The sequence below is a fragment of the Clostridium sp. genome, assembly GCF_050717635.1.
In the GTDB taxonomy this organism is placed as follows: domain Bacteria; phylum Bacillota; class Clostridia; order Clostridiales; family Clostridiaceae; genus Clostridium_AD.
The window spans coordinates 1-230,686 of the sequence record NZ_JBOITO010000007.1 but is presented as its reverse complement, the minus strand read 5'-3'; the positions used below and the strand labels follow the sequence as shown (position 1 = coordinate 230,686).

Annotated in this window: 225 protein-coding genes, 3 tRNA genes, 1 rRNA gene, 4 pseudogenes, 1 riboswitch and 2 other annotated features (1 of these 236 cut by a window edge); of the genes and pseudogenes, 54 read left to right on the top strand and 179 right to left on the bottom strand. The window is 30.5% G+C overall.

Annotation, left to right across the window (positions count from 1 at the left end; genetic code table 11):
• Window positions 1–438, bottom strand: the 5' portion of a protein-coding gene (locus ACREWB_RS04415) for an ATP-binding protein (protein WP_431546268.1). The gene continues 291 nt to the left of window position 1, outside the view; only the first 438 of its 729 coding nucleotides appear in the window; the start codon lies at window positions 436–438; the stop codon falls past the left edge of the window.
• 135 nt (window positions 439–573) lie between these two features.
• Here ACREWB_RS04415 and ACREWB_RS04410 point away from each other — a divergent pair, with 135 nt between their 5' ends.
• On the top strand, window positions 574–1,269 hold the full coding sequence (locus tag ACREWB_RS04410) for a Crp/Fnr family transcriptional regulator (RefSeq protein ID WP_431546267.1): 696 nt from the start codon (window positions 574–576) through the stop codon (window positions 1,267–1,269).
• A gap of 219 nt (window positions 1,270–1,488) precedes the next feature.
• Window positions 1,489–2,034, top strand: a complete 546-nt coding sequence (locus tag ACREWB_RS04405) for an NADH peroxidase (protein WP_431546266.1) — start codon at window positions 1,489–1,491, stop codon at window positions 2,032–2,034.
• An 85-nt stretch (window positions 2,035–2,119) separates the two neighbouring features.
• Here ACREWB_RS04405 and upp read toward each other — a convergent pair whose 3' ends face one another.
• The 9 genes from upp to ACREWB_RS04360 all read right to left on the bottom strand — a co-directional run bounded on the left by upp (window position 2,120) and on the right by ACREWB_RS04360 (window position 9,476).
• Window positions 2,120–2,749, bottom strand: a complete 630-nt coding sequence (gene upp, locus ACREWB_RS04400; RefSeq protein WP_431546265.1) for a uracil phosphoribosyltransferase — start codon at window positions 2,747–2,749, stop codon at window positions 2,120–2,122.
• Between the two features lie 28 nt (window positions 2,750–2,777).
• Window positions 2,778–3,227 carry a ribose 5-phosphate isomerase B gene (gene rpiB / locus ACREWB_RS04395; RefSeq protein WP_431546264.1) on the bottom strand — a complete coding sequence of 150 codons (450 nt, stop codon included), beginning with the start codon at window positions 3,225–3,227 and terminating at the stop codon, window positions 2,778–2,780.
• 233 nt (window positions 3,228–3,460) lie between these two features.
• Complete coding sequence (locus ACREWB_RS04390) at window positions 3,461–4,507, bottom strand: L-threonylcarbamoyladenylate synthase (protein ID WP_431546263.1); 1,047 nt, start codon at window positions 4,505–4,507, stop codon at window positions 3,461–3,463.
• 15 nt (window positions 4,508–4,522) lie between these two features.
• The gene (locus ACREWB_RS04385) at window positions 4,523–5,251 is read right to left on the bottom strand and encodes a ZIP family metal transporter (protein WP_431546262.1); all 729 of its coding nucleotides are present in this window, start codon (window positions 5,249–5,251) and stop codon (window positions 4,523–4,525) included.
• A gap of 74 nt (window positions 5,252–5,325) precedes the next feature.
• Window positions 5,326–5,928 carry a hypothetical protein gene (locus tag ACREWB_RS04380; RefSeq protein ID WP_431546261.1) on the bottom strand — a complete coding sequence of 201 codons (603 nt, stop codon included), beginning with the start codon at window positions 5,926–5,928 and terminating at the stop codon, window positions 5,326–5,328.
• 45 nt (window positions 5,929–5,973) lie between these two features.
• A complete protein-coding gene (gene prfA / locus ACREWB_RS04375; protein WP_431546260.1) occupies window positions 5,974–7,050 on the bottom strand; it encodes a peptide chain release factor 1 in 1,077 nt (358 codons plus the stop codon).
• A 79-nt stretch (window positions 7,051–7,129) separates the two neighbouring features.
• A complete protein-coding gene (gene prmC, locus ACREWB_RS04370) occupies window positions 7,130–7,984 on the bottom strand; it encodes a peptide chain release factor N(5)-glutamine methyltransferase (RefSeq protein ID WP_431546259.1) in 855 nt (284 codons plus the stop codon).
• Complete coding sequence (locus ACREWB_RS04365) at window positions 7,984–8,889, bottom strand: DUF1385 domain-containing protein (protein ID WP_431546258.1); 906 nt, start codon at window positions 8,887–8,889, stop codon at window positions 7,984–7,986. The genes prmC and ACREWB_RS04365 overlap by 1 nt, the downstream gene beginning before the upstream one ends.
• A gap of 2 nt (window positions 8,890–8,891) precedes the next feature.
• Complete coding sequence (locus tag ACREWB_RS04360) at window positions 8,892–9,476, bottom strand: thymidine kinase (RefSeq protein ID WP_431546257.1); 585 nt, start codon at window positions 9,474–9,476, stop codon at window positions 8,892–8,894.
• Between the two features lie 255 nt (window positions 9,477–9,731).
• On the opposite strand from ACREWB_RS04360, the gene rpmE reads away from it, so the two are divergent.
• The gene (gene rpmE, locus ACREWB_RS04355) at window positions 9,732–9,950 is read left to right on the top strand and encodes a 50S ribosomal protein L31 (protein ID WP_431546256.1); all 219 of its coding nucleotides are present in this window, start codon (window positions 9,732–9,734) and stop codon (window positions 9,948–9,950) included.
• Between the two features lie 103 nt (window positions 9,951–10,053).
• On the opposite strand, the gene rho is transcribed toward rpmE, so the two are convergent.
• From rho to ACREWB_RS04270, 17 genes are all read right to left on the bottom strand, one after another.
• Window positions 10,054–11,535 (bottom strand): transcription termination factor Rho, encoded by a 1,482-nt coding sequence (gene rho, locus ACREWB_RS04350; RefSeq protein WP_431546255.1) that lies wholly within the window; start codon window positions 11,533–11,535, stop codon window positions 10,054–10,056.
• Window positions 11,536–11,741: 206 nt separating this feature from the next.
• A complete protein-coding gene (locus ACREWB_RS04345) occupies window positions 11,742–12,086 on the bottom strand; it encodes a hypothetical protein (protein WP_431546254.1) in 345 nt (114 codons plus the stop codon).
• Window positions 12,087–12,257: 171 nt separating this feature from the next.
• Entirely contained in the window at window positions 12,258–13,862 is a 1,605-nt protein-coding gene (gene pyrG, locus ACREWB_RS04340; RefSeq protein ID WP_431546253.1) for a CTP synthase, read from the bottom strand.
• A gap of 332 nt (window positions 13,863–14,194) precedes the next feature.
• On the bottom strand, window positions 14,195–14,617 hold the full coding sequence (locus ACREWB_RS04335) for a YwiB family protein (RefSeq protein ID WP_431546252.1): 423 nt from the start codon (window positions 14,615–14,617) through the stop codon (window positions 14,195–14,197).
• A 14-nt stretch (window positions 14,618–14,631) separates the two neighbouring features.
• Window positions 14,632–15,615, bottom strand: coding sequence for a tRNA 4-thiouridine(8) synthase ThiI (locus ACREWB_RS04330; protein WP_431546251.1), 984 nt, complete (start codon window positions 15,613–15,615; stop codon window positions 14,632–14,634).
• Window positions 15,616–15,643: 28 nt separating this feature from the next.
• Window positions 15,644–16,675, bottom strand: coding sequence for a D-alanine--D-alanine ligase family protein (locus tag ACREWB_RS04325; RefSeq protein ID WP_431546250.1), 1,032 nt, complete (start codon window positions 16,673–16,675; stop codon window positions 15,644–15,646).
• Window positions 16,676–16,889: 214 nt separating this feature from the next.
• Window positions 16,890–18,260, bottom strand: coding sequence for a germination protein YpeB (gene ypeB, locus ACREWB_RS04320; RefSeq protein ID WP_431546249.1), 1,371 nt, complete (start codon window positions 18,258–18,260; stop codon window positions 16,890–16,892).
• A gap of 34 nt (window positions 18,261–18,294) precedes the next feature.
• A complete protein-coding gene (spoIIR, locus tag ACREWB_RS04315) occupies window positions 18,295–18,924 on the bottom strand; it encodes a stage II sporulation protein R (RefSeq protein ID WP_431546248.1) in 630 nt (209 codons plus the stop codon).
• Between the two features lie 63 nt (window positions 18,925–18,987).
• Window positions 18,988–20,163: a Ger(x)C family spore germination protein gene (locus tag ACREWB_RS04310; protein WP_431546247.1), complete on the bottom strand. Its 1,176-nt coding sequence runs from the start codon at window positions 20,161–20,163 to the stop codon at window positions 18,988–18,990.
• Complete coding sequence (locus tag ACREWB_RS04305; RefSeq protein ID WP_431546246.1) at window positions 20,153–21,262, bottom strand: GerAB/ArcD/ProY family transporter; 1,110 nt, start codon at window positions 21,260–21,262, stop codon at window positions 20,153–20,155. The genes ACREWB_RS04310 and ACREWB_RS04305 overlap by 11 nt, the downstream gene beginning before the upstream one ends.
• Before the next feature lie 42 nt (window positions 21,263–21,304).
• Window positions 21,305–22,765, bottom strand: coding sequence for a spore germination protein (locus tag ACREWB_RS04300; RefSeq protein ID WP_431546244.1), 1,461 nt, complete (start codon window positions 22,763–22,765; stop codon window positions 21,305–21,307).
• Between the two features lie 57 nt (window positions 22,766–22,822).
• A complete protein-coding gene (locus ACREWB_RS04295) occupies window positions 22,823–23,014 on the bottom strand; it encodes a CLC_0170 family protein (RefSeq protein WP_431546243.1) in 192 nt (63 codons plus the stop codon).
• A gap of 151 nt (window positions 23,015–23,165) precedes the next feature.
• Window positions 23,166–24,008, bottom strand: a complete 843-nt coding sequence (ispE, locus tag ACREWB_RS04290; protein ID WP_431546242.1) for a 4-(cytidine 5'-diphospho)-2-C-methyl-D-erythritol kinase — start codon at window positions 24,006–24,008, stop codon at window positions 23,166–23,168.
• 167 nt (window positions 24,009–24,175) lie between these two features.
• Window positions 24,176–25,738 (bottom strand): DUF3794 and LysM peptidoglycan-binding domain-containing protein, encoded by a 1,563-nt coding sequence (locus ACREWB_RS04285; protein ID WP_431546240.1) that lies wholly within the window; start codon window positions 25,736–25,738, stop codon window positions 24,176–24,178.
• 397 nt (window positions 25,739–26,135) lie between these two features.
• Complete coding sequence (locus ACREWB_RS04280; RefSeq protein ID WP_291640420.1) at window positions 26,136–26,372, bottom strand: Veg family protein; 237 nt, start codon at window positions 26,370–26,372, stop codon at window positions 26,136–26,138.
• A 307-nt stretch (window positions 26,373–26,679) separates the two neighbouring features.
• Window positions 26,680–27,594 carry a sporulation peptidase YabG gene (gene yabG / locus ACREWB_RS04275; protein ID WP_431546239.1) on the bottom strand — a complete coding sequence of 305 codons (915 nt, stop codon included), beginning with the start codon at window positions 27,592–27,594 and terminating at the stop codon, window positions 26,680–26,682.
• Window positions 27,595–27,714: 120 nt separating this feature from the next.
• Window positions 27,715–28,719, bottom strand: a complete 1,005-nt coding sequence (locus tag ACREWB_RS04270) for a CotS family spore coat protein (protein ID WP_431546238.1) — start codon at window positions 28,717–28,719, stop codon at window positions 27,715–27,717.
• Window positions 28,720–28,858: 139 nt separating this feature from the next.
• Here ACREWB_RS04270 and ACREWB_RS04265 point away from each other — a divergent pair, with 139 nt between their 5' ends.
• A complete protein-coding gene (locus tag ACREWB_RS04265) occupies window positions 28,859–29,986 on the top strand; it encodes a glycosyltransferase family 4 protein (protein WP_431546237.1) in 1,128 nt (375 codons plus the stop codon).
• Window positions 29,987–30,031: 45 nt separating this feature from the next.
• On the opposite strand, the gene ACREWB_RS04260 is transcribed toward ACREWB_RS04265, so the two are convergent.
• The 4 genes from ACREWB_RS04260 to ACREWB_RS04245 are packed head-to-tail and all read right to left on the bottom strand — an operon-like array spanning window position 30,032 to window position 33,191.
• Window positions 30,032–31,087 (bottom strand): CotS family spore coat protein, encoded by a 1,056-nt coding sequence (locus tag ACREWB_RS04260; RefSeq protein ID WP_431546236.1) that lies wholly within the window; start codon window positions 31,085–31,087, stop codon window positions 30,032–30,034.
• 47 nt (window positions 31,088–31,134) lie between these two features.
• Complete coding sequence (locus ACREWB_RS04255; RefSeq protein WP_431546235.1) at window positions 31,135–31,899, bottom strand: hypothetical protein; 765 nt, start codon at window positions 31,897–31,899, stop codon at window positions 31,135–31,137.
• A gap of 52 nt (window positions 31,900–31,951) precedes the next feature.
• A complete protein-coding gene (locus ACREWB_RS04250) occupies window positions 31,952–32,176 on the bottom strand; it encodes a hypothetical protein (RefSeq protein WP_431546234.1) in 225 nt (74 codons plus the stop codon).
• Window positions 32,177–32,180: 4 nt separating this feature from the next.
• Complete coding sequence (locus tag ACREWB_RS04245) at window positions 32,181–33,191, bottom strand: CotS family spore coat protein (protein WP_431546232.1); 1,011 nt, start codon at window positions 33,189–33,191, stop codon at window positions 32,181–32,183.
• A 161-nt stretch (window positions 33,192–33,352) separates the two neighbouring features.
• On the opposite strand from ACREWB_RS04245, the gene ACREWB_RS04240 reads away from it, so the two are divergent.
• Window positions 33,353–34,480, top strand: a complete 1,128-nt coding sequence (locus tag ACREWB_RS04240) for a glycosyltransferase family 4 protein (protein WP_431546231.1) — start codon at window positions 33,353–33,355, stop codon at window positions 34,478–34,480.
• 71 nt (window positions 34,481–34,551) lie between these two features.
• On the opposite strand, the gene ACREWB_RS04235 is transcribed toward ACREWB_RS04240, so the two are convergent.
• The 53 genes and pseudogenes from ACREWB_RS04235 to ACREWB_RS03975 form a co-directional block, all read right to left on the bottom strand.
• Window positions 34,552–35,520, bottom strand: coding sequence for a CPBP family intramembrane glutamic endopeptidase (locus ACREWB_RS04235; protein WP_431546230.1), 969 nt, complete (start codon window positions 35,518–35,520; stop codon window positions 34,552–34,554).
• Window positions 35,521–35,675: 155 nt separating this feature from the next.
• A complete protein-coding gene (locus ACREWB_RS04230) occupies window positions 35,676–36,083 on the bottom strand; it encodes a hypothetical protein (RefSeq protein ID WP_431546229.1) in 408 nt (135 codons plus the stop codon).
• A 93-nt stretch (window positions 36,084–36,176) separates the two neighbouring features.
• Window positions 36,177–36,980: a lipid II flippase Amj family protein gene (locus ACREWB_RS04225; protein WP_431546228.1), complete on the bottom strand. Its 804-nt coding sequence runs from the start codon at window positions 36,978–36,980 to the stop codon at window positions 36,177–36,179.
• A 75-nt stretch (window positions 36,981–37,055) separates the two neighbouring features.
• Window positions 37,056–37,131, bottom strand: a tRNA-Ala gene (locus ACREWB_RS04220).
• Window positions 37,132–37,361: 230 nt separating this feature from the next.
• Complete coding sequence (locus ACREWB_RS04215) at window positions 37,362–38,624, bottom strand: tyrosine-type recombinase/integrase (protein WP_431546227.1); 1,263 nt, start codon at window positions 38,622–38,624, stop codon at window positions 37,362–37,364.
• 73 nt (window positions 38,625–38,697) lie between these two features.
• Complete coding sequence (locus tag ACREWB_RS04210) at window positions 38,698–39,009, bottom strand: helix-turn-helix domain-containing protein (protein WP_431546226.1); 312 nt, start codon at window positions 39,007–39,009, stop codon at window positions 38,698–38,700.
• Between the two features lie 392 nt (window positions 39,010–39,401).
• Window positions 39,402–39,833, bottom strand: coding sequence for a hypothetical protein (locus ACREWB_RS04205; RefSeq protein WP_431546225.1), 432 nt, complete (start codon window positions 39,831–39,833; stop codon window positions 39,402–39,404).
• 174 nt (window positions 39,834–40,007) lie between these two features.
• Window positions 40,008–40,724, bottom strand: coding sequence for a hypothetical protein (locus tag ACREWB_RS04200; protein ID WP_431546224.1), 717 nt, complete (start codon window positions 40,722–40,724; stop codon window positions 40,008–40,010).
• 482 nt (window positions 40,725–41,206) lie between these two features.
• Complete coding sequence (gene ltrA / locus ACREWB_RS04195) at window positions 41,207–42,628, bottom strand: group II intron reverse transcriptase/maturase (RefSeq protein WP_431546223.1); 1,422 nt, start codon at window positions 42,626–42,628, stop codon at window positions 41,207–41,209.
• A 610-nt stretch (window positions 42,629–43,238) separates the two neighbouring features.
• A complete protein-coding gene (locus tag ACREWB_RS04190) occupies window positions 43,239–43,844 on the bottom strand; it encodes a recombinase family protein (RefSeq protein ID WP_431546222.1) in 606 nt (201 codons plus the stop codon).
• Window positions 43,845–44,134: 290 nt separating this feature from the next.
• The gene (locus tag ACREWB_RS04185; RefSeq protein ID WP_431546221.1) at window positions 44,135–44,806 is read right to left on the bottom strand and encodes a hypothetical protein; all 672 of its coding nucleotides are present in this window, start codon (window positions 44,804–44,806) and stop codon (window positions 44,135–44,137) included.
• 1,869 nt (window positions 44,807–46,675) lie between these two features.
• Window positions 46,676–47,743: a hypothetical protein gene (locus ACREWB_RS04180; RefSeq protein WP_431546220.1), complete on the bottom strand. Its 1,068-nt coding sequence runs from the start codon at window positions 47,741–47,743 to the stop codon at window positions 46,676–46,678.
• A 175-nt stretch (window positions 47,744–47,918) separates the two neighbouring features.
• Window positions 47,919–51,272: a DEAD/DEAH box helicase family protein gene (locus ACREWB_RS04175; RefSeq protein ID WP_431546219.1), complete on the bottom strand. Its 3,354-nt coding sequence runs from the start codon at window positions 51,270–51,272 to the stop codon at window positions 47,919–47,921.
• Window positions 51,273–51,343: 71 nt separating this feature from the next.
• On the bottom strand, window positions 51,344–52,480 hold the full coding sequence (locus ACREWB_RS04170; RefSeq protein ID WP_431546218.1) for a restriction endonuclease subunit S: 1,137 nt from the start codon (window positions 52,478–52,480) through the stop codon (window positions 51,344–51,346).
• A gap of 1 nt (window position 52,481) precedes the next feature.
• Window positions 52,482–53,939, bottom strand: a complete 1,458-nt coding sequence (locus ACREWB_RS04165; RefSeq protein ID WP_431546217.1) for a type I restriction-modification system subunit M — start codon at window positions 53,937–53,939, stop codon at window positions 52,482–52,484.
• 179 nt (window positions 53,940–54,118) lie between these two features.
• Window positions 54,119–54,898, bottom strand: coding sequence for a hypothetical protein (locus tag ACREWB_RS04160; RefSeq protein WP_431546216.1), 780 nt, complete (start codon window positions 54,896–54,898; stop codon window positions 54,119–54,121).
• A gap of 173 nt (window positions 54,899–55,071) precedes the next feature.
• Window positions 55,072–55,239: a hypothetical protein gene (locus ACREWB_RS04155; RefSeq protein WP_431546215.1), complete on the bottom strand. Its 168-nt coding sequence runs from the start codon at window positions 55,237–55,239 to the stop codon at window positions 55,072–55,074.
• A gap of 77 nt (window positions 55,240–55,316) precedes the next feature.
• Window positions 55,317–55,586 (bottom strand): hypothetical protein, encoded by a 270-nt coding sequence (locus ACREWB_RS04150; protein ID WP_431546214.1) that lies wholly within the window; start codon window positions 55,584–55,586, stop codon window positions 55,317–55,319.
• A 320-nt stretch (window positions 55,587–55,906) separates the two neighbouring features.
• Window positions 55,907–56,074 carry a hypothetical protein gene (locus tag ACREWB_RS04145; RefSeq protein WP_291640406.1) on the bottom strand — a complete coding sequence of 56 codons (168 nt, stop codon included), beginning with the start codon at window positions 56,072–56,074 and terminating at the stop codon, window positions 55,907–55,909.
• A 169-nt stretch (window positions 56,075–56,243) separates the two neighbouring features.
• Window positions 56,244–56,588 carry a hypothetical protein gene (locus tag ACREWB_RS04140; protein WP_431546213.1) on the bottom strand — a complete coding sequence of 115 codons (345 nt, stop codon included), beginning with the start codon at window positions 56,586–56,588 and terminating at the stop codon, window positions 56,244–56,246.
• Window positions 56,585–56,989 (bottom strand): hypothetical protein, encoded by a 405-nt coding sequence (locus ACREWB_RS04135; protein ID WP_291640409.1) that lies wholly within the window; start codon window positions 56,987–56,989, stop codon window positions 56,585–56,587. The genes ACREWB_RS04140 and ACREWB_RS04135 overlap by 4 nt, the downstream gene beginning before the upstream one ends.
• Window positions 56,990–57,031: 42 nt before the next feature.
• Complete coding sequence (locus ACREWB_RS04130) at window positions 57,032–57,337, bottom strand: DUF960 family protein (protein WP_291640410.1); 306 nt, start codon at window positions 57,335–57,337, stop codon at window positions 57,032–57,034.
• 208 nt (window positions 57,338–57,545) lie between these two features.
• On the bottom strand, window positions 57,546–58,037 hold the full coding sequence (locus tag ACREWB_RS04125) for a hypothetical protein (protein WP_431546212.1): 492 nt from the start codon (window positions 58,035–58,037) through the stop codon (window positions 57,546–57,548).
• 251 nt (window positions 58,038–58,288) lie between these two features.
• Window positions 58,289–58,813 (bottom strand): hypothetical protein, encoded by a 525-nt coding sequence (locus ACREWB_RS04120; protein WP_431546211.1) that lies wholly within the window; start codon window positions 58,811–58,813, stop codon window positions 58,289–58,291.
• Complete coding sequence (locus ACREWB_RS04115; RefSeq protein WP_291640416.1) at window positions 58,762–58,992, bottom strand: hypothetical protein; 231 nt, start codon at window positions 58,990–58,992, stop codon at window positions 58,762–58,764. Before ACREWB_RS04115 ends, ACREWB_RS04120 begins: the two co-directional genes overlap by 52 nt.
• 39 nt (window positions 58,993–59,031) lie before the next feature.
• Window positions 59,032–60,417, bottom strand: a complete 1,386-nt coding sequence (locus tag ACREWB_RS04110; protein ID WP_431546210.1) for a hypothetical protein — start codon at window positions 60,415–60,417, stop codon at window positions 59,032–59,034.
• Window positions 60,418–60,719: 302 nt separating this feature from the next.
• Entirely contained in the window at window positions 60,720–60,884 is a 165-nt protein-coding gene (locus tag ACREWB_RS04105; protein ID WP_431546209.1) for a hypothetical protein, read from the bottom strand.
• A gap of 460 nt (window positions 60,885–61,344) precedes the next feature.
• The gene (locus tag ACREWB_RS04100; protein ID WP_431546208.1) at window positions 61,345–62,505 is read right to left on the bottom strand and encodes a helix-turn-helix domain-containing protein; all 1,161 of its coding nucleotides are present in this window, start codon (window positions 62,503–62,505) and stop codon (window positions 61,345–61,347) included.
• Window positions 62,506–62,526: 21 nt separating this feature from the next.
• The gene (locus tag ACREWB_RS04095; RefSeq protein ID WP_431546207.1) at window positions 62,527–63,291 is read right to left on the bottom strand and encodes a DUF5986 family protein; all 765 of its coding nucleotides are present in this window, start codon (window positions 63,289–63,291) and stop codon (window positions 62,527–62,529) included.
• 526 nt (window positions 63,292–63,817) lie between these two features.
• Complete coding sequence (locus ACREWB_RS04090; RefSeq protein ID WP_431546206.1) at window positions 63,818–64,567, bottom strand: hypothetical protein; 750 nt, start codon at window positions 64,565–64,567, stop codon at window positions 63,818–63,820.
• 840 nt (window positions 64,568–65,407) lie between these two features.
• The gene (locus ACREWB_RS04085) at window positions 65,408–65,758 is read right to left on the bottom strand and encodes a hypothetical protein (protein WP_431546205.1); all 351 of its coding nucleotides are present in this window, start codon (window positions 65,756–65,758) and stop codon (window positions 65,408–65,410) included.
• 22 nt (window positions 65,759–65,780) lie between these two features.
• Window positions 65,781–65,915, bottom strand: coding sequence for a hypothetical protein (locus tag ACREWB_RS04080; protein WP_431546204.1), 135 nt, complete (start codon window positions 65,913–65,915; stop codon window positions 65,781–65,783).
• A gap of 500 nt (window positions 65,916–66,415) precedes the next feature.
• Window positions 66,416–66,847, bottom strand: coding sequence for a hypothetical protein (locus tag ACREWB_RS04075; RefSeq protein WP_431546203.1), 432 nt, complete (start codon window positions 66,845–66,847; stop codon window positions 66,416–66,418).
• Window positions 66,848–67,100: 253 nt separating this feature from the next.
• Window positions 67,101–67,379, bottom strand: coding sequence for a hypothetical protein (locus tag ACREWB_RS04070; RefSeq protein ID WP_431546202.1), 279 nt, complete (start codon window positions 67,377–67,379; stop codon window positions 67,101–67,103).
• A 154-nt stretch (window positions 67,380–67,533) separates the two neighbouring features.
• A complete protein-coding gene (locus tag ACREWB_RS04065; protein ID WP_431546201.1) occupies window positions 67,534–69,234 on the bottom strand; it encodes a hypothetical protein in 1,701 nt (566 codons plus the stop codon).
• Window positions 69,235–69,528: 294 nt separating this feature from the next.
• On the bottom strand, window positions 69,529–69,999 hold the full coding sequence (locus ACREWB_RS04060) for a helix-turn-helix transcriptional regulator (protein ID WP_431546200.1): 471 nt from the start codon (window positions 69,997–69,999) through the stop codon (window positions 69,529–69,531).
• A gap of 1,061 nt (window positions 70,000–71,060) precedes the next feature.
• Entirely contained in the window at window positions 71,061–71,198 is a 138-nt protein-coding gene (locus ACREWB_RS04055; RefSeq protein ID WP_431546199.1) for a hypothetical protein, read from the bottom strand.
• 942 nt (window positions 71,199–72,140) lie between these two features.
• Window positions 72,141–72,932 (bottom strand): hypothetical protein, encoded by a 792-nt coding sequence (locus ACREWB_RS04050; RefSeq protein WP_431546198.1) that lies wholly within the window; start codon window positions 72,930–72,932, stop codon window positions 72,141–72,143.
• A 498-nt stretch (window positions 72,933–73,430) separates the two neighbouring features.
• The gene (locus tag ACREWB_RS04045) at window positions 73,431–74,039 is read right to left on the bottom strand and encodes a hypothetical protein (RefSeq protein ID WP_431546197.1); all 609 of its coding nucleotides are present in this window, start codon (window positions 74,037–74,039) and stop codon (window positions 73,431–73,433) included.
• A 1,665-nt stretch (window positions 74,040–75,704) separates the two neighbouring features.
• Window positions 75,705–77,114 carry a DNA adenine methylase gene (locus ACREWB_RS04040; RefSeq protein WP_431546196.1) on the bottom strand — a complete coding sequence of 470 codons (1,410 nt, stop codon included), beginning with the start codon at window positions 77,112–77,114 and terminating at the stop codon, window positions 75,705–75,707.
• Window positions 77,111–77,809 carry a hypothetical protein gene (locus ACREWB_RS04035; protein WP_431546195.1) on the bottom strand — a complete coding sequence of 233 codons (699 nt, stop codon included), beginning with the start codon at window positions 77,807–77,809 and terminating at the stop codon, window positions 77,111–77,113. The genes ACREWB_RS04040 and ACREWB_RS04035 overlap by 4 nt, the downstream gene beginning before the upstream one ends.
• Before the next feature lie 197 nt (window positions 77,810–78,006).
• Complete coding sequence (locus ACREWB_RS04030) at window positions 78,007–78,348, bottom strand: hypothetical protein (RefSeq protein WP_431546194.1); 342 nt, start codon at window positions 78,346–78,348, stop codon at window positions 78,007–78,009.
• Window positions 78,345–78,827 (bottom strand): hypothetical protein, encoded by a 483-nt coding sequence (locus tag ACREWB_RS04025; RefSeq protein ID WP_431546193.1) that lies wholly within the window; start codon window positions 78,825–78,827, stop codon window positions 78,345–78,347. Before ACREWB_RS04025 ends, ACREWB_RS04030 begins: the two co-directional genes overlap by 4 nt.
• Before the next feature lie 624 nt (window positions 78,828–79,451).
• Window positions 79,452–80,318, bottom strand: a complete 867-nt coding sequence (locus ACREWB_RS04020; RefSeq protein WP_431546192.1) for a Swt1 family HEPN domain-containing protein — start codon at window positions 80,316–80,318, stop codon at window positions 79,452–79,454.
• A gap of 802 nt (window positions 80,319–81,120) precedes the next feature.
• Complete coding sequence (locus tag ACREWB_RS04015; RefSeq protein WP_431546191.1) at window positions 81,121–82,305, bottom strand: glycosyltransferase family 4 protein; 1,185 nt, start codon at window positions 82,303–82,305, stop codon at window positions 81,121–81,123.
• Window positions 82,306–82,339: 34 nt separating this feature from the next.
• Complete coding sequence (locus ACREWB_RS04010; protein WP_431546190.1) at window positions 82,340–83,332, bottom strand: lysylphosphatidylglycerol synthase transmembrane domain-containing protein; 993 nt, start codon at window positions 83,330–83,332, stop codon at window positions 82,340–82,342.
• A 6-nt stretch (window positions 83,333–83,338) separates the two neighbouring features.
• Window positions 83,339–84,370 (bottom strand): glycosyltransferase family 4 protein, encoded by a 1,032-nt coding sequence (locus ACREWB_RS04005; RefSeq protein ID WP_431546189.1) that lies wholly within the window; start codon window positions 84,368–84,370, stop codon window positions 83,339–83,341.
• 232 nt (window positions 84,371–84,602) lie between these two features.
• The gene (locus tag ACREWB_RS04000) at window positions 84,603–85,445 is read right to left on the bottom strand and encodes a CPBP family intramembrane glutamic endopeptidase (protein ID WP_431546188.1); all 843 of its coding nucleotides are present in this window, start codon (window positions 85,443–85,445) and stop codon (window positions 84,603–84,605) included.
• A gap of 97 nt (window positions 85,446–85,542) precedes the next feature.
• A complete protein-coding gene (locus tag ACREWB_RS03995) occupies window positions 85,543–85,974 on the bottom strand; it encodes a pyridoxamine 5'-phosphate oxidase family protein (protein ID WP_431546187.1) in 432 nt (143 codons plus the stop codon).
• Between the two features lie 206 nt (window positions 85,975–86,180).
• Window positions 86,181–86,470: pseudogene (locus ACREWB_RS03990) on the bottom strand (CAP domain-containing protein); the annotation flags it as partial.
• 446 nt (window positions 86,471–86,916) lie between these two features.
• Complete coding sequence (locus tag ACREWB_RS03985) at window positions 86,917–87,483, bottom strand: TerD family protein (RefSeq protein WP_431546186.1); 567 nt, start codon at window positions 87,481–87,483, stop codon at window positions 86,917–86,919.
• 80 nt (window positions 87,484–87,563) lie between these two features.
• Complete coding sequence (locus tag ACREWB_RS03980; protein WP_431546185.1) at window positions 87,564–88,142, bottom strand: TerD family protein; 579 nt, start codon at window positions 88,140–88,142, stop codon at window positions 87,564–87,566.
• A 279-nt stretch (window positions 88,143–88,421) separates the two neighbouring features.
• Window positions 88,422–88,799 (bottom strand): annotated as a pseudogene (locus ACREWB_RS03975) (CAP domain-containing protein); the annotation flags it as partial.
• Window position 88,800: 1 nt separating this feature from the next.
• Here ACREWB_RS03975 and ACREWB_RS03970 point away from each other — a divergent pair.
• Window positions 88,801–89,220 carry a pentapeptide repeat-containing protein gene (locus ACREWB_RS03970; protein ID WP_431546277.1) on the top strand — a complete coding sequence of 140 codons (420 nt, stop codon included), beginning with the start codon at window positions 88,801–88,803 and terminating at the stop codon, window positions 89,218–89,220.
• Window positions 89,221–89,806: 586 nt separating this feature from the next.
• A complete protein-coding gene (locus ACREWB_RS03965; protein ID WP_431546184.1) occupies window positions 89,807–90,364 on the top strand; it encodes an NUDIX hydrolase in 558 nt (185 codons plus the stop codon).
• Window positions 90,365–90,404: 40 nt separating this feature from the next.
• On the opposite strand, the gene ACREWB_RS03960 is transcribed toward ACREWB_RS03965, so the two are convergent.
• Genes ACREWB_RS03960 through ACREWB_RS03950 form a run of 3 tightly spaced genes read right to left on the bottom strand, consistent with a single transcriptional unit; the run spans window position 90,405 to window position 91,995 of the window.
• Complete coding sequence (locus tag ACREWB_RS03960; RefSeq protein ID WP_431546183.1) at window positions 90,405–90,593, bottom strand: ferredoxin; 189 nt, start codon at window positions 90,591–90,593, stop codon at window positions 90,405–90,407.
• A gap of 30 nt (window positions 90,594–90,623) precedes the next feature.
• Window positions 90,624–90,785 carry a rubredoxin gene (rd, locus tag ACREWB_RS03955; protein ID WP_431546182.1) on the bottom strand — a complete coding sequence of 54 codons (162 nt, stop codon included), beginning with the start codon at window positions 90,783–90,785 and terminating at the stop codon, window positions 90,624–90,626.
• 22 nt (window positions 90,786–90,807) lie between these two features.
• Complete coding sequence (locus ACREWB_RS03950) at window positions 90,808–91,995, bottom strand: anaerobic nitric oxide reductase flavorubredoxin (RefSeq protein ID WP_431546181.1); 1,188 nt, start codon at window positions 91,993–91,995, stop codon at window positions 90,808–90,810.
• Between the two features lie 156 nt (window positions 91,996–92,151).
• Here ACREWB_RS03950 and ACREWB_RS03945 point away from each other — a divergent pair, with 156 nt between their 5' ends.
• Window positions 92,152–92,310 carry a hypothetical protein gene (locus ACREWB_RS03945; protein ID WP_431546180.1) on the top strand — a complete coding sequence of 53 codons (159 nt, stop codon included), beginning with the start codon at window positions 92,152–92,154 and terminating at the stop codon, window positions 92,308–92,310.
• A gap of 158 nt (window positions 92,311–92,468) precedes the next feature.
• Here the strand turns inward: ACREWB_RS03945 and ACREWB_RS03940 are convergent, their stop codons facing one another.
• From ACREWB_RS03940 to ACREWB_RS03890, 11 genes are all read right to left on the bottom strand, one after another.
• Window positions 92,469–93,101 (bottom strand): DNA-3-methyladenine glycosylase, encoded by a 633-nt coding sequence (locus ACREWB_RS03940; RefSeq protein ID WP_431546276.1) that lies wholly within the window; start codon window positions 93,099–93,101, stop codon window positions 92,469–92,471.
• 95 nt (window positions 93,102–93,196) lie between these two features.
• Window positions 93,197–93,376 (bottom strand): hypothetical protein, encoded by a 180-nt coding sequence (locus tag ACREWB_RS03935; protein WP_431546179.1) that lies wholly within the window; start codon window positions 93,374–93,376, stop codon window positions 93,197–93,199.
• 54 nt (window positions 93,377–93,430) lie between these two features.
• Complete coding sequence (locus ACREWB_RS03930) at window positions 93,431–93,619, bottom strand: MBL fold metallo-hydrolase (RefSeq protein WP_431546178.1); 189 nt, start codon at window positions 93,617–93,619, stop codon at window positions 93,431–93,433.
• A gap of 93 nt (window positions 93,620–93,712) precedes the next feature.
• Window positions 93,713–94,006, bottom strand: coding sequence for a methylated-DNA--[protein]-cysteine S-methyltransferase (locus tag ACREWB_RS03925; protein ID WP_431546177.1), 294 nt, complete (start codon window positions 94,004–94,006; stop codon window positions 93,713–93,715).
• 73 nt (window positions 94,007–94,079) lie between these two features.
• The gene (locus tag ACREWB_RS03920) at window positions 94,080–94,775 is read right to left on the bottom strand and encodes an MFS transporter (protein ID WP_431546176.1); all 696 of its coding nucleotides are present in this window, start codon (window positions 94,773–94,775) and stop codon (window positions 94,080–94,082) included.
• A gap of 23 nt (window positions 94,776–94,798) precedes the next feature.
• Complete coding sequence (locus ACREWB_RS03915) at window positions 94,799–95,581, bottom strand: EFR1 family ferrodoxin (RefSeq protein WP_431546175.1); 783 nt, start codon at window positions 95,579–95,581, stop codon at window positions 94,799–94,801.
• 38 nt (window positions 95,582–95,619) lie between these two features.
• Window positions 95,620–96,885: a guanine deaminase gene (gene guaD, locus ACREWB_RS03910; RefSeq protein ID WP_431546174.1), complete on the bottom strand. Its 1,266-nt coding sequence runs from the start codon at window positions 96,883–96,885 to the stop codon at window positions 95,620–95,622.
• A gap of 125 nt (window positions 96,886–97,010) precedes the next feature.
• Window positions 97,011–97,111, bottom strand: a riboswitch (purine riboswitch).
• A 49-nt stretch (window positions 97,112–97,160) separates the two neighbouring features.
• Window positions 97,161–97,289 (bottom strand): hypothetical protein, encoded by a 129-nt coding sequence (locus ACREWB_RS03905; protein ID WP_431546173.1) that lies wholly within the window; start codon window positions 97,287–97,289, stop codon window positions 97,161–97,163.
• A gap of 105 nt (window positions 97,290–97,394) precedes the next feature.
• On the bottom strand, window positions 97,395–98,003 hold the full coding sequence (locus ACREWB_RS03900; RefSeq protein WP_431546172.1) for an Rpn family recombination-promoting nuclease/putative transposase: 609 nt from the start codon (window positions 98,001–98,003) through the stop codon (window positions 97,395–97,397).
• 44 nt (window positions 98,004–98,047) lie between these two features.
• Window positions 98,048–98,299 (bottom strand): ABC transporter transmembrane domain-containing protein, encoded by a 252-nt coding sequence (locus tag ACREWB_RS03895; protein ID WP_431546275.1) that lies wholly within the window; start codon window positions 98,297–98,299, stop codon window positions 98,048–98,050.
• 68 nt (window positions 98,300–98,367) lie between these two features.
• On the bottom strand, window positions 98,368–98,508 hold the full coding sequence (locus ACREWB_RS03890; RefSeq protein ID WP_431546171.1) for a hypothetical protein: 141 nt from the start codon (window positions 98,506–98,508) through the stop codon (window positions 98,368–98,370).
• 351 nt (window positions 98,509–98,859) lie between these two features.
• Here ACREWB_RS03890 and ACREWB_RS03885 point away from each other — a divergent pair, with 351 nt between their 5' ends.
• On the top strand, window positions 98,860–100,302 hold the full coding sequence (locus ACREWB_RS03885) for a transposase (RefSeq protein WP_431546170.1): 1,443 nt from the start codon (window positions 98,860–98,862) through the stop codon (window positions 100,300–100,302).
• 406 nt (window positions 100,303–100,708) lie between these two features.
• On the opposite strand, the gene ACREWB_RS03880 is transcribed toward ACREWB_RS03885, so the two are convergent.
• From ACREWB_RS03880 to dinD, 3 genes are all read right to left on the bottom strand, one after another.
• Window positions 100,709–100,894: a hypothetical protein gene (locus ACREWB_RS03880; protein ID WP_431546169.1), complete on the bottom strand. Its 186-nt coding sequence runs from the start codon at window positions 100,892–100,894 to the stop codon at window positions 100,709–100,711.
• Window positions 100,895–100,908: 14 nt separating this feature from the next.
• Window positions 100,909–101,205 carry an ABC transporter transmembrane domain-containing protein gene (locus ACREWB_RS03875; protein WP_431546168.1) on the bottom strand — a complete coding sequence of 99 codons (297 nt, stop codon included), beginning with the start codon at window positions 101,203–101,205 and terminating at the stop codon, window positions 100,909–100,911.
• 395 nt (window positions 101,206–101,600) lie between these two features.
• Window positions 101,601–102,458, bottom strand: coding sequence for a DNA damage-inducible protein D (gene dinD / locus ACREWB_RS03870; protein ID WP_431546167.1), 858 nt, complete (start codon window positions 102,456–102,458; stop codon window positions 101,601–101,603).
• 900 nt (window positions 102,459–103,358) lie between these two features.
• On the opposite strand from dinD, the gene ACREWB_RS03865 reads away from it, so the two are divergent.
• Window positions 103,359–104,048 (top strand): hypothetical protein, encoded by a 690-nt coding sequence (locus ACREWB_RS03865; RefSeq protein ID WP_431546166.1) that lies wholly within the window; start codon window positions 103,359–103,361, stop codon window positions 104,046–104,048.
• A 176-nt stretch (window positions 104,049–104,224) separates the two neighbouring features.
• The gene (locus tag ACREWB_RS03860; RefSeq protein ID WP_431546165.1) at window positions 104,225–104,638 is read left to right on the top strand and encodes a hypothetical protein; all 414 of its coding nucleotides are present in this window, start codon (window positions 104,225–104,227) and stop codon (window positions 104,636–104,638) included.
• Between the two features lie 213 nt (window positions 104,639–104,851).
• Here ACREWB_RS03860 and ACREWB_RS03855 read toward each other — a convergent pair.
• From ACREWB_RS03855 to ACREWB_RS03845, 3 genes and pseudogenes are all read right to left on the bottom strand, one after another.
• Window positions 104,852–107,020: pseudogene (locus tag ACREWB_RS03855) on the bottom strand (Tn3 family transposase); the annotation flags it as partial.
• 15 nt (window positions 107,021–107,035) lie between these two features.
• Window positions 107,036–107,824, bottom strand: coding sequence for a DUF4158 domain-containing protein (locus ACREWB_RS03850; protein ID WP_431546164.1), 789 nt, complete (start codon window positions 107,822–107,824; stop codon window positions 107,036–107,038).
• A gap of 13 nt (window positions 107,825–107,837) precedes the next feature.
• Window positions 107,838–108,365 carry a tyrosine-type recombinase/integrase gene (locus ACREWB_RS03845; RefSeq protein ID WP_431546274.1) on the bottom strand — a complete coding sequence of 176 codons (528 nt, stop codon included), beginning with the start codon at window positions 108,363–108,365 and terminating at the stop codon, window positions 107,838–107,840.
• A 1,422-nt stretch (window positions 108,366–109,787) separates the two neighbouring features.
• Between ACREWB_RS03845 and ACREWB_RS03840 the strand changes: the two genes are divergently transcribed.
• From ACREWB_RS03840 to ACREWB_RS03760, 17 genes are all read left to right on the top strand, one after another.
• A complete protein-coding gene (locus ACREWB_RS03840) occupies window positions 109,788–109,988 on the top strand; it encodes a hypothetical protein (protein WP_431546163.1) in 201 nt (66 codons plus the stop codon).
• A 14-nt stretch (window positions 109,989–110,002) separates the two neighbouring features.
• Window positions 110,003–111,241, top strand: coding sequence for an AMP-binding protein (locus ACREWB_RS03835; RefSeq protein ID WP_431546162.1), 1,239 nt, complete (start codon window positions 110,003–110,005; stop codon window positions 111,239–111,241).
• Between the two features lie 58 nt (window positions 111,242–111,299).
• Window positions 111,300–114,926 carry a non-ribosomal peptide synthetase gene (locus ACREWB_RS03830; RefSeq protein WP_431546161.1) on the top strand — a complete coding sequence of 1,209 codons (3,627 nt, stop codon included), beginning with the start codon at window positions 111,300–111,302 and terminating at the stop codon, window positions 114,924–114,926.
• Window positions 114,927–115,018: 92 nt separating this feature from the next.
• A complete protein-coding gene (locus tag ACREWB_RS03825; protein ID WP_431546160.1) occupies window positions 115,019–115,636 on the top strand; it encodes a hypothetical protein in 618 nt (205 codons plus the stop codon).
• A 258-nt stretch (window positions 115,637–115,894) separates the two neighbouring features.
• Window positions 115,895–117,574: a DDE-type integrase/transposase/recombinase gene (locus ACREWB_RS03820; protein ID WP_431546159.1), complete on the top strand. Its 1,680-nt coding sequence runs from the start codon at window positions 115,895–115,897 to the stop codon at window positions 117,572–117,574.
• 17 nt (window positions 117,575–117,591) lie between these two features.
• A complete protein-coding gene (locus tag ACREWB_RS03815) occupies window positions 117,592–118,407 on the top strand; it encodes an ExeA family protein (RefSeq protein ID WP_431546158.1) in 816 nt (271 codons plus the stop codon).
• Window positions 118,388–118,573, top strand: coding sequence for a hypothetical protein (locus ACREWB_RS03810; RefSeq protein ID WP_431546157.1), 186 nt, complete (start codon window positions 118,388–118,390; stop codon window positions 118,571–118,573). The genes ACREWB_RS03815 and ACREWB_RS03810 overlap by 20 nt, the downstream gene beginning before the upstream one ends.
• A gap of 28 nt (window positions 118,574–118,601) precedes the next feature.
• Window positions 118,602–118,913: a DUF6618 family protein gene (locus ACREWB_RS03805; RefSeq protein ID WP_431546156.1), complete on the top strand. Its 312-nt coding sequence runs from the start codon at window positions 118,602–118,604 to the stop codon at window positions 118,911–118,913.
• A gap of 107 nt (window positions 118,914–119,020) precedes the next feature.
• The gene (locus tag ACREWB_RS03800) at window positions 119,021–119,629 is read left to right on the top strand and encodes a condensation domain-containing protein (protein WP_431546155.1); all 609 of its coding nucleotides are present in this window, start codon (window positions 119,021–119,023) and stop codon (window positions 119,627–119,629) included.
• Window positions 119,626–119,844, top strand: a complete 219-nt coding sequence (locus ACREWB_RS03795) for an acyl carrier protein (RefSeq protein ID WP_431546154.1) — start codon at window positions 119,626–119,628, stop codon at window positions 119,842–119,844. The genes ACREWB_RS03800 and ACREWB_RS03795 overlap by 4 nt, the downstream gene beginning before the upstream one ends.
• On the top strand, window positions 119,834–120,721 hold the full coding sequence (locus ACREWB_RS03790) for a thioesterase domain-containing protein (protein WP_431546153.1): 888 nt from the start codon (window positions 119,834–119,836) through the stop codon (window positions 120,719–120,721). The genes ACREWB_RS03795 and ACREWB_RS03790 overlap by 11 nt, the downstream gene beginning before the upstream one ends.
• On the top strand, window positions 120,718–121,413 hold the full coding sequence (locus ACREWB_RS03785; RefSeq protein WP_431546152.1) for an ABC transporter ATP-binding protein: 696 nt from the start codon (window positions 120,718–120,720) through the stop codon (window positions 121,411–121,413). Before ACREWB_RS03790 ends, ACREWB_RS03785 begins: the two co-directional genes overlap by 4 nt.
• A gap of 1 nt (window position 121,414) precedes the next feature.
• On the top strand, window positions 121,415–123,709 hold the full coding sequence (locus tag ACREWB_RS03780) for an ABC transporter permease (protein ID WP_431546151.1): 2,295 nt from the start codon (window positions 121,415–121,417) through the stop codon (window positions 123,707–123,709).
• 34 nt (window positions 123,710–123,743) lie between these two features.
• Entirely contained in the window at window positions 123,744–124,439 is a 696-nt protein-coding gene (locus ACREWB_RS03775; protein ID WP_431546150.1) for a thioesterase II family protein, read from the top strand.
• A gap of 539 nt (window positions 124,440–124,978) precedes the next feature.
• Window positions 124,979–125,671 (top strand): 4'-phosphopantetheinyl transferase family protein, encoded by a 693-nt coding sequence (locus tag ACREWB_RS03770; RefSeq protein ID WP_431546149.1) that lies wholly within the window; start codon window positions 124,979–124,981, stop codon window positions 125,669–125,671.
• 25 nt (window positions 125,672–125,696) lie between these two features.
• Window positions 125,697–127,313 (top strand): AMP-binding protein, encoded by a 1,617-nt coding sequence (locus tag ACREWB_RS03765; protein ID WP_431546148.1) that lies wholly within the window; start codon window positions 125,697–125,699, stop codon window positions 127,311–127,313.
• 154 nt (window positions 127,314–127,467) lie between these two features.
• A complete protein-coding gene (locus ACREWB_RS03760) occupies window positions 127,468–127,719 on the top strand; it encodes an acyl carrier protein (RefSeq protein ID WP_431546147.1) in 252 nt (83 codons plus the stop codon).
• 201 nt (window positions 127,720–127,920) lie between these two features.
• On the opposite strand, the gene ACREWB_RS03755 is transcribed toward ACREWB_RS03760, so the two are convergent.
• A complete protein-coding gene (locus ACREWB_RS03755; protein WP_431546146.1) occupies window positions 127,921–128,463 on the bottom strand; it encodes a cysteine hydrolase family protein in 543 nt (180 codons plus the stop codon).
• Window positions 128,464–129,334: 871 nt separating this feature from the next.
• On the opposite strand from ACREWB_RS03755, the gene ACREWB_RS03750 reads away from it, so the two are divergent.
• Window positions 129,335–130,363, top strand: coding sequence for a serine hydrolase domain-containing protein (locus ACREWB_RS03750; RefSeq protein WP_431546145.1), 1,029 nt, complete (start codon window positions 129,335–129,337; stop codon window positions 130,361–130,363).
• A 6-nt stretch (window positions 130,364–130,369) separates the two neighbouring features.
• Here the strand turns inward: ACREWB_RS03750 and ACREWB_RS03745 are convergent, their stop codons facing one another.
• Window positions 130,370–130,531 carry a hypothetical protein gene (locus ACREWB_RS03745; RefSeq protein WP_431546144.1) on the bottom strand — a complete coding sequence of 54 codons (162 nt, stop codon included), beginning with the start codon at window positions 130,529–130,531 and terminating at the stop codon, window positions 130,370–130,372.
• Window positions 130,532–130,972: 441 nt separating this feature from the next.
• Here ACREWB_RS03745 and ACREWB_RS03740 point away from each other — a divergent pair, with 441 nt between their 5' ends.
• Both ACREWB_RS03740 and ACREWB_RS03735 read left to right on the top strand, forming a co-directional pair.
• A complete protein-coding gene (locus tag ACREWB_RS03740) occupies window positions 130,973–131,206 on the top strand; it encodes a hypothetical protein (protein ID WP_431546143.1) in 234 nt (77 codons plus the stop codon).
• A 77-nt stretch (window positions 131,207–131,283) separates the two neighbouring features.
• A complete protein-coding gene (locus tag ACREWB_RS03735; protein ID WP_431546142.1) occupies window positions 131,284–131,958 on the top strand; it encodes a hypothetical protein in 675 nt (224 codons plus the stop codon).
• A gap of 339 nt (window positions 131,959–132,297) precedes the next feature.
• Here ACREWB_RS03735 and ACREWB_RS03730 read toward each other — a convergent pair whose 3' ends face one another.
• The 4 genes from ACREWB_RS03730 to ACREWB_RS03715 form a co-directional block, all read right to left on the bottom strand.
• Window positions 132,298–133,311 (bottom strand): tyrosine-type recombinase/integrase, encoded by a 1,014-nt coding sequence (locus tag ACREWB_RS03730; RefSeq protein WP_431546141.1) that lies wholly within the window; start codon window positions 133,309–133,311, stop codon window positions 132,298–132,300.
• Window positions 133,308–134,288 carry a tyrosine-type recombinase/integrase gene (locus ACREWB_RS03725; RefSeq protein WP_431546140.1) on the bottom strand — a complete coding sequence of 327 codons (981 nt, stop codon included), beginning with the start codon at window positions 134,286–134,288 and terminating at the stop codon, window positions 133,308–133,310. Before ACREWB_RS03725 ends, ACREWB_RS03730 begins: the two co-directional genes overlap by 4 nt.
• Window positions 134,285–135,523 (bottom strand): site-specific integrase, encoded by a 1,239-nt coding sequence (locus ACREWB_RS03720; protein WP_431546139.1) that lies wholly within the window; start codon window positions 135,521–135,523, stop codon window positions 134,285–134,287. The genes ACREWB_RS03725 and ACREWB_RS03720 overlap by 4 nt, the downstream gene beginning before the upstream one ends.
• A gap of 147 nt (window positions 135,524–135,670) precedes the next feature.
• Window positions 135,671–136,129, bottom strand: a complete 459-nt coding sequence (locus ACREWB_RS03715) for an ATP-binding protein (RefSeq protein WP_431546138.1) — start codon at window positions 136,127–136,129, stop codon at window positions 135,671–135,673.
• 748 nt (window positions 136,130–136,877) lie between these two features.
• On the opposite strand from ACREWB_RS03715, the gene ACREWB_RS03710 reads away from it, so the two are divergent.
• Window positions 136,878–137,111, top strand: a complete 234-nt coding sequence (locus tag ACREWB_RS03710) for a helix-turn-helix domain-containing protein (protein WP_431546137.1) — start codon at window positions 136,878–136,880, stop codon at window positions 137,109–137,111.
• 256 nt (window positions 137,112–137,367) lie between these two features.
• Here ACREWB_RS03710 and ACREWB_RS03705 read toward each other — a convergent pair whose 3' ends face one another.
• Window positions 137,368–139,536 (bottom strand): DNA topoisomerase III, encoded by a 2,169-nt coding sequence (locus tag ACREWB_RS03705; RefSeq protein WP_431546136.1) that lies wholly within the window; start codon window positions 139,534–139,536, stop codon window positions 137,368–137,370.
• 269 nt (window positions 139,537–139,805) lie between these two features.
• Between ACREWB_RS03705 and ACREWB_RS03700 the strand changes: the two genes are divergently transcribed.
• A complete protein-coding gene (locus ACREWB_RS03700; protein WP_431546135.1) occupies window positions 139,806–140,609 on the top strand; it encodes a 3'-5' exonuclease in 804 nt (267 codons plus the stop codon).
• Between the two features lie 32 nt (window positions 140,610–140,641).
• Here the strand turns inward: ACREWB_RS03700 and ACREWB_RS03695 are convergent, their stop codons facing one another.
• Window positions 140,642–141,607, bottom strand: a complete 966-nt coding sequence (locus ACREWB_RS03695) for a rhodanese-like domain-containing protein (protein WP_431546134.1) — start codon at window positions 141,605–141,607, stop codon at window positions 140,642–140,644.
• A gap of 183 nt (window positions 141,608–141,790) precedes the next feature.
• Window positions 141,791–142,714, bottom strand: a complete 924-nt coding sequence (locus tag ACREWB_RS03690) for a sulfurtransferase (RefSeq protein WP_431546133.1) — start codon at window positions 142,712–142,714, stop codon at window positions 141,791–141,793.
• Window positions 142,715–143,006: 292 nt separating this feature from the next.
• Here ACREWB_RS03690 and ACREWB_RS03685 point away from each other — a divergent pair.
• Together ACREWB_RS03685 and ACREWB_RS03680 are read left to right on the top strand one after the other, a co-directional pair.
• Window positions 143,007–143,678 (top strand): annotated as a pseudogene (locus tag ACREWB_RS03685) (ArnT family glycosyltransferase); the annotation flags it as partial.
• Between the two features lie 78 nt (window positions 143,679–143,756).
• Window positions 143,757–144,566, top strand: coding sequence for a hypothetical protein (locus tag ACREWB_RS03680; protein ID WP_431546278.1), 810 nt, complete (start codon window positions 143,757–143,759; stop codon window positions 144,564–144,566).
• 19 nt (window positions 144,567–144,585) lie between these two features.
• On the opposite strand, the gene ACREWB_RS03675 is transcribed toward ACREWB_RS03680, so the two are convergent.
• Genes ACREWB_RS03675 through rffA form a run of 6 tightly spaced genes read right to left on the bottom strand, consistent with a single transcriptional unit; the run spans window position 144,586 to window position 150,252 of the window.
• Complete coding sequence (locus ACREWB_RS03675; RefSeq protein WP_431546132.1) at window positions 144,586–145,341, bottom strand: ABC transporter ATP-binding protein; 756 nt, start codon at window positions 145,339–145,341, stop codon at window positions 144,586–144,588.
• The gene (locus tag ACREWB_RS03670; RefSeq protein ID WP_431546131.1) at window positions 145,338–146,123 is read right to left on the bottom strand and encodes an ABC transporter permease; all 786 of its coding nucleotides are present in this window, start codon (window positions 146,121–146,123) and stop codon (window positions 145,338–145,340) included. The genes ACREWB_RS03675 and ACREWB_RS03670 overlap by 4 nt, the downstream gene beginning before the upstream one ends.
• A complete protein-coding gene (locus ACREWB_RS03665) occupies window positions 146,113–147,090 on the bottom strand; it encodes an ABC transporter substrate-binding protein (RefSeq protein ID WP_431546130.1) in 978 nt (325 codons plus the stop codon). Before ACREWB_RS03665 ends, ACREWB_RS03670 begins: the two co-directional genes overlap by 11 nt.
• A 32-nt stretch (window positions 147,091–147,122) precedes the next feature.
• On the bottom strand, window positions 147,123–148,352 hold the full coding sequence (locus tag ACREWB_RS03660) for an ATP-grasp domain-containing protein (protein ID WP_431546129.1): 1,230 nt from the start codon (window positions 148,350–148,352) through the stop codon (window positions 147,123–147,125).
• A 14-nt stretch (window positions 148,353–148,366) separates the two neighbouring features.
• Window positions 148,367–149,104: a glycosyltransferase family 2 protein gene (locus ACREWB_RS03655; RefSeq protein WP_431546128.1), complete on the bottom strand. Its 738-nt coding sequence runs from the start codon at window positions 149,102–149,104 to the stop codon at window positions 148,367–148,369.
• A gap of 2 nt (window positions 149,105–149,106) precedes the next feature.
• A complete protein-coding gene (rffA, locus tag ACREWB_RS03650) occupies window positions 149,107–150,252 on the bottom strand; it encodes a dTDP-4-amino-4,6-dideoxygalactose transaminase (RefSeq protein WP_431546127.1) in 1,146 nt (381 codons plus the stop codon).
• Between the two features lie 150 nt (window positions 150,253–150,402).
• On the opposite strand from rffA, the gene ACREWB_RS03645 reads away from it, so the two are divergent.
• A complete protein-coding gene (locus ACREWB_RS03645; protein ID WP_431546126.1) occupies window positions 150,403–150,621 on the top strand; it encodes a sulfurtransferase TusA family protein in 219 nt (72 codons plus the stop codon).
• On the opposite strand, the gene ACREWB_RS03640 is transcribed toward ACREWB_RS03645, so the two are convergent.
• Window positions 150,618–151,514 (bottom strand): LysR family transcriptional regulator, encoded by an 897-nt coding sequence (locus ACREWB_RS03640; RefSeq protein ID WP_431546125.1) that lies wholly within the window; start codon window positions 151,512–151,514, stop codon window positions 150,618–150,620. The genes ACREWB_RS03645 and ACREWB_RS03640 overlap by 4 nt on opposite strands.
• A 214-nt stretch (window positions 151,515–151,728) precedes the next feature.
• On the opposite strand from ACREWB_RS03640, the gene ACREWB_RS03635 reads away from it, so the two are divergent.
• Both ACREWB_RS03635 and ACREWB_RS03630 read left to right on the top strand, forming a co-directional pair.
• The gene (locus ACREWB_RS03635) at window positions 151,729–152,430 is read left to right on the top strand and encodes a YeeE/YedE thiosulfate transporter family protein (RefSeq protein ID WP_431546124.1); all 702 of its coding nucleotides are present in this window, start codon (window positions 151,729–151,731) and stop codon (window positions 152,428–152,430) included.
• Between the two features lie 50 nt (window positions 152,431–152,480).
• Complete coding sequence (locus ACREWB_RS03630; RefSeq protein WP_431546123.1) at window positions 152,481–153,014, top strand: YeeE/YedE thiosulfate transporter family protein; 534 nt, start codon at window positions 152,481–152,483, stop codon at window positions 153,012–153,014.
• Window positions 153,015–153,090: 76 nt separating this feature from the next.
• On the opposite strand, the gene ACREWB_RS03625 is transcribed toward ACREWB_RS03630, so the two are convergent.
• The 11 genes from ACREWB_RS03625 to ACREWB_RS03575 all read right to left on the bottom strand — a co-directional run bounded on the left by ACREWB_RS03625 (window position 153,091) and on the right by ACREWB_RS03575 (window position 163,628).
• Window positions 153,091–154,302, bottom strand: a complete 1,212-nt coding sequence (locus ACREWB_RS03625) for a YeeE/YedE family protein (RefSeq protein WP_431546273.1) — start codon at window positions 154,300–154,302, stop codon at window positions 153,091–153,093.
• A gap of 220 nt (window positions 154,303–154,522) precedes the next feature.
• Window positions 154,523–156,223 (bottom strand): FAD-dependent oxidoreductase, encoded by a 1,701-nt coding sequence (locus ACREWB_RS03620; RefSeq protein ID WP_431546122.1) that lies wholly within the window; start codon window positions 156,221–156,223, stop codon window positions 154,523–154,525.
• 130 nt (window positions 156,224–156,353) lie between these two features.
• A complete protein-coding gene (locus tag ACREWB_RS03615; protein WP_431546121.1) occupies window positions 156,354–157,169 on the bottom strand; it encodes an ABC transporter ATP-binding protein in 816 nt (271 codons plus the stop codon).
• A 22-nt stretch (window positions 157,170–157,191) separates the two neighbouring features.
• Window positions 157,192–158,217, bottom strand: coding sequence for a taurine ABC transporter substrate-binding protein (locus ACREWB_RS03610; protein ID WP_431546120.1), 1,026 nt, complete (start codon window positions 158,215–158,217; stop codon window positions 157,192–157,194).
• A 25-nt stretch (window positions 158,218–158,242) separates the two neighbouring features.
• Window positions 158,243–159,019 carry an ABC transporter permease subunit gene (locus ACREWB_RS03605; protein ID WP_431546119.1) on the bottom strand — a complete coding sequence of 259 codons (777 nt, stop codon included), beginning with the start codon at window positions 159,017–159,019 and terminating at the stop codon, window positions 158,243–158,245.
• A 237-nt stretch (window positions 159,020–159,256) separates the two neighbouring features.
• On the bottom strand, window positions 159,257–159,703 hold the full coding sequence (locus tag ACREWB_RS03600) for a hypothetical protein (RefSeq protein ID WP_431546118.1): 447 nt from the start codon (window positions 159,701–159,703) through the stop codon (window positions 159,257–159,259).
• Window positions 159,704–160,206: 503 nt separating this feature from the next.
• The gene (locus ACREWB_RS03595) at window positions 160,207–160,953 is read right to left on the bottom strand and encodes a LytR/AlgR family response regulator transcription factor (protein ID WP_431546117.1); all 747 of its coding nucleotides are present in this window, start codon (window positions 160,951–160,953) and stop codon (window positions 160,207–160,209) included.
• A 6-nt stretch (window positions 160,954–160,959) separates the two neighbouring features.
• Complete coding sequence (locus tag ACREWB_RS03590; RefSeq protein WP_431546116.1) at window positions 160,960–161,103, bottom strand: hypothetical protein; 144 nt, start codon at window positions 161,101–161,103, stop codon at window positions 160,960–160,962.
• A 5-nt stretch (window positions 161,104–161,108) separates the two neighbouring features.
• Window positions 161,109–162,101 carry a flotillin-like protein FloA gene (gene floA / locus ACREWB_RS03585; protein WP_431546115.1) on the bottom strand — a complete coding sequence of 331 codons (993 nt, stop codon included), beginning with the start codon at window positions 162,099–162,101 and terminating at the stop codon, window positions 161,109–161,111.
• Between the two features lie 33 nt (window positions 162,102–162,134).
• A complete protein-coding gene (locus ACREWB_RS03580; RefSeq protein ID WP_431546114.1) occupies window positions 162,135–162,635 on the bottom strand; it encodes an NfeD family protein in 501 nt (166 codons plus the stop codon).
• A 132-nt stretch (window positions 162,636–162,767) separates the two neighbouring features.
• On the bottom strand, window positions 162,768–163,628 hold the full coding sequence (locus ACREWB_RS03575) for a sensor histidine kinase (RefSeq protein WP_431546113.1): 861 nt from the start codon (window positions 163,626–163,628) through the stop codon (window positions 162,768–162,770).
• A gap of 139 nt (window positions 163,629–163,767) precedes the next feature.
• Here ACREWB_RS03575 and ACREWB_RS03570 point away from each other — a divergent pair, with 139 nt between their 5' ends.
• Window positions 163,768–164,088 carry a DUF1540 domain-containing protein gene (locus tag ACREWB_RS03570; protein WP_431546112.1) on the top strand — a complete coding sequence of 107 codons (321 nt, stop codon included), beginning with the start codon at window positions 163,768–163,770 and terminating at the stop codon, window positions 164,086–164,088.
• 67 nt (window positions 164,089–164,155) lie between these two features.
• Here the strand turns inward: ACREWB_RS03570 and ACREWB_RS03565 are convergent, their stop codons facing one another.
• The 6 genes from ACREWB_RS03565 to ACREWB_RS03540 form a co-directional block, all read right to left on the bottom strand.
• Window positions 164,156–164,701, bottom strand: a complete 546-nt coding sequence (locus ACREWB_RS03565; RefSeq protein ID WP_431546111.1) for an NADH peroxidase — start codon at window positions 164,699–164,701, stop codon at window positions 164,156–164,158.
• Between the two features lie 114 nt (window positions 164,702–164,815).
• Window positions 164,816–165,496, bottom strand: a complete 681-nt coding sequence (locus tag ACREWB_RS03560) for a pseudouridine synthase (protein ID WP_431546110.1) — start codon at window positions 165,494–165,496, stop codon at window positions 164,816–164,818.
• Window positions 165,497–165,642: 146 nt separating this feature from the next.
• Entirely contained in the window at window positions 165,643–166,650 is a 1,008-nt protein-coding gene (locus ACREWB_RS03555) for an isocitrate/isopropylmalate dehydrogenase family protein (protein ID WP_431546109.1), read from the bottom strand.
• Between the two features lie 4 nt (window positions 166,651–166,654).
• Window positions 166,655–168,589: an aconitate hydratase gene (locus ACREWB_RS03550; RefSeq protein ID WP_431546108.1), complete on the bottom strand. Its 1,935-nt coding sequence runs from the start codon at window positions 168,587–168,589 to the stop codon at window positions 166,655–166,657.
• 35 nt (window positions 168,590–168,624) lie between these two features.
• Window positions 168,625–170,025, bottom strand: a complete 1,401-nt coding sequence (locus ACREWB_RS03545; RefSeq protein ID WP_431546107.1) for a hydroxymethylglutaryl-CoA lyase-like TIM-barrel protein — start codon at window positions 170,023–170,025, stop codon at window positions 168,625–168,627.
• 225 nt (window positions 170,026–170,250) lie between these two features.
• Window positions 170,251–171,318 carry a mannose-1-phosphate guanylyltransferase gene (locus ACREWB_RS03540; protein WP_431546106.1) on the bottom strand — a complete coding sequence of 356 codons (1,068 nt, stop codon included), beginning with the start codon at window positions 171,316–171,318 and terminating at the stop codon, window positions 170,251–170,253.
• A gap of 196 nt (window positions 171,319–171,514) precedes the next feature.
• Here ACREWB_RS03540 and ACREWB_RS03535 point away from each other — a divergent pair, with 196 nt between their 5' ends.
• Window positions 171,515–171,718, top strand: a complete 204-nt coding sequence (locus ACREWB_RS03535; protein WP_431546105.1) for a hypothetical protein — start codon at window positions 171,515–171,517, stop codon at window positions 171,716–171,718.
• Between the two features lie 68 nt (window positions 171,719–171,786).
• Here the strand turns inward: ACREWB_RS03535 and ACREWB_RS03530 are convergent, their stop codons facing one another.
• From ACREWB_RS03530 to ileS, 4 genes are all read right to left on the bottom strand, one after another.
• Window positions 171,787–172,161 carry a HipA N-terminal domain-containing protein gene (locus ACREWB_RS03530; protein WP_431546104.1) on the bottom strand — a complete coding sequence of 125 codons (375 nt, stop codon included), beginning with the start codon at window positions 172,159–172,161 and terminating at the stop codon, window positions 171,787–171,789.
• 158 nt (window positions 172,162–172,319) lie between these two features.
• Window positions 172,320–176,396: a PDDEXK-like endonuclease domain-containing protein gene (locus ACREWB_RS03525; RefSeq protein WP_431546103.1), complete on the bottom strand. Its 4,077-nt coding sequence runs from the start codon at window positions 176,394–176,396 to the stop codon at window positions 172,320–172,322.
• Between the two features lie 90 nt (window positions 176,397–176,486).
• Window positions 176,487–177,485 carry a LacI family DNA-binding transcriptional regulator gene (locus ACREWB_RS03520; RefSeq protein WP_431546102.1) on the bottom strand — a complete coding sequence of 333 codons (999 nt, stop codon included), beginning with the start codon at window positions 177,483–177,485 and terminating at the stop codon, window positions 176,487–176,489.
• Window positions 177,486–177,626: 141 nt separating this feature from the next.
• Complete coding sequence (gene ileS, locus ACREWB_RS03515; RefSeq protein ID WP_431546101.1) at window positions 177,627–180,728, bottom strand: isoleucine--tRNA ligase; 3,102 nt, start codon at window positions 180,726–180,728, stop codon at window positions 177,627–177,629.
• Between the two features lie 94 nt (window positions 180,729–180,822).
• Window positions 180,823–181,041, bottom strand: a binding site (T-box leader).
• 427 nt (window positions 181,042–181,468) lie between these two features.
• Between ileS and ACREWB_RS03510 the strand changes: the two genes are divergently transcribed.
• Window positions 181,469–183,367, top strand: a complete 1,899-nt coding sequence (locus ACREWB_RS03510) for a type I glutamate--ammonia ligase (protein ID WP_431546272.1) — start codon at window positions 181,469–181,471, stop codon at window positions 183,365–183,367.
• Between the two features lie 74 nt (window positions 183,368–183,441).
• Here the strand turns inward: ACREWB_RS03510 and ACREWB_RS03505 are convergent, their stop codons facing one another.
• Window positions 183,442–184,371, bottom strand: a complete 930-nt coding sequence (locus tag ACREWB_RS03505) for an N-acetylmuramoyl-L-alanine amidase (RefSeq protein WP_431546271.1) — start codon at window positions 184,369–184,371, stop codon at window positions 183,442–183,444.
• A gap of 276 nt (window positions 184,372–184,647) precedes the next feature.
• On the opposite strand from ACREWB_RS03505, the gene ACREWB_RS03500 reads away from it, so the two are divergent.
• The 3 genes from ACREWB_RS03500 to ACREWB_RS03490 all read left to right on the top strand — a co-directional run bounded on the left by ACREWB_RS03500 (window position 184,648) and on the right by ACREWB_RS03490 (window position 186,031).
• The gene (locus ACREWB_RS03500) at window positions 184,648–185,286 is read left to right on the top strand and encodes an MBL fold metallo-hydrolase (RefSeq protein WP_431546100.1); all 639 of its coding nucleotides are present in this window, start codon (window positions 184,648–184,650) and stop codon (window positions 185,284–185,286) included.
• A gap of 188 nt (window positions 185,287–185,474) precedes the next feature.
• On the top strand, window positions 185,475–185,675 hold the full coding sequence (locus ACREWB_RS03495; protein ID WP_431546099.1) for a cold-shock protein: 201 nt from the start codon (window positions 185,475–185,477) through the stop codon (window positions 185,673–185,675).
• Between the two features lie 176 nt (window positions 185,676–185,851).
• The gene (locus ACREWB_RS03490; RefSeq protein WP_431546098.1) at window positions 185,852–186,031 is read left to right on the top strand and encodes a hypothetical protein; all 180 of its coding nucleotides are present in this window, start codon (window positions 185,852–185,854) and stop codon (window positions 186,029–186,031) included.
• Window positions 186,032–186,100: 69 nt separating this feature from the next.
• On the opposite strand, the gene ACREWB_RS03485 is transcribed toward ACREWB_RS03490, so the two are convergent.
• The 11 genes from ACREWB_RS03485 to ACREWB_RS03435 all read right to left on the bottom strand — a co-directional run bounded on the left by ACREWB_RS03485 (window position 186,101) and on the right by ACREWB_RS03435 (window position 198,115).
• Window positions 186,101–186,931: a YhfM domain-containing protein gene (locus ACREWB_RS03485; protein ID WP_431546097.1), complete on the bottom strand. Its 831-nt coding sequence runs from the start codon at window positions 186,929–186,931 to the stop codon at window positions 186,101–186,103.
• 113 nt (window positions 186,932–187,044) lie between these two features.
• Window positions 187,045–187,569 carry a hypothetical protein gene (locus ACREWB_RS03480; protein WP_431546096.1) on the bottom strand — a complete coding sequence of 175 codons (525 nt, stop codon included), beginning with the start codon at window positions 187,567–187,569 and terminating at the stop codon, window positions 187,045–187,047.
• A 175-nt stretch (window positions 187,570–187,744) separates the two neighbouring features.
• Window positions 187,745–188,881, bottom strand: coding sequence for a DUF7922 domain-containing protein (locus ACREWB_RS03475; protein WP_431546095.1), 1,137 nt, complete (start codon window positions 188,879–188,881; stop codon window positions 187,745–187,747).
• Between the two features lie 77 nt (window positions 188,882–188,958).
• Window positions 188,959–189,795 (bottom strand): 16S rRNA (adenine(1518)-N(6)/adenine(1519)-N(6))-dimethyltransferase RsmA, encoded by an 837-nt coding sequence (gene rsmA / locus ACREWB_RS03470; RefSeq protein ID WP_431546094.1) that lies wholly within the window; start codon window positions 189,793–189,795, stop codon window positions 188,959–188,961.
• Window positions 189,776–190,339, bottom strand: coding sequence for a ribonuclease M5 (rnmV, locus tag ACREWB_RS03465; protein WP_431546093.1), 564 nt, complete (start codon window positions 190,337–190,339; stop codon window positions 189,776–189,778). The genes rsmA and rnmV overlap by 20 nt, the downstream gene beginning before the upstream one ends.
• Before the next feature lie 226 nt (window positions 190,340–190,565).
• Window positions 190,566–191,603, bottom strand: coding sequence for a resuscitation-promoting factor (locus ACREWB_RS03460; protein WP_431546092.1), 1,038 nt, complete (start codon window positions 191,601–191,603; stop codon window positions 190,566–190,568).
• 287 nt (window positions 191,604–191,890) lie between these two features.
• Complete coding sequence (locus tag ACREWB_RS03455; protein ID WP_431546091.1) at window positions 191,891–192,655, bottom strand: TatD family hydrolase; 765 nt, start codon at window positions 192,653–192,655, stop codon at window positions 191,891–191,893.
• A gap of 82 nt (window positions 192,656–192,737) precedes the next feature.
• A complete protein-coding gene (locus ACREWB_RS03450; RefSeq protein WP_431546090.1) occupies window positions 192,738–194,261 on the bottom strand; it encodes a DUF445 family protein in 1,524 nt (507 codons plus the stop codon).
• Window positions 194,262–194,453: 192 nt separating this feature from the next.
• On the bottom strand, window positions 194,454–196,394 hold the full coding sequence (gene metG / locus ACREWB_RS03445) for a methionine--tRNA ligase (RefSeq protein ID WP_431546089.1): 1,941 nt from the start codon (window positions 196,392–196,394) through the stop codon (window positions 194,454–194,456).
• Between the two features lie 91 nt (window positions 196,395–196,485).
• Window positions 196,486–196,762: a binding site (T-box leader), on the bottom strand.
• 187 nt (window positions 196,763–196,949) lie between these two features.
• Window positions 196,950–197,486, bottom strand: coding sequence for a spore maturation protein (locus ACREWB_RS03440; RefSeq protein WP_431546088.1), 537 nt, complete (start codon window positions 197,484–197,486; stop codon window positions 196,950–196,952).
• Between the two features lie 53 nt (window positions 197,487–197,539).
• A complete protein-coding gene (locus tag ACREWB_RS03435) occupies window positions 197,540–198,115 on the bottom strand; it encodes a nucleoside recognition domain-containing protein (protein ID WP_431546087.1) in 576 nt (191 codons plus the stop codon).
• A 171-nt stretch (window positions 198,116–198,286) separates the two neighbouring features.
• On the opposite strand from ACREWB_RS03435, the gene ACREWB_RS03430 reads away from it, so the two are divergent.
• The gene (locus tag ACREWB_RS03430) at window positions 198,287–199,135 is read left to right on the top strand and encodes a putative ABC transporter permease (protein ID WP_431546086.1); all 849 of its coding nucleotides are present in this window, start codon (window positions 198,287–198,289) and stop codon (window positions 199,133–199,135) included.
• Window positions 199,136–199,243: 108 nt separating this feature from the next.
• The gene (locus ACREWB_RS03425; RefSeq protein WP_431546085.1) at window positions 199,244–199,429 is read left to right on the top strand and encodes a hypothetical protein; all 186 of its coding nucleotides are present in this window, start codon (window positions 199,244–199,246) and stop codon (window positions 199,427–199,429) included.
• Window positions 199,430–199,521: 92 nt separating this feature from the next.
• Here ACREWB_RS03425 and truA read toward each other — a convergent pair whose 3' ends face one another.
• Window positions 199,522–200,259 (bottom strand): tRNA pseudouridine(38-40) synthase TruA, encoded by a 738-nt coding sequence (gene truA, locus ACREWB_RS03420; protein ID WP_431546084.1) that lies wholly within the window; start codon window positions 200,257–200,259, stop codon window positions 199,522–199,524.
• 96 nt (window positions 200,260–200,355) lie between these two features.
• Window positions 200,356–202,002, bottom strand: coding sequence for a YiiX/YebB-like N1pC/P60 family cysteine hydrolase (locus ACREWB_RS03415; protein WP_431546083.1), 1,647 nt, complete (start codon window positions 202,000–202,002; stop codon window positions 200,356–200,358).
• 173 nt (window positions 202,003–202,175) lie between these two features.
• Here ACREWB_RS03415 and cls point away from each other — a divergent pair, with 173 nt between their 5' ends.
• Window positions 202,176–203,630, top strand: coding sequence for a cardiolipin synthase (gene cls / locus ACREWB_RS03410; RefSeq protein WP_431546082.1), 1,455 nt, complete (start codon window positions 202,176–202,178; stop codon window positions 203,628–203,630).
• A 78-nt stretch (window positions 203,631–203,708) separates the two neighbouring features.
• Here cls and ACREWB_RS03405 read toward each other — a convergent pair whose 3' ends face one another.
• Entirely contained in the window at window positions 203,709–205,049 is a 1,341-nt protein-coding gene (locus ACREWB_RS03405; protein ID WP_431546081.1) for a GAF domain-containing sensor histidine kinase, read from the bottom strand.
• A 142-nt stretch (window positions 205,050–205,191) separates the two neighbouring features.
• Here ACREWB_RS03405 and ACREWB_RS03400 point away from each other — a divergent pair, with 142 nt between their 5' ends.
• The gene (locus tag ACREWB_RS03400) at window positions 205,192–205,764 is read left to right on the top strand and encodes an anti-sigma-I factor RsgI family protein (protein ID WP_431546080.1); all 573 of its coding nucleotides are present in this window, start codon (window positions 205,192–205,194) and stop codon (window positions 205,762–205,764) included.
• Window positions 205,765–205,792: 28 nt separating this feature from the next.
• Here ACREWB_RS03400 and ACREWB_RS03395 read toward each other — a convergent pair whose 3' ends face one another.
• Entirely contained in the window at window positions 205,793–206,953 is a 1,161-nt protein-coding gene (locus ACREWB_RS03395; protein WP_431546079.1) for an N-acetylglucosaminidase, read from the bottom strand.
• Window positions 206,954–207,165: 212 nt separating this feature from the next.
• On the opposite strand from ACREWB_RS03395, the gene rluF reads away from it, so the two are divergent.
• Window positions 207,166–207,951 carry a 23S rRNA pseudouridine(2604) synthase RluF gene (gene rluF, locus ACREWB_RS03390; protein ID WP_431546078.1) on the top strand — a complete coding sequence of 262 codons (786 nt, stop codon included), beginning with the start codon at window positions 207,166–207,168 and terminating at the stop codon, window positions 207,949–207,951.
• A gap of 451 nt (window positions 207,952–208,402) precedes the next feature.
• On the opposite strand, the gene ACREWB_RS03385 is transcribed toward rluF, so the two are convergent.
• A complete protein-coding gene (locus ACREWB_RS03385) occupies window positions 208,403–208,984 on the bottom strand; it encodes a class D sortase (RefSeq protein ID WP_431546077.1) in 582 nt (193 codons plus the stop codon).
• A gap of 234 nt (window positions 208,985–209,218) precedes the next feature.
• Here ACREWB_RS03385 and ispF point away from each other — a divergent pair, with 234 nt between their 5' ends.
• Entirely contained in the window at window positions 209,219–209,686 is a 468-nt protein-coding gene (gene ispF / locus ACREWB_RS03380; RefSeq protein ID WP_431546076.1) for a 2-C-methyl-D-erythritol 2,4-cyclodiphosphate synthase, read from the top strand.
• A 64-nt stretch (window positions 209,687–209,750) separates the two neighbouring features.
• On the opposite strand, the gene ACREWB_RS03375 is transcribed toward ispF, so the two are convergent.
• From ACREWB_RS03375 to ACREWB_RS03350, 6 genes are all read right to left on the bottom strand, one after another.
• Window positions 209,751–211,664 (bottom strand): EAL domain-containing protein, encoded by a 1,914-nt coding sequence (locus ACREWB_RS03375; RefSeq protein WP_431546075.1) that lies wholly within the window; start codon window positions 211,662–211,664, stop codon window positions 209,751–209,753.
• Between the two features lie 216 nt (window positions 211,665–211,880).
• The gene (locus ACREWB_RS03370) at window positions 211,881–212,087 is read right to left on the bottom strand and encodes a hypothetical protein (RefSeq protein WP_431546074.1); all 207 of its coding nucleotides are present in this window, start codon (window positions 212,085–212,087) and stop codon (window positions 211,881–211,883) included.
• A gap of 162 nt (window positions 212,088–212,249) precedes the next feature.
• Complete coding sequence (argF, locus tag ACREWB_RS03365) at window positions 212,250–213,248, bottom strand: ornithine carbamoyltransferase (protein ID WP_431546073.1); 999 nt, start codon at window positions 213,246–213,248, stop codon at window positions 212,250–212,252.
• Between the two features lie 33 nt (window positions 213,249–213,281).
• A complete protein-coding gene (gene arcA, locus ACREWB_RS03360) occupies window positions 213,282–214,490 on the bottom strand; it encodes an arginine deiminase (RefSeq protein ID WP_431546072.1) in 1,209 nt (402 codons plus the stop codon).
• A gap of 27 nt (window positions 214,491–214,517) precedes the next feature.
• The gene (gene arcC / locus ACREWB_RS03355; RefSeq protein ID WP_431546071.1) at window positions 214,518–215,462 is read right to left on the bottom strand and encodes a carbamate kinase; all 945 of its coding nucleotides are present in this window, start codon (window positions 215,460–215,462) and stop codon (window positions 214,518–214,520) included.
• A 689-nt stretch (window positions 215,463–216,151) separates the two neighbouring features.
• On the bottom strand, window positions 216,152–216,742 hold the full coding sequence (locus ACREWB_RS03350) for a DUF1836 domain-containing protein (protein ID WP_431546070.1): 591 nt from the start codon (window positions 216,740–216,742) through the stop codon (window positions 216,152–216,154).
• A 192-nt stretch (window positions 216,743–216,934) separates the two neighbouring features.
• Between ACREWB_RS03350 and ACREWB_RS03345 the strand changes: the two genes are divergently transcribed.
• Window positions 216,935–217,579: a PspA/IM30 family protein gene (locus ACREWB_RS03345; protein WP_431546069.1), complete on the top strand. Its 645-nt coding sequence runs from the start codon at window positions 216,935–216,937 to the stop codon at window positions 217,577–217,579.
• A 520-nt stretch (window positions 217,580–218,099) separates the two neighbouring features.
• A complete protein-coding gene (locus ACREWB_RS03340; protein WP_431546068.1) occupies window positions 218,100–218,348 on the top strand; it encodes an AbrB/MazE/SpoVT family DNA-binding domain-containing protein in 249 nt (82 codons plus the stop codon).
• A gap of 123 nt (window positions 218,349–218,471) precedes the next feature.
• On the opposite strand, the gene ACREWB_RS03335 is transcribed toward ACREWB_RS03340, so the two are convergent.
• From ACREWB_RS03335 to ACREWB_RS03325, 3 genes are all read right to left on the bottom strand, one after another.
• Window positions 218,472–219,569: a C40 family peptidase gene (locus ACREWB_RS03335; protein ID WP_431546067.1), complete on the bottom strand. Its 1,098-nt coding sequence runs from the start codon at window positions 219,567–219,569 to the stop codon at window positions 218,472–218,474.
• Window positions 219,570–219,778: 209 nt separating this feature from the next.
• Window positions 219,779–220,621: a 16S rRNA (cytidine(1402)-2'-O)-methyltransferase gene (rsmI, locus tag ACREWB_RS03330; RefSeq protein ID WP_431546066.1), complete on the bottom strand. Its 843-nt coding sequence runs from the start codon at window positions 220,619–220,621 to the stop codon at window positions 219,779–219,781.
• Between the two features lie 59 nt (window positions 220,622–220,680).
• On the bottom strand, window positions 220,681–221,424 hold the full coding sequence (locus ACREWB_RS03325) for a tRNA1(Val) (adenine(37)-N6)-methyltransferase (protein WP_431546065.1): 744 nt from the start codon (window positions 221,422–221,424) through the stop codon (window positions 220,681–220,683).
• Window positions 221,425–221,623: 199 nt separating this feature from the next.
• On the opposite strand from ACREWB_RS03325, the gene ACREWB_RS03320 reads away from it, so the two are divergent.
• Window positions 221,624–222,280 (top strand): type II toxin-antitoxin system VapC family toxin, encoded by a 657-nt coding sequence (locus ACREWB_RS03320; protein ID WP_431546064.1) that lies wholly within the window; start codon window positions 221,624–221,626, stop codon window positions 222,278–222,280.
• 64 nt (window positions 222,281–222,344) lie between these two features.
• Here the strand turns inward: ACREWB_RS03320 and ACREWB_RS03315 are convergent, their stop codons facing one another.
• From ACREWB_RS03315 to ACREWB_RS03280, 8 genes are all read right to left on the bottom strand, one after another.
• On the bottom strand, window positions 222,345–223,007 hold the full coding sequence (locus ACREWB_RS03315) for a LysM peptidoglycan-binding domain-containing protein (RefSeq protein ID WP_431546063.1): 663 nt from the start codon (window positions 223,005–223,007) through the stop codon (window positions 222,345–222,347).
• A gap of 108 nt (window positions 223,008–223,115) precedes the next feature.
• Window positions 223,116–223,334, bottom strand: a complete 219-nt coding sequence (locus ACREWB_RS03310; protein ID WP_431546062.1) for a heavy-metal-associated domain-containing protein — start codon at window positions 223,332–223,334, stop codon at window positions 223,116–223,118.
• Window positions 223,335–223,344: 10 nt separating this feature from the next.
• A complete protein-coding gene (locus ACREWB_RS03305; protein ID WP_431546061.1) occupies window positions 223,345–224,256 on the bottom strand; it encodes a PSP1 domain-containing protein in 912 nt (303 codons plus the stop codon).
• A gap of 1 nt (window position 224,257) precedes the next feature.
• Window positions 224,258–225,202 carry a DNA polymerase III subunit delta' gene (locus tag ACREWB_RS03300; RefSeq protein WP_431546060.1) on the bottom strand — a complete coding sequence of 315 codons (945 nt, stop codon included), beginning with the start codon at window positions 225,200–225,202 and terminating at the stop codon, window positions 224,258–224,260.
• Window positions 225,203–225,281: 79 nt separating this feature from the next.
• Window positions 225,282–225,611: a cyclic di-AMP receptor DarA gene (gene darA, locus ACREWB_RS03295; protein WP_431546059.1), complete on the bottom strand. Its 330-nt coding sequence runs from the start codon at window positions 225,609–225,611 to the stop codon at window positions 225,282–225,284.
• 15 nt (window positions 225,612–225,626) lie between these two features.
• Window positions 225,627–226,247: a dTMP kinase gene (tmk, locus tag ACREWB_RS03290; RefSeq protein WP_431546058.1), complete on the bottom strand. Its 621-nt coding sequence runs from the start codon at window positions 226,245–226,247 to the stop codon at window positions 225,627–225,629.
• Between the two features lie 39 nt (window positions 226,248–226,286).
• Window positions 226,287–227,717: an aminotransferase class I/II-fold pyridoxal phosphate-dependent enzyme gene (locus ACREWB_RS03285; RefSeq protein ID WP_431546057.1), complete on the bottom strand. Its 1,431-nt coding sequence runs from the start codon at window positions 227,715–227,717 to the stop codon at window positions 226,287–226,289.
• Window positions 227,696–227,908 carry a sigma factor G inhibitor Gin gene (locus ACREWB_RS03280; RefSeq protein ID WP_291641106.1) on the bottom strand — a complete coding sequence of 71 codons (213 nt, stop codon included), beginning with the start codon at window positions 227,906–227,908 and terminating at the stop codon, window positions 227,696–227,698. Before ACREWB_RS03280 ends, ACREWB_RS03285 begins: the two co-directional genes overlap by 22 nt.
• Before the next feature lie 254 nt (window positions 227,909–228,162).
• Here ACREWB_RS03280 and ACREWB_RS03275 point away from each other — a divergent pair, with 254 nt between their 5' ends.
• Window positions 228,163–229,308 (top strand): zinc-binding metallopeptidase family protein, encoded by a 1,146-nt coding sequence (locus ACREWB_RS03275; protein WP_431546056.1) that lies wholly within the window; start codon window positions 228,163–228,165, stop codon window positions 229,306–229,308.
• 91 nt (window positions 229,309–229,399) lie between these two features.
• Here the strand turns inward: ACREWB_RS03275 and ACREWB_RS03270 are convergent, their stop codons facing one another.
• From ACREWB_RS03270 to rrf, 4 genes are all read right to left on the bottom strand, one after another.
• The gene (locus ACREWB_RS03270) at window positions 229,400–229,891 is read right to left on the bottom strand and encodes a DUF6106 family protein (protein ID WP_431546055.1); all 492 of its coding nucleotides are present in this window, start codon (window positions 229,889–229,891) and stop codon (window positions 229,400–229,402) included.
• A gap of 391 nt (window positions 229,892–230,282) precedes the next feature.
• Window positions 230,283–230,357: transfer RNA gene (locus tag ACREWB_RS03265), tRNA-Cys, on the bottom strand.
• A 5-nt stretch (window positions 230,358–230,362) separates the two neighbouring features.
• Window positions 230,363–230,438 (bottom strand) — tRNA-Phe (locus ACREWB_RS03260).
• A 7-nt stretch (window positions 230,439–230,445) separates the two neighbouring features.
• Window positions 230,446–230,562 (bottom strand): 5S ribosomal RNA (rrf, locus tag ACREWB_RS03255).
• Window positions 230,563–230,686: the final 124 nt, after the last annotated feature.

The window sequence follows — 230,686 nt, the reverse complement described above, 5'->3', positions numbered from 1 at the left end:
GTCTGCGCCATTTAAAAATCCTGCCTTTGAACTCGCTAGTTTTAATTGTATAGGCCACTGATTCAATTCTGAAGCTACTGATGTCTCTGACTCGTTATTAATTTTATGAGGCACTGCTTTCACCTTCAAATTTACATTTCTTTTTATAGACTTTTCCATGGTACCAGGACATCCACAAGGTAAATTTTCTTTCTTATCACTTTGTTCCTTCTTTGCTTCAACAGCAACTACGTCATAATCCGCTGCATCTCTTTCAATTATTTTAATAGCATCTGTTGGACACTGTGGGAGGCAATCCCCTAAGCCGTCACAATACTCATCACTTATTAATTTAGCCTTACCGTTTATTAACTCTATTGCGCCTTCATGACAACCACTTATACATATTCCACAACCATTACATTTGCTCTCATCTATGCTTATAATATCTCTTTTCACATTAACCCCTCCTAATTTTTTTATATATATTAATCTAAATTATATTTTTCATTGACTGTATGCACTAAGTGTATTAAAATTGCTTATGATAGTATGTAACTTACGTTACCAAATTAAAAATTTAAGGGTGATTTTATGAATAACCTAGTAGATAATTTAAAGTATTGCATTTTATTTAAAAACTTGACTAATGAGGAGTTAAGTAATTTATTAGCTAATATAAACTACTCCCTCTACGATAATTGTAAAAACTGTGATGAATGCCGTGGCTGTATAATTGCACTAGAGGGTGATATTTGCAACTCTTTAGGAATTGTAATTCGTGGTGAACTAGAAGTACAAAAACATTACGCTAGTGGGAAAATTGTAACACTTGCCAAATTAAATAAGGGAAAGACCTTTGGTGAAGCGGTTACTTTTTCAGAGACAAATATATATCCAGCTACTATAGTAAAATCTAAAGGTTCGATTATACTTTATATTTCAAAAAAAGATATTTTAACTATGTGTAGTGCTTACCCTAAAGTATTAAATAATTTCATGCAACTCCTATCAAGTAAAATTCTTTTACTTAATAGAAAAATTAAAGAACTCTCTTTTGAAACCTTAAGACAAAAGATATCTAATTACTTACTCTCTCAATATGAAATTCAAAAAAATTTAGCACTTGTACTTACTGTATCTAGAAATGATCTTGCTGAGCATCTAGGTGTACAAAGGCCATCTCTTTCAAGAGAGCTTGTAAATATGAAGAATGACGGATTAATAGATTTCACTAAAAACTTATTCCAGATAAAAGATTTAGAAGGTATTGAAGACATATTAGAATAACTCAATTTTTAATATGTTGGAACTTTCTTTTAATAAATATTAAATTTTACTTGATAATTATTATCCGTTGATGTATACTTTCTATTATAGGGAATATAAGTTTCCTACAAAACAAGTAAATTATATTACTTAATATAATAAATACGAAGTAAATACTACAAGGGAGATAACAATTAATAATTATTATCTAGCCCAGAGACCTACGAGGGGGAAATAAATATGAAAAAATTTGTTTGTACAGTATGTGGATATATTCACGAAGGAGACTTCGCACCTGATGTGTGCCCAGTTTGTGGTGCAAAAGCCGATAAATTTATTGAAAAAACTGATGATGATATGACATGGGCAGATGAACATATAATTGGAGTTGCTAAAGAAGTTGATGCCGAGGTTCTAGAAGGACTAAGAGCTAATTTTGCTGGAGAATGTACTGAAGTTGGTATGTATCTAGCAATGAGCCGTCAAGCTGATAGAGAAGGTTTCCCTGAAGTAGCAGAAGCTTACAAGAGAATAGCTTTTGAAGAAGCAGATCACGCTTCAAAATTTGCTGAATTACTTGGAGATGTAGTAGCAGCAGATACCAAGAAAAATCTTGAAATGAGAGTTGCAGCTGAACATGGAGCTTGCCAAGGTAAAAAAGATTTAGCTACTTTAGCTAAAAAACTTAACTACGATGCAATACACGATACAGTACATGAAATGTGTAAAGACGAAGCTCGTCACGGTGCAGCATTTAAGGGATTACTTAATAGATATTTCAAGTAAAATAATATAGAGTAAGAAAAAGCAACTTACAGAAAATTTCTGTAAGTTGCTTTTTAAGTTTTCATAAATAAATTATAATAATTAACTATTTAGTTCCGAATAATCTGTCGCCAGCATCTCCAAGACCTGGTACAATATATCCTTTTTCATTTAATCTTTCATCAATTGAAGCTACATATATATCCACGTCTGAATGTGCATCTGTAATAGCCTTAAGTCCCTCTGGCGCAGCTATAAGACACATGATTTTTATGTTTATGGCACCTCTTTTCTTAAGCGCTGAAATGGCATCTATTGCAGATCCTCCTGTAGCAATCATAGGGTCTGTAATAATTACATCTCTTTCATTAATGTCCTGAGGTAATTTACAAAAATATTCAACTGGTTGAAGTGTTTCCTCATTTCTATACATTCCTATGTGTCCAACCTTAGCTGCTGGTATAAGTTTTAACATACCGTCAACCATTCCTAGTCCTGCTCTTAATATTGGTACTATAGCCATTTTCTTTCCTGCTAAAACATTACATTTAGTAGTGCAAATAGGTGTTTTTATTTCTATTTCTTGGGTTTGTAGATCACGTGTAACTTCATAAGCCATTAGCATTGCAACTTCAGAAACTAACTCTCTAAAATCCTTTGAACCTGTATTTTCGTCTCTTATGAATGATAATTTATGTTGTATAAGTGGATGTGTAATTTGTGTTACTTTACTCATATGTATTTCCTCCTAAATTTTTTATTATTTATTTAATATATTTATTCTCAATTTCTGTGATTTTGTCAATTCTCTTTTGATGTCTGTCTCCTTGAAACTTAGCATTAATAAAGGCATCTACTATATCCAGTGCTAACCCCTTGCCAATAACTCTTTCTCCCATTGTAAGTATGTTAGCGTTATTATGTTCTCTAGCAGCATGAGCGCTAAAAGTATCACTACATAGCGCAGCCCTTATTCCAGGTACTTTATTAGCAGCAATACCTATTCCTATTCCTGTGCCACATATAAGTATGCCTAGTTCGTAATTATCTGCCACTACTTCCTGCGCAACTTTTAGTGCATAATCTGGATAATCACAAGATTCTCCAGTATAAGTTCCAAAATCTTTTATCTGGATGTTTTTACTCTCTAGATGCATAATTATCTCTTTTTTTAAGTTTAATCCACCATGGTCACTACCTAATGCTATTTTCATTATAAAACACCTCCGAAACATTTTTTTATAGAATCTACATATTACAAAAAAAGAAGACATTGGTATTTAAATAAGTTATTTAAATACCATTATCTTCCTCGTTTTATGGATAATGCGAATAAATTGTTATTTAGTTGTTCAAACTCTTTCAAATAATGCGAAAAATCTTTAACATACAATATATTCATAATCATCCTCCTTGTATATTCTATAAAGTATAAATTGTCATCTACCTACACATAAATTATATCAAAACCTGCAGATTTCTTAAGCCTATTCATTATAGCAACACCTATGCCTTTTTCTTCAAAGGCTTCTGATAATATTAAATCTACCTCTGTAGCATCAAAGCCTCTTAAAACTTCAAAAAGGTTTCTGCCCACATTACCAAGCTGATTTCTACTACCTAAAGAAATAACCGTTCCATAAGGGTATTTATCTTTAGTTTCATCTGTTGCCATTATGCCTATTTTTATGTTGCCCATACTATTCTGCGCTATTTCATTGATTTTTGCAACAGTTTTTTCTAAATTTCCACATATAATTTTCACTGGAGCCTTCGGTGCATAGTGTCTATACTTCATACCAGGTGCCTTAGGAATAAAATCGCTCTTTGGTTTAGACATTATATTTTTATCTATATATATTTTATGGTCTATTTCTTTTAGCATCTCAATAGTTATTGCTCCTGGTCTTAATATGCATAATGGTGTACAGGTACAATCAACTATTGTTGACTCTAGCCCCACCTCACTTTTATTTCCACCTAAAATATAATCTATCTTTCCACTTAGATCTTCAATACAACTTTCCACATCAGTAGGACTAGGTTTCCCAGATATATTAGCAGACGGAGCCGCAATAGGTGTACCCGCAGCTTCAATAAGTTTTCTTGCAATAATACTCGATGGCATACGTATACCTACAGTATGGAGCCCCGCACTTGTAGTTTCAGGAATTAAATCAGACTTATTAAAAATAAGCGTTATTGGCCCTGGCCAGTACCTATTCATTATTTGCTTAGCTAAATGCGGTATTTCTTTAACTAATGGTCCTATATTAAAATCAGCCACATGAACTATAAGGGGATTATCTTGAGGCCTTCCTTTGGCCTTAAAAATCTTCTCAACAGCTATTTTATCTAAAGCATTAGCTCCAAGACCATAAACAGTCTCAGTGGGAAACGCAACTAACCCACCTTTATTAATAACACGTCCTGCCTCATTAATTATATCTTGTTCAATATTATTTTCATCTAAAATTACAATCTTTGTATTCATCCTCACACCTCACAATTAAATCGCGTTAGTCATTACGAGTCCTAATATTATACCTAAAAGAATGCCCAATGTGCTTGTAGTTCCTGACCAAAGTTTTTTAGATCGCGGAATCATCTCTCCGTAAATCACATATAACATAACTCCAGACGCAAAAGCTAAAGAGTTACCTAATATCTCCATAGATATACTACCAATATAAATTCCCATCCAAGCACCAATTGCAGTAGGAAGTGCCGTTAAAAAAGCATAAAATAATATTGTTCTACTCTTTGTCCCGGTCAGCATCAGAGGAGCTGCAACTGCTAATCCTTCAGGTATATCATGTATTGCAATTATCACACTCATTTTAAGGCCTAAACTTTCTCCATTAACAAATCCAAATCCCATTATGAGCCCTTCCGGGAAATTATGAAGCATTATTCCTATAGCAACCATAAATGCAAACTTTGTATATTCAGAATTTACATTTTGGCTTAAGCTACTAATTCTATCTATTATCACAACAATAACAATTCCTAGAACTAAAAAAAATAAAGTTCTTAAAAATCCTGTTTTGTCCATTGCTTCTGGAATAAGTTCAAAAACTACTATAGAAAGCATAAGTCCTGATGCAAATCCTATAATATTTCCTAAAAATTTTCGAGAAGGTTTTTTCATAACTACACCCAAAAACGCACCAAGCATTGTTCCTATGAGTGCTATTACCCCAGTAAATAAGATTATTAAAACAATTGTACTTTTCACTTTTCTACCCCCACTTCTATAAGAAAATAAGTATAGAAGCTTTTATGCACTATACTTATCTATATATATTAATCTTATTTATACCCGCGGGGGTTTATGCTGTATTCTCTATATTCTTTAATTTTCTCTATAGTATCATCTGAAAAAAATGCTCCAACACATGATTTATATAGATCATCTAATAAATTATATTTCCTAAATCCGCCATTACTAATAGTAATGTAGTAATATTCTTGCTCTAGATCTGAAATTTTGATTTTATTATACATTTGAGCCACATAAGGATATTTTCGTAAAAATTTTAAATCTATAGGGATAACCTTTTTATTTCTAAATCTAGATTTTGTTATTATAATAATTTCTAAATTCTTACCTTGATTTATAGTGTGAATTAAAGCAACTTTATTACATATAATAATAAATTTAACTTTTGCAATCCCACACCATATACTTATCTTGTAGCCCTCAAGTTTAAATTCCATAAATTCCTCATTAAATCTTAAAAGCATAACAAAAGTAATCATAAGCTCGATGCAAACTAAATATATTACAAAAAACATATTTATAATCTTTGATACTATTAATATAATTGGTAATAAAACAAAAATAAAGCACATTGATAGCATAAAACGTTTATAAGTTTTCTTTTGCTTTCTAATGGCTTTATTTATATTCATAATTTCACCCTTCAATTATATTAATACATATTTATTTAATAACTATTAATCATTATTACCCATAGCTTTCATCTTTGCTGCTTGGTCAGCAGTTATTAATGTATTTAGCATTTCATCTATATCTCCATCAAGAAAATCATCTAATCTATATAGGGTTAGCCCTATTCTATGATCTGTTACTCTTCCTTGGGGATAATTATAGGTTCTTATTCTCTCACTTCTATCTCCTGTACCTACTTGACTCTTTCTATCTTCAGCTATTCCTGCAGATCTTTCGGCCTCAGCTTTATTATACAATCTGGATTTTAGTATGATTAGTGCCTTAGCCTTATTCTTCAACTGAGATTTCTCATCCTGGCAAGAAACTACAATTCCTGTAGGTAAATGTGTCATTCTCACTGCTGAATCTGTTGTATTAACACACTGACCTCCATTTCCCGATGCTCTAAACACATCTATTTTTAAATCAATAGCATTAACTTCAATATCTACGTCATCAACCTCTGGTAAAACAGCTACCGTAGCCGTAGAGGTATGAATTCTTCCACTTGACTCTGTGTCTGGAACTCTTTGAACTCTATGAACTCCGCTTTCATATTTAAATTTACTATAGGTAGATTCGCCTCTTATCATAAATACTATTTCTTTAAATCCACCGATGTCAGTTTCATTAGCACTCATTACTTCAACTTTCCAATTATTACGTTCTGCATATCTTGTGTACATCCTAAATAGATTTGCTGCAAATAACGCTGCTTCATCTCCACCTGCACCTCCTCTGATTTCCACAAATACATTTCTTGCATCATTTGGGTCCGTAGGTAAAAGCAAAATTCGAATTTCTTCTTCTACATTTTCTTTAATTTCATTTAAGTCTTTAATTTCAGCTTGAATCATATCTTTCATTTCTTTATCAGATTCTTCTCTAAGCATTTCTTTATTTGTATCTATATCTTCTTTAGCTTTTTTATATATTCTATATTTCATAACAAGTATTTCTACTTCAGCCTGCTCTTTAATTAGTTTTTGCCATTCCTTTTGATTAGCAATAACTAAAGGGTCACTAATTTTCATATTAAGTTCGTCATATTTATTTTCTGTAAACTCTAGTCTATCTAACATTTTATCACTCCGTATATATATTTTCACATTGTTCATTGTATCACATTTAGCTGCAACATACAAATTGAATATAAATGACTTATCCAGCTAAATTGGCACTAACAACTCTATCATTTCCAGATAAATCTTTAATACATTGTATTTCCACAAATCCTGACTTTAAAAGTATTTCTGCAACCTGTTCTCTTTGATCATATCCTATTTCAAAAGCCAGTAGCCCACCCTTTTCTAAAACCTGTAAACTTTGCTCTGTAATTTTCCTATAAAAATCCAACCCATCTTCACCACCACTAAGAGCTATATATGGTTCATAATTCTTTACATCTTCCATAAGACTTGGTATAATTTCATCTCTTATATACGGAGGATTAGAAACTATCACTTGGAACTTTTCATTTTCATCTATAGCAGTTTGCAATAAATCACTAATTTCCGCATGTACTCTTTTAGACAATTCAAATCTTTCTATATTAGATTTTGAAATAGATACCGCATCGCTGGATATATCATACAACTTTACCTTGGTATCTTTAACAAATTCAGCTATAGCAATCCCAATAGCACCACTTCCACTACAGACATCGCAAACCTTCGTATAAGCGCTCTTATTTATACGTTCAATAACACCTTCAACTAAAATTTCTGTATCAGGTCTCGGTATTAGAACTCCAGGTCTTACTATGAAATTCATGCCCATAAATTCACACTCTCCTAGAATATATTTTACAGGCATCTTGTCTTTTCTTAGCTGAATTAACCGTGAAAATTCTGCTTCCTGCTCCGGGTTGAGGTCAACATTTCTATTAAGCATTATGAACAATTTATCCACATTTAAAACCTTAGAAAGTATAAGCTGTGAATCCAATATATAGCTTTCAATCTCAACTTTTTTTAAGACTGCATAGGATTCAATGAGTATTTCTCCTATGTTCATTATACTTCAATACCTTCAGCTGCTTTAAGGGCACTTATTGCCACCTCAAGTTGTGATAAATCCGGTTCCCTAGTAGTTAGATTTTGTAATTTAAGCCCTGGGTAAGAGAGAACTTTAGCTAATGTGCCTGTGCTTTTTCCCATCCATTTAATAATTTCATAACTTACTCCTGAAATTACAGGAAGAAGTATAATCCTATATGCTATTCTCTCCCAAATTGAATTCCAACCTGTTAAAGAAAACACTATTATACTAACTATCATTACTAAAAACAAAAAATTTGTACCACATCTTGGATGTAACCTACCAAATTTAGCTGCATTCTCTGGTGTTAATTCCATATCACTTTCATAACAAAATATGGTCTTATGTTCTGAACCATGATACTCAAACACTCTTTTAATATCTTCCATCTTTCCTATTAGATACACATATGCAAGGAATATTGAAACTCTAATAATTCCTTCTACAATATTCAAAGTCATTACACCTGCACCCATTTTGCTAAAAATGCTAGCTACAAGAGTTGGCAAAACAAAAAATAATCCTATTGATATAACAAGTGAAAAAGCTAGAGATATTCCCATAATCACATCATTACTTTTCTCTTTAAATATTTTTTTTAACCATTTATCTAGTTTTGAAGGTTCTTCCTCCTCTTCAAAAAAAGAAGCTGAGTAATTCAAAGTTTGTACACCTATAATCAAAGATTCAATTAACGAAATGAATCCTCTTATTATTGGAAGTCCCAAAACCTTATTCTTTTTAGTATAAGATGTATAATCCTTTTTTTCCACTACAATTTCTCCCCCCGCAGTTCTTACCGCAGTGGCAATTCCCTTACTCCCTCTCATCATAACTCCTTCAATTACTGCCTGACCTCCAACGCTTACATTTCTAGCCATAATTACACCCCTTCCCTAGGAACAATGTGACACTTTCTACATCTAGCTTCATAGGATTCTGTAGCCCCAATTAACACAATTGGATCCTCATACTTAGCTGGTTTTCCATTAATTAAACGCTGAGTTCTAGTAGCTGGATTACCACATACTACACAAATAGCTTGGATTTTATTAACAAATTCAGCTGTAGCAAGGAGGGCAGGTATCGGTCCAAAAGGTATTCCCCTAAAATCCATATCAAGTCCTGCACAAATAACTCGTTTATTATTATCAGCTAAAGTAGTAATTATATCAATTATTCCTAAATCAAAAAATTGGACCTCATCAATGGCAACAACTTGTGTATCCGCGTCTATAAGATTTAATATCTCTGCACTATCTTTAACGGGAACTGCTTCTTCCTTAACTCCACAATGAGAAACCACATCTTCCTTACTAAATCTATTGTCAATTTGCGGTTTAAAAACTTGTACCTTTTGTTTTGCAATTTTAGTTCTTCTTATCCTACGTATTAATTCCTCAGATTTTCCACTATACATAGGCCCTACAATAACTTCCACCCAGCCATGATTTTTTGGTCCGTACATAACTTTACCTCCAATTTGTTAATCCTTCTTTTAAAACTTAAAAATAAGACCTTAAGTGCACATATAATTCCATAAAACTTTTACATATATTTTATTACTGGAACAAAAATACTCCAGCAAGTACATTTTATCAAATATATACAATATATTAAAGTAAAAATTAATTTTATTACTGTTGACTTAATTATTCATTCTATGATAAAATTGAATAGTTGACAATACGGATATATATTTTTTTTGAAAGAGGTGAAAAATATGCAAGAAGGAATACACCCAGAATACCATAATGATACAGTTGTTAAATGTGCATGTGGAAACACTTTTATTACAGGATCTACTAAACAAGAACTTAAAGTAGACGTATGTTCTAAATGTCATCCATTCTACACTGGGAAGCAAAAGAATATCGATGCTGGTGGAAGAGTTGATAAATTCATGAAAAAATTCAACCTTAAAAGTGACGACGTAGAATAATATATTAATGGAAAAGATTTAATTATCTTTTCCATTTTTTCATTTATATAAGTAATTTTTAAAATAACCAATAAATAATTAACAATATGTACTTTAAATTATTTTATCTAGCTAATAATTCAAAATTCTTATTTATCATTTCAAAAAATTCTTTATTACTTTTAGTTGTACCCAATAAATTCAGAAGCTTTTCTGTTACGCCTAGAGCATTACCCTCTCTATACATTATCTTTCTTAAATTATATATAGTTTCCATTTCAATTTTAGTAAGCAATAAATCTTCTCTTCTTGTTCCTGATTTATAAATATCAACCGCTGGGAATATTCTTCTTTCTTGAAGCTTTCTATCTAAGTGAACTTCCATGTTACCCGTACCCTTAAATTCTTCGAAAATCATATCATCCATCCTGCTTCCTGTTTCTACGAGTGCAGTAGCAAGTATTGTTAAACTTCCACCTTCTTCGATATTTCTAGCTGCTCCAAAAAATTTCTTTGGCATTAAAAGTGCACTAGGATCCAGACCACCGGACAGTGTTCTACCTGAAGGTGTTACAGTTAAATTGTAAGCTCTCGAAAGTCTAGTTAAACTATCTAACAGAATAACTACATCTTGCCCTTGTTCCACCATTCTTTTAGCTCTTTCAAGTACCATATAAGCTACTTTTGTATGATGATCTGGTTCTTCATCAAAAGTTGAATAAATAACTTCACCTTTAATTGATCTTTGCATATCAGTAACTTCTTCTGGCCTCTCATCTATTAAAACAACAATTAATTTTACTTCAGGGTGATTTATAGAGATACTATTAGCAATTTTTTTAAGAAGTGTTGTTTTTCCTGCCTTAGGTTGTGCTACAATTATGCCTCTCTGACCTTTACCTATAGGTGAAATAATGTCCATGATTCTTGCTGACAAGTCACTGGGACTAGTTTCTAGCGTCAATCTTTGCGTTGGATAAATAGGAGTTAGCCTTTCAAAAGGTCTTCTACCAACAGCTCTTTCTGGATTTTCACCATTTACTGCTTGTACATACAATAGTGCTTTGAATTTTTCACCTTCCTTAGGTGTTCTAACTTTACCTTCTACTTCATCTCCAGTTTGCAAATTAAATCGTCTAATTTGAGATGGTGAAACATAAATATCATCCTGACCTGATAAATAGTTATTTCCTCTTAAAAACCCATAACTATTATTTTCAATTATTTCTAGAACTCCTCTTGCTGCCCCTGATTCATTTATCATTTCTTGTAATTTCTCTTTTTTATTTTCATTTTGATTCTTAAAACCAGTATCTACGTCTGCACTGGGGATTTTTTCTTTTTGAATTTCTTTTTTTTGAATTGGCTTGCTTAGAATTTGTTTTTCTGAATTCTCTATAGAATTAGTTTGAACTGTAGAAGTGATTTTGGGACTTATTTTTTCTCTTAAAATAACTCCATCCCTTTGCAATGATATTGGCGTTATTTTCTTTATTTCCTGAATTAACTCGCTTTTTTTAAGCTTAGAAATATTTTTAACGCCAAGCTCTTTACAATATTCTCGCAGCTCGACTACTGTCATGGTATCAACATTTTTATTTATCAAAAATCTGCACCTCCGAAGGGTATTTTATATAATATCTATTTAATAAATATCATGGAAATTTAAAAACGTGTTTGCTATCCAATGAATTTTTTAGAAATGATATACTATTTTAATTATATCCTATTTTATAATTTTAATCCACTATATTAAAAATGCACATAAACCACTAAAAGTTTATGTGCATTTTATAACCTATTACATTCATTTTATATCATAGCATAAATTTTCTCTATAGTCTTCCTATGTTCATTTACTTTTTCAATAACCGTTTTGTTCTTCCCAATAAAGAATATAGGTAAGGCTAGTTGCTCGCATCCCCCTATGACCATATTCCTTTTAAGAAGCTCTTTAATATTATAATGATAAGAATGATCTTCACCACATAGTGAGCACTTGATTTTAATTACTATTTCATTACCTTTATTAACCTTAAGGTTTAAAGAGGGAAATCTAGTATTAATACTCTCTAATTCAAATATTGTAAGTTCACAAACCTTATATTGACCATTAGAATCCTTTAAAGCCATAGCAATATTAGTATCGAATATCAATTACCCCACCTCCATATTATTGTAAGTTATAAAAACCCAAGGTATTTTTTTATTAAAGTGTTTTAATTTCATTAAAGTGTTTTAATTTCATTAAAGTGTTTTATACTTAATTCTATATATTTTATGAAATTCCTTCTAAATTAGACTTGAAATTTACGGAAATTTTAATTCTTATTTATTATGTTCCAATGATGCCTTAATAAAATCCTTAAATAGTGGATGTGGTTTGTTAGGTCTAGATTTAAGCTCAGGATGAAACTGAACTCCAACAAACCAAGGATGATCTTTAATTTCAACTATTTCAACTAATCTTTCGTCTGGGCTTGTTCCTGAAAGGATAAGTCCTGCATCAGTTATTATTTTTCTATACTCATTGTTAAATTCATATCTATGTCTATGTCTCTCATATATCACTTCATCACTGTATGCTTTATGTGCATTAGAGTCTTTAGCTAATTTACATGCATATAGCCCCAGTCTCATAGTTCCACCTTTTTCATCTAGATCCTTTTGCTCTGGCATTAAATCTATTACAGGATACTTAGTTTCAACCTCAAGCTCTGAACTATTAGCTCCACTCAGTCCTGCAACGTTTCTAGCATACTCTATAACGACGCACTGCATACCAAGACATATTCCGAAAAATGGGACCTTATTTTCTCTAGCATATCTTGTAGCCTCGATTTTACCTTCTATTCCCCTGTCACCAAATCCTCCTGGGACCAGTATCCCATCCACATCACCCAATATTTCATTTGCATTTTCAGATGTTACATCGCAAGCATTTACCCATTTAATTTCTACATTAGAATCATTGTAAAGACCCCCATGGCTCAATGCCTCAACCACAGAAATATAGGCATCATGCAGTTCTACATATTTTCCCACTAATGCTATTTTTACATCACCAGATAAATTCTTTAATCTATGTACCATAGAAATCCACTCACTGTTATCTGTTTCATCACAACTCAGTTTTAATTTTTTACAAACAAGAGTATCCAACCCCTCTTTATGAAGCATAAGAGGGACTTCATATAAATTCTCAGCATCCAAGTTTTGAATTACACAGTCCGTTTCTAAGTTACAGAACAGACCAATTTTAGCCTTCATATCATCAGATATTTCCTTTTCAGAGCGGCATACTATGATGTCAGGTTGAATACCTATACTTCTTAACTCTTTTACAGAATGTTGAGTTGGTTTAGTTTTAAGTTCTCCTGCCTTAGCTAAATATGGTACTAATGTAACATGTATAAAGCAAGAATTCTCTATCCCTACTTCATATTTAGCCTGTCTTATAGCCTCTAAAAATGGTAGCGATTCAATATCTCCAACAGTTCCACCAATTTCAGTTATAACCACATCTACATCTTTTTCTTTAGCTACTCTATAGACTCTTTCTTTTATCTCATTAGTTATATGCGGTATTACTTGCACTGTACCACCTAAATAGTCTCCTCTTCTCTCTTTTGATATAACTGCCCAATATATTTTGCCTGTAGTTACGTTGCTACTCTTACTTAAATTTTCATCGATAAATCTCTCATAATGTCCTAAATCCAAATCTGTTTCTGCACCGTCATCTGTTACAAAAACTTCTCCATGCTGATAGGGACTCATAGTTCCTGGGTCCACATTAATATATGGGTCAAATTTTTGAATAGAAACTTTTAACCCTCTATTCTTTAAGAGCCTTCCAAGCGAAGCAGCTGTTATTCCTTTTCCTAGGGATGAAACTACCCCTCCTGTTACAAATATGTACTTAGTACTCATAATTAATCCTCCAATGTTGTTATTGTTCATTACAACTTGTATATTTTAATTCTAATTTGATTTTGACAAATGGATACCTATATAAAACTTTAAAAAAAGCTTGACAGATGTTCTTTATGGTTCTATAATAGAAATTACCCTATAAAAACAATCGTATAGTAAACTGGTATATGTGTTTGCAAAAACCATATAAATATCTTATCATACTTTTTTGTCATTCACCAGTGCTTTTTTTGTTTTTCTTTTTTTGAAGATTTTATTAAAGATTTTTTATAATAGCAAAGGCTATGTTCTATATAGAACATAGCCTTTATTTTAGATATACTTTAATTCTATTGAGCTTTAATATTAATTATAAGTTTGGTACTTAAAACTTGTTGATTTCCTATCATCATATCATAATCTATAAACACATCTCCGCCGTTATTATCCACCTTCATTTTCAATTCCTTAGTATCCACTGTAAGATCTAAAGCTCCATGCGGTGTATTATATAGCGTTAAATCCCTTCCATTTTTCTTAAATTTCATTTCAGTTGTAGTTGTTCCGGTTCTTATCAGTGTGAAGTTTTCTTCATCAATTTTTAATGTAGTAGTAGTTCCCTCCATTCCTGAAATCTCCGTCTCTTCATATATTGCATAATAAGAATTATCTTGTTTATAAAACTTACCAGGTGTCACCACTTCAATTGTATCCTCTTCATCTTTGCTGTCAGCTTGTTTGCTAACAACTGAAATTATAGCATTTTTATCCATAAATTTACCCCTCACTAAATTAAAATATATTGGCTTATTTCTTCTTCTGTAGCAGGAACTGCTTCTATAGACTCACTTAGTGGATTATCACATCTACCATATTTAACAGATATGATTTTCTCGTCTTTACCCTTAGAATACCGTCCTGTAACTTTTGCTGCAAATTCAATATCGGCCTTAGTTTCTTTACCGATTATAACTATCGTAGATCCAATATAATCCGCTGCTAAAAATTTCAAATCTTCCTGCGTTATTAATTGATTTAAAATTTCTCCTTCTTCTTGTGTTCTTGTAGATATAATCTTTGCGTCTTTAGACAGTCTAAAATGTCTTCCTATTTTTAGTAATTCTAAATCCATTACAGATATATCTTGTTTATGCTCTACAAGGTCCCTAAGTCTTAAAGCGTAATTAGGGTCAGTAAGTTTACACCCACCAGCTGGTGATGGGTAGTCTACAATCCCCCACTTCTGCGCTAATCCCATTTGGACACCTCTGGTTCTCCCTTTTATATCCATAAGTCCTTCTCTATTTATTAAGCCATTTATCTCCATTTCAGTTGGATTAAGATTTTTAGCACTTAAAGGCCTCAATATTTTACTCCCTATACCAGATTCATTTTTCACTATGTCTAAGGCTGACCTATTTTGAGACATAGGTCTTTGATTTAAAACTTCTCCTGTTATGATAAAATCCGCATGATATTTTTCCAGTAGCACTCCACAATGTCTCATCATCATAGCATGGCAATCAATACAAGGATTCATATTTTTACCATGTCCATGTTTCGGTTTTTTTACCATTTCAAAATGCTCGTCTGAAAAATCTATAACTTCTAAGGGTATATCTATTTGTTTAACCATTTTTAATGCATGTTCCTCATTAAAAAAATTAGATTTAAAACATATTCCGATAACTTCTATCCCTTGATCTTTTACAAGTTTTGCTGCGAGTATACTATCTAGCCCTCCAGAAATCATAGCTAAAGCTGTTGTCATAAATTTTCTCCTCCCGACCCTGTATTTATTATTTATTATTTCTTTCTATAGCAAGTTTAATAAGTTCGTCAATAAGCGTTCCAAATTTTTTACCTGTAGCATCCCACATTTTAGGATACATACTTATTTTAGTAAAGCCTGGTATAGTGTTAACCTCATTTAAATAAACATCTTCAGTTTGTTTATCAACTAAGAAATCCACTCTTGCCATGCCAGCACAATCTAATATTTTATAAATTTTTATAGCCTGCTCTCTTATGGTCTCAAGTTTAGCTTCGCAGAGTGCCGCAGGTATTAAAAGCACAGATGCTTCACTTTTATATTTAGCTTCATAATCATAAAATTCTTTTGCTGGGACTACTTCACCCGGAATAGATGCTTCTGGATAATCATTACCTAGTACAGACACTTCAATTTCCCTAGCATTTATAGCCTTTTCAACTAAAACTTTTCTATCATGTTTTAGTGCTTCGAAAAGTCCAAGTGTTAATTCCTCTTTGTTATGAGCTTTTGTTATCCCCACAGAAGACCCACCATTAGATGGCTTAATAAATACATCATAGCCTAATCTCTTCTCTATTTTTTCTATAGATATATCTTTATTTTTTGCATACTCATAAGCATTAATTACTACGTAATCAGCTTGCACTATATTAAAATTTTCCAATAAGTACTTCGTATAAATTTTATCCATACAAATAGCAGAAGACATTACTCCAGGTCCCACACAAGGAATATTAAATATTTTACACATACCTTGAATTGTTCCATCTTCTCCAAATAGCCCATGCATTACTGGAAATACTACATCTACCTCTTTATTAAAAATAATGTTTTGGCCTTCTGGTGTTTTATTAGATTCATCTTTTTCCCATTCTCCGCTCTCTATGTTATCTGTATTCCCAGTGTACTTAAACCATAATCCTTCCTTTGTTATCCCTATAGGATATATATCATATTTTGTCCTATCAATATTTTTTAATACTGATGTTGCTGATGATCTTGAAACCTCATGTTCAGTAGACTGTCCACCAAATAAAATTGCTATTTTCTTTTTCATTGACTATCTCTCCTTATAACTATAATAATTATTTTATGAATAATAAAATCATTAGTTCATCAAATAAATTCATCATTATATCTTATTATAACATTTATATATATTACTTTGCATCTATTTAAAAAATCAAGATTATAAATCAACTCAATACAAGAGAGGATATATGTGCAACTTATGCAATATATCCTCTCTTATTTATACTAAAGGACGTATCCTAAATAGTTAACTTACCATTAGGAGTATCTATTATTTCTATTATTCTTTGTTCATACCCAGTACTTGTGTCAATATATACTATAAATTCTTTTTCCTTATATGAGCCTAAAAATTCATAACACAAAACCTCTATATTATTCTCAGTGGGTATAATAGCTAAACTAATTTTACTTATTTTAAGTCTCTTACCAACCTTTTCCTGTGCTTTTGCAATGGTTATTTTCGGCTCTGTAATCTCTCTTTTCTCGACATGAGACACTAAAAATTTTTCTGATTCAATTCCTATAATGCTGCCATCATCTAGTGCAATCTTAAGTTTTACTTGATCTGGATAAATTGCTACTTCTCCTTGGTTATACACATAGCTTACCACCGCCGTGTTTTCATAATTCAACGTATATGTAGGTTCCATATTTTTATAGCCTATTTTTCCGATAAAGGCGCTGCCACCTTTTATTGCATCTTTTATATCTATAGCTTTTTTTCCTATAGACCTATTATCTAATAAATATACTATTCTTCCTCCATTTTTACTTATTTCTATCACTGCCACGCCATCATTTTTCTCTCTTCCTTTAAATGTTATATTAAAGGTATATGATGGTATTCTAGTTTTCCCTTCTACTGGTTTATTCTCAATGTTTACAATTTTATCTTTTCCATATATATTTTCTATTATTTTAATAGCTTCATTTTCACTTACTTCCTTTTGTTTTATTATTTTAGGCTCTATTTCTAATATATTGTCGGAAAAAGGCCCATCATAAATTAATGCTGGATATTGAACTATTTGCTTTTGTATTCCCTTGAATTTTTTAGTCATAAGGTCATCCCCTGCTTTTGCAAATACCCCACTACTTTTTTTCCTAATCTCTCCCCATTTTACTTTTCCCTCATTTATTTCTGAAAGCACCCCATTTAATTGTTCCTGAAGAGTATAAGATTGCCTTTCTAATTCATCAATAAAATCATATTCTTTATTATTAAGATCCTTCCCTTGTGAAGCTACTTTTGCTAAAGTATAACAGAAATCTCCTACTTGAGCTAAAAATTCACTAGTGTCTCCAACCACTGATTGATCAAGTGGTAAGGAATGTAACTTATCATTTGCAGTTGCCGAAAATCTAAAAATCTCTTCAAACACTACTATACTTTGTTCTCTAGACCCTACAATAGCAGCTTTACCCAGATTCACTCTTATATTTTGCACAGAATCAACAAGTTCATACATATTTTTACTATATTGACCTTGAAGATAATTTCTATAATCTAATCTTTCCAAATACATTAGTATAGCAAAAGTAGTTGAAAATACAACTATAATAGTCACAGCACTTGTATACAACATCCTTCTCTTTATCATTTTCATTAGTTTTCCTCCTAGCATTTCCTTGATAATTTATTTAAGAGAATAATCCATTTAAAATTTCCATAAATTTAAATTTCACAACTATTTTTTTGTTGTCTTTAGTATTATCTATTAATTCATACTCATCCTCTGACAATACGCTTTTCATATCACTTTCTGTTTCCTCTAAAGCTACCTCTCCTTTTGTAATATCTACAAAACATAATGGTGGAAACATAACACACCACCAATTTTGTCCTCTTCCACTACCAATAAGTATCCTGTAAGCTTCATATTGCCCCTGAGGAAGCGTTATATTTCCATAGGATTTAACTGGAAAATATTCCTCTGAAAGAGTTGTATCTACAGAATATTTAAATCCATTTTTATTTATAACCATTGCTGCAATTTTTTTTATATTTTTATCTTCACTATTTATAATCACTCTTGACTCTTCTATGCTCCTACTATTTATAAGTTTTGGTGATACATATTCTAAAACAGCATCTCTTACTTTTAACTTTAACTCCTGATCTACCTTATCATCACTATTAGCTATTACATGAAACCTTATAAGTTTACCTGCAACATCACTTTGGCTTGCCTTTCCACTTATATTGTTTGTATTTAAAGCTATAGAAATGATAATAATTATGGCAACGCTTGTTAATATAAATTTTTTCATAGTGATCCACCCCCGAATACAATGATTTATATTAGAATTATTACCATTTTTTTGTAACTATATTCACTGAACTGCTCCAACTCTTCGTATTTTAGTATTAACATTTACATTTACTGAAGCATTTTTATATTTTCCATTCCAATTACCTTCTATTTTATTCCATAGGGAGGGTTTAAATTTCTCAATATATTCACGTACTCCAAATGGATCTATCTCAAATTCTGTTTTAGATATTTCCATAATCTCTTCACATTCTAAGGAAATAGACTTGTTAAATATATTTTGAAAACTCTCTAACTCACTTTTTTGGAGTGTTTTTTTGCCTACATAATATCCCCCTATTTGGCCCTCAATATTTAAATCTATATTAATGGCTAACTTATCTCCCTTTTCATCTACCGTGATTTTTCGTTTACATCCGTCTATTAAGTAATCAACAGGATGTCCGTCCATATAAATAACTTTTTTTCCAAAATTAAATTTACCACTTAACATTTGAATGTCCAGTACTTCTAAGGCATTAAAATATCCTTTTAATTCATAATCTTTAATTATAGCAGCCCCAGTTAAAATCAATTCATTTTTTTCTTTATCTAAAGTTATTCTAGGTAATAACACATTCCCATTTTCACTTAAAAGAATAAGAAATTCATTCAAATTCATACTCAGAATCCTAGAATTCCTCTTACTATTAGCCATAAGTCCAGAAATGTAATTTTGAGCACTTTTTTCTATATTTGGTTTGAATTTTATACAATCCTCAGCTGTGCCTTCCGAGACAACTATATCAAGCATCCTATTTATGTTAGGATCTCTTTGCAAATAATCCACTATTTCCTTAACGATTTCTTTATATTCTAATAAATTACTACTTAATATAAGTAACTTAGCATGCCCCATATATATATCTCTACTACTTTTAGCCATAGCTTCTGAAACAGCATCTCCCATAGAGGACGCCTCAGTATTAATATATTTTTCCTCTGCACTTCCAGCTTTTTCTGCCCCTAGCATACTCATATCTGGAAATCCATAGGTCACATTAATTTTTTTAATTTTCCCCTCTGCAAAAGGCTCTTCTGGATTGATTTTTTTTAATTCTTCCTCTTTATCAATGTCTTCTCCTGTGTCAACCGCTATAGTGGATATGAAATTAAGCCTATCTATTTCTATTTTATCCCAGCACCCACTAAGTAACACGCAACTGAGTATAACCGGTAAAACCTTCTTAAATTTCATTGGCAGATTTCCTCCTCTCTTTACCTTTCCCAACCAGTAAGATAAGTATCGGTAAGATTACAAAAACAAATATAGCCGTTAATAATACAGGTGTTGTTTCAAACTCTAAAGTGTAAAGTTCTGCTATATTTTCCGGATATAACGCTACCATATAAACAATAGGAATAATTAAAAGTGAAGATAATTTAATGTCTTTTAATTTAAATACAGTTTTTATAATTTCGCCAGAAAAGAAATAAGTGTTAACAAAGGTAGTAAAATAAAAAAATACCCAAAATGCCATTACTACGCCTTCCCAGCGTTCTATAAATGTACCTGGTATATTTAAAGACCTTATCATAGAAATAGTTGGCCATAATAATATCCTGCTCTGTTCTTTTGAAAACACCGCTAAAACAAGCATCATTACAACTGCATAAAATATTGTTACAAATACAATACTCCTCCTTAACACCCGGGACGCATTTTTCTTATTCTTCACATAAGGAAGAATAAGATACGCTATTTCAAGCCCCCCAAAGCAGAGTAAAATATATTTAGAAGCCTTAAAATATTCAGAAGGCTTATTATTAATCACCGGTAACAAATTTGTAAAATCAGCATTCACTGCAATAAGCATAAAAACTATAATCATAGGAATGAACATAATCCAAAATACAACTTCATTAAATTTAACTAAATCAACTATCTCACCTCTAACTAAGTAGGTTGCGGTTAAAATAGTAACTATCAAAACAAATTCCGTAGGGGTCTTCCTTAACAAATATAGTTTAATTACTTCAGCAAATTCCCTCATTCCTAGAGAAACAATAAATATACTATAAAGTGCAAAGATAATAGCAAATGCTCCTCCCAGCATCTTACCAAAATTGTTCTGCAATATATTTGTAAACTGTTCAAAATTATTTTTCTTCATAACCATGTATATAAGATACAGTAATAAGAAAATTACTGCACCGCCCATTAAAGTAACTATCCATGCATCACTTCCTACTTTATCTATAACGTCTCTAGGACTTGAAAATATTCCTATTCCTACTATAGCTACCACTATGGTACTAAATAAACCAAAGTCTCCGATTATTTCTTTATGCCGCATAATATGATTTTTCGCCTCCACTTACAAAGATGATGATTTAAATTATTTTTGTCTTATCTTATCTCCCGTTTTCATGTATTTGGGCCTTTCTTTTAGCTTAGATATAGGCACTCTAATATACATATCTTTTAGATCTTTTACATTAACATTAACCGCCGGCGCTAAATAAGGAATTCCAAAACTTTTCAGTCTAACTAGATGAATAAGAAGCACAATGAGACCCATTATTATTCCATAAAGACCTGCAATTGCAGACGTAATAATAAGTAAAAATCTTGAAAGTCTAAACGCCGAAGTAACTTCATAATTCGGGGTTACAAATGTAGTAATAGCTGTAATTGCCACAATAATTATCATAATAGGGCTAACTATTCCTGCACTTACTGCAGATTGCCCTATAACAAGTCCTCCTACAATGCCAATAGTAGCTCCAATGGGTCTTGGTAGTCTAACCACAGCTTCCATAAGGAGGGCTAAAAACAGCTCCATAATTATAGCCTCTATAAACGCAGGAAATGGGACCCCTTCCCTTGAAGCAGCTATGGAATATGCTAATTTAGTGGGTATTATAGCCGTATTAAAAGATGTAACCGCTACATAAAGCGCCGGAGCAGTAAGGGAAATAAGTATAGAAATCATCCTAATAAATCTAACTATAGAAGCATGCATCCATCTTTGATAATAATCATCCGGTGATTGAAATAAATTAGGCAAAGTACACGGAACAATAATTGCGAAAGGAGAATTATCTACAAGCAATGCTACTCTACCCTCGTATAAAGCTGCTGCTACTACATCAGGCCTCTCAGTACTTTGTATTTGAGGAAAAGGAGAATATTTATTATCTTCTATTAACTGTTCAATGTAGGCAGAATCAAAAACCGCATCAATATCTATTTTTTCTATTCTATCTTGAAGCTCCTTAAGCACCTCTTTATTTACAATATCCTCAATATACATAATAGCAACATCAGTTTTAGATCTAGCTCCTATGGCTTTAGATTTAATTCTTAGCCTAGTATCTCTAATTCGTCTTCTAACTAAAACAGTATTGAATCTTACAGTCTCTGTAAACCCATCTCTTGCTCCTCTGATTACTGTTTCACCAGATGGATCTCCTACTCCTCTAGCTGGCCAAAGACGCGTAGCAATAACATAGGCGCAATCTAACTCATCTATAAACATTAACGTCTCGCCAGAAAGAGCAGCATTAACTCCTTCACTTAATTTTTTCACTTCCCGCATATCGCTAACTGCTAGTAGTTGGTCTTTTATTTGTTCTACATCTTCTATGCCCTTTGAACATAGCATCAATGGTTCCAATACATAATTATCCAATAACAGCTTATCTGCCATTCCGTCTATGTAAACTAAGGCCGCTGTCCACCCTCCAACTTTAAACGTTCTAAAAACAACATCTGAGTTATCCTCTAGAAGTTCTTTTAAATACTTTATATTTTTTTCTACTTGTAGCTCAATTTTGTCTTCAATTTTTTCTTTCATTATGCTCCACTTCCTTAAATGTTATAAGTGAACTGTATACCTTACATTTCAAGCGATTTAAAATATCCACCTAAGTATAAATAGAATTATAGAAACTATAATTGCAAACCATCCTAAAAAACTTGCTTTTTTTCTAGTACTGTCCATATGAGATTTCTTAAAACTCCTGACATCCACAGTAACCACAACAGTTCCTTGAATTAACATCATCACTAAAAAATATGCGTCAAATAAATCTAAGATTTTCATCACTTTGCTCCCTATTTCATTATGATTTATAAAATATATAACTAGTTTCTACGACAGGGCTAAAAAATATTCACTAGTGTCATGAAAATAAAAAAAAACATGCAAAACCAACAGGCTTTTACACGTTTTTATATTTCATATAGAATTGTATCTAAATTGTTCTTGTAATATATACTTCTTTATATTGAATTTTAAATTTATCATAACATCTTTGGGCTTTTAACATATCGTCAAAAAAGGCAAATATTGTTGGTCCACTTCCACTCATCATTGCTCCCATTGCACCCATTTTAATCATATCCTCTTTTATTCTTTTAAGAACCGGATATTTTCTTAGTGTAACGTTTTCAAGTAAATTTTTCATACCATTACATACATCTTGTAATTTTTCTTCTTCCATAGCCTTTATTAAGCCTTCTGTGTCTGGATGTTTATAAATTTTACTAGTATCTAAGCTTTTGTAAACTTCCCTTGTGGATACACCAAAATTAGGTTTAACCAATACTAAAATATAATTTTTAAAAGGCACCAGTGGAGTAATAACTTCTCCTATACCTTCGCATAGTGCAGTCCCCCCAACTATACAGTAAGGAACGTCTGCACCTATTTTTAAGGCTAACTCCATAATTTCATTGTCATCTACTTCTACTTTAAACACCTTTCTAAGTGTTTTAAAAACCGCTGCTGCATCTGTGCTTCCACCTGCCATCCCTGCTGCTACAGGAATATTTTTTTTTAGATGTATATTTATACCTCCGATAACATTATAAGTATCCATAAAGAGTTTTGCAGCTTTATACATTAAATTTTTCTCATCTACAGGTATGTAGGGTTTATTACAGCTTATATTAATACCCTTACTACACTTTTCAAAGGAAATAGAATCGTATAGATCTACACTTTGCATAATCATTTTTAATAAATGATATCCGTCTTCTCTTTTACCTACTATATCTAAAGATATATTTATTTTCCCATAAGCTTTTACTAACATTATTTCCCTCCAACTCTAATAAATATCCCTAAAGTGGCACCATCCACTAAAACGGATGAAATATTACTAATAAAGTTAGTATATTACAACAAATATAATATTGCTACATATAATTTAAATAAGACAATAACAAACCCCCATGTGTAAAAACATCATGGGGGTTTAAATTAAATAATTACTCTACCTGGTATTATAAGCTTTTGCGAAATTTTTATAACATTAGGATCGTCTATTCCGTTCACTCTTGCAATTTCTTGCATTGTAGTATTGTATTTTTTAGCAATTTTCCACAATGTATCCCCAGATTGAATTACATAAATAGTAATACTAGCTTTTTTCATAGGTATTTCACCATCCATTGGGAAAACATCAACTAAAAACTTCTTCTGCAACATATAATTTACTCTTACATATACCTTCACTACAGCTCTAACCGATATATTTCCTGCATCAATATCTGCATTTATATTTTCAAGCGATACCTTACACATGCTACTCATATTTATCCTAGCACCTAATATCTCAGCACCACAGGTAAAAGGAATCTCATCTGATACGGCCGATAAATAGTTTTCCTCATCATCACTTCTGTATAATACTGTTACATTCATTACACCTTCAATTATAACCTTATCCTCAATGACTTTTTTATCTGTTACACAAACGCTGGCATTACACATAATTATCTTACTAGGCTTTGCCATATCATTATCTATTTCTATATCTCCCTTAACTAATGTCTCAGTTAATAATTGTCCTTGCATTACATTAAGACCAAAATCTTTTTTATCCATTTCTAAATTAGTAGTTGGTGAATATACATCTTCAATTATATCCACTTCTTCTTTGTGCATAGCTCTAGTACTTGTCTTTATCATAAACTCTACATCTATAATTCTTTTTTCCCCTAAATCATCTTCTTTAATATCAAATTCCATAGCATCTACATTGAAATCCGTATAATTTTCCATATATGGGTTTACATCTTTAAACTCTAATTCTTTATTGAGCATAACATCATGTTCAATATACGTTAATTCTCTACTGTCTCTTCCCTTATAAATAATGCTTACACTAGCATAAGCATTAATTAGAATTTTTTCTTCGTACAGTTTTACTTCTTTCTTATGGATATTAACATCACATTTTATAACCTTAGCAACTTCAGGTTTATCCATTGGAATTTTTATATTAGCCTTGCCAATAAGTTCTCCGTTAAAATTTCTTATGACCTTATCTATGCTAGTAGGATTTTTCAAATATTGAACATCTTTAACAACTTCAACATCTTTAACTATTTGAAAATTAAAATTTTTATATACTTCAGATTTTAATCTCAAAATACCTTCTAGACATATTTTCCTCTCATTTACTATTTTACATTCCATATGTTCTACAAAACACTCAGCATCACAAAGCATTTCTGGTTTAGCACCCATTATATCTATTGTATTTGAGAATTTGGAACTATATTCAACATTTTCCACATCAGTGCGTTCTTGATCTTTAGTAATATAAAGTACATTATATTTAATCTGCCCCTCTAAATATACCTTATCTTGAATTATCTCTTTAGAGTTTATAGAAGCTTTAACATCTAGCATAAGGATTTGCTTAACATCTGGGTGGGTATCGGGTATTACATATTCTTCTTTCACTACCGTATCAGCAGTGTTTTCTCCTAACAGTTGTTCATATTCTATATCTTCTCTTATTAAACTTATATCCATATTATACCTCCTTGTATTTCTATTGGTAGGTAACGTTATGGGTTGTTATCTACCTAAAATACCTACTGTTAATATATATAGAAATAGTAAAGAAAATATGATATTATACACTTTTATTCGTATTACAATATTCTTTATAATTCCTTATAAAGTGATTTATATAAGTCGCTTTATATATTTTTCATTTACAAAATCTCACATCCTCTTTTTATTAGCTAAAAAAAGGCATATATTAAATTGATTGCATTGTTATAAAAACTAAATGCATTCTATTTAATATATGCCCTGTTAATCTTATATAAGCTAAGTCTAAACAACCAACAACAGTCAGTATATTAGTTTACATGCTTAAGATTAATTTATAAAAACAAAAACGATACTGAAATAAAGTATCGTTTTATCCTGCAAAAACTATTTGAACTGTTTTTGTCAAAACATCAGAATAACTATATGTCACTGTCCTGTGGGTGTCATTGTCTAGTCTAATAACAAAAATACTTGTATATGTCTTTTCAATAACTCCATTATCTACAAGAATTTTTCTTCTTCCACCATTAGCTTTTAATGTTACTCTTTCACCAACATGACTTTCTATTTCATCTTTTATCGAAGTCAATACATTTATTTTTTCCACAGCAAGCACCTTCTCTCCACATTATACATTATACACTATATATATATTATTGTCAAGCAACTTATTATTTTATCACTACTACAACAATTTTGTCAATGTTAAATTTATGTTAACAAAACGAATTTTTATATATTTTTACACTCACAATTGATTTTTCTCCGTTTTCTAACCATTTAAATACACACCTATAGTATCTCCTTTAATCAAATACATATTCATTTTTATAAACAAAGCTCCCATACAAGATGTGGAAGCTTATAATATTTAGCAACATAATAATTTTATGTTTATTAAAAAGCTTTATAGGTTATATATACTGGGACTTTGGAAACCCCTCTCTATATTTACCTCTAGTTTGAAGTCCACCTACACCTTTAATTCCTGTTATAGTGTTTTGTATAACATCTTCTATAGCTACAACATTTTCTACATTTGTATATGCTATTTTCTCAGCAACTAAAACTGGATCCAAGCAATGTATTAATACCCGACTGGGAGAAGACGCAAAATTAGCACCAGCATCTAAAAGTGTTTCATAGCAAGATTGGCATGCTCCAGCAAATATAACTAAATCATCATAATTACTATTATAAGCTCTAAGAGCTATAACCGACTCTACAAAGTATTTTGAATTTCTATAATTATCTAAATTCACATAATCAGTTATTCCTTTTAACATACCATCATGCCCTGTTATTACCACTATATCCGGCTTAATTTCTTTTACTAAATTTACTATTTGATCCGGTTGGTCTTTTTCTTCTATTACTCTACCTACAGCCTCTAAAGATAATTGTTTATAGGTTTTCAAACAAACCTCTAGATATTCTGCATCGCCGTCAACATGTAGTATTTTACCTGGTCTTCCGAAAATCATATCTTTATTTTTGTATTCTTTGTATCTTTCTTCCCTTAATTGTGAATCTTTAATTCTTCCAGTAATATCTATAGCTGTCCCTCTGTACCCTTTAGTTCCCTTAATCCTATTCATTAATACTCTTTTAATAGATGCATTTACTTTTTTATTAAAAACCTTATCTATTTCACTAATTTTATTCTCTGATACTAATTGTAAATCTTCACTTAGAGAGTCTGCTTCTATTCTTAAGTTTATCCCCTTAAGTAAATACAAATCCTTATCATCACTAGTTATAATATCTATTATTTTAAAGGTAATGTCTCCTCCATAAGATTTCCTTACTACAATATCCCCTACTTTCACAATATCATCTCCATACTTAAACTCATATTATATAGTATGAAAATATATCTAATAGGTGAAAGCCAAAAAAAATTATGTAAACATTATATCTACATAATTTTTTATATAGCATACTTTATATTACCTCTGGTTAAATACCTTCTTATATTCTTCAATAAATACCATATACTTCTCTTTTTCAGAAATTAACTCCTCCATCTTCTTGTTAAAGGAATTTTGAATCCATGTAACTTCATTGTAATAGTATCTATTGCAAAGTCTCCAATACCTTTGTGGGAACATTAAGAATGCATATATGAGTCTATATTCTTCTTCTAATAGAGGATTTACACTGCTATATGCCTCTAATATCATTTGGACGTATTTTATGTCCCAATCCTGCTTTTTAAGCACTTTTATTAAAAAATTAGATAAATCATATGCTTTTACTTCTCTTTTACAATAATCGAAATCAATTATATTAACATCATTATTTTTATCAATAATAATATTATGATAAGTGTAATCATGGTGGCAAAATCCTTTTTCTTCTTCTGTTTGCCTACATATATCAAAGTATCTAGAATCATCAAGTATAGCCATAGCTCTTTTGCCTAGCTCCTTTTGGTCATCCACACTCTTAATATAATTCATATCGAAATCTGTTTTAAAATTTTTCTTTTTTCTAATCATTCCCTTCATTTTATCAAAGGACTTTATTCTTTTTTCCATTAAATGAGGCCATCTTCCAAGATCTGTTTTTAACTTACTATTTTCTGGTGGTTCATACCCCTTAGATGCAATATGCATATAAGCTAAATTTTTTGCTGCTGAAATTAATTCTTCTTCAATATGAAAATCACATTCTCTACCATCTATCCAAGTCGATAGCGTATAAATATCTTCATTAACTAACGCGTAAGGGTTTCCTTCAGTATTTAAAAAATATCTATCCACCTTGTCAAATCCATTCTTTGCAAGATGTTCTTTGGCGCCGTATACAAACAAAAGTTTTTGTGTTCCATAATTGATTTTCTTTAGACATTTAATTCCATCATCAGTCTTCAAAAAATACACTCCCTTATTAGGACGTATACTTTCTATTTTGATACCATATTGTCTCTCAATTTCAAATTCTCTCATCATGTTACTCACCCCCCTCTATAATTTATATTACAAATATTTTATTTTAGAATAAATTCTTATAGGTTTTAATAACATTTATTCACTCTTTTAATATAATGAAGTATATTAATATATTAATCAGTGCTTAAGGAGTCTTAAAATGAAAATCGGAATTGATGCTAGGGCTGCAAAATGGTATAGGGGAACTGGTATAGGAACTTATTGTTACCAACTAATTCACTCTTTAAATAAAATAGACAATTATAATGATTATTTACTTTTCGTACCAGAAGACCATAAACTCACCATACCTTTTCAAAAAAATTTTCGCATTGAAAATATTGCGAAGTATAATCAGAATAATTTCTGGAATGAAGTAACTGTCTGTAACAAGTTAATAGACAAGTCTATGGACATATACCATGTTCCTCAAAATGGAATAGGCCTCCCTAAAGATAAAAACTGCCCCTTTGTTATTACATTACATGATGTTATCCCCTATAAAATGCCAGAAACCGTTGGCGAACAATATCTTAAGATTTTCAACGAAAAATTACCAGATATTATCCCCTTATGCGACGGAATAATTACAGTATCAGAATATTCCAAAGAAGATATTATTAAAGCTTTTAACTTTCCAAGGGAGAAAATCTATGTTACTTATTTAGCTAGTGAGGATATCTATAAGCCTTATGATAAAGTCCTTAGCAAATCTATTATCCAAAAAAACTACTCCATTACAGGAGACTATATCCTATATGTTGGTGGCTTTAGTCCTAGGAAAAATATACTTGGACTACTTAATTCCTTTAGCTTACTCCTACCAAAACTAAAAAAGGATATGAAGCTCGTAATTGCAGGTAGTAAAGGTAAATCCTATGATATATATAAAAAAAGAGCAGAAGAGCTGCATATTGAAAGTAATGTGATTTTCCCCGGCTTTATATCTATGGACCATATTCCCTTTCTATATAATGCCTGTGAGCTTTTTGTATATCCTTCTTTTTATGAAGGTTTTGGACTTCCACCAATAGAAGCAATGGCTTGTGGAGTACCCGTGATTGCTTCTAATGTAACATCTATTCCCGAAATAGTTAAGGATTCAACTTTACTTGTAAATCCCTATGATGTTAATGACCTTAGTGAAAAAATGTATAATGCACTCCATGATAATTCCTTAAGGCAGTCGCTTATAACTAAAGGATTAAAAAGAGCATCTGAGCTAACTTGGGAAGGTACAGCTAAAGACACTCTAGCTGCTTATAAAAATATATTGTTAAATAAATAATTAAAATCCCCACAGGGTGTTAGCTACACCTTGTGGGGATTTTAACTAGCAATTATAGTAGTTTTTAAAGCCTTCTAAGAACTCCTCTCTATCCTCCCTATATTCCACTTTCTTCTTTAATCTGTTTATGAATATTTCTTCACTCCACAGTTTTTTCCTTGTATAATAATCTTTAGATACACTATAAAAATCCTCAGGAAAACTAAGCATACCGTACAGAACTTTTAGTTCCCTTTGATCTAACTTTTTTACTTTGGTATATTCACTTAAAATACTATGACATTTTTCTATATCATAGCCAAAATTCTTAATAGCCTTATTTATAAAATTACAAATATCGTGTACCTTTAAATCTACAATCGAATAATCAAAGTCTAAAAAATATACCTCCTCATTATGGATAAGTATATTATGATGTGCTAAATCGTGGTGACAAAATACTACCTTTTCTTTTTCATGGCATAAATTAAAATAGTCAGAGTTTTCTAAAATTTCTATACTTTTTAAAATATTTTTTTCATAATATTTTACATTTTCCAAAAAAATTCTATCAAATTCATTTTTGTTTTCATATAAAGTTACTAACCTTTTAAAAAATTTAAGTTCCCTTAATTTTTTATTATAATTTTCTATTACTTTACCGCATAAGTACCGCTTTTGATTCTTTTTAAGTAACTTCTGAAATTCCTCTTCATTTATAATTCCATTTGATGCCCTATGAAACTCTGCTAGCGCTGACGATGCTAGCATTAAATCCACTGGGCTACTATACTCACACTCTCTGCCTTCTAATAAATTCATAATACAATATATTTCATCTTTCCAAGGTACATATATAAGTTTGTTTTTTGTCTTTTCAAACTCTATTATCCTATTAAAATTATTGTTTCTTATATACTCAATACCATAATTAATAAACTCAAGTTCCCCCGTACTATAACTAACTTTTTTTAAAACCTTATCACCTTTATCAGTATTAAGTATAAATACTTTTCTTACCGGAATAACATCACTTACCAATAAATCAAATTTACTAAATAAATTTACATCTAAATCATATTTACTTAAATAAGCCTTATCTTTATATCTTACGTCTAACATATTTTCACCTCATAACTAAACCTCTAATTTTTTTATAATATAATAATTTAAATTAAAGAATCTCCATCTTGAATTAAAGCTTTTATAAGTTTCTCAGAAAATCTATCACAATGCCACTTTTTTTTACCTTCTCTATATCTATTACAACACCTCATAAATTCATATGGATAAGAAATTAAAGCTATTATAAATTTTGAACTGGCATCCCCAAGTCCTTCAATATGACAGAATTCATTAGAAAGCTTCTTAAAATCAAGATTCACGCCCTTTCTCTTTAATCTACTAAGTAAAAGAAAACAATCCATTTCCACCATATTATAACTACAATCTTCAAAACTAACCACATAAGTAAATTCATTGTTTTGAAGATTTTTAAAATCTGTATTGCCAAGGCATACTTCTACTCGTCTCATACTTCTTTTTATGATTTCTATATAATCCGAATGATATGCTACTCTTATGCACTCTTCCCCTCTATTTATAACTTCACTTCCGTGTTTAATAATTAATTGTTCAAAAGAATTCTTAGGTCCGTCCCTTTTAATTTTATTTATGTCCTTATCCAGCCTTTTGATATATAATTTATATTCCTCTATAATCTTCCCTGTATTGTTATTTAATTTATTTCTTAAATACCCATTAAACCCCAAAGATTTTTCATGAAAAGCATAAATAGCACGAAACTGATTTATCACTAATTCTTCAGGTATATCAATATCTATATCTTCCGGTTCAAAGTTCAACACATCTACATTTCTAATGCCTTTAGATATCATATAATCAGAAAATTCATTATAGATGCTTATTGCCACTGGCATCACCTCTAATCAAATCTATTATTAAACTGCTATACATTAGCCAAGGCTATCTGCTTTTTTTATTGGTTTTTTCCATTTTCCTTAATATCTCTCTTTGTTCAAACTCTAGCTCTTTAATTTTCTTTTGTCTCTTTTTTATTTTTTTTAGTTTTTTAACTTCTTCTTCCATCCTCTCAAGTTCCATATCATATTCTTCTACAGTAGCATCTTGAGGCTCCATTATGTCAATTTCACTCTCATCCATATATATATCCTCTCTATTTTTTCCCACAATACTACCTCCCATATTTTATTTTTCTAAATTCATCAATAAAAATTTGCCTATCCACTCTATCCTCTTCTATTTTTTGAAGCTTCTTTAAGAAGAACTCTTCCCCCCAATTCTTTTTTTCCCAATAGTATTGAATTCCTATTTGCCAATATTCCTGAGGAAATTCCATAAACCCAGCCATTATATTTATGTCACTTTTATAAATTGCATTTGTTTCATTGTATGTGTCCATTATAAAAAGTGCATTTTCAAGGTTCCATTTACCATTTTTCATTCTTCTTATTAAAAGACTACTTAAATCATGTAAATGAGTGTCTAAGATGCAATAATCAAAATCAATAATACTTACTTCTCCATTTTTTTCTATTAATACATTATGGTGAGCATAATCATGATGACATAATCCCCTATGTTTAATTTCTTCTTTCATCTTGCTTACATATTCGCTTTTACATAAATTACATATGGATCTATCACTTCTTAATAACTCCTCCTCCATCATTGCTTGATAATTTATATCAAATTCCGTTTTGAATTCTTTTTCGCCTATTCTTCTTTTGAAATCTAGTATTTCACTCCTTCTGGTTTTAAAAGTTTCTATCCATTTAAGCCATGCAATTCTTGGTTTCATATCAGGAGTAACCTTGAAATTTAAGCTCTTTATATGAAGCTGTGCAAGCTTTAAAGCGCATAATTTTATTTCTACAGGATTATCATAATTACACTCTCTTGCGCTGAGCCAAGGTGTTAAATAAGCATATTTATTATGGACAGCTATATACTCTTTGTTATCAATAGTTTCAATAATTCGCGGTATATTTTCAAAACCACTGTTCTGTAAATGTTTTATTGCACCAACAATAAATAAAAAATGCTTAAAGTCATAATTAATGATTTTAAGGCAAAACATCCCGTTATCAGTCTCTATTCTGTAGACATTTTTTATTTTCTCAATATCATTAATAAAAAGAGAATATTTATCTTGTATTAATTCCTTTAATTCTTGTGTATCCAAATGCATGCCTCCGAAATATTCTTCTATTTCATTATATGAACTTAGTGAATAATTTGTTCTCATTTATATTTATACAAATAGCACACTTTTTAAGTCGAAATAGTATATTAATATATATTATCTTTTTTTATTGTTTTATAATAATATTAAGGAGTGTACCCATGAGGATTGCGCTTGATGCTAGAGGTATCAATTTTTATAGTGGCACCGGTATAGCCACCTATACCGAAAATGTGCTTAAAAATTTAATTAACATAGATACTATAAACAACTACCATATTTTTTGGTCAGGTAGTAATTACGAGAGCCTAAAAAAAGAAAACTGCAAAATAGTAATGACCTCCAAAAGACACCAACGTTTTTTTGAAGACCACTATTTCCCTGAAAATATAGGCATGGAAAACATAGACATATATCATATGCCACAAAACGGTATAGGCTTTTCGTCGGAAATTTCTTGCAAAAAAATAGTCACTATACATGATTTAATTCCATACATTATGCCCGAAACAGTAGGCAAGGGATATTTACTGAAATTTTTAAAAGAAATGCCTTTAATTATAGAAGGTTCCGATGGAATAATAACTGTCTCTGAATTTTCAAAACTGGATATTTTGAAATTTTTCCCCATAGATGAGAATAAAATTTTTGTAACTCCACTAGCTGCTGATAAAAAGTACACCCCCTTAGATAAACTTTTCTGTAGGACTTTTCTAAAAGATATATATAATTTAGAAAAACCATTTATACTTTACCTCGGTGGCTTTAGTGAGAGAAAAAATGTGGCTTCTGTTATAACTGCTTTTTCCACTATATATAAAGATTTAAACAAAGAATATAATTTAGTTATTGTAGGTGGCTATAAAGATTCTAGTCAAACACTCATAAAACTTACAAGTGAACTTAAAATAGAGTCTAAGGTTATTTTTACTGGGTTTGTTCCAGAAGAACATTTGCCTATTTTCTATAACGGTTGTGATGCTTTTGTATACCCCTCTTTTTACGAAGGCTTTGGGCTGCCTCCTCTAGAGGCAATGAGCTGTGGCGCCCCTGTAATAGCTTCTAACCTAACCTCAATTCCGGAAGTAGTAGGTGATGCCGGAATTTTAATAAATCCTTATAACATATCAGAGATATCTTTTGCCATAGGGAATCTCCTAAGTAACGAAAGTTTAAGAGAAGAACTTAGTATTAAAGGACTTAAAAGAGCCAGTGAATTTTCTTGGCAAAATACTGCTAGTAATACACTAAAAGTGTATGAGGAAGTATACAACCGAGAATTTCTTTGACAACAAAAAAACTCGCTATACAGCGAGTTTTTTTTGTACCTTTGAAGTTCTTAAATTATTAAGAGCAAATACTACGACCTTACTTCTTGCTCTAAATTTTTATTTATGCTTTCTGCTTGATTATCAACCTCTATTAACTGTGGTTTGTAAATCTTCCACATATAAATAAACCCTAACATTATAATAAAGGTAACAACAAGCCCACCTTCCGGACCAAATGCCCCACCGGTTATAATATTTTTTACAGGTGTATTTAATTTATATAAGCTATCTGTGGCTAGTCCACTAACTTCAAAACCAAATATATTTCCTTGAAAGTAATTCCACGTAATGTGATAGCCTATAGGTAACCATAGATTATTTGATTTAAGGAACATATAGGCAAATAGTATAGCAACTAAAAAAAGATTTAAATAACTAATAATACTCATACTAGGATTTAAAGAATGCATTAATGAAAAAATAATTGATGAAACAATAACAACAACCCACTTATTGCCTGTTTGTTTAAGTACAGTCATACAGTAACCTCTTGAAAACAATTCTTCATTTATCCCCACTAAAATAAACATAACTAACCAGGCTAATAATGATATATTAAAATTGGGGCTACTAAGTGGAGTCTTAAGCGATATATTCTTACTAGTAAGTAAAATTATAAAAACTAAAGTCATCGAAACTGAACCAAATAACAATCCTTTAAATAAATCTTTATAGCCCCTCTTTATGTTAATAAGTCCAATTTCCCTTATAGGTTTTTTATCGAATAATTTCCAAAACAACCAAACAGCTAGTATCATACATATACATTGAATTATCCCCATAAAAATAATAAAACCAGTATTTGTAGCTGTTAAGTCAGTAAGGTACTTTTGTAAATCAGGTGCAGCTACTTTTTTTGTTGAAATCATAATAATAGCAAGTAAAATCACAATGATCATAGAAATTATAAAATTTGCAATAAAAGCCGAACCGAAGGTTGTAGCTATTTTAAAACCAGATCGCACCTGAGAATTTCTATTTGTAAAAATTTTTTTCATGAAAAAATACCCTCCTTAAACATTAAAAGCAGTAAATCTAAATAGAATTACGAATTAAATTTTTTTTAATTATAACTTTAAAATGAAAATATTATTATAAGTTGGATGTACAAAAATGACTCCTGTAAAAAGAACAGGAATCACTTTTATCATAATTATAAACTTATATTTTCAGCTTTAGCTCCAAGGCCAAAAACTTCTTTTTTCTTCCAAACAAATATTCCCATTAATACGGGCAATACAATTGATATAATTTGCATAGGGCTAAAACCATTAACTACAATTGCATATACTATGTTGATCCCTTGAACAATAAAATAAATGTATATACCTATTGATTTTTTCATTAAAATTAAAATAACAGCTAAAGTTATGATTGCTATGAATACAAGACTAATAACTAATACAGAAGTTGTTATTTGAGTTTTTGCCGCTTCATTAATTGCATCTTTCATGGCGATTGCTGCTAAAAGCCCCAATAGTCCAATACCATTCATAACGAAATGGATAATTGATATTGTTAGTATACCTGCCCCTACCTTTTGTTTTTGAATATTTTCCACAATAAAACCCCCAATTTATTTAATATGCATATTATTACACATCTTTTTATATATGTCAATTTAATTATTATTTTACATGTGCCTGTCACATCTCTATATACTTGTTGCAATAAATCCTATTATTTTTGCTGCTGGAACTAACAATAATTGTGCTAACATAGTGCCAGTTATTAATGCACCTACTATAAAAATTATACATCTATCAAATTCTAGTTCTAAACACTCTCCCCTTATAACATCATCAGTTAACATAGAAACATACGGATCTACAAATATAAATAGTATTAATGTTGCCATTCCATTTATAACAGAAGATAATGTAATGCAAGTAGTTCTTAATTCTGGGTTTAAACAACCAGCATACAACGCTGCTAATACACCTACCGTCGAAATTGAAAAAGCTATCAGATTTAAAAGGATTATTTTCTTAGGTATCTTTCTAAGACTCTTTAGTTGTTTAAAATTTTCCTTTTGTGGTTTAGTAATACTTTTCTTAAATTGTTCTATCCCTGATTTAGAAAATCCATGTAATAAAAGCCTAGGCATAGAACGATGGGTACTAAAAGACTCCACCGCCTTACTAAAAACCTTTATAAATGTTGGAATTAAAAGAGCCCCTGTAATTGTTGCTATAGTTTGCGCTATTAAAATCCATCTAAAAGTACCTAGCATATTTGCTGCTGTTCCCTGTTTTATTCCATTTTCAATGGTTTTACTTAATAATGGTGCTTGTATTGTATATGCGGTTCTAGATACCAATGCAAAAATATTAAATACAGCAAACGAAACTGCTATTCTCCTTGTTCTTACTCCCACAATTCTTACAGCATATGCCAGCGTTGCTATAACTGAAATAACAAATGAAAGAATAAGTACAATAATTACCTGTGTGGTCATATCTTATACCCCCAATATTTTTAGATTGAAAATAATCCTATAAATTAAAAAGGACTCGCTATACAGCAGTCCTTTTGGTGGAGATAATGGGACTCGAACCCACGACCCCTTGAATGCCATCCAAGTACTCTCCCAGCTGAGCTACATCCCCTTATACAATTTATTATATACTAAAAAAAGTAAATATTCAATACATTTTTTACATAGCAAATTATATACAAAGCCTTGAAATATAGTGCCTAAAGGCATTTTTCATTATCAGTTTTAAATTAATACTTTCACTATATATATCATTATTATACTCTCTAAATATACAGTTTTATTGTATATTTTGTGCTGAATTTTTAACTTTGTAGCCAATTTTGTAGCCAATATCCTTTTTTACTTTAAAGTTAGCATTTCACCTAAACATTTTTCTATTAGTTCTTTATTGGTTTCAGCAATTTTTGTAGACACTTCATTTATATATTTCATGGATGTTTCATGTTTTTTATGTCCCATACATTTCATAATTTCAATTCCCGTAGCTCCATTCTCGGCTAACATTGTTGCTACAGTATGTCGCACTCGATGTAGACAAAGTCCTTTTAATTCATTACTATTACGTTTAATATATCTGTTAATGGTAATTCTCAACCCACTGTAGGTCCAATTTCCATTTCTTGTATTACCAAATACATAATCCTCATCTTCAACACCGGTCTTACTAATTTGAGGTGCTTCTTTTTTCCATTTCTTAAGAACATTAACAATTGCTTCGGAAATTCTGATATCTCTGTCGCCGGTACCTTTTTTTGTAGTGCTTAATACAGTTTTACTATCTAACTTGTTTCCATTGTCATCATACGTTAACTCAAGCGTGATAGCTCTCCTTACCTGAATTATGCCTTTATCTAAATTAACATATTCCCACTTCAATCCAAGTACCTCCTGTGTCCTCATACCTGTATTCATCATTAACTGAAATATAGGAAAGATAAGCTGGTTATTTTCTAAAACCTTATAAGCTAGTTGAACTTCCTCCTTAGTGAGTCCAATCACTTTATTTTGAAATTTTTTAGATTTTGGTTTGCTATAATCTCTCTTCTTAAAAGGATTGATTGTAATGTATTCATATTCACAACCCCGTTCAAACATGCGCCCCACAATATTCTCAATTCGCTCAAGAGTTACCTGAGAATATTTATAATCGCCTTCGCCTTTATCAATTTTTTCCATGTATCTAAAAAAGCCATTTATACTCTGAGTATCAATTAAACCTATTGATTTCCCCTCAAAGTATTTCTCAAAGTGATTTAAGCTATACTCATAGTTTTCGTAGGTTCGTGTTGAAATTTGTGATTTTCCCCAAAGACCTGACAACTTAAATTCTTTTACAAAATCCTTAACCAAAGTTTCACTGTTAATCTGTGGTTTACTGTCAATCTCAGTTTCTACATTGTCTACAAAATTTTCCTCTTCTAAGAACGCACGCATTTTTATTAATACATCTTCTTCACTTTTACCAGTGAAGGTCTTTCTATTTCTTTTTCCATCTTCACCTTTAGGCAAACTTGCAGCAGCACCGTAACGTCCATCCTTCATTTTGTATACACTACCCTCACCATATAACCCACGTTTTTCTTTTTTCTTATTTTTTGCCATGTTGGTATATCCCCTTTTTTTATATATTTTTATATGATTGGAACGCTGATAAAGCCAATAGTCAAGAGCTAATTTATTTTTTGATAGCGGCCCCTGTTATTAAGTAAGTCGCCAATGCAATAACAGGAATCACTTTACGCCTTCCAATGGTTCTAACTGGTAATTCCTCCTTCTTCAACATTTCATAAATGTTGGATTGTCCAACATTTAATTCTTTCTGTAACTGTTTTACATCAATACAAGATGTATTGTATTTATTCATTAATATCTCAGTTTGAATCTGTATCAACTTTTCAATATCAACATTTTTTTCTTTAGCCTCTTCCTCGTTTTTAATAGTTTGATCGGCATTATAAAACATACCATAATTGTGTTTTTTTACCATAGCGAAAACTCCTTCGTATTTTATTTTCACTACGTTATACAAACAATGATGTTTTACATAGCATAGGCCCTAAAACTGCCCATGCTTACAGCTCTTTTCTCATACGTTGTTTAACTTTTTTTAAAACACTATCACTACTTTTTTGAACTCTTCAGTTGATTGCAATGCATACCGTATAAATTAACAATGCCTATTATTAATCTTATAATCCCATTTTTTAAATAATTGTATTATTTGATATTTTTACTAGCCCCCATAAAGCAGAATTAATCACTTAGAAACAAAAAAGACGTACATTCACCTTCAACAGGTAATGTCCGTCTCTATTCCAACTAGTCATTTAATTGCCTTAATTTACTCCAACATTTAATTCACAGTTTGCTTAGCATTAATTATTTTGTAACATAAACTTTTCTTAACATTTCAGCATAATCAATCATAATTCCAGCTATAATTAAATCAACATTATCTTCTGTAACCTTTTTACCACTTCTATCCTTAATATTTTGTGAAGCACCAGGTATACTATCATAAAAGGTATCAAATGTTTCTGTTGTACAAATCTTGCCACCAGATTGTGATACTCTATTTGAAATAAACAAATCATTATTATTTACAATAAAATGTGCATAAGCATATTTTTTAATAATTAATTTTCCACTTTCTGTAGCAGAGTGTGCTTCTAAATCTTTATCCTTTAAATGACACCTATTACCATAATTACCATATGATGCCTCAAAAAATTTATCTAATTTACTAAGCTTCTTATTGATAATACCTTTTATATTATTTGATTCTAAAAACGTAGAAAAATATATTTGCATCCATTTACCTCCCATTAATTTAATACTTTTAATGTATATTATTTGAATTCAAAAAATATGTTTTAATCATTATGTCATAACATTTAAACAACATTATATTTTGCTTTATAATTTCATTTGTTCTTGTCTCTCCTATATTATTCATGTCAACAATTTCAACTTCATTAATCTAATTCAAATTTTAAGATGTTTAGTAATAAGTTCTTTTTTAAAATATACTATAAGATCTTCTATATCTTTATAATCTAATTGTACTGCTGTTCTATCTTCAATATTTAGTGCTTTCAGTATTTCTGTATAAATTGTTTGCTTCCCATGCTCATAAAATCTATCTGTAACTAAACGTTCAAATTTAGAAATCCATATTAATGATTTTGGATCAGTCAACGCATCACGCCTATTCTGACCAACATATTCTCTAATAGGAACACTACCGATTCTACCTTTGATATTTATATAGACTCCCATATTGGCGCAGTGTTTAGGATCTATTCTTTCTAATTCAGCGTTTGTATAATTTAATGATATATTTTCGTTTACTCCTAGAAATACTTCATTAAACATAAGTCGTTTTTGGGGATCCTTAGCATGACACAATATATACAGTAAAGTAAACAAGCTCTTTTTATATCTAAAGGGTAGCGTTCCAAAATTTTTTCTGAATGTTGTTCTAATACTCCCTGTACCCCCTCGATACTTTAATCTGTTCAAATTTAATATGGGCATCCCAACTATCTCAGAATACTCTATCAATTCACCGTTATATGAAAAACATCCTGCTTCAAGTAATGCTTCAATTGTAGCTCCTTTTCTATTTTCAAACACTTTTTTAGATATTTCCTCTAGCTTTGCCCCAGACTCTTCTGTAATGCTAACATTTAATACTGCCATAAACCTCCACCCCACTTAAATATTAATATTTGAACTATTAATTAGCATGTGTTAATAACTATGTTCTATATACTATATGTAAACTACTCCTATTGTGTTACAGTTAATTAATAAAAAACATTTGAATAGAGTATTTTGAAATTTACCTTTTCCATAAAGTTTATAAACTATTTATAACAACGATGTATTATACTTTACTATAACCATTTATTCTGATAATAAGTGATTTAGCTAAATTAACACGCCTTCTAAAGCCTATGAAATCAATAGTTTTTCCCGCATTTTAAATATTTTTATTTGAACCCGTCAACCCTCATTATGTTCAATTTTTATTTATTATTACCTATAAACTCCATATACCAAATCCATAAAGTCTAATCACCATACATGAATTTACATAATCGAGTAGAGGCTAACAATTAAAATGTTTCGCCCCTCTCACAACACCCTACGTACCGTTCGGTATAAGGCGTTTCACTAGTTTACGGTTTAACGTGGCTATAATACTCTGAAAAGAATATGTAGTTATGTTCCTTTAAATCATTGTTTGTTAATGTGCGACTCATGATTGGGCTTTTGGAGATTCTCCAGTAGCCTTTTCTTGTGTTTGCGTATTCCCATGCTTTACTTTTCCCAATGCCAAGCGAAATTAATTTACTAAATCTAGTTCTAACTCTCTTCCATTGCTTCCAATAAACCATTCGAATTCGTCGTCGCATCCATTTGTCCACTGTTTTAAGTAATGATTTTATGTCTGCAATCTTAAAATAGTTAATCCATCCCATAATGTAACGTCTTAACTTTGTTGGTCTTTCTTCATTACTTAATCCATAACTTCTCCCTGTAAGAACCTTAATTTTGGCTCTCATCTTGATAATAGACTTTGGATGTATTCTCACCCTAACTTCACCCTTGGTTTTGTAAAATGAAAATCCAAGGAACTTTAACTTCCATACTAGGTCTACCTTCGTCTTTTCTCTATTTACTTTTAGAAATAGTTTCTTTTCCACAAATGATACAGTGTTATCCATAATACGCATTGCACTTCTTTTACTTTTACAATAAATCATAATGTCATCTGCATACCTTGCAAATCGGTGTCCTCTAGCCTCTAATACTTTGTCTAATTCATTTAACATAACATTCCCAAGAAGCGGGCTGAGTGGTCCACCTTGCATAACACCCTCAATTGTTTCTTCAAAGGTGCCTCCTATTACTACTCCAGCCCTAAGATATTTATGGATAAGTGAGATTACTCTTCCATCCTTAATTGTCCTAGATAGGATTTCAATAAGTTTGCTATGGTCGATTGTATCGAAATACTTTTCTAAATCCATATCTACTGCGTAGTTATAACCTTCTTGGATATACTGTTGGCATTTCCGTATGGCTTGCTGCGCACTTCGATTTGGTCTAAATCCGTAACTGCTATCTGAAAATTGGACTTCATACTTAGGGCTTAAAATCTGCGCAATTGCTTGTTGGATAACTCTATCAACTGTAGTTGGTATTCCTAACTTTCTTTTCTTAATCCCGTCTTCTTTAAGTATTTCCACTCTCCGAGCGGGATTGGGACGGAATTTCCCGTCCATGACTGATTGTTTCAAAGTAATCCAATTTTCGTTGAGATAAGCACGAAGTTCATCGACTTTCATCCCATCTATTCCATGGCTTCCTTTATTTGAAATAACTCGTTTTAAGGCAACTCTTACATTTTCCTTATCCATAATTTTCTCTAACAATCTGTCATTTACCACGAATCCATTGGTGATGTTGTTTTCAGTTATCTTTAAAGAAGCATACGCTCCTGCATTGCTTTCATGTTCCGCATTATCCTCTTGCCTAGAGCCTTCAAAATTAATTTGAAGTTGGCTGTATTTAATTTCTTCATTAGTAACTTTCATTTACTTTCACCTCCTAATGTTCAGTCCTTCCCAAATATCGTTAACAATATCTGGTACTATGACCTCTGCTGACTTCTCATGATAAACCGTTTTCGACCATGTTTTGAAATTCATCTCTGCATGTCCATGAGATATCCCAGGGTAAGACAATTCACTTTCATTCCATGCACCCACATTCTTTACACCTATTCGTCTATGTAGTTATCGGACTTTATCTTGTTTAGCAGACTCATCCCCAAATAGTTGCCTGAAAATGTTCGTATTCCTTGGGTCGGAACTTTGCCTAGGACTTCCTTCAGCTCACACCTCACGGTGGATACCTTGTCTTCAGCTAGTGGTTGGTAACTACAGACCCCCACAGTGGACTTTCACCACCTAGTTAATTGCCATGCCTGGCACACTAAAAAGAGTACCTCAATTATAATTGAAGTACTCTCATTAATTTCAACATATTTATTTTGTGTAATCCCACTTAATGTGGTCTCTCTTTATTATTGTTCAATGCTATCATTTAAAATCTCTTAATCTGTTATTCTATCCGGGTAATTACTTATCTTTAATTGAAGCTGATAATTCACCATTTTCCATTATATATACATTCCGAAGGTATCTAAATACCTTTCTCATATTTTTTAGCTAGCTTATAAAAAGTATTCCTTTTAATTCCTAATTTCTCCATACACTTAACAGCAGTAATATCCTCACTTTTCCATTTCTTGTATACTTCACTCCAATTGCTTGGATAACTTGCAGCAGGTCTACCAACTCCCTTACCACCGTTCTTTGCTTTTAAAATTGCAATACCTTCAGCTTGTCTCGACCTAATATTTGTTCTCTCTTGCTCTGCCATTGTACTTAGAACCTCCAGCAGTAGATTATTAATCATATCAATTAACCAGTCTTGACCCTCTTGTAGCTCCATCATAGTCGTTGGTATGTCTAATATTTTAACTCTTACGCCTTCTGTCTTAAAATATTCTAACTCTTGTTTTATCTGTATCTTATTTCTACCAAGCCTATCCAGTGACTTAATATAGATTGTATCTCCACTTTGTGCTACCTTCCTAAGTAATTGATACTGAGGTCTGTCCATATCCTTACCGCTTAATTTATCTGTAAAAATATATCTTGCATCAACATATTTTTCTAGCTCTACCAGCTGCCTATCAAGATTCTGTTCCTTACTGCTAACCCTTCCATATGCGTATTCTCTCATTTAAAAACCTCCAACACTTAATTTATTTGGATGAGAATACCAGAATTGTTTCTAATGGTCAAGTATAATTTATAAACATTTATTTATTATTTTTCAAATCTTTATAAGCACAATTTATAACCTTTTAATCATTACTCTAAAGCTACACCTTTATAAACTCTATATAACTATAAATCACAACTAGCCGTAAAATAGACTAACAATACTAACTACTTAGTTCAAAACAAAAAAATTACAATCACTCTTAACAAGTAACTGCAATTATTAACTAGTTTTCAAACTGACTCAAATTAGTCAATCATATTTTTAATTAATTCATACCTCTCTTTATCCTCAAATGTTAAATTTGAAATTGGCGAAGTCATTAGGTAAAGTAAGTACCCTACTGACTCTGGAAGGTTGCTTTCTACATAGTGTATGCTTTTTTTGAAGTAGGGTGCTATTATACTCATAATTTCACTAAACTGCTCCTCAGAACAAGTGTCCTTGACATCAACTCTAGGTATCTTTAAAACTAAATTATCAGTTAGCATCTTATTTTTCTTTGAATAATCAGCATAGGCTAAGTTAAATTGTTTCTCATAAACATTTAAATCACAAGAAGAACTAGTCAAAATTTTATTTATCATCGTATCTTCAAAGTACCTAGCCAGTTTACGAGTATCGTAGTCAATTTGTGATTGTGCAGTTTTTATATTAATTGTTTCTGAGTCACCCACCATATCATTATAATTAGTTATTACAGAAGCAACTGATGGAAGACTGCTTCTAATGTAGATCTTACTAGTCTCAGAAACTATTTTACTATTCAAAACTAAATCTATATATCTTTTTAGATAGTCCTCTCTTTTTTTATCTAATCCTCTCTTGGCTATGTTACCAACTGACCTCTCCAGTACCTCTCCAGAAGGTCCTACAAAACAACTATAAACTTCTCTGGTCATTCTTAATAAGTATTTCATAATTTAACTCCACCTTTCGTTTAATTTATTAAATGCCTTTTTTACTTTTTTCATCTAACTTTCAATACTTTTTACCTGAATTATTTTTCACCTGTTTTCCTAAACATTTTATTTCTCTCAAATCCCCTCATTCTCTACTCAATTTTCGAAATACCCCTACCTAAAAACCTAACTTCAAGAAACTTTACTTTAAGTAATTTTTAATTTACTTATATTTAACTAAGTTTTATGCTCTTTTTTAAGAATTTAAACTTTTTAAAAAGGCACTCCATCAAATAACCTAAAAGCTTAAATATAAAATTTACTTAAGCATTAATTTCAAATCAAATTATTATTTTTAGTGACTTCAGCCCCAAAATTATTAGACATTCAACCTTATAAACAATTATTAAATGACCATTACCTTCACTCCTTGGACTAATATGTATATCATGCAGGACTTTTATATAACAGAATTACTTTTTTATCACTAGCCAAAATACTGAATATTAAACACATTTGCTTTCTTCAAATACAATATATTTTAAAATGTTTATTTTATAACACTAGTTAATATTGAGCTTAAATTTCCCATTCAAATAATCGAAATTAGCTTCTTAACTGAAAGTGTAAAAACTAACAGCTAGCTTAATTTAAGTATTTTAATTGAGATCATTATTTTAAAAATAATGATTTTAGTTTTAATGCCTATATTTTCAAGCTAGCCATTCTAAAGTCTAAAAAATTATATTAATATTTATAAAATATAAATTCTCATAAAATAAAGGAATGTGCTTACTCAATAATATAAGCACATTCCTAATAATTCAAAATATTTAGTTTATTTACTGTGCTTAGAACTTCATCAGCCTAATCTGATGCTATACTTGAAGACACATAGCCTCCTACAATGTATTATCTAAAAAACCTTAATTACCCCTACCAATGCTATTTATATGCGTTTATTAAGTATCTAACTTACTTTTATGTCTTTAAAACTTCCTTTCTCTTACAGAATAAATTTCTGTTTAAACTTTATACTCAGGTTCCTTTTAAATTTAAATATTATCATTTTAGTATATGCCTACTCACTAATTAACAAGTGGTAAAAAGCCTACAAACCCTTGAAAATCAAAACTCTCTATAATCAATTTTGGACATTATTAAACTTAACCCATACTAATACACCAAAAACTTAAATAAACTCAACCTGGCTCATTTGGTGAGTTTTGACACTTAAAATCTACTATCCTCAACTAAACTTAAATTATACACTCCCTATAAATACAATAAAATTCCAAAATAAAATAGCACCTCTAATTTAATTAGAGGTACTATTTATCAATTTTATAGCTTCTTTATAATACTTATTGTTCTCATTATCTATTTTAAGTTTCTTTCTGTCTCAATTCCTTTTAGTATTTTTTTAAAATGGAAGTATTCATATATTTTTTAAATGTCTATATTCTTTTCTTATTAAACAAATAACTTAATTACATCATATCCAGTTAATCTTTAAATGCTGGAAACTTATATCTTATACATTTTAACTTTTGTAGCTCCTAATACTAATCATTTGAGTATATCCTATAGCACTCAATTTTATCATCCCACCAGCGCTTACAGTTCCCATTGTTATAATTAAATATACTTACTTGTTTTATCTTCCTTTTAAATATAACTTGTATATAATTTAGTTAAATTTAACTAAATTCTTAATCCTTAATCCTTAATCCTTAACATATTTATATTAACCTTTGTATCAGTCGAATAAACTACCCCTATGGGCTTTGCTACAATTTTCATATTATCTCTCCTAAAACATATGTTCGTATATGTTTTATAACATTTACTTAAATTCATATGCCTCTTAATTTCCTTTTAAGTCTCTTATAAATCTTGAGGAAGTAAATCATCCAGTTCTTCCTCTTCTAATAATTTAGTATTGTCTCCTTCTAGAAGAGATGTAGCAACCTCTTGCCCTAACTCAAATATTCTCTCATTAACAGCGATTTTTGTATTTTTAGTAGTCAATGTAAATATATCCATGCAAATTAAATTCAAATTTTCTTCAATAATTTTCTTAGCAATGTCTCCATTAATTTTATGTTCTTCGCAAAGACCAATAATATTTAGTTCTTGCTTCAGGGCCTCTATTTTACTACCAGATGCTGATAACTTACCTTCATTAGTATAATTTCTATAGACATACCCTATAGCTCTATTTAACAAATCTTGCATCATCTTAATTGACGTTGGATGTCCAAATAGCTTCTCGTACCATGAACCTGATTCTATTTTTATAGGCCTAAGCGCATAATCTGTTGCAGATATACCTACAATAGTACAGACTCTTTCATATATAGTATTTACAGCAACCATGTACTTTCCGATTTCTTTAACTGTCATATCTTCTCTATAAAATCTTATTGTTATAGTCCTACTTTCAGGATACAGATTATTATTTTGCACCTCAGAATTTATATTTTTCAAACATGAAGATATTAAGAGAAAATTATCTATCTCTCTTATAGTTGTACTAATAACAGAAATAAAGATCGTAAGTTTTTGTGGAACGCATTTATCCAGTGGTGTATTTATAAAGTCAAATAATAAATCACAGCAACTTTCTAAAGTAGTTGCTAATTTTCGAATAGGCTCGTACATCTCTGAATCAATATTTTCAAAAGATTCCAATATATAATTTGTTTTCCAAACATCCTTTAAGCTGATTTTTCTTGATTGTGACTGAATATTTTCTAATCGAGTAAGAGCCTCCTTAGTAACACTGTTAACATTTGATCCATTAACCTGCGAGTGAACATGTAAACCTATTAAATATGAGCTGTACTCCATATAATATGCTTCTACACCTTTTAACTGTGTTTTAAAAGTGTCTAGACCTTGTAATTTTTCATGTAATTCATTATAATTGTTTGATACATCACTAAAAATCATTATTTATCCCCCTATTATTATTGTACTTCATAAAATATCACTGTATAATAGAGCTATACTCAATGACATATTTTTTTAATAAACTACTTTATTTATCTATTTTAGCTCTTACAACTTCATGCCATATAGCACATCCCTAAGCCTCTTTAATCCTTCTGCTGAGAGATCAACACGCTTACCCTACTTCCTCTGCACTAATCTTAATACTAGATACAATTCCCATAAGCTTTCTTGCATCATCCATATTTTCTTTAAATAACTCAATAATGCTTCCTACAGTTCTAAAAGGATCTTCTTGAAGAACTCTATTGTCATCTATAAATCCATTAGTAACTATATAATCTACTATAAGATTAACAAAGTGAATCTGCTTTGTATTTAAAGATTTATTGTTTAAAAACTCTGAGAAAGCTTCGTTTGTTGCTTGTCTATCTAGTCCTACTATTTTTCTAACTAATTTATTAACTGGCATTTCACCAAATTCTTTCTCATATTCAGCATGTGTACCTAGCTCTTTCCACATTAAATCTTCTAATACATTCAAGTCTTGCTTGGTAAGCCTTTTGTTGTTTCTAAGCTTAAATATAGCTATTTCATCCTTATGCTGTTTAAGATAAAACTCAACTTTCTTCCTATAATTTTTAAGGTCATTGGAGTTATAAAAAGCACCCCCACTATCTTCTCTAACAAGCAAATCATCAAAGTGAGTCGTATATATTATTTGTATTTCTTTTTCAAGGTACTTCAATAATTCTCTTAGTGCTTCTCTAACAGAATCTAGTTCAAAAATATCTGCTGACTCCCAAAACTCAGCTGTCATAACCTTTTCTATGACATACCGTTGAGCGTATACCTCTGGTATTGTTCCAAGTTTTGAAAGTGCTTCAGCAGTTTGAATTACAGCTTTAATAGGCTTTGTTGCATTTCCATTTTGAAGCTTTGCAAGTTGTATTGTATACAGTGCTGCATCAAATCTCTTTGCAAATTCATCATCATTTAAAGGAATAACTAGAGAAGAAATGTGTTCTTTAATATCATTTACGCTTAGAATTCCAAGTACTGTCCATTCATTAGATGATTTATATTTATGAACATATTTCAATTCCATCCTCACTCTAAAGTTATCTTCATTCAATGCGTTTATACTTGAATTTGCTTGCTCTATTAAATTTTCTCTAAAATCTATATATTCTTCTTCTTGATATTTAATTTCTTGAAGTTCTTTAATTATATCTATCTTTAAATTAAACGTTTTTTCAGTTAAACTCTCAACTACGCCTCCATCAAAACCTTTAGGGTTTGCTCTAAAGAAATCAAAGTTGTTACAGAAATCAAAGACTAAGAATTTTTCTTTATCCAATCCTAGTCCTAATAAGTCGGGACACAGTCTCGTACCTCTACCTATCATCTGCCAAAACTTAGATTTGGATCGTATCTTTTTAAATAGTACTAAGTTCAATATTTCTGGTATATCTATCCCCGTGTCTAGCATGTCTACTGATACTGCTATTTGAGGCATTTTTATTGCATCTGAAAAATCTTCTATTAAAATATCCACGTAATTAATAGAGTAATCAATCTCCTTACAGAAATGACTGCCTACTTCAGGAAAAATCTTGTTAAATCGATCTACAATAACTTTTGCATGTCTATTACTTTTAGCGAATATTATTGTCTTACCTAGTTTGTCTCCACCTTCAATTTTTAAGCCTTTATCCATTAGCCTATTTAATACTAAGTCTATTGTATTTTCATTATACAGCCATTCATTAATAGCTGTACTTGAAATCTCTTCACCTATATTCTCATCATCGTCAAAAGTATCTTCATATTCTTCTTTATCCTCATCAGATAAACTATCATATCTTATACCATCCTTCATTAGCTTAGACTCATATTCTAAAGTCTCATAGCTTACTAAAAAGCCATCTTCAACTGCTTTATCTAATTCATAGGCGTAGGTTGGAACACCACTTTCTAAATCAAATATGCCATAGGTATTTTTATCTATCTCATCTTTTGGTGTTGCAGTTAAACCTAATAGGCAGGCATCAAAATAATCAAATATAGCTTTGAATTTTTTATAAATACTTCGATGTGACTCGTCTATAATTATTAAATCAAAGTGTCCAGGAGTAAGTATCCTTTTTCCATCTTTAGACTTTGTATCGTCTATAGCATTCATCATAGTAGGATAAGTCGAAAATATCATTCTTGCCTCTTCTGGATTATCTTTGTTGTCTAGTAAATTACACAAGGCTAAATCAGGCAAAAGCTTAGAAAAATTCTTTTTTGCCTGTTTTACTAATGCTTTTCTATCTGCTAAAAATAAGATATTTTTAGCCCAATTATGCCTTGTTAAAACATCCACTATAGATATTGCTGTTCGTGTTTTACCACTGCCTGTTGCCATAACAAGTAGCATTTTCCTTTGCCTTTTATCCAAAGATTCACATACTGCAATTATTGCTTCCTTTTGATAGTATCTATTTGCTATACTATCTTTCATTTCAAGATTATTAAATGATTTCTTACTAGTTCTTCTATCAATTAATAATTGTAGTTCTTCTTTTTTAAAGAACCCATAAACCCTTCTTTCTGAATATCCATTAAAATCATCCCATAAAAAGGTTTCAAATCCATTGGTATAAAATATTATAGGTCTTTGACTGAACTGTTTTTCTAAACAATCAGCATAAAGTTTCGCCTGCTGTTGTCCTACCTTTGGCTCCTTGCTACTTCTCTTAGCTTCTACAATAGCTATAGGTTTACCATTTCCACCATACAATACATAGTCAACATATCCTAGTCCTGAATCAGTTGGCATACCAGTGACTTCAATTTCTTCTCCAATATCTCTTCCGAAATCCCAGCCCGCTAGCTTAAGCTCAACATCTATATATCGCTTTCTTGTTTCAAATTCACTGATTTCATCTATGTTAAAGTCATAATTCTCATAACTAGTATTAATCTTTCTCTTTTGTGTTAACTCTTCCCTTAGGTCCTCATTTTGTTTTATTGTTTCCTCAAGTTTTTTATCCTTTGAACTTAGTTTCTCATAAAGGTCTTTAAGCTCCTCTGGTCTAGTTCTCTTGTCGTCCCCTTGTAATAAAATATCTTCATTAAACTCACCAGCAGTATATTCATCTGCATAGCAATAATCAATCCAAGAAATAAATTGGTGAAGATTATGAAGACCCAGAATTGCCTCTTCACGCTTAATATTAGAATTGGTATGCACAGCCACATTTCCAAGACTAATTATGTATTTTAACATTCTCAACATCTTAGAATCTACAAGAACAATAAAGCTATTATCATGAATTAAGCTTGACAACTTATCTTGATAAGGTAATTTCAGATCTTGGTCAAAGCTATATAGCCACTTAACAGATAGCTCTAAAGCTCTTCTTGTGAGTATTGCACAAGTAGCTGGACTTACTAATATACTCTTCTCAGCCTCAATACATGATGCTGTGAAGCTTGCAAAAATCTCTTTGTCACTTAAAAAATTAAAATTCCCCCACATTTTTATCCCCCCAAAGATATCTTTTAATATTTGCTAATTAAGTTTCCATAAAGCTATAAAACAATTACTTTTCAGTTAAATAATTCCCCTTTAAATGACTTCTGCATTATGACATTTAAGTTGTTTTCTAGTTGTGTTAGGCTTTGCTTTAGTAGCTCCTTTTGTATTTCTATATTTTCTACTATTCTTGAAAATTTGTTTTGAAGTTCTATTGGTGGAACTATAACTTTTAATTCACTAAGTATCTTTAAGTTAATATTCTTCTGCGCTGACTCAGGCGCTGAGTCCTCTAATATTCTTTGTAGAAAAGACATCCATAACTGAATAAACATATTATTCGTCTCTGCTTTAGGTATAAATGCTACTACACTATCTGGAAAACAAGCATCAAATGTTAATATTGATGTCTTTGCTATATTTGCCGCTATTGTAATGCATAAAGTTCCAGCACACCACATCTTGCTTTGTTTCAAACCAAATTCAGAATAAGTTTGATGATATTCTTTTAGATATAACCCTGCTTTTGATATGTCACCAGTCTGAATTAGTGGATAGGACCCGTTTAGCAGCTCTGGAGCATTCCTTGGTCTATGTTTAGATTTTCCTCTACTTAATTCTCCGAGCTCACTTAACTCTTTCTTTTGCCAATTCATAGAATTGGTTACAGGTTCACCAAACATATCATAAAATACACTTTTTATTAATTCATCTAAACCTTCTAATTGAGCTCTTCTTTTATCTATTAAGGTTTGAACTATCTCAACTGATTCTACTATCTTATTTTGTATTTCTAAGTCAAGCCATGGTATTTCTATTTCTTCCAATGCTGTCTTTGATATATGTGGTATAGTTGCTCCAGTGCATTTTTCTCTTAAATATCTGGATTTACTTCTCAAGAATAGCCCCGCAAATCCTGATGTAGTACCCTTCCTTTTGCACTTTAGAACTGCTAATGTACTTCCTATAGCTCCCTCGATACCAAAACCAATAGTACCAGCATTAGCACCATCCCAAGCTATGATAACATCTTCTTGTTTTGCTAATACATAATTCCTATTTTTATCACAATATTTAAGATAATTATTATTTCTTAAATCATCTATTTGTATACATCTAATTGTACTATCTTTTTCATATTTAACTTGTTCTACTTTTTTGCCTTTTGATATTTTAAAAACATCTTTAACTTTAACGTATTCTATGCCCATTTTATTCACCTATCATTCTTTCTAATTCTTCTAACCCTGCTGATATCTCTTGTTCAAGTCCTTTGATTTTCTCTAAAATAGTACTAGGAGCCTCATAAACTATTTCATCATATACTGTTTCCTTATATTTATTAATGGATAGGTCATACCCATTCTCTCTTATTTCTTCTACCGGTACAAAGAATGATTTATCTGTTCTTTTTCTGTCTACTTCTTTATCTAAATTGCTAAATCTTTCAATAATATCAGGTATATCATTATTCCCGCTTGGACTTCTCTTGTCATCTAAGCTATAGCCATCTGCTTTCATGTCATAGAACCATACTTTGTCAGTTCCACCAGCACCTGTTTTAGTGAATATCATTATAGCTGTTGATACCCCTGCATATGGTTTAAATACTCCACTTGGCATTGATATAATAGCCTCAAGCTTATGGTTATCAATTATTTCTTGTCTTATAGATTTATGTCCTCCTGTTGATCCGAAAAGTACACCGTCTGGAACAATGGAAGCACCACGACCACCCTTTTTTAATGTTCTTAAAAATAAAGCTAAAAATAAAAGTTCTGTCTTCTTTGTTTTGGTTAGCTTTAATATATCTGCTGATACTGCTTCATAATCTAAGCTTCCCTTAAATGGAGGATTTGCTAATACTAATGTAAACTTCTCTTTATCCGTATTTACTTCTGAAAGAGAATCCTTATATTCAATGTTTGGATTATCAACTCCATGTAACATCATATTCATAGCACCAATTCTAAGCATGGTTCTATCCATATCAAAACCATAGAACATGCTGTTATTAAAGTGTTCCTTTAAGCCCTGCACTAAAAATAAATCAGAATGATTATCTCGTAAATATTGTTGTGCGGATACTAAAAATCCTGCTGTACCAGCTGCTGGGTCTACTATGATGTCTTCTGGTGTTGGTTTCATAAGTTTAACCATCATATTAATTATATGTCTAGGTGTTCTAAACTGCCCGTTAGTACCTGCTGTAGAAACCTTTGAAAGTAGGTATTCATAAAGATCTCCCTTTGTATCCTTTCCTTCCATATCTATATTGCTTATTCCATCTACTATTTTAGAAAGCATTAATGGAGTAGGTATTTTAAATATTGCATCGCCCATATACTTTGAATAAGCAGAAGCATCGTCTCCATGAAGTGTCTTTATAAATGGAAATACTTCTTCTAGCATTACCCTATACATTTCAGTAGCTTCAAAGTCTTTAAATTTGCTCCATCTTAAGTGTTGTTTATCACTTGGAAACATACCGTTAAACTCTAAACTTAAAAATGATGCTTCGCTTTCACTTGTTGTTTCATTATCATCTAAGCCTTTTATAAATAAAAAATATGTAAACTGCTCTATAACCTCTAATGGATTACTAATTCCACCAGTCCAAAATGTTTCCCATATTTTATCTACTTTACTCCTTAATTCACCTGTAATCATTAGTTTTCCTCCAAATAAAAATAATTGCACTAGTTTAAACCAATGCAATTATATTATACACTTTATTATTGTATTTTCCCATATTTTTCAACATGTTTCGTAAATATTAGTTTCAATGTCCATAAAAAAAAGACTGTCACAAATAACTTGCGACAGTCCTTAATAACATAGTTATAGTTTTATTTTCTCTTAGTTTTTCGGTGAGTAACTAATTTCTTTTCTACTACAGGTTCTTCTAGTAGTTTACCTTCCTTATTTGCTGGTGTATTACCATAATTTAAATGTTTGCCATCAGGTTTAGTCACAATTTCAGCAGTTACTTTAGTAGTTTCAAGAGTATCAAATGTAGTTTCTATACTGTCTACTTTTTCTGATTCATTGCCTAAGTCAGTTAAAAATTGTTCCTTCTGCAAATTCACCTCGTCAACTTTAGGTGAAACAGAATCAATTACTGTACTTTCAGCATACAAAAGCTCCTTAACCTCAATATCTTTTTTTGTTCTTTGGTCTAAAATGCTCACACCTTTACATACCTCAATTTTACCTTCAACCAATCGTACCCCTGCTACATATCCACCTATATCAATGAGTCCCTTTAATTGTTGAGTCTTAAATTTGAATCTGGCACACTTATTTGATATGAGTATATATAGTTTTTCCTTGTCTGTTTTAATCACTCTTGTTACTGCATAAGTACGACTTATCATGCTAGTAGTAGGATTTAATGGTCTATATCTGCCTACGGATGATTTCACCATCAGGTTACATATGTTGAATCCCTCCTCATCAAGTTGAATTTCTCCATCGTTCAGTTTCAGTCCATTTACTTGTCCTCGAATAATTAGATCTTTAACTACTTTAGGCGTTGTTTCCTCAAACTCATGTGTATTCTCATCATATAGTGTATATCCAGCCGTCCTTGTTTGTCCAAGTTTTAACATGCATGCCACTGTTTTCATATAAACCATTCTCCTTCTTTATTTAAACTTCTATTGTTTTACAACTTTGAGGAGAATTGTAACGCAAGTACTTCGATTATTCAACTATTTGCACTCAATATTTGTTCAATAAAAAAACACCTTCAAAATCAATTCAAAATGCTCTTATTATGCTTTAATTCATTGCAACTTGTCTATTTATTGAACGGATAGGTCTGACCTTCAAATAAACCACCATAATTGTAATTACCAAGTCTTACTTCTTCAACTTCTTTGTCACATGCTTCTTTATATAAAGGGTGCTTTTTTTCTTCATCATTGCATTCAATACATATTACATCAGTGTTGAATCTTGACATCATGCGCATAATTAAATATTTATTACAACGTTGGCAGTTCTCTTCTTTAAAAAAATTAGCTATTATAATCCACTTCCTCTCTAATCATTTATATATATACTGTCTTCACCTGAACGCATGCCTCCCCACTCTGATGCCCAAATATTGACCGTCTTTCCGTTTATAAACTTCACTACCAAAATGACACTGTCAGTTATATTAATCTCTTTGTCACTGAAATTAATTATTTCTTTGTAATCATCATCAGTATGTTTATTATATACATCGGAAATGTAGGCTGACTCTACCAACTCGTTACCAAACATTTCCTTAGCGTATGTAGTTAAATCTATATCCATTAATTCACCCACATTTCACATATTATTATTTATATCTATTAAGCCGCAATATCTTCTTTACTTCTGTACTTTCTAAAAAACCACTTATAGCAATTAAATTATACCGACCAGTTTCCTTAATTTGAAACCATTTGCCATTTAGTACATCCGTCTTCGATACATTGAAAGAACCATGAATTGATGCTACATGTCCATCACTTTTTACAAATAACCCTACAACTGATATTCCCTTCAGTAATTTGCTATAAATATTCTCCTTAGTATACAGTCCTGTCTTTTTGCTATCATTTAATGGTCTTTATCATTTTATTAGCTGCCTTAATTTATTATATTTAGAGTTCTTTTGTATTCTCTGCTTTTACTTTTTTCTTAGATGTTATCCTTACTTTAATATATTCTAAGTCCGGCTCAAAAGCATCTTTGTCTTGCAAATAGTCTACTGCTAAACATATATCCTTTAAACTTAGTGTTGATCCTACATTAAATCCTATTACCGCCATGGTCTCACCGCCTCTTTTAATCTTCTTTCTATTAAACAAAAATATGCCTTGTTTTCAGATTTTACTTTTTTATAATTAGCTCTTAAAGTCTAATTCTATAAATCTATGTAAAATTGCAAATTAAAAAGTATAACAGCTTATAAACTACTAGACCTTTTAACTTAAAGCCTTATCTTATTATTATACTTTTATCAAATTCTTCAATCTCTATAAACCCAAACAAACTTAAGAAATGAAAGGTACTTAACCCTTCTTTATCTTGAATCTCCACAACATCTGTTGTGGACAACTCTTTATTGTAATTGTCAAATATCTTATCAAGATTATTCATTTCTTTATTCTCTAGTAGTAACATATAAATTTCAGGTATAATCTCATCTGTATTTAATTCTATAGAATCTTGAATTTCATCCATAGGTAGTGTTTGGTCTATTGTATAAATTCTAAAGGTTATTTTAGCTCTGTTTTTTCTTTTTCTAACTTTGGTGCTATTCTTAGTTTTAATGCTATTCATTTCTTTTCAACTTCCTTGTTTGCATCGTAACATGCATCACAGAGGGTTTCGACCCAATTTCCATCCCTGAAACTCCCAGGCCCTCCGCATTCCTCACAGATGCTTTCTGATTTATTTTCGTACACACTTATTAGCTCATGAACTTCCATTAAACTTGATCTTGCATCAACTCTTAATCCACCGTACTTCTCTTTAGTTCCGTCTATACAAAAATCATAAATATCTACGTTATTATTCTTTTCATATATTTCTTCAATTTCTTTAACTAATTCAATTATTAGGTCATTCCAGCCCACTGCGTAACCATGATGTTCAATTAGCTGTCGCCATATGTATTTTGTTGTATCAATATTCGGGTATTTATCAGCTAGCGTGACCTTTATCAAATGTGGATACTTCATATTTAAAGCCTCCATTCCTTTATACTATGGACCTTATAAACTTTAATACTCATTAGCAATAAGCATTGTACTATAGTCATCTTCTACAATGATATAAACTTTAGCCTCCACAGGTCCATCTGTAAAGTATTTGTAAGTTTTACTATATTGTGGTTCTTCCTGCGTATGTTCTATCTCTTGCACTATACCTTTCATATTAATCTTTGTTCTCAATTCAAAAACCTGTAGATAGTCTTTTTCGCTAATGTCCATTTCATCATATAAATCCCAGAGCTTCAAATACATCAAAGGATTCTTTTTATTCATTTCACGTATGCCACGTGTTATGTACCTGTCTTTTTTATCCATTCTTTACCCCACCTTTTCTTCAATTTTAAAATTATATTTTCGTAAAAGCTGGGGCAATTGTAATACATAAACAAATTAAATTCAATAGAAAACTAAAATTTATTTTTCACCTATAAACTCAACAATTTCAACACTTTGCCTCGCTTCTTAATCATTAATTATAAGACTAAAAGCCACCTAATTTAAGGTAGCTTTTAGTCCTATAACGTTATAACCACACTAAGGTCTGAATTTCACCATCTATAACTGTTACCTTATTATATATAGATTGTCCATTTGCTATCCTTTGCTCTTTTTCCACTTTATACTTGGAACTTACAAACTGCTCATTCCATAATCTTTGTGATATCCTTAAAATCCTAATGTCCTTATAAAATGATTCGTCCCCACAGTTTTTGATTGTCATATTAATGAAATAATAGATGTTGTTAAAATTTTTACAGTCAAAGTATGTAGCTGGCTCATCTTCAAGTATCCCTATAAACTCTTGTTTAGTCTTACCTGTTATAACGTTATCAACTATTAGATCCATTGGAATTTCGTCAATAAGCTGCTCCAACACATCACAGCGTTCTGCACACTCGTTCCACTCTACCTCAAAGCCCACTTTAGCTTTCTCGTTAAACCCATCTTCTGATAGTTCAAAACTTCTACGACTCTCTTGCTCGAAGGAATATACTGTATACTCATCTCTATTCACTTTAAAGGGCCTCCTTATTTATTCTAAATTTACACTGTACGTTTTTTACTGCTATATAAACTTTAACCTTAAACACTTAAATTTTAAAACTCAAATTTTAACTCCTGTACATACCATTTTCCCTTTTGTTTACCTCCCTCTTTTGGCCCTGTTAGCCCTCATTATTCATAAGACAATTTGTTTGTATTAGTATTGTATAAATTCAATCATATACATTATTTATTTTTACTTATTGATGGCTTATTCCTAGGTTATGATACTAAATAAAGAATACTTTTTAAATTTTCATGTATCCCACAATATATTTCACCAATATTATTTTCTAAATCAATCCTGATCCAAATATCATCTGCCCATTTGTTTTCTTCCCAACCACTAGTATTTAACCTATGCCAAAATATCTTTCCTGCAGTTATATCCACACCTGAGGACTGAAAACTAACGCCTATTGGTAGATCTTTATGTTTTTTACTTACGGCAGATATTGTTATAATTTCTACTTCATTTATTGATATGTCTATGTATACAATAACTCTCAAATGGTGTATTAACCTATTTCTTCTTGTATGTCTATCTAAAATTAAAGATTCATTTAGTCTAAATGCCATACTAATTGTTCTTACTCCAAATAAATCTACTATTATTCTTTCCTCTACTACACAATCTACAAGTAAACCAACACAGTAGCCATTTTTTAATATCTCTTTTTTATATTCTTCATCTCTTATGCTGTTAATAAGTTTTGTATTATCTTGCTCTTTATTTCTACCACCCATTTTACAATGCCCCTTCCAAATATTTTTTTACTTATTAATTGCATAACTTCTTCACAAGTTACCCCTTTATCTTTATTTAATATGTTGCTTAAATTATTTCTTAGTTGCTCATTCTCTATTAAATCTAAATCATTACTTATATCAGTTATACCCTTGTTTTTTCTTATTGTTAAAGACACTTTCTATTCTATTCTTTTATATGCTATAAAATAAGATTATTAATTTTTATAAACTTTTTTTGAGAAACCTCTCACCAACGTATAACCTTTAGGTAAATCTATGCCTAGCTTCTTAGCTACTTCTACCGCCTCTTCTCCAACATTTGCCCCTATGGGTAGTCTACGTAAGAAAGGCTGTATGTTCATTAGCTCTGCTATGTACTTTGACCTGTCAAAATGTCTAGTTATTACCTCCCCTCTAACCCTTGCATTATGCTCTTTTATTTCATAGTAAACCATAGGATTTAAGCCATGACTTTCATTTAATTTGACTATATCCTTAACTTCGTTGAACCAAACTAGTTCTTGTCGCTCTTCCATTGTTAATGTGCATGTTATGTTTATATAATTCTGCAATATCACATTTTCCATTGGAATGTGAGTTGTTTCCCATGCTGAGCTTTCTTTATACATGTCATAGAAAGTCTCATTCTTTGTATCATAGAACCCAGAAGTGTATGTATTGTTAGAAAATTTCATCTTCCATAACAGAATTACAGTGTCGTCTTCAATAACCTCCATAAGATAAATTTCTATAACCTCGCCACAATTTTTAAACTTAGCTGTAATACCTTCAGGTGGTAGCATAATTTGTCTCTGAGTTAGTTTTTCTTTTATTAATACCTGAGTATGATCCGATCTTTCAAATATATGATTAGCATTTACTAAGTCTGTAGGTTTCCTATAAGGTCTTGGTAATATTTTTATTGTTTTTTCTGTTATGAAGTAGGCCATAAAATCAAGCATATTTGTTGTTACTTGGTCATCTGCAATTATATCTAAACACTCTTGTATATCCTTTACTTTATAACCATATTTTTTAAAAATCTTGAGCACTATACTGTCAGGACTTGATACCTTTAAACTATTTCCCTCTCTACCTACTGTGTACATATCTATATTTATCTCTGTTAGCCATTTCCCTACCTCGTATACTGTAATTAGCCTATCTTTTTTATCTAAGCCACAGATGACTTTCTTTGTAGTTCCTACTAAATATGCATATTGCTGAACTATTATATCTTTGTATCCTACTAAAATACCGGGATTAGTATTATGTTTACACAAAGCAGTATATTGCAAGTAGTCAAGTCTAAAAAACTTCTTATATAACTTATTAGTTTTAATATAATCTGCCATTGTCATAAAAAATCGATGTAGTCCTTTTGCAAATCTACAAGGGTCAATCTTAGACAATATTAATTGCTTTTCATACTCTCTTATTAAGTATTGAACATCTGTATCGTCACTTTTTAAATATATACTGTTTATCAAATCCTCTACCGTTATGCTTTTTAACGCATCCTCTACTGCACCAACAGTAGCTATAGTGAAATGTTTTAGTATATTATTATTTTTACTTTTCTCTAATTTTTTACCCTTCATATTTCCCCCCATCCTTTTGTCCATCTGCTTAAACTCAAACTTTATTTTATGAAAGGATGATGCCAGATATTTTACCAAAATACAATATAAAAAACTCTGAAATTAAAATAAATCTATATAAAATTCATCATCACAACCCATGATTGTCATATTAATGTAATAGATCTGTCACTTAATTTTTTTTAATTTAAGTATATGTCAGAACATCCATTAATTGTTCCTATTAATACTTGATTCCTATAATTTTCTATATGAACATATATTTCTATTAAAGTGTTGAATTTATAAATATCTGTAAGCATTTAATAATTTAGAATATAAATAAACCAATTTATAGTATATTCCATATCATTTAGCAAATTGAACATTGGAAGTGTTGAAGCTATAAACTTCTGCTTAACCTCTGTTTCAAGATTTATAAAACGGAAAATTTTAATATTACTATTCTCTGTAACCCTTAAATTCATCTATTGCACCCTTTAGTTTCGACTATTGTATCAGTTGCTTTTACAACAGTTGACTGCAATCTTAACCACTTCCGCTTATTAATTACAACAACTTTTAAATTTATAATATTGATGATTTGCTAATGTCCCTCAAACTGTTTACCTGGTTTTATACCGACTTTAATATCTTCTGCCATACTGCTTATCCATTTTTGTGTCTATATAAAAACAAAAGGAGCTACAATTAATGTAGCTCTTTTCTCCAAGAGTATGTATACAAGGTTTGCAAATATAATAAGATCTAAATTCTACTTTTCTATAAAAAATACTAATATTCATGATTACAAAGTTATTACACTAAGATAAACTTTTATCTAATTGTAAAATCCTTCGCTCTAAATCTAAGCGAAGGATTAAAAATACAACTAATATCTACTTTTAAATTACGTATGATAACTTAGTACAGACATAAGAACTATGGTCATTTTTTTAATAGTATTGTAGGTTCAGAATTTGTTGTTATGTTTAAATAGCCTTTTGTCAAACCTGCCAGTTCTTCATACATATCAATGTTTAAAGACCCACAATATAGTTTTAAATTATCCAACAAGTCCTTTTTATTTAATACACTCTGATCAATCAGCATCTCAATAGCCTTTCTGAGAAGTGTAGGTTTTGGAATAATAAACTCATCGTCAAGTGGTTCATGTGTTCTCCAACCATTTTTCGAAACTTGTTTCATTAAATACTGATACTGATTATAATTAATTTCACCTAAAGAATGTGTTCTATAAATCATTGCTTGTATCGATACTCTCCATTTTTTCTTTAGCTCAACAAAAACATATAAGCTTGGATTTGATGGCAAATCTTTTAAAAAAGCATCTCTTGGTAATAAAAAGGATGATGCAAACAAATTAGCATCATGTTCATTATCTTTATAATCCTCCGTTGAAAGAGAGTCTTCATCAGAATTCATATGACCTAAAAGCCAGTGTCCCAATTCATGAGCTAAAGTAAATTGAAGCCTAGCGAAGGAAGGTATCGAACCATTATAAGGTGTTATCGCTATTTTTGCTAAGTCACCTACACCAACTAACTGGCTAACTGCATCAAATTTAACATCAGGTAGTAGAAACTGGGAGAGCAATATACCATTATTCTCCATAAAGTTAATCATGTTGCCTATTGGTAAATCCTCCATGCCATAATAATTACGCGCGTCTTCCGCAAATTTTTCAATGCTCTCATCATTTAAATTGTCTTCCTTTGAGAGCTGAAACAAATTCAGTGAAGGAAATTCAATGTGCTCATCTAGAAAAGAGTATATTTTTCCTCGTATAATATTTAACTCTTTCTGAGCTTCCTTTTGCTTTTTAGTAATAGAAGATCCCGCACGATAAAAACAGCTTCCGGAATAAATATCTTTCCAGTCGTCCTCTAAAAAAAAACTAGTTGGAAAGTTAAGTTTTTGAGCTAGCATAAAAAGATTTTCAGGTTTAGGCTGCACTTTACCTTTGCTCTCAAACTGCCACATAGCTTGCTTTGAAACGTCTATTAATTTAGCAAGTTCGGTGCTAGAAAGGCATCTTATGGTTCGAGCTGCCTTTAAACGTTCTCCATTGAAATTTTCTATTGACATAATCTTGCACCTCAGTTAATTTTATTTTCTAGACTCCGCATCTTGTATCCGCTTCTTAATTTTAACCTTCGCAGGAGCATCAAAAGTGGAAACATTATCAACCTCGGTGTCTATATTTCTCTTATCATATGTAGAATCATCATATTCAGGTACTTCAATTGATTTAATTGAAGAAGTCCAATCCTTACGATATTTAGTAGAAGTGTCACTCGCAACAACATTTACATAAATAGACTTAACACCTATGTTAGCATCAGGTTCAAAAGTTATTACAACGAAACGATTAATAGTGCTATTTATCTTATGTATTATAGCATTTTTAACAGATTCTTTTTTATATTTTGTTTCATTACATTGTGGTATATCCAAACTTAGTTGTCCATATACCTGAGGATATGCTCCCAAGTCGTTATTGATTAGTGTTAGACACTTCATATAGTGAGTACCACCCACAGATCCGCCTGAAATAATCTTATTAAAATTATTATCCTTCATCAATATATATACACAGGATGATAATATATTGAAGATAGTGATAAATTCATAAATCCCTCTTTTGTGCATTGTAACAGTATACCCATCATTAAATAATGTAGCACATTTTGCATTAATAGAATCCCATATGTCATTATATCTAGCATTATATGTAGGTGATGGAAATAGATTACGCTTAGATCGCACCTCTTCTATAGAACCCTTTACAATACATTTGAAAATTTCATTAATATTTTTCTCATCTATACCTAGTTCTGCTTCGATCTGTTTTCCAATCTCAAGGTCATTCATAAGTGATTTTCCTCCTGTTATTAATTAATATAATTATTGTACCAAATACATATAAAAAAGTCAAGTAATTAACCAATTTATTATTTACAGTCAAGCTTTAATGTATATTGTATAATTATATATAAAAATATATGCTATAACCAAAATGTTATAACAATCATTATCTACACATATTTAGCCTACCTCATCCGCTGATCAATCTGTTTATTTGATTTTTTGCCTATGTTAATATCCTCAACTATACTGCATGTCACATTTTTCGTCTATATAAAAACAAAAGGAGCTACAATTAATGTAGCTCCTTTCTTGAAGAGTATGTACTTAACAATTTTGCTCTATATAATCACCATATAAACATATTGTTTACTGTTTAATATGTAATTTTTCTAATTACTATTTTACTTTGTCACTTGCCTACCTATAACATAAATTCATTCTTTATACCTATAAACAATTCCTTTATCTACTTAAATACTGCCCTGCTATTCCTAAATCCTTATCTTCTAGTATACTGCTTTAATGTGTTTTAAATACTTTTATTTTCTTTTAATCGTCTTCCTATTGTATGTCTACTAACTTTTAGCATTCCGCCAATTTCCTCATTTGTATATCCCTGCTTCTTATATGCTAAAATAACTTCAATAGGAGCTGTATCTTTGTACGCCGCCGCCTTTCCTGCACTCATTCTATTAAGTCTTAATTCATTATCTGTTACATTTTTATTATTATTAAGAAAAGTATTATCTGCTTCCATGTTTTTTAATTGTTGCCTCAATTTCTCCTTTTCAATTCCCTGTTTTCTTAGCTCGGTCATTAATTCATCTCTACTTTCTTTCAACATATCATTTTTAATTCCTAAACGTCTAACTTTAGTACTTAGACTATCTATTGCATTTTCTTTAACCAACATAAGATAATCCATGTAGGAGTCTTTTTCCCCTTCAAGATATTCTATTTTCCCAGGCAGTTCTTTATTTGCTTCTAAATCCTTTATTTCCATTCTCTGCTCTCTTATGGTTACTTTAAGCTCTTCTTTACTATCATTAAGTATTTCATATTCAGCCACTAATAAACCCTTATCTTTATTAAGCTTTTTCATCTCAACCTTTTGTTTTTCTATTTTATCCCAAAATGCTATTACTAAAAATAGTGCCGTGTGCATGAGTTGTTCTTTGTTTAGTTGAGTGTGCTCACATATTTCACTAATACCTTCTTCATAAAAGAACTGTTCTTTTCTATTCGTTTTTAGTATCCTTTTTAACCATTCTTTATCCATAAATGATATACTCCTACTTTCATAAGTTTTTAGTTGTATTTAAGGTTTTAGAATTTATATTCTTATATTCAACATATGTAGATTTTAATGTAGTTCTGTTGCAAATATAAGTTTCAATTTACAAATTCACTGCATAACAAAAGGACCATTTAAAAACATAAGTTTATTAAATGACCCCATCCAATTTATCTTGTTATTTTTTTATTCACTTTGTATGTTATAAATTTATATTGTTTATATTTAAACCTTAATTAATCCCTAAAGCCTATATGATGTACACAAGTATTATTCCTTAATTTACATTGTCTGCTTTTTATTTATATTGTTTAGACTTAAGACTATTTCTATGTCATTTTGTTGCAAATATAAGTTCAATTTTGCACATTAAAGCCAATTTTCTAATGCTTAGTGTTTATTATTTCTCTACTGCTGTCTCTAAATTCTCTACTACTGTGTATCTATTCTTTACTTTGTCTCTAGATTCTCTACTACTGTGTGTCTAAATTCTCTAATGATGACTTTAAATTCTATGCTGTAATTCAAATCCTCCTATGCATTTCTTTAAACTATGACTACATTTGAACAACTCCAAGTAATATATATTATCTTATAGGTCTGATATTGTTTCTTCTGCTGCATCTTTGGTCTTATAATTGAATAAATCAAATTCTCCTGTGACATTATAAACACCCATTATCGGTCACTGACAGCTTATATCTTTGCTCCAGCATTCATCAAAGCCACATCGCCCTTTTATCTCTGGTTTTAGTGTTTCATAATACTTGTGCTCTGCTTGTTTTAATAGTTATATTGCCATCATTTAGTCACCTTACCACTGCCTTAATCATACCTTAATTCATTGAAAATTCCCATTTGGACAATAAAGTCTGCTGTGTCCGCATCTATGAAATTTGCATCCAAAGTGTCTCCAATGATTGCATTTTTTAAGTATGGCAGAACCAGATGCAATCCATTTAGTAGCTTATTTTTATTTAGCTCATAAACATTATTCTCAGTGCCATAGATCAATAGCACAGCTCCACTTGCTATTGACTTATTATTTTTATATTTAGATTTCACATCACAAATCCAGTATGAACTCCCACCCTCTTCTATAGCCATTTTTACTATCAAATCTAAGCTTTCATTTGATACATTCAATGTTACAGGAGTCTCAATAAGCTCACTCATTGTCAATTCCTCCCTCCTTTGACTATCCGAATATCACGTATTCACCAATGATATTCAATGCTTCCTCATAGCTACTGCTCTCAGTCACCCTTGATATCATATGACCTGCCTGCTCTTTCTGACCACAGGCTTGTAATGTTCTCCTTGCTATGGCCATTAAACTGAATATATTGCCATCCGCCCCAATTAAAGGCGCCATAGGTTTTTTATATTCCACCATTTTTAACTCCTTTCATAAAATACTTGGGGTGTATTATACAATCACCGTTTGGTTATTTCAAGACAAATAATTTGTTAATGTAACACCTGAAAATAGAGTAATAAATTAAAAAGGTTTACCATTCACTGATAAACCTTTTCTAATATTATAAATATAATATGTGTTGCCAATGTATATCCATATTGTTATATTCATTCCGAGTTACATACTTATATAAATAATATGTTGTTTTATATGCTTATGAAATAAATTAGGAAAGTGGTAAAACTGTTAATATAAAGATTTTTTTAATATTAACTCTATATAAACTCTAATAAAATGTATTTGCCTGAGCTTCTTTTGAAAGCTCCTGTGATACCTCATTATTTAGCTGCTTTTCCATTGTTTATATCTCAACTTCTATTTTTACATTGTCCGTTTCAATTACTTTATCTTCATTAGTATATCTTTTTTACTGAGCCATCTGAATTGAATTCTGTTCCCTCTTTGAATGATTTATCTTTTTCAAAACAAGGATATCCTACTCCGCTTCTTCGGAACTTAAAAGTACCTTCATACCATAGTTTACCAGATTCATCGAACAGCCTACCTAAAATAAAATATCGTGGGCCATAGTAGTTCCTGGGACCTTTATTGTATTCACCAATAAATTTTATATTTCCATTCCAATAATATTCTGTACCTGTCTCAATAAACCAGTCATTGAAGCAGCCCTCCATATGTTTTTGACCGTTAATAAAGTACTTAACACCTTGTCCACTTGGAACCAATTCTTTTACATTTGCACTATACTTCGTAAAACCTTCAAATTTAAGTTCTCCAGTAAGATAAAATATTTTTAGCCATGTTATTTTTTCATTTTCATTCATAAGTATTTACCTCGTCGTTTAAAATCTGTTCTGTGTAGAGCATATTGAAATCATAATATAAATCTTCTGCTAAACTTTTAGGAATATATTATTGCTGTAAGTTTTCGTGCTTGTATTAATTGGTTTATTTGTAATGTTAATATTATTATTAACATTAGTATTGTCCACATTTTATAAAGATTGAGATTATCATCAAAGCAAGAATCATCCGAAGCACCCCACTCATTACACACTACACAACGAACAAGAGTATCTATATAAACACAATTTTCAGCGTCAGCTGTTGCTTAAATAATATGTCTACAGTGTTTGAAACTTGCTTAAATTGCTCGTTTACTATACTCATCCTGTATCCAGATTGTAACTGTGTATAAGAACTACCCCCAACGCTACCATTACTTCCACCACTTCCTCCACCCCCATTATCATTGTCTCCAGGACCATCTGCAAACGCAGTGTACGGTAGAAGTGTTGTTATCAGTGCTGCTATTAATGCAATTGATAATGTTTTTTTAAACCTGTACTTTCCCATTCTTGTTTTACCCCCCCTCTACTTATTCTCTATTAAACCTGTCTATTACACCTTTTATTATGCCGGAATGCCTATATTAATATAGCCACCATCCTTATATGTGAATGGTGACTATCTTATTTAATGTTTCATAGAAATATATTCTAGTTGTTTTTTAAGGTTGTGGCTCTTCTCCAGGCACGTATATATGAAAGTTAGGGTCTGAAGTTGTAGTTCCTTCTCCACTTACACTTGAACCCTCAAGAAAATCCTCAATTCCATTGCCATTTTTATCTGTTGCTGTTACTTTACTACCACTGTTATTGCTCTTTTTAGTAGGTGTACTTGACTTTGTAGGCGTACTTGACTTTTTAGGTGTACTTGGCTTAACTGTAGGTAATGCTGTATTTTTCTTTTTCACTACTACTGCACTTGGAACCTTATTTACTTCTTCCAGTGTAGTTCCAAGCTCTATTGCCATACCCTCTAATAATGTTTTAGTGTCTGCCACTGACATGTTTTCTTTCTTACACCATCCTATTTGTACATCAATATAGTGCTTAACTTCAGTTAATGTCATTCCAGATGATAATTGTCTGTTTATGTCAAATGGCACTTTAGCTGGGTCTACCTCAGCGAATCCTTCTCCATATTCAAGACCATCTTCGTCTACTCCTAGTACCACACGTTCATCAGTTGAAGTTTTAAACTTATCTGGGTTTAGTTTACCATACTCAGCCTCACTTAAATATCCAAATAATTTGTTTTTTGCTAGTTGTACTTTTGCCATCAACATAATAGCCTCTGATTTACTGATTGTCTCATCCCATCTTGAATCTTTTCCATCTACTAAACCTAAGTCTTTTGCTACTACCATTGTATTGAATATATCACTTTGCATTCCTTTATTAGGATTTTGAAGCATATATCCTAGTGTATATGACTGCCATCTATCTTTTAGAATTACTCCTTTATTATCCTTTTCTTTAACTTTAAATCCTGCTTTCAATGCTAAATCTCCGGAGTTACTTGTATCATCATATGCATCTTCTTTTCCTGTTACTTTGGCTAATTGTTCAGGAAAGCTTTGATTTACTACCATGTATATAGCTTCTGCTCTAGATATACTTCCTTTGTATGAGTTACCATCTAAACTCTTATTCTCTACACTCAAGAATCCAAATTCATCTACCTGTGCTGCAAACTTAGTATAATCTGTTTTTCCACCAACTGCTGTGTCAAACTCACTATCATCTTTAAGTATGCTTACTCCATTGTAAGCTTTATAGGCTAGTGTGTAAAAGTCTTCTCTGCTTAATGACTGTGTAGGATTAAATGCTGATGGATTCTCACTACTTGGTAGTAGATTAAAATAAGCATTTAAAACTCCTGTTAATGCATAATTTACGTTCCCGTCTATATCTGTGTAGGCTGTATCTGCTGATTTTATAATTTTTGATTTTTTATCTGCATCATCCCAATACTTCATAAACACTTTATTTCTGAATGCATCCTCTAATGTCGTGTTTCCGTTTCTGTCTCCTACTTCATCTACGAATAAACATCCAGACTTACCGTTTATTCCACCCTCTGTTACTGTGTTTATATTAAATATTTCGTCTATACCTTGTCTGAATCCCGTGTTGTAATTTTTTAACTGGTCTAATTGAACCCAATCTAAGTCTTTTTGTTGCTCTCCAATAACTTTTATAGCATATGACGGTTTTGAACCCTCTAATACTATGCTCTGACCGCTGTCTATCATCTTAACCATTTCATCAGAGTCTATTATAGCACGCATATAGATTTGACTTACTATTATAACTATTATAACTATCATTCCAGTTATAATCATTTTCGCCTTATTCTTATTCATAAATCGCATATTTAAGCACCTCCTAAATACATATAAATCGTATACAATTATAATCCATATATTTCATATACTTACATATTACAATTGTAATTATAATTACATTATAAGTCAATAGAATAATCTGGTTTAGACCTTGTTTCTTTCACCACCTATTTCTTATGAAAACTATAATCATTTTTGGGCTTTCTTCTAAATCATTAAGGTGTAAGGTATTCGCTAGCCCTAATATTTTAAATTAACCTTACCTTCTTGATAAAAGTAATACCCTTCTCACCCACGTTAAATTCTTTGATTTTAATTGTCAGAATCTATATCTTTAAGTCTACGCCTTATCGTTGATTCACTTACCCCTAGCCTTTTTTTAATCTGTTCATAGGATAATCCAGCCATTTTAAGCTTATAAACTTCTTCTTTACTAGCCTTTTCCTTATAAGCTATTTTTACACCGGTCTTTAACTTTGCCTGCTGAACATAACATTTATTGTAGGTATCTATTAAACTCTCCGTTAATTTGAGTTTTTCAGCAAGTCCTTCATTATCGGCTTTAAGTTCATCATACAAGTTTTCATATACTTGTCCGGCAAATTTTTCATTGTCAATGTGTTCAATTACATTTAGCAGGAATCCAATATTGTTTACCAAGCTAGCACTGCCTGTTACCTTTGCTAACATCTCTTCATTATCTTGGCTAAAACTATTGTCACAATCACCACCAAGTATTTTTTTATATTTATTAAAGACTGCTTTTATTTTAAAGGTGTCCATTGATCTCATCTCCTTATTTAATAACTTTATTTTATATTTACATTAATGACTAAATGATAGCTTTTGATTCAAATAGCTGCTGTCTCTCTGATATTAAAATATAAAAAAAAACAAACATAAAGTATAAATTCTATTACTCCAGGTCTATTTTCTATTTATATTGACATCCAATTGTCAAACCATTGATTCCCCTAAACTTATTTATGTATTGGTAACATATCCTTAATTACGCTACCCCTTTTACAAAATACTTGGGGTGTATTATACAACCACTATTGGGTTATTTCAAGACAAATAATTTTTCTAATGTAGCACATGAAAACAGATTAGAAAAATTAATCCTCCAGTTATAATTACCCCTCACAATCGTTTCGCCTTTTAGTCCTATTGTAAAATTAGAATACTACTAGCTATTAGACTTATTGTTAAAGTAATACTGAATTTACTGTTTTGTATACTTATTTTCCCTATGTAAAAATTAAAAACCTCCAATATTAAATATTGAAGGCCTTTGTTGGTAAATAAACTATAATTGCGTCGTACTACCTTACTGCTTATGCCTAAATTCTCATAAACTCTCCTAAACCTGATTTACTCAAAACACCCTAAAAGCCCATACTTATTACTAGAAGCCAATCCACCTCAAATATCTACTCACATGATTCATTCCAAGTATCCCTTTTCCTTAACACGGTTTCCTCTAAGTCACCTGTTACATCCATGAACGCAGTAATTTATACTCATCGTTAAGCAACAGCTCCACAGTTCCCAATTCATAGTGCAGACAATTCCGTTAACCCTCCAGCACTCTTGCCATTTCAATACCCTTAGTCATTCCATTGTTTAGTTTTGATTAATTCACTTACTCTCAGTTTATGAGTCAACTATTCCTTATTCAAATATAAGTCTATGAATAAGGATATTATTTTTATCTATGACGGTGGATGTATTTTACTATATGTATTTTCTTATTTGATTTAAGACTATAATTATTTACAATAAGCCTTTAAAAACCTTAAATTTAAAATATTATTTGTCTTGATGACTAAAACAGTCTTTTACTACTCATCTTTCTTTAACTCATCCTTAATTAATGAAATCAAAATTCTCACTAGCCCAAGTAATTCTACTAACACTCTTGTACATATGACCATTATTACTAAATATATTCCTGCCAAAACACCCTGTATAAACTGCATATTTTACAACTCATCAACTCTTTTTTGAGGAATTATACCGCATATTAAATTTAATAAATATAGCTTTTCAAAAAAATTTTTCACTTAAATTTATTTGATACACAAATTCAAGTGAATAATCTGATTTATTTCACAGTTATTAATTTACCTATACAACATTTAATAACTATAATTTGCTGATTTTATTAAATATAAAGTCATTGATTTTATCAGTGCTTAGTTTTCTATATTTCATTTTTATACTGTCCTTCGTATTTCTCGCCGTTAGAATAGCATATAGTATGCACACCGTCAGCTAAATCAATTTGTACCTCAGTTTCATATTTATTGTAATTACCTTTATATTTTTGTTTAATTGTTTATCATTCCCTTTACTGTTCCAATTTAAGCCAACTGGAAAAACCCCCTTATTTGTTGAATGAAAAATGCTTTAAAAGGCACTCTTGAGAATACCTTTTTTCTAATTGTTGCTCATAATTGAACCCTACATTGTTATTAACCTTAGTAATACTGTTTACACTAATAAATCTAATGATATATTAAAAGCCTGTAATGCCTACATTGAATTATATACTGTCTAGCTTAATACCCACAATGTCTGCATAGTGTCATATAGTTGTATATCTTGAAACTTATAGAAGTAAGATAGTTTTAACTCAAAGCTGACTTATAAACCTTTCTTTTATATATGTTCATTTAGTTGGATTTTGTAAATTTAATTTTAGCTTCCACTGCATCCAAGTCACATCCCACTTTCATTTTATCCTAATGACTATAGATTGTATCGACTTGCTTTCACCCCCCCTCTGCAAATAACTTCTACAAAAAGGATCAAAAAAATTTTAATAAGTACAAAAATAACAGACCCCAGTATTTTTATAACTATAGGTCTGTTATGATCATAGTATTTATATTATTTTCAGTCTAAAAATCCTCACATTCTTAGTATTCATCTAGCCAACCCGGAATTATTATCACCTCTTGCTCTTCCCTATCATTTGTATATGCTATTACTTGATTTATGTGAAATTCCTCCACTACTACTTCCTGCCCTGATTTATTGAATCGCTTACTGAACCTTTCAACAACAGTTTTGTTAATTGTATAACTTAAAGCAAACTCATCTGATAAACTGTCCTCAGTAATTCCCCTATATAGAGTAATAAAACCATCTTTATCTAAATATTTTTTTAATGCTCTTTTATTTTCTTTCACTCGTAACTTGAATTGTTCTTCTGTCTCACCATCAATTATCTCATTCAGGTATTCAAAGAATTCAGCTTCTCTAAATGGGTAATTGGTATATATTTTTAGTGTTAATATTTTTAATTTATGTGCTTGAGGAATTTCATTGTATATTTCCTTGAAATAGTCCCAGATCTCATAATTTATAGAACCATCCTCTTTTCTATTGCCCATTAACCCGGTAACACTTTCAAAACGATCAATACACTGCTCCAATGAAATGCTTGTCTCCATTTTATTTTTAATTTTAGCAACCTTTATGCATTCTACACTGTATTTTTGCTGCTCAACTATTTTTTTTCGTATTAAAACCTGGTATTTATTATTTTCAACCTTAATGTCTAATTTTTGTATACTTGCATCTAATTTTTCTATTTTTGAACTACTCCTATTAACATTGCTGTTTAATGTTGATATCAGGTCCTTCTTACCACCCCCTACCTTTGTTGATGTTTGATTCTTATCTAGAATATTTAATATTATTTCCATTGTTAATCCCCCTCGTATTTTTAATTTATTATCTGCCTATCTTTTAAAATACTGAATAAACTAACAACTAAATTTTCTAATTTTCAAAAACTCACTTTTATCACTATTGCTGTATCTGTTGAATTTAGCCCTGCACTACTTGTTTTTTATAACAGTTGAATGCAGTTTTTAGAACCTTACGCAATTAATCATAATTAGATTTAATTTTATTGAAATGCAGAAACACAATATTTGCCCTAATGTAAAACTATCACTTTAAGTCTCCGTCGTATCGTCATATGTATCTAATTGGTACTTACTTTATTAATACTGTATATGGTTAAATTCCAATGTATACCCTGTTTGCACAGTTACTACGCTTGTATAACTTAAAACATATACTGCATTCATGTTTCATTCATCTGTCTATAATTGAAACAATAGAAGTATGTTATTTTTCATTAACCCCCAACAAATAGTTGATAAAACTCATCCTTTTATATTTTTATACACCTGCTTTTACCTCCCATTTAATTCCTTAAAGAAATCTTTCAATGCCTTCTCAGAGTCGATATATTTACCCTTTAATCTACTTTTATTACCAATTTCATTGTGAGCATGCTTGCTGATATACCACAAATGTTGTATTCTATTGTCCCATGTTAGACTATTATGATGTATTACTAGTTGATCATCTAGTTTAACTAGCCCTCCAAAAATAGCATAGCTAATTAGTATCCTCTCAACTGTCAGTTGTGTCGTCTCTAAATTACCTTTATTAAGCTTATCAGGTACATTCCAAAATACCCGTTCTCGGTTTCCACCACATTTCTTAACACATAATGAATAACCTTTTAGTATTTCAACTGCATCAATAGAATTGTTCCAGTAATTGCTGTATTTTAAATGCCTATCAGTTACTATAAATTTATTCTCTATTACATTTATTAATATAGTATCTAACATTAAATCAGGAGCAACTTCATAATAAGTATTTTTGTTTTTAGGATTTCTGCCTACCTCATAAATATTGCCTAGTTTAATTGCTTCCTGAAGCATATCCTCATTCATTGTGATAAAGCTTTTATTACAGTTTATTTGTGAGTCTAGAAATTCTTCCATAATCATATCAAACAGCCCCTTTAAATTTTATTAGTTTTATTATTTTTAATATTGGTATGATAATTTCTCCTTTAATTTTTATTATTAATTTAGTTACTATCACTCTCTTATATTTGATGCCTGGTCTTCCCCGCTAAACTTTTGATAATTTGTTATTAATATGGTAATATTTACCATATTAACTTTCGTTTTTCTTTTACCTCCTTACCTGTTTATATCTATACGTATATAGGTAAGCATATTTTTTCAACTAATTTTCAATACATTTCCACTGCTTACCCTATCAACCAATGTATATATTTTCTCACTTTTTTAATTTCTATTTTCTGCGCTTTTATATTTAATATAAGTTATTCATTTTTCTCCTTAATCATTACATTATCAACTTATGTTGATCGCATATCATTATATTGCTTTACTTATTAAACCTTTAAACTCTACAAAGTATACTTTATCCATGAATGCCCTCCCCCTTATTTTTTATCTTTAAATTTATATTCAATATTTTAAGATATGTATTTTTAATAGTCGTTTTGATTCAAACATAAGTTTCTATTTTGATACATTCATGCATTAAAAAAGATCATTTATCAACTCATTGGTTGTTAAATGATCTTATCGTATTTACTACTTGTACATCTTTTTTCTAATTGCACTCAATTAATCACTATTTAATGCTGTTTTGCTTCAAATGTAAAACCTATTTAAACATTTTATGCTAGACAACTATTCTCCATTTGTATTCCTTATTAAAGCCTTGTATATTTTTCACTCTTTATTTCCTTACAAGTGTCCCAAATCACCTGTTAATTACCTTAAAATTTTCTTACTTTGTTTATGCCATTCCTACTGGGTATGTTACCCTTTCTTACTTTGTTTGTAACTCATTGTACTTGTTTACTTATAAACCCCTTTATGTTATATCTAAAAACTGCTTTTGCATCAAATTTTTAAGCCATGTTATCACTGTGTCACATAATGATATTGATCATACTCAATATATGTATGCTATTTAAAATAGAAGTTTACCTTGAAAGCCACATAAACCTATTAAACCCTATTTTGTATCAGTTTGTTAACCCCCAACTTTACACGCTCTCATTTGCTACTATTCACTTATTAAAAATAAATAGGTGTAATTGTAACACAGCGAAATGCCATCACTTAATCATCCAAAATCTACAGTTCTGCCCGTTTCAATCCGATAACCTAACCCACTGACTTCTTTATGTATACATGATAAAAGTGCCTATCATCTTCAGTCTACCCATTTAAAAATCAATGGTTGGGAATGTTTTACCTTTAACCTACTAGGTATATATTATTATGTAGTTATCTGTCTATAGTTTTTCCAGTTACTATTTTAATTACTAATCTATATGTTTATTTAATGGCATTATTTTATAAAAATTTATAGTTACATATGTATTTTCATAACTTAGTAATAAATCATGAATAATAATTGTAGTTTTAGAATGATGAACGCTATCAAATATTTAAACGCAAAAAACAAACCTAATTTAATTAGAAGCTTATTACATATTTTCAATATAGATATAATATTTTATCAGTTTTATAAAAAACAGTATATGGTTACACCGGATACATTGGTTACGCGGTTACAACCATTTTATGGTATTTTTATCACTATATATTATTTTAAATCCGATGTCAATAGTTATACCAAAGAACTTCTATCCTCTCGTTATTTTCCTTGCTTCCGACACCAGTTGTAGTTGCAAATTCTAAACGTCGCCAGCCTCTATCCTCTGAAAGATATTTTTTATACAATAACAAATCATAGTTAGATACTAATATTTTACACTTGGCATCACATATGCATCTTAGAAAGCTCTCATGGTTTTCATATTCAAAAGACATAGGATAAACCTTACCTAAGTTAGCGTTATCGAAACCCTTATTTCTCAGTTTCTTTTTAGCTATTACAATCTCTTTTTTTAATTTTTTAATTTCTTTTTTCTTATTTTCTACTTCAAGTTTATTTATTTTCTTGTTAATTACGTCTATTTCATTTAATAGAGCTTCCCTTCTTAATTTAATAGCTCTAGACAAATTTTCTTCGTCCTCCCATTCAATGTCCTCCAACAGTCCACACTCTATGTCTGGAGAAATATATGAAGGGTCTGCATAGATCATAACTCTAGGATTAGTGATCCACTTATTCATAAGAGAGTCCCTGTATTTAATATCATCACAATTATTAGATTCAGACAATTCTTTCTTCTGCATATCAGAATCAAAATAATGTTTGAAAAAATCCATAGCATCTATCTGATAAATAATTACATTTTCCATTCTTTCCGCAGCATCAAATAACTTAAGTAGCTTCTTTCTATATTGAGCTGTGGACTTGAATTTCGCCGAACTCCAGACTTTACCCATGGCATCCATACTTTGTTCAATTACTATATAGGTTGCTTCTGCTAAATCCATATCTGATATGTTTACATCCAGCCTATCTCTTGTACGCTCTATTAAACCTTGTTCCTGCTTTAAATCTTTTATTACTGCATAGGAATCAAATAAATATTTTACCTTTTCTACTAACAACGCTATTTTTTCTTTTTTCTCATCTTTAATCTTTACTAATAATTCGTTAATTATTTTTTCATTTCCAGCTTTTTCGGATTCGTCTAAAATTGAATGAAAAGCCTTTAACTTATCTGTTGCTTGCATAATCTTATATTCTACAAGTAACCCTTTTAATTCCTCAGCTAAACTATCCCTACTATATTCATCAAAATCAGTATTGCATATATCATATATTTTCTTTGCACTGTTAAATTCTTCTTGACTGTACTCTGTTTCATACAACCTATATATTAACTCTCTAGAAAGTTCAGAGTCTGACATAACACGCATTAAAGCAACAATGCCATCTCCATAATCATTGTATACCTCTTCCTTGTGTCTAGGCTTGTTTAACAATGTCCTACACCCGCCACCGAAGGGTTCTACATAAATATCACTGTCATCATAATCCAATAAAGATGCTATTAGAGAAGACATCCTCGCTTTTCCTCCGTAATAAGGAATTATAGAAAGCGTCTTACTACTCATTTTACTACCTGCACTCTTTCTTTTTCTATATCTTCAGACTTATTTGGTATGTATTTCTCAATTTCAGATACGTTAATGCTAATTACTCTAATTGGTTTTTCAGTTGGTTTAAGCCTTACTATATTAGTAGTCCTGCCTTTAACACATTTGAGGAACTTTTTTTTACTAAGCCATTCTTTAATCTTAACTAAATCATAAATTTTGAAGTCACTTTCATTAATTAGCATATTAAATTCTTCAACAGGTATATGATAATATTCATCTTTTGTATGAAACTCTGTAATAACTGAACCAATCATTGATAGTATGCCTTCCGTACCCTCCATAATTTTATCATCAACCATTTTGGGTGCATTTTCATCTTCAACTGGATCAGTTGCTTCTAAATACATATAAGCCTTCTCAATTTCCTTTTGAAAATCTTTGTATACAAGCTCGCTGAATGCAACTCCATACTTCATAAAGTCTTTCAAATCTTTATCGAGTCTATAAATGAATGTATCAACTACACCATTTTTACCATCATTATAAAAACATTCAATGCGTAAACTTTCTTCATATTTTTTATTTTTATATCTTGTTAATTTGAATGAAAATGATTGTTCAATTTCATATTTAATACTTTTATTGCTTACTTTAATAGTACCAGCAGCTTTATCTGTTTCCCATAGTATCTTTTTATAATCTTTGTTCATAACCGGCCCCCCCTTTATTGTCGAACGATGCAATGTTTACCTAAATTTTAGCATATTATATACTGCAAGTCCATCTTGTTCTCTTTTAGTTATTAGATTTATTCTCCACGTTTTACTTTTATCAACCAGCTTGATTAATAAATAATACAAAAGACTGAAGAATTATTTCTCAAGCCTTTTGTATTATTTTCATTTACTTATACCCTATTCACATGGAAAACTGCATTTGCCTTCTGACAAACTCTTCTGTCCCATCTTCTATTTCCGTATAGTTTCTTTGATATTCCACCGACATATCTTGATAAGCTTAAATCTGATACATCAAGATCAACTGTACTATATTCAAGCTCTAACTTGTCCCCATGGACTGTCATTATTTCCATTTCCCTGTCACCTCTCCATCGCCTGTTTGCCGCTGCTAATTCCTGCTCTAAATCCTGTATAAATTCATCTGTTTCTGTAAACGCATTACTACTTTTGGGTTTGTTAAGTGTCACTGTGAATTTCTGGAAATATCTAAATGGTCGTCTTAATTTCATATTTTCCCCTCCAATTTCTCATCCATGCTCTTAACATGCTTCAATATTTGCTCCAGAAGCTCATAAACACCTGGCTTCTCAAATTCTCCTATATCTACAGCTTTAATAACATTTTGCAGCTCTACCTTGTTTGTTTCAATACTATTGTCAGCCTCTTCTTCCATCGTTAATGTAAAAATCCGCCCCTTAACCCTCGTCACTTCTTCGTTCCATCCCATTTCGTGGGCCAACTTCCTTGATACACTTTGAAGGTACTTTGATATTGTCCTACTACCATTGATTTTGTCGAGAGAGCTATACCTCATTTTTACTGATATGCCGTCAAATCCCAGTATTTCAAGCATTCTGTCCCCAGCCCATTCTTCGTTTGTTTTCTGAACCGCCTCCTTTAAATCATGTATTAGTTTATTCCCTTCGATAAACCTTGCTCCCGGTTTCGGCCTAGCTAATGTTGCGGTAAATTCTTTAATGAAATTCACTATGAATCACCCTCCTTGTTACTGTTTTGTTCAAATCAACTGTCTTGATATTATTTTATACTATAAATCTCCGCGTGTCAATATAAATTCTATGTTTTGTACTGTTTTGTTAAAATCAGGTTGTCAACTAAAAAAAAGATACTGTTTCCACGAGCATCTTCTGTTAACCCTTGCTATTCTCAATATATTCCAGTAGGTCTTTCTTAATTTCTTGCATCCTTTCGTTTTCTGCAATTACCTACTATGGATCTCATATTTTTGATGTTTTTTCTCTTACAACAATCTGCTTATGCATTCATTAGGGAGTACATATATTTTATTTAACCCAGCTTTTCTATCATTTTATAATTATATAGTGTACTTAGCAGTTGATGATGGGAAGTAGCATATATAAAGGGATATAAATGAATTTATTTTAAATATACATGTTTCATTAACTTGTCTCGTACAATTTTAGATTATTAATGTTAAAAATTAATAATTTCTAAATATTAGGATATAATTATATAAAGAACTATTTATTCTTTAAAGCCAACTTGACCGTTCATCAGTATAGGCAATAACAAATTAAACCTAATTCACATAATTAATGTCCTAATATAATGCTAGCTTCTTATTTTAAAACTACTTATATGCAATTGAAATTTGTTTCAATATTACATTATAATATGTTTTTATTAAATTCCTCTCAGTATCTTCAATGTAGCTATTATGAGCAATAAGGTTTCTACAGTCTGCCATTTCACTTAATTTTGGTATAACAAATTCTCTATTAGGAAAATAATCCTTAAACAGGTCCCAATTGTTATCTATTAAATTTCCCAAATCTTTGAAATCCAAATAAAATAATTCATTGCCTCTAACACTTAACCATTTTCTACTTTCTGCATTCAACTTCCTTGTTTGAAGTGTATTCTGCAATGCTTTCGGTACTACAATCTTCTGAAAGTAAACCTCCCCATGTGTTGCCTTACATACTTTCTCTATAAATAATCTTAGTGAATTTTCAACAGCATATAAGTATGTATATACTTCAGCCATATGATAACCCTTTACTCTTATATCTTCTGGTAAAAGTTCATTAACAACTTTATAAGATATAGAATTAATGTTTTTTTCTAAATCTAATAATAAATCATCTTCCAAATCAAAGTCTTTAGTTAAATCCAGTGTAATAGTAGCACTCTTTATATCATAGCCAACATTTGACGGGATTAACTCAGTACAAATACTATTTAATATATTTTTAGTTTCTTCAGTATCCAAAAATTTCTTATGCGCTGGATTAACATGAAATGTCACAAATGCTGCCATAGCATTACTCCTACCCCAACCTCCAACATAAAAGGAATAACCATCTGCTGAAATTTCTACACTTGCACTCTTTAATAAATTTGCGATATCATACTTGTCTTTTTCTTTTAAAGTGTAAATTATCCCATCCATTAATTTTTTATTTGTAAATGGTAAAGAATATGTAAAATCACTCATAACATAGCTCCTTTCCTTTAACACTAACTATAGTATATTTGCTGATTGTATCAACTAAATTGTGGTATAAAATATGAAAATTGATTTTACTCCCACCTCCAATAAATTAGGTTCACATCTCTAGTTTAAAACTTAACTACTATTTTATTAATTCTCCTTTTATTTTACAATTCCTTTAATTAATCACCAAATGTTACCATAACCAAGGCGTAGCGTCGTCCTATTTTATTATATGATCACCTTCTTGTATCATCTTGACGCAAAAATAAAAACCGTCCCACTCATATTTAGAGTATCAACGGTTTTTAATTTTCCTATATATTTTAGGTATTATCTTCATTAAGCAATTTATTTTAATATAGTTTCCAAGTTTTTTAAGTGTTTTAACACATAACATGTAGACTATTCCACTTTTCATCTTAATTTTTACAGCCTCATATTTAACTATATTTAAATAAATAAAAGTCTCATATTCTCATAAAATCTATATAGCCAAACCATAGCCAACATACCCGAATAGGCAGTAAAAGGCACCAAAATGCAAGGTTAGACACCAAATTTTGGCTACTCTATTATTAAAGCTAAATCAGCTCCAAACCCTTATAAATCAAGGCTTTAATTCCATTCTAACATGCCACTTTTTCAAATTGAACGCTGAAATGCCATCCAAGTACTCTCCCAACTGAGCTACATCCCCTCATACTAAATTGGTCTTTTAAATATTCACTCAAAAAACCTCTTTGGTTTCATCTATTTAGTCTATTATATTATAAAAAAGGATATATTGCCAACCTTTATTTAATTAGGTTACCTTTTGATTTTGTAACATATAAGTTTGTTTCTCAACTTCCATATAGACCTTCTCAACATTTTCGCCAAAGCAGGTAGATGACAAGGGTCCTATTCCACTATAAGCATTCTTAACCATTATGCTTGATCCCTCTTTATCCATTAAAGTTTGAAATAATATTTCAGTTAAATTTTCATCTTTATAAAAAAATCTTCCGTTATATTTGTCCCTAATTGCCCCATCTAAATTTTTATCGTACTTAGCCACTACTGGTATTTGTGCAGCCATAGCCTCTGCAAAGGTTAATCCTTGTGTTTCAGTCAGAGATGCACCTACAAATACGTCTCCCATCTGATAATACTTTCCAATTTCCGAGTAAGGCCTTTCACCAATAAACACTACAGATTTATCAATGCCAAGCTCTTTAGTTAAAGTTTCTAAATTTTCACGTTCTGGTCCATCACCTACAATTAGAAGTTTACAGTTGGGTATTTTGCAAATTAGATCTTTCATGCTCTTTATAATTATATCTACGCTTTTTTCTTTTGCTAATCGTCCAATAAATAATACAACTGGCCCATCTTCATTTATTCCAAAAGATTTCTTTTCCTCTTTGATAAGCTCTTCATCATAATTTTCTTTCTGGAAGGGTTCAATATTAACCCCAGTAGGTATAACATCTATATGTCTTTCTAAACCATAATTCTGCAACGCATCTTTAACCTTTAATGTGGGTACTATTATAGCACTACAATCTCTACAATATAATTTACTTACTTTTTTAGCAAATTCAGAAGCTGGCTTAAGCATTATACCGCGGGATACGTAATGAATATAATCCTCATACATAGTATGGTACGTGTGAACTACAGGGATATCCAATTTTTTAGCAACTATTCTTCCAAATAGACCTATACTAAATTCCGTTTGTGTATGTATTATGTCTAAGTCTAATTTTTTTATTTTATTCATTATTTTACGTGAATATATCATCCCAACTCTTTGAGATGGCAAAAGGAAAAATGGTATACTAGGCAATCTAATAACACCTTCTTGCTCCTCTCCATCTGGATGTGTAACTGTGATAATTGTTACACTATGTCCAAGTTTACTTAACTCATTTTTTAATATCATAGTAGAAGTAACTACTCCACTTACTTGTGGATAATAAGCATCAGTAAAAATTCCAATATTCATAATCATTCCCCTTTAAATACTATAATTTTCTTATTCAATCCTTCATAACAGCATAAAACCCAAATATTATACAGGAATAAAATGTAATTATCCTCCATAATAATATAGCTGCCATTATATTATTATGTAAAAAAAACAAAGTGAAAAACATGAAGAAGGCTCCCTCTGCTCCACCAATAGCTCCAGGCAATGGTATAAATGCTGTTAGCATGATTACAAAAGCTGTTCCTGCTATCATACTACCTACGCTAGCACCGCTCATTCCAAAACTACGATAAATAAAATAAGGGATAGTAAAATATATTGTCAGTTGACATATTGTATAAATAACAGCTTTTAACATCAATACTTTGCTATGTTTAACTATCTCCATATTATCATGAAACTTTTCTAAATTGTCATTGATACGTGTTTCCATCTTCGCTATATCCTTTACCAATTTAAGTTTAGTTAATATTTTTGATAATTTCATTATTATTTTATGAGTTAATTTACGATGTTTTGAAAATATAATTAAACATACAATTACGCTAGCATTAATCGTAAATCCTATTGCTATTAAATAAAATAAGTTACTCATTTTACTTTTAAAAAATGTAGCTTTCCATAATATAAGAATTAAAGAATATATAGTTAATATTGTTTGGTATATGATAAACTTAATCATAAGGGCTGACCCAGCGCTTCCAAATCCTAATTCCTGTTTTGTTAGTGTATATAACTGCATTGGTTGACCCCCGGATGCAAATGGAGTGATTGAGTTAAAATATTGTCCTGTCATAGTTACTTTAAATGCCTCTTTAAATTTATAATCTTTTTTTATTAGAAATATAACACTTTGCAAGGTTTTAGCCTCAAAACCCCAGTAAAAAAGCATGGAAAATGCTGCTACCATTAGCCATAGAATTTTCAAATTCTTCATTTGATGAATTAAATCCATCCAACCATTTGTGAAAATAATCAGTAAAATAAATATAACTCCAGAAGAAATCCCCAATATTAAATTAAATTTATATTTTTTATTCATTAGCTATTACCTACCTTTTACGGCACTCACCTTTTTATAAAATTTTTTCCACATAGTAAGTACATTCTCTCTTGAATAAAAATTGTGCCCTCTTATAGCTTTTTCTTCAGCCTGTTTATAATAAACAGAATCATTTTTTAATTTTTCTATAGCCCGAGTAAACCCTTCATTATCATGTTCCTTTAAGTAATAATCAAATAATATATCCTCATATAGCTCTAAATCTCTTAGCAATATTGGCGTGTAAGTATTCATGGCCTCAAGAATCGACATAGGAAAAAGTTCATTGTAAGATGGCATAAAGAGAACATTTGATACATTATATATATCATTCATCAAATCTCTTTCAACTATTCCTGTAAATAAAATATTTTTTGGTGCCTTTTCTATTTCATGCTTTAATTCCTTATATCCGTCTGTTATATTCCCAAAAGAAAATCCACCTGCCCAAACAAATTGAACCTCAGGCATTTTTTTTGCAATATCAATAAAATCCATTACACCTTTTCGAGTTTGTATTTGACCTACACCAAGTACAACAAAGGCTTCCTTTGCAATTTTCAATTTTTTCTTAGCTATATACTTATCCTCAATTGAAAGATTATAAAATTTTTCTTCTGAAACAAAATTCGGAATATATGTTATCTTTTTTCTATCAATATTATAAGCTTCAAGCTTAGTTATAAAATTAGGATTTACCGTAACTAGATAATCCATACTGTTATAAAAACTAATAATATATTTATAAAAAATTTTTTCTATAAGCTTAGGTAATTTGATACTTCCTTCAATTGTTTCCGGTAAAAAGTGCACATAGCCCACTGCTACACCTTTTTTTTTGGCAAAAGGTATACTTAAGTAATGTTTTAAATCAATAGTATGATAATGCATTATATCGGCTCGTACTCTTTTATTTATTATAACTTTATATTCTTTATCTAATCCGTTTTGAACTAAATTTACCTGCTCCAGGTAAGCAGATCCTACTCCTTGACCTTTAACTTTGTCTGCTGAAGAAAGCATATTTATCGTAGGCATTATAGTCACTCCCATCTAATTTAACCTTATTTATACATTTATTGTACACTAATATTATTAAGAATAGATTAATGCAACCTTAAATTTATCTTAAATTTTAACAATTTAATATAAAAATGTATTTAGTAATTCAAGGTTTCCTTACATTTAATTACCACTAATATTTTTTTAAAATAAATAGCCCCACCCTATAACAATATTAATTGTCATAAGGTGGGGTTTACTAATTAACCTATATTTCTATAAATTCCTTATAAATCACCGGTGTATCTGTAACGTCATTTTGCTTATATCCCTTATACAAAACAACTAAAAGTATAATTCCAAGAATGAAAAACATCCTATGAATTGACATTACATACTTCCCTTCCATTGCTGTAAACATTGAAGATACTGTAATAGCAAGAAGGTTATTCACAAAATGTGCAAATATGCTCAAATAAATTGACTCCGTTTTTAGATATATGAAGCCAGTAATTAGTCCAAGTAAGAATGCATTTATTCCTTGTGCAATATTCAAATGTACTACAGCAAAAAATAATGCAGATACCACCAGTGCTATATTGGGATTTATTTTGTTTGCCATCCCTCTTAATAATATCCCTCTGAAAACAATCTCTTCATATATAGGTGCTATAACCACAAGACTAAGTATTAATAAAATTGGTGAAATAGCTTGTTCTTCAAATGGCTTATTTATAAGATTTGGTATAGATATCTTACTGACCCAAAAAATCAAACTGTTATCAAATACCACACGAAATCCTATAACTAAGAGGGATACATAAACAAAACTCATTACATTTAAATTTTGTTTAGATTTTTGATGATTTACTTTATTACTAAAAAGTTTCAGTAAAACAATAATAACATAATATTTAACCATTACCCCAAAAGTAAAAACAACATATGGCAATGCTTTTTCAAATTTACCAGAAAATAAGTTTGTGAACTCTCCAGGTACTTGCCCTAACCACTCCAACAGAATTGCTATAATCATTACAAGAAGAGCTTTCATTATTCCCATTTTTTTAATGTTTATAGTTCTATCTTCTATGTTCTCTAAGAATTTCATTTAATCACTCTCTCTATTTTATTACACTATGTCAAATGTTGAATTCACCTCTCTTAATAATTACCTCAACTAATTTTTAATTAAGTATATATATTCTTTAAACTATATGCTTTCCAGTAAAACTATATATCTCTATTTTAATTAGTGTAGCTTTTTCTTTATCTCTATCTATATATAATCGCCCTTGTTCAATAAAATCCGGACTATATTTTCTTATAAACTCCATAAGTGGTTCATCTTTTTCATGATTTTCTAATTTTATAGCGTGTCCAAAAGCTACGACACTTTCATACTTCATACTAAATTTATCTTGTAAAACCTCTGTTTTTCCAACTACAGTGAAACTTACATTATCATTCATTCTAATATTGTCTAGTTTAGTACCAACACTTGCACAATGAAAATATATGTTTTTATCTATAACCACATAACTTAATGGTATTCCATAAGGCGTATTACCCTCTCCACAAGTAGAAAGTATCCCATATTCACAATTCTTTAGAAGTTCAAGAGCCTCCATCTCATTCATTTGTCTCTCAATTCTCCTCACTATTTCATCACCATCCTTTCTTATATCATATTTTAAGTGTAACATGAAATACTTATAATAGTTATGAACTTAATGGCAACTTTAGTTGAATATTATAATTCACATAAAAGTCGTTTACTAAAAAAAACTATGTTTCTAAATATCAAAATTTCAAAATTTAGAAACATAGATTCATATTTAATTATTTATCTTCCTATAAATTGTTGAGTCCAATAAATAGTTCCATTTTTGTTTTTTGCTACTCCTACTCCTATTTCAGTAAAGTTTTTACTTAAAATATTAGCTTTGTGTCCTTGGGAATTCATCCAAGAACTCATCAGTAAGTTGGTGATGTGTGAGAAAAATAGTTTTTATCTCTCATATCCTCTGACTTATATCTAGATACCCTTGAAAGCTGCCAATTATGCTTTAAGGGAGATAACCCTTGCTTTGCTCTTTCTTTATTAACTAATGTTACTACCTGTTTTTCTAATGCTTTTACTTCAGCCAAGTTTGGTACTTTTACTATTTGACCAGAATATATAATGTTAGGATTAGATATCTGAGGGTTTACAGATAAAACCTCTGAGATTCCAACCTCATACTTAACACATATCTTCCATAAACTATCTCCCGGCTTAGTTGTATAATTAAAGGTAATATAATTTTGGGCGTAAACCATGGAACTTATTCCTGTTATTACTAGGATACCTACAGCTAATACTAATACTTTCAGAATTTTTTTCATGTTATTTTCCTCACTTTCTTAATATAAATATACAAAGTATTTTTTTCTTTGTATATTTATTGTTTCGAATAAGTAAGGTTTTTATTTTTTTCTTTATGGTTTAATTTTAATAATATGCTACAAATGAATATGCTTGTATTTTTTTTATTTTACCTTATAATTACCAACAACTGGTGTTCACTCTAGATTCATTGTTATTTATATTTTGCTGATAATTCTGTTATGCTAATGGCAGTGGAACCTTCTCCTACCGCTGTAAACTTCCATTCTCCTTTGTTTCTGTAAACTTCGCCCATTATTAAAGATGTCATGTTGTTGTAATCATTAGATAGATTAAATTTAACTAATTCACTGTTAGCTGATTTATCCATTATTCTAATGTAAGCATTCTTAATCATTCCAAAATGCTGTTTTTTAGAAGCACAATTGTAAATATTAACAACGAAAACTATCTTAGATATATCCTCTGGTACTTTTATTAAGTCTATAACTATTTGTTCGTCATCACCATCCCCTTCACCAGTAAGATTGTCGCCTTGGTGAACTACACTATTACACTTGCTTTTCTTGTTACCAAAGTATATTATACTCTTTATATTTGATAATTTTCCGTTTTCCCCTAACATTAAAGCTGACGCATCACAATCAATAGTGTCGCCACCATTGCTACTGTCCCAACCCAATCCTACTATTAAAGCCTTTAATGCTGCGTTACCTTTTGTTAAATCTACCTTTTGGCCTTTTATTAAATTAACTCCCATATTAATATACCTCCCTATAAAGCGCGTTAAAGTTTATTATTACAAGCTTAACATTTTATTCTCTTTAATAACATTAAACATTAGACACTAACTCCAAAGTTAGCACATAAAGCTCCTAACCCACCTTCAAATCCACTACCTAATGCAGTGAATTTCCACTCAGCTCCGTTTTTATATAGTTCTCCAACTACTAGTGCTGTTTCAATACTAAAGTCTTCTCCCAAATCAAATTTAATTAACTCGGTAGCTCCGTCTCCGCTCATTACTCTAATGTAAGCATCCGAAACTTGTCCAAAGTTTTGTCTTCTTTCTTCTGCTTCATTAATTGTCACAGTAAATGAAATTTTCTTAATAGCTTCTGGTACTAAAGATAAATCAATGAGTATTTGTTCGTCATCTCCATCTCCTGCTCCAGTCTTGTTGTCCCCCATATGTTTAACTGATTTAGATGTGTGCTCTGCATTGTTGTAGAATATAAAATCTGCATCACACGTTACTTTTTTATCTTCTCCAGTTAAAAATGCCGCTGCATCCAAATCAAAATCTGCCCCGCCGTCATACTTGTTTGTACTCCAGCCTAGTCCTACTAGCACCTTTATTAATCCCGGATTTGTCTTTGTTAAATCTACTTTTTGACCTTTTTTTAAACTAACCGCCATTTTTATAAACCTTCTTTCTTTTTTATTATGTTCTTAAATTGTTAAGATTAGAATACACATAATTGGTTTCATATTCTATATTTGTTACTGTATGTAACCTATTATATCATAGAATGCATTTAACATACATTTTGTAAAATAATATGAAGTTAATGTAAATGCCTATAAAAAATTTGTGTGCTTGTCAGTTTAAAATATTTTACGCAACAAAAAATCTACATTTCTAAATATTGTTAAATGTAATATTTAGAAATGTAGATCCATTCAATTATTAATTATTTATTTCCCTATAAATTGTTGAGTCCAATAAATAGCTCCGTTTTCATCTTTTGCTACTCCAACCCCTATTTCAGTAAAATTTTCACTTAAAATATTAGCTTTGTGTCCCGGAGAATTCATCCATGCTTTCATTACTTCTGATGCAGTTGGCTGACCCATTGCAATGTTCTCACCAGCTGCCGTATATTTTATTCCAAAGCTTTTCATCATGTCAAAAGGTGATCCATAAGTTGGTGACGTATGCGAAAAGTAGTTTTTATCTCTCATATCCTCTGACTTAAATCTAGCTACATTTGAGAGCTCCAAATTAAGCTTTAATGGAGCTAGTCCTAGTTTTGCTCTTTCTTGATTAACTAGTGTAGCTACTTCTTGTTCTAATTTGTTATTCCCAGTTAATTTTGTTGCTGTTGTTGCCTTTTCAGGTGCTGCCTTCGCAGGTGTTGCTTTTGCTGGTGTTGCTTTTGCAGGTGCTGCCTTCGCAGGCGTTGCTTTCGCAGGTGCTGCCTTCGCAGGCGTTGCTTTCGCAGGTGCTGCCTTCGCAGGCGTTGCTTTCGCAGGTGCTGCCTTCGCAGGTGTTGTCTTCGCAGGTGTTGTCTTTGCAGGTGCTGTCTTCGCAGGTGTTGCCTTCGTAGGCGTTACCTTTGCAGATGTTGTCTTGCAAGTATTAGTTACCTCAAATTTGGAAGCTAAACATTCTGCAGCTGTTAATCCTTTTGGAACTTCAATACCATACTTTTCACATATCTTTTGTATACTGTCTCCTGATTTTACTGTACAATTAATTGTATTAAGATCTTGAGCGTACACAGCTTTGCAATTAGCTGTATTACCTTGGGCGTAAACCGATGAACTTATTCCTGTTGTAACTAAAATACCTAAAGTAAATATTAATGCTCGTAAATTCTTCTTCATATTATGTACCTCACCTTCCTAATTTTAATACACAAAGTAAGCTTTTCTCTTTGTCTTCACATATTATCATGTAAACGAGCTTATTGCATCTTTTATTAATGGATATTTTGTAATATTTTGTAGCAATAATATGTACTTTCAGTTAATGTACCAATCATTCTACTTTAACTTAGGGTCATTAAAATAAATTCAAGTGAGCCATTAGGGGTAACGACTACCTTTTAACCTAAAATCTAAAAAATTTTTGCCTCTAATTATGTTTTCACTAAATTAATATTTTCTTTATCATATCGTTTAATAAATGCTATTAATTTTCTCACTATGTGCTCTTTGAGATTCCTATAAAATTCCTTTCATTTTACCATTTTCTATAGTATACTCTAAATCATAATTTAAGTAAGTTACTATAGTAACTAATTGAGATGATTTAAAATAAATATTCTTACACATATTTACTTAGGGAGGATATATCCATGGATTATATAAAACAGATTATTGAATTTATTCCTGCAAACCAACAAGAAATTCAAGATAAGAAAATATTTCTTGAGTATGTGAAAAAATTTCCTCATACCATTTTGCTAAGAGAAAACGAATTTGCACATATTACAAGCTCAGGGTTTGTAATGAACAAAACACTTGATAAAGCACTAATGATTCACCACAATATACGAGATACTTGGGCTTGGACTGGTGGGCATGTAGATGGAGATACAGACTTTTTACACGTTGCAATTAAAGAGGCAAAAGAAGAAACCGGTATAAATGCAGCAGTAGCGCTTACAAAAAATATTGTATCTATTGATGTTTTCCCTGTATATGGGCATATAAGAAGAAACAAATATGTAAGTGCTCACTTACACCTTTCTATAGCGTATGTTCTCATAGCAGATGAAGAAGAAACACTCATAGTTAAGGAAGATGAAAACACAGATGTAAGTTGGTTTTCTTTGGATAAATTTACTGAGGATTATTTTGATGCTAAGGATGTTTATTTATATAACAAGATAATTCATAGGGCAAAGCATTAAAAAATAGCACCAGCTTCAGCTGGTGCTATCAATAATGCTATTACTCAATTGTTATGGCACTTACAGGACACTGCTCTTCAGCATCCTTAGCGCTTTCCATTAGCTTATCTTCAATTTCATTTTCCGATGCCTCTGCCAATCCATCATCATTCAGATCGAAAATTTCCGGACATAATTCAGCACACAATCCACATCCTATACATGTATCCTTATCAACAAAACATTTCATAAAAATATCCCTCCACTATATTAAATTTTATTATTCTACTTTTTCAAAATCTGATTTTGGCACTCCACATAACGGGCAGACCCAGTCTTCATCAATATCCTCAAATTTTGTTCCAGGATCCACCCCACTATCACTATCTCCTTCTGCTGGGTCATAAATATAACCACATACTGTACAAACATACTTTCCCATAATAAACCTCCTTAAAATATAATTAGATTTTTTCTATAATATTCATTCCAAAATCTCTGCATCTGTTTAATCCATCTTCATCTGGATTCCACAATTCTCTTATTCCTTCATTCATTACCTCAAAACCAGCTTTATTTAAATCTTCAGTAATTATCTTTGTTGACTCGCCACTCCACCCATAACTACCAAAGGCTGCTGCTTTCTTTCCTTTAAAATCAAGTCCCTTAATCATTTCAAGTATTGCAGCTGTTGAAGATAATATTCCTTTGTTTATTGTTGATGAACCAACAAGCACCATTTTCGATTTAAATACTTCTGTAATAATATCATTTTTATCACTTTTCGATGAATTAAAAATCTTTATTGTAATATCACTATTCGAACTTTTTATGCCTTCTGATATGGCTTCAGCCATCCTTCTTGTATCATTCCACATTGTATCATAAATTATTGTGATTTGATTTTCCTGATAATTTTTTGCCCATTCCATATACTTATTTACTATTTGCAATGGATTGCATCTCCATATTATCCCATGGCTAGGACAAATCATATCAACAGGTAAATTAAAGCTTAATATCTCTTCTATTTTGCGTACGACGAATTTACTAAATGGGGTTAAAATATTTGCATAATATTTTATTGCCTCTTGATATAATTCAGCCTGATCAACTTTATCATTATACATAAACTCTGAGGCATAATGCTGACCAAAACCATCATTACTAAATAGAATGTTTTCACCAGACATATATGTAAACATAGTATCTGGCCAATGAAGCATTTTTGCCTCTATAAATGTCAATTTATGCTTACCTAAATCAAGGGTATCTCCAGTTTTCACCTCTACAAAATTCCAATCCTTATGATAATGTCCCTTTATTATTTTAGCACCACTTTTTGTACAATAAATCGGTGTGTTAGGTATTTCCTTCATTAAATCTGTAAGTGCACCACTATGGTCGCTTTCAGAGTGATTCATTATTATATAATCAATTTTGCTTAAATCAACCTCATTTTTTAGATTAGCTATAAATTCTTTAGAGAATGGACTCCACACGGTATCCATTAATACTATCTTTTCATCTTTAATCAAATATGAATTATATGAAGAACCTTTATGAGTAGAGTATTCCTGGCCATGGAATGATCGAAGCTCCCAATCAATTTTTCCAACCCATGTTACGGTATCGCTTATTTTAAAACTCATTTAATATCCTCCATTCAATTACTTTTTTAATTTCTCTAATAAATCATTTACACCTGCATTTAATAAATCTATATTTGAAAATGTAGTTTTCTTTTTAATTGCTTCCTTTAATAATATAGAATACTTATTATCCATGTACTTGTAGGTCAAGGTGAAATGGTTGTAGACGGAAATATTAATAAAATTATTCAGGGTGATGTTATACATTGTAAAGGAACTGAAGTCTTTAGCTTAACAAATACTGGGGATAAAAATATGTCATGTTTTATAATACTTGCTGAAAACCCATCTCCAATGTATTCAAAAGAAGTATAATTTATAATTGCTAAGTGTTTAATTAGACCATACCTGAAACAATAACATTGTTTCAGGTATGGTCTAATTATAAAGTCAATAATATAGATAAGACATACAAAGACTCTTCTTGCCTAAATCCAAACATCTTATACCCATCATAGTTGTATTCATTGTCTCTATTTTACAGATACAAAAATATTATTCTTTATGTAAAATCTCCATAAAAAATCCTTTGCTTCTTCTGCATAATCAATACCAATTCTCTTAGTTTCTATAATTTCAACTATTTCTTTTTCTACAGAATCTTCAATATATAGTTTGCCTGTGCATAAATCTTGCTTGTTGTTTTCTTTATTTATATTCATGGCTATACACAGCTTAGAAGGTCCTGAGGTTAAGTTTTTAATTTGAGTTTTCGTAAGCTCATTATAAGCTTTCTTAAATCTGAAATTCGACATTATCTCTAACCCATTAATTGGTTCAATAGCTCTAATTAAGACCCCTTCTGGAAAGCCTTCTTCTTTTGTTATTACATTAAAACAATGATACATCCCATAAATAAAATATACGTATGCAATTCCGGGTCTACCATATAGCGCGGTAAGTCTAGGAGTTATTTTACCACCGTAAGCATGACATGCCTTATCTATTGATCCAATGTATGCTTCCGTTTCTACTATCTTACCACTTAACTTTATTCCATTAACTTCATGTACAAGTATTTTGCCTAAAAGTTCCCTAGCAACCTGCAGCGTTTCTCTTGCATAAAATTTCCTAGTAAGTTTCTTGAGGTCTTGTGCCGCCCACATGTCAAGTGGTATATTATAATCTTTAACCATATCTACATCACTCCAGAGTAGTTTAGAGTCACCATTGCATATTATACCCATAAACACACTAATAATTATAGTTTAATGCATGGTCCATGACCAGTAGCTACAAATTTGGGATTTAATTTTAATAAAGCCTGTTGTAGCTGTGCACGTCTTTTAGGGTCAGGCACCTGTTCTGGTTGAATATTATTTACTTCAGTTTTCCAATTAGATGTCTTAATAGTACCCATTTCTTTTCCAAAATCCATCATAAGGTCACTGCTGAAAAATATTCCACGTTTGTTTTCTATAGCTAGTAGTCCGTCTCAAAGATGCATTTCTGAAGGATAACTAAAGAATTCTAACTCACATCCATCAGAATTTAACTTTTCTCCAGGTTTCTTTATAATAACCGAATTTACTAAACCGAACCCAATTAATTGTTGTGCCGTAGTTTGGGAACAAATTGGTGTAGCTTTAGGAAAGTGTTTTAAAATTAGAGTAATCAGCTCCATTTCTTTTAAATTATTATTATTAAAATCTTGAACTTCCTTTCCTACAAAAAATAAAACAGTATATATTACTCCTTCACATGAGTAGATAATACCTTAATCCATACAACACTTTTTTCTTTTACATACATAATTACCCCTAAGCTTCTCAATATCATGTCCTTCAAGTATCAAGAGCTTCTCTCTTAAAAATCCAGCACCACTTCTGCATATTCCTATACCCTTTTGTGGCAACACTCTATGAGTTGGTATAAAATAAGAAACTGGGTTCTTTGCAACTGCACTACCAACAGCTTGTGCTGCTCCTGATTTCCCTAATATCTCAGCCAATCCCTTATATGTGCAAACATCTCCTACACTAATTTTAGAAGTAGCATGAAAAAGTAACACTTATGGTATCTGTTTCTAAAAAATCAATTATCTTATTAACCTGCATTCGCAGCCTCTTTTCATAGCAATTTTTTTAAGCCTGTATATGTTTATTCTTACTGAATAAAACATTTGTATTTATGTCTTTAGGGAGTATGAAAGATAATATAAAACAAAGAACACTGATTATTACCATAGAAATAAATACAACCTTCAAACCAGAACTTAAAGAAAGTTTTATCTGCTCTAGTGATATTGTAGCATTTAAATTATGTGCAGAATATAAGTCATTAGGCTTAATTCCCACAATTCCTAAATCATTAAAATATTTCACTATGTTTAAATTAAATATTGTTCCAAAAACGCTAACTGTAACAGTCTGACCTAAAGTACGAAGCAGTGAGTTTGTGGCTGTAGCTGCACCTCTATTGTTACATTCCACAGACTCTTGCACCACTATAATTAAGGTAGTAAAAGCACCTCCAAACCCAAATCCCATTACAAAAATATAAATCATTACTAGAATCAATGGTGAGTGAATGCCTAAAGTAGGCAAAAGCAAACTACTTATTAATACTATAGCTGTTGATATTACAATTACTATTCTTGCACCATACTTAGTTATCGCCTTTGCAATGAAAAAAGAAGATAAAAGCCAAGAAATGGACATTGGCGCCATAGAAAGCCCTGCTATTGTTGGTATAGCAGTGGTTATTATGGTACCTTCAACAGCTCCTAGAAACATTGCAACCATTATGGCAATTGTTATATTCCTTTTTTTAGTCCCCATTTATGCAATTCCTTTCTTTATTTCTAAATGAAAGTCTCTATTTCTTTTCTTTCTTTAGCTATTATTTCTAACTTTTTCATAAAACTTTTAATGGACTCTTCTGTTATATCTCTTGCATTTGTAGGACATATATTTATACAAGCTCCGCAGAAAATACATTTGCTGTCATCAGTTAGTCTAAAATCTTTTGTATCTATTGCATTAACAGGACATTTTTCCTCACATAAACCACATTGTATACATCTTGAATCTCCTATTGGCGCTATATGAGATACTAAAGGCTTATAAGGATAGCTTCCTTTTACAAAAACATCTTCCGTTTCTTCTATTTGTACAATATCTCTTATTTTATCTTTTATTTTATTTGCATATTCTAATATCTTTACATTATCTTCACTATCAGGCCTATTAGTAGCAATATTATTATTTTGACAATGCTCTCCAATGATTGCAGCTCCAGAAATAACCTTCATATTTGATTTTTTTAAACCTTCTGTTAATTCTAATAATGCATCCCCATAATCTCTATTACCATAGCTTACTATTGCAATAGTAGGGGTACTATTTCCTTCAATATTTTTAAATATTTCATTACAAATCACTGGTAATCTATCAACATATACTGGAAAACCTATTACAACTAATTCATCCCTTCTAAATTTCCTTTTTTTATTTCTTGATTCTAATGAGGTTAAATCAATTTCCTCCACAGCATATCTTCCAATACCTTCTGCGACCTTATTTACTATTTTTTTAGTACCACCATTAGGTGAAAAGTAAATTACTGTAACCTTCTTTATATCCATTTTCTCATCTCCTTTATGCCTTCAACAAGTACATAATATCACATTGGCTCAGAAAGCAGTTTTCCAGCAACATACCGTTTTGTTATATTTCTGTCATCTCCGCAGTATATGAATCTCTGGAGTCGCTCCTCAACGCTTCTGAAATCCCTGTCACCAAGATTTTCATCATCTATTACAATAGCATCTAGTGAATATCCCTCCTCGAAAGATCCCACCTTGCCAAAGAATTCTCCGCCCCCTTTTGTTCCCATATAGAAAGCTTCTGACATTGTAAGGCACCTTTCAACCTTTCCACTATTAAGCCAATTTATCTTCGACGCTTGAACTGCACGGTTCATTACCTTATATATACCTATCTCATGACCTGCACCTATATCTGTTCCAAGTCCAACCCTAATTCCAGCATCAATGAATTTCCTTGCTGACATTATGCCTGATGACAAATTGTAATTAGCATTTGGGCAGTGTGCAATGAAAACATTCCTTTTTGCTAGTAGTGCTATCTCTTCTGGTGTATTGTGTACTGCATGAGCCATAATCGTATTTTCAGTCAAAAGATTCATTCCCTCATATACGTCTGCGTATGATTCAAATTCTGGATGAAGTTCTTTCACCCATTGGACCTCGCCGTCATTCTCAGAAAGATGACTTTGCACTCTAAGATTATACTTTTCAGAAAGCTTGGCAAGACCCTTCATTAGTTTTACTGAACATGATGGAACGAACCTTGGAGTTATTATAGGCTTTACAAGATTGTATTTGTCCTTCGTAGCCAATATCCATTCTTCCGTAGATGATAGCGATTCCTCAGTTGACTCTACATAAAAATCCGGCGAATTTCTATCCATATTAACCTTTCCAACGTAAGCCCCAATACCCGCCCTATTAAAGACGTCCATTAGAACTTCAGTCCCATTTCTGTGAATTGTAGAGAAAAGTACAACGCGAGTGGTTCCATTTCGCCACAACTCCTTTGCAAGATTTGTATAAAGCCTCTTTGCGTATTCTTCATTGCTATATTTAGCTTCTTCTGGAAACGTATACTTATTAAGCCATTGCAGCAGTTCCTCATCTAAGCCAAGGCCCATATTCTGAAACTGTGGAGCATGCATGTGCATATCTACGAATCCAGGAATTATTAGTGAATCACCAAAATTATTAACTTCAATCCCCTTTAAGTGGATTGGAAGTTCTTTGAATATTCCTATAACTTCTCCATCAGACTCTACAAGATAGCTGTTTTCATAGATTTCGAACTTTTCACTAGAAGCTGTGAAAATTATATTGCCTTTAAGTGCTTTCATAATTATCCTCCTCTTTTTTTTTATGGATTGTTAGATAACGTAATAACTAAGCTCACTTTTAGATATTCATAAAAAAACAGGTCGCTAAGTTAAATGACTATAGAATAATTAAAGCTAAATTCAGCATAGCTTGAAATTATTCTTGTAGTCAGGTAATTTTAAGCAACCTGGTAGAGACTATTAGAGCATATTTCTAATATATACAAGATAATATTTAATTGTTTTATAGCTTACACATTTAATTATATACCATTTTTTTAAAAAATTCTTGATATCTAATTATATTCTACACCATTATTAATAAAAATCAAACAACCTATAAAGATACTTATAATTTTTTTGATTTTGCCTTCTTCTCTTCCTTCTTCCTTATAGTGCAATTTTCTAATCTCGTCTAGTGTCATTTTAAATGCACCTCCTTTTAAATTTTTATATTCTTCATATCTCTTTTCAAAAGTAGGATCTTTAGTTAAAAATAAGTATCCTAAAAAATCTACTAATGCTTTTATTTAATCATTATTTTTAACTTTATTATAAGTTGATAATTCATCTGATAGTTTTATTTTTGCCTCATATATATCCTCGTCTCTTGTACCCGTTTCTAATAAACTTTTTGCCATTTTAAAAACTAATTTAAGTGGGTTATCATCACTAATATTTTCAAGTTCTATTTTTTCTACATCAATAGTTTTAAAGTTATATATTAGTATTTCATCTTCTAACTCTGGTAATTTATATACATAACTTTTATCTTTTCCACTATCACCTTTATAAGTATATATTGCTGCAGCTACTATTTCTGACCTATCTTTATTTTTATATCTGAATTTATCCCATATCCTATAAAAGTATCTAAACATTCTTTCTCCAAAAATTTCTTGCTTACTTCTATAGCTTTGTACTTCTACATGAATAAATAAGATCTTACTTCCTTTATCTTTTAATTTCACCTTTATTATTTTATCTGATATTATGTTTTCAGCGCTATCTTTATCAAATATGTCCTTTTGTATTTCTTGCAAATCTTTATCTAATGATTCTGTTCCGAGTTTCCAATCTATTTTATTAAATATTTCTGGAAAAAGCAATTCTACTATTTCTTCTTCAAATGCCTCCAAAATTGATTTCTAAGCTGCATCAAAATCATGTTTTTTCGTTAAAATTATTCACTTCCTTGTAATACTGTTGATATAACTTCGGAAATAGAACCTTGTATATTAGATAGCACTCCTGTTTTAAACACAATTCTAAGATTTTTTACATACTCTACTTGTAACTTTTCTAAGGTCTTCCCTTCAGCCGCATCAACCTTTATTGTTTCTATTCCTTTTAAGCTTTCAATAATATGGCTACTTAGCCTTGCTTCTGCCTCCATCTGTTCAAAATTAATCTTTTTGTATGGTCTTTTGAATATATATATAAGTGCTTCACTAACGCCTTGCTATACTGGTGTCGTTTCAAATCCCTAAAAAAAGAATCACATTATTTTACTATAAGTTTGTTAATAATTAAATCAGTCCTTTTGTTATAATTATCACAATTCTTTAGTAGTTCTTCTAAATCAGATATTACATATCTAGAATCAAAATTTTCAAATTTACCTCCCCCTCTCAATACTTTCAAGGTATTCATCGCCCTTTTAATATAATCATATTTCATTATAGATTTATACTTTAATAAAAATTTTTCAAACTTTTCATAATCACTTTGAAATTGTATATAATTGCCTAGCGAATATTCATGCAATAAGAATTTATATGAAGCCTTAATGTTTTTCTCAACTTTTCTACCAACCTAAAATTCATGTTCTCTAATTTCGACACAATTTGAGTTACCCCTAGGGGTCCTCACAGATTCCGCAGAGATAAATAAAAACCCGCTGAAAGTGTTATAAATCAATACTTTCAGCGGGTTTAGCTTTTTTCACCAAATTCTTTTTGTAATTGTAAGTTAAATTTGCATCTTTTATGAAAAATGGACAAAGAAATAACATCCCCTTATAATATAGTTTGCACACCAAAAAAAGGAGATGTTACTATTTTTAGATTCAAATTCCAACAAAAGAAAAAATTATTAGAAAGTGAATTCAAAAAATCCAAGAAATTTTTAAAGTATATTAAAAGAGTATTTCATTTTTATGATATTGTCAAGAATCAAAAGGATTTAAGGAAGAAACAAGATGTAAATACAGGTGTGATTTTTATGATTTTATTTTGGGGGTTTGTACTTAGGGTAGAGAGTTTTAATAGATTAGAGAAGATGATTAATTATGGAGTTTTTAACCCGTTATTTCCTAAAAGAACAAAATTACCAAGCATAGATACAATTGCTCGAACTCTAACAAAATGGGATTTAGAAGCTTTAGAAAAAAGCTTTCAAACTATAAATTCTATATTAGCTAAAAATAAAACTTTTAAAAAAGGAACTATAGATGGATATACAGTATGTGCCTTTGATGGAAGTGATATTATAAATAGTGGCGAAAAAAGAAAATGTAATAGTTGTGTACTTATGAAAAATAAAACAGGCTATCATTATGTTCATAAAACAGTTGTAGCAATGGTTATTGGCAGTGAGATAAATTATATTATAAAACAAAATATGCTGAAAGTTGAGTCTGAAAAAATAAAAGTAAATAAAAACACATATAAAGAACACATTGTAACGAAATCCGAAGGAGAACACACAGGTGCTATTACATTGCTCGAAGAGCTTCCATCGTGGATAGATACTATTGCTTTTGATTCGCTATATTTTACTGCCCCTTTTTTCAAGGCTGTATTGCATTCAAAAAAACATGCTGTTATAAGATTAGAAGATAAAACAAGAAGCATTCATAGAGAAATAGCGCATTTTGCTCAATACCATTCTTGCAATGATAGCTTTACACATAAGGTGAATAATGTAAAAACAACCGTATACTATTGGTTTAAAGATACTAAAATAAAGGATTCAACTATACCTGAAAATCATCCTGAAAAATATACTGATATAAGAATATACAAGTTTACAGAAGTCATTGAATCCACTGTTCTAGGTGAAGAGAATTACTCATTTAGAGAGGTTTTTATAGGCACAACAAATAAAAATATGAATCCAAAAACGATACTTAAAATTGTTCATTTGAGATGGAATATAGAAAATTCATGTTTTCATCAACTTAAAAGCTACTGTAATTTGGAACATTGTTATAAACATGATCCAGTAACTATAGAGTCAATTTTAAACATAATGTTCATGGCCTATAATTTGATGCAAGCATTTTTATTTAAGAGATTAAAAAACTTTAAGCATCAGTTTTCAAAAGGCAAAACTACAATAAAGTGGTTTGTAGAAGAAATACTATATGAGTTAATAATACTGAGTTTTTTAATTAAATATACCTTTGTAGAAAGAGCTTTTTTAGATACAGAATAAATTATTGATGCGGTATTTTGTGTAGTAAATTCTCACCTACACCTCAGGAGTGATGACTTTTCATGCTAACAAAATATTTTACAATTAAATAAAGGTTATTTTATGGGGAGGGGGAGTTATATTCATTTTTAAGCTTTATTTTAAAATTTAATTGGTAAATTAGTTATTATAAGTAAAAATACCCTTTATAATTATTTAAAGACTATTTTTACAATTTAATTGTAAGTTGTTTGCGGAATCTGTGAGGGGTCCTTGGCGGACCAACAGGCTGCCTTGCTATCCCCTTTGGTATTTTTATACTTAAGTTTTTTAGAACAGGTGCTCTACTGCCCTATCTAAAGGTAATATCGTTAAGTTCTATGTCTCCATCAATTTTTTCTATGTTAATTTTATTTTGATCGTCATCCTATTCTCTTTCTACTTCATATATCTCTGATATTCTCTTTAACGATATACTTGCCTCTTGTATACTAAGCTGAAGACTTACTAGTCTTCCTATTGGCCCCATAAAATAACTTGATAATGAAGTAAAAGCCATTAAGCTCCCTAAGGTAGTTTTCCCGTCTATTACCATAGTTGCTCCTATAAACATAAGAACCAAATTTCCTACAGTTGATATAGCTGAGGAAATAGAACTTTGTATGTTAGATAGTACCCCGTTTTAAAACCAATTCTAAGGTTTCTTACATACTCTACTTCTAATTTTTCTAAGGTCTTTCCTTCAGCCGCATTAACCTTTATTGTTTCTATTCCTTTTAAGCTTTCAATGATATGGCTACTTAGCCTTGCTTCTGCTTCCATTTGTTCAAGATTAATTTTTTTATAAGGTTTTTTGAATATGTATATAAGTGCTGCGCTAACTATGGTAAAAATCAAAACAACTATAAATAGCGTTTGATTCATTATGTATAGTCCTACTGCGGAAGTTAACGCCTAGTTAATATCCATAATCAGTGACAGAGTTTGAAGTGAACAAACTTCGTTGCTAATATTCTATAAATATTTTGAAAACACCCTTTAACGACGAAAAACCACTGAAATATATTTAAATATTTCAGTGGTCTAACCCCCTGGCTACAGCCAAGTTTTTTTGTTTCTATTTTTTTCTCAATCTTTTAATTTTTCGACTAAATTTTTTCACTCTAAATATGCATCAGATGTCTCATCTTCGCCTAGCTTCGTATTTTTTGTTCACGAGATGTTCACATAACCCGGAGGTTTTTGGGAGGAGCGGAGTGACGAGCTTGCTAAATACGATTGATTTACATAAATTATCAGCGCTAGCAGTCATCTACTTGCTACTCATCTAGCATCAATTTATTCTTTGACTTCTTTAGTTTTTTTATTTGTTCCCGCTCAATTTCTGTAATACTCCTGGTTGGTGTTGGTATATCTTCTGGCAATGTGCCTCCAACTCGTTTGATTGTACTTCGTACTTCACTTCCAACAATAAAATGTGTTTCATTTGCTGCATCAGCGGTACAAATTCCATCTTTTTTTAGTTTTTCTTCTGTCTGAGATATTCTAAAAAGGTTTGCTATTAATTCTGTACTACTCATAAAATTAAGAATTTTTTCATTTTCTTTTAGCCCTTTTTTACTATGAATACCTGCTACAGTTAAACCGCCATAAAGTCCAATATAACCAGCATTTTGAAAAGTTGCATATTCCTCATTTGTTATAACCCCTGCATTATGCGCCGTTTCAGCTAACATTTGATTCCATTGCTTTATATCACCACGTACAACAAGTCGTTTATTTTCTTCATCAAGCTGATTAAAATAGTCTGCAACTTCTTGTCTCCTAGTTTGGATTGCAAAGTATGTTTGCCCCAATGCTATTACTTCTTTTCTAGGATCACCATTTTGCACTATTAAATAGCAAGCATATCTAGTTATTTCATAATCTATTACTTGTTTTACTCCGCCATTTGGCATTTTCGATGTTTTGCTTACCTCAGCAAAACATCGGTCAACATCATACCCACTATTTTTACATGAAAGCATAGCCTTATCAATCACTTTTGCAAAATTTCGCCATTGTGTATATTCAAGCACATCCGCGAGTTCTCTTGCATACCAAAGTTCTGAACCATTTTCGTCAACGTATTTTATATTTTCAAAATTTATGTATTCTTTAGCTTCTAAATTTGCCATCCCTCTGCGCTCCTTCTGCAATCTTTATTTTTTAAATTACTTTTATTATATCACAAGGATTTTTCCTTTACACTACTTTTAACCATTTAGATAATGTCGTTAAACTTCCTAAGGTAGTCGTTCCATCTATTACCATTGTTGCTCCTATAAACATAAGTACTAAATTTCCTACAGTTGATATAGCTGAGGAAATAGAACCTTGTATGTTAGATAGTACCCCGTTTTAAAACCAATTCTAAGGTTTCTTACATACTCTACTTCTAATTTTTCTAAGGTCTTTCCTTCAGCCGCATTAACCTTTATTGTTTCTATTCCTTTTAAGCTTCAATGCAATAGCAACAAAATCCATGCCCGTTTTTTCATTGAGTTCTCTTAATTTAAATTTATTAGTGTTATTTGTAACATATATTCACATTCAAATGTTTTTGTTAATTGTATGAATATTGTACCATTAAATTCTACTTTAATAAATAAAATGAATGTAACACAATGTCAATTGAGTTACTTTCACTTTGAGTCTATTATTAGGTTTTATAAGTTTAATAATATTTGTTGGAGCTATGGTGTAATCAAATGAGGTTGTTAATGTGGGTGTACAAGTTGTTAACCGAATAGGTACTATATAATGTACCAATATAAGATAATAACGTTACTATACAAGGTTTAAAACACATTATACTATAGACACATTTTTAGATTTTTTTCTAAATGTTTAATATAGATTATATGAAAAAATAAAGTTTTTTCATATAATGTGAAACTTTTTTGAAAGAACTTTATCTAATATATAAGTGATCACTTATTAAAGCATAAAATTTTTATTAGATCTAAAAAAAGTTCTGGCAATAAAACATACAAAGAACACAGTAGAAAAAAATTAAAAACAGGGGGAATATATTAATGAAAATTCTTAATAAAAAAAGCATATGTCTACTTTCTGCACTTGCTTTATTAGTAACTAGTTTTTATAATGTTAATAAAGTACAAGCAATAGAAGCGAATCCACCTAGTGGAAGTGAGATTACTACTAATATTGCGTCTGAAGTTGATTCAATAAAGAGTGAAGAAATTCTAACAAAAGATCAATACTGCGAAAGATTAGCAAAATACGAACATATAACACTAATACAAGCAGAAGAAATAGTAAATAATAGAGAACTAGATTCTTTAAATGGTTTTAGTAATGCATCCGTTATTCAACCTTTAAGTGGTCCATGGGTAGTTTATAAGCAAGTTAATTGGACTCAGACTCTAGCTAGTGCAGATGGTGCTAGTTGTAAAGTAACTATGGGGTGTTTAGCTACGGTAGAAGGTTATAATAGCTTTAAATCCATAGAAGCTGTAGAAGGTGAATATGTTTTGGCTAGTGGAAGTGGTTCTTTTGATTGGGTAAATGGAAACGAAGTAGCTAAAATAATTAATAATGGTGATGCAATTTATATGACATGCGCTGGAACAATAGAAGGAGAAGTTTCTGCGAGTTTAGAAGCTGGATTTGAAATGGCAGGTTTTACAGTTTCAGGTGGAGTGTCACAGACAATAACAGTTAGAAAATTTCATACAATGGCCAAATATTATTACTTACCATAAATTTTTTTTGATACACCCATATACATGTTAAAAACATAAAAATAGTGGGCTAATTTCAAAATAATAATTTTATAAGTAATAAAGCACTCTTTATGAAAGAATATTCTATACCATTTCTATCTTTAAGATAAAAATGGTATAGAATATCTTATTATTAGTGAAAGGTGGTATTAATATTGAAAAAAATTATTGGGATAATTATTTGCACTATTTTAGTTTTTACAGCTGTTGCTTGTAATAGCAATAATACAAATAAATTAGTTTATGTAGGTAAAGGGAATGAATGGGAAGCCACTGTTGAGTTTAACACAGGTGGAATTTGCAAAACCGTTGTAAAATACTTAGGTAATGACAAAAAACCCATGGAAATTAAATTTATAACAGAATGGATATCAGGAAATACAAGTAGCGGAATAGGTGAATATACTGAAAGTCATGATAAAATTGGTGGATTAATTATACAAACTGACAACGATGATAAAATAAATGGAAACATAAAGAAGTATAAGAATAAAGATAGTTTAAAAATAGAGATTGAATGGAATAACAAGAAAGAACAAATTGATTTAATAAAAAAGACTACCTCATAATTGGACCTTTCTAAATTTAATATACATGGACGAATATTTGAGATGTTATTTATACCAAAGTGCAACACTTTACTAATTCTACCAAAATAAAAAACCATTCAAGATAACCTATATTTTAATAACGGGGTAGTGCTCGCAATTTGTGCAAAAGTCCCATTAAGAAAAAACAGTTACCATAAATTCAAGTTAATTGAAATAGGTAACTGTTTTTTATTAGATTGATTTTAATGGTCTCATATTATTTACTAAATCATAATCACAATTATCATCAAAATTATACTGTCCAATAAAATTTATATGTTCCCATCCTAAAGGAGATATATGCTTCATATATAATTCATTAACTTCTTCTGTTTCTTTTAGTTTCTCAATAGCTTTAGGTAAATATAACGTATTCCAAAGAGTTATTGAATTTATAATCATGCTGAGAGCAGTAGCTCTTTGTACTTGTCCTTGAATATCTTTCTCATAAAGCATTCCGTGCTTTCCAAAAAATAAAGCTCTAGCCAAAGCATTTATTGCTTCACCTTTATTTAATCCAGTATTGATTTTCCTTCTGAAATTCTCATCCGAAAGATAGTCTAATATGAAAATTGTTTTTTCTATCTTTCCAATTTCACTTAATGCTTTCGCTAAACTATTTTGTCTTGAATAGGAGCCTAATTTACTCATTATTAATGATGCTGAGACTTTACCTTGTTTTATTGAATGGGCAAGTTTCAATATATCATCAAAGTTCTCTTTTATAATATTGATATTTATCTTACCTTTTATAACTGATTGAATATTTTTAAACTCTTCTTTTTTTTCAACATAATATAATTTGCAATCTGATATATCTCTAAGTCTTGGTGCAAATCTAAACCCAAGCAAATGAGTTAATCCAAATACTTGGTCTGTATATCCAGCGGTATCAGTATAGTGTTCTTCAATTTCAAGCTCTGTATTATGATTGAGAAGTATATCAACTACATGAATTGCATCTCTTGAGTTTGTATTTATAACGCCTACTCCAAATCTAGAGTATTGATCACTTACAGCTGAATACATAGTTACTCCCTTTTCAAATCCATAATGTGGATTATACGATGCATTTAAAGTTTCAACCCCTGTTATAACTCTTACCCCATCTGATGATGAAGTAGTACCATCACCCCAATATCTAGCGTAAGGTTGCTTATGCTGACAGTTAATAATCTCTGTCATAGCTTTATCTAAATTATCATCGCTCATTCTCCAATTAGCAACATTACTCATCTGTTTATATGTTATTCCTTTTACTGCTTGCTCCATTTTTTTGAGACCTATATTAGTACCAAGTCCCATAAGAGTCGCTATTATACAACTTCTTTCAGTATCTTTAGGTTCTTTATTAGTTGAAGTATGTATTAACTTTTTATCAAACATTGTATGTTTGCAAGTATCTATTAATATATCTGATAAATTTACTCTAGGCATTAAATTATAAATTTTAGTAGATAATTTTTTTGCCTCATCTGGAACTGCTTTCTCTAATTTTGATAATACAAATTTATTATTTTCTATTGATACACCTTTAAGTTTTTTTATATTATCAGATACGTATTTTAATTTGTTATTTAATAGGGTCAATCTATCAGTTAAGTATTCTTCAACATCTAAAGGTACTTTAAAATCAATACTTTCTTCTTTGTATTTTAGCCATTCTGATTCATTCATAAGATACTCTTCAAATGGGATATGCTGCTTACTTCCGATAATAGATATATCTCCAGAACGAATGGCATTTTTAAGTTCAGTGAATGCTGCTAATTCATAATATTTTTTATCTATATTTCCCTCTTGGTCATAAACATATTCTTCCCATTGACTAGTTACAAAATCTAAAGGAGCATCATTTGGCATCTTTCTTTTACTTGTGTTGTTAACTTCTTTTATAGTTTCTAATGCTTTTAATATAGGTGTTCCTGACTTAGATGCTTTAAATTCAAGCACCTTTAATAATCTAGGAGTATACCTTCTAAGATTACTATACTTTTTAGCTATTAAATCTAAAGTGTTATATTCTTTAGGTCTAGTAATTTCAGATATTTCGGCTATTGATTGTACAAATGCTTCCCAGGGCATGATATTTTCGATATTCTTAAAATCAACTGAAGTTTTCCCTTCTTCTTTGGTTTTAATTATCAAATTTCCAAGCTCCACATAATTGTGAAGACCTAAATTTGCTTTTTTTCCATTTTTTTTAATAAGATTCTCTTGCTCTTTTTTACCAAATGATTGAATGTTTTGTACTTGAATATCATGTATTTGAATCGCTTGATCTATAAGCTTTTCACAAAATTTAATTAAATATATTGAAAGAATAGAATATCTTTTTTTAGCATCAAACCTTTTAAAATCATACGCTTCATATTTTCAACCCAATTTACATAACTCTTCAATTTTATTATTATGAATACTACCTAAATCAATATTTTCTAACGCTAGACTACGAATGTATTCAATTCTATCAGCAATTTCATTAAAAGTTTTTGACGATGACTTGCCTGGTACTGCACGTAACCATGATAATTTAGTTTTTATATCTCCATCCTGAACTGTTATTAAATTATCTAATTGCTGTTTGTTTGCAATAGTTACTGAATTATCTATTAAATTAAAAATAGAATCTTGAATATCCTCTTTAACTTGCCAAACTATTTGTTCAATACTTCTTATTGAAGGAATTATTACTTTGTTTTTTCTTAATATATCAAGTGCATAGTTTACAAGCCTAACAGAATTGGTTTCACTTTGAGTTATTAGCATGAGTTCATCAAACAAAAATGCTTCTATATTTTTATTATATTTTTTATAATTAAATAATTTACAAATAGATTCTAAATGCTCATATTTAGTATTTTTTCTATTAAAATATTTATAAAAGTCCTCTGAATCTACATCTAATTGATTAGCAACATAATGTATTATTTTCATAGGTATATTTGTGAATTCAACTAATGGCCATCCTGAATGTCTTAAAATAGTTAATTGTAATACAAACCCAAGTTTATTATAATCAAATCTATAAGTACTTATTATATCCATATCTTCAACACTTAAAGTATAGTAATAAACTAGTTCCTTTTCTGTTATATCATCTGAAATCTTCATTAATTCAGCTCTTTGGTTAGTTGTTAATAATTCTCTTCTGTTTAAGTACATAATAAAATCCTTTCTAGAATTGAACTATAGAATATAGTTCATCCTTTTGCTCTTGATTTATTCCTATATACTTTAAAGTAATAGTTTGGTTACTGTGGTTAAATGTATCCATTATGAGACCAATATTGTAACTGCTTGCCTTGTATGTCCAATACCCCCAACTTTTCCTCAAAGAATGTGTTCCAAAATTCTCTATGCCTAGTGAATTAGCAGCATTTTTTAATATCCTATAGGCTTGTACAGTACTTATATGCCCACCTTTTTTACTAATAAATATATACTCATTAAGTGTAAGTTTAGATTCTATAATGTAATTTTTTAATGCACATTTTATTTCTTTATTCAATTTTATTTTCTTTTCTTTACCAGTCTTCTGCTCATTTAATGTGAAATATTCTTTAAATTTTATATTCTCATTGAATATGTCAGAAACTTTAACTTTAACTACATCACCAATTCTTAATCCAGTATTCAATTGAAATTTACATAACAGCCAGTCTCTATCAATTTTACCTTTTAAAAATATAAGTAAATCATTTATTTTCTATTTATCTCGTATAGGTTCTACTATCAAATTTTTCCACTCACTTTCTCTTTTGCTCTATGTAATATTTACTACTTATATAATATAAAACATTACATAAAAATGCAAAAGAAAAAAAGCTTCGTTATAAAAATTAACTGAAGCCTAGATGTATCAGTAGGTAACGATATATTTAGTAATGTAATATTTATTGTATTTTATTACATTAAAATTTTTAAGGAATCCACTATTTTTACCATATATTTGCTTAAATGTTAGTCAGCTTTTCTTAACGGTACTTTTGCACAAATTGCGAGCCCTACCCCTTATTGGACAAAAAGCTACTATAGGTGCAAATGCCTTTATTATTGAATCTGTGCCTGCTATGTCAAGAGTAAGTGTTAAAAGACCAGAACTTACTATCAAAATTAAAAGCAAAGATGTTACAATGTGTTCTCAAGCTATGCTTTTAAATTCATGAAATAAAAACCTCTCCTCTATTTGAAAATAGCAAATATTATTCAAGATAAATACATTAGCACAGGGGATATTCAGAAAACTTTTTAAAGTTAGCTCAGGCGATACTGGATACCCTTTAGCAATAATGTTATAAGACATCTAAATCTAAAAGAATTTTTTTATTCCATACCTATCCAATCACCCGACAAAAGAACTAATCTAAGAAAATAAAAAAGCTCTTTTCTATTATCATAAAGCACCCACTTTAAGTTAAGATGAGGGGTGAGATATTATTTTTTAGCGGCCTTCTGCAACCTTACGCTCACTTTAATTTAGATTCATAACTAAATTAATATTATTTCATCATTTAGTACACAAAGTATTTGCATACGAAGCCATTTGACCCTATCACTGCTCTTTCTTAATTATAATTTTGGTCAAGGTCGGTCTTTCCACGTTCATTTTAACCTTGATTAAAATTATAATTAAGAGCACTATTTTATTGGGGCAAATGGCGGTTACCAAGATTATATGTATACAATGTACAATAGGTTCAGATTACTCGTTTCCTGCTCTTTTAGTATAGATAATCCGACAATGTTGGCGGTACCCCTAATATAAAATCTTCAAGAAAAACATTAAATTAACACTGGTATATTTAATGTTTTTCTTAAATATATCACTATTTTTGTAACAAATATCTTAACGTATAAAATTCGCATTTCGCGGTTACTACCCCAATTAGCCTTAATCATTTATTTTTCTCTCTAATTCACACGTATAAAAGATATTTATAAAACAACAAACCTTAAAACTTTACATATATGTAAAGTTTTTTTAAAAAAGATATTGACTTTGTATTAAACTTCTTTATAATGTAGTAATACACATATATGTTATTTAAAGTAACATATATGCGTATATAGTAAGTTATATTAGCCCACTGGGAATACAGTAATTAGAATATTGGAGGGGTTATTTATGAATCAAATTAATATTTTTTGGAAGGAATTCAAAAACAGTGTTATGAAGTATCCAGATAAGATAGCGATAGAGGAGGCAGATAGTAAGAGCATTACATATAAAAATTTAGACGATTTGTCAGATAGAGTTGCAGTATTTATACAAGATAATAATGAAAAATTTTCAGATTATATTTGCATTAGTTCAAAAAAACAATAATAACAATAGTAGGTATGTTAGGAATTTTAAAGTCAAATAAGTCTTATGTACCAATTGATGAAAAAATGCCAGAAGAAAGAAAAAAATACATTTATGAACAATGTGAAAATAGTTTGTTAGGTTATGAAACAATTAAAGAGATTATTAATTGTATAGATTTAAATGTGGGCAATTTAAATGTGGACAATTTAAAAAACGAAATATCAATGGAAAATTCTGCTTATGTTATATATACATCGGGTTCAACTGGAAAGCCTAAAGGTGTGGAAATTACATATGATAATATGATTAACACATTCATTTCAATGAATAATAAATTTAATATTAACTCAGAAGATATAATTATTAATTTAGCTCCATTTGATTTTGATTTGTCTGTTTATGATATATTTAATACTTTAATGTTAGGAGCAAAGCTTGTAATAATTGAAGATAGTAGAAATACACCTCATATCTTAGAAATAATTATGTCTAAAAAAGTAACCGTTTGGAATTCAGTGCCTATGGTAATGGAAATGACAGTACTTTTTCTACAGTTTAAACGTGATATGGAATCCTTTTGTTCTTTAAAAACTATTTTATTAAGTGGTGATAAAACTTATGTTTCTACAGCTCAAAAAATACAGCAGTATTTTCCTAATGCAAATATAATCAGCTTAGGTGGTGCTACTGAATGTGCTATTTGGTCAAATTATTTTGAATATTCAAAACTCGCTACAAATGAGGAGATAATACCATATGGTTATGCCTTAGATAATCAAGAGTTAGTAGTTTTAAATGATAAACAGGAAAAATGCGAAGTTGGTGAAAAGGGTGAAATTTATATTGGTGGAAAAGGAGTAGCAAAAGGATATTTTAGAGATAAAAGAAAGACTATTCAGTCATTTTTAGATTTAAGAGAAATAGGACGATGCTATAAGACTGGTGATTTAGGCATTATTACTGAACATGGATATATTAATTTCTTAGGAAGAATTGACAGGCAAAAAAAGATAAGAGGGTATCGAATAGAATTAGATGAAATTGAAAATGTTATTAGTAGTCTTATTGATACAAGATGTGCGGTTGGAACTATAAATAATAATATAATTGCTAAAGTTGTAGAATATCCTACTCTAAATATTGAAAGTTTGAGAAGCAATATGGCAAAATATTTATCAGAATATATGATGCCAACTGAAATTATAAAAGTAAAAAATATTGATTTAACTAAAAATGGAAAGATAGATTATAAGAAAATATTTAGTGACTAGCATTAAATATTGATTTATTAAAAATACATTTAAGAAATATAGAGTAAGGGGCGTTAGGATGGATAAGAACTTTTTATTAAACTCTCTGGGGGTTAATGGATGTAATTACATGAATAGAGAGTATGTTTTGGCAACAAAAGCAATAGTTTTGGAAAATGAATTTCCACATTATAAAATTGACGAGGAGATTAATAAAATTGTAAAAGAATCTGATATTTTCAACCTTACATTTAGTATTACAGAGAATGGCGTGTTTAAAATAAAAGAAAAGGTATTTAAGAGTATTAATTTTGAAAAGGTAAAGATAGAGTCAGATAAAATAGAAGAACTTGAGAATGAGATGTTAAATAATAATTCATGGCTAGAACCCGAAGGTTATTTATATAAGATTGTTCTTATAGAGGGAATGAAGGATAAAAAAATAGTTATTTATTTTATTGTACACCATAGTATTATAGATGGTATTGGAATATATAATTTGTTAAACAGGTTATATCTTAAGTTGATTGGAAAAGATCTTACCAAAGTAAATGATACAAATGAATATCGTCTTACTGAAAAAATGATAGAAATAAATCAAGGTTTTTGGGATGGTAAGAAAATAAAATTCAGTAGTTTAATTAGAAATAAAAATCTGGAAGAACTAGGAGTTGAAAACATAGATTTTACCCCAGAAGAAGTTAGTAAAATAAGAATGACAGAGGAAAGAGTATTGAATTCAAGTTTGATGGGACTAGTTAGAAGTTATCCAATATTTTATTCAGATGAATATGATAAATTTGCTATAGACTTTGCCGTAAATCTCAGAAGAAAAAATAAGAATAAATCATTGGGGATGTTTGTTAATATATTGCCAATGTTTTTTGAAAATATTTATGAGTGTACGATTAAGGAAAGTGAGGAAAAAATTATTTCTGAACTTACTAGTTTGGTGAGATATTCATCTTATCAGGTATCTAAAGTTGGAGAAACTTATGCAAATATTATGTTTTCTTATATTCCTATTGGAAAATTATTAGATGAAAATTTATTAAACCAAATGGATGTAAAATGGTTACAAACTGGAAGAGGTCCATATAATTTTGCTTTTACAGTATTTGAAGCTCAGGATAGTATATCTATACGTGTAGATTATAAAAAAACACAATATTCATCAAATGAAGTAAAAGCATATCTTGAGATGATGAAACAATATATTATTGAATATGTAAAGTATTCAGAAGATGAAAAGAAAACTAGAAAGTTCAGCGACAGTAAATTTGTTAATATAGATTATAAATCATTAAACTCTAATCTTAATGATGATGAGGAATGTTCATTTGAAAAAATTCTAGATAAATCATTTAAAAATAATCTTTCGCGTAACGCAATAGTGACTCAAGATAGAACTATTACTTTCAAACACATTCTTATAAATGTACTTAATAATGTGGATAAGATTAAAATACGAATAGCAGATAAAGAGCCAGAAGTTATTTTTATCTATGGTAATCCTTCCATTGAAAGTTTTGTAATGATGATTACAGCTATATATCTAGGAATACCATATATGTTTTTGAATTCGAAAGTTCCCAAAGAAACTATACTTATTCTAAATAAAGAATTTACAAATTTATTCTTTGCTAATGAAGAAATTGCAATTATTGAATATCAGGAATTTCCTAAGTTATTAGAAAATGAATCTTTTGAGATTAATTTAAGTAGAGATATTTTTATTAAAAATAAAAGTGGTATATTAACTTATTTTTGTACATCAGGAACGACTGGAGAACCTAAGGTAATTCCGGTAAAACGTAAAGGTGTATATAATTTGATAAGCAATCCTGCGAATGAGTTTATTGAAAAAAATGATGTATCATTATTATTATCTTCATTAACTTTCGATTTAACTGTGGATCCTATATATAGAACTTTTTTAAAGGGTGGAACATTGGTAGTGATTGATATAGAGAAGATCTTTGATGAAGAATATCTATTGGATTGCATTTTGAAAAATAAAGTTGACACAGTGTTAGGTACACCCTCAGCATTATCAGGTATAAGTGATATTGTGTATGAACACTTGAGAAAAGTTGGAAGCGTTGGTGAGGCTTTGACTAAACCATTAGCTAATAGATTAACTAGTTTTGATAATCTGAGGATATTTAATTGTTATGGACCAACAGAAGCAACCTGTTATTGTCATTTAATTGAAATAACAGGTATGGTATATTCAAATGATGGTAGAGATGTTCCTATTGGAAAAATAATTGATAATATGAAATCATACATTGTAGATCCTTTTGGGGTTGTATTACCTAATGGTATAAAAGGTGAATTGGTTTTAGCTGGTGTAGGGGTACTTGACAATTATTACAATTATAAAGGTAAAGATAGTGTATTTTGCAATATAGCTGGTAATAATTATTATAAGACTGGTGATATCTGCTATTTTGAAAATGGTAATTACTATTATAAAAATAGGAAGGGAAGACAAGTTAAAGTAAATGGATATAGAATAGAATTATCAGCTGTTGAAGAAAAGATGCAAAGCTTTTTTGAAAAAACTTTTAAAGTTGTGATAGTAAACTCTATGCTAGTATTATTTCATGAAGAAGATGTAGAAGTAGAAAAAATCATTGGACAAGCAGGAAAATCATTGCCTAATTATATGATTCCAAAAAAGTTTTTTAAAGTAGATAAATTACCTATGAATAAGAATCAGAAAATTGATGTGAAAAAATTAAGAGAAATGTATGAAAAATATAATTCCATAAAAACATCTCAAGAGTTGAGTAGTACTGAGGCTTTTGTTTATGAAATATTTGCAGAAGTAATGGGTATTAATAATTTTTCATTAGATGATGATTTATATGCTATTGGCGGTAATTCATTGATGGCCATAAAAATAAGTGCTTGTTTAAAAAATAATTGTGATTTTGTTGAGTTTGATACTGTAATGAAGTATCAAAGTGTTAGAAAATTGGCGAGATATATTGATAGTATAGATTTAACAGAAAAGATATATCAATTTAAAGGTGAATTCAAGGTTGAATATGAACCTACTGAAATGCAAATGGCAATGATTTTAAAGCAGATTAGGGATAGTAAGGATACTACATATATAGTAGGATCACTTATCAAAATGGATGCATCAGATATTTTAATTGAAAAAATTGAGTCATATATATATTCGAAAAGAGATTTCCATTTTAATGCTAGATACGAAAAAGGCCGGTTTTTAATGCATTATAATGAAGATTTTAAAATTGTTCATAAACAGTTGGAACTGAATGACTTGAATGAACTTAAGGGGAAAATTAAACCATTTAATATTCTAACAGATTCTTTAGTGAGAATTACGGATATTTGCATTAATGATAAAACTAAATATGTTTTATTTGAAATGCATCATTTAATTTCAGATGGAATAACTATTTTACAGATGCTTCATAAAGTATTTACAATAAGTGAGCATACAGATAAAGAGGTTTATTTTTCAGAAGCAAGGGATTATATGAGATATAAGTATAACCAGATTCATGAAACTGAAAAAGAAAACTTTGTAAAAATATTAAGAAATTCGTTGCCTTCTATGCTTAGTGAAATGAAGAGTAAGAAAGACATAACAGTGTTAGAGGACATTTATATTTGCAGTAAATCATACTTTTTAGACATGAATATCAGCACCTTTAAATATATGTAGAAAAGCACAAGATGTATTGAATACAACTTGTGCTTTTTGTTTAGGATTAAACTACTACGAAAAACCCTAAGAACATCATAATACAATTAAATATGGATTTCAATAGTTTTTGTGAAGATTATGAAAAAAAGTATTTTAAAGGTTTTTCTAAAAGTTCAATCCGAAAGGAATTAAGTATACCAGAATCAGATAAACTCAAGAAAAATGGTACGTTTAAACGAGGAATATATTTTACAGTAGGGAATAATTTAGCCTATAGAAGAATAAAAATACAAACATTATTATGGGAAACGGCCTCCGGCCAAAAGATATACATAAGTGTGTTTCCATCGTTTGTTGTAAAATACAATAAAATCTCTACAGATTTAATTGAGTTTATCAGTACAAATGTAGGAAAGGGTGAAAATGTTTTTAATTACATAGAGGATTCTGGAGACTTATTAGAGTGCGAAGATATTTTAATAAGATCATGCCAAAGAGTGAATAAAACAGTAGAATGTAAAAAATTCTCAGCATTGCTTAATGCAAAGTATACCGAAACATTCAATACCACATTAAACTGCATTAAGTTTAATGACTATTTGAAAATTAATTTAAAATTCAAAGAAATATTTATACTGTTATTAACAGGAACTGTATGCTCTGAAGCACTTATATTAAAAGGCGGTAGCCTTTCTTACCTCAATGGATTTTTCAAATTTTTAAGATAGTTTATGACCTTTCAGACGTCTTTATTCTTAGGACAAGTTCTTAAAATAATACTATTTCGCCTATCTTTCTTCTTTATTCTACCTCGAAAATAGAGGGTTTTTCCTTTCCATAATAATTCTATAAAAACTTAATTTCAATATATATCATTTTACCTCCACTTATATTTTAAATTTGATATAGCAAGAATTTTTTATTTTTATATTTTCCTTATCTTTTGTAGAATTAATCTATAAACGAAAGAAAAGGAAGGTGAATTTATGTTTCAAGGAAGCATCAACGTCGATGATGCTATAGCATTTTTCAGGTACACAGTTATTCTACCACTTATTGAAGCAGAAGCAGGCACGATAAGAAAAACAGCTCATTCGCTGTCACAAACTGTTTTTAATGACCCTGTAAATAAAAGAACTATTACCTTTGGAGAAAGAACTATATTTACCTACTATGGCAACTATAAAAAGTATGGATTTGAGGGCTTGAAACCAAAAATAAAATCAAATAAGGGAAAGCATCCATCTATATCAGAAGAATTATTAAAAGATATTTTAAATCTAAAGGAAGAACTCCCTTGTCGTTCAGCTCAAAAGATTGTAGCTATGCTAGAGATAGTAAAGAAGGTTGATAAAGGTTTTTTAAACATTCGAACAGTAAACAGAATTTTATATTATTATGGTTACACGAGAAAAAATCTATCTAAAGATACAAGGGTTTATGTTAAACATGAGAAAAAAGCAATCAATATAATGTGGCAGTCTGATATTATGGAAGGCTTTTATATTTCTGATGGGAGTGGTTCCAGCAAATTAGTATACCTAATTGGTTTTATAGATGACCATTCGAGAAGAATTTTACACTGTCAATTTTACTTTGATGCAACATTAACAAGACTTGAGGACTCATTGAAAAAAGCAGTAATTAAGTTTGGGGCTCCTACTTCTCTTTATGTCGATAATGGCAAGGTGTTTATCTCTGATAACTTCAAGTTAATTTGTGCAAAACTTGGTATAAAATTAATATATTCGACCCCCTATCATCCACAAGGAAAAGGAAAAATTGAAGTCTTTTGGAGAAATGTTCAGAGCTCTTTTGTAACTGAAATTAAGCAAAATAAAGTGTTAAATATTATGGAGCTAAACGATATGTTTCAGGGGTGGCTTAAAACAGAATATCACGATAGAATTCATTCATCATTAAGCAAAACACCTGTTGAAAGCTGGATGGGTTCTTTAAATCAAGGAACTAAATTGAATTTTTTTTCGCCAGTGCAACTTGATGAAATATTTCTTCATTATGACGAAAGAACGGTAGATAAATATGGTTGTATTTCCTTTGAAGGTAATACCTATGAAATTGATGGGCAACTTGTAGGGAAGAAAATTGGTTTAAGATATAGCCCTTTCCATTTAGATTCTATTCATGTTTATTGTAATTGTAAATATTTTGGAATTGCAAATATTATCAACCTTAAAAGACAGAAGCATAAATCTGTAGGTACTATAGAAGAAGATCCCTGCTCAGATTCCGAAATATCAAAGCAGTATTTAATTAGCATAAAAAGCAATTATCAAGATTACCTAAAAGAACAACTATCTATAAGTTTATCTAAAAATGTAGTGATTCAAACTGTAGATGATAAAGTTAAACCTGTTGAAAATGGAAACATATCGAAGACACTAAAAGATAAAGATTATATTATAACTAAAACTGAGTTTGTAGAGTTAGTTTCGCAACTTTTAGATATTGATAATGTCACTTTTGCCGAAAAAGGAAAGCTCTACGAGCTATGGGAAACGTTTAAAGACTTCAATCGTGAGATTTTAATATCTATACTGACAGATATTAAAGAAACCACACCAGATTTTAAGCGGAATTTCTTATACTATCTAACTCAGCTTAAAAGTATATATTTATCCAAATTAAACAAAGAAAAAACTTAACCGGAGGTTGAAAAAATATGAATACAAAAGTTCAAACAGCAATTCTAGAAAGATTTGCACTAGCTAAAATGCCTTTCTTAGATAGGACAAAACAAAGTTTTAAGTATGATGAATTTAATACCAATTTAGACTTTATTTCCACAGTTTTTTATTCAAGACAAATAGCTGCAGTTACAGGGGCATCAGGGTCTGGAAAAAGTTCATTAATTTTTTATGCTATGAATGACCTTGATCCTTCTGAATTTAGAGTTGTTGGGGCCGAATTATCTAATCCTAATAAAAAATCTCTTTACAAGACTTTAGCGATTAAGCTTGGATTAAAACCCTCATTTAATGCTGATGATATAAAAAATCAAATTATATCCTACTTTAATGAAGAGAATTCACAAGGAAAATTTAATTGTGTTATCATCGACGAAGCGCATACACTTTCTATTCCAATGTTTGACGAGATACGAAGTTTTTATGATGAAGGAGGGAATTTTTCGCTGATTCTTGCTGGTCTACCTTCAATTATTAATCAACTTAATCTTTCCGTTAATTTGCCTTTAAAACAGAGAATATCATTATTTTTAGATTGCTCAGGTCTAAGCATTGCTCAAACTAAAGAATATATTAATTATCAGCTTGATATGGCTATATGTAAAAACCCAATAATTGATGAAAAATCTTTTCCATTTATACATAGTATGACTTCTGGAATTCCAAGGAAAATAAATCAATTATGCTATGCGGCTATGTTTGAGGCATATAAGCTTAAAACATCCATACTTACTGAGGAAATTTTAAAAATAGCGGAGGAGAAATTATCATATGGGAAACAAAAAATATAATGATGATACTAATTGTAAAAATTATAAAAGTAAAATAGATAAACTTAATAGATTCATTGTAGATTTGGAGTTTGATAATAGACAACTAAGAATGGAAATAAATTTTCTTTATACAAAGCTTAGCCAAGAAATGCCTACGGCAGAAGATTATGAAAATCCATTTTAATTCTAATAAAGGACGGCGATATATATAAATGGTGTTTCAATGTGTAAATCAATCTAAAAAAGGAAAAGAAACCTGGACGGGCAGCATAACTTCTATAGTTAATTATGGTAGCCATTATGAAATAAGAATTGATAGTCGATCTGGTATATTGGTGTTGATTGGAAAAACTTCTATGGGTAATTTTGCATGTATGCCTGATTTCGGTGCTGGATGCCACTTAGGAACTTTAGATGATAAATTTTATAGTACTGAAAAACTTTCTAATGTTTTGGGTAAAATTGATGGAATTACGGTCGCTTCTGCTTTATATTCTATCGCAGATAAGATACACTTTAAATAAGATATATTTAAAATATATGCCGTAGGCAGTTTAGTATCAATTATAAAACTATCTACGGATTTCTTGGGTATTCTTGCTGCAGTTTTTATTGTCTTAAGTGCTGCAAATTGGAACGTCCTATAACAATAACAGTTAAGAAAATAATAATTTTTTCTGAAAAAGAGAATAAAGTATTATTGGAGTTTAAAAAGAGTATATCAATATCTATGCAGACCCTTTTAAGCGTAATATTTATGAATGGAATTAAGAAAAGTGGTGGACTTAAAAAAGGTGATGTGTATACAGTAGGGACACCAGTGAATCTGAGAGATTCAAAGATAGTTGAGAATATAGTAGGACCAATGATAAATACAATTCCATTTATAGTATCATGCAAGGAGAGTATCGAAGATTATAGGCAGACACAAGAAAGCTTAAATTATTCTATTTCAAATAAGTTTATCCCTTATGCAAAGGTGGTAGAAGCCAATGATGGGATGGAGTTATTTCAAATTGTAATTACGGCTTTTCAGGAGTATGAAATTCCAAAAGGAATGAAAATAGAAGAAAACATTGTTTTATATCCGGAAAATTTCGGGTGTACAATTCACATTTATGAAAGGGATATCGATACTAAAATAGTTATTACTAGCAATTATTTCAGCTTAGATGACTTGAATTTATTGGAAATTGAAGCTAAAAAGATGATAATAAACTTGGAGGAGTGTGTAATATGAAAAAAGAGGATGTTATAAAATTGTGGAGTGAAATTCTGAAAAAGGATAATATAGATGAAAATAAGAATTTTTTTGAAAATGGAGGGGATTCACTAAAGGTAATGAAGGTGTTACAGAGGGCAGAGGAGGAATATGGAGTTAATATAGATATTATGAACTTTTTCCAAGATGCTACAATTGAGTGTATTACAGGAGTAGTGAAAAATGAAGGATAGAACTTTTTTCAACAATAGCCTGATATTATTAAGAAGAGGAAGTGGAGAAAAAAATATTGTTTTTATACACGATGGTAGTGGAGAAATTATTCAATATATTAATTTCTGCAAAGATATCGCTAAAGAATATAATATTTATGGAATACGGTATGATGCTAGTTCCATGACATATGCACCAAAGATTCATGATATTAGCGATATTGCTAATAAATATATAGGATACTTAAATGAAATTGGAGTTACAGAAGTTTATTTAATTGTTGGATATTGTATTGGTGGGAAAATCGCATATGAAATGTGCACAAAATCAAAAGGAATAGTACCATATTTAGTTTTGTTAAATGCAATTCCACCGAATCAAAAGAGAGAAAGAAATACATTCACACTAGAAGAGGAAAAAGTATTCTTCAGAAAAACTGGAATTCCATTTAAAACTAATAGAACGATAATTAACACTACTGAAGATTTATGGAGGATATTCAGTAAATTTTTAGTTAGACATAAATTGATTTTCTGGTTTATAAAGAAAAAAATGCCTATATATATGAAAAATTTAATTATGAAAATGCATATTGATAAGGATGGGGAACAAGTAATTAAATATCTAAGTTTAGTAAGAGGCTTTGAAGAAACTCATTATAACTACATTATTCCAGCGAGAAAAATAAATACATTAATATATTATTTCAATGCAGTAGATGAGGAAATCAAAAATTATAAGGAGTGGACTTATTTTGCAAGAGAAACATATTTCTTTGATATAAAGTCAGATCATATAGGATTAATAGCACCTGAAAATGTTAAATATATGGCAAACAATATATTAGGCGAAATTTGGGCAAATAATGAAATTGGATCGGAGGCTACAATAAATTGATAAAAGTAGAGAATTTATACAAAAGTTTTAAAAATGGGAATAGTAATGTTGAAATATTGAAAAATGTTAATTTAAATATTCCAAAGTCTAAATTAGTAACAATTTTAGGGCCAAGTGGAAGCGGGAAAACTACGCTTTTAAATATTATTGCAGGACTTGAGAGTTTTAGTGTTGGTAATGTTTATTGGGATGAGTATAGTTTAAAGGACATTTCGCAAAAGAAAAAGGAAAGTATTAGAATTAAAAAAATCGGATATATTTTTCAAGAATATTTTTTGTTGAATAATTTAACAGTGTTAGAAAACGTTCAATTATCAGGAAAATTAGTTGGTAAGACTAAAAAAGATGCAAAACAGGCTTTAGAAAAAGTAGGATTAGGTGAACATAAGTATAAACTTCCTGACCAGTTATCAGGAGGTCAAAAACAACGTGTTGCAATAGCACGTGCAATTGTAAAAAATCCAGAAATACTAATTTGTGATGAACCAACTGGTGCATTAGATACAGAATCAAGTAAGAATGTTTTAGAGGTGCTAAAAAAGATACAAAAAGAGGAAAAAACTACAATTATCATGGTAACGCATAATGAAAAAATAGCAAGGATATCTGACAAAGTAATTTACGTTAAAGATGGAAACATCGTAAGTGAAGAAGAGGGTGAGGCTTGTAATGTTGGAGAGGTAGAGTGGTAATATGGAAGAAATGAAATTTTTAAGGAAAAGTATTGTTGGGAATAAAATTCAAATTATTTCGATTAGTATTTTAATTGCTAGTGTAGCGTTCCTTTTTAACTATCTATATTTAGGAGTAGTATATGTTCAGAATAATTATGATTATTTAATTGCAGATTCAAATAGGAGTGATTGTTCCTTCATCCCAAAACTAAATATTTCAAAAGCTGGAATTATGGAACTCGCACAAGAATATTCAATAGATCAACAAGATCTACATAAAGATTTTTATCAATTAGTTGATAAGTATAATATTTCACTAAACAAATATTATAAATCAGAAATGGAAGACTTAAGCAGTAAGTACAATTTTAAATACGAAAAGTATACTTATAAAGTATTAAAAGAAGATGGAAAGACATACTTTATTACTGCATACAGTGGGAATATCAATCGTGTCATAGGGAAAGACCAAAAGTTGGATGTAGGACATGCATATGTGACAAACATTGAATCATTTTACAATGACAATAAGTTGACTATTCGTGATAAGAAATATTCCATTGTGGGTAACTATACAAGCGTTGATGCGATGCAGTTATATAGTATGAAAAACTCATCAAATAACTTGACAAAAAATAATATTGGAGTGTTTTTGTCAGTTGAGGAATATAGGTCACTTGATGTGGATGAAGAATTTCACTATTTACTTTCTTTTGAAGATGCAAAAGATAAAGTAAGCTTTGAGAAATACGCAATTGATAATTCTACTTATTATTCAGATACCATAGATTATTTAAAAAATATTGAAGATGCAATTCAAATGAATTTAAAGTTGGCATATGTGGCACTGATTGCATATATATTTGTAACATTAATAATATTTTATATTACTTTGAAAAATCTTCTTGATTCACTTGATAAAGACATTGGATTATTAAAAGTAGTAGGTGTTTCAAGATGGAAAATATCGGCATCAGTTACGATTATTTATGTAGTGTTAGGTATAGTTGGACTTTTGATTGGAAACATATTGGGTAAAATGAATATTTATATGATTCGTAATCAATTCGCTCAACTATATAATATTATATATTTGAAAAAGGCTTCTTTTAATTCAGAAATATTTTTATTTTCAATATTTATCCTTGGATTTATAATAATGGTTGTAGGATATCTTACACTTAAGAAAGCTGGGACTAAGACATTGATACTTTTAAAGAGCGAAAGCCTTTCAAAAAACAGTGTAGTGTTGAGACTAAGTAAAACAATAACTAAAAAATTACCATTAACTTATGCTATAAAAACGGCTTTTGCACTTAAGAAGATTAATAGGGTATTAATTATAGTAATAGGGGTATTACTAGCTAGCATATTTTTAGCTATGGGTATAGGACTATACGCAAAACAGTATACGGAAGTAAGTGAATTAAACAGCAGTGCAAAATATGAAAAACTATATTATTTTGATAAATTGCAGTATTCAACTGACAAAAATGTCTCATATCAAAGTGAGGCTAATATTGTTTCAAATTCAAATAAAGAAACTATTGAATTAATGGGCTTAAATATAGACGGAGATATTTTTACAAAATCTATATATGAGAATTTAGATGATGATAAAATTGTTATCTCGAAAATATTGGCAAAGCGAAATAATATTAATGTTGGTGATAGGATTAAGCTTCTACTTAAAGGAAAAGAAAAAGAAGTTCAGGTGCAGATGATATTAGATAGTAATTATGATAGTAGATGCTATATAAATTTAGGGACATTATACCATTATTGGATACAGGCTGATAGCTATAATGTATATTATGAAAAAGAAGATGGAGTTAAAATATCACAAGATATACTAGATAAAGCATTAAGAGTAGAGACTCTTAGTGAGTACCAAGATAATAATTTAAATAATTTTTCTCAGATTCTAATGATAGTAGGTATCATTTTAGCGTTCTCTGTAATAATAGTAATACTAGTATTTTCGCTAATTGCATCTTTAAATATACATGATAGTTTGAAGGATATTAAGATTATGCAATTTTTAGGATATAAGCGCAACAAAATATTTTCTAGTGTAGTTTCTACTTATCTTTTAGTAATTATATTGACCTTGTGTGGAGGATATTTTGTTTTCCCGCATATTTGTTTATCATTTGAAAATATGATGAATGTTAGTAACTGGAAATTCTATATTGGTATAGATAGTAGTTGGAAAGTCTATTTAGCCGGGAGTGTATTTATTATTTCTAATTATTATATATGGATGTTAGCAATTTACAGTACGAAAATACAAAAAAAGAAAGTAGATGCATAATAAAATGGAAATAGTTATGACACCTATAAATAAGATGAAAATTTTTATAATTCCACATGCAGGTGGAATATCAAGTAGTTATATGAGATATCGGCTTATATTTAAAGAAAAGTATGATGTCATTCTGATAGAATTGGCAGGGAGAGGTGGAAAAAGTAAAATACCATTTTACGTTGATTTAGATGAAGCAGCTCAAATGATAAGTAAAGAGATAGAAGAATCAATACATGTAGAAGAAGAGTATATTATTTTGGGACATAGTATGGGAGCATGGATTGCTTATGAGGTATATTATAAGCTTTTAGAAAAAGGCGTGAATATGCCTATAACTATGATATTTTCGGGAAATGAACCACCGACTGAAGTAAAAGAAGATGATAAAATATGTCACCTATCAGATGATTTATTTATTCAAAAGATTGTAAGATTGGGAGGGACATCAAAAGAATTGTTTGAAAACCAGATGTTCCGTCAATTATTTTTACCTATATTGAGAGGGGATTACACAGTTATTGAGAGCTATGTCCCAAAAGAAAGAATGGCAAAAATTGATAGAGATATAATTGTTATGGGTGGAAAAGCAGATAAGGAACTAACTGATAAACTCGAGTTGTGGAGTGACTATACAAGTGGAAGATGTTTTGTAAAATATTTTGAGGGGGATCATTTCTATTTGTTTCAGAAAGAAAAAGAAATTTATGCATTGATTTCTACTATAGTTAAACCTTAATCAGTGCTTGATCAAGATGTTCTAACCTGTTAGTAATAATAAAAAGATAAATATTAAAAGTACAGATTGATATCATAAGCTGTACCTTTAATATTTAATTGCCAGGCAAAATAAAGAAGCTATATAAGCCCTTATTAATTAAGTATACACGTAAAACAGTCTACACATTTACAAAAAATGATACATAAAAATCTGGTATAATCATTTCTGATTTTGGGTTGATAAACATTATGAAAGAATGAAGAATGTTTAATAATTTAGCGGTGGTGCTTTACAAAAATTTGGAAGAAACCTTAAAATCTCTTTCAAAGAAATACGCTCTTTTTATATTAAGCAACTATAGAATTACCGAGGAGAGGGAAAATAAATATTGAAGAATTCTATACTTCTTTTGGGTATACAGTAGATGATTTGTATGAAAGTGTTAAGAATATGTTCTAATAAAAAAATAAATGTAAGATGTTAAATTGAAAAAATGTTAAAAACGTTTACGGTATGGAAGTTAATTGGTAAATATTTTTAATAGTTGAGGAGAAGATATGGCGGACTCATATTTAGTAAAGATTAAACTAGATAAATCTATTGATAAAGTTGAAGAAATAATGAAGATAATTCCGGCTTGGAGAAGAGAAAAAGCCATTAAGTTTTGCAATAAATCTGATCAAGTTAGATGTATTATGGCTTATTTGTTAATTGCTCATGTAGTTAGATTAAATACTAATGATAATGTTTCTCTGTTGGACATGGAATTTTCATTTGAGGAATTTGGAAAACCCAAACTGGTATTTCCTAAAGGTTATTATGTAAATATTTCACATTCCGGTGAGTGGGTGGCATGTGTTATTGACAAAAGGCCTGTTGGTATAGATATAGAGCAAATTAAAAGTTTAAATATAGATATAGCTAAAAAATTTTTTACAAGCATAGAGAGTACTTATATTAATAAACAAACTATTGGGATGCAAGGAAAAGCTTTTTGCAAGTTATGGGCGATAAAAGAAAGCTATGTAAAAGCATTAGGAAATGGTATGTATAAGCCATTCAATACGTTTCAAGTTGATTTTCGTAAAGATAACGATGTTAATATCGTTGAATTTGAGAATATAACAGAAAAATTTAATGTAAAATATTTTGAAGTTGATTCTAAGTATATTCTTGCTGTAACAGCAAATAGTAATATTTCTATACCAATTTATATAGATGAGAAGTTAATAGAGGGTGAATTCCTTTAATAATATATTAAAAGGAGACAAAAGTATGTCAAGTACAGATACATTTTATGAGGATCGAGAAAAATTTAAAACTATTCAAAATTTAATGGATAGGTCTTTTACTAAATATAAAAACGGCATTTTTTGTAAATATTGCAAAGATGGAGAGATTTTCGAAAAAACTTATCAAGAATTCTATTATGACACTATTTCATTAGCTAATACGCTAAAAGAATTATCATTGCAAGGATTACACATTGCAATTATAGGGAAAACAAGTTATGAATGGATCGTTTCGTATTTAGGCATTATGAATTCAGAAAGTGTTGTTGTACCTATAGATAAGGAATTACCGGTACAGGCAAAAATTGAACAAATTTTGCTTGCGAATGTGACTTGCTTGTTTTACGACAATGATTATCTGGAAGAGGCTATTTGTATAAAAGAAGCAGTTAATAATATTGAGTATATAGTTAATTTCGATCAAAATATTGATGGTTCAATTTATTTTAGAGATTTATTAAAAAAACCAAACAATATAAAATTACAAGAAGTAAAAGCCGATGCAATTGCTCAGATTGTGTTTACATCAGGAACTACAGGAAAAAGTAAGGGGGTTGTACTTACTCATGGAAATATAGCAAGTGGCGTGATGTTTAGTAGCATGGTACTCGACTTATCACCTAAAGATCTAGTTTTATCAATTTTACCCAATAATCATACATATGAGTTGACTACTGGAATATTGACGTCAATATATTTCGGTTCCATAATATGTATAAATGAGAAATTGAAGCTATTAAAAAAGAATTTGAAATTGTACAAGCCTACAACAATGGTAGCTGTTCCAGCGGTGTTAGAAATGATGCGTAAAGAAATATTAAAAGAAATAAAGAGACAAAAAAAAGAAAATATATTTAAGTACGGGTTAGTATTAAGTAAAATATTATTGAAATTTAATATTGATATAAGAAGAATAATATTTAAAGATATATTACAAGTTTTGGGTGGGAATTTCAAAATTATTGTTTGTGGAGGGGCGCACTCAGCACAAGATTTGCAGGATTTTTTCAGAGATGTTGGAATAATAATTTTAGAAGGTTATGGGATGAGCGAATGTTCACCACTTATTGCGGCTAATACAGATAGATATTCGAAACCTGGATCGGTTGGCAAAGTTAGTCCTTTTTGTCAAGTTAAAATTGTGGATGACGAGATTCTTGTTTGTGGTAAAAATGTAATGCAAGGGTATTATAAAGATACAGCTGCTACAGAGGAATGTTTTGACGGAGAATGGTTTAAGACAGGGGATTTAGGATTTCTAGATAATGATAATTATATATATATTACAGGGCGAAAGAAAAATTTGATCATATTAAAAAACGGTGAAAATATTAGTCCGGAAGAATTGGAAAAAATATTATTAGAGCTACCTATTATTAAAGAGGCAATTGTTTATGGAGAAGATAACCTTATAAAAGCGGAGGTTTATCTTGAGGATGATGGTACTCAAGATTTAGATCAGAAAGTTAAAGATGAAGTAAAGAGAATTAATAATAGTTTACCATTATTCAAACAAATTCAAGCAATAAAGATAAGAGATTGTGAATTTGAAAAAACTACTACAAGGAAAATTAAAAGAAATATTACATATATTAATTAATGTAAAAAAATATAAGTACAACATGATAAATATTATGTGTGAGATAGGTAGTAGTATAAAAGAGAGTAGAGAAAATTAAACTAATATTAAAGTGAATTAGTAAGTAATTTAAAATTTTAGAGAATCTATATTATAATAAATGGAGGAAAAAGTTATGAATGAGAAATTAAAAGAGATTGTAGCTGGATATGCTGAAGTGAGCATTAATACTATTAACGGGGACTCAAGACTAATTGGTGATTTGGGATTAGGTTCTATGGATTTTATTGATTTAGTAGTTGATTTAGAAGAAACTTTTGATGTTGAAATTAATGATAAGGAATTATGGAGCATTCAGACATTTGGTGATCTAGAAACCTATATTACCAACCATACGTTAATTGTGCTAACTATGCCACAGGTATAGCATTTCGATATAAATATAATAGTATAATGAGAACAAAAATCATAATTAGGTCATTTATAATAAATTCAATGTAACAAGTCAATACAATATGTTACATTGAAATTAAAAAAATTAAGGAATGTGCAATAGCTTAAATGTGAAAGTAACACAATTACCATTGTGTTACTTTCAGTCTAGTTTTCTATTATTTGTTATTAAACGTTAGTATATTTTTTTAAATTCTTCAATTGTAGCTAATACTATTCCATATTTCAAGTATTTGTTTAACAAATTCGGAATTTTATTCTTATTTCTAGTGGTAATTGCGTCCTTGATAATTACCACTTTATACCCTCTGGTTTTTGCTCCTATTGATGTTTTTAATACACAGGCAGAAGCATCTAAACCAACTATAAAAACTTCATTAATAGACCTTTGTTTTAAAAAATTGACCAATTTAAGATTAGAAAAAGCATCACCTTTATTTTTAGAGTAAATATAATTGCTAATAATATTTACTTTTGAATCTATCTCACTTCCATCAGTACTTTTTATTAATCTACCTACTAAAATTCTATTAAATAAGTTATTCTCAATCTCATGCTTTATATATATGACAACAAAGTCTTTTTCTTTGCAATCATTAATTACTAAATTTACATTATTGATTAATTCAGCTGAATTATTATACGGTAGTGGTTTCTTTGCAGTTCTACCCGTAGTATCTTCCTGTATATCTATTACCAATAAAGCTTTTTTACCCATTATATTTCACCTCATGAATTAGTTGTAATAACTTTAAAAATCTTTCCATCCTCATTTTTTTCTTCTTTCTCATGGTTTGACATTTAAATAACCTCCAACATATATCTAGTGGTAAGAGCCTTTAAAACCTTACACCACCTTGTTTTTACTTTGAATACATGTACTTTACGTATCATTTAAATATATTACCGCATTCCATATAGGACTGAAAACACGCCCTATACTCCATTTGGTATCATTATAGTTACTTTAATTACTAGCACTATATTTATAGTATTTCATGTTATTTTCAGAGGAAAAAACAAACATAAACTACTATAAATATCATCTAATTTACTTCACTATATTTCAATAGATTTAATTTTCTATCTATGTGATATTATAATCCAGTTTATTTTGTTATGCAAATATGTTATATCTCCAATTGGATACACTTATACTTGAATAGATAGTCCTAGAAAAAATAAAGGTAGCTATAATGGCAACCATTGAAAATGATATGCAATAGAGTGATTTGGAGTTTGGAATAGAATATTTAAAGACATTTTCGGGATAATGATTTGTATAGAGGCTTAGATGTGTTTCGGTAACGTATCATTTGAAGAGTAGACAGAAAGTTAGCGAGGTAGAATTGATTGGGTGGTACCCAGCAGTGAATGATATTGAGCTTTGAAAAATTGGTCGATTATGGGTTATAGCATTACCTGACTAATAATTCGATTATTCCCATTTTTCTGGGGGATGAGCAAAAATACTTATAATGGATTTGAAGAAGATATTAGTTATTGATTATGCGATGATTACACGGAAGAAACAAATAATACCCTGAAAAATTTAATAATAAAAGAAATCGTAAGGGAGAGTAATAATTATGTTTGAAATAAGTGATAAAACACTACGATTAATTAAAAAGACTTGTAAAGGAAAAAAGCATTTAAGATTAACTGTTGGTTATTTAACAGGCAATGATTCTGTAATAAAAATTTATAATGAAAATGGGGAACTTGATTCATATAAAAAATATTATTATGAAATTGGATCTATTACAAAAACCTTTACCGCATCTTTGATGTCAAAATGTGTATTTGAAAACAAGATGTCACTAAACGATTCAATACAAAAATATATTGAAAAACTTATAGCAGACCAGTATTATCCTACATTACTCCGTCTTGCTACTCACTCTTCAGGATATTCAGGAAGCCTGCCATTGAGTAAATCGGAATATTTTAAGATGATTTTAGGTTTGATAAGCGGCGGCGGTGATATGAAGAAGAATAATCCTTTAAATATGGATTTTAACAAAATGAAAATGCTTATTGAGAAACATAAATTGAAAGATGCGGATTATCCATGGAAATATTCAAATTTCGGGGTGTCACTTATTGGATATGCGTTAGGAATTGTATCTGGCAAAGGATACTGGGACACGATGAATAACTTTTTACAAAATGAACTGGGATTGAGTAGTACATATTTAGGAATATCAAATAAGAATTTACACGGATATGACAATAAAAATAATGATTGCGTAAACTGGCAATGGAATAAAAATAACATTATATCCTCAGCTGGTGCAATAAGTTCAACAGCTGAGGACATGCTTAAATATGCAAAAATAAATATTTACGAAAGTAAACCATATTTGTCTCTCTGTCATAAAAAACAAGGATATGGGAAAAATAAGCATGATATGGGCCTTGGATGGTTTCTTTTAAAGAAAAACAATAATGTTATTTTGCATGGTGGGGGAACAGGATGCTTTAGTTCATTTTTATGTTGTGATAAAGACAAAAAAGTCGCAGCTGTAGTTTTAGCTAATTATGGGTTAGGTATGAATTGCAACGAAAATATAGGATTTTCTTTATTAGAAAGTCTTCAGAAATCAAAAGATGAATAAGAACTACTAACAATATTTCAATAACTTAATAGCAACGTCTTTTACTTCTTCTTCACATCTATTAGCCCAAAATCCCGATGGAAAGTTTGAAATTCTATCTTGTAATAATAATTCGTATATTTCTATATCATCTAAATTTGTAAGATCAACTTTTAAAATGTTATGCATACCAATACCCCCTTCAATTCTCTAAAGTATTGACAACATTTTTGAATATCAATCAATATTTTTAAACAAAAAATAAAGAGCCCAGTATCAATAGGCCCTTAGGGCGAAGAGATATATTTTAATTGGTTGAACATATTAAGTAGTTTGTCCACTTTTAATAAAAGTATTCATCATATTAAAAAACAATTAATTTATTATTATTGTAAATACGAAAAATTAATTTACCTCGTTAGTATACAATAGGCTGAAACTGCGAAACAAAGTGATTTAGTTATCGCTAATAACAAAATAGCAGACAATGTAACATCAATAGCTTTAAAAGCACCACAGACAGAACTCAATCAAGAAAAATCTGATAGAATTGCAGAAGTAGAAGTTGAACGTCAACGAATTAATAGTTTTACGGCATTAGCCACAGGAAGCACTACTGGGGACGCTGAATTGATTGATACTAGGATTGGTGCAGATGGTAAGACATATTTAAATGCAGGCGAAGCAGTTAGAGGACAATATAATTATCTAAATTTAAATGTAGTTAAGGAAAAAGAAAGAATAACAAGAGAAAACTTATTTAATAAATCTACAATTACAAGTGGGCAATTATTGGCAATGAAGGTGTTCTTACTCCCCTTGCTGATTTTGACGCATCTGATTTTATTTATGTTGGTGGACTAGAAAAAATATCTATTAGTCTTACACACATAATCAGGTGTTTTGATATTAATAAAAATTTTGTTTGTGACCTTGAAGATATGAACTCTATAGATAATGATAAAATAATAAACAAACCAAGCAACGTGTCTTATATTAGATTTTCAACATTTAATTGGGCGACATCATTAGCACAAGTAGGAGTTGGTGTTGATAGATTACAATACAAGTCATACAGTAAGTATTATTGCAATGATTTAGTAAAGACAAATGAAGTATTAGTATCAAAAACTTCTACAAATCCTGAAGCGTATAGAATTTTTAGCGAAGCCGTTATCAAAAATAGAGATATTCCGAACACAGTGATTACAGTTGAAGCGGGTGAATATGATGTATATTCTGAATTGGTCGGTATTTATGGAATATCATTTTTTGATAACCATACTACAAATGTAACAGACGGGTGGGGGCTTGAAATTGGTAATAATATAACTATTAAAGGTTCTCCAAATGCCAAGTTATTATTCAATTATACTGGTTCAAATGCTAGTGTTAATGGGAATTTTGCTTTGCTTATGTTGAAAAATAGTTACGCAACTATCGAAGGATTAACGCTTATTGCCTTAAACTGTAAATACGTTGTCCATGATGATTGGTATGTTAAAACAAACCCTTATGTTCACAAATGTAAAGATGTAAAAATGATTATGGATAACTCTAGTAATCGGGGGTTGTGTAGTAACGGGACAGAAACGGCAATAGGATTACCATATTAATACATATTATTTATAACTAGCATAACCGTATTGTTACCTACATGAAGCGGTAAATCAAACGCTCGTTTAAATTACTTTATTCTTCTTTTTTTATAATAACAAATATAAGCCATTTACAAGGTAAATAAACTCAGTAAACAAATCAAAGTAAACCTATTTACAAGTATAACCATTTAGTTTACTATAAACATAAGCACAAGGGGTGATGTAAATGATATTTGGATATGCAAGTTATGTGAGGTAATTCAAAATTGAGTATAAAGGCGATGAAAGCCTTGAATTACCAAGTGAAATACTGAAATTACCTCACATATTTTTTTTGAATTTGCAATAGGACATTTATTCTAGAAATCCCGGGAATGATTTCTTTACTGTTTCGTCTGAGTCATTTACAGGTATCACATTTGGAATTTTCCGTTCTGTAAGAGCCTTTGTTATCGCCATCTGGCTAACCTTTGCATAACGCTCAGTAGACTTGATCGTAGTGTGACCGAGGAAGTCTCGAATGTATATGATTTGGATACCGGCTTCAACCATATGAACACTTTTACTATGCCGAAAACTGTGCGGCGAGTAATTCGCTTCCCTAAACATTTCTGGACATTTTATCCTTGCCAACCTCACATATTTTTCAACAATATTGCGGATGCATGATGTAGTCATTTTTTCATGGGTTTGGCTGCTAAATAGCGGATGAGCGTGAGAATCTTCATTATCAAGCTTTTGAGACTGTATGTATTGCTTTATCAGCTTGGAGCATTCGTCTGTCAACGGGATTTCTCGTGTTTTTCTCCCCTTGCCATGCAGCTTTATTCGGGTTGGGCGACCAAACCTAACATCGGCGACAGTAACGTCACAAAGCTCCTGAGCCCTAGCAGCACTATCATAGAGGAAGCATAACAAGGCCTGATCTCTTCTTCCTAGCCGGTTTGATACGTCTGGAACCTTAAGGAGAATGCCAATTTCTTTAACTGTAAAGTAGGGAAAGGCAACACTTGGTGTTTTTTTAGACGGCACAGCGCTGATGCGATTGAAAGCAGAAAGTGCATCCATTTCACGCCTAGATGCATATTTGAAGAAAGCTGATATCGAAGCATGCCGCTGGTTTCTCGATGATGCGCTATAATTACGCTCCTCTTCGAGCCAAAGAATAAACTCTTCCATGAGTTCTACAGTAAAATGTTTATAGGCAATCAGATAATGGCGTATTCCTTTTATTTCATCCATGAATTTAAACAGGATACGAAATGCATCTTTGTACGAAGATATGGTATTTCGACTATAGCCACCCGTCTTTGGGAGATATATTTCAAAATAATTCCCCAGCTGCTGTATAAATAATGTTGTTTTCATTCCGATACCTCCGGGAAAACACAAGAGGTATAGGCAGCCATCTGGTCAACAACCTCAGCGTGCATCTCAGATGTCATGCGAAGATATTTCTCCGTACCATAGAGATCATAGTGTCCCATGTATGTCGAGAGAAACGGTGCAGATTCATACAAGTCCCTTCCCTTACGTTCCATTCGTCTGAATGAGTCTACAGCAAAAGTATGTCGAAGACAGTGGGGACAAATACCTCTGCTGACTTTGGTTCCATCCGACAAGGCTATTCCTGCACTTTCCAGTACAATACCGAACCAGCGCCCCGCCCAAGCTTGTGAAAAACGCTTATGGTTATGGCTTTCAAAAAAATATGCTGTATCTTCTGAATTGCTATGAAGCAGTTTGCAGTAGTTGCGGCAAATATCAGTCAGCGAACAATCCATTGGAACAATACGATCCTTTGACCCTTTTGCATTAAGGACGTGTAGTACCCCGTTTTTCAAATCCACATCCTTTAGCCGCAGTGTGAGTGCTTCATCAAGCCGCAATCCGCAGGCATAAAGCATCCTTAAGAGTACAGGGAATATAACCGGTGTTTTTGTAACACGTTTTTTGCGTGGCAGATTATCACAAACCGCAAACAGCCTTTTCATTTCTTCCTCCGAAAAAATGTATGGTACATAATCGTTGTTACCTTTTGGCCTTTCTGGAATAAATGCCGGAATATCCAATATACGCATGTATTTAGCAAACTGAGTGTAATAGGACACATAAGTTACCAAAGTATTGGCATTTAATTTGTTTGGAAATGAGTATAGCCATGAATCTATAGTTTTCGCTGGAAGGCTTCTTTCGCATAGTCCATGTTCCACGAGAAAAATGTCCAGTGTTTCCAATGTATAGGCTTCATGGCGTATTACATGACCTTGAGCGGCGCGTAATTCAAGAAAAGATCTTATCTCAGGCGAGAATACGCTATGGAAGTTAAAGTGTTTTTTTCTCATATAATCTCCTCTTCTCCACAGAGATACTTGTAGAACATTCCTGAAGGGCGAGGCACCTGCATCGCACATTCTCTAAGATGAGTTATGTCAACTTTCACATAATGCTGAGCGGTGTTCGGATCTTTATGCCCGAGAACTTCGGTTATAACTGGATAGCTGTATCCTTCATTCAATAGAGCGGTAGCAAGGCTTGCTCTAAGAGCATGCGGTCCATGCTTTCTGCCGTCTATCTGTACTCCCGCAGTCGTAAAAGCTCTTGACACTATGAGATATATTGCTCTATCACCTAATGGCCTTATTGGTGCATCATACGAAAGAAATAGATAGTCGCTGTTATGGTCTGATCTTCCACTGTGATGGGTATAATCCGAAATGGCATTCCTTATCTCGTCTGTAATCGGAAGCGTGAGAGGTTCACTAGTCTTTACCTGTGTAATTTCAATAACGTTTGCTGTAAAATCCAGATTTTCAAAGCGAAGATTGACAATATCAGAGCTCCGAATTCCCAGCCTAGCGATTAGTATCAATATTGCATAATTACGTTTACCATACTTGGTATTACGATCTACGGAGGAAAGAAGCCGTTCAATTTCTTCCGTAGAATATACTGACGGTACGGGGATATGCCTTCTAAAAGAAGGAACTGCTACACTGAAATCCCTTTTAAGAAGCCTGTGAGAATATGCATATCTGAAGAATCCTCGGACCGTCTTTCGAAACAAATCCTTATCCGAAGCATCAATGTATACGTTGTGAATTTGCTGCGGTTGCAGATTTTGAAGAGAGGTTATCCCGTGTAGCTCTAGCCACTTAAAAAAACGGGCAAGCGCCCTTGTACGAATGCGAACATCCAATGCACTTTTTAAAATGCCCTGAATATACTTATTATAGGTATTCGTAAAACTGTCAAAACAAGAATGGTCAAACTGCTCTATATCCCCAAACGCATAGCGTTCTGGCATTCCCAACAAAACATGATTAAGCCTTCGCATTTCCGACTTAAATACTCTAAAATACTCCAGCGAGAGTGGCGGTTGTCTTCTAGAGACTTCGTCAATAAAAGTAGCCCCGATTTCTACAGAATATTTACCACCATAATTCTGTTCGGAAAATACGACCAACTGCTTGATTATGCTCCTATGTTTTCGCATTGCCTTTTTACTGTACTGCTGCTGTTCCATCAAGTGGAGAACTTTCTGTATCAAATCAGTAGCATCAGTTTCAAACTGAATCATATCTTATTCCCTCCTGAGCTCTAGTTAGTCTTATTCTTTGAATAAGCTATTATAATTTTAGCCAGAGAAGAGAATAATTATGCGAGGTAATCAGAGAAATATTATTGGTATTGCAAGGCTTTTATCACTTCAGTGCACAGTTCCGAATTACCTCACATAACTCGTACCACCTTTCCCCGTAACAGGTTCTACCTTTTCTACAGTGTATTCTGGTAAATTGCCATGATCTAGATGTTGCCAAGGTTTTTCCATTATAACTTCATAAGCCTCATTCATTCTTGTTTGAGTCTGTAATACTATTTTCACACTTTTAAAGAATATTTTTGTTCCTAATCCCTTCTCCCCTATACTTAATCGAGATTTATCTGAATCTCCTATATTAAAAAATCTATGTATATCATTCATATTTAGTCCCTTACCATCATCCTGAACTTCTATTGTAAACTTTCCTACTTTATTCCGGTCAAGTATAATTGAGATCATTTTAGCATCTGCATCATGTGCGTTACTTATCGCTTCTCTAATCACTTCAAGTGGATTGACTGTATTCTGAGCCATTTCCTTAAATAAGGCTATGTCTTTCACCTGAGGTTTATATGTTTCCAATTTTACCACCCAACCCTTTCTAAAATAATATTCCAAGCCGCTTTATCATATGGTCCTATCGTTATGTTCTTTAGTCAACTTACCGTAATATGAGTATCTCCTATTTGGAATTTATTTAAATATAATATAATTTAGTATTTGTGTAGTTACTACACATTATATTATGCCTTATACATTAGAATTTATTCATACTATATTGTTAAAATAAGGGTGATTATCTGAATAATAGAAATGTTATAGGAAATAGACTAAGAGAAATTAGAACTAATGCTAATATTACACAAGAAGACCTCACTGCTAGACTTAATGTATTAGGCATAGATATTGATAGACCTATGGTTTCTAAAATCGAAAATAGTTTAAGAGAAATTGTAGATTATGAGATAATAGCCTTTGCTATGGCATAGGCCAATATAAAATTTATACATTAATTAGTTAATTGTTCTATGTTAACAATAGTATGTTATAATTGATATAATTAAAAATCAAAAACTGTTATGCTAATTATCATATATGATTAATAACCTGGAAATTATTAATTTAAATGATTAAAATATTCATTTCATTTGAGTTACTTATTTCAAGTATAATTTATATACGTAGCTCAATTATGCATTATTTATTAGTTTTTTTATTTAACAATCATTATTACACTAAAGATATAATTTGCTATCATCTTATTAATCATTCTTTTAAAAAAATATCAAAATGTGTTATTACCACACATTTGATATTAGAGGGTGATTAGATGGAAAAAATTATTAGAAATATTTTAGGACCCACTATTAAATTTCACAGAAAAAATAGGAATATGACGCAAGAATATCTGGCACAATGTTTGAATAATCAAGGTTTAAAGCTAGATAGACCTATGCTAACAAAAATTGAAAATCAGACAAGAGAAATTTACGATTATGAGATTTGTGCAATTGCTAAGGTCTTTGAAATAGACTATAATGATTTATTTAAGGTAACCAAATAGAGATTACACTGTAAAGAATTTATATTAAACTCAATGTAATTTGCCAAAACAATTCCTTTTAACCATTTGTTCTTAATAACATCATTTTATTAAAATAATGTTTAAAGCCACAAGTTATGCTTGTATCTTTAAGTAATAATTAACTCAATTTATTTTTTATCATAATACCTATTGCCTTAGATGTAACAATTCAAGATTTGTTCGAAGAATAAAATAACACAATGTATAAAATAATTATACATTGTGTTATTTTTTACTATTTTAAATTAAGCTTAGCAAAAGCCTCCGCCATAGCAGAATTACCAGAATTGACAGGTTCATCTTTCTTATTCTGCTGATTAAGGAACCTACTAACATCTTTTTTATCTAAAGAACTCTTTTCTTTATCTCGACGCTTAGTAAAAGCTGATAGTTTTTCTCTATAGCCACAGCCACAAGCGAAAATCTTGTTGTCGCCATCCCCTCTAATCTCCATTTTCTTGTGACAAGTAGGACAACGTGCATTAGATACCTGCGAAACTCCCTTACGATATCCACAATCTCTATCAGGGCATACTAACATCTTCCCTCTTTTACCGTTAACCTCAAGAAGATACTTACTACACTCAGGACATTTAACCCTTGTAGCGTTGTCATGTTTGTATATTTCGGATGATGCTGCAACGGTCTTCACAAGCTTAACCGCATATTCCCTCATATCCTTTACGAAATTCATAGAATTAGCTTTACCTTTACTTATAAGTTGAAGCTGTTTTTCCCACTTAGCAGTAAGCTCAGGGGATTTTAATTCTTGTGGTACTAACCCTATTAGCTGTATTCCTTTTGAGGTAGGAAAAATATCTTTACCTCTTCTTTCCATATAAAAAATGTTAAATAATTTTTCTATAACATCTGCCCTTGTTGCAGAGGTTCCTAGGCCTGAAGTATTATCCAAAGCTTCCCTTAAACTCTCATCCTGAATATCTTTTCCTGGATGCTCCATAGCTGTTAGCAGGGTTGCTTCATTAAACCTTGCAGGTGGCTTTGTTTTCTCATTCACAGATTTAACTAGAGTAAGTTTAACCTCTTCTCCTTTTTTTATTTCTGGAAGTGATTGATCTTTTTCTTCACTGCCTTCAGAACTGCTTATTTCTTTCCAACCTTTTGACTTAACTATTTTACCTTTTGCAGAAAAGCTTTCACCCTTAACATTTATCTTTACAGTAGTTTGCTCATACTCAAAAGCTGGACTTAGAACTTCTAAGAATCTTTTTATAACTAAGTCATAAATGCTTTTTTCTTCTTTATTTAGTCTTGATAAATCTACATGCTGCTCCGTAGGAATTATAGCATGATGATCTGATACCTTACTATTATCCACAAGTCTATTTGTAGTGTGTATTCTACCTTTTATTATATTTCTAGCAGCTTTTTCATATGGTCCTATGGCTATGCTCTTTAATCTATCAAGTAATGTGGCTACTATATCTGTAGTAATATGCCTAGAGTCTGTTCTTGGATATGATAATATCTTATGAGTTTCATATAATTTCTGCATTATATTAAGGGTTTGCTTTGCAGAAAATCCAAATTTCCTATTTGCATCTCTTTGAAGCTCTGTTAAATCATATGCAAGTGGTGGAAGTTCTTTTTTAGCCGCTTTGTTAACTTCTACAACTGTTCCCATTTGATTATTTACCTTAGCAACTACATCTTCTGCCTTTTGCTTGTCAAAGGTACGTGATTCTCCATTTTTACTTGCCCAATTCACTGTAAACCCATTTACCTTACCATTTACTGTCCAATAATCCTTTCCAACGAATCTCTTTATCTCATCTTCTCTATCAACAATAAGTGCTAATGTAGGTGTTTGAACCCTTCCTGCTGATAATTGAGCATTATATTTACAAGTTAATGCCCTAGTTACGTTAAGGCCGATAAGCCAATCAGCCTCTGCCCTTGATTGAGCTGCCCAAAATAGATTTTCGTAATCTCTTCCTGGTTTTAGGTTAGCAAATCCATCTTTAATTGCTTTTTCTGTTTGGGAGGAGATCCATAACCTCTTTATAGGTTTTTTAAATCCTGCCTTTTGAATAATCCAACGTGCTACTAGTTCTCCTTCTCGCCCTGCATCTGTTGCAATAACCAGTTCATCTACATCAGCTCTTTTAAGAAGCTCGTTTACAACCTTATATTGCTTTGAAGTTTCTTTAATAATCACCAATTTTAAATCCTTTGGTAACATAGGAAGATCTTCCATCTTCCAGCTTTTATATTTTTGATCATAATCCTCTGGTCCAGCTAGTGTAACAAGATGTCCTAGTGCCCAAGTTACAATATACTTTTGTCCCATTAAATATCCATTTCCACCCTGAGAGCAATTTAAAACTTTCGCAAGCTCTTTTCCTACTGATGGTTTTTCTGCTAAAACTAATATTTTACCCATATATAAACTTCCTTTCTTATGTTGTAATTATTCTGCTTTAAGTGATACTATTAAATTGTATATATAAAAAATTTCTATACCCCAATATATATACTACATATAGTATAACCTACTTTATACCCTTTTGTGAACTCTCTTATGGCTGAAGTCACGAGAGTGCGTGGTGAAATCTTCAATTTCTTATTGATTTAGACACAGTGGTGAAGGTATTTTTTATTTGCATAAATGATATACTATATAATAATAATAATGAAATTAGAGGTAATAAAATGAATTATATAATATTTGATTTAGAATTTAATCAAAGCTATAATTTCGGAAGTGAAACTACTAATATTGTAAACCCTAAATGCCCTTTTGAAATAATTCAAATAGGTGCAATAAAGCTAGATGAAAATTTTAAGAAAATTGGATTCATAGATATATTAGTAAAACCATGGATATATACTAGGCTTAATCCCTATGTTCAAAAACTTACAGGAATAACAACAAGTGATTTAAATAACGGTAAATCCTTCAAAGATATGTATAAAGAACTTACTGAATTTATAAAATCTGATTCTAGTGTACTAGGCGTTTGGGGAATAGCAGACATAAAAGAATTATTTCGAAACATAGAGTTTTATGAACTAGATACCTCACTAATGCCCCTAGAATACATAAACATTCAGTCCCACGCTTGTAAACATCTTAATTGCAAAAAAGGAATTAATATTGGACTAGGCAACGCAACTACTTTACTAGATATTCACCTTGAAGGACAATTTCATAATGCACTTAATGATGCCTATTATACGGCCGAAGTTTTTAAGAAAATTTATAGAAGTGAAATTAAACCTATGCTATATAATCCTCATAAAAACACAAGTTTAAACAGATACAATAATCAAAAGTATAAAACCGATTTCGTTAGTTTAATAAATCAATTTGAAAAAATGTTTAAGAGAGAAATTACGAAGGAAGAAAAATCTATAATTAAACTAGCTTTCATTATGTGGAAAACAAATCAATTTCAAATTAAAATTCCTCCTACTTCTGATAAACAATCTAATTATATCGAAAAGAACCTCTAATATAAAAAATATATTAGAGGTTCTTTTAATTATTATTTTACTACTGGAAATCCTTTGTTAGCCCATCCAGATGGAGCGTTTGATGGTGTACCCATACCACCATTTAATGATACTGCATCATATCCTAACATTTTTAGACCAGCAACTGTTTGACCTGCTGTTTGACCAGTATAACAGTAAACTATAATCTTCTTATCTTTTGGTAATGAACTGAAATTTTCTTGCATTCCTTTTCCCCAAGCAATATTTGTTGCTCCTTCAATATGTCCTTTTGCGAAATCTTCAGCCTTTCTTACAGAAAGAACTACTATACTATCATCTTTTGCATCTACTAATGCTTTAGTATTGTCTTCACTAATTTTATAGTTTTTAAAATTAGTGTCTTTTACAGCATCTAACCCTTTAAAGTAATCTTCTAATGCAGTTTTTATTTCAGGTTTTACCTCCATAGATTCAACTTTAGCAAAATCGTTTACTGTAGTTTCAGTAACATCCTTTACTCCGTCAACTTTAGATATTCCTAAATCCCATCCTAAATTAACTGATTTAGCACTAAATCCTGCCATATTTAATAATGCAACTGTCTGTCCCGCAGTTTGTCCAGAGTAACAATAAACCATTATTGTTTTATCCTTTGGTAGTTTATCTAAATTATCACTTATTGCTGTTCCCCATGGTGAATTTACAGCTCCTTTAATATGTCCTGTTGCATATACGTCTGGTTGTCTTATATCTAGAATAAACATATCCTCATCTGCTTTTATTTGTTCAACAAAAGTTTTTTCAGAAATTTTATAACTATCCTCAGGCATATTTGCAAAGTAGCCATTAGCTGCTTCTGCTACAACATCTGTTTTTTCTGGTGCTTTGGTTGCTTCTTCTGTTTTAGGAGTTTCTTTGGTATCATTCTTTGTGTTACTGGAATTAGCTCCACAGCCCACTAATGCTACTGTCATAGCTATTGCTATTAAACTTGTTAAAATCTTATTTTTTTTCATATTTGTTCCCCCTATATGTTATTTTATTAACAATTTCATTATACCAAGATAATGTGGAACTTTGTTTATGGAATTTGTTATACTGTATTAAATAAAGTTATACTTATATTACATAAACATATAACTTAAATAAAAAAAACAGTTAGACACCTATAAGTATCTAACTGTTTATTATATTAATTTTTATGATGCATCTTGTGTACCTGTTGGTGCAGGTGTGGAATTTTCATTTGTTTCAGGCTTTTGTACAGGTAATGCGCCCTTTGATGACCACTCTGCCCAAGCTCCATCATATAATTTAAGATTTCTATATCCAGCATTATACAATGCCAAATATGTTTGAGCTCCTCTGATTGATGTTTTACAATACATTATTACATTATTTTTAGATTTTATATTATTCTCTATATATTGTATTTTTATAACCTCAACTGGTTTATAAGTTCCATCACTATAATTATTATTAATGTACTCCAAAAGAACTGACCCTGGAATTGTTCCTGCCACATATTCTTCTTTTGACCTAGTATCAAGTAATATGGTGTTCTTATCTGGGCTTTTAGCTTGTGCTTTTACCTCATCTAATCCAGCAATCATATCTTCCTTTTTATCTTTAGCCACATACTCTGCAGTCACAATCTCTGGCATTTCAGATGTAATTTCTGCACCAGCTTTTTCAAGTGCTGCAAGTCCACCGCTAACTACTTTTACATTTTCATGTCCATAAACTTTTAGCGTCCACCACACTCTTGCAGCATCCATATTATTGTTAGTATCATATATTACTACAGTTGTGTTATTAGAGATTCCTTGCTTACCCATTACTTTTTCTATTTGCTCTTTTGGTGCTAACATATTAACAACTGGCTCATTAATAATAACATCACTAAGATCAATCTTTACAGCACCCTTTACATGTTCATCATCATATAATGTCGTTTCAGGTTTTTGTACACCAACTAAAACTACATTATCTTTCTTAACTAAGTCTAGAGCCTGTTTTGCACTAATAATTTCATTTCCAGACTTACTAGCTCCACATCCAACTGTTAAAATTGCTAATGATAAAATAATTGCTACTGAAAATAGTTTTAAAATAGATTTCATTTTTTTCCTCCATTCTTTTTTATATACATAAATTCTAATAAATAAATTTAAATACTATATATGTTCCAAAGTTTGTTAAATATTATACATATCATATCCATTATACTTTACATTTTTTAGATTTAGATATAACAGTTTTTAATATTGCATTTAATTATTAGGTATCCTAGCCATTCCCATTTAAAATATATTTTTTATAATTCAACTTAAATATATGTTATAATTTATAAGCTAGTGTGCATGTGTATTAATTAAAATCATAAAATATTTTCATATTATGAGGTGAACTTTTTTGAAATTTGTAAAAGATACTTTTAACAAAAACAAAATAACAATTATATTAGTATTCATTTATTTCCTTATAAGCTTTAGCTTTTTAACCCATTTTCCCTTTATTCATTCTGACGAATCTTGGCTTAGTGGCTTATCAAGAAATATTTTAGAGACTAAAGATTTTTCATGTACAGAGACGTTTTTCGACTTATATCCTCGAAATCCTCATGCAATAAAAATAATTTTTCATATTATTCAAATTATTTTTATAAAGTTTCTAGGCTATAATATATTTAGTGTCAGATTAATTTCCTTTATTTTCGGTTTATTAACTTTATATTATTTTTATAAACTATGTATTAAAATTTTTAATTCTTCAACAAAATCCACTATAGCTACAACGCTCTTAGCAATAGACATTCAGTTTATATATGCTTCTCATTTTGCAAGACAAGAAATTGTTATTTTATTTATTTTCATTTATGCATTGTACTTCACTTATAAAAATATTTATAATCATACAATTAAACAAGACCTGATTCTCGGATGTATTATTGGCCTAAGCATAGGTATACACCCTAATAGTTTTATAATAGCTCTTCCCTTTATAGCTATTTATTTATACCATGTGCTCTTTACTAAAAAATTAAAACTGACTAACCTTATCACTTATTGCCTTGTACTCTTAGTTTTTTGTGTCATATTTATACTATTAAGTTTATCCTTTAATCCTAATTTTATTAATGATTATTTTAACTATGGGAAACAATTGAAAGTACAATATTCACTTTGGGATAAAATAAGTGAATTTAAATATTTTTATGATAAACTTTATTATGGAATAAGCGGCACCTATTATACTCCTAATATTGCGTTGCAATTCTTTATTTTTATATCTTCTTTCATAATAACTATACTAAAGCTATTTTTTACAAAAAATAAAATTAAAAGCCAACAAATTATTAGTATACTTTTATCAATTATATTTTTAAATATCGGTATTATACTAATTGGTAGATATAATCAAACCAGCATTATTTTTCAGTTTCCACTTTTTTATATTTTAGTTATGTATTTACTTGAAAATTTACCATCATATTATAAATATATAGTAGCTTTTGGGTTAGCTTTACTTATTTCAATGAATACATTCACTAATATATATCCTTATATTAATGGAGATTATAATAATTATCTAAATAATATATCAAAAGCTGTTGAAAAAGACGATATAGTTTTAGCTAATTTAAATTCCGAATTTTATTTCAATAATGGTAAATTACATGACTATAGGAATCTTGCATTTTTAAAAGAAAATAATATGAACTTTAAGGACTATGTTTACAAATATAAAATAAAGCTTATTATCTATCCTGAAGAAATGGATGTTATTAATAGTGAAAGTCCTAGATGGGATGCCTTTTATGGTAATCTTTATTATTATGATGAAATGAACCACTTTCTTAATGATAATTGTACGCTAGTTAGTGAGTTTACAAGCAAAACTTACGGAATAAGAATAGCTAGATATATAAATGAAAAAGATTGGACTATAAAAATATATAAAGTAAACTACTAATTATAATCTATGACGATGATTAGTAGTTTATTTTCATTAATTCATTTAACTTTTCATGCATATACAAAATTTCTTGATGTTTATCTGTCCTTGGAAAAGGTATATTATTTTTAATTATTCTTTTGATATTATGTGGCCCCGTGCCCATTACTATAATACGATTTGAAAGTAAAATAGCTTCATGAATATCATGTGTTACAAAAATGATAGTTACATTAATACTCTTACGCAGGGATAAAAGCATTTGTTGAAGTTCATCTCTAGTCTCCGAATCCACACTTCCAAAAGGCTCATCCATAAGTAATATTTTAGGTTTTATAACAAGAGCGCGAATAAGAGCTACTCTTTGTTTCATTCCACCTGAGAGCTGATGAGGAAAATAATCACAAAAATCATTTAGCTTAACCATATCTATATACTTTCTTGCAATATTTTCTCTTTCCATATTAGAATCACCAATCTTATTTACCTTCAGTGGAAAAACAACATTTTGCAACACTGTTTTCCAAGGGAAAAGTTGATCAGAATCTTGAAATACCATAATCCTGTTTATTCCTGGTCCTGAAATCTTATTCCCACTTAGCGTAATAGAGCCTGAATCTATTTTTTCGAAACCTGCAATTTCTTTTAACAGCGTTGATTTACCACAGCCAGAGGGACCAATTACACATAAAAACTCACCTTCAACAACACTAAAACTCATATCGCTATGAACTTCTAATTTATTACCATTTTGAATGAAGTTCTTTGTTATATTTTTTATTTCAAGAATCATATCGACATTCCCCATTTTTTTATAGTCACTTTTTCTAACTTATCAAAAATTAAATCTTCAACTATCATTCCAATTACCACTATAACAATTAACCCCGCGAATATCCCGGTTATATCCATAAATACCCTATTTTTAAAAATAAACCAGCCTAGGCCCCCCTTTCCACCAGCTGCTCCAAAAATCATTTCTGCACTTATAAGTGCTCTCCAGGCTCTTGCCCAGGATATCCTCATCCCAGTTAAAAAATATGGTAAGGATGCTGGCAGCATTATGTGCCTTATAATTTCAAAGGAGTTAAGACCATAGTTATTTCCAACTTGCTTATATATTTTAGGGATGGATTTAAATCCAGTTAGTAAATTTAAGACTAAGGGCCATACTACCGAATGAACAATAATAAAAATAATAGATATCTCACCTGCCCCAAACCATAATATAATTAGTGGCAGTAAAGCAATTCCTGGAAGTGGGTGAGCAATACTTACTAAGGTTTCTACAAGCCCACTACATGGTTTAAATAATATTGCAAGCGAAGACAAAATAACAGCCAAAATCAAACCTACACTAAGGCCCCTTAGTATTAACTCTAATGAATATATAGTTCCATCTATAATTTCGCCACTAACTATAGATTTACATAAGGAATCCACTACTTCGAAAACAGAAGGGAAAATTAGCGGAGAAAATTTTCTCGATGCATATATGATTTGCCATATAATAATTAAGATAATACTCCAAAATAATTTATAAAATATTTTACTATTCATTAGTCTACTTTTCATAATTCACATCTTCCCACATCATGCTATTTTTATCACTAAACTCATTTGAAATGTAATTATTCTTTTTCATAAATTTTGCAAACTCATCTACACCTTTAACCTCGTCCGTATATATCATATCTTTATTAGTTATATATTTAAGAACTTCATCTTTAGATATCTTATAAATTGGACCTAATATCTCAGCAGACTTAGTAGGATTATTTTGCATAAACACAATTGACTCTTTTATCGAACACACTAAGGCCTTATATAACTCTGGTTTAACATCATGAAACTCTTTTGTTGTTACCCCCACCACGAATGTAAAATCTACGCCTATAGCATCTTTTCCATCTAATATTTGATGAATACCCTTTTGTTCTACCTCTTTAAACAAATAAGGCGGTGTACTAAAATGCGCCGTAATATCTTTTGCTGAGAGTAACGCATTCATTGCATCTGGATGTGCTAATGTAACAAGTAAATTATCTAATTTCTTAGCATCTCCAAATTCCTTCTCACACTGCATGGAAAGTAGCATATGTTGTATACTTCCAGGTTGCGGAAGTGCAATCCTGTCTATGTTCGAAAAATCCTTTATTGATTTTATGTTTTCATTGTTTGTAACTAGGGCTACTGGGCTCTGAGATAACCCAGATGCTATCTTCCACTCCATGCCCTTATCGAGGCCTATTAAAAAAGGTGGAATAGCCATAAATCCTACTTCTACTTGGTTTGATAGCATTGCTTCTCGAATGGCTGCAGTATTACCTAGCTGCTTCCAATCAATTTTAACCCCTGGGTAATTTTTTTCTAATATTTTATTTTCTTTCATTATTTGTATAGGCGCATATGCTAGCCCAAATTGTTCTGCAATGCTAATGTTATTTTTAGAGTCATTTTCAGATGAGCATCCCATCAAAGGTAGTATACCTATAATTAAACTTATTATAATTATATTTCTTATAAGAAAATTCTTTTTCATAATATGTACATTCTCCCTGTCATTATAATAATTTAAAACACAATAATCATATTACTATTATTTTCATCATATATTGCTATATTATTAAATGCTCTATCTATATTGTCCACTAAGTCTTTGTGGTTATTCCCTTCAATTATCATATATCCAACCCTTTGGGTAGCATTGGTAATTTCTTTTATCTCATCACCCGGTTTAAAATTAATTTTAGCATTAATTACACCAGGCAAATTTTTAACTTTACCTAAATTTCCTATAGAACTAACGATACCTGGTCTTGCAAATAATAATTGAACTGAAAGTTTTTTATTGTTATTTAATACTTCATATTCTCTAAGCCTTGTATAATCAATGTTTTTCCCTAGTGAATAATCAATAACCATATCTAATATATCTATCCCAGTTAAATGAGGTATAAATTCATCTTCATAAGCACCGCCTATTCTACAGGCAATCTCATTAACTTTTATTCCCTCTTTTCCAATAAGCATTTGAAAATATAAAGGTCCATTATGGATTTTAAAGCTTTTTACTATATTTTTTGTTATTTCTATAATCTCTTTTGCATAACTTTCAAAATGCTTTGATGGAAAATCATGAGCAGTACACACACCAATACTTGGATAATTATCATAGGTAACTCTGTCAGTTATAGTAAGTACATGAGTATTATCGTTTTCTACCCAACCACTAACTGTGATTTCATCATTTTCATAATATTCTTCAACTAGTGCTTCTTCTTCTCTTGAATAACTAAGCACATCATCAAAATATTCTCTAATTTGCGCAGTTGAATTTAATTTATATACGCCTCTTTGTCCCTGACTGTCTAAAGGCTTAATTACAACGGGAAAAGTTATATGTTCTAATTCACAATCTCTAAAATCACTCTTTAAAAAGGCAAACTTAGCTGATGGAATCGAATTTGATTTAAATAAATTTTTCATAACCTTTTTATTAGTTACTGCTTTTGCCGTATCTAAATCAAGAAAGCTTGGTACTCTCGCCTCTTTTGAAACTACAGCTACAGTGTAAATTGGTTGATCTGTACCTAGTGTTAAAATCCCATCTATATTATATTTTTGAGATATTTTTACATTGTCATCTATACTAAACGTACTTCCAAGTTCACTATAATCGCAATATTTTTTCCCTGGGGCATCCTCATAGTAATCTGAAACTATAACAGTATGTCCCTTTTTTTTTGCACGCAAAATAGCATTTAGCTGGCAATTTCCTCCCCCAAGTATTAATAATTTCATGTCAAATTTCTCCTTTATATCTGTTTATGTTTTATTTTGAATTGTTCGTTTGATGAAGTAACAATCTTAAAAATCTTATGGTTTGAATAATACAGGTATAATTTAATATATAATTTTAAGAGCTTATAAAAATTATAGTTAGACTTCCCATATTTTCGTACATTATGTTTAACCTCTACATTAGAAATGTTTATAGTATTTTTAAAAGTAATTGCTGATATATATACAAAAGAAGTTTTATCCTTTATTATTTCCTTTATTATGTTGTTTCTAATTATTCTAAAGCTGCTCACTTTAATATTTTTAGGTTTTGAGCATATTTTATTAAACATATAATCAGTCATTTTAGAACCCATTTTTCTGTAAATAGAATGCTGTTTTACTATGGGAATACCATAAACTACATCATATCCCTCATCTATTTTTTTCTTTAACTTATAGATTTCTTCAGGTGGATGTTGCAAATCATCATCCATTGTAACTACGTATTTCCCTGTTGAATAATGAAATCCACACATTAATGCATTCTGTTGACCAAAATTGCCATGTAACTGAATTATCTTTACTCTAGCGTCTATACTATGTAACTTTTTCATTGTTTCATAACTATTATCATGGCTTCCATCATCAACCATAATTATTTCATAATCATTACAGATCTTGTTTAACTCTTTTGAAAGAATTATACAAAACTTCTCTAATGAATTTTCACTATTATAAACTGGTACAACTACAGATATGCGTTCCTGCATATTTATATCTCCTCTAGAATTTGTATTAACGCGATTACAACATAGTTCATTTCATCGTTGCTCATTTCTGTGTACATAGGTAATCTAAGTAAACACTTGCACACCCTTTCAGTTATAGTTAAATCTTCTCTCTGATACCCAAGTTCTACTCCCATTTTAGAAGAATGAAGCGGCATAAAATGTGTTGTTGCATAAATCTCTCTTTCTCTTAGCTTATAAATCACACTGTCCCTAACCTTTTCACTTTCAAATACCAAATAAAACAAGTGATAATTAGATTCACAATTATTTGGAATAAATGTGCTTTTTTTAATTATTCCACTTTTTAAATACATAGTAATGCTTTTGTTATAATAATCACTTATTACTTTTCTTTTTGCTTTTATCTCATCTACTTTTTCAATTTGCGCATACAATATAGCCATTAAAATATCGGAGGGTACGTAGCTTGATCCTATATCCACCCAGCTATATTTATCCACCTCTCCCCGTAAAAATTCATTCCTGTTAGTTCCCTTTTGTCTTATAATTTCTGCACGCTTTAATAAGTCAGCATTATTAGAATTTATTACTATTGCTCCACCTTCTCCACTAACATAACTTTTAGTTCCATGAAAACTATAACAGCCAATATGGCCTATGGTTCCAAGAAACTTTTCCTTATATTTCGAGCTTACCGCTTGAGCTGCATCTTCAATAACAAACAAATTATTTTTTGTTGCTATATTCATAATTTCGTCCATATCACAGCTTACACCCCCATAGTGAACTGGTAATATGGCTTTTGTTCTATTTGTAATTTTACTTTTTATATCTGAAGGATCTATATTTAAGGTATTTTCTTGTATTTCAGCAAACACAGGAACTCCACCATGTAGCATTATAGCATTAGCCGTTGACGGGAAAGTAAATGAAGGCATTATAACTTCATCACCTGGCCTTATATCTATTAATATTGCTGCCATTTCCAAGGCATGAGTTGCTGAAGTAGTCATTAAAACTCTATCTACCATAAACTTTTCCTGAAGTAAAGAAGTCACAAGCTGCGTATAATATCCGTCACCACTTATGCATCCTCTTTTCATAGCATCTTCAATATATGATAATTCTTTTCCTGTATAGTATATTTTATTAAAGGGTATTTTCATTGCTTTCACCACTCAATTTTATAAATTATTTATAGCTTAATGTTTGTATAATAAAGCAACAAGTCACACTACTTTATATTGATATTTATATAGCAAGTAGGTTATTATATAAGTATCAGTAATCATTATAGCAAAGCGAGGTTGATTAATATGAATACAATAGATTGTTTAGGTGATATGTGCCCAATCCCAGTTCTTAAAATAAAAAAAGAGTTAAAAAAAACAAAACCTAATAATCCAATAAAAGTTATAACTGACCATAGCTGCGTTGCTGAATCAATAAAAAGCCACTTCACTCGCAAAGATATTCATCTTGAATTTGATGAAGTAATGAATGGTATATGGGAGATTATGATAACGAAACTTTAGCAAAAGCTATTTTTTCCTATCTTTTTAAAATATTCTATAAATTCCTTTACACCATGATCCTTGTAGGCATTTTTTTTGTTTATCAGATATACCTCATAAGTCATATCCAATCCTTCAATCTCAGTTTCCTCAAGCAGCTTCGTATATAACTCTTTTTTAATAGATATATATGGTAAAAATGACATAGAATTGCCATTAAGAACCAACGATTTAACAGACTCTATGGAATCAAGGTCAAACATTATATTTAATTCCTTAAAGCTATGTCCTATAGTTTTAAGATATTTATCCAATTTTTCCTCTATTTCTAATTTATCAGCTAACATAATAATAGAAAACTTTATTAATTCTTCACTTTGAATTTGCAGTGGATTATTAAGCTTTGGAGAAGAAACTAACATAAGTCTATCTACTCCAACTTTAAAATATTCTAGCGAACTGTCCCTTGGCTTCCCATAAATAAATCCCAGATCACATATATCATTTAAAACATTATCTTCTACATCATTTGAGATATTAGTAGTTAGTTTATAGTTATGGTGTGGGAACTTCTCTTTAATACTATACATTGTACAAGGCAGTGCATAGGTTGCTATTGTGTAACATGAGTCTATTCTTATGATGCCATTTGACTTATATAAATCATTTAAATCTTCCACCATTTTATTATAAGTTCTCACCATATTTTCTCCATATTTCTGAACAATTTTACCTTCCTCTGTAAGTTCTACGCCTCTATTACTTCTTTCTAATAGTTTATACCCTAAACTATCTTCTAACTTTTGTATTTGTTGGCTTAAAGCAGATTGTGATATATGAGAACTACTTGCAACCTTTGAAATACTTTTAAATGTTGCTACTTCATTAAAATAGTAAAAACTCTCTATATGCATAATAACACCCCATTGATATTTATTGTTTGTTCTATTTTATCCTCAAAATTTTATTTTACTCAATTATACCATATGTCCTCAATCATAAATATATTGCACTATAACTTATTTTATATAGTATAATTACATTAAATACTTATTAGTCTACATTGTTTGGTAACTTCATTTGTTATATTGTTAGATTTATATATAAGTAAGTAAGGAGCGTGATTTAATGACTAATAAAAATGCAAGCGATTCTTCCATAAGAACAAATTCTACATCTAGCACTACCAAAAGGAAAATCAGAAAAAGTCAAGTCCCCTTTGGTATAGGTTTATTTGTACTATTAGTAATTTTCGGTGTTTTTCTATCTACTATATCTGGTAAACTCAGTTTATTCTGGTTAACTGGTATTAGCTTTGGTTTTATACTACAAAAATCTAGATTTTGTTTTACTGCCTCCATGAGAGACCCATTTTTAACTGGTGGAACAATGATAACTAGAGCTGTTCTTATTGCTTTAGCTATAACTTCAATTGGCTTTACAGCAATTAAATACGGTGATTTTGCACGTGGACTTGCAATTTCGGGGCAAAGTTATGTAGTTCCTATAAGTATAGCCACCGCAGTAGGGGCTTTTATATTCGGTATAGGTATGGTAATTGCCGGTGGATGTTCTTCTGGTACACTGATGAGAGTTGGAGAAGGTTTTACATTGCAATTTTTAGCCCTATTCTTTTTCATTATTGGTTCGCTATGGGGTGCACATGATTTTGGATGGTGGAAGCTTAATTTTATTTTAAAAGGAAAAACTGTATTCCTGCCAGATATATTAGGTTGGTTTGGAGCAATATTGGTTCAACTTTTAGTAATTGCTATATTATATATACTTGCTGAAAAGTGGGAAACCAAAAAGCAAAATGAAGAATATTAAATTATTTTCTATCACAGAAAAATATAAATAAGCCCTTAGGAGGTATACCTTTGAATATAAAAGATAATGAATTCTATAAAAAATGGTTCAAAAGTGCTTGGACATATGTAGTTGGCGCAGTACTTTTATCACTATTCCAGATAGTTACTCTAGCTACCACGGGTAATCCACTAGGCATATCTAGTGTATTTGCAACCTGGGGTGCATGGTTATATATATCCGTGGGTGGAAGTGTTGATAAATGGTACTATTTTAGTAGCGATGCTGCTAAGGCAACTCTAAATGCTGGGCTTCTTAACGACCCTGGTTCAATTAGAAATATTGCAATAATATTTGGCGCTTTACTTGCCACGCTTCTTGCATCACAATTTAAGATAAAAAAAATCAAATCTAAAAAACAACTAGTTGCAGTTTCCTTAGGTGGACTTCTAATGGGCTATGGTGCAAGGATAGGTTTAGGTTGCAATATAGGAGCTTTCTACAGCGGGGTTTCATCACTATCCCTTTCAGGATGGGTATTTGGTATATTTTTATTCTTAGGTGCAATAGTTGGCAGTAAAATCCTTGTAAAATTTCTCATGTAAAACACTATCAAAAATGCTGTGGAGCTTTAAAGCTCCACAGCATTTTCTTCTTTATCAATAGAAAAAATAATCGAAGTTAAATTGCGATGTTAAATTTCTTAATTAAATTAACTCCTATTACTCCACCTAAAATTAAAGCTAGCATAAACACCCAACCCGATAATGAAAAATTAGCTACCGCTGAATAGAATGCGCCAATGTTACATCCCATTGCAATTCTTGCACCATATCCCATTAATAATCCACCAATTGCGTAGAAAGCGGCATCTTTAAATTTAAATTTTTTCTTAAACGAAAAATGTCCTGCTAGTAGTGGAGATACTAAAGCCCCTATTATTATTCCTAAGTTTCTCATAGAATCTGGGTCATTCATGAACCCTTCATTAATAGTATCCATTTGAGACGAGAAAGATTGCCACTTTGAAACATCTATTAGACCTAAGGATTGATATATCCAAGCTCCCCAATTTACAAAAGCTGTAGTTACTCCCCAACTACTACCTGTTGTAAGTATTATCACTTCAAACATAGCCGCTAAAAGTACTGCTCCTGTATAGAAAGACCATCTTTTTACAAAGAATTTATGATAAGTTTCTTTACTAAAAAACTTGTATTCCGCGATTTCTGGCAATTCTTTTTCCCACTCTGCGTATTCTGGTAAAATAAGAGTATTTGTTCTTTTTCTCTTATTTTCATACCATTTAGCAAAAATATAAACTGCTAAGCATGCTAATAATGAAATTATAACAGCTCCCATATAACCAAAAGAGTCTGGCAAATAAACTTTTTTACTCCAAGTGAAAAGTACAGTATCTTTAAGATCGCCCATAGCATATTCTCCCCATAGGGCTCCTGTTATGAAAAATAACAGCGTTACTAAAGCTCTTCCTTCACCCTCACCTGTGTCTGTAAGTGTTCCAGAGGCACATCCTCCACCTAGCATCATACCAATACCAAATAGTATTCCACCTAGCACCGTTAAAATGTTAATTGGTTTGACAAATTGAGTTCCTGGAATTCTCTCTGCCCCTCCTACTGCTCTAAATGCTACCTCAGCCCCATGCGAAAATGCTCCATAATGTATTGCTGCTGTTATTATTATTGATATAGCAAGCATAAACATTAGTGCTTTTGTTAAAGATGAATCCCCTGTTACATATATTCTTTTTATACCGCCTGCAAATCCAAATCTTGATCTTTGCATTACGTAACCGATTAAAAGTCCAGTAATCAAAAACAGTCCTAACTTAGGATTATTTGCTGATAATGATATAGTAAAGATGACCATAGCTATTATAATTGCAAATCCAACAAAGTATTGTGGTTTATTTGTATTTGCTTTGACCTTTATTACTTTATTATTAGTATTTAACCCAGTATTTCCCGTTGTATTCTTCATATCTCATTTCCTTTCTTTATTTATTTTCACTAAACTTTTATGTGAATCCAGCTATATTAAATCATCTCCTAAGGAGCTGCAAACAGCCAGATTCACACAAAATTATATATTATAGGAAGTTGTAATCAGTAACTATTTTTTCTCGCCTCATTGTTTCATCATTAAATGATTCATAGAAGGATATTCCCATAAATCCACCAGCAACATTATAAAGATTCGTGTATCCTAAATTTTGAAGTGCCATTATTGCATTGTAACTTCTTTGTGCACTTCTGCAATGTAGGTATACTGGTACATCTTTTGGTATTTCATTTACCCTTTTTCTTATTTCACTAAGCGGTATATTAACTGCCCCAATTATGTGGCTTAATTCATACTCATCCACTTCTCTTACATCTATTATGCAGGCTCCACTTTCAACTAAACCTCTTACATCCTTTTCAAATACTTGTTTAAACTCACCATGTAATAAGTTAGTAGCGACATAACCAGCAAAGTTAACTACATCTTTAGCAGTTCCAAACGGTGGTGCATAGCATAATTCTAAATCTCTTAAATCATCTACTGTTGCTCCAAATTTAATAGCTGTAGCAACTACATCCATTCTCTTATCAACATTTCCTCTTCCAATAGCTTGAGCACCTAATACTTTCCCTGTTGGAATTTCGAAAAGAAGCTTAAAGTGTAATGGCTCACAGTTTGGCATTATACCAACTTTATCTCCTGGAATTACTTTAGCTATTTCATAATTAATGTCTAATTTAAAAGCCTCTATCATTTCCTCATTTAAGCCTACTGATGCTGCATTATAATCAAAACATTTAACTACTGATGATCCAATATAACCAGTATTTCTTACAATTCTACCATGTATATGGTCAGCAACTTGTCTTGCCTCTTTTTGAGCAGGACCTGCTAGTGATAACTTGATTTGCTTTCCAGCTAAGGCATGATATACTTCAATGGCATCCCCAACTGCATATATATTCCTATCATTTGTTCTGTAGTTTTGATCTACTTTAATAGCTCCTGTTTGTCCAAGTTCAAGGCCAGCCTTAACTGCAAGTGAAGTTTCTGGAAGTACACCAATTGCCATAACTACTGCTTGGGTCTCTATCTTTCTACCTGATTCTAAAACAACAATATCCTTTTCAAAAGCACTTACTTTATCTGATACGATTAAATTTACACCCTTATCTCGGATTTCTTTATGAAGAATCTGAGCCATATCGTAGTCAAATGGTTTCATGATATGATTCATTGCTTCAATTAGTGTTACATTATTTCCTGCCTCTCTTAAGTTTTCAGCAACTTCAACTCCTATGAAGCCTCCGCCTATTACTGATATATTCTGTATTCCCGTTTTCTTTACATATTTATTTAGCTTTTCTATATCCACAACATTTCTAACAGTAAATACCTTTACATTTTCAATTCCTTTGATAGGAGGAAGTATAGGCTTTGCACCTGGAGATAAAATTAGCTTGTCATAGTTTTCTGTATACTCTGTTCCAGTTAACGTATTTTTAACTCTTACTACCTTTTTATCTCTATCTATATCTATAACTTCACTATGAATCCTAGCTTCTATATTGTATTGTGCTAAAAATTTATCTGGATGCATAAGCACTAGACTATCCGCTTCTTCTACTGTCCCACTTAAGTGATATGGTAAACAACAGTTTGAGAAAGATACATTAGAATCTCTTTCAAACATTATTATTTGATCTTCTTCGCTGAGTCTTCTGAGCCTTGCTGCTGTTGATGCCCCACCTGCAACGCCGCCTACAATTAAATACTTTTTACTCATGTTAACCCCTCCATACAATATTATGTTTTTGTTAAATTTATACCAAACTATGTGTTAATTATAATACAATCTTATATGTTTCTGTAATAGCAATCTGTTATACAGCATAAGAGATTGCTATATATGAAATTTATGAGAACTTTAACTCTTCATTTTGGCTATTTATAATATCTAAAATTTCCTCTCTTATCTTAATATATTTAGATGTATATATTACATTTTTTTGATTTATATCTGTATTTTGATAAGTAAAATCTGTATTATATTCTTTAAGGATTCTACCTGGGCTACCTGACATTACAATAATTCTTGTAGCAAGTGCTAATGCTTCATCAACATCGTGGGTAATGAGAAAAACTGTATTTTTTGTTTTAATCCAAATTTTTCTTATTAGTGTCTGCATATTTCGTCTTGTTAAAGCGTCTAATGATCCAAATGGTTCATCCATTAAAATCATTCTAGGCTTATTTACTAAAACCCTTGCAAGCGAAACTCTTTGCTTCATACCACCAGAAAGTTCATAGGTTTTATGCTTCTGTGCACCCTTAAGACCAACAAGTTCTATATATTTATTAGTTAATTCCACAATTTCGTTTTTTGGTAATTTTCTCATTTTAAGACCAAAAGCAACATTATCCTCAACATTTAACCAAGGATATAAGACAGGGCTTTGAAAAACAACACCTTTATGCCAATCAGGTCCAGTAATAGGTTCATTGTCCATTTTAACTTCCCCTTCTGAGGGTTTAAGAAATCCTGCCAGAATTTTGAGCAAGGTACTTTTACCACAACCTGATGGACCAAGTATACATATAAATTCTCCTTCAGCAATGTCTATATTTATATCTTTTAGAGCAACAACTTCACCTTTTTCACCAGAATATCTTAAATTTATATCTTTTAATGTTACAACATAATCTTCTTTATATTTCAGTATTTCATTCATGAAAATTCCCCATTTCTACATATTACTTTAAAGCATTTTCTATATATGATGGATTTACTGCATCTTCAAAAGTAGATAACTTAGGTACAGACATAAGACTCTTTTGTTTGTATAGGAAATCTGCTGTATCTTTTAATGAACTCACTAAATTACCCTTTTTATCACTAGTTCCAAAATAAGCAGGATCTAATTGCTGCTTTGCTGTAAGCCAAATAGAACCTTTCGTCTGTTTTAATGCTTCCTCTTGCGAAATTTCTAAAGCATTTGAAATTGTTTTAACTGCCTCAACTTGATTTTCATTATAAAGTTTAACAGCTTTATTTACAGCCTTTATATACTTTGCTACAATGTCTGGATACTTTTCACCAAATTCTCGTCTAACAACCTCTACATTAGATGTAACAACACCGATTGAAGCCATATCCTTACTTGATATTATAGTTTTACCATCCTTTAAAAGGTTAGAGAGTGTAGGTTCCCATGCATAAGCTGCATCAATGTCTCCTCTTTGCCACGCTACATATACTTCAGGCATTTGCATATCTAGTAGTGTTATATCTTTTTCAGAAATACCATTTAACTCTAAAGCTTTTAACAAGCTATAATGTGTTGTAGTCGCAAATGGAGTAGCAATTTTCTTCCCTACAATGTCTTTAATAGAATTAATATTCGAACCATTTTTAGCTACTAGTCTCTCTGCATCACCTAAGAGTTCATGTATCCAAATCACTTCTACATCAATACCGCTTGCAATTCCGAGCGTTGCAGAAGATGATCCAAGCAAGGCGAAATCAATGTCTTTAGAAACAAGGGCATTTCTTATATCTCCTGCATTAAATTCAACAATATTAACTTTCACTCCAAGTTCTTCTTCAAAAAAACCTTTTGCTATAGCAATTTTCTCATCATTAGGCATTTGTTGAGTACCTATATTCACCACCTCAGGTGCACCTGAGGAAGTCGTATCTTTTGAAGTTCCACATCCTACAAATAATGTTGCTACTATTGTTGTCATTATAGCATTTGATAATATCTTTTTAAGTTTCATAATTATCACTCCCCATTAGATCTTTTTATTCTTTACCTTTCCACGGAATAACCTTGTGCTCAATAAATTGTATACTTTTATCTAATAATATACCTGTTATACCCATTATAATAATTCCTAAAAAAATAATATCACTTCTTAAATAACGACTTGCATCTAATACCATCCAGCCTATTCCAGAGCTCGCTGCCACCATCTCAGCCGATACCAAAGTAGTATAACCAACACCTAATGCCGTTCTAAGTCCTATAAATATATCAGGTAAACATGCTGGGAATATTACATAGATAAATATTTGTAGCTTACTTGCACCTACACTGCATGCACTATTTATATATTCTTCTTTTATTTTCATAACGGCTGATACGCAAGAAATATATATTGGTGCAAAACAAGCTAATAATAAAAGTACAATTTTAGACCCATTTTCAATCCCAAGCCATAAGACTAAAAGTGTGTAATAAGCAAGTGGTGGAAGTGGACGATAAAATTCTATGACAGGTTCTAAAATCGCTCTAATCTTGGAATTATATCCACTTGCAAGTCCTAGTGGTACTGCAAGAACCACCGCTGCAAAAAAAGCAATAAGAAGTCTTTGCATACTTGCTCCTAAATGATGTAACAATGTATAGTTCTTGTATCCATTTTGCAAAATATCAATTAAAGCAGTCCATACCGATTGTGGAGATGGTACTAATTTGGGATCAACCCACCCGAGTGTCGTTATTACAACCCATATGGCTAAAATAACAAATATTGTACCAATGGTTAACATTCTTTCAGTTGTATTTTTTTTACTCACGATTGTACCGCCTTTCAATTAACCACTATCATAAAAAGTAAATTTATTTTGTTAATTTTATATCAATTCTATATTAATTATAATACAATATTAGATATTTTTGTAATAAGCATGTGTTATGCAGCATAACATATTGTTATATACTACTTTAAGTATTAGCAATATTTGATGAATTTAAGCTTTAAATTAATAAAAGCAGTATAGAAGATATCTTCTATACTGCTTTTATTATACTTATTATTCTTCTATTTCTTCACTTGGCTTAATAAATTCTAATTCAACCTTTTTATTTTCAAGATTAACTTTTCTATTGTCTAAGGTATTAAGATTTATAGGATGAGCAATCATGTCTTCTGGAGTACTCATTATAAACGTATTTAAATAAATTTTCCCATTTGGAGTATTCGCTACAGCATAAGGTTCTGTGTGTTTCTTAAACAAAACCCATGTATAAGTATCGTTAATTACTCTACTGATATCTTCTTTATCAATTATTGTTCTTGCTTTCTCTTTGCCATATCTATCTCTTAATATTACAGCAACAGAATTTTCATCTAATTCTTCATAATCATTAACTGTATTTTGGTTGTATACTTCTAGGTTACATTTTCTATTGTCTAAAGTATCTCCATTGATATGTCTTACAGGTGATTTTGGATGAACGTCTAATATAAATGATTGCAAACTTTGCTTTCTTCTATATTTCTTTTCTTCGATATAATAACTACCTAAATTTTGCGCTAAGAAATTATTAAAATCTTTATTCCACTCTGCAAACCAACGACCCTTTTCTAATATCTTTTGTAAATCCTCTGTATCTATTTTACAATCAATTGTAGTACCATCTTTCTTAACTAATTTTAAATAAGTAACTTCTTCTATTGTTTGATATTTATTAGATTTTACTTCTACTTTAGGAGTTTCTTTTTTAGTGATTTCTGTTTTGTTTTCATTTCCGTTTTTTATGATAGGACACCTCTTTCTTCTATTTAGGCATCTTCAAAAAAAATAACCAGTCAGCATACTAGCCTATTTTTTCTTATGCCTTATAAGGGATTTTAAATAATGTATAATTCAATATTTCCCTAATTTTTTTACTAACAACTCAATTTTCTCTAGAACACACATGTTTATTTTACTACATTATTTTAATTATACCACATTTTGCAGCTTAAAGCACTAAATTTTTACTGTAAACTAAATATTTCTTTTAAGACCTCATACCTCTCGTGGGTAAGAAGAGCATCTTTATCTGTGTTTTTTAGTTTTACCACATAAGTCCATCTACCATAAGGATAAATTTTAGAAATCATAGAAAGATTTATAATATAAGATTTGTGACTTCGAAAAAATTGATTCTTATCTAGTTTTTCTTCTAATTCACTTAACGATTCAGATGTAATATACCTATTATCTACTGTATAAATAACGGTATTTCTATCTTCTCTTTGAACAATAACTATATCCTTTGTATCTACAAAACTTATACCTTCTTTATTTTTAATTAGTATCTTATCTAGCCCTTTTTCATATCGGATTATTTTATGCATTACCTCCTGATTTTCCTCTATATTTAGTGTTTTAATCCGATTTAGTGTTTGATAAATCCGATCTAGTTTAAAAGGTTTTACAAGATAATCAAAAGCATAAAGCTGAAAAGCATCTGTCATATAGGTAGCATGTGCAGTAGCAAAAACTATTATTGTTTTGGGGTTTACATCTATTATTCGTTTTGCACACTCAATTCCATTTAATTTGGGCATTTCCACATCTAAAAATACAATATCCGGCCATGACTCTTCAACAAAGGAGAGAACAGCCTCCCCATCTGCTGCCTCTCCTATAAGTTTAAATCCTTCTATTTTTTCAATGGCTTTTCTAAGAACCATCCTCATTCCTTGCTCATCATCCCCTATTAACACTTTAAATTCCAACAGATATCACCGCTTCCTTCGCATCGACTTTGGTTTTCCAAATATCTCTGAATACACAATTGCTTGCACAATGTTTTTTTCATTAAAATCTAGATCTAAATACGGCAATTCTTTTTTTTCTTCCTCTTTCTTAACTTCAAGTTTAAACATAGCATCTACTCCTTGGTATTTTTAGAATCAGTACTCATACTATCTTTCTTTTTATTATTACTGGCATTAGATATGGATTCTCTCATACTTGTATCCGCCATTACATTTTTCATATCATAATAATCTAAAACACCCATCTTACCTTCTCTTAATGCCGCAGCTATTGCTCTTGGAATTTCTGCTTCTGCTTCCACTACCGCCGCTCTCATCTCCTGCTCTCTCGCTACTGCCATAGCCCTTCTTTCTTCAGCTTTTGCCTGGGCAATGTTTTTATCAGCTTGGGCTTGAAGTGTCTGAAGCTGTGCACCAATATTTCTTCCAACATCTATGTCTGCAATATCGATAGATAATATTTCATAAGCAGTACCCGCATCTAATCCTTTTGCAAGAACTGTTTTAGATATGGCATCTGGATTTGCTAAAACTTCCTTGTGAGAGTTTGCGGTACCTACTGTAGATACTATACCTTCTGCAACCCTAGCAAGTACCGTCGCCTCTCCCGCTCCACCTATTAATCTATTTAAATTAGCTCTTACGGTTACTCTTGCCTTTGTTAAAAGCTCAATTCCATCTTTTGCAACTCCAGAAATATTTGGTGTTTCAATAACTCTTGGTGTTACGCTCATTTTTACTGCTTCCAATACATCTCTACCTGCAAGATCTATGGCTGCTGCCCTTTCAAAAGGCAAATCGAAATTTGCTCTATGGGATGCAATGAGTGCATTTACTACTCCCGACACATTCCCTCCCGCTAAATAGTGAGCTTCTAATTGGTTTACGCTTACTTGTATTCCAGCCTTTGTTGCTTTTATTAGTGGCAACACAATTTTTTTAGGTGAAACCCTTCTAAGCCTCATACCTATTAGTGTAGAAAAACTAATTTTCACATCTGCAGCCAGTGCTGAAATCCATAATCCAATTGGAACTAAACTTAAAAACATAGCTAATAAACATGCTATAACTCCCATAACAATAACTAAAGCAATTGTAGTATCCATAATGTTACCCCCATCTATTTATTGTAATATAGTTTAAGCGATTACCCTTACGACAATCCTTGGCCCTTCCACTTTTATAATTTTTATAAACGTATTCTCAGATATAAATTTCCCTTCTGATACTACGTCCATTTTTATCCCATTGAACTCTGCAATCCCTGCTGGTCTTAAAATTGTTAGTGAAATACCTTCTTGTCCTACAAAGTACTGCAAATCCTCTGCTCCTATATATCCATCTTCCTTTTCTTGAGTTTCATATAAAATTAGAGTTTTTGAGAGACGTCCCTTTGTTACAGATCTTAAAACAATATTTAGCATTACTCCCAGTATTGCAATTATAATGCCTAGTAGTATTAATACCTCAAATACACTATTAGCCGTGAGTATTACACCTGCAACAAGAAATATTATTCCTGTAATTCCAGGCACACCAAACCCCGGATGAAACATTTCTACTATCACAAATATAAACCCCAATGCAAAACACAATATAGCAAGTCCGCTCATATTCCATAAAAGACTTGTTAATTCCATACCACCACCCCCTTAAAATTATGTGTTTCCCTTATGACAATACAATACACCCACTATATTCCAAAATAAATAGATTTCTTCTAAAAAATACATATTCCTGTCTAAAATGTCATGTTCAAAGCATTATATTCTTTATCTCGGAATCCATCCTTCGAAAATAGTAGCCTCGTTATTACTAAATATATCAATATCCCCATCATATTTTTGAAGGATATCTTTTACAATAGATAACCCCATCCCTTCACCATGTTCACCTTTTGTAGTAACTCCGGTGTCAAATACTCTATTAATAAGTCCTTCACTAATCCTAGGGCCATTATTTTCAATCCTAAATCCATAGGTTTTTAAATTCTCAAATAGTTCAATTTTAATAATCCTATTTTCACTTTTCTCTCCAAGTGCATAAACGGCATTATCAATAATATTTCCAAGTACCCTACAAAACTCCCAAGCTGGTACTGATAATCCTTCAAGTGCAGAGGTTATTGATATTTCTGTTTTAATTCCTCTTTTTTCTCCATAAAGTATTTTAGCTTGAAGAAGTGCATTCACAGCAGGGTTTGATGTTTTTAAGACCTTGTTTATTTTTTGAATATCTTTAAACACATTTTCAATATATTCTGTAGCTTCAGAGTTTTCATTCATTTCCATTAGACTATATACAACCTGTAAATGATTCATAAAATCATGCCTTTGACCCCTAAGTGTTTTATATAAATCTTCTAACTGACCTAAAGTATCTTTTAACATACTGTATTCATTGTTATGTTTATTTAAAGAATTAATATCTTTAACAACAAAAAAGGTATTAATAACACCAATAATTATTAATCCACATATAATTAATTCACCAATATAAAAGCTTTCTTCAAAGTTCATAAAATTTCCACTTAAATAATTATATAATATCACGCCAAAAATAGTTATAATCTGAATTATATTCAAAGCAATTACTGTAGTTATAGTCTTATTTACATTTAATTTATTCTCCATATATTATTAGTGCCCCCTATATTTTACACCTTTTATTTTACCAAATAATTCAACATAATGGAATGTTTTTTAATAATTATAAATATTTTCTTCCCATTTTGGTTAAACTTCTTATTAGATATATTAAGGAGGAGATACCATGTCAAAAATCAAATGTAGTGTTTCTAATTGCTCACATAACGATGAAAATATATGTTTTGCTAACGTAATAAATGTTGGTGGAAAAAGTGCTAAAAAAGACTGTGACACTTGTTGCGGTTCTTTTTTAGATTCTGTGATTTATGATAGTCTTACAAATAACATTAATGAAAAGGGCCATGAGTGTAGCGCTATTAGCTGTAATGTAGGTACTTGTACCTACAACTGTAATAGTATGTGTAATGCTGAGTCTATAGACGTCAGCGGCGAAAATGTTGCTCTTTACACTCAAACTGATTGTTTGACTTTTAAAATCAAATAAACCGATTACTTTACAAAAAAAATAAAAGGTTCCTTAGTATAGTTACTAAGAAACCTTTTGCATTTATTTATTTATCAAAATATCTTTCTAAAAGTCCTTTAAAGGCCCTTCCATGTCGTGCCTCATCTTTGCACATTTCGTGAACTGTATCATGAATAGCATCAAGATTTTTCTCTTTTGCAAGAGCTGCAAGTTTTTTCTTTCCTGCACAAGCTCCATACTCAGCTTCAACTCTCGCCTTTAAATTTTCTTTAGTATTAGGTTTTACAACTTCCCCTAAAAGCTCCGCAAACTTAGATGCATGATCTGCCTCTTCATAAGCAATTCTTTTATATACATCCCCAATCTCTGGAAGCCCTTCTCTGTATGCCTGTCTACCCATTGCAAGATACATACCCACCTCTGTGCATTCTGCTATAAAGTTTGATCTTAGGTCCTTTACAATCTCACTATCAACATCCTTTGCCACACCAATTATATGTTCATCTGCCCATACCAAGTCATCCTTTATCTCGTTGAATTTACTCTTATCAGCCTTGCAAATTGGGCATATATCTGGTGGCTGCTCTCCTTCATGGATATACCCACATATACTACAAACAAATCTTTTCATTATAATCCTCCTATGTATACTACTCTTTTTAACTATAGTATTTTCCTTTTTCATGTATTTTAGTCAAGGATTATAACAATTAAATTTAATAATATCTAGGATCAGCTTATACCATCATCTATTCCATAGCTCTAACACTTCAGCCTCTGTGAGGTTACGCCATGTGCCAACACCTATTCCCTGGATTTTTATATTAATAATTCGAATCCGCTGGAGTCTCACAACTGTATATCCAAAAACTTTACTCATTCTACGAATTTGCTTATTTAGTCCTTGCGTTAAAATAATACGAAAAGTATCCGCGTCTACTCTACTAACTTTACAAGGCCTTGTATTACCACTGACGATTTGCACACCTTCAGACATTCCTTTTATAAAAAGGTCATTAAAAGGCTTATTTACAGTTACTATATATTCTTTCTCGTGTTCATGCTCCGATTCTAAAATTTTATTTGCTAGTTCTCCATCATTTGTCATTAGTATTAACCCTTCAGATGCTTTATCAAGTCTACCAACAGGAAAAATATAGTCCGGATAATTCATAAAATCAATTATATTGCTTTCCACGCTCTTTGCTGCAGTACAAGTAATTCCTACAGGTTTATTTAGTGCAATATATATTTTATCTTTAAGTGGAATAGGCACATTATCTATAAGTACAATATCAACCTCTTCCACCCATTGACCAGGTATGCAAAGGTGTCCATTTACAATTATTCTATTTTCCTCAATAAGTCTATTGGCATCTGTTCTGGAACATATACCGTGGTTGCTAAGAAGTTTATTAATTCTCATTTAAAATTATATCCTTTCGCTTGATCATGCAAAGCACTCTACTATATTTATTTCATTATACCAAATACATGTTGATTTTAGTCTTAGATATAAAAATAACTCATAAGCAATGTGCCCATGAGTCATTTATTAGTGATCATTAAATTTTAAAGTTTCATCATTTCATTAATAACGGCTTCAGCAAACTCCCTTGTTCCCGTATTCCCACCTAAATCACAAGTTAAATATTTACCCTCTTTTAAAACAGCTTGCACCGCACTCTCTATTTTATCTGCTGCGCCATTTTCCCCTATATGTCTTAGCATCATCACACCTGACAGAATACACGCGGTTGGATTTGCTATATTTTTCCCAGCAATATCTGGAGCTGAGCCATGAGCTGGCTCAAAAACTGCACCTTCTTCTCCAATATTTGCACCTGGAACTAATCCAAGTCCCCCAATTAACCCAGCTGCCATATCTGATAGAATATCTCCATACAGGTTAGGCATTACGAGCACATCGTATTTTTCTGGATTCATAACAAGTTTCATGCTCATAGCATCGACTATAACATCTCCGAAGGCTATATCTTTATGCTTTGCTGCTATATTTCTTGCACATCTTAAAAATAATCCATCAGAAAGTTTCATAATATTTGCTTTATGAACAGCTATTACTTCACTTCTATTTTGCTCTTTTACTAATTTAAAAGCATATTCTACTATTCTATCACTAGCTTTTTTGCTTATTATCTTTATACTCTCAGCAATATCCTCTGTAACCATATGCTCTATTCCTGCGTATAAATCTTCACTGTTCTCCCTTACTATTATTAAATCTACGTCCTCATATCTTGATGGAACGCCTTCAAATGTTTTTATAGGTCTTATGTTAGCATAAAGATTTAATTCCTGCCTTAATGTAACATTAACACTTTTAAACCCAGTACCAACCGGTGTAGTTACAGGTCCTTTAAGTGCAACCTTGTTTTTTTTAATACTTTCTAAAACATAGGAAGGTATAGGAGTATTAAATTCCTCTATGACCTCTGCACCCATCCGTACTATTTCAAAGGCAATTTTAACGCCACTTTGTTCTATTACTTTAACAGCAGCCGCGGTTACTTCTGGTCCAATCCCATCCCCTGGTATTAGTGTAATAATATGTTCCATACTTCTATTCACCTGCCTTTTTCCTGTTTTTCATAAGATTTATTAATCCACCATTTATGAGCATATCTTTTTCTCTTTTAGTTACTTCAGGTAGTGTTATATACTCTACTCCTTTTGTTTTGTTAAATACAATAACAATACCTTTTTTAATTTGCTCTATAGCACCTTCAATTATTAATTCATCCATGAGGTCTATATCTTCATAATCATGAGCATTTTCAAATACTAAGGGTATTATAGCATTATTGATTAAATTAGCCTTATGAATTCTTGCAAAAGACTTGGCTATAACAGCCTTAATGCCTAAATAAAGTGGTGCCAGTGCAGCGTGTTCACGACTAGAACCTTGGCCATAATTAGCACCTGCTATTATAATCCCCCCACCCTGCTTTTTAGCCAATGCCGGAAAATTCTCATCACAAGGAGTTAAACAAAATTCTGATAAGTATGGAATATTAGACCTAAAGGGTAGAAGTTTTGCATTAGATGGCATTATATGATCCGTTGTAATGTTATCCTCTACTTTAATTAGCACCTTACCCATAACTGTCTCTTTTAATTTTTCAGCTATTGGAAATGGCTTTATATTAGGGCCTCTTTTTATTTCTATATCTTTACCATCCAAGGCTGGACTTATTATTAAATTATCATTGATGGTGAACTTTTCCGGCATAGAAACTTTCATTTCGCTACCTAATTTTCTCGGGTCTGTTATAAACCCTGTAAGTGCTGACGCAACTGCCACTTCAGGACTCACAATATAAACATTAGCTGACACTGTTCCAGATCTGCCTTTAAAGTTTCTATTAAAAGTTCTTAATGACACCGCTCCTGTTGAAGGTGATTGACCCATTCCTATACATGGACCACACGCACTTTCTAAAATCCTTGCACCAGCGTCAATCATATCAGAAAGTCCACCATTTTTAGAAAGCATGCTTAAAACCTGTTTTGAACCTGGTGAAATAGCAAGTGAAACCTCATCTGGAATAGTTTTTCCTTTAAGTACTTTTGATACTTTCATCATATCAACATAGGATGAATTAGTGCAGCTTCCTATTAACACTTGATCTACCTTTATACCTTTTAATGATGATACAGGCACTACCTTATCAGGACTATGAGGACAAGCAGCAAGAGGCTGAATTGTACATAAATCTATTTTAATTATCTCATCATATACGGCGCCCTCATCTGCTTTAATCTCTACATAATCATTCTCTCTATTCTGTGCTTTTAAAAATTCATAAGTTACTTCATCGCTAGGGAAAATTGAAGTAGTAGCTCCAAGCTCCGCACCCATGTTTGTAATAGTTGCTCTTTCTGGTACTGTTAGAGTTTTAACTCCATCACCAGCATATTCGAATACTTTATTAACTCCACCCTTAACTGTTAATCGTCTTAGTAACTCTAATATAATATCTTTTGCTGATACCCAAGGTTTAAGCTTACCTATTAATTCTACCTTAACAATTTTAGGCATTAATATATAATATTCTCCGCCGCCCATTGCTACCGCTACATCAAGGCCTCCCGCCCCTATGGCAAGCATTCCTATCCCTCCACCAGTTGGGGTATGACTATCCGAACCAAGTAATGTTTCTCCCGGAACTCCAAATCTTTCTAAATGAACTTGGTGACAAATACCATTACCAGGTTTAGAAAAAAATATACCATGTTTTTTCGCAACACTTTGTATATATAGATGGTCATCTGCATTTTCCGGTCCTGTTTGTAAAATATTATGGTCTATATATGCAACGGATTTTTTAGTTAAAACTTTATTAATTCCCATAGCCTCGAATTGAAGATATGCCATTGTACCCGTTGAATCTTGAGTTAGTGTTTGATCTATTCTAATTGCAATTTCGCTTTCAGAAATCATTTCACCTTTCACTAAATGAGTCTTAATTATCTTTTGAGCCGCAGTAAATTTCATAATGCCCCCTCCATTTCTTCATAAATAGTTTAATCTTAACAGGCTGCAGTATTTTGTATATTAATACTTAGTTCTGGAATACATTCCTTTGTAATCAATTCCAATTCTTCGTTTTTCATTACAGTACTTCTACCTGTCTGATACTCCTTATCCACCAACTCTTTTATAGTATTAATTCTTTCATCTTTTTTACCTATTTTGTCTGAACCCTTTAATCTAAAATAAGTATTAACCCAAGCCGCTATACCTGCGTGCCCTGAATGTTCATTGACAGCAACAACAATGGGCCTACCTAATATTTTTTCAGTATCAAAAATATTATATATTTCTTCATCTTTTAATATTCCATCCGCATGTATACCAGCCCTAGTAACATTAAATTCACTACCTACATATGGTGTTCTAGGTGGAATACTATATTTAAATTCACCTTCAAAGTATTGTCCGATTTCAGTTATAAGCTTAAGATTCATGTTTTTTACATTTCCCTTTATTTGACCATATTCTATAATCATAGCTTCCAAAGGGCAGTTACCTGTTCTCTCACCAATACCAAACAAGGTGGTATTTATAGCGCTGCAACCATGAAGCCAAGCTGTCGTAGCATTTGGCACTACAGTATAAAAATCATTATGTCCGTGCCACTCAAGATACTCCGAGGGAACCCCAGCATAAAATCTTAATCCATGTATGATATTTTGTACGCTTCTTGGTAGCTGCGTTCTTGAATAAGGTAATCCAAGTCCTAATGTATCACAAGCTCTAATTTTTATCTTTATACCAGATTTCTTAGAAAGTTCCATAAGCTTTTGTGAAAGTGGCACTACGAACCCAAAAAAATCAGCTCTGGTTATATCTTCAAGATGACATCTTGGAACTATTCCATTCTCTAACGCTTCTTCAACTAGTGAAAGATACAAATCCATAGCCTCTTGCCTTGTTTTATTCAATTTTTTATATATATGATAATCAGAACATGACATAAGAATTCCCGTTTCCTTAATACCCATCTCTTTTACAAGCTTAAGGTCTTCCTTATTAGCTCTTATCCAAGAAGTTACTTCAGGAAATTCATATCCCCTTTCCAAACACTTTCTAACAGCATTTCTATCTTTCTCAGTGTATAAAAAAAATTCTGTTTGTCTTATTATTCCGGAATTATTATCAAGTTTGTGTAAATAATCGAATATTTTAATCATTTGTTTCTCAGTATACGAATCCATAGCCTGCTGTCCATCTCTAAATGTAGTGTCAGTAATCCAAATATCTTCAGGTACAAACATTGGGATTTGTTCACTCCCAAAAACCATCTTTGGAATCTCTGAATATGGAAATATATCTTTAAATAACTCTGGCTGATTATCATGATCGGGCTGTAAATTATTTATCCCGATATTATGAGCATCAATATAGTTTAATATTTGTACCTTTTTCATTATTTACCTCCTATTATCTACCTATTATTATTTCCAACTAAAAATTACATTTGTACGATTAATGATTTATATATATATTAAAATTTCAATTTAGAGTTTATTATATAGCTTATTTAGAGTTTTGTAAAGATGTTCTGCAATTTTTTAATTTTAATCCTTCATATTAAATATTATTAAAACAAAAAAGTTCCATCACATTATATGCGATGGAATTTTTAATAAATACTATATATATTTTTCTGTTTGTTCATTTGTCTTAAGCTCATTTACCAAATGCTTAATCTCTTGATCTTTATTTTTGTCCATTACGAGTATTACATCCCCTGCATCAACAATTATAAGGTCCTTTACCCCAAACCCAATTATAAGTCTATCCTTTCCAAACACCGAGCAGTTTTCACTTTCTTCCATAAATGTATTACCCAAAACATTATTACCTCTAAAATCACTTAGAAACCTTGTAAGCGCTGCAAAAGTTCCTATGTCATCCCATACAAATTCACATTTTATAACAAAAGCCTTTCTAGTTTTTTGCATTACTCCAAAATCCACTGAAATTCCATCTATTTCATTGTACTGCTCTTTTATTACTTCACTTTCTTCTTCTGTACCAATAACCTGATATATAGTCATTAATCTCTTATACATCTTAGGTAAATACTTCTCCATCTCTCTAAGGAATACATCTGCTCTCCACACGAACATGCCACTATTCCAAAGAAAATTTCCTTTTATGAGCAAATCTTTTGCTACTTCAACGTTAGGTTTTTCTAAAAATCGTTCAACTTTGAATGTAGGTATTTCGCCATTTACCCTGTCTCCCATCTCTATATAACCATAACCAGTTTCTGGCCTCGCAGGCTGTACACCTATGGTAATTAGCCCTCTTTTTTTATTTGCAATTTCAACTGCTTGTAAAATAGTTTCTTTAAATTCCTTTTCATTTTCTATATAATGGTCAGAAGGTAGCACTATCATGGTGGCTTCCTTATCCTGTTTTAATAACTTTGCAGCAGATAGCCCTATACATGTAGCAGTTTCTTTGTTACTAGGCTCTACAAATATATTAGATTTACGAATTTCTGGCAGTTCATTACAAATCTTTTCAAAATAGTCTTCATTGGTAACCACATAAATATTCTCATTACTAACTAAACATTTTATTCTATCCACAGTGCTTCTCAAAAAGCTCTTATTATTAATAATGTTCAAAAACTGCTTAGGGTTTTGTGCACGAGATAGAGGGTAAAGTCTTGTTCCTTTTCCACCTGCTAATATTAGTACATATAGCAAAAAATACCACCCCAATTTATTACTCATTTCATTTTATGAGCCGTTAGTCCATGTTGTGAGAACAATTTTAAATATTAGTAGATTACATTTTTTTTTTGCATAATTTAGTAGGTTTTTATTCATTATATATAGTGAAAAAGGTTTTGTCTTCAACCATACTTTTTTAAAAATATATTATGAAAGGAATGATTAGACTATGTCACATAAAAATACCCCTTACCCTTTTGACGGAATACCCGATGAAGATTACTTTGGAGAACTGGATACCTTATCAAATAACATAGGACACTTTGAACATAATGATATTAACCCAACCAATAAAGAAATCGCCCCTAATGATAAAGCTGAGAGAAAACCTAAAGACACCTTTAGTGAATTTTCAATATTCCCTATGGATTAAATACCTAAATAAAAGTGTGTAAAATGAAATTATATATTTCCATTTTACACACTTTTATTTAGGTATATTTATTTTGAATCTAAAGTAACGCACTCTTCGTTAAAAGGCGATACAAATTCCAAACTATCTGTTGTGGTTTTGCCTCCACTTCTTTTTAGTAATTCAAATACATCGTATTCTTTAAGTTTATACTCCTTTAAAACATTGCTTGCCTCCCTCTTACAAGGAAGACGGTGTGAAAATGAATTAAATAATTCTTCTCTAAAATACTCTACATCTAATTTGGGGAACTGTGGTAAAGGAGAAAATCCATACTCCTGGGCTTTTCTTACACCCTCAGCATCATATTTAAAATAATATTTTTCTCCGATTCTACACAGTTCACCTACTTTAAAAGATTCCTTTTGTTCGTTTCTCCATATCAACCATATTGTATTCTCCACTGTGCTAGTCATCCCTCTCATCTATATTAAAATTACTATATTATTACTATATTATTATTATACTAACTATATAATAAATATCAACCCAAAAAAACTGCACAAGGGCAAGTTTTTTTGTATTTTCATGTAGTATTATAGAATTTTAACAAATATATTGTCTATTGAATTACATTCTTGTTTATTTTTTGTGTTAATCTTTCCATAACTTCACTTGGGTTTCTATAAAATTCACTGGCGCGTATTTTATAAAATTCCCATCCCATTCTTTCAAGACACATTTGCATTTCATACTGCTTTTTCCAATTGTAATCTTCATCCGATGGCATTCCAATACATTTTACTGCTATTTTTTTATATTGACCACTCTGCGCATCTAAACATAAATCTGTTTCTACAACAAAATCTATAGTGTATTTCCCTACTTTTACCTTTGGTGTAAGCGTAAATCCGCACTCTTTTATACTGCTCGCTATACGCTCTTCAAATTCATTCAACAGTAAATATTCATCGGATTTAATTTCTTCTCTTGGTTCATTTTCCTCTATACAATATTTAAGCAAGGAGTACCTAACACACTTATTATTAAGGTCTTCTAAGTCTACAGAGTGAAATAGCCACATTTGATTTCTTGCACGACTGGTAGCTACATTAAATCTTCTTATATCCGATCCCTTTGTTAGGGCCGTAAATTTAGCATTGTTTGCTATGACCATAGATAGGAACATTACGTCTCTCTCATCCCCTTGAAAGGAATAAGCATCCCCACATATAAGTCTTCTTTGTAGCATTTCCTCCATTCCAAGCTTTTCTACTAAGGAGGCTTGTATAAATTCGGATTGAGTGTCCCCTAAAAGTGATATAACTCCCATGGTCATTCCCTTATACCTATCATTACTACAGCACTCTAGTATCTTCTCTACGATACACGCTGCCTCACGTACGTTTAATGCCTTATTTTCATCCTTGTAGCCTTCTATAACTTTATATGGCACTATAAATTGTCCAACTTTCTCAGTAGCATGGATTCTTCTTAGTGGTATTATTTCATTAGAATAACATAATGCATTACTAAATCCAATTATCTCTGGCACACATCTAAAGTGTTCCTTTAATAATACCCTACTTGGAAACACCCTTAAAGCTGTATTATATAAGCTTGTTTTTAAATCAAACCACTGCGCATGTGGAATACCTTCTAAATACGTTTCTATCAAAGTTTCTACAACCACATGGTCTTTTCCAATAGCTTCGGGACTTATTTGCTTTTCATCGCCTACTATTATTGCTTTTTTAGCCCTCATTAATACTGTTATAGCTGATATGTCACTTTGGCTGCTTTCATCCACAATTACTACATCAAACAGATTATCTGTAAGCTTTAAATTTTCCATAACCCTATTAATCGGCATAATCCATACAGGAATAACGTCCTTACAATTCTCCATCTCTTTTTGTGCGATTTTTCTATACTTTACTGCCTGAGTTCCTGTACCTTTTCCTATCCTTTTTATGGCTTCCATCCAAGTAAATAAGCTTCTCTTCTGAACCTCAGTCGTACGTTCTATTTGGTTAAGCCAACTTTTTTTAGAAACAAGTTCTCTTATTATATATTTTTCTTTGATTTTTTTATGTGCTATATTTTTCTCTAATTCTTCTACATCCACTTGTTGCAATTCGCACAAGTAATCGTTCCATTTTTTCCATTGCCATGCTTTTTCCCAATTTGAATTTTGTAAATCTATCATGAGTGTTTGTTCACGCTTTATCATACCCTGGAATAATATAGGGCAACATCCTTCTATTCTTTTGCACAATTCAGTTAATTCTAAAGCCCTAGGCACTAACTGAGTTAGACTATCTATTTCCACATATGCAGCTCGAATATCACTTATATTTCTTATATTTATTGCGCTGTGCAATTTTCCGAGGCATCCTACGCTGCTTGTGCTTGTCTTTATTTCTTCTATTTCACTACTTAATTTATTATACTTATTTATACTGCGCAAACTCTCAAATCCATTTTTAAGATAAATATATGTTTCCTTTTGGTACCAAGATAGATTTTCAGTTAAATATTTATCTGGTAGAAAATTAATTATGTTATTCCTAAAGTTATTGTCCCATTCCATGATGATTTCAATATTTCTAATAGCTTTAGACATTTCCGTTATATAGTTTAAATTTGATTCATCTATAAACGCTCCACCATATTCTTTTACTGTATTGTTCCAAAGACTCTTAAGCTCTCTTTGTAATAGTTGCAATTTTATATATAAATCAACAACCACTATTTGTTCACTATTATTTATAAGCTCATAATCCACCCTGCATCCTTCAAATATATATTTAAGTTTTCCATGGAGAAGCTTAAACACTCCCCCTATTTTACCCTTTTCACTAATTGTTTTTGCTATAATATCAAAGTCATTTTTAAATATGTTTAAGTCAACATCCTCTGGCATTTCTAGTTTATGATTATATAATTCATTCTTAATTTCACCTATATTTTTTATATATTCATTACATTTAGAAGCCAACTTTTTCCAAGGCGCTTGCGCCTGGGTACTAGAATAATAATTTTTCATAACCTGATTTAGCCAGTTATCTTCAAATCCTTCTAGCGTTTCTATGGCATCATCTACAAACTTTAATAGCCTTCTGTTTCCGTAATTTATAGAACTTGTATTATTCCAATTTTTTATATTATCCTCATAAATATGTAACTCCTGTTCTAATTTAAATAATTCCGATATTCTATCACATAAATCATCTACATTAGGCAGAACTTCCCCGTACCTATCTATGTACCTTATTTCATCCATTTGATCTTTTGTAATCAGGTCAAGCAATGTAACTAACTTTTTAAACTCTTCAGTGCACAACGGATTTACCCTATTAAATTTCACCTTATCCACTATAAGGGGCTTAATTTCTTCATTATCTTTAACAAAGCTAGCCATTTGCATTAAAGTATATTTTTGACCCTCGTATTCTACCTTCTCATTTTCTCTATCTTCAATGTATTTTATATCTTTATATAAATTTTCTTGCACCTTTAAGCACTCACTGTGTTTATATTTTAATAGTTTAATTTCCTTTCGTAACTCCTTAGTATCCATAGATAAATTTTCTGTTATTTTCCTAACAGACTCGTCCAATTCTTCTAATGATTTTCTATCATTGCCTAGTATACTAATACATAGTGCCCTAACTTCTTCTGGTATTTTATCAGATAAAACTCTTAATGCTCTGTCTGTTTGACTTGTCACAAGTACCCTTTTCCCATGAGCCAAAAGGTGACATATTAGATTAGCTATAGAATGGCTTTTACCAGTACCTGGTGCCCCCTGTACAACTATACCAAAGTTTTCAGCCAGTTTCTTAGTTATTTCTATTTGTTCCTCATTTGCAGAAAGTGGAAATAGCACATCTTCGCCTACTTCCTTCCAATCACAAGTAGTTTGAATATCCTGTACTAGTTCTTCCTCAGAGACTAGTGCCTCTATAGTTTTAGGAATAGGAAATCCACTTCGTATTTGAGATAATACATCATTTAATTCCATATTCCAAAGTCTTGTATCTACCTTTCGAAGGATTATGCAAGGTGCAGTGTAAAATTGTATATTTGTATCAATTTTTAAATCAATCTGACAGCATAGCTCATTAATATATCGCTCCTCACTTGGAGATTTTAAAAGTGTAGCTATCTCTTCAAAAATTTCTGAAGCAGTTTCAATATTTCTAACATCCAAAGCCATGTCTTTTGCTTTATTCCTAAGTGTTAGTAAATTATCCAGGTTTACCTCTAGGTATTCATTTAAAAACTCAAGTTCCACATTAGTTTGATTATTATATGGATTTAGAGTAAATATTTTTTTAATTGGATCAAATTTTATTTCCATCTTAGTTGTAAAAATAGGGTGAACTATTTCTTTCCCTTCCTTTTGCCAAGTTAAAAGTCCATTCGCCCAAACTATCTCTAAATCCTCACTGTTTTTTTCTAATTGTAAATATGTTTTCTGAAACTCACTATATAACTTTTCTGCTCTATCATCTATGCTAAACCAGTAATCCTTATTTTCATCACTATTAAAAGTACACCCGCAAATATTTTGAAGTGTCTTTTGCCAATATACACTTTCATATTCATTAATATTTCTTATAGTCTTTTGGTTCATATTTTTAATACTTAATAAATATGAAAATATTTTTTCTACTTTATTATTTATATTCAAACCTTTACTACCTCCAACTTCTTAATTTAAAAGGGACGGACAATGTAAAAAGTCTTATTAAACCACACTCGGTTTTAACAAGACTTTTTATTATTTACAGGAATCTCTCTCCACTATTCTATAAGGTAATACAAAATGTTTCTCATCAACCGTTAAATTATTTATAGATTTTATAAGCATTCTCATACTTACAGAGCCCATGTCATACATTGGTTGTGCTACTGTTGTAAGTTTAGGATAAAATGTTGAAGCTGAATAAATATCGTCAAACCCCATGACATCTACATCGGAAGGTACATTAATTGATTTATCTCTTAATGCATTTATTACTCCCATAGCAATTTCATCACTAACACAGAATACTGCATCTACCTTTACGCCCTTATCTAATATAGCATTAATTCCTGCATATCCATCTCTAGCCTTAACTCCACCACAATAAACTAGCTCTTTATTAAAACTTATTCCCAGTTCCTGTAATCCTTTTTTATAACCTGAGTATCTTCTAGATTGTGCATTGATTTTTTCTGTAGTGGTTCCTATATATGCAATATTTTTGTTGCCCTTATTTGCTAAATATTTTACTGCATCTCTTGCCGCCATTACATTGTCAATTGAGACACTAGGGAATATACCATCAGTATCTGTAGTTTCTACAAGCACTATTGGCATTTCTAGTTCCTTAATTAAACTTACAACATTATTTTCTATGGAATTACTCATGTATATAACTCCATCTATCATTTTCTCTTTAAGTATTCTTAGAGCTTCCATTTCTTTTTCTACATCTAAATCTGCATTACATAGCATAATATTATAATTATAGATATTAGCTACATCCTCACAACCCCTAACTATTTCAGGATAAAATTGGTTGGATATATCCGGTATAATAATACCTATTGTGCTAGATTTTTGTGTTTTTAAGCTTCTCGCAACTATATTAGGTCTATATGATAATTTTTTTATAGCGTCTTTTACCTTTTTCTTAGTATCTTCATTTACAACATCTATGTTATTTAAAACTCTAGATACTGTTGCAATAGAAACTCCCGCTTCTCTTGCAACATCTTTTATTGAAGCAGCCATATCTCTCAACTCCTAGTATATTCTTATCTTACCATTATACTTATAAAAACAATTTTTTTCAAGTTAATTTTTTTTAACAATTTTTCATGTCAAAAAAGAAAGTATGTGACAAATACCACATACTTTCAGAAATGATTATAATTATATTCTTTCTAGATCTAATTCTAAATTTTCGCCATTTATCTTAACTTGCGCGTATTCTCTTGTAGCGTTGTATAAAACTTCTATTGCTAACGTATCACGTTTAATTTGATCTTCAAACTTTACAATTACATTTTGAAGCATTTCATTTCCAGATACGTAGATTCTAATCTTATCAGCAACTTCAAAACCACTTTCTTTTCTCATGTTTTGAATTTTACTTAAAATCTCACGTACGTTTCCTTCCTCTTTAAGTTCTTGCGTTATGTTGGTATCTAAAACCACTCCCATTTCGCCTTCTCCAGCAAATGCATAGCCTGAAAGTCCTTGCATTGTAACAAGTAACCTTTCACTATTTAGTTCTATTTCTGTTCCACTTACATTTATAGTAACTACATTACCTTTATTTATAGTTTGAGCAAGTTCCATTTGATTCATTGCCCCTATAGCTTTTCTAATACCAGGTATTAGCTTACCATATGGCTTACCTAGCACTGGTAGGTTTGGTTTTATTTCAAATTTAACATATTTAGAAAGATCAGCTCCTAGCTCTACTTCCTTAATGTTAAGTTCTTCTTTTACTATATCTCCATAATACTCTGGAAGAGTTCCTAGGCTAACTAGCATCTTTAAAAGAGGCTGTCTGTTCTTTATATTAGCAGCATTTCTGGCACTTCTTCCTAGTTTAACAGTCTTATATGCTTTATCCATTTCATCTTCTAATTCTTTGTCCACTTGGTCTTCATTACATTTAGGGAAAGAGCATAAATGAATACTTTCTGGTGCATTTTTGTCAAATGCCACTACTAGATTTTGATATAACTCTTCTGTTACAAATGGTATAAATGGAGCAGATATTTTAGCAAAAGTTACTATAACTCTATATAATGTCATATACGCACCAATTTTATCATCTGTAAGTGATTCTACCCAATATCTTGATCTATTACGTCTTACATACCAATTAGAAAGCTCATCAACAAAGGCTTCTAGCTCAAGTGCTCCTTGAGTTATTCTATAGTTTTCTAAATGGTCATCTATATTTTTAACTAATGAATTTAATTTTGACATCATCCATTTATCCATAATATTGTCAGATACAAAATTCTCATATTTAGTTGGGTCAAAATTATCTAACTCAGCATATAAAATGTAGAATGAATATACATTCCATAGAGTTCCTATGAATTTTCTTTGTGCATCAATAACTGCAGCCTCATAAAATCTTGAAGGAAGCCATGGCGCACTAGCAGTATAGAAATACCATCGTAGAGCATCTGCCCCTTGATTATCTAAAACTGTAAATGGGCTTAAAACATTTCCTGTGTGCTTAGACATCTTCAGTCCATCTTTATCCAATACGTGTCCTAAGACGATACAGTTTTCAAATGGATTTGTGTCAAATACAGTAGTTGATATTGCAAGTAATGTATAGAACCATCCTCTTGTTTGATCTACTGCCTCTGAAATAAACTGTGCTGGAAAGTTTGCTTCAAATAATTCTTTGTTTTCGAATGGATAGTGATGTTGTGCAAACGGCATTGATCCTGAGTCAAACCAACAGTCTATAACTTCTTCAACCCTAGTCATGGATTTTCCACATTTCGTACATTTTAAATGTACGTTATCTATAAATGGTTTATGAAGTTCTATTCCTTCTGGCACATCAATTCCCTTTTCATTAAGTTCTGCTATACTTCCTATCATTTCACGATGGCCACATTCACATTCCCAAATTGGAAGTGGAGTTCCCCAATATCTAGTTCTACTTATACTCCAATCTATAACGCCTTCAAGGAACTTACCCATTCTCCCTGTTCTTGTGTTGTCTGGCATCCAATTAATTTTATTGTTATTTTCTAATAGTTTGTCTCTTACTGAAGACATTCTTACAAACCAACTTTCTCTTGGATAATACAAAAGTGGTGTATCGCATCTCCAACAATGTGGATATGAATGTGTGAATTTCTCTGATTTATATAAAATATTATTTTCTTTTAAGTATTCTAATATCTTAGCATCAGCGTCTTTAACAAAAATACCCTTCCACGAAGTAACACAATCAATAAACTTACCCTCTACATCAACTAAATTAATAAGTGGTAAATTATTTTTTTGTCCAAGTAGATTATCATCTTCACCATAAGCTGGTGCTATATGAACAATACCTGTACCATCTGTTAATGTTACAAAGTCTCCATGCACTATATAAAACGCCTTTTCTTGTGGAGTATAGAACTTAAACATTTGCTCATATTCCACTCCTAAAAGCTCTTTACCTTTAAATTCGCGTACAACTTCATACTCTCCCTCAAGTTTACTAAGCAAGGCTTTTGAAAGTATTAAATTCTCACCATCGTGAATTACTTCCACATAATCATATTTTTGATTTACAGCAAGTGCTACGTTGCTTGGAAGAGTCCAAGGTGTTGTAGTCCAAACAAGTATATATTTTTCTTCATCTTTTACTTTGTATTTTACATAAGCTGAAGCTTCTTTTACATCCTTATATCCTTGAGCTACTTCATGAGAAGATAGTGAAGTTCCACATCTTGGGCAGTAAGGCATTATCTTGTGACCTTTGTATAATAAATTCTTATCCCACATTTGTTTTAATGCCCACCAAACTGATTCAATATAATCATTATGATACGTTACATATGGATTATCCATATCTATCCAGTACCCTACTCTCTCAGACATTTCTCTCCACATACTAACATAGCTAAAAACGCTGTCCTTACATTCTGTTACGAATTTTTCCACACCATAAGCTTCTATCCCAGGTTTGCCTGAAATTCCAAGTTTCTTTTCTATTTCAAGCTCTACAGGAAGCCCATGAGTATCCCAGCCTGCTTTTCTAGGAACTTTGTAACCCTTCATCACCTTATACCTAGGGATTATGTCCTTCATAACCCTTGTTAGAACGTGTCCTATATGTGGCTTTCCATTAGCTGTTGGTGGACCATCATAAAAAGTGAAGTTCTCTTCACCCTCATTTAAATCAAAATTCTTTTGGATAATATCTTTTTCTTTCCAAAGCTTAAGTATATCTTTTTCCATGTCCATAAAGCTTTTGGAAGAGTCATTTTTTTTATACATAATAAAACTCCTTTCCATGTTCATTTAATAATATGTAATGAAATGTGCTCAATTCTACTTAAATATATTTTAAATATAAAAAAACCTCACCCTAAAATAGGACGAAGTAAAATTCGTTATGCCACCTATGCCATAAATATAAACTAAAGTACTATAATACTTTATCCTTTAACGCAGAAATACGGATAAGCTTACTAAATTTTCAGCTCTCAGCTCCTAGGTGATTTTCTTCAAACTTTCACTATGGGTTCACATCATACCCCACTCTCTGTAAGTTACCTGTTCAAATACTTTTCCTAATCAAAGCTTTTTTGCTAACAATAATTAATATGCACTTTTTATCATTATATTATAATGAATTTTTATTGTCAATTTTTTTTGGAATTTAATGTTCTTATAATGTAGTCAAAAACATATATGTATATGTGATATAATAAAGAATATAATTTTTTTAAATAAATATCATATTTATGATACATCGAAATATATATAATTACAGCAACCGTTTACAATAATGATATTATATTTGTATTATCTTGCAAAACTTCATTGATTCCATAAAAAAAATTGCATTTAGTGATTTTTTTAATTGACAAGCTTTCACATTTGTAATAAAATCAGTTTATTTATAATATTCATTTAGTTTTGTTTGTGACCAAATATATTCTGTTTTTTTAAATGCTAATGCAGTCGCTTCGGTGGCTTCTAAATATTAAATATATATTTAAAGGAGGACTAATATTTTGAAAAATTTAATTTATGTAATTCCTAAAGAAAAACATCTTGAAAAAGATATCAAAGAGATTTTACTTGCCCACACCGAGGTGAAATTCGTCTCCCTAGTGGGTATTGATTTATCCGGAAATGATACTGATGAAAGAATTCCAATGAAAATATTTTTAGATGACATTGGTGCTTTCTCTAAAGGAGCCATTCAAACTGACGGCTCTTCTGTAGTATTCCCTGGAATCGCAACTTTAAACAATGCTAAAACAGATATGCTAGCAGATCTTGATTGCAATTGGTTTGTTGACTACAATTATGAAAATATTGACCCTGAAACAGACTTACCTATAGGAACTTTAAAAATCCCATGTTTCCTAATCCATAATGGTATCCCAGTGGATTCAAGATCTATCTTAAAGAAATCCGTGGAATGTTTCAAAACCACTCTAAATGATCTATTTAAAAGATACCCTTCATCTTTGGCTTCCTTTGATTTCAAATATGAAGATATTGATGAAATCATACTTACTTCCGCTACAGAGCTTGAATTCTGGGTAAAGACACCTAATGATAGGGCTCACATCGAAGAACTTTCCACCTCTCAAGTACTTAAAGAGCAATACTGGAGTAGACTTAAAGGAAGTGTTCGAACTGCCATGGAGCAATCCCTCCTTTTGATGGGTAAGTATGGTTTTGAACCTGAGATGGGGCATAAAGAAGTTGGTGGCGTAAAAGCTAAAATAGGAGAAACTGGTTCGCTTACTCACATTATGGAACAACTTGAAATAGATTGGAAATTTTCTGATGCTCTTCAATCTGCGGATAATGAGCTGTTTATAAGAAACCTAGTAAAAGAAACCTTCAGACGTAACAGTTTAGACGTTATTTTCCTAGCAAAGCCAGTACATGATGTAGCTGGAAGTGGTGAACATACTCATATTGGAGTAACTGTAAAATTGAAAACTGGTAAGAGAGTCAATTTATTTACTTCAACTAAAAAACATTTTTTAAGTAGTATTGGTTACGCAGCTGCAATGGGTATTCTTAAGAACTACGAAGTAATAAATCCATTTGTTTCTCCAACAAATGATTCTTTAAGAAGATTAAAACCTGGTTTTGAAGCTCCTGTTTGCATAGTAACCTCTCTTGGCCACAGCGTGGATGTTCCTTCAAGAAACAGATCTATACTCTTAGCACTAATAAGAGACCTTGATAATCCTCTTGCCACAAGATTTGAGCTTAGAGCTCCAAATCCACATACTAATTGCTATATTACTATAGCTGCTATATATATGGGCATACTAGACGGTCTTACTTACGCCATCAAGAACAATAAAAATGAAGATGATCTTTTAAGTGAATTATCTAAAGCACCAGGAGACGACAGCGATTATTTAGAGAAAAATAGAGCTTATAGAAGTGAGGAAGATGTTTTTGAATTCTATACCGACGATGAGCGCGCAGAATATTTTGGAAAAGCCCCTAAAACTATATATGAAAATCTTCTTGGCTTTGATGAATATCCTGAAAAACTAGAAGTGCTTAAGTTTTCAGATGTATTTACTGAGAGTTTACTCAACAGCTTTAAGATGGCAACGGAAACAAGATGGATCACTGAAATAAATAATAGAATACTAAATGATTATGCATCAGAAATTAGACATTCTAAAATGATTCATACTCCCGATAAGGCTTTGGATTTAGATTTGGACAATTGGCAAAAAATTAATAATTTAAGACATTCTCTTATGAAAGACACTTATTCTAAGACCAGCTTATTTACTAAAATAAAGGAAGCTTCCAAAACTAAGGACTACCCTGAACTTTCTAAGTTACAAATAGAATTGGATGAACAAATGGGAGCCCTTAGACTTTATTATACAAACTATAAAAAGAATTTATTAGATATTTAAATCCTATATTTAAAAAAAATCACCTCCATAGTATAAATACTATGGAGGTGATTTTTTTATGGTAATTCGATCAATCAATATACTATATTAGTTATTCCTAAGCACCTAAGAATACCCGTTGAAATCGCCTTAGCTAATTTGTTTTGAAAATCATCCGTAATTAATAATCTTTCTTCCTCTGGATTAGAAAGAAATGATGTTTCTACCAATATAGCTGTAGCATCTGTGTTTTTTAAAACAACAAAACCCGAAGAAGTTTTAAGCCCCCTATCGTATCTTCCAGTTTCTTTAATTAATTCAGCTTGGACAGCTTTTGCAAGCCTTTGCCCATCTGCATTCCCAGTAAAATACCAGGTCTCAATACCATTAGCTGTGGGCTTTGTAAATGAATTAGCGTGAATACTAACAAAATAATTTGGTCTAGCACTATTTGAAATATCACATCTTTTTTGAAGACTTGTTGTAGTGTCATCTTCTCTTGTGTATATGGTTTCAACATGATTTTTATTTAATATAGCTCCTACTTTTAAAGTAACAGCTAATGCTACTTTTTTTTCATAATATCCAGACGGCGCTATAGCTCCTGTGTCACTTCCTCCATGCCCTGCATCTAAAACAACTTTGTTCACTTTTATAGTAGTAAAATTCATTCTAACTTCCTCTGGAAGCGGTGTTCCATCTTCAGACATAACATGCTCTGTCACTATTAAAGTATAGTTTTTATTTGATTCGTAATTTTCTACAGACTTTACTATTATACTTTTCCCGTTATTAACCAAACTTACATTAATATCAATGTAACTATTATTTTCTCCAATCACCACAATATTTTCGGTGTTAACACTATCAGCGTTTAAATTTTTATTAAAATTCACTGTCCATGTTTTACTAAGTATCACATTACTTTTAGTCCCCATATCTGTATATGTACTGGCTTTAGCTACTATTTGCATAGGTATACTGAGTGCAAAAGATAAAATCATAATTATAATTGCTTTATACATATTTTTCACATAACCCCTCCTAAGTCGTTATATTTCTCATAATTATTGAATCATCATTTAGATAATTCTAAGTACTGATGTAAATTTTGGTATTAATCATGAGTTTATTATACTCTATATTTATTGACATCTCCATTGTTTTATAAAATTTTTTTAATATATTTAAAATTTGTATTACAATTCAATAAATTCACTTTAATTATGGTATATTTGTCTAATAAATATGCCATAATTAAAGAATAGTAGTTTTATTTTGAGATAAAAAGGAGATTTAAAATGAAAATAACTTGGCTAGGCCAATCATGCTTTATCTTAGAAGATTCAAAAGGCAGGAAACTTTTAACAGATCCATTTGACCCTACTTTAGGATATGAGACATATAAAGGTAGTACAGATATAGTAACTATAAGCCATCAACATTTTGATCATAATTATTGCAGGGATATAAAAGGCCCTTATAAAACATTAGATAAAATAGGGTTGTTCTATGTCTATGATATACCTATAAAAGGAATCCCTTCTTTTCACGACAAAAATAATGGTTTAAAACGAGGTGATAACATAATATTTACTTTTAGAATGGATGAATACACCCTATGTCATTTAGGGGATTTAGGTCACATTCTTTCAGATGATGATTTAGACGCCATTGGGAATGTGGATGTATTGTTTATCCCAGTTGGTGGCAATTATACAATTGATGCAAAGGAAGCATTTGTAATAACTAAAAAAATGAATCCTAAAATAGTTATACCTATGCACTATAAAACTTCACTTGTATCCTTCCCCTTAGATGGAGTAGAAACATTCCTTATGTATATGAAAAATGCCTCAAAAATTGATAGCAATACCTTAGTGATTACTGGTGAAATAAAAGAATCAATGTCCGTAAAAATATTAAAACACCTAGTATAAAAAAAATATAAAAAGCCAAACTATATTTGCAACATAAATTTATATAGCGATGTCCCCTAAAAAAAATAATATAATTACATCAATAATATTATTTTTTTTGGATATCTATTTAAAAATCTATTAAAGTGTAGTATCATAGTATTTAGGTTACAGATGTTACAAATTTTTTTATTCAGGAGGAAAGTTATATGAAAACAGGTATAGTTAAATGGTTTAATTCAGAAAAAGGGTTTGGTTTTTTATCCGTAGAAGGAGAAGAGGATGTATTCGTACATTTTTCAGCTATTGAAGGAGACGGATATAAATCTTTAGAAGAAGGCCAACAAGTTCAATTCGAAATAACTACTGGAGCTAGAGGACCACAAGCTTCTAACGTTACTAAATTATAATTAAAATCTTAGGTATTCTATAATATAATTAAGTTATAGAAAAAACACCTATCACTTTGTGATAGGTGTTTTTTAATTTATTCATAAAAAAAATTAATAATTAATTTCTGAATATAATAACCATCTTTGCTAAAACTATAAATATAATTTATAGTTTTGTGAAAGGATGTTTTATAATGTTTGGAAAGATAATAGATATGAATAATACAGATGCTTTTATAAATTTCGTAGATGGAACTACTATGGATATAAGTGTCTCTCATTTACCTAAAAATTCGAAAATAGGCGATTCCGTCGATATAAACCTTGGTGTTTTTACTAATATGCACAACGATAAAATGAAAGACTTTTTTTAAAGGATTTTATAATAAAAAACAGCATCCATTTAACTTGGAATGCTGTTTTTTATTTTTGTTATAATACTTCTAAAACTTATCAGGCTTTTTATCTTCAAAAATTTCAATATTCCAACTACTATCATATTTAGCCACTATATAATATATCTTTTCTTTCTCATTAAGCGAATTTGTAATTGTCAGTGTAGATTTATATATATCAGCTTTATATCCTTCTGTTTTAACCTTTATTAACACATCTGACTTTGTATTACTATCGTTTACTAACTGTGTATTAAAATCGCTAAGCAGCTTGCTTTTAAAGGATTCCAAATCAGTTGATAGTATAAATTTAGCTGCTTCATTATCTTCACTTATATCAAGCAGTATTTTTTTATTCACAACCTCTTCTTTAAAATAATTATCAAACACCTTTAAAATCGAATCATAGTATACGGTTTTAAAATCTATTGGCTTTCTAATATTCCAAAAATTTTGTATAATATCATTATCAATTCTTTTAGATACAATATAGCTTTTATCTTCACTGTATAAGTTAGCTCCATCTTTTTTATCAAGGCCAGCTATATAGTTAAACTTGTGAACTTTATCTGCGCCCTCATACATTTCAAATATATAGTCTGAATCTAAAGTTGACTTCTGCGTAACTCCTTTAGATGATGATAAAATTTCATACATATCTTTTATGGCTATTTCATCCGTAACCACAAATCTAAAACTTTTGTCTCTAGTACTTTGTATTATTATTTTTTTTATCCTTCCCTGCTTAATGTACTCAAAATCATTATTTTTAAGTCCTAACTTTACTTTGATACTATCAAAACTTTTACATCCTGTAAACATAAATGCAGCTATAAGGATAAAAGAAAACATAATTAACTTGTTCTTATTTTTGCGCATTTATTATCCTCCTTGCCACTCTCCCATAAAGAATTAAAAATTGTATTTTTTTAATTCTTTTTTTTGGAATGCAATCAAATAAATTATAATACACAAATAACCTTTAAGCAAATTTAATTAACTTTCAAAGTTTCTATTATGCTTTCAAAAATAGCACCATAAGCTTCTTTGAAGTTAACATTTCTTGTGAAAAATGAAAATCTATAAAATTTACCCTCTTCATCAATAAAATATTCATAGGCCTTGTACCAATTATTATCAGTTACATTTATTAGGTATTGCACTAAATATGTTTTTTTACCATTTATCATAATACCATCTATTTTATAATTTCTGATTACATTTTGCTGCTCAGATATTTTTTTACTATTATCTAAAAATTTTCTTAAATCTTGATTACTTTTCCACACTTCTACAAACCCATGAATTATTGCATCCGATGATTGGAAATCATTGTGATAAATAATTTCACCACCAGGAAACTTTTTTTCTTTTGTTGTCCATCCTTTTGGCAATTTATAACTTAACTTTCCATCTAAAACCTTATAACTATCAGATAAATTAATATTGTTCTCTACAAGAATTGTAGTTTTCAACTTACCATCAAACTGTTTTGATATACCCATAAGAGTAATCATAAGTCCTAGTAGTATTACTATAATTCCTAGTTTTCTTTTATTTATAAAGATAATCGTAAGCGTACCCCTCCACACATATTAATATTACTATACTATATGATGTATATTAAAAGAATATTAAAAAAATTAAAAATGTGCAACTGAATTAAATAGTTGCACATTTATTTCATATATATTATTTCTTTAAAGGGACAACGATAGTAGATTTTTTAGGATCATAAAACATGAGCCAATGTCCCATTACATCACTATTTTTATCTTGAATCCAAGTTACAAATCCAGTTTTTCCTCCATAAGGCTGATGCACTTTAGCTCTACTTCCAGGTATCCCATAAACAATATATTTCATTTTTCCACTAGAATCACATTTATATCCTAGCATAAAATGTTTATGGTTTCTAATATATGGATAGTAATAAATCATAGGATAATATGCTATTGTATATTTATTATAATCACTGAAATCATACATATTCTCTAAGTTATTCACAGGTACCTTATACCACGTGCACCATTTGATTTCCTTAGAAAAATCAGATACTTCTTCAAAATCTTTTGCTACTCCCTTAAAGAAATCTCCCATAGCTCCTTTAGGATAGTCATCTTGTTTCTTTTTCTTATGCCTATCTATATAGTAATCATCTTCAGATTGACTAGCTTTGCTTTCTACTTCTAATCCGTCTAATTTTTCACCGCTTTGAACATTTTCAACGTATTTAATATTCATAACATCTTCTCTTTGATCAATGTCTACCTTTTGAACTTCATCATTCTGGGCTACTTTGTCATCACTTTCCACTTTAATTAATTCGATGCTTTGTTCATATTCATCAAATTCATTAATAATCGCCTCTGTTCTTGTTTCTTTCTTTTCATTATTAAAATCTGCTAATTTATAGTTTCTCCATTCGTTTGGTTTATCTGTTGTTGAAAACCCACTCATTATAGAGACTACATTGTTATCTAAAAACTTCACAATTGCAGCTCCAATGATTTTCTCAGCAGATATACCAGTATCTGCTATATTTTCTACATCATATTCATGAGAAATATCAACCCGACCATAATCGTCTATGTTCAATTTACCCAGCTTTATAATTTTATTCACATCTTTTTTACCACATATTAAAATCATGTAATAAGGTTGTTTTTCTTTCCTTAAGTTCTGCACATAGTATGAAATCTTACATTTATTGCTTTTCATTTCGAGCTTAGCATAGCCAGAAGGAATTTTTTCAGAGTCTAAAGAATAACCTTTCTCGTCTTCTTGTAATATAATAAAATACCTACTATAATTTTTTTTTGGTGTCACCTTCTCTTACCTCCATATAAAACTTACTCATTATAATATATGAAAGATATAATAAAAAATGAACAATATCTGAAAATTTATTTTACAAGGCCTATTTCATCTGAAAGTGTAGCAAACTCTTGAAGTGATAGAGTTTCCCCTCTTCTTTTAGGATCAATGTTTGCTCTTTCAAAACATTTTTCTAAATCTTCTTTACCAACGCCCATATTTTTAACACCATTCCATAATGTTTTCCTTCTCATATTAAAAGATTGTCTTACTATAGAAAAAAATAATGCCTCATCTTTAACCTTAACCTTAGGTTCTGCTAATCTATCCAATCTAATAACAATAGATTCTACCTTAGGCTGTGGCAAAAATGATGATGGTGGTACTAGTCGTAAAATCTTCGTATCACAATAGTATTGAACTAATATAGAAAATGCTCCATAAGCCTTGCAATTCGGCTCTGAATCAATTCTTACTCCAACTTCTTTTTGTATCATTATAGTTAGTGATTTGAAATTATAACCCTTTGTAAGCAAGTTAACAATTATCGGGGTTGTAAGATAATATGGCAAATTAGCTACAAGCTTTACGGATTTTTCATCCCCCATAAGTTCATTAAAATCTACTTTTAGAGCATCCTTATGAATAAGTTCAAAGTTATTAAAATCTTTAAGTTCTTCTTCTAAAATAGGAAAAAGTTTTTCATCTAGTTCTATGGCACAGACTTTTTTAGCTCTTTTTAATAGTGCTCTCGTTAATGTTCCAAACCCTGGTCCTATTTCAATAATAAAATCCTCATCATTAACCTCTGCACCATCCACAACATCTTCTAGCACAGAATCATCTATTAAAAAATTTTGTCCAAGGCCTTTTTTAAACCTAAAATCATATTTCCTTGCAACCTCACTAATCGTTAAGTTTTCCATCGTTCATCTCCTTTTCTATTTTTTTAAGTGCCTCTATAAATTCTTCTTTTGTAATACCATAGTTATTAAGTCTAGTTATAAATTGAGCACAGTTACCGTATCCTATACCTAGCTCGTTTCCTAATGCGTCACGCCTATCTTTTGACCTACTATCACCTGTTAACTTGAAAAATATCATATCGCCTATATTAAACTCTTTTCTTACATCTTGAACTTCAAATTTTGCAGCTTCAAGTGCCCTTAATATGGTTTCAGGTGATGCGTTTTCAACCCCTATGTTTCCATCTTTGGTACCATCCTTTTGAGATATGTATGCATGCTTTACATTAGCTACTCTTTTGGTAATAATTCTTCTTATTTTCTCTCCTGCAAAATCTGGATCTGTAAAGATTATTACCCCTTTTCGCTTTTGAGCTTCTCTTATTTTATTAATTATCTTTTCATTGATTCCAAATCCGCCTACTGAAATAAGTTCCGCATCTACCGCTCTTTTAATTGCTGTGATATCATCTCGTCCTTCAACGACTATTACTTCTTTAATCATATTGTCCTCCTAATTGATCTTTAATGTTATATTATCTTGTAATTGTTAGTTTCAATATTATATTAAACTAAGTTATTGCATATTATTCTACAACTATAAAAAACATAATTATTCTTTAGTATCTCTTTTATTTACTATACTATAAATATAATATCATTATATTTATAAATAAAGCACTCTATTTATCAATAGAGCATTGTAAAGAAAAAAAAAGGAGCTTAAGCTCCTATTTTAAGATATAAATATTTACACTTCGAGAACCCCAATTCATGCTTTGACTAAGGGTATCGTAATATAGATCTATTCTATTACCTTTTATAGCACCACCTATATCCTCTGCAATGCCATATCCATATCCCTCTACATAAAATTTTGTACCAAGAGGAATAACTCTAGGGTCTACCGCTACCGTACTAAATCCACTAGGATCTCTTTCTGCCTTTGCTCCAGTGGAGGTTATACCAAAGTCTCTATCACCCGGGTTTTTACCAGTACTTCTATAATCAGCATTATATGCTGTTGCCCTAACTCTTATCTTCTTAATATAACTAATATCGCCTCCACGAGATGATGAATACACACTAGTAGTACCTAATGCAATTATTTCTTTAACTGGATTTGATTTAAGTTCTTCACTTATTAATTTTCTAGATGATTCTTTGCCATTTTCATAGACAATAGATGAAGTAATAAGTTTTTTACCCGTTTGTCCCTTTTGAATTACTTTTTTTACACCTTTATTTAAATCATTACTATTCTTAAATTCAGTTGCAAAATCAATCGTTTTAGTTTCTTCAAGGATTTTAGTTTTCACTCTTGTTATTTGTACTTGTATCCCTGATTTTAGCAAAGTATCTTTTGATGGGGTAATCTTGTCTTCATTATTTAATACAATTTTTTCTGCTCTTAGCATATCTTCTACTGTACCTTCAGCAGTTTTAAGATTTAATTCTTTCCCATCAACTGTTAATTTAACATCCACAGCTTTTTTTATATATATTTTGTCTCCATCTTTTACTTTACTGTCTAGACTAACTGTTATTTGATCTTTCGCCCCTAACGCTATATTATTAGTTTTTAGTATTTGAGTTACATTACTTTTTAAAGTTATAACCTCTATAGATTTACCATCAACAACAATAGATATAGCTTTTTTCATGTTAAATAAGGTAGCTGTAATGCATGTTAATACCAACATTACTACAAAAAACGTCTTTGGACCACTTGAAAAATAGTTCTTAAAATCTTTTTTCACATTTTTCATTCTCAAAATTCCTCCCTTGGACAAGAGTACTTGGGTATTATAACTTAAAGCAACAAATGTGTCAAATTTAGAACCCATTCCTCTTAGTTTTACTGTCAATGCATTACTATGCATATAATTATAATCATAGATTATAATTTCAAAATATATTAACTAATCCTGTCTTTCAAGGGTAAATTAGCAAATAATATTTTTCATTAAAATTATATGATTATAATTCGGATTTAATAACTAAAACTTTAATGTAAATTTTTGTTATAGTTGCAACTATTAACCATAGTACACTATTAATTTACTTTTAGCAATGTTTTTATATTAAAAACTGTTATCCCTTCAATTTCTTCTATAGTTTTTCCCTTAATTTCCGATATTTTTTCTATTATATACTCAATGTAATCAGACTTATTCCTTTTACCTCTATATGGAGTGGGTGCCATGTATGGACAATCTGTTTCTACTAATATCCTATCCATGGGTACTACTCTTGCTACTTCTGCTATTTTTTTTGCATTCTTAAAAGTTATAACTCCAGTAAATCCTATATAATAGCCTAACTTTAAACATTCTTTAGCAAATTCAACACTTCCTGAAAAACAGTGAACGGTGCCTATAACCTCCGGAAATTCTTTTAATATATCTAAAGTATCGCTATGTGCATCCCTATCGTGGATAACAACTGGCAACCTAAGCTCCTTTGCCAGCGTCATTTGAAGTCTAAAAGCCTTCTTTTGAATTTCTCTACTTGGATTTTCTTCATAATGATAATCTAGTCCTATTTCTCCTATAGCTCTAACCTTTACGTTTTGCGCTAAGTTCCTTAATTCATTAATAATTTCCTCATTAACAGTATCCGCGTGTTCAGGATGAATTCCTACTGCCGCATATATAAAATCGTATTTATCCGATAATGCTACTGACTTTATTGCACCTTCCATGGATGCACCGCAATTTAATACTCCTATTACTCCACTATCCCTTATCCCGCGAATTACTATATCTCTATCTTCATTAAAAGCCTCATCATCATAATGTGCATGCGAATCAAATATCATAAAAATACTGTATTAAACTTCATATTTTAAAAAGTCTAATACAGCTTTCACCGTCCTTTCTATTCTTTAATTTTCCAGTGTTTTAAAGCGAACCCAATATTGGAGATAGAAGTCCCATAATTGCTCCTAGAAGTGCCCCTAACCAAGTTATTACCCTTAACTCTTTACTGGCAATTTCCAATATAATCTCCTCTGCGAAAGCTACATCAAATTCATTGATTTTGTCTTCGACTATTTTAGCCACATCTAATACTTCAATTACATCAGCGGCTTTATTTTCTATAAATTTATTGTATTGTTCTCTAACTATTTTAGAGATAGATTCAGATAATTTATTTCCATCTTCTACAAATATTGATTTTGTCTCTATCTGTAGTGATCTATTAATAATTTGGGATACTATTTCTGTTATTTTTATTTTTATATAATCACTTTCTGTTATAGCGACGATTCTACTCTTTATAAATTCTTCTACTACATTTTTATAATCTACTCCTGTTTTTTCAAGCATCTCTTCAATAGATACGTAATTATTAATACTACCTTCAATTTTAGCAAAGGCATTTATAATAAGTTTTTCATCTATAATCTTCGTTGTAAGTAAATTAATTAATGGATTTATTGAAAGTAAAGTTTCCTCTTTTGAAAGTTCAGAGAATACTTTGGATATTGATTTTTCCATAAGTTTGTCTATTATATCATTAATAATTAGTGCAATATCGTTATGGTTCTTTTCTTCATCTAAAAACTCATTTATACCAATTGCAACTTTATCATTAATACTATCAGCATTCATAAACATGGCTATCATTGGGCTTAATTTAGTACTAATTGTCTCCCCTACAATTTTTCTAAGTTTCTGTTTGTTTTTTTCTTCTTTCATCATTTTTTTTATCGCCATAGCAATTTCATATTTCTTACCATATATATGTACTTTTATATTGTCTATTATTTCCTTTGGTATAACATCGTCAAAATTCTTTTCTAAAAGCTTTAGCCCATTTACCTTTTCTTCTAAGATTTTTTGAGTTTCTATCTTAAAATTTTCCGAATCTTTATACTCAATAGCTACATTTAGCATTTTATTTTTTATTGAATTATATAATTCACTTTCACAAATGGCCCCTGGTTTAGCTCTTAGTTCTAGCGTTATTTGATCATTTATATATTTAACAATATTACTTTTAACATTTTCTTCATTAATATAATCGATAAGTAATTTAGAAAGATTACTGTTAGTTTTAATAATAAATTTAGAATATTCTTCACCTAGTAGATTTTTCAATTCATTTTCTACTGTAACTCCCCTATTTTGTAGATCTACGACTTTACTCTTCACCCAAGAATCCACTTGTTCATTCATATTTTCACTGCATAGTGATTTTGTAATTGTCTCCGCTGTCAAAAGATGCTGTCCTATAGACTCACCTACACTTTTAGCTATTCTGGATTTTTCTTTTGGTATAACACCTGGAGTAAATGGGACTTTAAATTTACCTATTCTAATCTCTTTATGTGGTTTAAACAGCATTTTTATAGCTAACCAATTGGTTATATACCCGATAACAGATCCAACCAAGGACCCTATAATAAATTTCATATACATATTATTTTCTCCTCTCATATTTCTCTGTAGTACAAAATAATTAACACTTATTTTCCATATTTTAGTTTTCTATAGTAATTATAACAACTAATTATAAATCTATGGTAATTAAAATTCAATAGACTAATTGTTAATTCGTATGGAAAAACAAAAGCATGAAGTCTATTAGAACTTCATACTTTCGTTAAGAAACTATCTAACTATTGTTCCAGTAGGCAGCTCACTTGGCACCGTTACTGCAAATAATTTACTATCATCCTCTGTTGCTGCTGCAATTATCATACCCTGAGATAATTCTCCTCTTAAATTAACAGGTTTTAAATTAGCTACAAGTACTACATACTTTCCAACTAAATCTTCTGGTTTATAATACTGAGCTATTCCTGAGATTACCTGCCTTACTTCCCCACCTAACTCTACTTTTAGCTTAAGAAGTTTTTTAGTTTTTTTCATTGGTTCGCATTCCAATACTTTAACAACTCTCATATCTATTTTCTCGAAATCCTCTATAGTAATTTCCTCTTTAATAGGCACCATAGTAGGTTTTTGTGCTGCTTTTCTACTTGCTTCTACAATTTTATTAAGTTCTTCTATTTTAGCCTCTACATCTATTCTTGGGAACATCACTTCGCCTTTATTAACTTTTGTTCCTGCGCTTGTTCCATCAAAAGATGCTATGCTATCCCAAGTTGTAATTCCTACATTTAATTGTACATTTATTTTTTCACTTGTAGTTGGTAAAAATGCTGAAATTAATACTGATGTTATTCTTAAGGATTCTACTAAATTGTATAATACTGTGCTCAGTCTTCCCTTTTGAGCTTCATCTTTTCCAAGAATCCAAGGTGTTGTCTCATCTATATACTTATTAGTCCGCCTAATAAGTGCCCAAACATAATCCAAGGCTTCAGGAATTTTTAATTCATCTATGGCTTTTTCTACTTTACTTGGCGCTGCAAGTGCTAGTTCTATAAGTTCATTATCAACATCTTCACAATCTTTTGGTGCTGGAATAACTCCATCAAAATATTTTTCTATCATTGTTACAGTTCTGGATAATAAGTTACCTAAATCATTAGCTAAGTCCGAATTTGTTTTCTTTATGAATATTTCATTAGTGAATATTCCGTCGGATCCAAATGGTATTTCATGAAGTAAATAATACCTTACCGCATCCACTCCAAAATGATTAACTAGTATTACTGGGTCTACTACATTCCCTTTAGATTTTGACATTTTTACACCACCATCAAAGAGAAGCCATCCATGACCGAATACTTGTTTAGGCATTGGCAAATCTAGTGCCATTAACATAATTGGCCAATAGATTGTATGAAATCTCAGTATATCCTTACCTATTAAGTGAACATCTGCTGGCCAGTATTTCTCGTAAAGGGAAGTATCGCAACCGTTATATCCAAGTGCAGTTATATAGTTAGATAAGGCATCTACCCATACATATATAACATGGCCTGGATCGAATTCCACTGGTATTCCCCAGTTAAAAGTTGTTCTTGAAACACATAAATCTTGAAGACCTGGTTTTAAGAAATTATTTATCATTTCATTTTTTCTTGATTCTGGCTGAATAAACTCTGGATGACTTTCAATGTATTCTATAAGTCTATCAGCATATTTTGACATTTTGAAGAAATATGCCTCTTCCTTTGCTTTCTCAACAGGTCCTGAGCAATCAGGACATTTTCCATCAACTGCCTGAGTCTCTGTCCAGAAAGATTCACAAGGAGTGCAGTACCAGCCTTCATATGCACCTTTGTATATGTCACCTTGATCATATAACTGTTTAAACAATTTTTGAACTGACTTTTTGTGGTAATCATCTGTAGTTCTTATAAATTTATCATAACTTATGTCCATAATTTTCCATAATTCCTTTATTCCTGCTACAACTTCATCTACATATTCTTTTGGAGTAACTCCTTTTTCTTCTGCTATTCTTTGAAGCTTTTGTCCATGCTCATCTGTCCCTGTTAAGAACATTACATCATATCCTGTAAGCCTCTTAAATCTTGCAATTGCATCAGCAGCAACTGTTGTATAGGTATTGCCGATGTGTAGTTTTGCTGATGGATAATAAATCGGTGTCGTAATATAATAAGTTTTTTTAGTCATAGTTTTCTCCTACCTCTCTTATTTTATTATTTAATAAATATTACAATTTCCCATCAAATAAAAAAAATCTCTAAACAGAAAAAACATTCTGTTTAGAGACGTATTTAACGCGTTACCACTCTAATTCATCTTTATATCACTATAAGGATCTCCATGGGTGATTTACCATCACCTGTCAATATAACGGTTGATACCGTATCATCCTACTAATTACATTTAAAAGTCCATTTTTATAAATAAGCTTTCAAACGTTTAATCAGATAATCCGCTTAGAGGCCATGTTCATAAGTTGCCATGCTACTGATTTCCACCTATCTCAGTTCTCTTTTAACATTCAAGCTTATTACTCTTCTCATCATCGCATTTGTTTAATAATAATTATATTGCTAATAAATTACTTTGTCAACAATATTTTCGTCCTAAAATCCTAAAATTATACTTAGGATATCTTCATCTTATACTGATATATAACAAATATGCATTTTTATACTATCATACTATTTATTTTTTTACAATATATGTTACAGTTACACTGTTTAGCTTTCACAAGTGTCCTTAGAAGAAAAACTTGGCCAAGTTAACCGCCATTATAATTGCTGTAATGTCTGCCAATATGGCCGCTATTAGTGTGTGCCTAATTTTTTTTATATTTACCGCCCCAAAATATACTGTAAGGGTATAAAAAATAGTTTCTGTTGAACCCATTATTATAGATGCCACGCGCCCTATGTAACTATCTGCTCCATACTGTTTTATGATATCAGTAAATACTCCCAGTGCTCCACTTCCTGATAGTGGTTTTATTAAAACTAGTGGAACAACTTCCGGTGGGAGTCCAATAAACACAACAACTGGTTTTACTAAATAAATAAAAAAGTCTAAAGCCCCAGAGGCCCTAAATACATTAACAGCTATAATCATAGCTAGAAGATACGGAAAAATTTTAACACAAATATTTATTCCATCTTTTGCTCCTTCAACAAAACACTCGTATACCTTTACCTTCTTAATAAATCCATATATCACAACAAGGCCAATAATAATTGGAATTATCCCCTTTAAAATATATGATACTAAATTACCTAGAATCACCCGATTCCACCTACCCCCATATAAATTTATAGCTTAACACACATAACCATTTCTTAGAAATATCTTTGTAGAATTTTACAATAAAATATGCCAAGTATTGCTGCAGTACCTGTTGCAATTATAGCTGGTAGTATAATAATCGCAGGGTTCTTTGAACCATAAGCAGCTCTTATAGATATTACTGTTGTAGGTAGTAACTGAATGCAGGCAGCATTTAAAACTAAGAATAAAGCCATATCATTACTAGCTGTGTCTTTTTCGCTATTATTCTTTTGCATCTCTTCCATAGCTTTTATGCCAAAGGGCGTTGCTGCATTAGATAGCCCCATCATATTTGCTGTTAAATTCATTGTAATACTAGCCATTGCCTTTTTATCTTTTCCCGCATTTTTAAAAATAAGTTTTAAAATCGGCCTAAGTACCATTGCTAATTTATGGGTCAATCCACTTTTTTCAGCAATTTTCATTATTCCGCACCAAAGACACATCATTCCAACAAGGCCCATAACAAGTTCAACTGAACTAGCTGTTGATGATACAACAGCCTTTGATAAAATCTCTCCTTTCCCTGTAATAATTCCAATTATTATCCCTAATGATAAAATTAAAAACCAAATAATATTTATCACATATTTTCCTCCTAGCATTTGAATTATCCGTAATTAATTAATATATATGTAGTTAATCCTATATAATTGCTATATATATTTTTTATTGGTATCATATACTATAAAATATATATTTTTTATGTTACTATTTTGTTATTTAAAATACAGTATAACTAAAAAAGGAGTTCATATATGCACAATAATCCTTATGTATTTACACTATTTAATTATTTTATTATATATTCCTTTATGGGCTGGTGCCTTGAGACTATATACTCTACAATAAACAAAAAAGAATTTGTTAATAGAGGATTCCTTCACGGTCCCTTTTGTCCTATCTATGGCTTTGGTTGTTTATCAATTATTGTTTTTCTAAAACCTATTGAAACAAATTATTTTTTTCTTTTTTTAGGTTCAGTACTACTAACATCAGTTATTGAATATATAACAGGTTATTTCCTAGAAACAGCATTTAATAGTACTTGGTGGGATTACAGCGATAAACGCTTCAATCTTCATGGAAGAATTTGCTTATCATTCTCTCTAATATGGGGATTTATTTCAATATTCATTTTAAAAGTAATTCATCCCTATATTGTATATATAGTAAATTTAATACCTATTAACTACGGCATAATAATTTTTTATATTACTCTATTCTATTTCTCCATTGATTTTATCATTACTGTAATTACAATATTTAGACTAAAATCACTATTAACTCAGTTAAATACAGTGTATTTAGAGTTAAATGAAAAACTATCGAGTTTTAAACTAAATTTAGGGAATATTAAAGATACCTCTGAATTAAAAAGTAAATTAGAAAAGTTAATAGAGAGTGCAGAAATGAAAGTGAGTAAGAAAAAATCTGATATTGAAAATATTATAAAAGAATTGAAAATAAAATATGAATCTTTGGTTATTAAAAAATCTCCTAATTATTCCAGACTTATAAAAGCCTTTCCTGACTTAAAATTTAAAGGTTTAGATTCTATTCTAAAAGATGTTAAAAATAAGATTCATAAAGATAAAGAGCAATAGTTTACTGTTTACTATGAAATAAAAACCATTCCAGACTTGAAATTAATAATTACTAATGTTAGGATTTAAGTATCCAAAAAAATAACATAAGATAAAGGAGATTGAAAAATGAAAGAAGATAATCTAAAACTAGCACAAAAGGGCATTGATGATGCACTAGACACTATAGAATCCTTAGAGAAAACTATAAAAGAAACACCTCTTCCAAAAAACATCTTAAAAGAAAGTTTTTATACTCTCTCTAAAAAAGTTGAAGAAATTGAAAGCTTGTTAAAAAATGAAGGTATACTTTAATACACTATATTTAAATATATAAAAACAATTAAGGGACTAATATTATTAGTCCCTTAATTGTTTTTATTTTTTTCTGTATTTAGAAAAATTACTTAATAATTAACTTCTTCTAAAAATAATCCTTTAGCCGGCGCTATATGACCAGCATATTTTCTTTCTTTTTTTTCTAAAATAACACTAATCTCATCTACAGATTTTTCACCTAATCCTACTTCAACTAATGTTCCAACTATTAATCTTACCATGTTTTTCATAAATCCATTACCTTGAACACTAATTTCTATGTTCCCATCCTCATTTACAATATTTATAGTATAAATATCTCTAACAGTTGATTTTTTCTTAGATTTAAGTGTTGTAAAGCTTTGAAAATCATGTTCTCCTATTAAAATTTCAGATGCTTTTCTCATATTTTCTATATTTAAAGGTTGTATCACATGATAATCATATTTTCTAGTAAATACATTATGTGCTTTGTTATTACAAATATTATATACATATTTCTTAGCCTTAGCATTATATCTAGAATGAAAATTAAGATCTACTTCTTCTACTGTCTTCACTACAATATCTTCTGGTAGATATTCATAACAATAACTACGCATTTTATGATCTGGCATAGTACATTCCGTTCTAAAATTTGCTACTTGATTTGTTGCATGTACCCCAGCATCAGTTCTACCAGACGCCATAATTTCAATATTCTCTCCAGCCATTTTACTTAAAACAGCCTCAATTTTGTGCTGAATCGTATTATCGCTATCTCCAAGCCTTTGCCATCCTTTGTATTTAGTTCCATCATATTCTATTACAATTTTTATATTTCTCATTAATTATTTATCCCACTTTCTTTTCTAGAATTAAATCTAGTATTTTATCTATGTGTTTCATTATACACCTAATATTATATACATACATCACAGTTATTAAAACATACCGTATAAAATAAATTTTAATTTAGTCAATACTAAATTCATTTTTACAACTGGATACCTTGTTTCTGTAGTTGAAATAATTCTACTCTTTACAATTTTCCACCAAGTTAACTTCCAAGTTATTTTTAAATCCATTGCATCTTTGCTTATAGCTTTTTTATCTCTTTCACTTCCATCGTAAAATGCTACGAAATCAAATTCTGAATTTTCGTCGTCAAATTCTTCATCAAATTTTTTAATAATACTATTTGGTGAAAGTAGAAGTCTACCTGCTTTCGGTTCTAAGTTGAATTTCAGACCTTTCTTATTGCTTGAACATAAATAAGACTTATAAATTAGTTCACTACAAAACAGTGCATTATCCGTCATAATATCAAAATTATAATCATATGCCTTGCCTAAAGAATCAAAAGCTATAAATAAAGCACCCAATTTATCTTTTTTAGATAGTTTTGGCCTTAGCGCCGAAAAATAGTCAACTTTTGCAATTGCATTTAGAGGATTTATTACAACTCCTGGCGCGATAACTTCTATAATGTATTCTACATTGTCTTTACTACATAAACTATCATATACTTTAGGATAAATTACTTTTACATACTCTGACACACAGGAATAATCTCCTAGTTGCATATCCTTAAAATAACTATCCAACTTTTTTAAACAACCTATATAAATCCCAGAATGAGTCCAAAATCCCGGCAGCCCAATGTTTGTCAGCTGATAATCATTCCTTTTTAGAAGTATATCACCTGGCCTCAATTCTTCTTTTATAGTATTAATATCTTCATTACTAACATATTTTTCTTCTCTACTAGAGTAATCAACCCCAGTAATACTTATAGCAATCCATTTCTGAACTGGAAACCAAAAATCAAAAACATTCTTACCGAAAAAGTCAAGAATATTGTTAAAAACGATATTTCTATGGTTTCTAACAAGTTTTACAACATTTAAATAGTTACAACTTGCATAATCTAATAATTCTTCTTCCTTTTCATCTCTCCCATAACCATGAATTTCATGATAACTTACCATAAAATCGAAGTAATGCTTATTCTTAAATAACAATATCATGTGAGATATTTCTGTTATTTCTTGTGTAATGTAATAATATTGTTTTTTATTGATATTATGTTCTGGTCTACTTTCATTTAACATTGATTCTAAATATTTGTTTTTTTCTATAATACTAGCTAATAGTACAGAATTTTTACGTATTGCTATGGTTGAAGAATAGTTTAAAAGGATACTGTTAAATCTAGCATATGAATCTTCTGTACCTTTGAATATGATACCGATTTTATATTTTTTCCTAATTTCATTTAACCCATTATAACATTCCACATAACTAACCCATTTACCTAATATACTTTGTTTATGGGCGTAGGACATGTTCTTATTATCCTCTGCAAATAAACTTTCCGTATTCTGAATCTCCGATACCACACGTTCTAATTCATTTATAAGATTTAAACATTTGTCAATGTCTGCGTTTAACGATATATTAAGTAATTCCATATTCCTATCCATAATTCCAGTTTCGTTAATAAAGTAACCTCTTAATATCAATCTCAATACAAATGCAAAAAATATAATACCAATTGTTAACACAATAAACATTTTAATCCAAAACATACTTATCCCCCATAAATCCATTTCAGTAATTTATTATTATTATACCATAGAACTCACTTTTGCTTAAATAATATAATTATAAATTTAAATATTTTGTTGTTTCCATGTATTCATTGTTTTTTTTATACATTTGTATGTATACTATATTATATAATGAATTTTTGGAGGCTTATATGTTTACAAATGAATTATTCTTACGTTTTTTTAACTTACTATTTTTTGTTAATATTCTTTTCGCCTTTGCAGTTGTATTTATTGAACGTAAAAACCCTGCAAGCACTTGGACTTGGCTTATGGTACTTTTATTTTTGCCTAGCATAGGTTTTGTTTTATATTTATTTCTTGGCCAAAATCTTAAAAGGAAAAAGATGTTTTCCTTGAAAAAAGAAGAAAAGGAAAACCTAACTTCAATTATTGATAAACAAAAGGAGTTTCTGAATAATGAAAATCTAACTAAAACTAATCCTTTTTTAAGTAAATATTCTGATATGATGCAACTTAATTTATGTAGTGACAATGCTTTTTACACCAATAATAACAACGTAACTATATTTACTGATGGCAAATCAAAATTTGATAAACTCAAAGAAACCCTACAAACTGCAAGTCTATATATCCATATGGAGTATTATATATTTCAAAATGATACTTTAGGCGCTGCTATCCTTAAAATACTATGCGAAAAAGCTGAAGCAGGAGTAGAAGTTAAATTGCTCTATGATGGTATGGGATGCATTAAAGTACCTAATTCTTTTTTCGCTCCTCTAATCAAGGCTGGCGGAAAAATCGCAATATTCTTTCCACCCTTTCTTCCTTATATAAACCTTAGGGTTAATTTTAGAAATCATCGTAAAATAGTCACTATCGATGGTAAGTATGGCTTTATAGGTGGTTTTAATATTGGGGATGAATACTTAGGGCACTCTAAAAAATTTGGTTTTTGGAGAGATACCCACTTACTCGTACAAGGTGACGCAATTGACGCACTGGAACTTCACTTCCTAATGGATTGGAGATTTGCTGCAGATGAAAACTCTGTTTTTGATGATAAATATTTTCCTCACAGGACTCACGTTGGAAATACAGGTCTTCAAATGGTTTCAAGCGGTCCTGACTCTAATTTTAATTCTATCAAAAATGGTTATTTAAAAATGATTAGCAAAGCTGAAAAAAACATTTATATAGAAACTCCATATTTTATTCCAGATGACAGTATATTAGAAGCTTTAAAAATAGCCTCCTTATCTGGAGTCGATGTGCGTATAATGATACCAAGCAAACCAGATCACCCCTTTGTTTATTGGGCCTCTACCTCCTATATGGGCGAACTATTAGATTCTGGTGTCAAATGTTATACCTACACTAAGGGCTTTCTTCATAGTAAATTTATTTCTATTGATGAATCTATAAGCTCTGTAGGTACTGCTAATTTAGATATTAGAAGCTTTACTTTAAACTTTGAAATTAATGCTTTTATATATGATAAAGATATAACTAAAAAATTAGAAGATTATTTCATTAATGATTTAAAATCTTGCGATGAACTAACTACGGAAAAATATATTAATCGAAGTGTCACTGTAAAATTCAAGGAGTCTGTTTCAAGGTTACTTTCTCCTATGCTCTAATGACAAAAAAAGCTGAGAATAAATTCTCAGCTTTTTAACTTAGTTTGATGTATTTCACAATTCTTTTTATTTTGTCATTTAAATAGGTATGCTAAATGAAAAATCAGATCCTTTTGCTATTTCACTCTCTACCCATATTTTGCCACCATGTTCTTCAATAATATACTTGCATATTGCTAGTCCAAGTCCTGTACCGCAAGGTTTACTCGTAAAATGATCTCCAACTTGGCTAAACTTTTCAAATACATATTTTTTATCTTCCTCTTTAATACCTACCCCTGTATCGCTAATACTTACTATTATATTTTCTTGAACTCTTCTAGCTGTACATACTATACAACCTTCATCAGTAAATTTTATAGCATTGGAAATAAGATTAATTATTACTTGCATCAATTTATCTTTATCTGCCATAATTTTCGGAAGTGGCTCTCTTATATTTTGTATAACCTGAAGAGATTTATCTCTAATTATTGGATTAGTTAAAGTTATTACCTGAGTTATAATTTCTTCTATGTTAATTTCTCTCATATTTAAGCTGAATTTTCCTGCTTCCATTCTTGATATATCTAGTAAATCATTTATAAGGTTAGATAATCTCTCCCCTTCTGATAAAATTATATTAATATTTCTCCTTATTTTAATTATGGAGCTTTGATTTTTTTCCCTTGTAAGATCTAATTCTTCTACTATTTGCCCTTCAAATTTACGCTTCACCATTTCAGTAAAGCCAATAATTGAAGTTAGAGGTGTTCGAAGTTCATGAGAAACAGTAGATAAAAAGTTTGTTTTCATTTTATCCATATCTTTCATTTTTTGAAAAAGCGAAGCATTTTCTATAGCTATGCCTACCTTACTAGTAAACGAAAAAGCGTTAGCTATTTGAATTTTATTGTATGCATACTTTTTATGATTTAAGATTATTATTACTCCATATATATTCTCACTATTAATTATTGGGATTATAAGTAAGCTCCTCATGTGATATAATAATAATTGAAACTCAGCATTGTACTTTGTATATTCTATTTTTTTTAAATCCACAATATAATATGGCTCTTTGTTTTCTAAAACTTTTTTTATTAAGAAAATAAATTTATCATCCTGCATGTAGCTATTTAAACTTATTTTACCTTCACACCCAAAAGACGCCATAAGATTAAATTTATGGTCACTTATAGATATACTTATAGCAGCATCATAAGCTATAATTCCATGTAAACTTTTAATTAATCCATTAAAAATGTCGTTGATATCCGTTGTAGATTTAAATATATTAACAGTAGTCTCCATCTTTTCATCAAATTCTTTAGATTTTTTAATCATTAATATTTTAATTTTCGCATGAATAAATATAATGTTTGCTATAATTAGAATACCTATGAATAAATAAAAATTGTTCCACAGTATTTCTATCATCATGTACCTCTATTGGCTATTAACCATTTTATTTATTTTAAGTATACCGTTTATTTTAAAGCATTACTATAATGAACCTACCAATTTTTTATCTATATGTCAAGGATTAATAATAAATTATCATATTGAAAGAGGTGCCTTTATGCGAAAAGCTGGAAAAGTAATCAATATAGAAAAAGATAAAGTATATATCATAACCGCGAATCAAGAATTCGTAACTCTCGAGAAACATAGTGTTGAACCAGTAATGGGAGAACTATATGCTGGTGAAGAACTTAAACATCTTGCCCTTTGGAAATATTTTTTATTAATAGTTTGCGTTATATTAATTGCATTCTCAGCTAGAAAGCTATACTTAGATAATAAGTATGAATTTTCAGTAATAGTAGATATGAATTGCAAATTAAAGATGGAAGTAACTGGTTTAAACGAAATAAAAAGTGTCGAAGGTAAAAGCAAAGGTGGCTTTGAGCTAAAAGAAACTCTAGATTTAAAACATAAATCATTAGATGAAGCCTTGCATTTAATTCTAGATGAATCTATTAAACATGGATATCTGACTAAAGCTCATGCAGATGATGGTTTTAAAATATCTATATTTATTGTTGACAATAAAAATAATACTCCCATTGACGTAACTAAATTTAAAGACTATGCTAATACCTATAATTTCAAGGTCATAATAAATAATAATGGAACAGCTCTAATTGAATAAGAGCATCCTTTTCAGGATACCCTTTGAATTATTTATATTTTGGTATTTCAAATGCTAAAATTGCATTTGTACATTCACTTAGAATTTCTTTAATTCTATAACTTTGCTTATATGCCCAAACTATGTCCGTTGCATATTGATGACGATAAGATGTCGTTAAAGGAATGGCTGGGTTCCATCTCATTTTATATAACGTGTTTTGCTTATAGGTATCATTATTTATATATTGGGTAGATATAAATTTAATTCCACCCTCTATAGCCGCCTCCGGAGTAAACCAACTCTCTGTATAAGCTCTTTCGGAACCTAATTTAAGAGCATTGGCATCTCTTGCTCCTATACCGAACATATTATATGTGATTTTACTTTCTTTAGGAGCTCCATTAACTTCACTTACCAGCATACCAGTAGCTAATACAGATGTTCCATTCCCAGTTTCTAATAGAGCATGAGCAATAATATATGCTGGGTTTATATCATATTCCTTGCAAGCATCTAAAAATGTTTTTCCTTGACCCTCTAATATTCCCTTTCCCTCTAATATACCGTCTAGCTCCTCTGCTGTAATCCCACTAATATAATTTAATTTTAAAAATTGGTATGAAGCATAATCATGGCTCTCAAAATTTTTAGGATTCATATACTCATATATGTCTATTTTACTAGCATTTAAGTAGTAATTTTTTACTACATTAACAGGGCTTACTGTACTTTGAATATCTACAATTTGATTTAGAGTGTTATTATATTGTTGATAAATATATTTCTTATTACCTACATTCTCTAATTGGTTTATGTATGGTACTGCTATAGTAAAACTCATGGTTACAGTTGCTTTCAATGCCATACTATCTAAATCTGTTATAGTTTTATAAATTTGCAGCGAATAAGTTTGCCCTGGTAAATATCCTCCCTGTGGTGGTTTTACTGTTATGATATTATTATCATAGGATGTTGTTATATTTGCTTGAATTCCAATGGGGTTATAAACCCTTACGCTTTTATAAAGGTCGTCCACCTTTATATCTCTGTTAAACTTAATCTTCCATACTTTATCAATTGGTACATTTATCTTGTGTTCCATTTGAATAGGATTTTCGGCTGCTATAACCGTGTTTGGAACAAATATGAACAGCCCACCCACTATTATTAGGAACAAACACAACTTGTTTAAAAAATTCTTATACATCAATTTATCCTCCCCCTAAAACTTTACTAAAAATAATTTCTAAATCTCCTTTATGTTTGGATGATTATTTAATATAATGATATAAAATACAACTATTACTACTAAAGAACTTGTCCAATTGTTGTTTAATTTTCTTTGCTTATACGACTATGTTACCATATAATATGGATTATTCAACATAATTTTTACTATACTTTCAAAGGCGGTGCAAAATGAAAACTATTTATAATGAGAAGCACAAAAATGTTGTTCCTCCAGATGAAAATAATGATTCAAAAACCAGATTAAATAAATTTATAAGTGAAACAGGTTTTTGCTCTAGGCGCTGCGCGGACAAAATGATACAAGGGGGCAAAGTAACCGTAAATGGAAAAATTCCAGAAATGGGTACTCAAGTATCAGAAACTGATTACGTTGAAATAAGTGGCAAACCTTTAAAAACCAAAGAAAAATTAGTTTACTTAGCTTTTAATAAACCTGTGGGAATAACCTGTACTACAGAACATAAGGTTAAGGGTAATATTATAGACTTTATAAATTTTCCAAAAAGAATTTTCCCTATTGGTCGTCTTGATAAACCATCTCAAGGACTTATTTTTCTAACTAACGATGGAGATATTGTAAATAAAATTTTACGTTCGGGTAATAACCATGAAAAAGAATATATCGTTACTGTGGATAAACCAATATCTCCTGATTTCATAAAAACTATGGCAAATGGCATACCTATTCTCCAGACTATAACTAAAAGATGTTTTATAAAAAAAGAAAGCAAATATGTTTTTAGAATAATTTTAACAGAAGGCCTTAATCGTCAAATACGAAGAATGTGTGATTATTTAGGCTATAATGTTGTACGACTTGAAAGACTTAGAATTATGAATGTTTCTATACATAATTTACCTCTTGGGAAATGGAGATATTTAACGCATAATGAACTAACCTTTATTAATGAGTTAGTTATTGATTCAATTAAAACAGAAGATGGTTCAAAATAATGATTTTTATAACGTTATCCACATTGTACACACAGAAATTGTGGATAATTTGTTAATCTTAGATAATAATAATTATACACTGTATTATAACTAGTCCGTTTTATTATAGGCATTATAATACTTAAATGTTATATAATTATACATATTGTCTATTTTTACAATATGTTTCGCTTAGAATCACAAATTGTACACATTAAAATTTGCTAGTCCACATTTGTATTGAATTATGTATGTTTTTTAGAAATAATTATATACTATTGAATACTTATGCACATTATCCACAGTTTTGTTGTGGATAACCTGTTAAATCTATGTTAACGGATTAAATTTACAACTAATTTGATTGTTTTGTTATAAAAACTTGTATTTTAAATACGATATTGTAAAATTAATTCATTAAGTTATGCACATTATCCACAGTTTTGTTGATAACATGTTGATAACTTCTTACTTATTTTTCCACTAATTTTCCTTTTACTATAAGCCTGTGAGTTGCTACTCTTATAGGCGTGCAGGTCACTAATGTTATTTCTGCTCCCTTTGTATTGTCTAAAACCGATATTTCTTCTGGCTCTACAACCACACTTTCATAAACCTCATATTTGAACTCACCAACCCTTGTAGTAACTATTATTTTATCTCCTATACCTAATTCATCTAATCTATTAAAATATTGATTATATGTATAGCTTCTATGCCCTGCAATACAAGTATTACCTTTTTCTCCTGGCATTGGTGTTCCATTAAAATGCCCTACTGCATATTTTAATGTTTCCATATCAATACCTTCACTAAGAGCTACATTTACATCAATTTTAGGAATAGAAATAATCCCAATAGTCCCTAATTTCTTCTCGGAAGGCTTTGTATTTTCAATATCTCCTAACTTTTCATCAACCTTTTGTATGCTTTCTTTAAAATCTTTAATCATGGTCTTTTGTTTTTTGTTAGCCGAGTATCTCATAGATAAAGCAGAAATAACTATTGCTGCGCCTATAATCATAAGAATTATTCCAATATATTTTTTTTTCATAACGTTTCCACCACCCATTTTATATATTTTTTGTATATCTAAGCTATTATATCATATATATATATATTCCAGATAACATATAATTGTATACTTGTTAATTATTTGTATGACTTTGCCACAATAAAATTTCTTGATTACTTGCCTATGAAATGCTATATTAGGCATATAATCATGCTACCGTATTTCCGCAAGACTTAAAATTTCTATAAATTAAATCGAAAAGAGGTAATTAACTTGAGAATTGGAATGGGATATGATGTTCATAAACTAGTTAAAGATAAGAATTTAATACTTGGTGGGGTAACCATCCCACACGAAACCGGTTTACTCGGTCATTCAGACGCTGATGTTCTCATTCATGCTATTATGGATGCTCTTCTAGGTGCTGCAGCTCTTGGCGACATTGGGAAGCATTTTCCTGATACTGACCCTAAATATAAAAACATCTCTAGCATTGTTTTACTTAAGCATGTAGGTAGTTTAATAACTAAAAAAAACTATCTAATTGAAAATATTGACGCTACAATAATTGCACAAAGACCTAAAATGGCTCCCTATATACCCTATATGGTAAAAAACATTGCATCTGCACTAGAGTTACCTACTGATAAAATTAATATTAAAGCTACTACAGAAGAAGGCCTTGGCTTCACTGGACGCCTAGAGGGAATTTCTTCAAATGCCATATGCCTTTTAACATAAGCTTATATGATTTTACACAAATAAAAAACAAGGACATTTCTTGTAAACGAAATGTCCTTAAACTCTAAAATCCTTGTTCCCAAATTTCATAATCTGCATGATCAATAAGCATTGCAGAGGTAAAATATGTGCCTTGACCATATTCAACTCCTAGTTCCACTAGTTTTTCCTTTTCCTCTAGTGTTCGTATTCCCTCAGCTATAATTTTCATGCCGGTTTTCCTACCCATTTTAACTAAATGATCTACCATTAATGCTTTTATTTCATCTTTTTCAACATCTTTTACTATTTCTTGAGAAATTCTTATAAAATGTGGCTTCATCTTTATTAATTCCACCATATTAGAATTACCTTCCCCATAGTTATCCATAGCTAACTTGAATTTTAGTTCATTTGCAAAGTTACGCCAGAATGCACTTCTTGGTATACGTTGCGTAATCTCTAAAACTAAATTTGTGCCCTTCAATTTCTTTATAACCTTTTTAATAGTATGTCTTGTTGTATCCGATTGAATTTTAAAGAATAATCCATCTTCAATAAATGGCCCAAGTTTATCAAGACAATTAACTAATTTATCACAAGCGAGCATTGTGAGACTTTCTAAGTCCCCTGTAAGTCTAGCTTTTTCAAACATTTCATCCGGAAAAAATTCTAGTCTTGAATCTCTAACTAGTATTTCTAATGATTTAACCCTTCCACTACTCAAATTTATAATAGGTTCAACCGTAAGTTCTATTGATTTATTTTTAATTATACCTGAAATATGATATGCTTTTTCATCAATCTTATATATTAAATCCTCATCTAAATACTCACTCATTGAAGTTTTATCTAAAAACCATCCAACACTAGTACTTGAAGAAAGACTAGGATTATATAACCCTATAAGTTCATGCTTTAAAACTGCTCGAAGGTTATACATTGTATATATCATTGCTGCCATTCTTTTATTTTCATCATTTGTCTTACGAATAAAATTCAAACCTGCTGAGACTCCTGCTAAATAAAAAGACGGCTCATATAATTTATTTCTGGAATCTGAGAGCAGATAGTCTATACCGTGTCTGAGTTCCGGTATTATATCTCTAAGTATACTAGCCCCTTCTCCATCCGGTATATCAACATACTTTACATTTCTTGTTAATTCTTCGCATAAACTAATCCAAAATTTTCTTTGTTTGTTGTTATCAAATTTCAAATAATCCATTAGTGAATGTAATTCTAAATACCTTGTATCATAGAATATATTGCTATGAACTTGATAAGTTCCAAAGTCAATAATAGATGGCTTCTTAACTGAAACAATTACGTTGCCTCCATGAAAGTCTCCATGTATGCAAGAATCTAAATATTTAATCTCGTTACCTTTCCATACCGCTTCATCTGTAAAGAATTTATAAGGGTTCGGGAAAAACTTATCAACTCCATCAATAACCAACCATTTTTTATCTTCATCAATCATTAATGTTTCAAAAGCCTTTATAAGTTTTGCATCCATAAATCTGTAACCTAAAGATCTTTTCACAATATCAATAGGCGATTTGATTTTAGAGGTATGAGGTTTGTTCCAAGTATATAAAAATTTTGCTACTTGCTCTGAAGTTTGCTTAACCAATGCTAATTCATTTTCCAGTGAATATTTAAGGGTTTTGATTCCTAGTACAGTGTCTCCGCCCAGTTCATATAGCACACCGAATCTCCTTAAATTATTTTTACATTGAATTTCGACTTCATCAATGATTTTAGGGATAAAGCCTTCAACCGAATTTTCTCTAGCTTGTAAAAATGCTTTATTATGTAGTCCAGTTTCATTTATTTCTTGTATTTTCAAAACTCCTAGTTTTCGAGATTCTCCAAATTCCACAGTATATACTGCTGCGCCAGATTGTCCATCATTTAATTCATTAATTATTTCTATAGGTTGGTTTTCTGCTGAAAAATTTTCTAAAACCACTGTTTTCTCTCTCTGGCTAAGCATATTTTACCCCCTGCATCTATTTATTGTTATTATAATGCTATTCATAATGTAAATAGACATATCTTTCTCAAAACATAAAACATTTATCATAGTTACCTAGTAAAATTATAAACTATTAATTATAATCAATGGTGTACAAATTATTAATAATTTACCTATTTTATAATTTAAAAAATAATTTTACAATTTAATTATACTACAAATATATTGTTTTAGTTAACTAAATAACTTCCTAGTACAATAATATTTATCTCCCTTTTTCTCTAAATCAAACTCATTTATAGATGTAACTCTATCATGTTGTTCTACATGAAGCACATAACCTTCTTTGTTTTTGTTTGCAAAAAATACTTTCGTATAATTCATAACATCTACTTTATCCCCAGAAATATCATAAATTAGTGTTGGTACCTTATTTAACATAACCATCTACCCCTTTAATAATTATTAACTATGAATTAATAAATATTATACGAGGATCGTATTTATGCTAAAATACTATTAAATTTTATATTATGGTTTATAATATACATAAAAAAAAGAAACTTTCAGGTTACCCTAATAGTTTCTTCTCTTAAATTTATATTAATTACCTAATGTCGCTACCATAACTGCTTTTATAGTATGCATTCTATTTTCGGCCTCATCAAATACTATTGAAGCTTCACTTTCAAATACTTCATCCGTAACCTCAACACCGTTCATTCCAAACTTTTCAAATACTTCTCTACCAACTCCAGTTTTCAAATCGTGATATGCTGGCAGACAGTGCATAAATTTAGTATCTTTATTATGAGTCAAATTCATCATTTCACTATTAACTTGATATGGTTTTAATATATCAATCCTTTCCTTCCAAACTTCATCTGCTTCTCCCATTGAAACCCAAACATCAGTATATATAACATCTGCATCTTTTACTCCCTGAGCTACATCACTTGTAATAGTGATTTTTGCTCCTGTCGTAGCAGCTACCTCTCTACATTTGTTAACTAGAGCTTCTTCAGGGAATAATGAATTTGGAGCAACTATTCTAAAGTCCATACCCATTTTAGCAGCACCTATCATAAGAGCATTTGCCATATTATTTCTACCATCGCCAGCATAAACAAATTTAATTTCATTTAGTGGTTTTGGAAAGTGTTCTTTTATAGTTAAGAAGTCTGCAAGAATTTGTGTTGGGTGATCTTCTGTTGTTAAACCATTCCATACAGGTACTCCAGCATATTTTGCTAATTCTTCAACTATTTCTTGACCATATCCTCTATATTCTATTCCGTCATACATTCTCCCAAGAACTCTAGCTGTATCTGCTACAGATTCCTTTTTACCTATCTGAGTACCTGTAGGCCCTAGATAAGTTACATGCGCTCCTTGGTCTAGTGCACCTACTTCAAACGCACATCTTGTTCTTGTAGAACTTTTTTCAAATATTAGCGCAATATTTTTACCTTTTAGTTTTTGCGATTCTGTGCCTGCATATTTAGCCCTCTTTAAATCTCTGGCTAAATCAAGGAAATAATTTATTTCTTTTGGTGAAAAATCCATAAGTGTTAAAAAGTTTCTATTTCTTAAGTTAAACATAATAAATCCCCTCTCTTATCTCTGCTTTATTTTTTATATTAAATCTTCCCTATAGAATGGCATAGACATGCACCTAGGGCCACCTCTACCTCTTGATAGTTCACCAGAAGGCATTTGAAGTACCTTTATGCCATTTTTATCTAAAATCTCATTGGTAACATAATTTCTCTCATAAGTTATCACGGTGCCAGGAGATATAGCTAGTGTATTAGAACCATCATTCCATTGTTCTCTTCCCGATATAACTTTATCTCCTCCTCCGCACCGTATTAAGGTAATATCTTTTTTTAAATGACTAGAGAGTATTTTTTCTAAACTCCCTTCTTCTTCTTTTGTTATTAATTCTTTATTTTTATGATCATAAGTTACTGCCGTTACTTTTAATGTACCTTCTATTCCAGGATGGACAGTGAATTTATCATAATCAATCATTGTAAACACAGTATCTAGATGCATGAATGCTCTAGTCTTAGGTATATGAAAAATTAAGATCGTTTTAAAACTTTCTCTTTTTTCAAATATATTCTTAGCCATAGACAAAACTGCTTCTTTATCAGTTCTCTCACTATGACCAACTGCTATAACTTCATTTGATAAAATTAATTCATCTCCGCCTTCAATATTATATACCTCATCTCTATCGTACCACAGATTAATATCTGAATCCTTATATTCTGGATGATATTTGAATATATATTTAGCAAACACTGTTTCTCGCCTTCTAGTTTTTGTTCTCATAGAATTTAGACTTATTCCATCTCCAATACATGCAAAAGGATCACGTGTAAAATATAGATTTGGCATAGGATCCATAATAAATGGGTATTCATCATAATGCTCTTTAATATTTATTTCTTTTTTTCTTATTCCCGCCATCACCTTATCTATCATTTCCTTCTCAGGCAATGAATATAAGTATTTTTTCAAAGATGTTATTATGCCAGTCTCATTTATACCACATTCCCTAATTACCTCATTTAAAAATAGTTCCTTAACTGACGACTCTTTTATCGCCTCTACAGCTAAATTTTCAAGATATAATGTTTCTACACCATTTTCATTTAATATTTTTGCAAAATTATCGTGTTCCTGCCTAGCTACCTTTAGAAATGGAATATCATCAAATAAAAGTCTTTCTAAATATTCCGGTATTAAATTTTCAATTTCTTCTCCAGGTCTATGTATAAGAACAGTCTTTAAATTACCTATTTCTGAATAAACATTAATTTTTTTCTTTATCATAATCATCTGTCCTCCTCTCTAAATTGTTTAATATACTATTTTAGTTCCAGACATACCTTGTAATGCTTGTTTAGCTTTTGAAAGCGATGCTATAATTGCTGTTTTATCTTTATTTCCCATTATAAATTTTTTACAAGCTTCCACCTTTGGAAGCATACTTCCAGGAGCAAATTGTCCCTCAGAAATATAACTATTAAGTTCATCAAGAGTAATTTGCTTTAATTCCTTTTGATTGGCCTTATTATAGTTTACACAAACTCTATCTACTCCTGTTAATATTAAAAGCACGTCCGCATCAAGTATTTCCGCAAGTTTTTCAGCAGCAAAATCTTTATCTATAACTGCCGCAACCCCCTTATAAGTTCCACCTTCACGAATAACAGGAATACCACCTCCTCCACAAGATATAATAATATTTCCCATATCAACTAATTCTTTTATTAAATCCTTTTCGATAACATCAATAGGTTTTGGGGATGCAACAACTCTCCTATATCCTCTACCAGCATCTTCTTTCATTATATAACCATGTTCTTTTTCCAGCTTTTCAGCTTCCAATTTTGTATAAAAAGAACCAATTGGTTTCGTTGGATTTTGAAAACCTTCATCATCTTTGTCAACTACTACTTGCGTCACTATAGTTCCTACTGTTTTATCTATACTTCTATTTCTTAATTCTTCACCTATTGCATTTTGAAGATGGTATCCTATATAACCCTGCGAAAAAGCTCCACATACATCAAATGGAAAAAGTACATTACCATCATCAACCTTTTGAGCATCTTCTATTGCTGCAACAATTTGGCCTACTTGAGGTCCATTTCCATGAACTATTGATACCCTATGACCTTCTTCTATAAGATCAACTATTGATTTAGCTGTTTGTTTGCAAGTCTTAAGTTGCGCCTTCGGACTTTTGTCTTTAGGATCCGATTGAAGTGCATTTCCGCCCAATGCTAATACTATTTTCATAATTATACCCTCCAATAAAGTCTTTATAAATTTTATATTTTTACCTTTATTTTTATACTATCCTCTTATACAATCATTGTCAACTAATGCAATTTAATCTTACTTGCATAAGTATTCTACCCATTTCATATCGTTTTATAGAAATTCTTTATAATCTTGCTAAATATATAAAAAATCTCTATATTAATTGTATAATTATATATAATTAGTGAATAAATTTTGTAAAACTTTATTTATATTTTTATGATTTATTTGACATAATAATATTAAACATATATAATAATAATATACATTATACCCCGTGCGGGTATTAGGAGGGTAAAATATGAATATTTCTTTTGATGACAATACTAAAAATGCTTTAAATAAAAAACTTTCTCAAAAAAACAACTCTTCAATAAGATTACTTATAAAAGGTTTTGGTTGAGGAGGTCCAATATTAGGTGTTGTTCTGGATGAACAACAAGAAGATGATATTTCAGAATCAGTAAGTGGAATAAATTTTATAGTAGATAAGGAATCTTCCTTTGTTTTTGAAGATACAAAAATTATGCATGTAAAAAGCCTATTTGGAGAATCATTTAGGGTTTTAACTTCAAATACTAAAGAAAGTTCTTGTTAACAAAAGCAACTAAAATTTATTATATAAATTAGAAAAAGACCACTATTTTTATAATAGTGGTCTTTTTCTAATTTTCATAATCACGTACAATTTTTTGAACTAACTTTTTTATGGCACTTGCTTGTGACACTAACGTCATTACTACCAAAAACAATTCTATTCTTTCCTTATCAATATCTTTTAAATCTAGCACATCAATTATTTTTTGTAATTTTGATTTATCATAAAACTCTTTATTTACAAAATCATCAAAGCTTTCTTTTTGTATATCCGAAAAAATTTTATATGATTTTTCCCATGAAATAATATCATCATCTCTATCATTGATTTCATTAAAGGCCAACCTAAAAACTTTTTTAATTTCTTCAGATGTAAGTATAGGCCTCATATAACTAAGCAAGACCAACTGCGCTAGATGCAACTTTGTATATCCTCTTTTTTTGCTATCCTCTGGCTTTGATATAACTTCACTTTTTATATAATTTTGGACTATATTATTAGTGTAATTATCAGAGTCAAATCTATCGTTTAAGTAATCAATTACTTGAGACAAAAATAAGTCATACTGCGGTAATTCCTCATATGGAATTATGCTGTTTTCTGATATTTCTTTTGCCAGCGAATTTATATTCTCTAAAACAGATTTAGTTTCATCCATAGTGTATCACCTTCCATTAATAAATATTTTAAATAAAATACTTTATACGTTTATTATAAGGTACATATAAACCTATTACAAGTTATTTCCTACATTCTTCTATTATTTTAATATTGTAGTATATTTAAGGTAAAATTTTATCATAATAACATGGATAAACATTTTATCATTAACTAGTCAAGGAGGTATTTAATGACAATTATTAACAGAATATTATATCTTATAAAATCTAAAATAAATACCACACTAGATGAATTTGAAAACCCGTTAGAACTGCTTGATCAAAAAATAAGGGATATGGAATGCATTTTAAATGAGGCCAGATTATCATCAGCTAAAATTCTAGGTAATGTACACGAAATCGAAAAAAGATTAGATACATTATCAAAAGAGTCTGATGAATATGGTCAAAATATTAAGCTTGCTTTAGATAAAGGTAATGAAGAGTTAGCTAAAAAATTTCTTCAGAAAAAATTAGATAATGATAAATATTTCTATTCATTGAACACAAGTTATAACAATGCAAATACAAAAGGTGAATCTTTGAAATTTAAATTAAGAGAACTTGAACAAAATATATATGAAACGAAAATTTATAGAAACGAAGCCTTTGCAAGATATAATACCGCTGAGGCTGATAAAAAAATAAACGATATTATCGGCAATATATTAACTAGTAGTAATTTTATGCCTCTATCAAATATAGAAAGATTAATAGAAAAAAAAGAATGTTTTGCATTAGGGCTTACAGAATTAAATTATAATAATGATTTAGTTAATGAATTAGCTAATCTTACTAGCATAGACTTAAAACTAGAACTAAAAAAGTATATGTAATTTACTTATAAACAAAATTATTAGCTCAATTACTAAAGTTATTAACAATCAAATTGAATTGTCCACAATTACAATTATCCCATCAACAAAATTTATGGACAATTTTATTGATTTTCATGTGGTATAAGCCAAATAAATTTCCTTTCTTTTTACAGTTCAATAATTAAAAGTATAACCCTTCGACATTTATTTTTATACAATTCCATAAAATAACTATTTTATTTTTTATGGGATTCTATATTTCAAAAACAACTTTTATGTTGATTTCAATGGGTTTAGTTGTCTCTTTTACAATTATATATTGATTTTATAGTGTTAATATCATCATTTAAACTTTGCATTTCTATAAAAAGATGTTGACATTTGTATTATATGGTAGTATATTAAATAAAGATGGAATTAAATATTAATTTTGTAATATTAACTTAATTAATCACTTTTATATTTTGACTTTAATGTCATTATTATTAATGTTTCAATATTAACGTGTCGAAAATTGTTGCCTTAAGGAGGATTTATCATGAAATCAACAGGTGTTGTAAGAAGAGTAGATGAACTTGGAAGAATTGTTATTCCAATAGAACTTAGACGAAACTTAGATATTGTAGAAAAAGATGCTTTAGAAATTTATGTGGATGGTGAAATGATTATACTTAAAAAATATCAACCAGCTTGTATCTTTTGTGGAGAGGTTAAGGATGTAGTTAACTATAGAGGTAAAAACATATGTACTCCATGTCTAGATCATCTTAAACAAGAAAAAATTTAAGAAAAAGTAAATAAATAAAAGGAATTCTATAATTGTAGGATTCCTTTTGTTTTATGCAGAAATACATTATTATAATTTACCCAAAAAAAACAGGCTATAAAATATAGCCTGTCCATATTAAGATTATCTAACTCTTCTTGCACTAAGGTAATCACTTCTTGTAAGTGCAGATATTTTAACTACATCACCTGTTTGAGGTGCGTGAATATATGAGTTATTCCCTACATATATTCCCACATGATGTGGTGTTCCCGACCCAAAGAAAACTAAATCTCCTGGCTGCAAATCGCCTCTAGATACATAAGACCCTTGATTTATTTGTGTATATGTAGTACGAGTTAATGAAACTCCAAAATGCCTAAACACATATACTGTAAAACCAGAACAATCAAAAGAACTAGGACCATTAGCAGCCCAAACATAAGGTGTTCCTAAAAAATTACTAGCATAGGCAACTATGGCATTAGAGCTAATTGATGCTGATCCTCTAGATGGAGAATACTTAGATACACTAGCTCGTATCTTTTGTATTTCCTTCATAGTAGCATTTACAGTAGCCTGTGCATCAGTAATTTTGCCAGAGTATAATTGTTCTTGCTTATTAGCTTCTACAATTAATTCATGTTGTGCTTCTTTTTTCACTTTAAGGCTTACTATTTTCTTCTCATTTTGGCTTTTTAATGCTACAAGCTTAGTCTTTTCAGTTTCAAGTGCCGTTTTTTGATCTTCAATTTTAATCTTTTCATTATTTAATTTTTCAATAACTTTATTATCATATTCTACAATTTTTTTAATGTTATCCACTCTTGACATAAGGTCTTCTACTCCCGTAGAATCCAACAGTATTTCTAAATAACTGTCCACGCCATTCATATACATGGTTCGCATTCTTTTATTAAATAAATCTTCTTCTTCTTTAATATTTTCCTGTGCAACTTGTATATCTTTTGTTGTTTTTTCTATTTGTTTTTCAGTATTGCCTATTTTAACCTCTGTTTTATCCACTTCCGAATAAATTTTTTCTATATCAAAATCAAGTTTTTCAATAGAATTTTCTATATCCTGAACATTATTTTGTGCTTGCTTATATGCTTTATTTTGCTGTTCAAGTTGGTTCTTTTGACTTTTGAGTTGGTCTGATAATGGATCTGCCATTACCTGCATACTCATAGTAGTAGCTAGTCCAATTGTTACTATCAATGATATTATTTTCTTACGCACTAGAAATCCCCCCTATCAAAAATATATGTAATTTAAACATCTTTAAATCAACGTTTTTATTATACCACTACTTTATAGGAAATCTCAATGAAAAATATAAGAAAGTTTGTAAACTTTTTAAATTTATTATGTTTTTTTACATTAATTACCATAAAATTAACTATAATTGTATTTATAAGATAATTTATTAATTATATTGCTAAAAAATGTTAAATGTTTAATGAGTGCTTATATATTTCTGTTTTAGGCATATGTCTATCCTTTGCAACCTTTTTTATTGCATCCTTTTTATTTATTCCTTCATCCATATATTTTTGTATGTGTTCCTGTATGGTCAGCATATCCCACTTAGCTTTTTCATCTTTATCTATAGCTTCCTTACTCTTACCTTCAATTACCAATACATATTCTCCCCTTGGAGAGTTCTTTTTATAGTATTCTATTGCTTCTTCTAAAGTAAGTCTAATTATTTCTTCATATAGCTTTGTAAGTTCTCTGCACATAGATATCTTTCTGTTACCAACATTTTCATATAAGAATTCTAAAGTATTTAAAAGTCTATGTGGCGCCTCGTAAAAAATTAGTGTTTCACTCCTATCTAACAAGTCATCAATAATAGGCTTTCTTTCTTTGTTTTCCCTAGGTAAAAAACCTCTAAATATAAATTTTGTAGTATCAAGTCCTGAATATACAAGTGCTGTAGTGATAGCAGTTGCTCCGGGTAGTACTACGAATTCTATATTCTGCTCTATACACTTTGAAACTATTACACTTCCAGGATCTGATATTCCTGGTGATCCTGCATCACTAATTATAGCTATGTTTTTACCTTCTTTTAACTGATAAATTATATTCTCACTTTTACTTTGTTCATTATGCATATGATAACTTATAAGAGTCTTTTTTATATTAAAATGATTTAAGAGTTTTAAACTTTGTCTCGTATCTTCTGCTGCTATTAGATCTACATTTTGTAATACTTCTAATGCCCTCAGAGTAATATCCTTTAAATTCCCTATTGGAGTTGGTACTAAGTATAATTTTCCTGCCATTATTATCATCCTTTACTATAATATTTGCATTGATCCCTCTAGCTTTAAATTAATTAATATTAAATTCCATTTGAATTATACATATCAACAATCTCCTGGGTATAACTACCATCTTTATTATGCACATATAGCGGGGGCTCCCACTTCAAAAAAGTTCCTCCATCTCTTTGTCCCTCAACAAGTACAATATTAGGCGCCTTATTTACACTAGGGTGCACCATTCTTATACGTTTAGGTTCAATTCTATGTTTCCTCATAGTGCACAAAATATCAACTAATCTGTCTGGTCTATGTACCATATACATCCGTCCATTATCCTTAAGTAGAATTCTACATGAAATAATCACATCTTCGAGTGTGCACAAAATCTCATGTCTTGCTATAGCATTCTTATCATTTAAATTTATTAATCCTGAATTACGAAGTTTATAAGGTGGATTAACTGTAACAATATCCACTTTAGGAATCTTTTTAATAAGTTCTATATCCTTTAAATCTCCGTTTATAAATTTAATCTTATACTCCAATTTATTATACTGTATCGAACGATTTGCCATATCTACAAATTCTTCTTGAATTTCCACACCAATTATATCACTTGCATATGTTTTCCCTGCTAATATAAAAGGGATTATACCCGTACCAGTACATAAATCAACAATTTTAGCATTTTTTCTTACTTTTGCAAAATTAGCCAGCAGCACTGCGTCTACACCAAACCTAAAAGCATGTTTTTTTTGAATAACATGAATACCCTTTATATTAAGATCATCTAAAGTTTCATTATCTCTTAAAAAATTCATTGCGCCGCTCCTTCCTATGAACTTTGCGTATATTATATACATAACAATAAAAGAAGTATACCTTAATTTTTAATACAAAATCAATAGAATATCTAAAATGATTTTTTTTATAAACAATAAATGCATGATAAAAATACTATTAGTAAACACTTATGAATATATATTAACTATAAAATAATTGATTTTAATGAGGTTTAAAATGGAGCTTATATTATATCCTTTTAAAAATATAGTTTTCAATAAAAATACTGTATTACTAGATGCTTCTTTCTTACTAAGCTTAATATATGATGATGATATTAAGCATAGTGAATGTTTATCATGCTTAAAACTACTTTCTGAACGAAGCTGCGAATATTATATTAGCAGTATGGTCTTTGCAGAAGTTTTAAACCAAATACTTTATAAGTTATTCATTAGTGATATTCAGTGTAGAATAACCAATACTAAACCATATAACTCAAATGACAATATTAGATATATTACAAATAGCTTTAGCCGCCATGATACAAAAATCTTAAAACAAAAGAGAGAAGACAGACTTATTCATATTCCATATAAAAGATACTTCGATAATATTTCTAAAAATTCCTCAAAACGAAATTTATTGAAAGTATATTACAATAAGTCTGTAGAAATAATTTCAGAAGTTGAAAAGATTATAAATATCAAATATGTAAATATTTCAGAAGAATGTATACCCTTAGTTAAAAAAATCATGTGCGAAAACTTACTATCAGTGAATGATGCTTTTCATATGGCTACCGCTGAGTGTAATAAAATTGAATATTTACTCACTTTAGATGGTGACTTTATTTTTGCTGAAAGTAGCAAAATGAAAATACTGAAGATTTAATCTATATTATAAAAAAAGAAGCGTAGTTTGATTATCTCAAATTACACTTCTTTTTTTATAGCTATTATTTTGGAATATTAATAACGGACCCCTCTTTAATAGCATTCTCATCAGTAATTTCATTTGTTTCTTTTAAAACTTCTATAGCATGTTTTACATCATAAGTAGGCATATTAGTTTTAGCAATGGATGTTAATGTATCTTGTTTTTTTACAATATATTCTGTAATTTTAGGATCTGAAGCTACAACTGTTGATGTTTCAATGGTTTTTTCATAAGGAATTATTATTTCGTCACCTTCAGCGATTTTATAAGATTCATCCATGTTATTTCTAACTTTAACAAATTTAAGAATCTCATTCATATCATGACTAGGCATATGTGCACTCACTATACTAAATACTGTATCATTCTTTTTAACGGTATAAATTCCAACATTAGTTTTGTCATTAATATAAACTTCATCCAGTTCATTACTGTTTTTCACTTGAATATCTTCAACTTCCTTTTGATTTTCATTCAAACTTATATTACTTTCATTATCTTCATTTGCTAATGTCTGAGTATTGTCCTTAATTATTAAATTGTCAGTTTGTGCCACACTTTTATCTGGCGTTTTTTCCTTTGCAATATCATCTCCTGCTCCAATAAACCTTACAGCAAAAAATACTCCTAAGATTACCACCGCTATAGTAGATATTGTAATTAGTCCTTTTTTCATTGTCATATTCAAAACCCCTTTCATATTTATTAGTAAATGATTTACATTTAAATTATTGACACAATTCAATAGTCTCATACATATAATTTAAATTAAACAGAAAAAACCAGAGATTTAATCTCTGGTTTTTTCTATAACTGTATACCCGGCGTCTTCAATAGAATCAATTAAATTTTGAAGTGAAACAAAATAATCATCATATATTATTTCTACTTCTTTACTTTCACTGTTTATTCCACAAGCGATTACTCCTTGATTATTCGATATTGCTAAATTAACATTACTAATATCTTTTGAATTACTCATATTGAAAATTTTTATAACCGCCTTCATTTTTATCCTCCTAGTCCTCTTTGAATAATTCTTTTATTATATATGAATCTTCATTATTCTCAACTAACTCTAATTTAATCTCTTCAACACTAACAGGCTCTTCGTAGCTTCCAGAAATTAAAGTTAAGTCTTCAATTTTAACTTCCACTATTTCCTCGTCCGTACCATTAAGTTTTATCTTAATTTTAACTGCTTCCTTTACAACACTATTACCAATAACTTCTGCTCTTCCGTGAGGTGTATCCACTATAGCTCCTACGGCAGGTAGTGTTTTCCTTATTTTTTCATATGTGTCCTGTTCATAGTTTAAGCAGCACATAAGTCTCCCGCAAATACCTGATATTTTCGTAGGATTTAATGATAAATTTTGTTCTTTTGCCATTTTTATAGATACCGGAGCAAATTCACCTAAAAAAGTTGAACAACACATAGGCCTACCACATGGTCCAAGCCCGCCAATCATTTTAGCTTCATCCCTAACTCCTATTTGTCTAAGTTCTATTCTTGTTCTAAATACAGCTGCTAAATCTTTTACGAGTTCACGAAAATCCACTCTTCCATCCGCCGTAAAATAAAAAATAACTTTATTATTATCGAAAGTATACTCTACATCTATGAGCTTCATATCAAGTTCATGCTTATGTATCTTTTCAACGCATACTTCATAAGCCTCTTTTTCCTTTCTTTTATTTCCAAAATCCTTTTCTGCATCTCCCTCTGTAGCCTTTCTTATAACAGATTTAAGAGGAGCCACTATATTGTCTTCCTTTATCTCTTTTATACCAATAACACATTCTCCAAATTCTATTCCTCTTACTGTTTCGACAATAACCATATTACCCTTTTGAATATCTATATCATTAGGGCTAAAATAGTATATTTTACCAGCTTTTTTAAATCGTACCCCTATTACCTTAACCATATTAAACCTCCTGCATTTTAAATAGCATTACTTCAAACGCTAACCCTGGGTTAACATTTCTATCTAAGTTCTCTCTAGTATCATTTATTATATTTATAATACCATTTAATTTATTAAATGAAAATGTATTAGCTAATTCTTTTATATACAATATCTTATCTATGTTAATAATTAAGTTTTCTTCTTCAATTTCTTTATATATTATAGTGTCCCTAATATATGAAAGAAATGCGGTTATTATTTCATTAAAATTTTCCTTTTGATCTGATAATTTTTTTTCATATTTAATTAATTCCTCTGTATTAACACTGCTAAGTCTGAGCAATATTTCCAAGGTAATATTCCTAATATTTTTAAAATTCTCATCGCAAATAAACTTTTCAGCATTACCAGGTATTCCGTTACTAAAGGCTATAATAACCCTTACATCCTGCACTGGTAAATGTGCATAATTTATTTTTAAAAATTCTTCCATCTCATCTACACTTAAGTTCTTTAATTTATGTATTTGACATCTGGATTTTATCGTATCCAATATAACCTCAATATTTTCACATAACAAAATTATAGTAACATTTTTAGGTGGCTCCTCAATTGTTTTTAAAAAAGCATTTTGAGCTTGTACTGTCATTTTATGAGCGTCGTAAATAATTATAACTTTTTTATCTCCCTCATAAGGTTTTTTATGAATTTCTTCGTTTAAAGTTCTTATAGAATTTACTCCTATTGTACTCTTATTTTTTTCTATGCGCCATTCTACCAAATCCACATATTTTCTATCTTCATTTTCTCCTAAAATATTAAGCCCTATATCCCTAGCTAATAGACTTTTACCTATCCCATCTTCTCCAACTAGAATATGAGCGTGTGATAATTTATCTGATTTTATAGATTTACTTATTTGATTTTTTATACTATTATGACCTATTATACTTTCAAAATTCATTTTAGACCTCCATGCATAAGAGCAAGTATAGAATAATAAGTATACATGTCTACTTATAAGTATACTTGCTCTTAATTAGTTACAGCTTAATGTACTTATCTACATCAACTACAAATACATTTGCGCCGCCTGCATCCACTTCGATAGGAAATGGCATATATACTCCTGTTGATCCTGCTACAGATGAAGGAGATGTTATTATTTGTTTTCTTACCTTACATACATCTTCTATAATAGCTAGCACTTCATCTACTTTTTCCTTTTCTACGCCTATCAGTAGTGTTGTATTTCCTGATTTTAAAAATCCACCTGTGGTAGCTAGTTTTGTGACCCTAAAACTTTTATCTGTTATTTCTTCTATTAAATCACTTGCATCATCATCTTGTACTATTGCAATAACTAGTTTCATATAATCCCATCCCTTTTATAGTTTTATTTTTTTAATGGCATTTATTAAATCTTTATGTATTTCATAGATATCTCTATTGCCATCTATTACTTCTATTTTATCATATTTTTTACAAATGTCTAAATAACCTTCAAAAACTTTTTTATGGAATTCATTTCCACCATTCTCTAACCTGTCCAAAGTTCTTTGCTCTTTCTTCCTTTTTAATCCTTCTTCATATGGAATAGTAATCATAAATATTAAATCCGCCTGGAGTCCACCAAGTGCTGCTTCGTTAATGGATTTTACAAGTTCCATTCCCAGGTTTCTTCCAATTCCTTGATACACCATTGAAGAATAAACAAAACGATCACATATCACAACCTTGCCCGCTTTTAAAGCTGGTTTTATAATTTCATTAACGAGTTGTGCGCGGGAAGCAGCATATAGTAATGCTTCACACATATAGCTCATATTAGAATTATCATTATCTAATATTATTTCCCTTATTTTTTCACTTATTTCTGTGCCTCCAGGTTCCCTTGTTCTAACTACCTCATATCCTAATTGTTTTAGATGTTTTTCTAATAATTCTATTTGAGTAGTTTTTCCTGAACCATCTGGCCCCTCTAACGCTATAAGTCTACCTCTTTCCATGCAATTACCTCCACCGTTATGTATAGATATTATAAATATCTATTTTTCTACTGTTGCTACCATACCATCATTAATTCCAAGTACTGTTACATTAGCTTGCACGTAATATTCAATGATTGCTATACTATTTAACCCTATTCTTTCTCCAGGCATTACAATAGGTATTCCTGGCGGATATGGGACTATTGCAACTGCACTTATTTTATCCTCTGACTCCCTTAGTTCTAACATAATTCTTTTTTTATCCATTATTTCGTATGGGTACATAAGGGATATAGGCACATCATAATCCAATAAATTAATATATTCTACCTTTAAAGTATCCATATCACAATTTCTAAGGGCTATATATAGCTTTTGAAAATCCTTTTGATTGTTAAACAGCGAAAATATTAAAACAACATTTCTACTATCGCTCATTTCAGCTTGAATTTTATTTAATCGTAAATATTCTAGTAACTTATGGCCACTATAACCTTTAGGCACATTTAATATAAATCTAGTTAAATCCATAGTATATTCGTTAATACCTACATCTTTTAAATCATCCTGACCCAAAATATAGAATTTTCCTAAGCTGTTAATTTTCTTTCTATTAAACACGCATAATTTAATTAATTCTTCATACTTACTCTCTCCATACTCATTAATATAAAATCTTGCATAATCCATAGAACATAAAAGCATGTAGGATGGACTTGTACTTAAAAAGGCACTTACATAGAAATCTACTTTACTGATATCTATACCTGTTCCTACATGCAAAAACGCTGTTTGTGTTAAACTGGGTAATGTTTTATGCGCACTCATAACAGCCATGTCTACGCCCAATTTCATAGGATTTTCCGGCAATGCTTTACATGTTCCAAAATGCGCACCATGTGCTGCATCTACTAGTACCTTCATGTTAAATTCACGTGCTATTTTAATAACATATGGTAAATCAAGGCATATTCCATAATAATTAGGGTAAGTAATAATAATTCCTTTTGCATCTTTGTTTTTATTAACTATACATAAAAAATGCTCCTTATCTAAAGGTAAAGGAGCATCATATTTAGAATGAATTTTGTTTTTAATATAAATAGGCTTAAGTTTTCTCATAATAATAGCATTAAATATTGAACGATGACAATTTCTCTCCACAATTATTTTATCACCCTCAGTAAAAGACGAAAAAATCATAGCTAAATTTCCACTAGTACTCCCATTGACTAGAAAATAAGATTTTACACTACCATAATATTCACTCAATAACTGCTCAGATTCTTTTATTATTCCTTCTGCGCAGTGAAGATTATCTAACCCGGAAACTTCGGTAAGATCTGCTTTAATTAAATTTTTATAAAGCTCTTTACCTTGCACAGTTTCTAAAAATCCAATCCCTGCTTTATGTCCTGGCATACAAAAGGGAACATTTTTCTCTTTTATATATTTTAACACTCCTTCTACAAGTGGTAATCTTGACAATCCTTAGTCACTCCTCTTGGTATAAACTGTACCAATGTCTTCCTTATACAGTTCTTGTAATATTCATAGAAATCCGTATTAGTATTTGATTCTATAAGTCTTTCCTCACAATTGTTACAAATTCCTCTTCCATTTATTATTATACCATCATTTAGAGGCTTTCTACATATAATACACTTTTCTTTTATCATAATTCCCCCTTAACCTTGCTGATTTAAAACTACCTAAAGTATAGCCTCTTATAATATATTTTATTCAAGTAAGTGCTGTTTCTTATTTTGTCCACATAATAATTCGAAATATATTTATCTACATTTTAACTTATAACTAGCTTTTTAAAATTATTATTCGACCTTTTAATTTTTATTATGTATATCAATAATTTTATGCACCTTTGGTTATACTAATTATGTAAGCAAGCACAAAACTTTGAGAGGAGAATCTTATGAAGCAAGAAATTATAAGTTATATAAGTAGTATAAAAGAGGATATATATAATCTATCAGACTACCTTTATACTAATCCAGAGACTAGCTATAATGAATATAACGGTTGTTCTTATATAATAAATATGTTAAAAACTCATGATTTTAAAATACAAGAAAACTATTGTAATATTCCAACATCCTTCATTGCTCAATATGGGGATGGACACCCCAAAGTATGTTATATATGTAAATATACATCTACAGAAAACGCAGGTCACGTTTATGGTAATAATGTAAATGCAAGTATTTCTACTGCCGCAGCACTGGGCTTATCAAAAGTGATATCTAAAAGTGGAGGCAGTGTAATTCTAATAGGATGCCCAGGTGAATATTCAAATGGAGCAGAATTAACACTTACACAAGAAGGATGTTTTGACGATATAGATATTATTATTGCACCACATTGTGATGTTACCAATGCAGAAAGCGGATCCTCAATGGCTACAATCCCAATTAAAATAAAATATAATAAAAGCATTAACAATAAGGATAAGGGCCACAGTAAATTTTCATCTTTAGACACTTATTTGCTTATACTCAATACGTTAAACCAGTTGTTAAAAGGTCTAAATAGCGGATATTCTATTGATACTGTTTCTGTTATAAATGCCTCATCTTGCCCTTACTCGCACTCTGATTCAGAGTGTAATTTTTACCTTAGAGCTAATAAATTAAATGAAGCTAAATTATTTAAAAAAACAATTATAGATTTTATTGAATCAATATCTCCAATTGTTAATGTATCTTGCGCAGTTAGCTTATTTGAATTACCTTGTGATGAGCTTTTAACTAATAGAAGTTTATCCAGGTTATTTACGCATAACTTAAAAGAATGCGGTATTATTAATATATCTCCTTCTAAAGAAGCCCTATATGGATTAGGAATAGGATCTATAAGCCATATTACTCCATGTATATATCCATCTATATCAATTACAGAGAAGTCCACAGTAAGTTGTCCATCAACCTTATTTGCTCAGGAAACTCAAACAGATTTTTGCAAAAATAATATGATAAAAGCTGCGTCAGCTCTTGCCATAACAGGTCTTGACATTATTGAAAAACAAGATTTATTAAAAGAAATTATATTTGAATTGAAATAGATTACAAATATGATTTACTATTTATTTTATTGTAAAAAAAGAGAAGTATAATTTTATCTAAATTATGCTTCTCTTATATATGTGTTTTCCATTAAAAAACTTGTTTTTCTTTTAATAATGTTATTTTGTTCATAAGACTATCACTAGGTTCAAAATAAAACTTTTTAAATTGATCTCCTATTTTATATACACAACAAAATTTACTTTGAGCAAATGTAGAGCAAATGTATTTCTTACTGCTCGTAATACGGATGTCCTGTTTGCACTTTCTATATTTACCAATAAACTCTATATCCTTTAATTTTATATCTTCTAATATTTTAACATCTTCACCTTTAATTTTATGGATAATGAATTGATCTGCCACTATTGAATATTTATACTTAACCTTACATTTTGAAAACTCAATATAACAAAAAGTAACCATTAATGTATTAAAAAATATTGTTATAAAGATTTTTATATTCATGTTACCTACACTTATATTAGGTAACAAATCTGATAAGCATATAAATGTAATTAACGTAATAAACAACAATATCACAACCGGAAATTTTTTCCTTTGTACCATCTCTTTATACATAGAATCCCAGGCCTCCTAAATTAGCTTTAAATATTAGACATAAATAGTTTTGTACAACATATGTGATTATACTAGCATTTCATATATTAATCTACTTGTACTAAGTTGTCTGTGGTACATATACGCATTGAATATGAGCATATATAACCATAAAACCAATCTACATGTATCAATATATATATTTCTAAGTATATCTCTATATTACTAGCTTTTAAGAAACATTATACATTCTTAACTTGTTTATGTATTTTAAAATATGTTACCCGTGTATGGTTGTATCAATATAGGTATAACCTTATACATTTTAATTTATGAAACTATTATGTATTCTAATTATCTCAGACAAGATTCAGACGCAAAAAAAGCATTTTGTATTATTCACAAAATGCTTTGGAGGCGCCACCCGGATTTGAACCGGGGAATAAAGGTTTTGCAGACCTTGACCTTACCGCTTGGCTATAGCGCCGTAACTGGTGGCTAGACCAGGAATCGAACCAGGGACACGAGGATTTTCAGTCCTCTGCTCTACCGACTGAGCTATCCAGCCAAAAAAAACCTAGCGACAACCTACTCTCCCACAAGGTCACCCTTGCAGTACCATTGGCGCATTGAAGCTTAACCTACCTGTTCGGTATGGGAAGGGGTGTTACCTTCATGCCATAATCACTAGATTGAGAATATAAATATTCTCTCAAAATTGCACAGTAAAATAATCTTCTCGCTATCGCTCAAAGCTTTCACTCCTTTTTTACAAAAGGAGTATATCGCAAAATTAATACTATTATGTTACTTTTA

What these genes read in the sequence shown, in the direction of transcription:
- ACREWB_RS04410 (WP_431546267.1), top strand. Translation starts at nt 574, where the DNA reads ATGAATAACCTAGTAGATAATTTAAAGTATTGCATTTTATTTAAAAAC.
- ACREWB_RS04405 (WP_431546266.1), top strand. Translation starts at nt 1,489, where the DNA reads ATGAAAAAATTTGTTTGTACAGTATGTGGATATATTCACGAAGGAGAC.
- upp (WP_431546265.1), bottom strand. Translation starts at nt 2,749, where the DNA reads ATGAGTAAAGTAACACAAATTACACATCCACTTATACAACATAAATTA.
- rpiB (WP_431546264.1), bottom strand. Translation starts at nt 3,227, where the DNA reads ATGAAAATAGCATTAGGTAGTGACCATGGTGGATTAAACTTAAAAAAA.
- ACREWB_RS04390 (WP_431546263.1), bottom strand. Translation starts at nt 4,507, where the DNA reads ATGAATACAAAGATTGTAATTTTAGATGAAAATAATATTGAACAAGAT.
- ACREWB_RS04380 (WP_431546261.1), bottom strand. Translation starts at nt 5,928, where the DNA reads ATGAATATAAATAAAGCCATTAGAAAGCAAAAGAAAACTTATAAACGT.
- prfA (WP_431546260.1), bottom strand. Translation starts at nt 7,050, where the DNA reads ATGTTAGATAGACTAGAGTTTACAGAAAATAAATATGACGAACTTAAT.
- prmC (WP_431546259.1), bottom strand. Translation starts at nt 7,984, where the DNA reads ATGAACATAGGAGAAATACTCATTGAATCCTATGCAGTCTTAAAAAAA.
- ACREWB_RS04365 (WP_431546258.1), bottom strand. Translation starts at nt 8,889, where the DNA reads ATGGCTAGAAATGTAAGCGTTGGAGGTCAGGCAGTAATTGAAGGAGTT.
- ACREWB_RS04360 (WP_431546257.1), bottom strand. Translation starts at nt 9,476, where the DNA reads ATGTACGGACCAAAAAATCATGGCTGGGTGGAAGTTATTGTAGGGCCT.
- rpmE (WP_431546256.1), top strand. Translation starts at nt 9,732, where the DNA reads ATGCAAGAAGGAATACACCCAGAATACCATAATGATACAGTTGTTAAA.
- pyrG (WP_431546253.1), bottom strand. Translation starts at nt 13,862, where the DNA reads ATGAGTACTAAGTACATATTTGTAACAGGAGGGGTAGTTTCATCCCTA.
- ACREWB_RS04335 (WP_431546252.1), bottom strand. Translation starts at nt 14,617, where the DNA reads ATGGATAAAAATGCTATAATTTCAGTTGTTAGCAAACAAGCTGACAGC.
- ACREWB_RS04330 (WP_431546251.1), bottom strand. Translation starts at nt 15,615, where the DNA reads ATGACAACAGCTTTAGCTATGATTTCTGGAGGGCTAGATAGTATACTC.
- ACREWB_RS04325 (WP_431546250.1), bottom strand. Translation starts at nt 16,675, where the DNA reads ATGAAAAAGAAAATAGCAATTTTATTTGGTGGACAGTCTACTGAACAT.
- ypeB (WP_431546249.1), bottom strand. Translation starts at nt 18,260, where the DNA reads ATGAAAATGATAAAGAGAAGGATGTTGTATACAAGTGCTGTGACTATT.
- spoIIR (WP_431546248.1), bottom strand. Translation starts at nt 18,924, where the DNA reads ATGAAAAAATTTATATTAACAAGCGTTGCCATAATTATTATCATTTCT.
- ACREWB_RS04310 (WP_431546247.1), bottom strand. Translation starts at nt 20,163, where the DNA reads ATGAAATTTAAGAAGGTTTTACCGGTTATACTCAGTTGCGTGTTACTT.
- ACREWB_RS04305 (WP_431546246.1), bottom strand. Translation starts at nt 21,262, where the DNA reads ATGCGGCATAAAGAAATAATCGGAGACTTTGGTTTATTTAGTACCATA.
- ACREWB_RS04300 (WP_431546244.1), bottom strand. Translation starts at nt 22,765, where the DNA reads ATGAAAGAAAAAATTGAAGACAAAATTGAGCTACAAGTAGAAAAAAAT.
- ACREWB_RS04295 (WP_431546243.1), bottom strand. Translation starts at nt 23,014, where the DNA reads ATGAAAATCTTAGATTTATTTGACGCATATTTTTTAGTGATGATGTTA.
- ispE (WP_431546242.1), bottom strand. Translation starts at nt 24,008, where the DNA reads ATGTTAGTAAAAGCTTATGGGAAAATAAATATATCTTTAGATATAGTA.
- ACREWB_RS04285 (WP_431546240.1), bottom strand. Translation starts at nt 25,738, where the DNA reads ATGGATATAAGTTTAATAAGAGAAGATATAGAATATGAACAACTGTTA.
- ACREWB_RS04270 (WP_431546238.1), bottom strand. Translation starts at nt 28,719, where the DNA reads ATGATGAGAGAATTTGAAATTGAGAGACAATATGGTATCAAAATAGAA.
- ACREWB_RS04265 (WP_431546237.1), top strand. Translation starts at nt 28,859, where the DNA reads ATGAAAATCGGAATTGATGCTAGGGCTGCAAAATGGTATAGGGGAACT.
- ACREWB_RS04260 (WP_431546236.1), bottom strand. Translation starts at nt 31,087, where the DNA reads ATGTTAGACGTAAGATATAAAGATAAGGCTTATTTAAGTAAATATGAT.
- ACREWB_RS04240 (WP_431546231.1), top strand. Translation starts at nt 33,353, where the DNA reads ATGAGGATTGCGCTTGATGCTAGAGGTATCAATTTTTATAGTGGCACC.
- ACREWB_RS04235 (WP_431546230.1), bottom strand. Translation starts at nt 35,520, where the DNA reads ATGAAAAAAATTTTTACAAATAGAAATTCTCAGGTGCGATCTGGTTTT.
- ACREWB_RS04225 (WP_431546228.1), bottom strand. Translation starts at nt 36,980, where the DNA reads ATGACCACACAGGTAATTATTGTACTTATTCTTTCATTTGTTATTTCA.
- ACREWB_RS04215 (WP_431546227.1), bottom strand. Translation starts at nt 38,624, where the DNA reads ATGGCAAAAAATAAGAAAAAAGAAAAACGTGGGTTATATGGTGAGGGT.
- ACREWB_RS04210 (WP_431546226.1), bottom strand. Translation starts at nt 39,009, where the DNA reads ATGGTAAAAAAACACAATTATGGTATGTTTTATAATGCCGATCAAACT.
- ACREWB_RS04205 (WP_431546225.1), bottom strand. Translation starts at nt 39,833, where the DNA reads ATGCAAATATATTTTTCTACGTTTTTAGAATCAAATAATATAAAAGGT.
- ACREWB_RS04200 (WP_431546224.1), bottom strand. Translation starts at nt 40,724, where the DNA reads ATGGCAGTATTAAATGTTAGCATTACAGAAGAGTCTGGGGCAAAGCTA.
- ltrA (WP_431546223.1), bottom strand. Translation starts at nt 42,628, where the DNA reads ATGAAAGTTACTAATGAAGAAATTAAATACAGCCAACTTCAAATTAAT.
- ACREWB_RS04190 (WP_431546222.1), bottom strand. Translation starts at nt 43,844, where the DNA reads ATGAGAGAATACGCATATGGAAGGGTTAGCAGTAAGGAACAGAATCTT.
- ACREWB_RS04185 (WP_431546221.1), bottom strand. Translation starts at nt 44,806, where the DNA reads ATGAAATACTTATTAAGAATGACCAGAGAAGTTTATAGTTGTTTTGTA.
- ACREWB_RS04180 (WP_431546220.1), bottom strand. Translation starts at nt 47,743, where the DNA reads ATGATTTTTAGTGATGTATCAAACAATTATAATGAATTACATGAAAAA.
- ACREWB_RS04175 (WP_431546219.1), bottom strand. Translation starts at nt 51,272, where the DNA reads ATGTGGGGGAATTTTAATTTTTTAAGTGACAAAGAGATTTTTGCAAGC.
- ACREWB_RS04170 (WP_431546218.1), bottom strand. Translation starts at nt 52,480, where the DNA reads ATGGGCATAGAATACGTTAAAGTTAAAGATGTTTTTAAAATATCAAAA.
- ACREWB_RS04165 (WP_431546217.1), bottom strand. Translation starts at nt 53,939, where the DNA reads ATGATTACAGGTGAATTAAGGAGTAAAGTAGATAAAATATGGGAAACA.
- ACREWB_RS04160 (WP_431546216.1), bottom strand. Translation starts at nt 54,898, where the DNA reads ATGAAAACAGTGGCATGCATGTTAAAACTTGGACAAACAAGGACGGCT.
- ACREWB_RS04155 (WP_431546215.1), bottom strand. Translation starts at nt 55,239, where the DNA reads ATGATGTCAAGATTCAACACTGATGTAATATGTATTGAATGCAATGAT.
- ACREWB_RS04145 (WP_291640406.1), bottom strand. Translation starts at nt 56,074, where the DNA reads ATGGCGGTAATAGGATTTAATGTAGGATCAACACTAAGTTTAAAGGAT.
- ACREWB_RS04140 (WP_431546213.1), bottom strand. Translation starts at nt 56,588, where the DNA reads ATGAATAGCATTAAAACTAAGAATAGCACCAAAGTTAGAAAAAGAAAA.
- ACREWB_RS04135 (WP_291640409.1), bottom strand. Translation starts at nt 56,989, where the DNA reads ATGAAGTATCCACATTTGATAAAGGTCACGCTAGCTGATAAATACCCG.
- ACREWB_RS04130 (WP_291640410.1), bottom strand. Translation starts at nt 57,337, where the DNA reads ATGGATAAAAAAGACAGGTACATAACACGTGGCATACGTGAAATGAAT.
- ACREWB_RS04120 (WP_431546211.1), bottom strand. Translation starts at nt 58,813, where the DNA reads ATGGGTGGTAGAAATAAAGAGCAAGATAATACAAAACTTATTAACAGC.
- ACREWB_RS04110 (WP_431546210.1), bottom strand. Translation starts at nt 60,417, where the DNA reads ATGAAGGGTAAAAAATTAGAGAAAAGTAAAAATAATAATATACTAAAA.
- ACREWB_RS04105 (WP_431546209.1), bottom strand. Translation starts at nt 60,884, where the DNA reads ATGAATTTAAGGGTTACAGAGAATAGTAATATTAAAATTTTCCGTTTT.
- ACREWB_RS04100 (WP_431546208.1), bottom strand. Translation starts at nt 62,505, where the DNA reads ATGTCAATAGAAAATTTCAATGGAGAACGTTTAAAGGCAGCTCGAACC.
- ACREWB_RS04095 (WP_431546207.1), bottom strand. Translation starts at nt 63,291, where the DNA reads ATGAATGACCTTGAGATTGGAAAACAGATCGAAGCAGAACTAGGTATA.
- ACREWB_RS04090 (WP_431546206.1), bottom strand. Translation starts at nt 64,567, where the DNA reads ATGGATAAAGAATGGTTAAAAAGGATACTAAAAACGAATAGAAAAGAA.
- ACREWB_RS04085 (WP_431546205.1), bottom strand. Translation starts at nt 65,758, where the DNA reads ATGAGTGAGCTTATTGAGACTCCTGTAACATTGAATGTATCAAATGAA.
- ACREWB_RS04080 (WP_431546204.1), bottom strand. Translation starts at nt 65,915, where the DNA reads ATGGCCATAGCAAGGAGAACATTACAAGCCTGTGGTCAGAAAGAGCAG.
- ACREWB_RS04075 (WP_431546203.1), bottom strand. Translation starts at nt 66,847, where the DNA reads ATGAATGAAAATGAAAAAATAACATGGCTAAAAATATTTTATCTTACT.
- ACREWB_RS04070 (WP_431546202.1), bottom strand. Translation starts at nt 67,379, where the DNA reads ATGGGAAAGTACAGGTTTAAAAAAACATTATCAATTGCATTAATAGCA.
- ACREWB_RS04065 (WP_431546201.1), bottom strand. Translation starts at nt 69,234, where the DNA reads ATGAATAAGAATAAGGCGAAAATGATTATAACTGGAATGATAGTTATA.
- ACREWB_RS04060 (WP_431546200.1), bottom strand. Translation starts at nt 69,999, where the DNA reads ATGGACACCTTTAAAATAAAAGCAGTCTTTAATAAATATAAAAAAATA.
- ACREWB_RS04055 (WP_431546199.1), bottom strand. Translation starts at nt 71,198, where the DNA reads ATGCAGTTTATACAGGGTGTTTTGGCAGGAATATATTTAGTAATAATG.
- ACREWB_RS04050 (WP_431546198.1), bottom strand. Translation starts at nt 72,932, where the DNA reads ATGGAAATAATATTAAATATTCTAGATAAGAATCAAACATCAACAAAG.
- ACREWB_RS04045 (WP_431546197.1), bottom strand. Translation starts at nt 74,039, where the DNA reads ATGATTATGGAAGAATTTCTAGACTCACAAATAAACTGTAATAAAAGC.
- ACREWB_RS04040 (WP_431546196.1), bottom strand. Translation starts at nt 77,114, where the DNA reads ATGAGTAGTAAGACGCTTTCTATAATTCCTTATTACGGAGGAAAAGCG.
- ACREWB_RS04035 (WP_431546195.1), bottom strand. Translation starts at nt 77,809, where the DNA reads ATGAACAAAGATTATAAAAAGATACTATGGGAAACAGATAAAGCTGCT.
- ACREWB_RS04030 (WP_431546194.1), bottom strand. Translation starts at nt 78,348, where the DNA reads ATGAAATTAAGACGACCATTTAGATATTTCCAGAAATTCACAGTGACA.
- ACREWB_RS04020 (WP_431546192.1), bottom strand. Translation starts at nt 80,318, where the DNA reads ATGAGTGATTTTACATATTCTTTACCATTTACAAATAAAAAATTAATG.
- ACREWB_RS04015 (WP_431546191.1), bottom strand. Translation starts at nt 82,305, where the DNA reads ATGAATATTGGAATTTTTACTGATGCTTATTATCCACAAGTAAGTGGA.
- ACREWB_RS04010 (WP_431546190.1), bottom strand. Translation starts at nt 83,332, where the DNA reads ATGAATAAAAAATATAAATTTAATTTAATATTGGGGATTTCTTCTGGA.
- ACREWB_RS04005 (WP_431546189.1), bottom strand. Translation starts at nt 84,370, where the DNA reads ATGCCTACGATAAATATGCTTTCTTCAGCAGACAAAGTTAAAGGTCAA.
- ACREWB_RS04000 (WP_431546188.1), bottom strand. Translation starts at nt 85,445, where the DNA reads ATGAAATTCTTAGAGAACATAGAAGATAGAACTATAAACATTAAAAAA.
- ACREWB_RS03995 (WP_431546187.1), bottom strand. Translation starts at nt 85,974, where the DNA reads ATGAATGAGATGGAGGCTCTTGAACTTCTAAAGAATTGTGAATATGGG.
- ACREWB_RS03985 (WP_431546186.1), bottom strand. Translation starts at nt 87,483, where the DNA reads ATGGGAGTTAATTTAATAAAAGGCCAAAAGGTAGATTTAACAAAAGGT.
- ACREWB_RS03980 (WP_431546185.1), bottom strand. Translation starts at nt 88,142, where the DNA reads ATGGCGGTTAGTTTAAAAAAAGGTCAAAAAGTAGATTTAACAAAGACA.
- ACREWB_RS03965 (WP_431546184.1), top strand. Translation starts at nt 89,807, where the DNA reads ATGGATTATATAAAACAGATTATTGAATTTATTCCTGCAAACCAACAA.
- ACREWB_RS03960 (WP_431546183.1), bottom strand. Translation starts at nt 90,593, where the DNA reads ATGAAATGTTTTGTTGATAAGGATACATGTATAGGATGTGGATTGTGT.
- rd (WP_431546182.1), bottom strand. Translation starts at nt 90,785, where the DNA reads ATGGGAAAGTATGTTTGTACAGTATGTGGTTATATTTATGACCCAGCA.
- ACREWB_RS03950 (WP_431546181.1), bottom strand. Translation starts at nt 91,995, where the DNA reads ATGAGTTTTAAAATAAGCGATACCGTAACATGGGTTGGAAAAATTGAT.
- ACREWB_RS03945 (WP_431546180.1), top strand. Translation starts at nt 92,152, where the DNA reads ATGGTTGTAGACGGAAATATTAATAAAATTATTCAGGGTGATGTTATA.
- ACREWB_RS03940 (WP_431546276.1), bottom strand. Translation starts at nt 93,101, where the DNA reads ATGTGGGCGGCACAAGACCTCAAGAAACTTACTAGGAAATTTTATGCA.
- ACREWB_RS03935 (WP_431546179.1), bottom strand. Translation starts at nt 93,376, where the DNA reads ATGATGGATTTTGGAAAAGAAATGGGTACTATTAAGACATCTAATTGG.
- ACREWB_RS03930 (WP_431546178.1), bottom strand. Translation starts at nt 93,619, where the DNA reads ATGGAGCTGATTACTCTAATTTTAAAACACTTTCCTAAAGCTACACCA.
- ACREWB_RS03920 (WP_431546176.1), bottom strand. Translation starts at nt 94,775, where the DNA reads ATGGGGACTAAAAAAAGGAATATAACAATTGCCATAATGGTTGCAATG.
- ACREWB_RS03915 (WP_431546175.1), bottom strand. Translation starts at nt 95,581, where the DNA reads ATGGATATAAAGAAGGTTACAGTAATTTACTTTTCACCTAATGGTGGT.
- guaD (WP_431546174.1), bottom strand. Translation starts at nt 96,885, where the DNA reads ATGAAAGCACTTAAAGGCAATATAATTTTCACAGCTTCTAGTGAAAAG.
- ACREWB_RS03905 (WP_431546173.1), bottom strand. Translation starts at nt 97,289, where the DNA reads ATGACACTAGACGAGATTAGAAAATTGCACTATAAGGAAGAAGGAAGA.
- ACREWB_RS03885 (WP_431546170.1), top strand. Translation starts at nt 98,860, where the DNA reads ATGGACAAAGAAATAACATCCCCTTATAATATAGTTTGCACACCAAAA.
- ACREWB_RS03880 (WP_431546169.1), bottom strand. Translation starts at nt 100,894, where the DNA reads ATGTTTATAGGAGCAACTATGGTAATAGACGGGAAAACTACCTTAGGG.
- ACREWB_RS03875 (WP_431546168.1), bottom strand. Translation starts at nt 101,205, where the DNA reads ATGAATCAAACGCTATTTATAGTTGTTTTGATTTTTACCATAGTTAGC.
- dinD (WP_431546167.1), bottom strand. Translation starts at nt 102,458, where the DNA reads ATGGCAAATTTAGAAGCTAAAGAATACATAAATTTTGAAAATATAAAA.
- ACREWB_RS03865 (WP_431546166.1), top strand. Translation starts at nt 103,359, where the DNA reads ATGAAAATTCTTAATAAAAAAAGCATATGTCTACTTTCTGCACTTGCT.
- ACREWB_RS03850 (WP_431546164.1), bottom strand. Translation starts at nt 107,824, where the DNA reads ATGTACTTAAACAGAAGAGAATTATTAACAACTAACCAAAGAGCTGAA.
- ACREWB_RS03840 (WP_431546163.1), top strand. Translation starts at nt 109,788, where the DNA reads ATGAATCAAATTAATATTTTTTGGAAGGAATTCAAAAACAGTGTTATG.
- ACREWB_RS03835 (WP_431546162.1), top strand. Translation starts at nt 110,003, where the DNA reads ATGTTAGGAATTTTAAAGTCAAATAAGTCTTATGTACCAATTGATGAA.
- ACREWB_RS03830 (WP_431546161.1), top strand. Translation starts at nt 111,300, where the DNA reads ATGGATAAGAACTTTTTATTAAACTCTCTGGGGGTTAATGGATGTAAT.
- ACREWB_RS03825 (WP_431546160.1), top strand. Translation starts at nt 115,019, where the DNA reads ATGGATTTCAATAGTTTTTGTGAAGATTATGAAAAAAAGTATTTTAAA.
- ACREWB_RS03820 (WP_431546159.1), top strand. Translation starts at nt 115,895, where the DNA reads ATGTTTCAAGGAAGCATCAACGTCGATGATGCTATAGCATTTTTCAGG.
- ACREWB_RS03815 (WP_431546158.1), top strand. Translation starts at nt 117,592, where the DNA reads ATGAATACAAAAGTTCAAACAGCAATTCTAGAAAGATTTGCACTAGCT.
- ACREWB_RS03810 (WP_431546157.1), top strand. Translation starts at nt 118,388, where the DNA reads ATGGGAAACAAAAAATATAATGATGATACTAATTGTAAAAATTATAAA.
- ACREWB_RS03805 (WP_431546156.1), top strand. Translation starts at nt 118,602, where the DNA reads ATGGTGTTTCAATGTGTAAATCAATCTAAAAAAGGAAAAGAAACCTGG.
- ACREWB_RS03795 (WP_431546154.1), top strand. Translation starts at nt 119,626, where the DNA reads ATGAAAAAAGAGGATGTTATAAAATTGTGGAGTGAAATTCTGAAAAAG.
- ACREWB_RS03790 (WP_431546153.1), top strand. Translation starts at nt 119,834, where the DNA reads ATGAAGGATAGAACTTTTTTCAACAATAGCCTGATATTATTAAGAAGA.
- ACREWB_RS03780 (WP_431546151.1), top strand. Translation starts at nt 121,415, where the DNA reads ATGGAAGAAATGAAATTTTTAAGGAAAAGTATTGTTGGGAATAAAATT.
- ACREWB_RS03775 (WP_431546150.1), top strand. Translation starts at nt 123,744, where the DNA reads ATGAAAATTTTTATAATTCCACATGCAGGTGGAATATCAAGTAGTTAT.
- ACREWB_RS03770 (WP_431546149.1), top strand. Translation starts at nt 124,979, where the DNA reads ATGGCGGACTCATATTTAGTAAAGATTAAACTAGATAAATCTATTGAT.
- ACREWB_RS03765 (WP_431546148.1), top strand. Translation starts at nt 125,697, where the DNA reads ATGTCAAGTACAGATACATTTTATGAGGATCGAGAAAAATTTAAAACT.
- ACREWB_RS03760 (WP_431546147.1), top strand. Translation starts at nt 127,468, where the DNA reads ATGAATGAGAAATTAAAAGAGATTGTAGCTGGATATGCTGAAGTGAGC.
- ACREWB_RS03755 (WP_431546146.1), bottom strand. Translation starts at nt 128,463, where the DNA reads ATGGGTAAAAAAGCTTTATTGGTAATAGATATACAGGAAGATACTACG.
- ACREWB_RS03750 (WP_431546145.1), top strand. Translation starts at nt 129,335, where the DNA reads ATGTTTGAAATAAGTGATAAAACACTACGATTAATTAAAAAGACTTGT.
- ACREWB_RS03745 (WP_431546144.1), bottom strand. Translation starts at nt 130,531, where the DNA reads ATGCATAACATTTTAAAAGTTGATCTTACAAATTTAGATGATATAGAA.
- ACREWB_RS03735 (WP_431546142.1), top strand. Translation starts at nt 131,284, where the DNA reads ATGAACTCTATAGATAATGATAAAATAATAAACAAACCAAGCAACGTG.
- ACREWB_RS03730 (WP_431546141.1), bottom strand. Translation starts at nt 133,311, where the DNA reads ATGAAAACAACATTATTTATACAGCAGCTGGGGAATTATTTTGAAATA.
- ACREWB_RS03725 (WP_431546140.1), bottom strand. Translation starts at nt 134,288, where the DNA reads ATGAGAAAAAAACACTTTAACTTCCATAGCGTATTCTCGCCTGAGATA.
- ACREWB_RS03720 (WP_431546139.1), bottom strand. Translation starts at nt 135,523, where the DNA reads ATGATTCAGTTTGAAACTGATGCTACTGATTTGATACAGAAAGTTCTC.
- ACREWB_RS03710 (WP_431546137.1), top strand. Translation starts at nt 136,878, where the DNA reads ATGGAAAAAATTATTAGAAATATTTTAGGACCCACTATTAAATTTCAC.
- ACREWB_RS03705 (WP_431546136.1), bottom strand. Translation starts at nt 139,536, where the DNA reads ATGGGTAAAATATTAGTTTTAGCAGAAAAACCATCAGTAGGAAAAGAG.
- ACREWB_RS03700 (WP_431546135.1), top strand. Translation starts at nt 139,806, where the DNA reads ATGAATTATATAATATTTGATTTAGAATTTAATCAAAGCTATAATTTC.
- ACREWB_RS03695 (WP_431546134.1), bottom strand. Translation starts at nt 141,607, where the DNA reads ATGAAAAAAAATAAGATTTTAACAAGTTTAATAGCAATAGCTATGACA.
- ACREWB_RS03690 (WP_431546133.1), bottom strand. Translation starts at nt 142,714, where the DNA reads ATGAAATCTATTTTAAAACTATTTTCAGTAGCAATTATTTTATCATTA.
- ACREWB_RS03675 (WP_431546132.1), bottom strand. Translation starts at nt 145,341, where the DNA reads ATGATTCTTGAAATAAAAAATATAACAAAGAACTTCATTCAAAATGGT.
- ACREWB_RS03670 (WP_431546131.1), bottom strand. Translation starts at nt 146,123, where the DNA reads ATGAAAAGTAGACTAATGAATAGTAAAATATTTTATAAATTATTTTGG.
- ACREWB_RS03665 (WP_431546130.1), bottom strand. Translation starts at nt 147,090, where the DNA reads ATGAAAAAGAATTTTCTTATAAGAAATATAATTATAATAAGTTTAATT.
- ACREWB_RS03660 (WP_431546129.1), bottom strand. Translation starts at nt 148,352, where the DNA reads ATGAAATTATTAATACTTGGGGGAGGAAATTGCCAGCTAAATGCTATT.
- ACREWB_RS03655 (WP_431546128.1), bottom strand. Translation starts at nt 149,104, where the DNA reads ATGCAGGAACGCATATCTGTAGTTGTACCAGTTTATAATAGTGAAAAT.
- rffA (WP_431546127.1), bottom strand. Translation starts at nt 150,252, where the DNA reads ATGAAAATACCCTTTAATAAAATATACTATACAGGAAAAGAATTATCA.
- ACREWB_RS03645 (WP_431546126.1), top strand. Translation starts at nt 150,403, where the DNA reads ATGAATACAATAGATTGTTTAGGTGATATGTGCCCAATCCCAGTTCTT.
- ACREWB_RS03640 (WP_431546125.1), bottom strand. Translation starts at nt 151,514, where the DNA reads ATGCATATAGAGAGTTTTTACTATTTTAATGAAGTAGCAACATTTAAA.
- ACREWB_RS03635 (WP_431546124.1), top strand. Translation starts at nt 151,729, where the DNA reads ATGACTAATAAAAATGCAAGCGATTCTTCCATAAGAACAAATTCTACA.
- ACREWB_RS03625 (WP_431546273.1), bottom strand. Translation starts at nt 154,302, where the DNA reads ATGGTCATCTTTACTATATCATTATCAGCAAATAATCCTAAGTTAGGA.
- ACREWB_RS03620 (WP_431546122.1), bottom strand. Translation starts at nt 156,223, where the DNA reads ATGAGTAAAAAGTATTTAATTGTAGGCGGCGTTGCAGGTGGGGCATCA.
- ACREWB_RS03615 (WP_431546121.1), bottom strand. Translation starts at nt 157,169, where the DNA reads ATGAATGAAATACTGAAATATAAAGAAGATTATGTTGTAACATTAAAA.
- ACREWB_RS03610 (WP_431546120.1), bottom strand. Translation starts at nt 158,217, where the DNA reads ATGAAACTTAAAAAGATATTATCAAATGCTATAATGACAACAATAGTA.
- ACREWB_RS03590 (WP_431546116.1), bottom strand. Translation starts at nt 161,103, where the DNA reads ATGTTTAAACTTGAAGTTAAGAAAGAGGAAGAAAAAAAAGAATTGCCG.
- floA (WP_431546115.1), bottom strand. Translation starts at nt 162,101, where the DNA reads ATGGATACTACAATTGCTTTAGTTATTGTTATGGGAGTTATAGCATGT.
- ACREWB_RS03580 (WP_431546114.1), bottom strand. Translation starts at nt 162,635, where the DNA reads ATGGAATTAACAAGTCTTTTATGGAATATGAGCGGACTTGCTATATTG.
- ACREWB_RS03575 (WP_431546113.1), bottom strand. Translation starts at nt 163,628, where the DNA reads ATGGAGAATAAATTAAATGTAAATAAGACTATAACTACAGTAATTGCT.
- ACREWB_RS03570 (WP_431546112.1), top strand. Translation starts at nt 163,768, where the DNA reads ATGTCAAAAATCAAATGTAGTGTTTCTAATTGCTCACATAACGATGAA.
- ACREWB_RS03565 (WP_431546111.1), bottom strand. Translation starts at nt 164,701, where the DNA reads ATGAAAAGATTTGTTTGTAGTATATGTGGGTATATCCATGAAGGAGAG.
- ACREWB_RS03560 (WP_431546110.1), bottom strand. Translation starts at nt 165,496, where the DNA reads ATGAGAATTAATAAACTTCTTAGCAACCACGGTATATGTTCCAGAACA.
- ACREWB_RS03555 (WP_431546109.1), bottom strand. Translation starts at nt 166,650, where the DNA reads ATGGAACATATTATTACACTAATACCAGGGGATGGGATTGGACCAGAA.
- ACREWB_RS03550 (WP_431546108.1), bottom strand. Translation starts at nt 168,589, where the DNA reads ATGAAATTTACTGCGGCTCAAAAGATAATTAAGACTCATTTAGTGAAA.
- ACREWB_RS03545 (WP_431546107.1), bottom strand. Translation starts at nt 170,025, where the DNA reads ATGAAAAAGGTACAAATATTAAACTATATTGATGCTCATAATATCGGG.
- ACREWB_RS03535 (WP_431546105.1), top strand. Translation starts at nt 171,515, where the DNA reads ATGTCACATAAAAATACCCCTTACCCTTTTGACGGAATACCCGATGAA.
- ACREWB_RS03520 (WP_431546102.1), bottom strand. Translation starts at nt 177,485, where the DNA reads ATGGCTGCTTCAATAAAAGATGTTGCAAGAGAAGCGGGAGTTTCTATT.
- ileS (WP_431546101.1), bottom strand. Translation starts at nt 180,728, where the DNA reads ATGTATAAAAAAAATGACTCTTCCAAAAGCTTTATGGACATGGAAAAA.
- ACREWB_RS03505 (WP_431546271.1), bottom strand. Translation starts at nt 184,371, where the DNA reads ATGTATAAAGCAATTATAATTATGATTTTATCTTTTGCACTCAGTATA.
- ACREWB_RS03500 (WP_431546100.1), top strand. Translation starts at nt 184,648, where the DNA reads ATGAAAATAACTTGGCTAGGCCAATCATGCTTTATCTTAGAAGATTCA.
- ACREWB_RS03495 (WP_431546099.1), top strand. Translation starts at nt 185,475, where the DNA reads ATGAAAACAGGTATAGTTAAATGGTTTAATTCAGAAAAAGGGTTTGGT.
- ACREWB_RS03490 (WP_431546098.1), top strand. Translation starts at nt 185,852, where the DNA reads ATGTTTGGAAAGATAATAGATATGAATAATACAGATGCTTTTATAAAT.
- ACREWB_RS03485 (WP_431546097.1), bottom strand. Translation starts at nt 186,931, where the DNA reads ATGCGCAAAAATAAGAACAAGTTAATTATGTTTTCTTTTATCCTTATA.
- ACREWB_RS03480 (WP_431546096.1), bottom strand. Translation starts at nt 187,569, where the DNA reads ATGATTACTCTTATGGGTATATCAAAACAGTTTGATGGTAAGTTGAAA.
- rsmA (WP_431546094.1), bottom strand. Translation starts at nt 189,795, where the DNA reads ATGGAAAACTTAACGATTAGTGAGGTTGCAAGGAAATATGATTTTAGG.
- rnmV (WP_431546093.1), bottom strand. Translation starts at nt 190,339, where the DNA reads ATGATTAAAGAAGTAATAGTCGTTGAAGGACGAGATGATATCACAGCA.
- ACREWB_RS03460 (WP_431546092.1), bottom strand. Translation starts at nt 191,603, where the DNA reads ATGAAAAATGTGAAAAAAGATTTTAAGAACTATTTTTCAAGTGGTCCA.
- ACREWB_RS03455 (WP_431546091.1), bottom strand. Translation starts at nt 192,655, where the DNA reads ATGATATTTGATTCGCATGCACATTATGATGATGAGGCTTTTAATGAA.
- ACREWB_RS03450 (WP_431546090.1), bottom strand. Translation starts at nt 194,261, where the DNA reads ATGTATATGAAATTTATTATAGGGTCCTTGGTTGGATCTGTTATCGGG.
- metG (WP_431546089.1), bottom strand. Translation starts at nt 196,394, where the DNA reads ATGACTAAAAAAACTTATTATATTACGACACCGATTTATTATCCATCA.
- ACREWB_RS03430 (WP_431546086.1), top strand. Translation starts at nt 198,287, where the DNA reads ATGCACAATAATCCTTATGTATTTACACTATTTAATTATTTTATTATA.
- ACREWB_RS03425 (WP_431546085.1), top strand. Translation starts at nt 199,244, where the DNA reads ATGAAAGAAGATAATCTAAAACTAGCACAAAAGGGCATTGATGATGCA.
- truA (WP_431546084.1), bottom strand. Translation starts at nt 200,259, where the DNA reads ATGAGAAATATAAAAATTGTAATAGAATATGATGGAACTAAATACAAA.
- ACREWB_RS03415 (WP_431546083.1), bottom strand. Translation starts at nt 202,002, where the DNA reads ATGTTTTGGATTAAAATGTTTATTGTGTTAACAATTGGTATTATATTT.
- cls (WP_431546082.1), top strand. Translation starts at nt 202,176, where the DNA reads ATGTTTACAAATGAATTATTCTTACGTTTTTTTAACTTACTATTTTTT.
- ACREWB_RS03405 (WP_431546081.1), bottom strand. Translation starts at nt 205,049, where the DNA reads ATGATAGAAATACTGTGGAACAATTTTTATTTATTCATAGGTATTCTA.
- ACREWB_RS03400 (WP_431546080.1), top strand. Translation starts at nt 205,192, where the DNA reads ATGCGAAAAGCTGGAAAAGTAATCAATATAGAAAAAGATAAAGTATAT.
- ACREWB_RS03395 (WP_431546079.1), bottom strand. Translation starts at nt 206,953, where the DNA reads ATGTATAAGAATTTTTTAAACAAGTTGTGTTTGTTCCTAATAATAGTG.
- rluF (WP_431546078.1), top strand. Translation starts at nt 207,166, where the DNA reads ATGAAAACTATTTATAATGAGAAGCACAAAAATGTTGTTCCTCCAGAT.
- ACREWB_RS03385 (WP_431546077.1), bottom strand. Translation starts at nt 208,984, where the DNA reads ATGAAAAAAAAATATATTGGAATAATTCTTATGATTATAGGCGCAGCA.
- ACREWB_RS03375 (WP_431546075.1), bottom strand. Translation starts at nt 211,664, where the DNA reads ATGCTTAGCCAGAGAGAGAAAACAGTGGTTTTAGAAAATTTTTCAGCA.
- ACREWB_RS03370 (WP_431546074.1), bottom strand. Translation starts at nt 212,087, where the DNA reads ATGTTAAATAAGGTACCAACACTAATTTATGATATTTCTGGGGATAAA.
- argF (WP_431546073.1), bottom strand. Translation starts at nt 213,248, where the DNA reads ATGTTTAACTTAAGAAATAGAAACTTTTTAACACTTATGGATTTTTCA.
- arcA (WP_431546072.1), bottom strand. Translation starts at nt 214,490, where the DNA reads ATGATAAAGAAAAAAATTAATGTTTATTCAGAAATAGGTAATTTAAAG.
- arcC (WP_431546071.1), bottom strand. Translation starts at nt 215,462, where the DNA reads ATGAAAATAGTATTAGCATTGGGCGGAAATGCACTTCAATCGGATCCT.
- ACREWB_RS03350 (WP_431546070.1), bottom strand. Translation starts at nt 216,742, where the DNA reads ATGGATGAAACTAAATCTGTTTTAGAGAATATAAATTCGCTGGCAAAA.
- ACREWB_RS03345 (WP_431546069.1), top strand. Translation starts at nt 216,935, where the DNA reads ATGACAATTATTAACAGAATATTATATCTTATAAAATCTAAAATAAAT.
- ACREWB_RS03340 (WP_431546068.1), top strand. Translation starts at nt 218,100, where the DNA reads ATGAAATCAACAGGTGTTGTAAGAAGAGTAGATGAACTTGGAAGAATT.
- rsmI (WP_431546066.1), bottom strand. Translation starts at nt 220,621, where the DNA reads ATGGCAGGAAAATTATACTTAGTACCAACTCCAATAGGGAATTTAAAG.
- ACREWB_RS03325 (WP_431546065.1), bottom strand. Translation starts at nt 221,424, where the DNA reads ATGAATTTTTTAAGAGATAATGAAACTTTAGATGATCTTAATATAAAG.
- ACREWB_RS03320 (WP_431546064.1), top strand. Translation starts at nt 221,624, where the DNA reads ATGGAGCTTATATTATATCCTTTTAAAAATATAGTTTTCAATAAAAAT.
- ACREWB_RS03315 (WP_431546063.1), bottom strand. Translation starts at nt 223,007, where the DNA reads ATGACAATGAAAAAAGGACTAATTACAATATCTACTATAGCGGTGGTA.
- ACREWB_RS03310 (WP_431546062.1), bottom strand. Translation starts at nt 223,334, where the DNA reads ATGAAGGCGGTTATAAAAATTTTCAATATGAGTAATTCAAAAGATATT.
- ACREWB_RS03305 (WP_431546061.1), bottom strand. Translation starts at nt 224,256, where the DNA reads ATGGTTAAGGTAATAGGGGTACGATTTAAAAAAGCTGGTAAAATATAC.
- ACREWB_RS03300 (WP_431546060.1), bottom strand. Translation starts at nt 225,202, where the DNA reads ATGAATTTTGAAAGTATAATAGGTCATAATAGTATAAAAAATCAAATA.
- darA (WP_431546059.1), bottom strand. Translation starts at nt 225,611, where the DNA reads ATGAAACTAGTTATTGCAATAGTACAAGATGATGATGCAAGTGATTTA.
- tmk (WP_431546058.1), bottom strand. Translation starts at nt 226,247, where the DNA reads ATGGAAAGAGGTAGACTTATAGCGTTAGAGGGGCCAGATGGTTCAGGA.
- ACREWB_RS03280 (WP_291641106.1), bottom strand. Translation starts at nt 227,908, where the DNA reads ATGATAAAAGAAAAGTGTATTATATGTAGAAAGCCTCTAAATGATGGT.
- ACREWB_RS03275 (WP_431546056.1), top strand. Translation starts at nt 228,163, where the DNA reads ATGAAGCAAGAAATTATAAGTTATATAAGTAGTATAAAAGAGGATATA.
- ACREWB_RS03270 (WP_431546055.1), bottom strand. Translation starts at nt 229,891, where the DNA reads ATGTATAAAGAGATGGTACAAAGGAAAAAATTTCCGGTTGTGATATTG.